Consider the following 226631-nt stretch of genomic DNA (forward strand, 5'->3'; position numbering starts at 1 on the left):
GCGGTAGTTCAGTCGGTTAGAATACCGGCCTGTCACGCCGGGGGTCGCGGGTTCGAGTCCCGTCCGCTGCGCCATATCTGCCTCAAGGCCCACTGAACGCCTTGGTGCTACGAAGGCCGCTGAATTTCAGCGTTTACTTCGGATCGATAGCAAAGACCCTGGTCGAAAGACCGGGGTTTTTTGTGTCTGAAATTTGGCTGTTTAATCCCCTCCTTGTTTGATCCATGCGGCCTTTCTGCACATTCGCTGTATAAAAGGCTTGGTTCAACGCATCATCATTAATTAGAATCACTCTCATTTACGAAAACTCTTCGGGCCAGGGCTTCTTGAAATGAGTGATGCAGCGATGCCGCAGGAGCAAACCCTTAACGACCTGTACCGCGATCACCGTGGCTGGTTGGAAGGCTGGTTGAGACGGCGCCTGGGTAACGGCTGTGATGCCGCGGACCTGAGTCAGGATACATTCCTGCGCGTACTCTCCAGCTCCCAGCGGATCGCCGATCTGCAGGAACCCCGGGCCTACCTGCTGACGGTAGGCAAACGCCTGCTGAGCAATTTCTACCAACGTCGCAGCCTTGAGCAGGCTTACCTGGCTGCACTGGCGTCGCTGCCTGAAGAATGCGCGCCATCCCCGGAACAGCGCTGGCTGCTGCTGGAAACCCTGCAGGCGCTGGATGAGCTGCTCGATGGTCTCCCGAGGGCCGTGCGCCGGGCGTTTCTCTGGAGCCAGCTGGAAGGTTTGACCTATCAGCAGATTGCCGAGCGCCTGCAGGTGTCCGAGCGGACGATCAAGCGCTACATGGCGCAGGCTTATGAGCATTGCCTGTTGGTGGACCTGTGAACAGTCAGGCGGTCGATCCACGTCAGGCCGTGCGTTCTGCGGCGCAATGGCTGGCGCTCCTGGAGTCGGGAAGCGCCAACGAACAGGACCGCGCTAATCTGCAGCGCTGGCGCGAAGCCAATATGACCCATGAGCAGGCCTGGCAGAAGGCGCAAGCCCTGCGCCAGCGCTTCTCCGATCTGCCGTCGGCGCTTGCGTTGAGCAGCCTGGATCGTCCCGACCCCGGGCGCCGGGTGGTGCTCAAGCGCGCACTGGGGGCCGTGGCACTCGTGCCCGCGGCGTGGTTGATCAGCCGACAACTGCCGCTGGACGTCTGGCGTGCCGATCTGCACACCGCTACCGGCGAGCGCAGGAAGGTGCAGTTGGCCGAGGGCAATCTACTGCAACTCAATACCGCCAGTGCCGTCGATGTGGACAGGCGCCGGGTAAGGCTGGTCGAGGGCGAATTGTCGCTGAAGGTGCCGGGTTCGGTACCCATGACCATCGAGACCCGATTCGGCAGCGTTGTCGTCAGTCAAGGCGAAGTCTGCGTGCGTCAGGACTCACGCGGTTGTCGCGTGGCGGTGTTCAATGGTTTCGTTCAGTTGCAGCCCTTGCAGGGGGCGCCACTGGCGTTGCGCGCCGGCCAACAGGTCAGCCTCGGCGAGGCCGGTGCCGGTGCGGTTGCACCTTTCGATACGGGCGCGCCGGGGTGGCGCGAAGGCGTGTTGATGGCGAGCAACCAGCCGCTGGGTGATTTCCTGCGCGAACTCGGTCTGTACAGGCCGGGAATCCTGCGCTGGGAGCCGGCGCTGGAAAACCTGCGGGTCACCGGCAGTTTCCTGCTCGACGACACCGACCGGGTGCTCGCGCTGTTGGCGGCCAGCCTGCCGCTGGAGGTGCAATCCCGGACCCGCTACTGGGTCACCTTGGTGCCACGCAAAAATAGTGCGTAAAGCCTGTCCCCTTTTTTCGACTCGCTTGTCATTCAAGGCATGTGAATGATCAAGAGAGCAATTCCAATGCGTGCAGTTCGTAACCGTCGTCCGGGTTTTTCGGCTCCGTTGTTGCATTTGGGGCTGATGTTGGGGCTGAGTGCCAGTCCATTGTGGGTAAGCCCGGCCTGGGCTGATGATGGTGCGCGGCGCCAGTTCCAGGTACCTGCCGGCAGTCTCGGTGATGCGCTGACCCGTTTCGCCGGTCTGGCGGGCGTCAACCTCTCGGTCGATCCGGCGCTGGTGAGCGGGCGCAGCAGTGCCGGGTTGTCTGGCCAGTACGGGGTCGAGGAGGGCTTCGCCCGACTGTTGCAGGGTTCCGGCCTGCAACTGCAATCGGTGGGCGAGCAGGCGTATATCCTCACCCCTGCGCCGGAAGGCAGCAGCCTGCAGCTGGCGCCGACCTCGATTCTCGGGGCCACCGGCGGGGCTGGTGCTGAGGTGTTTGCCGGCGGCCAGGTCGCGCGCCGCGGGTCTCAAGGGCTGCTGGGCTCGAAAGACTTCATGGAAACGCCTTTCAGCATGACGACCTACACCAGTGAGGTGGTCAAGAACCAGCAGGCGCGCACCCTCGGTGACCTGATTTCCAGCGATCCTTCGGTCCGTGCCACCAACCCGGCGGGTGGGCGCTACGAGCAGTTCACCATTCGCGGTTTCAGCCTGTTCAACAGCGATGTCGCCTACAACGGGCTCTACGGCGTACTGCCGACGTACGCCATCGACATGGAGATGGCCGAGCGCGTCGACATCATCAAGGGTCCGAGCCAGTTGATCAACGGCATATCCCCGCGGGGCGCCGTGGGCGGCGGGATCAACGTCGAACCCAAGCGCGCCACCGACCAGCCCATCACCTCGTTCACCGGTAACTATGCCTCCGACAGTCAGGTCGGCGGTGCGGTGGACGTCGGTCGGCGTTTCGGCGAAGACAACAAGTTCGGTCTGCGTTTCAATGGTGTGAAGCAGTCGGGGGACACCGAATGGGATCATCAGAATGTCGATCGCGAGATGGCCGTCCTGGGCCTGGATTTTCGCGGTGAGCGCTTGCGGCTGTCCACCGACCTGGGGCGTACCGAGCGTGACACCGATGCGCCGCAGGAGCGTGTGCAGGTCGGTGCCAATGCGCAAGTGCCGAGCGCCAACGCTGTGCACCGCAACTACGCGCAGCCGTGGAGCAAGGCCAGCACCAACGACACCTTTGGTACGGTGACCGGCGAGTTCGATGTCAGTGATTCGCTCATGCTGTACGCGGCGGCGGGCGCGCGTAAAAGCAATCATGACTTTCTCCGGCACGCCGTTTCAGTGACCAACAACCGGGGGGATTTCAGCGTTCAGCCGCGAGATTTCACCCGCGACGAAAATGTCCGCACGGCCACGGCCGGCGTGCGTAACTGGTTCCACACCGGTTCGGTGAGCCATGAGGTGAATCTGGCGGCCAGCTATTTCTACATGGATTTCGAAAACGGTGGTGCTCGCTATGCGGCGGCCAACAGCAACCTCTACAACCCCGTGGTCACGCCCACGCCTGTGCGCCCCACGCGGTTGGATTCGAAGGTCTACACCGAAAACCGCTTCAGCGGCGTGGCGCTGTCCGACACCCTGGGCTTCTTCGATGATCGTCTGTTGCTGACCCTGGGGGCACGGTGGCAGCGGGTGAAGGTTGACGACTGGACTGATAACGTCAAAGGCGACACCGCTTACGATGAGGAAAAGGTCTCACCCTCGGGCGGGATTCTGTTCAAGGCGACTGACAAGCTTTCGCTGTACGCCAACTACATGGAGGGCCTGAGCCAGGGCAAGATTGCGCCGTCGACTTCGATCAACGAGGACGAAATTTTCCCGCCCTTCATCAGTCGCCAGGTCGAGGTCGGCGCCAAGTATGATGCCGGCCCGTTCGCCGTCACCGCTGCGGTATTCCGCATCAAGCAGCCCGCCTATGAAACCAACGCCACGACGCGGGTGTTCGGGCCTAACGGCAAGCGTCAGAACGACGGTGTGGAGCTGAGTGTGTTTGGTGAACCGCTCAAAGGGTTTCGCCTGCTCGGCGGCGTGATGTACATCGACAGCGAGCTGACCAACACCACCAACGGCACCTTCGATGGCAACCGGGCCCCGGCCACGCCGAAGTTCAACGTCAACCTTGGCGCCGAGTGGGACGTGCCGACCGTCGAAGGGCTGACGTTGACCAGCCGGGGTATCTATTCCAGCTCGCAGTACCTGGATCAGTCCAACGTCAAGGAAATCGATTCCTGGGAGCGCTTCGACGTGGGCGCGCGTTACGCGTTCAAGGTCCAGGAAAAGAACATCACGCTGCGGGCCAACATCGAGAACGTCGCGGACAAACGTTACTGGAGCTCGGCCGGGGCTTCGGATGACAGTGAGCCCGGGCTGACGCTCGCGACGCCTCGGACTTATCTGCTGTCCGCGACCGTGGATTTCTGATCGATTTGTTTGACTGACTTGCCGTCTTCGTGGGCAAGCCCGCTCCTACAGGATGCCCACATTGGAGATCTCAAGGAGCGGGCTTGCCCGCGAAGGCGGCTTGAGCGTCGTTCAAAACCCCAACTTATCCCGCAGCCCGTAATACCACGCACCCAACGCCGCAAACGGTGTGCGCAGCAATTGTCCGCCGGGGAAGGGGTAATGGGGCAGGTCGGCAAACGCATCGAAACGTTCGGCCTGACCGCGTAACGCTTCGGCCAGCACCTTGCCTGCCAGGTGCGTGTAGGTCACGCCATGGCCGCTGCAGCCTTGGGAGTAGTAGATGTTGTCGCCCAGGCGCCCGACTTGCGGCAGGCGCGACAGGGTCAACAGGAAGTTGCCGGTCCAGGCGTAATCGATCTTCACGTCCTTGAGCTGCGGAAAGGCCTTGAGCATCTTTGGCCGGATGATCGCCTCGATGTTTGCGGGATCCCGCGCACCATAGACCACGCCGCCACCAAAAATCAGGCGCTTGTCGCCGCTGAGCCGATAGTAGTCGAGCAGGTAGTTGCAGTCTTCGACGCAATAGTCCTGGGGCAGCAGGTTGTGCGCCAGCTCATCACTCAAAGGTTCGGTAGTGATCACCTGGGTGCCGCAGGGCATCGATTTTGCGGCCAGTTCCGGGACCAGGTTACCGAGGTAGGCATTGCCCGCAACGATGATGAACTTGGCCCGCACCCGACCTTCAAGGGTGTGCACAACCGGGTTGGCGCCGCGTTCGATGCGCACCGCCGGCGATTGCTCGTGGATTGTGCCACCCAGCGATTCGACGGCTGCTGCTTCGCCCAGGGCCAGGTTCAGGGGATGGATGTGACCGCCGCTCATGTCGAGCATGCCGCCCACGTACTGCTCACAGTTCACCACTTCACGGATACGGCTTTGATCCATCAACTCGAGCTGTGTGTGCCCAAAGCGTTCCCACAGACGCTTCTGCGATTCCAGATGGCCCATCTGCTTGTCGGTCATCGCGGCAAACACGCCGCCATCCTTCAGGTCGCACTGAATATTATATTTGGCGACTCGTTCACGAATGATCCGCCCGCCCTCGAACGCCATCTGCCCCAGTAACTGCGCCTGCCTGGGACCGACCGTGCGTTCGATCACGTCGATATCGCGACTGTAGCTGTTGACGATCTGGCCGCCGTTGCGCCCTGATGCGCCGAAACCGACCTTCGCCGCCTCCAGCACCGTGACCTTGAAACCGTTCTCCAGCAGGAACAGGGCAGAGGACAGGCCTGTGTAACCCGCGCCGATCACGCAGACATCCGTTTCGACTTCGCCCTGCAGGGACGGGCGTGAAGGAGCTGCGTTGGCCGATGCCGCGTAATAGGACTCTGGGTAGGGAATGTTCGCCATCCTGCTGCCTCTGTTTAATATATTTTACGAGTGCAGCGATCCTACCCGAGTTGAAAATCGACCGCCAGCCATCGCAAATTCTTCCTGGCGGCAACGAAATTAAATATTTTGCATATTCATAGGGTTAGCGTGAAAAAAGGTGTTGACACCCCTCCGGAATTCCGTAGAATGCCGCCTCACAGCAGGCACGTAGCTCAGTTGGTTAGAGCACCACCTTGACATGGTGGGGGTCGTTGGTTCGAGTCCAATCGCGCCTACCAAACAAAATCCGCTCTGCTGGGCGGTCTGGAAGGGCTCACCGAAAGGTGGGCCCTTTTTTGTTGTCTGGCATTTCTGCCTCGCGATCTTTTGTGCCTGGCACAGCGTCACTCAATACTTCTCAAGCCCACTATGCTACGCGCCAGTTTCGCTCGTTCACTCCAGGCAATGGTGTGGCTGGCCTTGTTCCAGCGCACTTTCCTTATTCCGCGGTCTTCAGCCCTGTCGATGGCCTCGGAAATCAGCCGAATGTTGAATGTTGTGCCTGCGCATTCTCCGTGGTGCAGTAAAGCGGCTTTCCAGGCTTCAAGATCACTCATGCTGGATCGTTCGATGATGATGGCTTGCTTGTAGCCGCTCACCACAAAATGGATCTCGTAACGTTCCTTCATGACCCGCGTGTACCTGCCTGTCTCCATGTTGCGAAATATTATCATTTGCGAGGCGTGTCGTTGTGAGGATTTGCGTGAGAACGCTGTTATTCGCTCGGGAAGTGCTCAACCGGTCCATTGGTTTCGCCGGTCGAGGGGGGGTGTCGGGTCATGCAATGCAGCAATTGATGAGCTACTACTGACAGGTTGAATGACATGTGCCCTGGCAGGAGTTTCTCGATGCTTGTTCACTGGCTTTTAGCGGCGCTTCACCTATTGGCATTCGGCCTGGGACTTTGGGCAGTACTGGCGCGGGGTACGAACCTGCGGCGTTTGGCTGCCGGCACGGGCGAGGTTCGCAGTGTGCTGGTTGCGGATAACGTGTGGGGGCTTGCCGCCCTCGCGCTATTGGTGACGGGTGGGATGCGCGCGTTTGGCGGGTACGAAAAAGGTACGGATTATTACCTGCACCAGCCGCTGTTCCACCTCAAGATGACACTGTTTGTGCTCATCCTGCTGCTTGAAGTGGCGCCGATGGCGACCTTGATCAAATGGCGGGTGGCGCTGGCCCGTGGTGCATCAATCGACACTGCGCGCGCCACGCTGTTTGCGAGGGTCAGTCATGTCGAAGGGGTGCTGGTCTTGCTGATGGTCGTCGCGGCCACGGGTATGGCACGTGGCGTCACGTTTGGCTAGTCGGGGCGATACCGGGAGGTATGAAGCGGGGAGTGAGGCATTGGTACACGCAAATCTTTAGCCAGCCGTCGTTGTGCGGCTAACGGGCTGGCTACTGACTGCGGCAGAATTCAGGACTGCGATTTGTCCGGGGCGGTCAGGCCAGCCTGAATGCGCTGATAAATTTCTTCACGGTGAACGGCAACGTCCTTCGGGGCATTGATGCCGATTCTGACTTGCTGGCCGCTTACGCCCAAAATGGTGATTGTAATGTTATCGCCAATGTTAATGCTTTCACCGACTTTGCGGGTGAGTATCAGCATGGTCTTCTCCTTGATTGCTTCGTGGGGCACCTGATTCGGACAGTGCAGAGGTCGGTGGTATGTATAGATTAGTGTGAAGTCTCACGGTTTGGGTGCCTCTTTCTGACGTGCAGATGCTGCATTAATTCCCAAGGCGTAACTATACAGAGGCCGCATCCATCATTCTCGTTGTTTTCAGCCGATTTTGTGGGGCTCGGGATGTAGTCATGAATGTTAAAATCCCCGCTTTGAGTCTTCAGAGGAAAGCGTTGTGCGCAAAATGGCCTTGGTAATTGCGGTACTGGCATTGGCGGGATGTGGTGAAGGCAAGCGTGTTGACGCGCCAAAGCCGCAACCGACAGCGGCCACAGCGCCGGCAGACGCTTCTGCTCCTCAATGGGATCTGGAGGTCCGGGGTGAAATAACCCAGGCGGTCAGCGACCTGAGTGGCTGGCTGATCGAGCACAGCTTCATTGCCAATGTGATCAAGGAAAACGGCAAGACCCGTATCCTGATGGGGCCCTACAGCTCCAAAGCCGAGGCTGAGGCCAAGCAGGAAGAGGTGCGTGCTGCGCTGACTCGCGCGAAAAAACAGAACATCGAAGTGCTGGTCATCGAGCGCCCGGCGGCACAGTAAGGCAAATGACGCTGGCGGCCGGGCAGACAGTGAGCGCCTGGATCGTGTTTAAAACAACAAAAGGCCCCGGGCATGCAGCCCGGGGTCTTTTTTTCAGTCGCGTTTAACCGCAGGCTTTCATGTCGACCGGTCCGACGAATTCATTGCCACGTCCCATGACGCAGGCCACGCTCTGGTTGCGTTGGCGTTCCCAGGCTTGCACCGGGTAGGTTTTGTTCCAGGCTTCGTACAATTGCCGGTCTTGCTTCGATAGGCGCAGGCCGTACTGCTTGCTCATGTAGAAGTAGGTTCGGGCGATCATGCCGCGAATGGACGGACGAGGCATGACCTTCTTTGCCTTGAAATCGATTTGAGTCAGGCACGAACCGTATTGACCTGATTGCTCCGGCAACCAGCCAAAGCTGAAGTTGCTGCGGTCACCGTTCACCTCACCAATGCTCGGCACCAGGTTATGCAGGTCGGCTTCGGCCTTCTGGTAAGTCGGGTCGTAGCGAGTGCAGTTCTTGCGTCCACCTTCCTGCCAGCACTGGCGCTGGTGACCGATTTGCCAGGCGGGGACGATGTGCTCCCACTCGATGCGCGAGGCGCGCTTGGCATTCTTGCGTGGCACGTAACCGCAGGCGGAGAGATTCACCTTGTTGCCGGTGTATTTGCACCCGCAGTAGAACTCGGTGGACTGCGGGGCATACAGTTTCCAGGCGACTTTCTTGGCTTCATTGAAAGTGCGTGGGGCGTCTGCCTGGGCGCCCATCGCACAAAACAGCAGCAGTAACACAAACCAGCGGACACTCATCGACTCAGTCTTCCTTCGGCACAACCCAGAAAATCTGCACGCCGCCGTCGTCGCGGTAGGCGAGGGTGACGTTATCGTTCTCGTCGATTTCTTCGAGCAATTGCTCCCACTCACTCTCGGGTTCATCCGGAAGACGAAAGATCAAGGCCGCCCTGGCTTTCTGGGCGGTGGGGGAGTTGATGATTTTCTGAACGCGCAGACCCATGCGCTGATAGGTGTCAGGAGAAGCGGAGGTGGTGGCCACGGAATTATCCTTATCAAGCTGTACGTGCATACAGTATTTAACCGTAAGCATTTTCGCAACTGCTTAAAATTCAAGAAAATCCTCTGACAGCAGTTTTTGCCTTTTTGTGTAGGACGCCTGGATTTTTTTAGCGCTCGGCGCAGGCAGGCGCCTGGCTCATCGCTAAAGATTCCGGTTCTCGGGTCGATGACCTTCCAAGGATTTTCTTTTCAGGAGTTCACATGTCATTGTCAGTCGGCTTCCCCAATGCGAGCGCTGTCACCATCGGTGGTAAATCCTCGGAGACGATCAACACCTTGAGTCAATCGACCGCCGAGGCGTCGACGCTGGCGTTGGGGGGTGAGGACAAGGGCGACGGCGACCAGGTCAGAACGGGCGGCGGTCCAGCCGAGACGGGGAAGTCGGAAGCTGGCAGCAACCAGAGCATCGCGGTGAAAATGCTGCTCAAGCGCATGCAGGAATTGCAGCAGCAATTGCGTGAGCAGCAGCAACAACTGGCAGCGGCACAGGCGGCTGCCTACCCGACACCGGAAGCCAAGGAAGCGGCCGTCATGGCGATCCAGGGGCAGATCGCCGACACCAACGGCGCGTTGGCCCAGGTCACGGCAAACCTGTTCAAGGAACTGGCGAAGGTATCCGGTACGGGAAGTGTCGTCAGCACTACGGTGTAACTCCTGACCCGAGTTCAGGGCGTAGCGCAGGCGCTGACACACCCGGCAGCTTTCCAGCCGTTGACAAGTCACTACGACGGGGCAGCTGTCGCATTGTTCAGGGCACCGCACGGGTGCTGACACACCCGGCAGCTTTCCAGCCGTTGACAAATCACACCGAGATTCTCATAGTTCGGACTTCGCAAACGTTTGCGAGGCTCCGCCGATTGTCGTTCTTTCGATGGCAGCGGTGAAGTTTACAACAGCGCAAGCGTTGCTCAGAACAATCATAAGATCGGAGTGAACCCATGAAGCTGCCATTCGCTGGACGTCTTCTTGCTGTCGCTATTCTGGCTGCCGCATCCACCGCGCTGCCTGTCTCTTCGGCTTTCGCCGAAACCCCTGAAAAACCTAAAGTCGCGTTGGTCATGAAGTCTCTGGCCAATGAGTTCTTCCTGACCATGGAAGACGGCGCCAAGGCCTACCAGAAAGAACACTCCGGCGATTTCGAGCTGATCTCCAACGGCATAAAGGACGAAACGGATACGGCCAACCAGATCCGTATCGTCGAGCAGATGATCGTCTCCAAAGTCAATGCACTGGTCATCGCCCCGGCCGATTCGAAGGCCATGGTGCCCGTGATCAAAAAAGCGGTAGATGCCGGCATCACGGTGGTCAACATCGATAACCAGCTGGACGCCGCGGTCCTCAAAAGCAAGAACATCACGGTTCCGTTCGTAGGTCCGGACAACCGCAAGGGTGCGCGCCTGGTGGGCGAGTACCTGGCCAAGCAACTGAAGGCCGGTGATGAAGTCGGCATCATCGAAGGTGTTTCCACGACCACCAATGCCCAGGCCCGCACCGCAGGCTTCAAGGATGCAATGGAAGCGGCGCAGATCAAGGTCGTGTCCCTGCAGTCCGGCGATTGGGAAATCAACAAGGGCAACCAGGTCGCCTCCTCCATGCTCAGTGAGTACCCGAATCTCAAGGCCCTGCTGGCCGGCAACGACAGCATGGCGGTCGGCGCGGTGTCTGCGGTGCGAGCCGCAGGCAAGGCCGGCAAGGTGCAGGTGGTCGGTTACGACAATATCAACGCGATCAAGCCGATGCTCAAGGACGGTCGCGTCCTCGCCACGGCTGACCAGTTTGCCGCCAGGCAGGCCGTGTTCGGTATCGAGACGGCGCTGAAGATCATCAAGGGTGAGAAAGTCGACAGCGGCGCCAACGGCGTCATCGAAACGCCGGTCGAGCTGGTCACCCAGTAATCCTTCAGGTGACACAACGGTGCTCGCCCGCCCGGGCGAGCGCATGGAGATTCTTATGTCAGTTTCCGCCCCGAACGCTGTCCTCTCGGTCAGCGGTATCGGCAAGACGTATGCGCAACCTGTCCTCACTGGAATCGACCTGACGCTGATGCGCGGCGAGGTGCTGGCACTGACCGGCGAGAATGGCGCCGGCAAAAGCACGCTGTCGAAAATCATCGGCGGACTGGTCACGCCGACCACCGGCCAGATGCAATTCCAGGGGCAGGATTACCGTCCCGGCAGCCGCACCCAGGCCGAAGAGCTGGGCATCCGCATGGTCATGCAAGAACTCAATCTGCTGCCGACCCTGTCTGTGGCGGAAAACCTGTTTCTCGACAATCTGCCCAGCAACGCTGGCTGGATCAGTCGCAAGCAATTGCGCAAGGCAGCGATCGAAGCCATGGCCCAGGTCGGTCTCGATGCGATTGACCCGGACACGCTGGTCGGTGAACTGGGCATCGGTCACCAGCAAATGGTGGAGATCGCCCGCAACCTGATTGGCGATTGCCATGTGTTGATTCTCGATGAACCGACCGCGATGCTGACGGCCCGTGAAGTCGAAATGCTCTTCGAGCAGATCACACGCCTGCAGGCTCGGGGGGTGTCGATCATTTACATCTCCCACCGACTCGAAGAACTGGCGCGAGTGGCGCAGCGCATTGCGGTATTGCGCGACGGCAACCTGGTTTGCGTCGAGCCGATGGCCAACTACAACAGTGATCAATTGGTCACCCTGATGGTGGGTCGCGAACTCGGCGAGCACATCGACATGGGGCCGCGCACCCTCGGTGCCCCGGCGTTGACGGTCAAGGGGCTGACCCGTGCCGACAAGGTGCGCGACGTGTCCTTTGAAGTGCGCGCCGGTGAGATCTTCGGCATTTCCGGTTTGATCGGGGCAGGGCGCACCGAACTGCTTCGCCTGATCTTCGGCGCCGATACGCCAGACAGCGGCACGGTGGCGCTGGGCTCACCGGCGCAGGTCGCAACGATTCGCTCGCCGGCGGATGCCGTTGCACAGGGCATCGCGCTGATTACCGAAGACCGCAAGGGCGAAGGTTTGCTGTTGACTCAATCGATCGGCGCGAACATTGCCCTGGGCAATATGGCGGAAATCTCCAGCGCCGGTTTCGTCAACAACGGCGAGGAAATGTCGCTGGCCCGGCGTCAGATCGACGCCATGCGCATCCGCAGTTCCAGCCCGACGCAATTGGTGTCGGAACTGTCCGGCGGTAACCAGCAGAAGGTCGTGATTGGCCGTTGGCTGGAGCGCGATTGCTCGGTGATGCTGTTCGACGAGCCGACACGCGGCATCGATGTCGGCGCCAAGTTCGACATCTATGCACTGCTCGGTGAACTGACCCGCCAGGGCAAGGCCCTGGTGGTGGTGTCGAGTGACTTGCGCGAGCTGATGCTGATCTGCGACCGCATCGGCGTATTGTCGGCAGGACGCCTGATCGAGACGTTCGAGCGCGACAGCTGGACCCAGGATGACTTGCTTGCCGCCGCTTTTGCCGGCTACCAAAAACGTGATGCGTTGCTCAATGAGGCAGCGCCTAGGGATCTTCCATGAAAACTGCAACGCCTGCCGGCAAACGTAGCGGCAATTTCTATGGCCTCGGCACTTACCTGGGCCTGGCCGGTGCCTTGTTGGCGATGGTCGTGCTGTTCTCGATCCTGAGCAGCCACTTCCTGTCCTATGACACCTTCAGCACCCTGGCCAACCAGATCCCGGACCTGATGGTGCTGGCAGTCGGCATGACCTTCGTGCTGATTATCGGTGGCATCGACCTGTCGGTGGGGTCGGTGTTGGCGCTGGCGGCATCGACGGTCAGCGTAGCCATTCTCGGCTGGGGCTGGAGCGTGCTGCCGGCCGCGCTCCTCGGCATGGCGGCTGCCGCATTGGCCGGGACCATCACCGGTTCGATCACCGTAGCGTGGCGAATCCCGTCGTTCATTGTGTCCCTTGGTGTGCTGGAGATGGCCCGTGGCGTGGCGTACCAGATGACCGGCTCGCGCACGGCCTACATCGGCGATGCCTTCGCCTGGCTGTCCAATCCGATCGCCTTCGGTATCTCGCCCTCATTCATCATTGCCTTGCTGATCATCTTCATTGCCCAGGCCGTCTTGACCCGCACGGTATTCGGCCGTTACCTGATCGGCATCGGCACCAATGAAGAGGCGGTGCGTCTGGCGGGGATCAATCCAAAACCCTACAAGATTCTGGTGTTCAGTCTGATGGGGCTGCTGGCCGGTATCGCGGCGCTGTTCCAGATTTCCCGTCTGGAAGCGGCGGACCCGAATGCCGGTGCCGGCCTGGAGCTGCAAGTGATCGCGGCAGTGGTGATCGGCGGAACCAGCCTGATGGGCGGGCGCGGCTCGGTCATCAGCACGTTTTTCGGGGTCCTGATCATTTCCGTGCTGGCCGCCGGCTTGGCGCAGATCGGCGCGACGGAGCCGACCAAGCGCATCATCACCGGTGCGGTCATTGTCGTAGCCGTGGTGCTGGACACCTACCGCAGTCAGCGCGCAAGTCGGCGGACCTGAGTCATGGCAACCATTAAAGATGTGGCGGCGCTCGCGGGAATTTCCTACACCACGGTGTCCCATGTGGTGAACAAGACCCGTCCGGTCAGCGAAGAAGTGCGGATCAAGGTCGAGGCGGCGATCAAGAGCCTCGACTACGTGCCCAGTGCGGTGGCCCGTTCGTTGAAGGCCAAGACCACGGCCACCATCGGCCTGCTGGTCCCCAACAGCCTCAACCCGTACTTCGCCGAATTGGCCCGTGGCATCGAGGATTACTGCGAGCGCAATGGTTATTGCGTGATTCTCTGCAACTCCGATGACAATCCGGACAAGCAGCGCAGTTACTTGCGCGTGCTGCTGGAAAAGCGCATCGATGGATTGATCGTGGCGTCCGCCGGTGGTGACGCCGGACTGGCAGAGGGCCTGGCTGGGGTGCGCACGCCGATGGTCATCGTCGACCGTGGGCTGCAAGGCGTGGATACCGACCTGGTGCGCATCGACCATGAATATGGCGCTTACCTGGCGACCCGACACCTGCTGGAACTGGGTCACCGGGACATCGCCACGATCGGCGGGCCGGCAGGCACCAGTGTGGCCCAGATGCGCCTGGCAGGTTATCGCCGTGCCTTGCAGGAGGCGGGCGTCGAAGTGGCCGGCGAGCGGGTGCTGGAAAGCGATTTCACCAGCACCGGCGGTTATGCAGCCGCCGCGACCCTGCTGGAAAAGAACCCGCCCAGCGCGATTTTTGCCGGTAACGACATGATCGGCTTCGGGGTCCTGCGAGCCGCCGCCGAGCGCAACATTCGTGTGCCGGCCGAGCTGTCGGTGATCGGTTTCGACGATATCCAGATGAGCCGTTACGTCTACCCGGCGCTGACCACGGTGGGGCAATCGATCCTGCAGTTGGGGGAAATGGCCGCCGGCGTGCTGTTGCGCAGGATTGCCAAGCCCGACACGGCGATCGACCAGCGGATCGTGACACCCAGTATTGTCCTGCGGGAATCGACGGCGCCTCTGGCGGGTCTTTTCGCACAATTGCGTTGAAACAGCGAGTAGTGATGTATGCCAGCAAAAGTAGTGGTGATAGGTAGCCTGAACATGGACCTGGTGACCCGTGCTTCGCGTTTGCCCCGTGGCGGCGAGACGTTGATCGGTGAGTCCTTCACCACGGTCCACGGCGGCAAGGGTGCCAATCAGGCGGTGGCGGCGGCGCGGTTGGGCGCGCAGGTATCGATGGTCGGTTGCGTGGGCAGCGACGCGTATGGCGAAGCGATGCGCAATGCGCTTCACGACGACCACATCGATTGCCAGGCGGTCAGCACCGTCGAAGGCGCCAGCGGGGTCGCGTTGATCGTGGTCGACGACAACAGCCAGAACGCGATCGTGATCGTTGCCGGCGCCAATGGCGCGCTGACGCCTGCCTTGATCGACCGATTCGATGCGGTGCTACAGGCGGCGGATGTGATCATCTGTCAGTTGGAAGTGCCGGACGCCACGGTCGGTCATGCGCTCAAGCGCGGCCGCGAGTTGGGCAAGACGGTGATTCTCAATCCGGCACCTGCCAGTCGCCCGCTGCCGGCAGACTGGTATGCCGCCATCGACTACCTGATTCCCAACGAAAGCGAAGCCTCGGCCCTGACCGGGCTGCCGGTGGACTCGCTGGCGACTGCTGAAACCGCAGCAGCCCGGTTGATCGAGATGGGCGCGGGCAAGGTCATCATCACACTCGGCGCACAGGGTGTGTTGTTAGCCAATGGCCAAGGCTTCGAGCATTTTGCCGCGCCAAAGGTGAAGGCCGTCGATACCACGGCGGCGGGCGATACCTTTGTCGGCGGTTTCGCCGCCGCACTGGCCTCCGGTCAAAGTGAAAGCCAGGCCATAGCGTTCGGCCAGATTGCGGCTGCGCTGTCGGTGACCCGTGCTGGCGCGCAACCTTCGATTCCCGACTTATCCGAAGTACAGGCCTTTAAAGCACCATGAAGAAGACACCTTTGCTCAATGTCGCGTTGTCGCGACTGATTGCTTCCCTGGGACATGGCGACCTCGTCGTGATTGGCGATGCGGGCCTGCCGGTGCCGCCGGGTGTCGAACTGATCGACCTGGCCCTGACCCAGGGCGTTCCGGATTTCATCGGCACGTTGAGCGTCGTCCTCAGCGAAATGCAGGTCGAGCGCCACGTCCTGGCCACCGAGATCCTGGACAGGCAACCGCCAGCGCTGGCCGCATTGGAAAAACTGCATGCCGAAGGTGCACTGGGTCAGCGCGAGTTGCTCAGCCATGAACAATTCAAGGTCTTGAGCCGTCAGGCGAGGGCGATCGTGCGTACCGGCGAATGTCAGCCGTACTGCAACATCGTGCTGGCGGCCGGGGTCACCTTTTGAGTCGAATCACTGTTTCCCCCTGCACAAGGAGTGCGCCATGTACCGCTATGCTCAGAAATTACCTCGTCTACTGCGGAGTCTGCTGCTTTTGTCCCTGATCAGCGCAACAAGTGCCCAGGCGGCCGAAAGGATCGACCTGATCATCGACACCGACCCAGGGGCCGACGACGTGGTGGCCCTGCTGTTTGCCCTGGCATCACCGCAGGAACTGAATGTACGTGCGCTGACCACCGTGGCGGGCAACGTCCGGCTGGACAAGACCTCGCGTAACGCGCGGCTGGCGCGGGAGTGGGCAGGGCGCGAAGACGTGCCTGTGTATGCGGGAGCGCCGAGGCCGCTGATGCGCACACCCATCTATGCCGACAACATTCACGGCAAGGAAGGCATGGCGGGCGTCACGGTATATGAGCCGAAGAAGGGGCTGGCCGAGGGCAATGCGGTCGATTACCTGATCGATACCTTGAAAACCGCCAAGCCCCATAGCATCACCATCGCCATGCTCGGGCCGCAGACCAACCTGGCCCTGGCGCTGATTCAGGCGCCGGAGGTCGTTGAAGGCATCAAGGAAGTGGTGATCATGGGCGGGGCGCACTTCAACGGTGGCAATATCACCCCGGTGGCCGAATTCAACCTGTTCGCCGATCCACAGGCTGCAGAAGTGGTGCTCAAGAGCGGCGTCAAGCTGACTTACCTGCCGCTGGACGTCACGCACAAGGTCCTGACCAGTGAGGGGCGTCTGAAGCAGATCGCTGCCTTGAACAACAATGCCGGCAAGTTGGTGGGCGATATCCTCAATGAATACATCAAGGCCGATATGGAGCACTACGGCATACCCGGCGGTCCGGTGCATGACGCCACCGTCATCGCCTACCTGCTCAAGCCTGAGCTGTTCAGCGGTCGCTCGGTCAATGTGGTGATTGACAGCCGCGAAGGTCCGACCTTCGGTCAAACCATTGTCGACTGGTATGACGGCCTGAAAGCGCCGAAGAATGCCGTCTGGATTGAAAGCGGGGACGCGCAGGGCTTCTTCGACCTGCTGACTCAGCGCCTGGCTCGTCTGAAGTAAGCATCACCCCCGCAGGCGCCGGCCTGCGGGGTTCACTCCCTTTCGTTGGTCTCAGCGCCCTGGTAGTCGGTCGGGTATTTTTCGAATACCTGGGCAATGAAGGATTGCGCGGCCTCGGTGCCCAGTTCCTTGACCAGCAGATCGATGCCAATGATTGCCAATTCTTCCGGGCTGCCCGGGCTATAGGAACTATGGCCCTGGGGCCACTTGGCCTTGATGTCGGCGTCTATGCTTACGGTGGTCATGATGGCGCTCGTGAATAGGGTGGAGTCCGCGTATGAGTTAATCATTTTGCCGCCCGTTTGACACTCCGACTTAGGCATGAGGGCAGGGCTATGCGACACTGGGTCTTTGACGATTTTGCAAGGAGCGTGCTGTGCGGATCGATTTGAATGCTCCTGACGGTCTGACCCTGGAGGCAGTGCGCCAACTGCTGGCCAGTGCCAGCGACGATGAGCACACCCAATTGCGGGTGACCCAGGGCGGTATTGCCTATATCTCGTCGGGTGTCGTGGGTGGCACCGATATCGAAGGCCTGCTGTTTCGCCTGGAGACCTGGGCCAAGGGCTCGGGCTACGTGGGGCGGGTTGCAGCCAGTGATGAGGTCTGGGTCATGCAGATTTTCAATGCGCTGAAAGCCAATTGGCCCAAGCCGCCCTATGACTACATCGACGTCTATTGAGCGCTGTTCATATTCAGTCACGATTGTGCGATGGACGAGCGAGTAGGGTCAGGCAAACTCGCCTGCCACGGTCGTGGGCAAGATGCTATTACCGCTTTGTGAAACCAAACGTCATATTGGCGGTCGCACGATCTAGTCTTAACTACTGGAAAAAAGGAGGCTCCATGCCTTGGAAGCTCGCGTCATTGGGTACATTGCTGGCTGCCAGCCTGCTGGCGGGTTGCAGCAATACGTCCACCGACTCGGCCACAGATCCTGTTGCGTCGGCTGATTCCGGCCACAGTCGCTGCGAAGCAAAAGCTGCCGAGTTCACCCTTGGTAAAAAGGCTTCGCCCGAGCTGCTCGAACAGGCACGCGTTCGCGCCGGTGCGCAAAGCGCCCGAATCCTCAAGCCCAACGACATGGTGACCCTGGAGTATCGCTCCGACCGGCTGAACCTGAGTACCGATGACCAACTGGTGGTCAACCGGGTCAACTGCGGCTGACAGCGACAGGTTTTTGCATCACCCATAAAAAACCCCGTCACATGGACGGGGTTTTTTTAGTGCGCCGGGAAATTACTCTGGGCGAACCTGTGCAGCTTGCATACCCTTTTGGCCTTTCTCAGCCACGAAGGAAACGGTTTGGCCTTCTTTCAGGCTTTTGAAACCGTCGCTTTCGATAGCTTTGAAGTGTACGAACAGGTCGTCACCGCCACCTTGAGGAGTGATGAAGCCGAAGCCTTTTTCATCGTTGAACCATTTAACGGTGCCGGTTTGGCGATTAGACATGGTGTATCTCCAAGAAACATATATTTTCAGTAGTACTGTGCTGCTCAGGCCAACTGGGCACACCCGGGTATCATAGTCGAAATGTTCGATTTGGGAGCCCCCCGGACGTGCTGTTTGCCCCGTAGTCACGCTCGCTTTGTTGCTCAATGAGCCTGAAAGCCCCGATTTAAAAGGCTCTCAGGCGAAAGTAAAGACGATAAAAAAAGCTGTAAAACCTGCGTAATTTGTGTGAAAAGTCGCTTTTTACAGGCTTTCGACCCCTTGTCGAGGTCAGTGCCGCCCGGATTCGGCGTTACTTTTTAGGCTTGTTATCGGCTTTGCAGGCCGCGATTTTCGCCAATGCAGCCTCTTTCGCCTCTTTACTGGCGGTGCCATCCATCAGAGCTTGGATATCGCTCGCGGGATACGATTTGATGGCGTCGGCGCCGCAGGCGCAGTGGGCCTTGGCCGCAGCGGCACCGATCTGCTGAGTCGCTGCCTGGGTGCACTGAGCCATGTATTTGTCACGCTCGCCTTTCGGCCAGTCGGCGTGGGCAGTCAGCGGCAGCAGCAGGGCAATGGGGGCGGCTACGGCGAATAAACGATTCAGACGCATGCTGAGATGCTCCTTGTGGGTCAATGTCTTGTTATCTGAGGGGTAAAACGGGGTTCAAGTTCAGCACTCTGGCACAAAATGGCCGATTTGCCCTTATGTAAAACCCCGACGCCGCCGTGACCGTTCATCTGTGCTAGCATGCTCCGCTTCGGGTGTTTGCAAGCTCCGGTTGACCTGCGGTCCCGGACTCGGCAGAGGCCCGAATAAACCTGATTTGAATCCCAGTCACTCTGGTTCGGTTTTCCGGTTGGCCGCAAGGCTCCTGCCGCTGTAAGGCAGGCGTTCGTCATTGAATGGCCTGGACTGGATCTTGTACTGGCTCATCCCAACCCACGTGACCTTTGGTAGGGGTCACCACTAGGAGAGGAGGCGCCATGCCAACTATTACTCTTCCCGACGGCAGTCAACGTTCATTCGATCACCCGGTTTCCGTTGCCGAGGTCGCCGCATCCATCGGTGCAGGCCTGGCCAAGGCCACCCTGGCCGGCAAGGTCAATGGCAAGCTGGTCGACGCCAGCGATCTCATCGACAGCGATGCCACGCTGCAAATCATCACGCCAAAGGATGAAGAGGGGCTGGAGATCATTCGCCACTCTTGCGCGCACCTGGTTGGCCATGCGGTCAAGCAGCTGTACCCGACTGCCAAAATGGTGATCGGTCCGGTCATCGACGAAGGCTTCTATTACGACATCGCCTTCGAACGTCCTTTCACGCCGGACGACATGGCCGCCATCGAACAGCGCATGCAGCAGCTGATCGAGAAAGATTACGACGTGATCAAGAAAGTCACTCCGCGCGCCGAAGTGATCGAGGTGTTCAAGGCCCGCGGCGAAGACTACAAGCTGCGTCTGGTCGAGGACATGCCGAACGAGCAGGCCATGGGCCTGTATTATCACGAAGAATACGTCGACATGTGCCGCGGCCCTCACGTGCCGAACACGCGCTTCCTGAAATCCTTCAAGCTTACCAAGCTGTCCGGCGCCTACTGGCGTGGCGATGCCAAGAACGAGCAACTGCAGCGCGTTTATGGCACGGCCTGGGCTGACAAGAAGCAGCTGGCTGCGTACATCCAGCGCATCGAAGAAGCTGAAAAACGCGATCACCGCAAGATCGGCAAGCGCCTGGGCCTGTTCCACACCCAGGAAGAAGCGCCGGGCATGGTGTTCTGGCACCCGAACGGCTGGACCCTATACCAGGTACTCGAGCAGTACATGCGCAAGGTTCAGCGCGAAAACGGTTACCTGGAGATCAAGACCCCGCAGGTCGTTGATCGCAGCCTGTGGGAAAAGTCCGGGCACTGGGCCAACTACGCCGACAACATGTTCACCACCGAGTCGGAAAGCCGCGACTACGCCATCAAGCCGATGAACTGCCCTTGCCACGTGCAGGTGTTCAACCAGGGCCTGAAGAGCTACCGCGAATTGCCGATGCGCCTGGCCGAGTTCGGTGCCTGCCACCGCAACGAGCCATCGGGTGCCTTGCACGGCATCATGCGGGTGCGTGCGTTCACTCAGGACGACGCCCACATCTTCTGCACCGAAGAGCAGATGCAGGCCGAGTCCGCCGCGTTCATCAAGCTGACCATGGATGTCTACGCCGACTTCGGCTTCAAGGACATCGAGATGAAGCTGTCCACTCGTCCGGAAAAACGCGTCGGTTCCGACGAACTGTGGGATCGCGCTGAAGCCGCTTTGGCCGCAGCCCTCGACAGTGCGGGCCTGCCGTACGATCTGCAGCCGGGTGAGGGGGCGTTCTACGGACCGAAGATCGAATTCTCGCTGAAAGATTGCCTCGGTCGCGTCTGGCAGTGTGGTACCCTGCAGCTCGATTTCAACCTGCCAGTCCGATTGGGCGCCGAATTCGTCTCCGAAGACAACAGCCGCAAGCATCCTGTGATGCTGCACCGGGCGATCCTTGGGTCGTTCGAGCGTTTCGTCGGAATCCTGATCGAGCACTACGAGGGTGCATTCCCCGCGTGGCTTGCGCCGACCCAGGCTGTGGTGATGAACATCACTGATAAACAGGCAGATTTCGTCAGTCAGGTGGAAAAAACTCTCAACGAAAGCGGGTTTCGTGCCAAGTCTGACTTGAGAAATGAAAAGATCGGCTTTAAAATCCGCGAGCATACGTTGCTCAAGGTTCCTTACCTTCTGGTTATCGGGGATAAGGAAGTCGAAACGCAAACTGTCGCTGTGCGTACTCGTGAAGGTGCTGACCTGGGCTCTATGCCCGTCGCCCAGTTCGCCGAGTTTCTCGCTCAAGCGGTTTCCCGGCGTGGTCGCCCAGATTCGGAGTAATTATTATTAAGCGTGAAATGAGACAAGATAAACGAGCTGCACCGAAGGCCCCGATCAACGAGAATATCTCGGCACGCGAGGTTCGGTTAATTGGAGCTGAAGGTGAACAGCTTGGGATTGTGTCAATTGAAGACGCGCTTCTTAAGGCTGAAGAGGCCAAGCTGGATCTGGTGGAGATTTCCGCCGATGCAGTACCCCCTGTTTGCAAACTGATGGACTACGGCAAATCGATCTTCGAGAAGAAGAAGCAGGTTGCCGCGGCCAAGAAAAACCAGAAGCAGATTCAGGTTAAAGAAATCAAGTTTCGTCCAGGGACGGAGGAAGGGGATTACCAGGTAAAACTACGCAACCTGGTACGTTTCCTGAGTGACGGGGACAGGGCCAAGGTATCCTTGCGATTCCGCGGCCGTGAGATGGCCCACCAGGAGCTGGGGATGGAACTGCTCAAGCGGGTTGAAGCTGACCTGCTCGAATACGGTTCGGTCGAACAGCATCCTAAGATGGAAGGACGCCAGCTGATCATGGTCATCGCCCCGAAAAAGAAGAAGTAATCAACAGGGCACGGCAGGCCTTCTGATTATGTTTATCAACTGAATGCGGAGTATCCGAACATGCCAAAGATGAAAACCAAAAGTGGTGCTGCTAAGCGGTTTCTGAAAACTGCTAACGGTATCAAGCACAAGCACGCTTTCAAGAGCCACATCCTGACCAAAATGTCGACCAAGCGTAAGCGTCAACTGCGCGGTAGCAGCTTGCTGCATCCGTCTGACGTGGCAAAAGTCGAGCGCATGCTGCGCCTTCGTTAATTTTAGTCAAGATATAGAGGAATAACTCATGGCTCGTGTAAAGCGTGGCGTCATTGCCCGTAAGCGTCACAAAAAAATTCTGAAACTTGCTAAAGGTTACTACGGCGCTCGCTCCCGCGTATTCCGTGTTGCCAAGCAAGCGGTAATCAAGGCAGGCCAATACGCCTACCGTGACCGTCGTCAGAAAAAACGTCAGTTCCGCGCTCTGTGGATCGCTCGTATCAACGCTGGTGCTCGTATCAACGGTCTGTCCTACAGCCGTTTCATCGCCGGCCTGAAAAAAGCGTCCATCGAGATCGACCGTAAGGTTCTGGCTGATCTGGCAGTGAACGAAAAAGCGGCGTTTGCTGCGATTGTCGAGAAAGCTAAAGCCACCTTGGCTTAAGTACCCCCGACAGTCACCCGGCCCCACCTCTGTGGGGTCAGGTGTTAAACGTCATAAATAGGGGAAGAGCCTTCAAGCTCTTCCCCTATTTTGTATCTGGAGTCTGTACATGGAAAACCTGGATGCGCTCGTCTCTCAAGCACTAGAGGCTGTGCAAAGCGCTGAAGACATCAATGCCCTGGAGCAAATCCGGGTTCACTACCTTGGCAAGAAAGGTGAATTGACTCAGGTGATGAAGACCCTGGGGAATCTGCCGCCAGAGGAACGCCCGCAAGTCGGCGCCCTGATCAACGTTGCCAAGGAGCGTGTTACAGAGGTTCTCAATGCCCGCAAGGCGCTGTTTGAAGAGGCCGACCTGGCCGCCAAACTGGCCGCCGAGTCCATTGACGTGACCCTGCCTGGCCGCGGCCAGACCTCGGGTGGCCTGCATCCGGTGACCCGCACTCTGGAACGTATCGAGCAGTTCTTCACCCACATTGGCTACGGCATCGCCGAAGGCCCTGAGGTCGAAGACGATTATCACAACTTCGAAGCACTCAACATCCCAGGCCACCACCCGGCCCGGTCGATGCATGACACCTTCTATTTCAATGCCAACATGTTGCTGCGCACCCATACCTCCCCGGTACAGGTCCGCACCATGGAATCGAAACAACCACCGATCCGCATCGTCTGCCCAGGTCGTGTGTATCGCAGCGACTCCGATATCACCCACTCGCCGATGTTTCACCAGGTCGAAGGCCTGTTGGTCGATCGCGATATCAACTTCGCTGACCTGAAAGGCACGATTGAAGAATTCCTGCGCGTGTTCTTCGAAAAAGAACTGGCCGTGCGTTTCCGTCCTTCGTATTTCCCGTTCACCGAGCCTTCGGCCGAAGTCGACATGGAATGCGTGATGTGCAGCGGTAAAGGCTGCCGTGTCTGCAAGCAGACCGGCTGGCTGGAAGTGATGGGCTGCGGCATGGTCCACCCGAACGTGCTGCGCATGTCCGGCATCGACCCGGAAGAGTTCTCCGGCTTTGCCTTCGGCATGGGCGTGGAGCGTCTGGCGATGCTGCGTTACGGCGTGAACGACTTGCGTCTGTTCTTCGACAACGACTTGCGGTTCCTCGCGCAATTTCGCTAGTCGTAACGAATTCTTAGGAGAGCAGGATGAAATTCAGTGAACAATGGCTGCGCGGCTGGGTAAGCCCGCAGGTAAGTCGCGACGAGCTGGTTGCTCGTCTGTCGATGGCCGGTCTTGAGGTCGATAGCGTTACACCGGCCGCCGGCGAATTCAGTGGTGTGGTAGTGGGCGAAGTGCTGAGCACCGAGCAACACCCGGACGCCGACAAGTTGCGTGTGTGCCAGGTCAGCAATGGCTCGGAAACCTTCCAGGTTGTCTGCGGTGCGCCGAATGTGCGCCCGGGCCTGAAGATCCCGTTCGCCATGATCGGTGCCGAGCTGCCAGGCGACTTCAAGATCAAGAAAGCCAAGCTGCGGGGCGTCGAGTCCAACGGCATGCTGTGCTCCCAGGCCGAGCTGCAGGTCGGTGAAGGTAACGATGGCCTGATGGAGCTGCCGGTCGACGCACCGGTGGGCCAGGACATTCGTGAATACCTGAACCTGGACGACGCGAGCATCGAGGTCGACCTGACCCCGAACCGCGGCGACTGCCTGTCCCTGGCCGGTCTGGCCCGTGAAGTCGGCGCGCTGTACGGTGCCCAGGTCACCCGCCCTGAGGTCGCCAGCGTTCCTGCCGTGCACGACGAAGTGCGCTCGGTTGAGGTGCTCGCGCCTGCCGCCTGCCCGCGTTACCTGGGTCGCGTGATCCGCAATGTCGACCTGTCCAGGCCTACGCCGCTGTGGATGGTGGAGCGTCTGCGTCGTGCCGACGTGCGCAGCATCGACGCTGCCGTCGACATCACCAACTACGTGATGCTCGAGCTGGGCCAACCGCTGCACGCGTTCGATCTCGCCGAGATCAATGGCGGCATCCGCGTGCGCATGGCAGAAGAAGGCGAGAAACTGGTATTGCTCGACGGCCAGGAAGTCAGCCTGCGTAGCGATACCCTGGTGATTGCCGACCACACCCGCGCCCTGGCCATCGCTGGCGTCATGGGTGGCGAGCACAGCGGTGTCAACACCGCGACCACCCGCGACATTTTCCTCGAAAGCGCGTTTTTCGATCAGATTGCCGTTGCCGGCAAGGCGCGTTCCTACGGCCTGCACACCGATGCCTCGCACCGCTACGAGCGTGGCGTGGACTGGAAGCTGGCCCTTCAAGCCATGGAGCGTGCCACTGGCTTGCTGCTGGACATCACCGGTGGCGAAGCGGGTCCGATCATCGAAACCGTCAACGAGCAGCACCTGCCGTCGATCGCACCGGTGACCCTGCGCGCCCAACGCATCACCCAGATGCTGGGCATGGAAATGGATTCGGCCGAGGTAGAGAGCCTGCTCAGTGGTCTGGGTCTGACCATCAGCGCTGAAGGGGCAGGGCAGTGGCGCGTGGAAGTGCCAAGCCATCGCTTCGACATCAGCCTTGAGGTCGATCTGATCGAAGAGCTGGCGCGTCTGTACGGCTACAACCGTCTGCCGGTACGTTACCCGCAAGCCCGCCTGGCGCCACAAGCCAAGGCCGAAGCGCGCAGCGACCTGCCTGAGCTGCGTCGCCTGCTGGTGGCTCGTGGTTATCAGGAAGCGATCACCTATAGTTTCATCGATCCGAAGCAGTTCGAGCTGTTCAGTCCGGGCGTCGAGCCGCTGTTGCTGGCCAACCCGATTTCCAACGACATGGCAGCGATGCGTTCGTCCCTGTGGCCGGGTCTGGTCAAGGCACTCCAGCACAACCTGAATCGCCAGCAGGACCGTGTCCGTCTGTTCGAGAGCGGCCTGCGCTTTGTCGGTCAGCTGGACGGGCTGAAACAGGAGCCGATGCTCGCGGGCGTTGTGTGCGGCAGCCGCTTGCCGGAAGGCTGGGCACAAGGTCGCGATGTCGTGGATTTCTTCGACGTCAAGGCGGACGTGGAGGCGGTACTGGGCTTCGCCGGTGCGCTGGATTCATTCACGTTCGTGCCGGGCAAGCACCCTGCATTGCACCCGGGCCAGACCGCACGTATCGAGCGCGAAGGTCGCCTGGTCGGGTTTGTGGGTGCCATTCACCCTGAATTGTCCAAGTCCCTGGGCCTTGATCGTCCGGTCTTCGTTTTCGAGCTGGTCCTGGCGGAAGTGGCGCTGGGGAAAATGCCGAAATTCCAGGAGTTGTCGCGCTTTCCTGAAGTGCGTCGTGACCTGGCCCTGCTGGCTGACATCGGCGTTGCGGCCAGTGCCGTACTCGATGTAATCCGTGAAAATGCAGGCGAATGGCTGACAGACCTCAGGCTATTTGACGTGTATCAGGGTAAAGGTATTGATCCGCATAGAAAAAGCCTTGCAGTTGGCTTGACCTGGCAGCATCCATCGCGCACTCTTAATGACGATGAGGTGAATACCACGACGCAAAACATCCTCACCTCGCTCGAACAAAGGTTGAACGCCACGTTAAGGAAGTGACGTATGGGGGCTTTGACGAAAGCTGAGATGGCGGAACGTCTGTATGAAGAGCTGGGCCTGAACAAGCGGGAAGCCAAGGAATTGGTCGAACTGTTTTTCGAAGAAATCAGGCACGCTCTAGAAGACAACGAACAGGTCAAGTTGTCCGGTTTCGGCAACTTCGACCTTCGGGACAAACGCCAGCGGCCTGGCCGCAATCCGAAAACGGGTGAAGAAATCCCGATCACGGCTCGCCGTGTGGTCACCTTTCGTCCAGGGCAGAAGTTGAAGGCCCGAGTTGAGGCTTATGCTGGAACCAAGTCATAACGACGAGCTACCCGTCATCCCAGGCAAACGCTACTTCACCATCGGTGAAGTCAGCGAGCTGTGTGCGGTAAAACCACACGTGCTGCGCTATTGGGAGCAGGAGTTTCCTCAACTCAACCCCGTCAAACGACGCGGAAACCGCCGGTATTATCAGCGACAGGACGTCCTGATGATCCGGCAGATCCGCGCGCTTCTTTATGATCAGGGTTTCACCATTGGCGGCGCGCGCTTGCGTCTTTCCGGCGATGAGGCCAAAGATGACACCACCCAGTACAAGCAGATGATTCGGCAGATGATTGCCGAGCTGGAAGACGTGCTGGTTGTCCTCAAGAAATAAAATCGTTTGAATGAATACTTCCAGTTTTCAAACGGTTGCGATATATTCTTGAGCGTTCCTTGAGAAGAGGAACAAGTTTCACGCCTAGTCGGGGCGTAGCGCAGTCCGGTAGCGCACTAGCATGGGGTGCTAGGGGTCGAGTGTTCGAATCACTCCGTCCCGACCATATTATTCAATGACTTAGGCCAATGTTCGCAGCATTGGCCTTTTTCATGTGCGTGACTTTTGCGTGACTCCCCGATTTTTCACGCCTGTTTCCTTTTCAGAATTGTCAGTACCGGTCCACGCGAATCGGTAGCTGATACCATGTTCGCAGCTTCAATCAGATGCCCGAGCTCAGCGCCCGAGTAGTGACTGGTGATGCTGCCGTTCTTGTGCCCCAGAAGAGCCTTGCGGGTCTTCCTCGGTAACGCCTGCTGCACGCAGCCGACGGCCAAACGTGTGTTTAAGGTCATGGATCCTGATAGATGCATACCCAGGGTGAGCAGGGCGAAGGTTTTCCTCCTGCCAGAGTTTCGCAGCTCTCACCCGCGCCTTCTTCCAGGCCGAGTCGTTCAATCGATGCATTGCGGTGCCGCTGTAAGGGAAAACCCACTCCTTGCTCAGTCCGCGCTGCTGATCGATGATCGACTTTGCCACGCTGTTGAGCACGACCAATCGCTCATCACCGTTCTTAACCCCGGACCTTTCGTGCCTCCCGCCAAAATCAGCCGGGATCAGGAATACGCTCGTGCCCAACTCAGGCACCGGAATCTCCCAATCCCATCTCAGTTGCAGACCTCCTGCTCTCGCGTGCCGGTGTTCACCTTGAACAGGGCCATCGTTTGCAGGTGCGCCGGCAGTTCAGCAAAAAGAATCGACTGCTCCTGCCATGACATCGGGTAGGGCTTGCGGCTCGACTTCTTCTCTTCCAGCTTTGTGAGCATTGGCACGCTATCCAGCCACGGCCTACGCTCATCATCTCGCCACTTCCTGGCACACAACAACAAAACCCGAACCACACGCTCGATCGAGATATTCACCGTTCTGTTGCTCGCGCCTTTCTTTACTTTGCCGTTCCCCAGCTTCTTGGTCGCCAACCTGTCTTTGATAAACGGGGCCAGGGCCTGGTCATCAATGTGGGTCACCGGTATGTCGCCGATGAACGGGTCAAGCTGAAAGAAGATTCGGTTTGGGTTTTCCGCTAGTTGGGGGGGATCGGGAAGCATTGTGTTCCCAACGTGGTTAGGCGGCATTGTAATTCAATGGATATCCACGGGATCAACGGGACAGGTATCGCATGGCGTTGCGGAAACCATCACTAATCCATGGCCGATGGCATTCCCTAATGCGTGCTGGTTCGCAATGGCTGGCACTGGCCAATCCCCAAACGGCAATGGATACGGAAGCTGCAGGGTTGATTCTGTTACGACAACTAATGACATCCAGCACATTCGCCCATATTACTGGGTGGGTGTTACGAAAAATCTTCGCCGTCGGCTACTGAGGTTATAATGATTCGTTACTATAGTCAGGCTACGGGATGTACTTATCCATCAGGCATTCACAATTCAATTCCCTCGGATGCCGATGAAATGTCCGAGGAACTGTTTCTTTCGGTCATCTGCAATCCTACGCCGGGCCAGATCAGAGTTCATGATGAACATGGGCTGCCTTATCTGGTCGATGCTCCGCAGACCGAACCTGACTTGGCGGGGGATGAAAGACACTGGCGTGATGGAGAGCTTTCTAGTTTGATATGGATTCGTGATCGACACCGCGATCAATTAGAGATCGGAGCTCAAGCGACAATTTCGGCAGAGTATTTCACGGAGCTTCTTCTGTACATCCAAGCTCTTCGCGATTGGCCGCAGTCTTCAGAGTTCCCCGACAGAAATTTTCGTCCAGTTGCGCCGGAATGGATTGCCGAACTCTCCATGTAGCAAATGGAGAGTGTCTTAAGACGTTCGGTGATCTTACTGCGGATGCGGCGAAAATGTTACGAGGCTGTTAGCGTCTTTCTCATAAATGTGAAATTCTTTACGATGTTGTTTATCGGCTTTTCTACAAATATATGTGCTGCTATCCCAGCTGCGTGACACAGCAGCAGCATTCCAGCTAGATACACATAAGGTCCAATTGTAGTGGCAATGTTGAATTTTACTGTGTAGAAAATATAAAGAGGACCGACAAGAGCGTGCACTAAGTATGTGCTGTAAGACGCATCACCCAGAAGGCTCATCAGTTTTATTTCCTTTACTGTACCTTCAAGGCTAATAGCTGCCCATACCAGTAATAGCGCTGGCACACCCCACTGAATAGATCGATCGAGATTCGGTATGCTGATCTGGATAACGTCGTTCAGGGTCACCAAAAGAACTAACGGTATGAATAGGAAGATCGTCGAAATCGCCAGCGACTTCTTCATCAGTATTCCATTCGAGACTGCCCTGTACAGGAAAAGTCCAAAAAGGAATTCTACGATAAGAGGATTACTGAAGTCCTGTGCTATCAGGCTGTTTGTGGTGGTGACGGAGGCGAGCAGCATTAACAAGAAGAAGAATCCGAGCACCCCGAACTCCAATGACTCAAGCTTCTTTGCGCCAAAGAACAGTCCAAATGCGATCGCTGTATAGAAAAAAAACTCAACTTGCAGTGACCAGCCAACGCCGAGCAGCGGTGGACGCGCCCAATGAGTGAATGTCATGGATTCGAATAGCCATTTGAGGCTCAGTCGCGACGAGTTGAAAGCGTAGGACAGATCAATGTTTGGCTCGCCGAACAATCGGAAAGCGACCATCCCAGATAACACCATCGACGCTACGGTTGCGAGGAAATACATCGGCCAGATCCGAGCCAGTCGTCTCAGCATAAAGGCGGAAGCAGTATTTGTTGCCAGACTTCCAGGTTTGTACAGCCCGCCAAATAAAATGAAGGGCATGATGAAGCCGCTAATCACGAAAAAGAGGTCCACTCCAACGCCTGCAATATTCGTAATTCCAGCGGGAACGCCGAATATTTGAAGGTTTGCGTGGGCAATAACTACCAGCAACGCGGCCACAAACCTCAAGTATTGAATGTTTTTAATCATGCTTCCCTGCTCAACAGACGATGGAATTCGGCGCGATTTTAGACGCTTGTTTCCCGTCGCGCCATCTGCCCTGGTGGCAACAATTAACTATCAGATAAAGACCCGCTTCGAGCGGGATTTTTTTTGCCTGGAGAAAAGCATGCCGATCACTGCGTAGCAGTTGCTGCAAATCCTACCCGACGCCGGCACCCAAGCCGGCGTTTTTGTTCCTGTGCTCAACACGGCGATGCAGCGCTATCAGATCGTCGGGGCCATGCGGGTCGCCGCGTTCATCGCGCACATCGGCCATGAATCCGGTCAACTGCGCTATGTGCGTGAGATCTGGGGGCCGACGCTGGCCCAAGCCAGATACGAGGGCAGGGCGGATCTCGGCAACACCAAGCCGGGCGACGGGTTCAAGTACCGCGCGGGCGCGGCCTGATTCAAGTCACCGGCCGGGCGAACTACGCGGCATGTGGCGAGGCATTGAGCGTTGACCTGGTCAATCAACCCGAGCTTCTGGAGCAGCCGCAGTATGCGTGCATGTCTGCCGCCTGGTTCTGGGGAACGAAAGGCCTCAACACCATGGCCGATGCCGGCGACTTCGAACGGATCACCAGGCGAATCAATGGCGGCCTGAATGGCCTCCCTGATCGACTGGCGTTGTGGGAGAAGGCGCGGGCGGTGCTGGCGTGACGTCCTCTTGGCGATTGATCGGTATGGCGGCGCTGTTGCTGCTTGCCGTCAGCGGCACCTGGCAGGTACAGGACTGGCGCTACGGACGGCAGCTCGCCGAGCAGGCCCGCTCCCACACCGACACCCTGAATCAGCTGGCCATGGTCGGCGCCGCCACGCAGAAGACCGAACAGGACAAGCGGGTCGCGCTCGAGCAGCACCTAGCGGTCAGCGAACAAACCCACTTCGAGAAACTGACCAATGCTCAAAAAAACCAGGCTCGCCTGCGCGATCGCCTTGCCATTTCTGATCTGCGGCTGTCAGTCATCCTCGCCCAGGGTTCAGCCGGTGGCTGTTCAGTGCCTGCCAACACCGGCGCCGGCGGCGTGGTTCATACAGGAGTACGAGCCGAACTTGACCCAACGCATGCTCAACGAATTATCGCCATCACCGACGAAGGCGACCGGGCAGTGATTGCGCTGAAGGCGTGCCTGGCGTATGCCCGGACTATCGGATCTCTCGAGAGTGCCGACGACCTACTGAGAGCTTTGCGCGATTTCGTCAAGGAGACGGTCTCATCCAAGTGACAACCTCCATCAGCCAAGCAAAGCGTTCTCGGAGACGCTGATAGACTTCCGTCGCTATTAGAGGCGTCATCATTCCACCTATCTCCCATCAGAAACCGATTCGTAACGAGCGCGAGGGTGTTCGGTGACCAAAAACGGCTGATTTTGATGGCCATTTGATGTAGATTCGGCGCTCGAAGGGAGCTAAGCATGCAAAATTACAATACAGGGGCAGTGCCATCGCTCACCGGCCTGAGATTCATCGCGGCTATGATGGTGTTTTTTTCGCACTTCCCGTTGCCTCCGTTACATGACCGGCTGACTGTTATTCAGGAATCGGGTTACGCAGGGGTAACATTTTTCTTTCTGCTATCAGGGTTCATCCTCTCGTTGAACTACCTAGATTCCTTGAGTAAGTTCTCTTTTTTGAGTACTTACAACTATTTTGTATCCAGGTTTGCGAGAATATATCCGGTCTATATATTTTGTGTTTTTTTTGTTTATTTTAGCCGAGGAGCTAACGGAACGATCACCACCTATGTGCTTGCGACTCAGGCGTGGAATCCAGAGTATTGGATTGCTTTTGGTCTGGTGAGCCAGTCTTGGTCGATAAGCGTAGAAATATTCCTCTATGCGATGTTCCCACTTATACTACCATTGCTGCACTGGTTAAAAGTGTCGTCGTCTCGCTTTCGTTTGATTTTAATTTTTATCGCGTTGGTGATATGTCAGTTTTCACTTGCGTACTATTTTTCACAATCAGGGCAGGGGTTGTTGCACAGGACTAATCCCGACTCTGCACACCACTGGCTTTATCGTTTTCCAGTCACTCGGCTTCTCGATTTTTCCATGGGTATTACTGCGGCGATTTACTATCGGCGTTTTTTAACGATTGATGAAAAGACTAAGAGTGTAAGCAGTTTTCTGACCTATGCGTCCATAGTCGTCATTATTCTTCTAATGTCCTCTGGTCGTCTTCTGTATACTCCATATAGCTTTGACGCGATGTATGCACTGCCCTTCACGATTCTAATTTTCAGCTTGGCGGTGGCTCGGCATACGTTTGCGAGTAGTGTGTTGTCAATGCCGAAAATAGTAATGCTCGGTGAGGCTTCCTACGCGCTTTATTTGTTGCAGGTGATCGTTTCCAGCTCATATGTGCAGTCTCCCGGTGCATCCTCATTTATCTGGGTAGTTAATCAGGCTTTTTTCCTCGCCCTCTTGATAGCGGCATCAATTGGCATGCACAGGATGGTCGAGAAGCCTTGTCAGCGCGTGATCAGATCGGTCTTTTCTATAAAAGAGAGGGCGCGTGGAATTTACAAGGCGCAGCAAGCACCTACCTCGACGGACCCTGTTGTAGGGGGATAAGCCGTGGCTGAGGCAGGCAGGAGTAGTGGCTCGCAGCCGTTCAAGATAAGTTTGCCAGCGATGCCGCCATAAGGTTTTTACTGGGTTACTGGCCGAGCCACTGTTTTGTTGGTCAGACGATAGCCCGGGGTGAGCAAAATCATGCATTCACCCGGTTTAGTATCCTTGGCCCAAGATCGCGGACAGCACGGCTTCTGCTATAACACGGTGACCAAAGTCGTTAGGATGGTTCAGTCCATTTCCAGTCAGATCCAGATAGCGTTTATTTTCAAGCATCATATTCCACGTTTGCGTCACGTCAGAGACGGCGACCAGAGGGTATTGTTGTGTAATTTCCTTTAGCGCAGTTCGGTAGCCCATTAAAAGATCATGGTTCTGGATCGTGCTCTCAGGGTTGGCAACCGTACCGCTCACCAAAAGAATCGGTACTTTCGGCTGTTTTTCGCGGATGATGGAAATGACTTTCACTAAATTTTCTTTGTACTCATTTGTTGTGACAAAATTACTGTCATTCATGCCAAAGCCGAGTACAACTAGGTCGCTCGGCTTGTCTGCAACACGATAACTGGCGGCGGATGCGGCATTGAAAGTATTCCACCCGGCTACGGAGTTGTTACGATAGTTCCACGTTCCTGGAGATATTGCATTTAGGTAGGACATCACCAACCCTGCGTAGCCCGGTTGAAAAGGAGCCGAGACCCCCTCGGTAGCCGATTCCCCGTAAGTGATGGAGTCTCCAAAAAATGTTATGTTCATCGGCGCTCGCTTATCCGATGACTTCAGTTTTCCCAATGTACCAATGACCAATGGAGCAAATTTTTCAGATTTATCGTACGTGATTGCGTACTGATATTTCTGGAACTCGTTGGAAACCCTGACCTTGTAAAGCGTTTTCTCCTGTTCTGTCATTGTTGAAGAAAATCCGCTCGGTGCTCCCGTCATGCGCGTGTTTGGGGTTAGCTTGATGCCCTGCTCGGTGCCAATATAGTCAACTCCGGGCTCAAATACTTGACCGTTCACCGGGTTGAACACGTATTTGATTTTGCTCGGAGTGAAAATCGTTTTGTGGGAGGCTGGAGCTCCAACTTCGACATAAAAAGGCTCTCCATACACCGTACTACCTGAAAGAGTCTTTTCTCCTAAATGGAACTTATAGGTTGGGTAAAGGCTACAGTCCAAGTTTAGACATTGTTGAAAGTCGGAGTTGATCAGAGCGCCGTCTGGGCCGACGGCTCCAAATGCTGAGTTGGCAAGTAATGCCCATGCCACAATCAAGCTGCAGCGCATGTGTTTCTCCCTTGGCTTCTGTTGCGGATAAATGTGTTGATTGGTTTTTCGAGATACAGGTGTGCTGCAATTCCGGCTGTCTGGCAGCAGATCAAGTAAATCACAAGATAAAACCAAGCAGGCATGCTTAACAAATCATAATAAAGCCAAAGATAAGCGAACCAAGGTGAGAGGATGCCGTGGATGAGGTACAGACTGTAGGATGAGTCACCTAACAACAACATCAGTTTGTATTTCGGGAGGTTTTTTTCCAAGCTGAGCATCGACCAGACGAGCAGGAAAGCAGGTACACCCCAAGTTATTGGACGCAGGTATGTGCCTGGTGACGCTAAACCCAAGCCGTCGATCAAGAAAAACAACGGGACGCATGCGAGCGCAGTTGTGATCGCTGTCCGTGTTGGGAGCAAAATATTCATGGAAGTGATTTTGTAAAGGAAAATGCCCAGAAAAAACTCGAATATGATCGGGCTTGCTACGACGGATGCAGCTTTCGATACTCCGGATAGGCAGGTGGCGATTGCAAAAATAATGAACAGACCGACCACCATCCTCGTAAACGTCTTTGCGCCGAATAGCAATACAACCGCGATGGAAACATAGAATATGAATTCCAATTGCAGTGTCCACCCGATTGTGAGTAGTGGTGGGCGAGTCCAGTGCGTGAAAGATAATGTTTGCATGATCCAGGTTGGATCCGCTCGATAAATATTGAAAAAATAATTCAAATCTGTTGTCGGGTTGGAAATAAACCCGGAAGAAACTACCAACGAACATACGACGATGCTTGCGATGGTGATCGCATACATAGGCCATATTCTTGTTATGCGCCGCCATAGAAAAGACCTAGGCGACATTTTGCTTGCAGCATCATGCTGATGCAGCCCGCCGAAAATAATGAATGGCATGATGAAGCCACTGATTACAAAAAAGATATCGACGCCAAAACCGCCAAGGTCCGTTGTGTGCGGTGTTACACCATAAATTTGGAGATTGGAGTGGGCATACACGACCAAGATGGCCGCGATAAAACGCAGATATTGGATGCTCTTGATCATGCTTGCTACTCAATGACCGCTGACTTGCGGGGGTCGCGAGCTTAAACGGTAGATTCGCCGTGCGCCATCATTCTGTCCAGCCTGACGGTTAATCCGCGCTCGGCTCAAGGGTGCAATCGTGAAACAAGCTCAACTGGATGATGGCGCGATGATAGCGCTATGGTATCGTCTCGTTTTTGAATAGCTTAGGTCTGCAGTGAATATTCTAGGATAACCGGCAGACATGCGCTTGGTGAGCTCCCGTCATGTTGAAGAACCGTTCTGAAAAGAATCCAACCACCGCTGCCGACATCGAGAAATCCATCCAGGCCCTCAACAAATTGGCCGAGCGCCTATGGGCAGATGGCCGAGAAGCAGAAGCGCAATCACTGCTCAATGCCTTGGACAGTTTGAATCGGGCGCTGGATCGCATCAGAATCGGCCAAAGCCGCCGAGCTGAAACTCTTCATTGAGCCGGTGCGGTTAAACCAGAAAAGTGCACACGCACATTGCTGAGAATAAGGAAGTTCGATGAAAACCGTAAAACCCCTGCTTGTCGCTTCTTGTCTGATGGCCGTATGCCTGTTGAGCGGCTGCGCCGCCTCCGTAAAAAGCGGCGGTACCGAGACGCTGGCCATTCCGGAGTCGGCCAAGCACAACCTGGTCGTCAACTTCCAGGGCAACGCCAAGGTTCAGCAGAACGAGGACTGGCCACGTTTGCAGCAGGAGTGGAATGACGCTTTGCGCAACGAGGCGACCCGTGCTGGTTACAGCCTGTCTGCTGCGCCGGGCAAGAGTGCTGCCGACAAGGATGGCGTGGGCATCAAGATCAATGTGACCAACTTTCGTTACCTCACTCCGGGCGCTCGTTATGGTGCGGGTGTGATGGTCGGCAACGCGTGGGTCAATTCCAGTGCGGATTATTCGGATCTGAAGTCAGGACGTCTGTTTGGCACTCGGACTTACGACACGTCTTCCTCGGCGTGGGAAGGGGTGATGTCGGCGATGACCAAGGAGCAGGTGGAAGCGATCGCGCAGCAGATCATCAGCGATATCAAGAGCGCCAAGTCCAGGTAATCAGCGCCTGCCGGGACGATCCTCCTGTCAGTGCAAGCCCTGGCGCTTGCGCTGTTGTTTCACCCGGTACATCGCCTGGTCTGCCTGCTTGATGATGTCGTCTGCGGTCATGCCTTCGGGCATGACCGCCACGACGCCGACACTGGCGCCGGGGTAGTGAACCTCGCCGAGCACCTCACCCAGGTCATAGTGCCCGATGGTCGCTTTGCTCAGGCGCTCCTGCAGCAGTTCGGCGGCGTGTTGCATGTCTTCTGCCTGCGGCGTTTGTTCGGACGGGGTGCCGAGGGCCAGGGCGATGAATTCGTCACCGCCGGTACGTCCGATGATGTCGCTGGTTCGCAGGGCCTGTTGCAGGCGGACGGCGACACCGCGCAGCAGTTCGTCGCCGGCCAGGTGGCCGTGGGTGTCATTGATGAGCTTAAACTCGTCGAGGTCGATCACGCCCATGAGCACGTATTTGTGCTCCCGTTTCGCCAGGGCCAGCAGGCGGTCCGTATCGTTGAGAATCGCGCGGCGGTTGGCCAGGCCTGTGAGCGGGTCCGACAGGGCCAGTTTGGTCAGCTCGGCGTTGACCACTTGCAGCCGCTCCACCAGCCGTTCACGTTCAAGGGAATAGCCCAGCAGCCCCGACATGAGCCTCAGTAGCGGTTCCACATCAGGCGCGCGGGCAACCCGGTCCGAGCTGGCTGCGCAGACCGTCCCCAGCACTTCGCCATCCTGGGATTTGATGGGCGCACTGACGTAGGTCTTGATGCCCAGCGCGGCGGCGGCTTCGGAGTCGCCCCAGCAGTCGGCGACATCGTCCGAATACAGGCGGTTCTCGTCCAGGGCCCGCTTGCACAGCGTATCTGCCCAGGGCACGACGAGCCCTTCCGGGATCACCATGTCGCCGATGTTGCGTGCGAACTCGACACGCTGGATGCCTACGTCGGTATCGATGGTGGTGAGGTAAGTCGACTCCATCCCGGTGACCTGGCTGAGCAGGGTCAGCAATGGGCGCGTGAGCTGCTCCAGCGTTTGGGCCTTGGGGATGGTTTCGGAAAGAAGGGAAAGCAGATGGTCCATTTGAGCGTGCCGATAGCTGAAAAGGTCTACCGATTATCAACGCATCGGCGACCCATTTTACAGCCCGGATTCGACCCTTTTCCATGACAAGCCTCACAGGCCTGCCATGGCGGGCGTCCACTCAACGGGTTTTGTGCACCGCGTCGATGATGACCTTGGCCACATCTGCCGGGCGCGACTGCTGCGGTACGTGGCTCGATTCGACCTCGGTGACCTGCGCCTTGATCTTCTTGGCGAATGCACGTTGCAGGTCGGGTTGGATCATGCGGTCTTCACGGGCCACGACGTACCAGGACGGTTTGCCGTTCCAAGCGGCGGCGCTGGTCTTGTCTTCAAACGCAGCGGCGCGAATCGGTCCCTGGGTCGAGGCCATGACAGCGGTCTGTGCCGCCGGCAGGTCCTGGGCGAAGCCGGTGGCCATGCCCTTGGGCGTCATGTACAGGAAACCGTTTTTATCGGCGGCGATGTCCTTGGTGCCGGCCGGTGCCGGGTATTCCTTGCCCAAGTCCTTGACGGCCTGACCTGCGTCCGGTGCAAAGGCGGCGACGTACACCAGGCTGCGAACTTTCTGGTCAGTGCCGGCCTGACTGATTACTGTACCGCCCCAGGAGTGCCCGACCAGCACCACGTCACCTTCCTGGTTGTTCAGGACGCGTTGAGTGGCGGCCACGTCGTCGGCCAGCGAGGTCAGCGGGTTTTGCACCACGGTCACCTTGATGCCTTCGGCTTGCAGCAAGGGAACGACCTTGGCCCAGTCCGAGCCGTCGGCGAATGCACCGTGTACGATGACCACCGAAGGTTGCGGGGCGGCGTGGCTGGCAGCGGCGAACAGGGAGGTGGTCATGGCGAGTGCGAGGGCGATAGCCTTGGGTTTGAACATGGTGGAATCTCCTGTGGTTGATGGGATCAGTTTCAGGAATTCAGGCAGGGTCCGGTATCGGTCGTTTATCCGAGGCCGGGCAAAAACCGAGTGAATCATGGAGAGCGATATGCGCGAGAGTGATGGCATCGAGCTGGAAAGCGCGATCCTGTGTTTGTCCGTGGTAGGCGACCTGAGCATGGGGCAACCCACGGATCAGTCGCGCCGTGCCGCGCGTCTGGCGCAGATGCTGGCCCAGACCTGTGACGGCGGTGGTGAGCACACCGAAACGGCGCGCCAAGTGTCGCTGCTGCGCTGGTCGGGCTGCACCGCCAACGCCGAAGGCTTCATGCGCCTGCTGGGCGATGACGTCGGCGGCCGTAACGCGATGCTCACGCACACACTCGGCGCGGCAGGCGTGCGCGCCATGCGCAAATCGGCGCCTTTGGCCCAGGTGCATTGTGAGGTGGCGGGCGACATCGCCCAGACACTCGGCCTGAGCGCCCCGGTAGAGCTGGGACTGCGGCATGTGTTCGAGCAGTTCGACGGTGAAGGCAACCCCGGTGAATTGCGCCATCCCGATGTACCGGACGTGGTGTACCAGGTGCTGCTGGCCGGTGACCTGGAGATTCTCGCGCGGGTGCATGGGCTGGACGCCGCGCTGGAATGGATTACGAGTCAGAGCAATCGGCGCTATCCGGCGGCACTGGCCGCCGAGCTTTCGCGCAATGCCGGCGACTGGCTGGACGCGTTGCGTGATCCGCCGACCGTTGACTCACACTCACCTGCGCTCAGAGAGCAAGTCCCTCTCACCCTGGTCGGGGACGTCATCGACCTCAAGGTTCCCTGGTTGGCGGGTTACTCGCGCCGTTCAGCCGAGCTGGTGCGGGACGCCGCCAGGCTGTGGGGGCTTGCCGAACCTGCCGTCGAGCAGTTGGGCAAGGCGGCGCTGATTCATGGCGTCGGCCGGGCGGCGGTGCCCAATCGCATCTGGAACATGGCCGGTCCGTTGCTGGACGGCGATCTCGAACAGGTCCGGCTGGTGCCTTACTGGACCTCGCGTGCCTGCAACCAGATCCCGGAACTGGCGGCCCCTGGCCGGATCGCCGCCAATGCCTACGAGCGGCTCGATGGCAGCGGCTACTTCAAGGGCCTCGACGGCGATGCCCTGCAACCGGAACATCGCCTGTTGGCGGCGGCACTCGCCTGGCAGGCCTTGCGCTCCGTGCGCCCCTGGCGGCCAGCGTTGAGCGAGGAGGACGCCGAACGCCTGATCCTCGACGAGGCCGCGCAGGGGCGTTTTGACCTTCGGGCCTGCCAGGCGGTGATTGCCGCTGCACGCGGCGAGCGCGCAGTGGCGCCCTGCAAAACCAACGACAGCCCGCTGAGCGAGCGTGAAACGCAAATCCTGCAGCGCATCAGCATGGGGGGCAGCAACAAGGAGGTGGCCCGCCAGCTCGGCATCAGCCCGAGCACGGTGCGCACCCACGTCGAGAGCGTGTTCCGAAAGCTGAATTGCACCACCCGTGCCGCCGCGACGCTCAAGGCGCTGACGCTGGGGCTGATCTGAGTTTCACGCAGGGTGTGCGGCGTCGGGCCTCAAGACCTGATGAAAATTTCCGCCGCATTACTGCCCAGGCCTTCCGCCCCCACGAAGAACCGATTGACCCGCTTGTCATACACAATCGGGTTCACCAGGGTTGAAATGCCCAGGTCCGGCAAGTCCTCGACGATGGTTCGCTGAAATTCGGCGAACAAGTCGAAGCGTTTGCCCACGTCGGTTTCCACAGCCGCCGCTTCCAGCAACTGGTCGACTTTCGGATTGCTGTAATGCGCACCGTTGGAAAAGGGCACGCCCGGCTGGAAGTTCTTCGACCAGTACAGCCGCTGCACACCCACGGTCGGGTCGAACAGGTTGCTCATGCCATTGAGGGAGAAGTCGAAGTCGCGGTCGGTGTAGACCCGTTTGACATAGGTGGCGAAGTCCTGGGAGCGCAGGGTGACCTGGATGCCGATTTTCGCCAGGGCCTGCTTGATGTAGTCGGCGGTGCGGCGGTAGGTTTCCGGGCCAGGCAGCGGGTCCAGGGTCAGCTTGAAACGCACGCCCTTGGCATCCCTGGGCAGTCCGGCGTCGTCGAGCAACTGGTTGGCCCTGGCCACGTCAAAAGCGTAGCGGGGCAGGTCCGGCGCATAAAAATGCTTCATGTCCGGGCTGATCGGTCCGTACAACGGCTGACCGTAGCCGAGGAAGATGGTCTTGCGGATGAACTCGAGATTGATGGCATGGGCGATGGCGCTGCGCACGGCGTGCCGTTGCAGGTACGGGTTATCGAAGTTGAACTCGACGCGGGTAATGCCGTTGATGTAAGGCTCGCCGCGGTCCTCGATGCTCAGTCGCGGGTTGCCCTTGATGCGGTCGATGTCGCTCAGCGGCACACCGCCGGTGGAAATGTCGATTTCCCCGGCTTCCAGCGCTGCCACTGTGGCGGCCGAATCGGCGATGAAGCGCACGATGACCCGATCCAGATACGGTTTTCCTGCATCCCAGTAGTGTGGGTTGCGTTCAAGGATCACATGGCTGCCGCGCACCCACTCCTTGAACACGAACGGCCCGGTGCCGATCGGCGCTGTGGCGTTCGGATGAGTTTCCGGACGGGCGTCCTTGTACACGTGCCTGGCGACGATGGGCGATTCGCAGGCAGCCAGGGCGGTCAGCAGATATGGTGCAGGTTTGCTCAGTTTAAGCTGCACCAGGTGCGGGTTGATCGCGGTGACGCTGGCGACGTTGGCGAATGTCGCCCGGCCCCGTGGGTTGGAGGCCTTGAGGGTTTGCAGCGAGAACACCACGTCATCGGCGGTGAAGTCCTGGCCGTCGTGCCACTTCACGCCCTGGCGCAGGCTGAAGGTGTATTCCAGGCCATCGTCGCTGACGGTCCAGGCGGTGGCCAGTTGTGGCAGCGGCTTGAGATCGAGGTCGTAGGTCAGCAAACCCTCGGTGATCTTGCCGGTGATGTACACCGCCGCGCCGGCGGTGTGGGTCAGGTTGACCAGAATCGGCGGTTCGATGGCGATGTGCATTTTCAACGTGCCGCCACGCACCGGGGTGTCTTCGGCGAAGGAAAAGCGCGGTGTCAGTTGCAGCAGTGTGGTGGTGGCGCTGGCGTAGGCCAGCAACTGGCGTCGGGTCAGGCTCATGGCGGTATCCGGTGGGTCACGGGTTCGCGCGGCGAACCCGTGACAGGTGAAAGAAAATCAGCGCGGGGTACGACCTTCAACGGGATGACCCGGGTCGGTGTAGCCTGGTGTCGAGGTGTGACCAGGGCTGACCAGTTGATTGACGAACGCTTCGTCTTCGGCGCTGATCTTCACCTGCAAGGCTCGCTGGTATTGGTCCCACTGTGCTTCGGTGCGTGGCCCGGCGATGGCCGAGGTGACCTGGCGGTTGTTGAGCACCCAGGCCAGGGCAAAGTCCGCCGGGGTCACGTCGCGGCCGCTCAGGTGTTCCTGGATGCGTTGGGCCACGTTCAAAGACTCCGGACGCCATTCGGTTTCCAGCACGCGTTTATCATTGCGACCGACCCGGGAGTCAGCGTCCGGCTGTACGTCCGGACGATATTTGCCGGTCAGCACACCACGAGCCAGCGGGCTGTAGGTGACCACGCCGAGGCCGAAGTGGTGGGCCGCCGGAATCTGCTCGGCTTCGGCGCTGCGATTGACGATGTTGTACAGCGGCTGGCTGGCCACCGGGCGGTCGATGCCCAGTTCGTCCGCCAGTTGCGCCACCTCGGCAATCCGCCAGCCGCGGAAGTTGGAGACCCCGAAGTGGCGCAATTTGCCTTGCCTGATCAGGTCGGCGATGGCGCGCACGCCTTCACCCAAAGGGGCGTCGAAAGTGGCGTGGTGGAAGTACAGAATGTCGATGTAGTCGGTGCCCAGGCGCCGCAGGCTGTCTTCCACCGACTGAATGATCCACTTGCGCGATTGCCCGCCGACATTGGGCCGCCCGGCCCGGGAATAGCCGAACTTGGTGGCCAGCACCCAATGCTGCCGTGTGTCATGGATGGCCCGACCTACCACGCTTTCCGATTGGCCGTCATGGTAGACGTCGGCGGTGTCGATGAAGTTGATGCCTTGCTCATGCGCCTTGGCGATGATGCGATGGGACGTCGCTTCATCGGTGGGACCGCCGAACATCATGCTGCCCAATGTCAGCGGTGAAACCTTGATGGCGCTGCGGCCGAGGTAGCGATATTCCATGGAAGAACTCCGGGGTTAATGACGGCCGTTGGCCTGGTGGGGATTGAAAGCGTCGGTCAGGCCGTCGCCGATCAGGTTGAAGGCAAGTACCGTGAGGAAGATCGCCAGACCGGGAATGGCGGTCAGGTACCAGGCGCTGCGGATCTGTTCACGACCGCTGCCGATCATGCTGCCCCAGCTCACCTGGTTCGGATCGCCGAGGCCCATGAACGACAGCGCCGACTCCATCAACACCGCCGAAGCGACCATGATCGAGGTGGTGACAATCAGCGTCGGCAGGATGTTCGGCAGCACTTCGAGGGCGATGATCCGCAGTTGGCTGTAGCCGACGCTACGGGCGGCGAGGATGTATTCGCGCTCGCGGATCGAGCGCACTTCGGCGCGCACCAGGCGTGCGACCGTGGGCCAGGAAATGATGCCGATGGCGAAGATCAGCGTCGGCACCGAGGGCTGGGCAATCGCGACCAGCGCCACCAGCAGGACGAAGCTGGGCATGGTCTGGAAAATCTCGATCAGGCGTTGCAGGGCATAGTCGACACGCCCGCCGAAATAGCCGGCCAGCGCGCCGATGCTCAGGCCCAGCGACACGCCGAACAGGCTGGCGAGCATCCCCACTTGCAGCGATACGCGGCCGCCATGGACGATCCCTGCCAGCACATCGCGGCCCAGGGCATCGGTGCCCAGCGGGTAGTGCCAGTCCTGGCCCGGCCACAGCAGGGCGTCGGCCTCCATCGCCAGCGGATCGCCGGGGAACAGCAGCGGCGCAATCAGCGCCAGCACGCTGACCAGGAGTAAAAACAGCAGCCCGCCAATGGCCGTCGGGTTACCCGCGAAACGTCGCAGCGCCGCGCTGCGTGGCGCGCTCATCGACGGCTCCGGATACGCGGGTCGAGCCAGGTTTGCAGCAGGTCGACCAGGACATTGGTGGCGATCACCAGCAGCGACGACACCAGCAATATGCCGAGCAGGACGTTGTAGTCGCGAGCCATCACCGCGTCGTAGGCCAGTCGCCCGAGCCCCGGCAGGCTGAACACGGTTTCGATCACCACGGCGCCGCCGAGCATGCCGCCCAGGTGCAGCCCGGCCATGGTGGTGATCGGCAGCAGCGCATTGCGCAGCACATGCTTGAAGGTGATGAGCCAGGGCGACAAGCCCTTGGCGGTGGCGGTGCGCACATAGTCCTGGGCGCCGGCCTCGAGCATGGACGCACGGGTCAGGCGGGCGTATATGGCGATGTAGATCAGCGCCAGTGAGCTGGCCGGCAGTGCCATGTAGCGCAGCGTGTCGACGACGGCGGCCCAGCCGTGCAGGTCAGCGCCAATGGTGCCGGCGCCGCCGGTGGGCAGCCAGCCGAGCTTGACCGAGAACACCACGATCAGCATCAGGCCGATCCAGAAGCCCGGCACCGAGTAGAAAAACTGCGAGCACACCGACAGCAACCGATCCGGCCAGCGCCCGTGCCAGTGAGCCATGAGCATGCCGAGGGCGATGCCGATCAGCAGCGAGAACACCAGCGCCAACAGCATCAGGGTCAACGTGGTGCCCAGGCGTTGCGAAATCAGCGACTCGACGGTTGAGCCGTAGCGTGGTGAATAGCCGAGGTTGAGGTGCGCGAGGTTATTCAGGTAGTTCCACAGCTGCACGCCGATCGACTGGTCGAGGCCGAACTGGCTGCGCAAGGCCGCGAGGCTTTCCTGGGTGGCCGAACCGGATTCGCCGGCCATGACATCCGCGGCGTCGCCCGGTGCCAGTTGCAGTAATAGAAAGTTGATCAACAAAATACCGAGCATGGTCGGCAGGGTGTGCAACAACGCGCGCCAGAGTGCGTTGCTGAATATCAGCAAGTTCTTCATTGAATGATTCCATCAAGTGCGCCGCTATTAACGGGTTGCTTATAACCTTTGTCAATGATGGAAAAAGTTCTATCGTTATGCTTTTGCGTTTATCTAAGCATAGATAAAAACGATATACGTCGGTTAAGTTCCAGCGATTGACGGGTCGCCAGGGGATGATTACTGTCGGCCTCCAGCAACAAGTCGAGTTTTTGCTAATTGGGGTATATGTCCAAAAGTTATAGGGTCTGTCCATCGCGGGCAGAGCAACTTTATTCGTTCGTTAGATGAGGCAAGTGTGACGTTCAATCATTCCATTGATGTCAGCTCGAACCGGCCCGGAACTTCATCCCCCGATGTCTTGCGCACTTTGCTGGGGCGTATCCCGGCCCTGGCGGGAGAGATCGCCAAGGAAGCGTCGCAGCGCGATCTGGAGCGCGAGTTGCCGTTCGAAGCCTTCCGCCTGATCCGCGAGGCCGGGCTTGGCGCCCTGAGGATTCCCGTCGAGCTGGGCGGGCCCGGCGGTAGCGTGAGCGACTACATCGAGCTGATCGCGAGCCTGGCTGCTGCCGACCCTAACGTCGCCCATGCGCTGCGTTCGCATTTCAACTTCAGCGAAGCGGTGATTCATAGCCCGGACAGCGCCGAGAAGCGCGATTACATCAGCAAGATTCTCGATGGCAAGCTGTTTGCCGGGGCTCACACCGAGGTGGGGGCGCCGTTGGGCACCATTCTCACGCGCTTGACCCGGGTCGGGGACAGTTACCGTTTGAACGGCAGGAAATGGTACGCCACCGGCTCTGCCTACTCCGATTTCCTGTCTTTCTCCGCGACCAACGATGAAGGGCAGGTGGTTTCCGTGCTGCTGCCCGCCGACCGCCCGGGCATCAACGTGCTCGACGACTGGGACGGCATGGGCCAGCGCCTGACCGCCAGTGGCGGGGTGTTGCTGGACAATGTCGAAGTGCTGGCTAGCGAACTGAAGACCCGCAGCCACGACGCTGATGTCGGCCGCCATTGCTCGACGTTGCGCCAGTTGCACCTGGCTGCCTGCGCCGCCGGCGTGGTGCGCAACATCCGCAAGGACGCGGTGAGTTACGTACGCAAACAGGCGCGCGCGGCCATGCACAGCCCGGTGGAGATCGCCCGGGACGATCAGTTCGTGCAACAGGTGGTCGGCGAAATTGCCGCCAACGTCTACGCGGCGGACGCGTTGATCGCTCACACCGCTCGTATTCTGGATGAAAGTTCACGCGCCCTGTTAAGTGCTGATCCGGGGGTGGATCAACAATTGATTGAAGCGTCGATCAGTAATGCACAGATGCAAGTGGTGGTCGCCAAACTTGCCCTGCGTTCTGCCGAAGTCCTGTTTGAAGTCGGAGGCGGTTCGGCGACCTCACGAAAGTACAACTTTGATCGGCATTGGCGAAATATTCGCACGGTATTGAACCACAATCCCTTGTTGCACAAGGCACGGGTTGTCGGTGACTTTTATTTGAATGAAACCACCACACACCTGAGAGAGGGGCTGGTTTTCTAAGTTGTTGTGCATGGACGCTGCAAGTTTGATCTTTCCATCCGCTTCACCCTACTAACGCGCAAGACCCCGCCAGGTACCGCATCTCCTAATCCTTGTTAGATGGCCAGGAACGTCCACCACGCCAGCAATAAATTGATTTTTTGCAGGTAGTTCATGAATGTTCGTTTGAATACCCCACGCTCGCCCCTCGGATTGATGGTGTCGATTGGCGTGATGACCCTGTGTGGCAGCGCTGCCACCTTCGCCGACGATTCCAGCAGCGGACGCAGTGCCGGGCAATCGGCCAAAGGCGACAATGCCCTGGAAACCGTGGTGGTCACCGGCTCGCGCACTGAGTCACGCACCGTGGCCCAGAGCCTGGCCCCCATCGATGTGATCTCCGCCGATGACCTGGCCCGGTCCGGCAAGCAGAACCTGCGCGATGCCCTCGCAGCGCAAGTGCCTTCCTACACCAACGACGCTGGCTTTACCGGCGCCACCGGGATCGCGGTGAAGTCCGCCACCCTGCGGGGCCTGGGCGGTAACGCGGTGCTGGTGCTGGTCAACGGCAAGCGCCGCCACAACACCGCGCAGATTTTCCACCAATCGTCCTCGACTTCCAACGGACAGTCACCGGTGGACCTCGACCTGATCCCGGTCAGTGCGGTCGACCACATCGAAGTGCTGCGTGACGGCGCGGCCGCCCAATACGGTTCCGATGCGATCGCCGGGGTGATCAACATCATCCTCAAACGCAACAAAAGCGGCGGCCAGGCCACCGCGCTCTACGGCCAGTACGGCCAGCGCGAGGGGCACAAGGGCAACTTTGGCGCGACCGGTGAAAGCCTGATCAACCAGGGTTTCGAGTTGCCCAACGACGGGTTTTTCAACCTCAGCGGCGACATCAAGATCCAGGAAACCAGCAACGTCGCCGGCGCCGTGCCGGACCGGACCAAGATCTACTCGGGCAACGACCCCCGGGAGTTCGGCGAAAGTCGCAACCGACAGATCATGGGCCAGCCCCGGGCGCAGACCTACAACTTCGCCTACAACGCCGAGCTGCCGCTCAACGACGCGCTGGATTTCTACTCGTTCTCGACGTTCAGCCACCGCGACTCCACGGGCTTCGGCACCTACCGCACCGCCAACTCGGCGCAGAACATTCCCGAAATCTATCCCGACGGCTTCCTGCCCAAGTTCCGCTCGGTCGAGGACGACCTGCAAGGCGTGTTCGGCATCAAGGGCAAGGACGTGCTCGGTTGGGACTGGGACCTGTCGACCAGCTATGGCCGCAACGACGTGCAGTACCACAACGACGACTCGCTCAATGCCTCCTTCGGTCCCGCCAGCCCGACAGACATCGACAACGGCGAAGCGATTTTCAGCCAGTGGACCAACAACCTCGACATCAACCGCTCGTTCGACACCGGGCTGTTCGCCGACCCGTTGCATGTCGCGGCGGGCATCGAATACCGGGTCGACGGCTACCAGATCCGCAAGGGTGAATTCGCTTCCTACGCCGACGGTGGGTATATCTACCCGGTGGGTTCGCCCAACGCCGGCAAGCGCCCGAGTTCGGGTTCGGCGGGGTGGGGCGGTTTCAGCCCTGAGGCCGCCGGCAGTTGGGATCGCAGCAACACCGCCGGCTACATCGACTTCACCCAGAAGCTGACCAGCGACTGGGAGTTGAGCCTGGCCGGACGTTTCGAGCACTACAGCGACGTGGGTGACACCACCAGCGGCAAGATTTCGACCCGCTATCAACTGACCCCGACCTTCGCCGTGCGCGGTGCGATCAACAATGGTTTCCGCGCGCCGTCGCTGCAGCAACAGTATTTCTCCTCCAGCACATCGGCCTGGAGCGCCAACCCGGTCACCGGGGTGCTCAGCCAGAACATCACCACCTACGCACAGCCCGGCTCGCCGGAGGCGACGGCCCTGGGCTCCAAGGCGCTCAAGCCGGAGAAGTCGCGCAACTACAGCGTGGGTTTCGTCGCCACGCCAGCGAAGAACCTCGACGTGACCGTCGACTTCTACCAGATCGACATCAAGGACCGCATCCTGCAAACCAGCGCGCTGAGCGGGGTCAATGACGCCAACATCGCCCAGTTGCTGGCGAACGCGGGGCTGAGCACCAACCAGAGCGTCGCCTACTACGGCAACCTCGCCGACACGCGCACCCGGGGGATCGATCTGGTGGCGGATTACCGGGCCGATTACGGGCCGTATGGGCGCGGCAAATGGACGTTGACCAGCACCCAGAGCCTGCAGGAAATCCGCAGCATCAACGAGCCCGACTCGCTGGCGGGGACCGGTGTGCAGGTGCTGGGCCGGGACAAGCAAGGCAACCTGACCACGGCCTTCCCGAAGAACAAGACCGCCTTGTCGCACACCTGGTTCGTCAACGACTTCGAAGTGTCGGTCAAGGAAACCCGCTATTCCCCCGTGACCGGCAAGAGCTACTTCAACCCCAACCGGGATGAGAAGGTCAAGTCGGCGTTCATCACCGACCTGGACGTGGCCTACAACGTCAGCGACCAGCTCAAGGTGTCCGTGGGTGGCTTGAACATCTTCAACGAGCGGCCGGAACAGCTCAGCGAGCAAGCCAAGCTTTTCTACTTCATGCCCGTCGATAACCCGGCGTACAGCTGGTACTCGCCTTACGGCGTGGACGGCGGCTACTACTACGCACGTCTCGACTATTTCTGGTAATCGCGGTGGCACGCCGGCGCGTTTGCCGCCGGGGTGTCCCAGCCTTTCATTCGCCTAAAAAGGATATCGAAATGGCTCAGCCCCACGTCAATGAACCGATTGAACGCGCGGCGTTTCCGGCACCGCTGGACTTCGCCGACAGCCCCTTGAGCAAGGCCCTGGAGCAACCCTTGTTGCTGGGGGTGTTCCTCAACATGCAGGACATTCGCCTGACCAGCCACCCGACGTCCAACACCTGGACCTTCGACTACAACGCCAAAATCGTCCAGCAGGCCGAAGCCCTGGGTTTCGACCTGGCTTTCAGCCGCACCCAGTGGCTGCCCAAGGGCGGTTACGACGGCGAGGCATCGCTGGATTCGTTCATCGCCCTCGGCGCGATGGCGGCGATTACCCACCGCATCATTCTGGTGTCGACCATTCACGTGCTCTACGGCCCCTTGCACCCGCTGCACATCGCCAAATACGGCGCGACCCTGGACCATATCGCCAAGGGGCGCTGGGGCATCAACATCGTCACCGGACACCGGCCCATCGAGCATGAAATGTTCGGTCACCCACAGATCGAGCATGACCAGCGTTATGAACTGACCGGCGAGCTGTTCGACGTGCTCAATACCTTGTGGAGCAGCAACGAGAACTTCACCTACGAAGGCCGGCATGGCTGGCGGATCAAGGACGGCTACATCACACCCAAGCCGCTCTTCGGGCGTCCGGTGCTGGTCACGGCCACAGGGTCGGAGGCGGGGATCGATTTCGCCGCCAGCCATTCCGACCTGGTGTTCATCACCAACTCCTCGGGTGCGGGGATTCGCGAGACGCTGGAAGACATTCCTGCCCACGTGCAGAACATCAAGGCACGCGCCCGGGCGTTTGGCCGCGAGGTGCGAACCATCATCAACCCGATCATCGTCAGCCGCGATACCGAAGCCCAAACCCGTGAATACCTGGAAGCGATTATCGGCAACAAGATCCCCGGCGCCTTTGGCAATCACAAGGCTTATGCCAGCGACGCCCATGCCTGGCGGGGCCGGGCAGACGGCTCGCGCAACACCGGGTTGGGCCTGGGCGGCAACATCGAAATCGTCGGCACGCCAGAGCAGGTGGTCGAGCAACTGGTGGCGCTCAAGGCCGCCGGCATCGACGGTGTGCAATTGAATTTCCACGATTTTGCCGTGGACCTGGCGTATTTCGGCGAGCGCATCCTGCCGCTGCTCAAGCAGGCCGGCCTGCGCCTGTAACCCCTCGCATCGCTTTATCAGGAGCCCACCATGAGTCTCGAGTTCATCGGCCACACCAGCAGCCGTACCGGCGCGGAAACCATCGAGGCCAGTGGCCCGATCATCGACAAGGCGTACATCAGGCACATGGCGCACACCGCCGAGGCCAATGGCTTCGATCGCCTGTTGATCGGCAGCTTTGCCACCTGGCCGGACAACAACCAGATTGCCGCGTATGTGCTGCACAACACCGAGCGCCTGGGGGTGATGCTCGCCCATCGGCCCGGTTTCGTCGCGCCGACCGTTGCCGCCCGGCAGCTGGCGACGCTCGACCAGTTCAGTGAAGGCCGGCTGGCGGTGCACGTGATCAGTGGCGGCACCGACGAGGACCAGCAGCGCGACGGTGACTTTCTCGCCAAGGATGAGCGTTATGCACGCACCGCCGAGTACCTGACCGTGGTGAAAAAAGTCTGGCACAGCGACCAGCCGTTTGATCACCAGGGCGATTACTACCGGGTCAAAGGGGCGCTGTCCTCGGTCAAGCCGTGGCACAAAGCCGGGGTGCCGATTTTCTTTGGCGGCTCATCGGCGGCCGCGTTCGAAGTGGCGGGGCAGCACGCCGAAGTCTATGCGTTGTGGGGCGAGTCGCTGGCGCAGACCGCCGAGACCATCGCCAACGTCCGCCAGGCGGCGGCCCGGTATGGACGGGAGAACGAGATCAAGTTCCTCCTGGCGTTCCGGCCGTTGGTGGCGGACACCGAAGACGCCGCGTGGGCCCGCAGCCGGGAACTGCTGGCGGCGGCGAAAGCCAGATACCCGGCGGCCCCGGCCTTGCACCAGAACGTCGGTTCCCAGCGTCTGCGCGAGGCGGCGGCCCAGGGGGCGGTGCTCGACGAGCGTTTGTGGACGGAGTTTGCGGCGGTCACCGGCGCGCATGGCAATTCCACTGCGCTGGTCGGCACACCGCAGCAGGTGGCCGATGCGTTGCTGGAGTACCACCGGCTCGGCGTCGACAAGTTCCTGATTCGCGGCTTCGATCCGGTGCCCGACACCCTGGTTTTTGGCCGTGACGTGATCCCGCTGGTACGCGCTGCCGTGGCGCGTCGTGGCTGAGTTGAGCCTGCTCGGCCAGTTGTTCGGTACGCCAGGGCTCAGCGTTGAAGGCTCGGCATGGCCGTCGGCGATCCGTGTCCAGCACGGGCCGCTGGCAAGGTTGCCGGACGTGTTCCGGCAGCCGCTGTTAAGCAGCCCTGAAGCGTTGGGCGATCGTTACCGTGGGCCATTGTCGTTCGGTCGTGGCTTGCGCTCACCCAAGACATTCGACAGCCAGGCCAATGCCGCGAGCCTGTTGCAGTTGGGGCTCACAGTGTTTCTGCAGGACATTGCCCAGACGCTGCCCGGTGCGCCCGGTTTTCTGCGGGAACTGGAGCGTGAACTGGGTGTGGCGACGGGCAGCGCGCGGTTGAGCGCCTTTGCTTCGGCGGGGGATGACGGGGTCTCCTGTCATTACGATGCCGAGGAAGTGATCTCCATTCAGTTGCTGGGCCGCAAGACCTTTTACGTGGCGCCGATGACCGAGATCGAGTTGCCGTATGGCGCACAATTCGGCCCCGACATGGTTGCGGTGGAAAACCTCTACGAACAGGCTCGCGCGGGATTTCCCGATCCTTCGCAGGAGCTGTTCACCCCGCACGAGATGCAACCCGGTTCAGTGCTGTTTCTGCCGCGCGGCACCTGGCATCGGACTGAGGCACGGGAGCCGTCGTTGTCCCTGAGCATCGTCATCCGCCCGCCAGTGTTGGCCGATGCGCTGCTGCGGTGGTTGCAGCCGTGGTTGCTGGGTGACTCGCGCTGGCGCTTGCCCTTGTATGGCGGGGTGGAGGCGCAGCGCGACGGGTTGACGACCTTGCTCGGGGAACTGGCAACACGGCTGGTCAACGACGCGCAGCAATCGATTCTTGACTGGAGTTCGACGCCGCCAGTGGAGAGCACCGAGCTGCTGCGGGTGCCCGGCTCGCAGCTTGCCGTGACGCCTTCTGCGCCTGGACGCGTGCATTTGCAGGTGACCGCGCTCGATCAGGACTGGCGGCCGCGGGTGACCTTCGACAGTGAAGTCCCCGACGGATTGCTGCCCGCCATCGAGTGGATACAGCGACGCACGTCAGCCTTCGACCTGGCCCGCCTGGGGCAGCAGTCGCCACAGATCCCCCCGGGCGATCTGCGCCAGTTGCTTGAACTGTTGGTGAAAGGCAGCGCCCTGCGCCAACTGGTGCCGCGCGGGTAGGCGCGGGCTTGCTCGCGAGGGCGGAGTGCCAGGCGTCGTGGATGCTGAATGTGAAGCCCTTATCGCGAGCAGGCTCGCTGCCACAGGTTCCGAGGTGGATGCGGGTCTTGTGAGCAACCATTAACCCAGCGTCACATTGCTCAAGTTGCCAATGAAGCCGCCGGTCGAGTCGGTGAGGTTGTGTACGGTGCTTCTGGCCAGTAACGCATCTTCACTGGAAACGATCGGAATCCTTGGCACGTCCTCCAGCACTTTTTTCTGCACCTGGTGGTAAAGATCCCAGCGGCGTTGCGGGTCGTTGTCGACCTGGGCCTGCTCCAGCAATGCATCGACCTGGGCGTTCGAATAATGGGTGGCGTTGGAGTAGGCGACCCCCGAATGAATGTTCTTGCTCCAGTAAAACCGTTGCAAGCCAATGGCCGGGTCCGGCGCGGTAGAAGCGGGGGACAGGTTGGTGTCGAAGTCGTAGCGACCGTAGATGCGGTCGATGAATTGCGCGTAGTCCTGGTTGCGGATGTCCAGCTTCACGCCGATTTTCGCGAAGCTGCTGCGCAGGAAGTTCGCGGTCTGCTGGTACGCCGCCGAAGGGCTCGGGTCATTCCTGATCCGCAGACGAACGCCATCCTTGTCGCGCTTCAAGCCGGCTTCTTCGAGCAGGGCTTCGGCGCGCTTCAGGTCGAATGGATACTGCGGCACATCGGCGCTGTAGAACTGCGGGAAATTCTTCGGGATGGGCGAGTCGGCCGTGGTGCCCTGGCCGAGCAGGATGTTGTCCAGGATGAACTGCTTGTCGATGGCATGGGCGAACGCCTGGCGGACCCGCACATCCTGGAATTCCGGGCGTTGCAGATTGAACTCGAAAGCCATGATGCCGGTGCCGCCGTAGGTGTTGAGCCGATCATGCACGGTAAGCGCCGGGTGGTGTTTCAGGCGTTTGATTTCGCTGTTGGACAGGGTGTCGGCATAGGCCACATGCACCGCGCCGGTTTCCAGCGCCGCCGACACCGACGACGGGTCAGCGATAAACCGGTAGATCACCTGATCGAGTAACGGCTTGCCGCTTTGCCAGTAATCGGGGTTGCGCTCCAGCGTCAGGTAGTTGCCCCGTACCCACTCCTTGACCCGGAACGGCCCGGTGCCGATGGGCGCGGTATTGGCCGGGTTGTTGAGGATGTCGGTGCCGGCGTACAGGTGCTTGGGCAGTACCTGTGAGTCCCGGGCGTTCAACGCACTGAGCAGGTACGGCGTCGGGCGCGACAGGTTCCACACCGCCGTGAGCGGGTCGGGTGTCTCGACGCTTTGGACATTGGGGAACGCCGAACGCCCACGGGAGCTGTATTTTTTCCAGATCTCCATTACTGAAAAGGCGACGTCCGCCGAGGTGAAAGGCCGCCCGTCATGCCACAACACGCCCGGGCGTAGTTTGAACGTGACCTGCAAACCGTCGGGGCTGAAGCTCCAGCTTTCCGCCAGTTGCGGTTGTGGCCCGTTCTGCGGGCTGAGGTACAGCAGGCCATCGAAAATCTTCGGTGAAATCAATTGTGTGGCCGGGGCCGTGGTCAGCCCGGTGGTGAGCACCGTGGGTTCGGGGTTTTGCGCGATGATCAGGGTGCCGCCGCGGGTGTTTGCCAAACCAGGACGATGACCCAGCAGGCCGACGGCGGCGGTTGAAGCCAGGGAGTAGCCGAGAAATGTACGTCGCGTAACCATGGGAAAAGACCTTTCAGGCGAGGGCTCCCTGAGCCAGGGAGCCGGGTGGCGAGGGGCTTACCAGTCGTAGCTCAGGCGCGCGTAATAGAAACCGCCGCCAATGCCGTACGGCGTGTTGCGGTTGGCGTAGGGGTCTTCATGGTTGATGGTCGAGGCCAGGCTGTCGGGCTGGTTCGGCGGGCGTTTGTTGAACAGGTTGTTGGCGCCGAGAGTGGCCTTGATGTTGTCGGTGACCAGGTAGCTCAAGGCCGCATCGGTGATGAACGAGTCGCTGGTGGTGGAGTCCTGGGCGCGGTTGAGCACATTGTTTACCGCACGGGTCTTGGAGTAGTAGTGCTCGGTCAACTGCACCTGGAATTTGCCCAATTGCCAGTCGAGGGAGCCGCGCACGATGTTCTGCGGCAAGGCTTCTTCGAGCAGGGTGATGCGCTCGCGATCCAGCAGGCTCAGCCCGGCATTGCTCAGCACCGCCGGGTCATCGACGCTCTTGACCTTGGTGCGGTTGCGCGCATAGCTCAGGCCCCAGTGGGCCCGGCCGAAGCGGTCGTAGTCGGCGTCGTAGTCGAGCTTGAACTCGATGCCACGGGTCTGGGTATCGCCAAAGTTGGTGAAGTAGCGTACCTGCTGTTGGCTGGTCAACCCGGCGCTGGTCAGCGCCTGGGCCACGGCGGCGTTGTTGAAACCGTTGAAGGCGCCGGTGAGGAAGATCCGGTCGCGGATGTCGATCTGGTACACATCCACCGAGGCCGAGAGGCGATCGGTCGGGGTGAATACCAGGCCGAAGCTGACGTTGGTCGACTTCTCCGGCTTGAGCTTCTTCGCCCCGAGCGCCTGGGCGGCGGGAGCGTCCGGGCGCAGGGTGTCGTAATAGTAGGAAATGTACGAGGTGTTGGTGATCGGGTCGTTGACCGGTTGTACCGTCGCGCTCTGGTAGTTCTGTTCGGCCAGGGACGGCGCCCGGAAACCGTTGCTCACGGTGCCGCGCAAGGCCACCTGTTCGGTGAACTGGTAGCGGTTGGAAAACTTGCCCGCCACCGCCGAACCGAAGTCCGAGTAGTCCTCGTAGCGCACCGCCAGGCCGCTGTCCCACTTGTCGGTGATCTTCTGGGCAAAGTCCACGTAGAACGCCGTGTTGTGCCGCGATTCGTCGAATTCGAACTGCGGGCTGAACCCCGTGAGGAACGCCGAGCCGGCTCCCGCCAATCTGCCGCGCAGGTTCACCGCCGGATAATCGTTGGGGTAACGGTAGCCGCCACCGGCATAGGAGTAGTACTCGCCGGCGCCCAGTTCCAGGCTGTTGTAGCGGTATTCGGTGCCGACCGTGACGTTCAGCGGGTGCTCGAACAGCCCGGTGTCGAAGGCGCGCTGGGCGGACAGCGAGGCGATGCTCTCGGCGAAGGTCAGGTCGCCGGCGTGCATGTTCTGCAACGGCAACAGCGCGCCGAAGGACGGGTTGGTGGTGTTGAGGATGTTGATGTCGGCGCGGTTCTGCCCGTAACTGAGGCCCGCATCCCAGGCCCAGCCGAGCAGGTCTTCGGCCTTGAGGCCAACGTTGAGTTGCAGGTCCTCTTCCTTGGTCTGCAGGCGCGAACTGTAGCCGCCGGGGGTGGTCACGACGTTCGCCGTGGCGTTGGTTTCCGAGCGAAACGAACCCTTGGCCTCCGAGGTGCGCGGGCTGTAGGTGGCGAAGGAATACAGCGACAGGTTGTCGTTGAGCGGCAACCCGAGGTTGTAGGCGAAACTGGTGCTTTCCTGGATCGGCACCACCTCGTAGTTTTCCGGCACGTTGCGGTTGGCCGAGGCTTCACGCGGATCGTTGGGCGCGGCGTAGATCTGCCAGATCGCTTGCGACGGCTGTTTCCACGGCCCGACGGTGTGGCTGTCGCCGGTTTTCAGGTACGACAGGCTGAGGTTGGCGAAGCCGCCGTTTTCACCGAGCGCAAACCCCGAGTTCAGCCCGCCGGTGTAGGTGGCGCCCGCATCGCCCAGGTTGCCGACCTTGGACACGTCGTGGTTGTACTCGCCATAGGACACGTCCGCCGAACCACCGAACGCCGAGGACTTGAGGATGACGTTGATCACCCCGGCAATCGCATCGGAGCCGTACTGGGCCGCTGCGCCATCGGTCAACACTTCGACCCGTTCCACCGCCGAGATCGGGATCAGCCCGAGGTCTGCGGCGGAGGAGCCCAGGGTCGCGCCGCCGCTGTTGTTGATCATCGAGGTGCCGTGACGCCGTTTGCCGTTGACCAGCACCAGCACCTGGTTGCCCGACAGCCCTCGCAGCGAGGAGCCGCCAACGTTCTTCGACAGGGCGCCGCCGTTGCTGTTGATGTTGATGTAGGACGGCGCGACCAGCGACAGGGCGCGGCGCAAGTCGCTGGCCCCCGTGGAGCGCAGGGCCTCGCCCTTGATCAATTGCACCGGGGCCAGGGCCTTGAGGGCGGTGGTCTCGACCCGGGAACCGGTGACCACCACGGTTTCCAGTCGGTCTTTCTCGTAATCGGTTTCGGCGCTGGCGGTGTCAACGGGCGCGAGGCTGGCAGCGCCCATGGAGAAAACTACACCGAGGGTGTGACGTCGGGATGGAAGTTGAGACATGGGAATGAGCCTGGTATTGCCTCTGCATTATGTTCTGTGTGTGCAGTAGTGAGTCGACGCTGGCTGGTTCTAGCCTGGCAAGTGGGGGTGCATGTCCTGTGAAGCGCGCAAGGTCGTGTGGGTGGCGTTTGCCTCCTGGGGTCGAAGTGCGTAAGGGATCAGCGTTGAAGGGTCAGGTGATACTTGCCGATCAGGTTGAATTTCCATGCCACCGGATCGTGGACCGTGTGGGTGCGGGCGTTGCGCCAATGCCGGTCGAAACCGTACTCGAGCCGTGTCGAGCTGGCGCCGCCGAGCTGGAACAGTTTGTTGCTGGCCAGCAATGCCGCTTCGGTGGTGAGAATCTTCGCCGCCGCCAGTGCCGACGATACCTGGGCGGAGGGTCCCGGACCCTGTTCGGCAGTGACCTGGTCGAACAACTCGGCGGCTCGCTCCAGCACGACTTCACCGGCGTGAATGCGCGTGTGCACGTCGCCGATGATCGCCAGCACATAAGGGTCTTCCGCCACCGCCTCGACACCGGTCCGCGCATAGGGACGGGCGTGATGGCGTACGTAATCGAGGGTGTCGCTGAACGCAGCGCGGGCGATGCCCAGGTCCAGGGCGCTGTGGAACAGGTCGGGAATGCCATAGGTGTTGGCGCGGGTCTTGCCCTGTTCCGAATCCAGTACGTGGCTGTGTTCGACCCGCACGTTATCCAGCAACAAGGTGCCGCTGGCGGTGGTGCGTTGGCCGAAACCGTCCCAGTCATCGATGATGGTCAGGCCGGGGGCATGACGATCGATCACCGCGGTTTTCGACAGGCCGTCGTCGTCCACGCAACCGATGGAAATCAACTGTGAAAACAGTGCGCCGGTGGAGTATGCCTTGGCACCATTGACCCGGTAATGGTCGCCTTCGCGGGTGATCCGCGTGCGGGTCGTGCCGGCCGGCAGGCTTCCGCCCTCCGCGTGGCCGTTGCCCCAGCGATAGCCTTGGAGGATCTTGCCGAAGAACAGGCGTTTCTGTTCCTCGCGGCCGACGGCTTCGATCACGCTGCTGGCGAGGACAATGCTCAACAACAGTTGCCCGATCGACGCGTCGGCCTCGCCGATGGCGGCCACCACTCGGGTCAACGTCAGGTAGGACACGTGCGCGCCGCCGTACTCGCGGGGCACACGGATCGCCAGCAAGCCGCTACGGGCACAGTCCTCCAGTTCCTGCCAGGGCAGTTGCCGTTCGACGTCGCGCACTTGGGCGTTCTGCTTGAACTGCTCGGCCAGGCGCTCGGCGACCTGCACCGCTTCCTGGTCGCTGCGGATGATATGGGCCGGGCTGGCGGGCGGAGCGACCGTCAGGGGGTGGGCGGTGCGAAGAGCTTCGGTCATCGTGAGTCCTGTTCCTTTGCAGTGGTGGAGGGTTCAGCCAATCCCAGTCCCCTGTGGGCTTGCGGGATCTAGGCCTGGTAACTCGCATCGGCAAAATTGCCGTACAGCGCTTCCGAGGAGTTGAAGAAATCCTTGAGCTGTTTCTGTGTCACCACCACCACGGTCGGCGAGATGATGGGGATCTTCGGCAGGTCGGTCAGCACGATGTGCTGGAACTCGGCGTACCAGGCCTTGCGCTTGACCGGGTCGATTTCCGACTGCCCCAGCTCCAGCAGTTGATCGACCCGTGGGTTGGCGTAACGCGCGCCGTTGGAGAAGGCGATGCCGGGCTTGAAGTTGGCCGAGTGATAGAAACGCTGGGTGCCCATCACCGGGTCAGGCCCGGCGGTGGCGCTGATCAGCGTGGTGTCGAAGTCGCGACGGGTGTAGACGCGGTTGACGTACTCGGGGAAATCCTGGGAACGGATCACCAGTTTCACCCCGATCTTTGCCAGGTTGCTGCGCAGGTAGTGGGCAATCTGCAGGGTTTCGTTGGCCGGGTTGGGGTCGTTGTAGATCGTCAGCCGAGTGCCGTCAGCGCCTTTTTTCAGCCCGGCTTCCTCGAGCAGGGCCTCGGCCTTCGCCAGGTCGAAAGGGTAGCGGGGCACGCTGTCGTCGTAGAAATCGCTCATGCTCGCGGGGATCGTGCTGAACGCCGGCTGGGCGTAGCCGAAGTAGATGTTCTTGACCACGAAGTCGCGGTCGATGGCGTGGGCGAACGCCTGGCGCACCCGCACGTCCTGGAAGACCGGTTTTTCCAGGTTGAACTCGAACCCGACCAGGCCCGGGGAGTAGGGCGCACTGATTTCGCTGACCTGCAACTGGCTGATGCCGCGCAGGCGCTTGACGTTGCTCAGGGCCACCGAGGCCAGTTGCACGGCCTGGGTTTCCAGGGCGGCCGACGCGGCGGTGAGGTCGGGAATGATGCGAAAGATCAGGGCGTCCAGGTGCGGCTTGCCGGGGTCCCAATACTGTTCGTTGCGCACCAGGTTGATCGATACACCGCGGTCCCAACGTTCGAATTTGAAGGGGCCGGTGCCAATCGGCTGGATGTTGTGCGGGTTGGTCAGCGGGTTGCCGCTGTCGTACAGGTGCTTGGGCAGGACCTGGGCATCGGTCGACGACAAGGCGCTGAGCAAGTAGGGCGCTGGCGTCGACAGCGTCAGCACCACTTGCAATGGCGTGGGCGTTTCAACGTTGCTCACCGGGGCGAACGTGGTGATGCCTCGCGAGTTGAATTTGCGCCAGATGTTCTGCAGGGAAAAGGCGACGTCCTGGGAGCCGAACGGCTGGCCGTCATGCCAAGTGACGCCGGGGCGCAAGTTGAAGGTGTAGACCAGGCCGTCGGCGCTGACCTGCCAGTCGGTGGCCAGGCGGGGAACAGGCTGGCGTTGTGCGTCATAGGACAGCAGGCCGTCGAACAACTTGCTGGTGACGGTGTAAATGGTGCCGTCGGTGGTGAGTGCGTTGGTCAGCACCGTGGGTTCGGGAAACTGCGACACCACCAGGGTCTGTTTGCCGTCGAACGCGGCAAAAACCCCGGATGCCTGGCTCAACAGGCCGGTTCCCGCCGCCAGGATCATGGAATCCTTGATAAACATCCTTCTGGTTAACGACATGCTGCACCTTTCGCAAAGCAAGTAATAAGAGTGCGCGCTGATTCCGGTTCTATGGTTAGAACCAAAGCGGCGTTTTATTAAATGGAGGGTGTGTCGTTGTTCTGTTGGGAATCAGAACAGAGCGGCGAGCCTAGCGGATAGTTTCCGAAGTATTCAAGTGGCCGAGTTATAACGTTAAACGCAGTTTCAATAACCCCGGCAGATAATAAGTTTAGAACTTTTTATTCAGTGTTCGGCTTTAAAAATTGCTGTATTAGTGTTGGCCGTTGAACCCGTCCCGCCCCATTCGCTTGTGTGCAGAGAACTTGATGCCGGCCAGTAATCTTTATTTACGCGTGACTCAATGTGTTCGCTCCGGGGCGCGCATGCCGTTTTTCTTCCGTGCGATTGTCCGGGCCATTCCCACCGCCATCGGCGTGATCATTCTCAACTTCATCCTGCTGCAGAGCGTGCCGGGCGATGCGGTGGACGCCCTGGTGGCCGAGGCGGGCTCGGCGACGGCGGAAACCACCCAGTTGCTGCGCCAGCAGTACGGCCTGGATAAATCGTCGCTGGCGCAGTTCGGCGATTACATCGGCCACCTGTCACAACTGAGCCTCGGCGATTCACCGCGTTACGGCATTCCGGTGCTCGATGTGATCACCCAGCGGCTGCCCAATACCCTGTTGCTGATGGGCCTGGCCTTGCTGATTTCCCTGGTGGCGGGTGTCAGCCTGGGGGTGGTGATGGCGCTGTGGGCCGGCAAGTGGCCGGACCGGGTGCTGTCTTCGCTGGCGTTCGTTTTGTACTCGACACCGGGATTCTGGATCGGCCTGATGGCCATCGTGCTGTTCGCGGTCAAGCTCGAATGGCTGCCGGCCGGCGGCGACGGCACGATCGGCGCCGGGCTCAGTGGTTTGGACAAGTTCGTCGACAAACTGCAGTACGCCATTCTGCCGGCACTGACCCTGGCCAGTTTCTTCGTCGCCATTTATGCCCGGCTGACCCGCGCCTCGGTGCTGGAAGTGTTGACCCAGGATTACGTGCGCACGGCCCGGGCCAAAGGTCTGTCGCCGTGGCGCATCACCTGGCGCCATGTGCTGCGCAATGCCTTGTTGCCGTTGACCACCGTGGCCGGGGCGCACCTGGGTGGCCTGCTCGGCGGTGCGGCGGTGGCGGAAACCGTTTTCGGCTGGCCCGGCATTGGCCGCCTGACCCTGGAGGCGGTGCAGGCCCGTGAGTACAAGGTGTTGCTGGGGATCCTGCTGATGTCGTCGTTCATCGTGATCGTCGCCAACATCCTCGTGGACTGGCTGCACACTCGACTTGATCCGCGCATCGCTTCCCGGTTGAGAGGGCGCTGAACCATGAGCCTCGATCTACAGGACGTGAGCCTGCAACCTTCGCGTGCGGCGTCGACCGGCTGGCGCCAGCAACTGGGCACGACGATGCTGGGGCGCCTGCTGCCCCGCGCCACGCTGTCGGCAGTTCCCATTGCACCCGAGTCGGACGATCAGCGCAGCCGCTGGCCGGTGACCCGGGCGCTGCTGCGTTCGCCGGGGGCGGTGGCGGGGTCTGCGATCTTGCTGTTGATCCTGTTCGTCGCCCTGGCGGCGGGGCTGTTGTACCCCGGCGATCCACTGGACATGGCCGGGCAGCCCTTGCTGGCGCCGGGCGAGGACTGGCAGTTCCCCCTCGGCACCGACGCCTTGGGGCGTGATCTGGCTGCCGGTCTGGCCCACGGCGCGCGGGTGTCGTTGCTGGTCGGCGTGACCGCCGCCCTGGTCAGCGTGCTGATCGGCACGCTGATCGGTGCGCTGGCGGGTTACTTCGGCGGCAAGGTCGACCGGTTGCTGACCTGGCTGATCGAAATTTTCCAGACCACACCGTCGTTCCTGTTGGTGGTGGTCGTGGTCTCCATCACCCAATCCACCGTGACCATCATCGCCGTCGTCATCGGCCTGACCTCCTGGGACACCGTGGCGCGACTGGTGCGCGCCGAGTTCCGCGCCTTGCTCAGCGCCGACTTCGTGCTCGCCGCCCGCAGCGTCGGCTACAGCACGCGCTGGATCATTGTTCGCGAAGTCCTGCCCAACGCCTTGCCGCCGATCATCATCACCGCTTCGGTGATCGTCGCCTCGGCGATCCTCACCGAATCTTCGCTGGCGTTCCTCGGCGTCGGCGACCCGAACAAAGTCAGCTGGGGCAGCATGATCGGCACCGGTCGCGACATGTTGCGCAGCGCCCTGTACCTCACCGCGATCCCCGGGCTGACCCTGGTGATCACGGTGTTCAGCCTGAACCTGCTGGGCGACGCCTTGATCAGCGCCCTGAATCCACGACTGCGCGGGAGAACTGCATGAATGCTGTAGCCAACCTTGACGACCACCGCCAGGCTTTGCTCAAGGTCGCTGATCTGCGCGTCAGCTATGGCGATCACCAGGCCGTCAAAGGCGTGAGTTTCCAGGTGGCCAGGGGCGAAACCCTGGCGCTGGTGGGCGAGTCGGGCTGCGGCAAGTCGACCACGGCGATGGCGATCATGCGCCTGCTCGGCGGTCGCGCCGAACTGGAGGGACGCGTGGATTTCGATGGCCTGGACCTGTCCGGCATCAGTGACCCGCTGATGCGTGGCTTGCGCGGCAACGAGATATCCATGGTGTTCCAGGACCCGATGACCTCGCTCAACCCGGTGCTGAGCATCGGCGAGCAGATCGGTGAAGTGCTGCGCCGCCATCGTGGCCTGTCGCGCCAGGAGGCTCGCGCCGAGTCCCTGGCCCTGCTGAAGAAAGTGCGGATTCCCAACGCGGCGGCGCGCCTGGATGACTTTCCGCACAATTTGTCCGGCGGCCAGCGCCAACGGGTGATGATCGCGATCGCCGTGGCCTGCAAGCCGCGCCTGCTGATTGCCGATGAACCGACCACCGCACTGGACGTGACGGTGCAGGCGCACATTCTGCAACTGCTCAAGGAGCTCAGCGAAGAGTACGCCATGGGCTTGCTGTTGATTACCCATGACCTGGGGGTGGTGGGGCAGTGGGCTGATCGGGTGGCGGTGATGTACGACGGTCTGATCGTCGAGACCGGCAGCACCGAAGCGATCTTCACCGCGCCGCAGCACCCGTACACCAAAGGCCTGCTCGGTGCTTCGCTGCGCCTGGACAGTGAGTCGCATTACGCCAGCGCTTCGTTGCCGGAAATCAACGTGCGCCCCGGCGCCAACGGCCTGATCGAGTTCGATCTGCAGAGCCATCCCCGCGCGCCCACCGCCCGTGACGCGCTGGGTGACGCCGAGCAACGGCCCATCCTCGACGTACGCCACCTGCGCACCGAGTATAAGACGCGCCAGGGTCTGGTCACTGCCGTCGACGACGTGTCCTTTCAGATCCGGCCCGGCGAAACCCTCGGGCTGGTGGGTGAATCCGGTTGCGGAAAATCGACCCTGAGCAAAACCATTCTGGGCCTGATTCGCTCCAGTTCCGGCGCAATCCTGCTCAATGGCACCGACATCGCGTCGTTCAGCGAGAAACAGCTGCGCGCCCACCGGCCTTTCGTGCAGATGGTGTTCCAGGATCCGTACGGGTCGCTGAACCCCAGGCACAGCGTTTATCGCATCCTCGACGGCGTGTTGAAGAATCACGGTGTGAAACAGGCCCAGGCGCGCAGCCAGCGCATCCTCGACATCGTCCAGCGTGTGGGGCTGCCGGCCTCGGCGGTGTGGAAATACCCCCACGAGTTTTCCGGTGGCCAGCGGCAGCGCATCGGCGTGGCGCGGGCGCTGATCCTGCGGCCTTCGCTGGTGATCCTCGACGAGGCGGTGTCCTCGCTGGACGTCTCGGTCCGGGCGCAGATCCTCAATCTGCTGGCGGATCTGAAGGAAGAATTCGGCCTGTCCTACCTGTTCATTTCCCACGACCTGTCGGTGGTCAAGTACATGGCCGACCGTGTGCTGGTGATGCACGACGGCAAGATCGTCGAGGAGGGCGCCCATGACGGAATCTGGAAAAACGCCCGCCATGACTACACGAAGAAACTGATTGGCTCGGTGCCGGTCCCGCGTTATCCGGTGGCCGACGACGAGTCGGTGCCCTACAGCGATGCCGTCTGGCAGGACCTGCCGGTGGCCTTGCTGTTATCGCGCTTTGCAATTTAGTGATGTTGTTTGAATAACCAATGAAAAGACCATTAGGGGAGTGAACATGAGCGCTATCGAGTACCGCAACCTGGGCCGCAACGGGATCAAGGTGTCGCCCATCACCCTGGGGACGATGATGTTTGGCGGGCAGACCGACGATGCGGTGGCCAGGCGAATTGTCGACAAGGCGTACGAGCAGGGCATCAACTTCATCGACACCGCGAACGGCTACAACGGCGGTGCTTCGGAAGAAACCGTGGGCCGCCTGATCGCCGAGCGGCGTTCGCAATGGGTGCTGTCGACCAAGTTCGTCAACCCGAACCCGGGGGCGCTGGGCCCCAATGATCGCGGTGCTTCGCGGCACAACGTGATTCAGTCGGTGGAGGCCAGCCTGAAACGCCTGAACACCGATTACATCGACCTGTTCTATCTGCATCGCGAGGACCATACGACGCCGGTGGAAGAGACCCTGCGCGCGTTGTCGGACCTGATTCGGGCGGGCAAGATCCGTTCCTATGGCCTGTCCAATCATCGTGGCTGGAAACTCGCCGAATTCAGCCGCACCGCCGACCTGCTGGGCATCGAGCGCCCGGCAGCCAGCCAGCCGCTGTACAACCTGGCCAACCGCCAAATCGAAAACGAGCACCTGCCGGCGGCCGAGTACTACGGGATTGGCGTGGTCTCCTACAGCCCGCTGGCCCGTGGCGTGCTCACCGCCAAGTACGATCCGAGCCAGCCGCCCTCCGAAGGCACCCGCGCCGGGCGCAACGACAAGCGCCTGCACCAGACCGAATGGCGCCCCGAGTCGCTGAACCTGGCGCAGCGCGTCAAGGACCACGCCCAGGCGCGCGGAATCACCCCGGGCCAGTTCGCCCTGGCCTGGGTACTGAACAACAAGCTGATCACTTCCGCGATTGCCGGGCCTCGTACCGAAGAGCAATGGAATGATTATGTGCCGGCACTGAACTACGCCTTTACCGCCGAAGATGAAGCCTTTATCGACGACCTGGTGATCACCGGTCACTCTTCGACGCCGGGTTACAACGACCCGAGCCATCCGTTTGCCGGGCGTAAGTCGCGGGTCTGATGACGCGCGGGCTTGCTCGCGAAGGGGCTTACAGGCGATATCGCTGCTCGATGGCGGTTCGCTTTCGCGAGCAGGCTCGTTCCCGCACTGAATCTTGATGTCGATCCCTGCCCCACAGGTGGGTGTCGGATCAGTTTTTTGCCAGGTTCCAATGCCGCCATTGCGGTTGTACCAACAGCAGGCTGGCAATTGTGACCGCCACCAGACCCCACAAGGCAATGGTGGTGGCCACGCCCAGGCGATCGGCCATGTAACCGGCGACCAGGGTGGCCAAGGGCTGCAGGCCGAAGCCGATGATGCTGAACAACCCCATCAGGCGGCCGCGCATGGTCGCGGGCGAGAGGATCTGCACCAGGCTGGTACAGGTCACCATCGCCTGCGAGGTGGCCAGTCCGAACATGAACAGCGCGAACAGTTGCAGGAAAAGCAGGCTGGACAGCGCCGAGACCACCAGCCAGCCGCCCATCCAGACCAGGGTCAGCGACAGCGTCAGGCCCATGCGCCGGATGTGGCTGATCACCGGCGACAGAAAAAACGCATACACCAGCGACCCCGCCGCCGCAGCGCCCAGCAGCAGACCGGTGCGCTGCGGATCGCCCTGGGCCACCGCCGGGAGCAGGGCCAGGGTGCCCAGGCCGAACATGGTCAGCGCCGCGCTGCAGATGTAGATATTGCGCAGGGTCAAGGTCTGGCGAATATGCGCCACCGCCTCGCCAAGGGAGACTTTTTCACCGGCATCGGGCTGCCGTTGCTGGACCTGACGCAGGGACATCAGCGACACAATCACCACCCAGTACGACAAGCCGTTGGCCCAGAAGGCCGCCGACATGCCCACCTGCGCCACCAGATAACCCGCCAGTGTTGGCCCCAGGGTGCGGCAGACATTCAGGATCATCGAGTTGATGCTGATCAGCTTGCGAATGTTGTCCAGGCCCGCCAGGTCGAACAGAAACGCCTGCTGCGTCGGGAAATACACCGAGTTGACGCACCCCATCAGAAAGGCAAAAAAGAACAGGTGCGCCAGTTGCACCTGCCCGGTCTGGATCAGTGCGGCGATCACGAAGGTCAGGGCGATTTCCACCAGGTGACAGCCGATCAACAGCTTGCGCCTGTCATAACGGTCGGCCAGGGCGCCGGTGAACAGGCTGAACATCAGGATGGGAAGGCTTGAACACAGCGCACTGACCCCCAGCGCAAACGCCTGCCCGTCCGACAGTTGATACACCAGAAGTGCCATCGCCGTTTGTTGCAGCCAGAGGCCGATCATCGATACCGACTGGCCGCCAAGGTAAGTTCGAGTGTGCGCGGATTGCAGGGGAGTGAAATTATTCAGCCACAACGAAAGAGCAGACATAAATAGGTTATATCCAGACAAAGTGCAGAGCAGAAGGTAGGGCTGAAAACGCGATGTAATCTGCGCAATGCATCGGGTGCTGTCAATTGAAACGCAGTCATAAACTCAGAACTTAACGATCTATGTGGCGCCAATTAGTTTCCTTTACACTCGTTTCACCTCGCACGGGGCATGAGCTGTTTTTATTTGTATAAAGCGCTTTTTCAATGCCGTGCGACAACGTCCGTCATTATGTTTGTAGTTTCAGGTCGTCGCTCTTAGTTGCGACGTGCTGTCATATTTTTAATGGCGAATGTTATGACCGACCTTAATCTTTGGTACACCCGCTGCCCGACGCCGACGCCCTTGGGGCTGGCCGTGAAGTTGGGCTTTTTGCAGTCCACGCTCGCGGCAAAGTCGGTCGGCCTGCAGTCGCTGCAAAGTTCGACAGATGAAAAAGTCCGCGCCAGTCATTTCGATCACACCCAGCCCTGGTCCTTTCGCCAGGGCGGCAATATCCCGCCGATCCATGCCCGGGCCAATGGCCGCGATACGCGGCTGATCGGCATCAACTGGATCGACGAATTCCAGGCCGTCATCACTTTGCCGTCCTCCGGGGTGCGCACGGTCGCCGAACTGGTGGGCAAGCGCCTCGGCCTGCCACGCCAGCCGCCGGGCATCATTGATTTTCAGCGCGCCACGGCGCTCAAGGGCTTGCTGTCGACCTTGCAGGTTGCCGGCATTGCCCGCGAGGCCGTGCGTTTTGTCGACGTCGCCACCGGCACTGCGCAGTGGGGCGACACCACGCCGGGCTACCCGCCCCAGCTTGTGCGGCGTCTGCCCTATGCCAATGAAATCACCCAGTTGATCAAGGGCGAGATCGATGCGTTCTTCGTCAAGGGCGCCGAAGGCCTGAGCCTTGCCCATCAGTTCAACGCGGTGATTCTCAGTGAAACCGGCGGCCATGCCGACCCGGCGATCCGCATCAATAACGGCACGCCACGCTTGTTGACGGTGGACGGCACCTTGGCCCGGGAACGCCCGGACCTGGTGCAGTCGCTGTTGGAGGCGGTGGCTGAAGCCGCCCGATGGGCCGCGCAGCATCCCGATGAGACCCGGCGCTTTGTCGCTCAGGAAATCGGCGTATCGGAAGAGGCCGTGCAGGGTGCTTTCGGTCCGGAGCTGCATCTGAAGTTCAGCACCTCGATCGATGCGCCAGGGTTGCAGGCGATCGATTCGTTCAAGGGTTTCCTGCTGGCGGAAGGCTTCATCGACAACGAATTCTCCGTGGAGGCGTGGGTGTATGACTGAGGCGGTGACCTGGGATGTCATCGTTCTCGGTGGTGGCGCGGCCGGCCTGGTCGCGGCCTATCATGCGCGCCAGGCGGGGGCTTCTGTGCTGGTGGTGAACAAGGGCCTGGTGGGGCGCAGCGGCGCGACCATCACCTCGGGCGGTGGTGTTTCGATCGCGGGCGAAAGCCTGGTCGCCATTGGCCTGGAAGCCGATGCCAGCGATACCGAGGAACGCTTCCTGCAGGACACCGTGGTCGCCGGCTCCTGGCTCAATGATCAGTCGTTGGTGCAGAGCATGGTCACCGGCATCGGCGAGGAGATGCGCCGGCTGATCGACTGGGGCATCAAGTTCACCGTCAACCGTCGCGCCCCCGGTCACAGCAGCGGGCGCGGCGTGCACATCAGTGGCGTCGACATGCAGCGTGCCTTGACCCGTATTGCCCAGCAGGCGGGAGTGAGTTTTCGCGAGGACTTCCAGTCGACGCAACTGTTGCGGCGCGAGGGGGCGGTGGTCGGTGTACTCGGATTGGATAGGCGCAGCGGCACGGTTGAGAGCATTCATGGCCACAGCACCGTCCTCGCCACCGGCGGCGCGACGTCCAACTGGAGTTTGCGCACCGCGCCGGAAGAGTTGTCCGGGGAAGGGCAGCGCATGGCCGTGGAGGCCGGCGCGACCCTGATCGACATGGAAATGATGCAGTTTCTGCCCTGCTGCCTGACCGCTCCGGCGCTCTGGCGCGGTTTGCAGTTCCCATGGATTCTCGGACCGCAAAGCGGCGTGCATGCCTGGCTGATGAATCGCTTCGGTGAACGCTTCATGGCGCGCTGGGACCCGCAGCGCATGGAACTGGCGACCCGCGACATGGTGTCGGCCGCCAGCGCCACGGAAGTCTACGAGGGGCGTGGCAGCCCCAACGGCGGGGTGTACCTGTCGTGGAAGCATTTGCCCAACGACATCATCGACAACTTCCCCAGCACCTCGCGCTCGATCAGCGCGCACTGGCAGTGGGAAGGTTTTGACATGACCCCGCTGGTGGAGCGGATCAAGCAGGGCTATGCCATCGAAGTGGCGCCCGCCGCGCATTTTTCCCTGGGCGGCGTGCAGGTCGATACCGGCGCGGCCACGGGTGTGCCGGGGTTGTTTGCCTGCGGTGAAGTCACCGGGGCCATGCACGGCGCCAATCGCCTGTCCGGCAATGCCGGGGCGCAGGTGTTGGTGCAGGGCCGTGTGGCCGGCCAGGCAGCCGCAAACGATGCCCGGGAGCGCCGGGCCCGGGATCGTCGGGCACAGAATGATGACGAGGCCGTGGCAGTGACCCTCGCGCCGTTCCAACGCACAAGTGGCATCGCGCCATTTGAGCTCAAGGAAAGTCTCTCGCAGCTGGCTGAACGCGCCCTTGGCCCGGTACGCAGCGCCAAGGCGCTGGACGAAGGCTTGGCGCAATTGGCCGACCTCAGGAACAACGTGTTGCCGCAACTGGCGTGCCGCACCCCTGACCGGATGTGGAACCGTGACTGGAGCGATGCGCTGGAGTGTCAGGCGGCGTTCACGGTGATCGAGTCGGCGTTGCTGGGCGCCAGGGGGCGCGAGTATTCGATTGGCGCCCATCAGCGTCACGATCACAAACACGCCGACAGCGGCGTGCTCAGCCATTCACTGGTGAACGACGAAGGGGGCGTGCTGGTGCGCCGTACCCGGGCCGTCGCCTTTCCGTGGGTGGCACGACCATGACGCCTTCAAGGAGTGTTGCATGCTGATGCACCTGACGTTGTACCGCGACGGTGAACTGCGACAATTGGACATCCGCTTGCCGCCGCCGGCCGGGCTCGGCCTTGGCATCGACCGCTGGGAAGGGGCGTCGGTGAGTACCGCGTTGCAATACGCCCAGCGGGTGTTCGAACCCAACCTCGGTTACTCGCTGTCGTGCCGCCGGGGCCTGTGCAAGCTGTGTGCGATGCGCATCGACGGCGAAGTCAAACTGGCCTGCACGGTGGCGTTGCACGACGGCATACGCATCGAACCGGCCAAGCCCAAGCTTGCGCTGCACGACACGGTCGTCGAACTCAGCCTCGTTAGAGTCAAGCCCGAGCGTGTGGCTAAAGCGGCCACCGGGCACCGCATTCCAACAACCACCTGACTGCCTGTCGGGATTGCATTTCCAATCACCCCGTGAACCCTTTCAGGAGTTGAACCATGTCTGAAGCCTTGCGCAAAACCGCACCGGAAACCAACACACAGCCCACGGCAATCTGGTACACCCGTTGCCCGGTGCCGACCACCTCGGGCATCGCCCAGCACAAGCATTGGCTGCAAAACGAATTTGCCCGTCACGGCATCAAGCTCGACTCGATCCGTGCTTCCGAAGACCGGGCCGTACGTGAATCGCATTTCCGCCACAGCCTGGCCGGTAGCTTCCGCGAAGGCGGAAACGTGCCGCCGATCTGGGCGCGGTCGTTGGGCCAGGACACCGTCGTGGTGGGGATCACCTGGGTCGACGAACAACAGCAGGTGTTCGTGCGGGGCGACAGCGACATCCACACCGTCGCGGATTTGCGCGGGCGCAAGCTCGGCGTGGTGCGCAAGGCGGCCAGTGACCTGGTGGACGTCGGTCGCGCCGAAGGCCTGCGCGGTTTGCTGACGGCATTGCAGTTGGGCGGCGTGCCCCGCGACAGCGTGGAATTCGTCGATATCGCCGCGCCGGAATGGGACCTCAAGGAAGTCTCCAAGACCCGGGAGGACCATCACGCCATCCCGACCCTGGCGCTGCTCAACGGCACGGTCGACGCGATCTTCATCAAGGGCGCCGGCAGCGCCCGTGCGTTGGCCCAGGGGCTGCGCCCGATCATCAACATCAACGAACAGAAGGACCCGCTGCTGCGCCTGAGCGCCGGTTCGCCACGGCCGATCACCGTCGACCGTCAGACCCTGATCGACTCGCCGGACATCGTCGCGCGTTACCTGGCGGTGCTGTTGAAAACCCACGAATGGGCCAAGACACATCCGCAGGAGGTGGTCACCACCATCGCCGCCGAAACTGCCACCGACGAGGCGAGCGTGCGACTGGCGTTCGGCGAGCAGGTGCATCTGGCATTCGAGCCGACGCTGTCTGAGGTCTACGTCGAAGGCTTGCGCCGGCAGAAGGACTTCCTGCTCACCGAAGGCTTCATCGACAAGGACTTCGATTTCGACCGCTGGATAGACCCGGCGCCGTTGCAGCAGGCCCAGGCAATCAAAGACCAGATCGTGCTGGATTGACACCGGCGGCATGGACACGCCGGACTGGGGCCGGCGTTTCTCTTCGACATCACTGAACACTGACAGGATTAAAAATGGGCAATGTCCAAACCGTCCCGACGCTGAATTCGCCCTGGCGTCAAGCGCCGGGCAGTGAGTTGCTCGACTTCGGGCGGGTCTACCTCGGCCCACTGTCGCAATCACGCCTGCACAGCACGCCCAAACGCATACTGAGCCGTCGTGAAGCGGCGCTGCTCGGCGTGTTCGCCCTGGTGCTGCACGGTGCCGTGATCGTCTGGGTGAACAACACACCGACGCCGGCGCTGCCTATCGTGCCGCCGGAAATTCCGCCCATGACCATCGAGTTCTCGCAGCCGGCGCCGCCTGTGGTGGAGCCGCCACCGCCCGAGCCAATCGTGCAGCCCTTCGTCGAGCCACCGCCACCGGTGGAGGATGAATTGGCGGTCAAGCCACCACCGCCCAAACCGGTTCCCAAGCCCAAGCCGGTGGTGAAACCGGTGCCCAAGCCGGTGGCCAAACCGCTGGAGCAACCACCTGCGCCACCGGTTCCGACGCCTCCGGTCGCCGCGCCTGCACCCCCGGCACCGCCCGCACCGAAACCGGTGACCCCGGCCTCGGCGAGTGCCGCTTACCTGAAGAACCCGGCCCCGGAATACCCGTCGCTGGCGATGCGTCGCGGCTGGGAAGGCACGGTGCTGTTGCGCGTGCACGTGCTGGCCAGCGGCAAGCCCGGGGAGATCCAGATCCAGAAAAGCAGTGGCCGCGACCAGCTCGATGACGCCGCACTGGCTGCGGTCAAACGCTGGAGCTTCGTCCCGGCCAAGCAGGGCGATGTTGCCCAGGACGGCTGGGTCAGCGTGCCCATCGACTTCAAGATCAAATGACGCAATTGCTGACTGACATCGCGGGCCACCTGACAAAAGGCGCATCGCAACAAACGACTAATGCCTTGTTGGAGTGCCGACCATGAACCTCATCGCTTCCCCTTTCGAATCCATCGAACACGCGGTCATCTGGCTGCTGATTGTCTTTTCTGTCGCCACCTGGGGCCTGGCCCTGCTCAAGGGCGTGCAGTTCACCCGCCTGAAGAATCAGGACCGGCGTTTCCACAAACAATTCTGGGCTGCTTCCAGCCTCGATTCCGCCGCGCAACTGGCCCACGACCAACCCGGTGCCGCCGCCCGTGTCGCCCAGGCCGGGTATGCCGCGATCCAGGTGCCGGACGGGGCGCAGGCCACCGACCTGAGCCAGGCGATCAATCACCAGGACCGCCTCGAGCGCGCCCTGCGCCAGCAGATCGTGCGTGAGCGCCGCTCGCTGGAAACCGGCCTGGCGATTCTCGCCAGCATCGGCAGCACCTCGCCCTTTATCGGCCTGTTCGGTACGGTCTGGGGCATCATGTCCGCGCTCAAGGGCATCAGCGCGGCCGGTTCGGCCAGCCTGGAAACCGTGGCCGGCCCCATCGGCGCCGCGCTGGTCGCCACCGGCGTGGGAATCGCCGTCGCGGTCCCGGCGGTGCTGGTCTACAACTACTTCCTGCGGCGCCTGAAACTCACGGCCGCCGACCTCGACGACTTCGCCCACGACTTCTACAGCCTGGCGCAAAAGAACGCCTTCCGCGTACTGCTGCATCCGGCCCACAAAAAATCCGCCGCCACCGCGACCGGGCAAACAGTGAAGGAGGCGTCCTGAGATGGCTTTTTCCACCCAAGACAGCGATGAAGTGCTGAGTGAAATCAACGTCACGCCCCTGGTGGACGTGATGCTGGTGCTGCTGGTGGTGTTCATCGTCACCGCGCCGCTGCTGACCAACTCGATCCCGATCAACCTGCCGAAGACCGAAGCGGTGGCACCGGTGGAACAGAAAGACCCGCTGGTGGTGAGCATCGACGACAAGGGCAAGCTGTTCATCAACAAGGACGAGATTCAGCCGGACCTGCTGGAAACCAACCTCAAATCCGCCAGGGAAAAAAACGCCGACCTGCGTGTCCAGTTGCAGGCGGATAACGGGGTGAACTACGGCGAAGTGGCGCGGGCCATGGCGTCGATCGAACGGGCAGGAATCACCAAATTGTCAGTGATTACCGCGAAGTAGGGGCGTGAGCGGCGGTTCATGCAGGGTTCGCCACCGCAGGCGTGCCCCGCAACGCGGCACGTGCAGACAGGCACGCCAGAACCGCCGCCACCCCCAGCAACAGGGCACTCAATTCGAAGGTCGCGCGGTAGCCGCTGAAGTCGAACACCAGGCCGCCCACGGTCGCGCCAGACGCGATGGCCAGCTGGACGATGGCGACCATCAAGCCGCCTCCTGCTTCTGCATCGTCCGGCAGCGTTTTCGCCAGCCATGTCCACCAACCCACTGGCGCTGCCGTCGCCACCAGCCCCCAGATTCCCAGCAAGACAGTGGTGGTGATCGCCGAGCTACCGAAGGACACCAGAGCCAGTGCGATCATGGCCATCAGTACCGGGATGACGATCAGGGTGCGATGCAGGCCGACCTTGAGGAACGCTTCGATCAGGAAGGTGCCGGCCAGGCCCGCCAACCCCAGCACCAGCAGCATCAGCGAGAGCATGGACACACTGACGTGGGTGACGGTTTCAAGGAAGGGGCGCAAGTAAGTGAACAACATAAACTGGCCCATGAAAAATACGCTGACCGCGACCATGCCCAGCGCGACCGGCACTCTTTTCATCAACCGCAAGGCATTCGCGTTGCCGGCGCTGGCGGTGTTTTTCATCGTTGGCAAGCTGATCAAGAGCCACAGGCCGGCGAGGATCGCGACCGGCACGATACAGAAAAACGCCCCGCGCCAGCCGATCAGCGCGCCGAGGAAACTGCCCAGCGGTGCGGCAATCACCGTCGCCAGGGCATTGCCGCCATTGACGATGGCCATCGCCCGGGTGACCTGATCTTCGGCCACCAGGCGCATCGCGGTGGCTGCCGACAGCGACCAGAAACCACCGATGGCGATGCCGATCAGGGCGCGGCCGAGCATGAATGTCGTGTAGTTCGGTGCGAACGCCGCCACCGTTCCAGAAACGATCATCAGCAGCGTGAGCGACAGCAGCAATGGTTTGCGCTTGACTCGCGCTGCCACCGAGGCGATCAGGAGGCTGGTGATCAGGGCGAACAATCCGGACATGGCGATGCCCTGGCCGGTCTGTCCTTCGGTGACGTGCAGATCTGCCGCAATGGGCGTCAGCAGGCTGACGGGCATGAACTCCGAGGCCACCAGAACGAAGGCGGCGAGGGACATGGCGAATACCGCGCCCCATGATTGTCGGGGGTGATGGGTCATGGTTTGAATCCTGCGCAAAGCATCGCGCCCCCTGGAGCGGGGGCGCGGGGAAGGGGTGTTTTTATCGAGGGGCTTCAGCCGGCGAGTGTGGCGTTGTCGATCACGAAACGGTACTTCACCTCGCCCTTGAGCATGCGCTCATAGGACGCGTTGATCTGGTCGGCGCGCACCAGCTCGATGTCGGCGACGATGCCGTGTTCGGCACAGAAATCCAGCATCTGCTGGGTCTCGGGAATGCCGCCGATCATCGAGCCGGCAATCGTGCGGCGCTTGGTGATCAGGTTGAACACGTTCGGCGAGGTATGCGGCGAGGCGGGAGCGCCCACGAGCGTCAACGCACCATCGCGCTTGAGCAGTACCAGGAACGCATCGAGGTCGTGGGGCGCGGCGACGGTGTTGAGGATGAAGTCGAAGCTCTTGGCATGCGCGGCCATTTCTTCGGCGTTGCGCGACACCACCACTTCGTCGGCGCCCAGTTGCCGGGCCGCCTCACGTTTGGACTCGGACGTGGTGAAGGCCACGACCTGCGCACCCATGGCATGCGCCAGCTTGATGCCCATATGACCCAGGCCGCCGATGCCGACCACGCCGACTTTCTTGCCCGGCCCGGCGTTCCAGTGCCGCAGTGGCGAGTAGGTGGTAATGCCCGCACACAGCAGCGGCGCTACGGCGGCCAGTTGTGCTTCGGGATGGCGGATGCGCAGGACGTAACGCTCATGCACCACGATGTTTTGCGCGTAGCCGCCGAGTGTCCAGCCGGGCGCGTCCGGGGTCGGGAAGTTGTAGGTGCCGACCATGCCGTCGCAGTAGTTTTCCAGGCCGGACTCACAGTCGTCGCAGTGTTTGCAGCTGTCGACGATGCAGCCGACACCGACCAGGTCGCCCTTCTTGAAATCCGTCACATGGGCGCCGACTGCGGCGACGCGACCGACGATTTCATGCCCCGGTACGCAGGGAAATTGCGTGCCTGCCCACTCCGCACGCACCTGGTGCAGGTCCGAATGGCAAATGCCGCAAAACGCGATATCGATCTGGATGTCATGGGCGCCGGGCGTGCGGCGGTTGATCTGCATGGGCTCAAGGGGTTTGTCACCTGCATGGGCACCGTAGGCGTGTACAAGCATGGGAAATTCCTGATTGAGTAAGTCGGATGCCCATTCTCTGTCCATGCCGCGGATTCGCTGTAGACCATTCCTGTGGATTGCTTGCCTGATTCTATGAGTGTTGGCCGGTCCCCTGGCACGGGTTGTCATTTCTGCAGGTTATGATGGCGTCATCGCTTATGTTCAAAGACTCAAGGACACGGGAATGCGGATACTGATAGTGGGCGGCGGCATTGCCGGCTTCGCCATGGCCAGGGCCCTGGAACGCCGGGGCCTGGAACCGGACCTGATCGAACGACGCCAGGATGAAACGCCCGGCGGCATGGGGTTTTATCTGCCGGGGAACGCCGGCCGGGCCCTTGAGCAATTGGGGCTGCTGGAGTCGGTGCGCGCTGTCGCGGCGGTCATCCACACGCAACGCATCATGGATCAGCGTGGACGAATGCTGACCGTCACCGATACCCAGGATTTCTGGCGGGATTGCGGGCCTTGCCTGTCGCTGCCGCGCAATGCGCTGCACGCGATCCTGCGTGGCGCGCTGGAACGCACCCGGACCCGGTTCGGTGTTTCGATCACTGGTATGATGCCGTCCGCCGAGGCGTGCGAAGTGGCTTTCTCCGACGACACCACGGCCACCTATGACCTGGTCATCGGCGCCGACGGCATCGACTCCACGGTTCGCCGGATGATCTTCCCGTCGGTACAGCCGTCGTACGTCGGCAATGTCTGCTGGCGCTTCATCACGCACAACAGCCCGGGCATCGACGGCTGGACGGCGATGCTGGGCAAGGGGCGCACCTTGCTGGCCATCCCTGTCAGCCGCGAACAGGTCTACGTCTATGCCGACATGGCACTGGCCGAAGCGGACGCCGATCGCGTCCGGCACGCCTCGCTCGAAAGCCTGTTCGCCGACTTCGCCGAGCCGCTGTTGCCATTGCTCGCCCAGGCCGGGCAGGACACGCATTTCGGCAGTATCCAGCAGGTGGTGATGCAGGACTGGTATCGAGGCCGCGCCGTGCTCATCGGCGACGCGGCACACGCGTCATCGCCGAGCATGGCGGAGGGCGCCGGCATGGCCCTCGAGGATGCACTGGCGCTGGCCGAAGCCCTCGCGGCGCATCAGGACATCGCGTCGGCGTTGCAGGCCTACAGCGCGAGACGCAAGCCCAGGGTGGATTGGGTGCAGAAACAATGTGTCGCGCGCGACAAGATGCGCACGCTGCCGACGCCTGCGCGTAACTTCATTCTCAAAGTGCTGGGCGACCGGCTCTACAAGCGCAGCTACACGCCGCTGCTGACACCTATCTAAACGCTCAGGCCCCGTTCTCCAGGGGCCGCTCGATCAGGTACTGGCACACCAGGCGTTCGCCGCGAAGGCACTGGTCCGCCGCCGGTTGCCCGGTGGCCTCGGAAAAAAACGAGGCCATGGCGCGACACACGCAAGGTTCGTCGCGCACCGCGCCGCCCAACGGGCAGGTGTAGTTGCGCACCATGATCCCGTCTTCCTGGGAATGGGCTTCGGTGCTGGCGCCGAGCGAATTGGCAGCCGCCATGGCCGATTGCAGGCCGCTGTGGAAATCCTGCGGCATGGCGATGCCGGCTTCGCGAGCGAGGTGACGACCGGTTTCATCGAGCAACTCGCTGATCTGCCGTTCATCCATGCGCGTCTGCATGACCTTCAACAGCCCGCGCAGAAACAGGCGGTAGGCGCTCGATTCGATGTCCTCGCTGCCCGGCGCCGCCTCGTACACCACCGGCGGTTTACCCAGCATCCCGCGTTGTTTGACGGCAGCCCGGCGCACCGCGCCTTCGGCTTCGAGCTGACGCAACTGCACGTTGATGGCGTTGCGCGTCACGTCGAGGTGCGCGCACAGCTGCACGACGGTGAGCGGTTCGCGTTGCAACAGGCGCAGGATCTCGTTTTTCGTGGTCACGAAAAAGCCCTTGTGGTCCAAAAGTGCGAATCATAGCAATCCCTTCAGGAAAAGCGGGATAAAGCGATTAATGACAATTGGTATTGTCGTTAATCGCTTTGTGCCGTTAGACTTGCCTGGCAAATCCAAAACCAAACGCGGACGCGCGGGATTTCTGCTGTTGCAGCAAGTCGCGGTGTGCAGACGTCCGGAAGATGCCAAGCCTGATTTTTCCTGAGCCCATACAAATGAACGCACATGAAAATGCCCGTCCGGCCGAAATGGTCGATGCCCTGAACGCCGTGTTCGGTAAACACAAGGCTGCTCGAAGCTCACACGCCAAAGGTGTCTGCGCGACCGGGCAGTTCACGCCATCGGCGAAGGCGCCGCAGTGGGTGCGCTCCAGCCTGTTTGCCCAGGGCGACGTTCCGGCCGTGCTGCGCTTTTCGATAGGGGGTGGCAACCCTAACGTTTCCGATAAAAGCCGTACCGTGCGGGGCCTGTCGGTGCATTTGAGCAACGGCGCCCAGGCCTACGACCTGATGATGATCTCCGAGCCGGTGTTCTTCGCCGCGACGCCCGCATCCTTCGTCGCGTTCCTGCAGGCACGGGTCGCCGATCCGGAGACCAAAAAACCTGACCCCGACAACATCAAGGCGTATGAAGCCAGCTTCCCCGACGGCAAACTCCAGCCGCGACTGCTGGCCTCCCACCCGGCACCGGCGTCCTATGCCACCACGCCTTATTTCTCGACGCATGCCTTTCGCTTCGTCAACAGCAAGGGGGAGGGGACATGGGGCCGACTGGTCATGGAACCCGTGGCAGGCACGGTCTATCTCGATGAGACGCAGGAAGGCGATCTGCCCGACGCTTTCCTGGCGGCGGACCTCGAATCGCGTTTGCAGACCGGCGCTGTGCAGTTCGACCTGTACATCCAGCCGGCCGGTCCGCAGGACTCGCTGGTCGATCCCTCCCAACTCTGGAGCGAGAACCTGGACGGCCGCCTCGAACTGGGCTGCCTGAGCGTTAAGGCCACGGCGGCCGATGCTCTGTGCAACCCGGGCGTCTTCGATCCGATGCGCCTGCCCGACGGCATCGAACCCTCGGACGATCCGGTGCTGATGTCGCGCAGCGCGGCGTACAGCGTGTCGCTTGAGCGTCGCCAGGCCGCCGACCGGGACGCGAACTGATCAACCGTCACGGGATATTTTGAGCGTCGGATCAATGGCTCCTTTGGTTGGCCGCAACCAGCCATTTTTGACCCACACCGCGTTGGTGTGGGTTTTTTTCGTCCAGGAAAACCTGCTGATCAACGCTTGCTGAACGCCAACCGGGCGGCGAACAGCACGAAGATCATTCCGGTTGTGCGATCCATCCACTTGATCACGTTTTCCCGGCGCAGAAAATGCGCCAGCGGCTGCGTCGCGCCGATCAGGGTCATGGCCCAGATCAGCCCCAGCGCGACATGGATGCTCACCAGGCCAAAGGTCCAGGCAATGAGGTTGTGCCCCTGGGGGATGAACTGGGGCAGGAATGACACGTAGAAAATGCCGACCTTGGGGTTGAGGGCGTTGCCCATCATGCCTTTGAGGAACCAGTTGCCACTGGGCCTTGTGTCCGCTTCGACCGGCGCAATCGAACGGCGTGGACGCAGCAGCATGTTCAGCCCCAGCCAGGCCAGGTACGCGGCGCCGCAGTATTTCAGGACATTGAACGCCAGCTCCGAGACAGCGATCAGCGCGCCCAGGCCGAAGGCGACGGCGGCGCCCCATAACAAGCAACCGGCATTGATGCCCAGCGCCGCGCGCAATGCCTGCTGCCGACCTTCCACCGTGGCGGTCCTCAGGATCAATGCGGTATCGAGGCCGGGGGTCAATGTCAGCAGGGTAGCGGCGAGGGTGAAGGCCAGAAGGTTGTCGGCGATGGACATGGGCTGGGGCGTCGGCAGAGGGAACATCCACGAACGTTAACATGCCGCTGAATGCCTGAGCAGGCTGCCCCAGTGGTTATGTGCCAATGCATGTTCCTGGTGGGAGCGAGCCTGCTCGCGATGCGGGCTGTCAGTCTCCATTGATGCTGGATATGCAGACCTCATCGCTGGCAAGCCAGCTCTCACAGGGTTCTTCAGCGAATGCGATATCGCTTTACTTGGACAGGATCAACAGCGGCGTATTTTTCTTCACGATGTAGGTCGCCAGTTCCGACGCGGTGGTCGAGCCAACGTTCTTTGCCGTATGCGCGACACCTTCCGGAATGAACAGCGAGTCGCCCGCTTTCAGCGTCACGGATGGCTGGCCTTCGAGCTGGTACTCGAACGTGCCACTGTCGACGTGGGCGATTTCCACACCCGGGTGAGAGTGTTTGGGCGCGGCGACGCCTGGCTCGAAGTCCACACGCACCTGGATGACTTCGCGGTCGGCGGCCCCCAGGTCCCCGCGCAACAGGTCCGTACGGTGCAGGCCGGTCTGCCAGCTCTTGGCAGTCTTGACGTCTTCGGCCTGGGTGAGGCCAGCGAATGCGCCCAGTGCGAGGCTCGCAGCAAGGGCAGCACCCAATACGCCAGCGGTTTTACGAGTCTTGAATCGAGACATTTTTTGTTCTCCTGGAAGAGCACGGCGAAGGGTTGAGGGGCCGCGTCTGCGGTGACTTCATTAGGAGGGCGCGGTGTATCTGCCGCGTGTCGAGCCCGAGGGCTTTTGTATCGGGAGTTGGCCGCCGCCTCCGGGGATACGTTGCGGTACAAAAGCACGAGCAAAACGTCGCCTAAGCTAATTCCAAAATAGTATTTATATTAATTTTTTAAGATCGTTTAGCTTTATGCCAATCCAGAGCGCCGGGCTTTCCAGCCGGGCGTTTTTTTGGCGTTGGGCTGGCCGATTTCCGGTCACGATCTGACGCCCGACTTTTCAGAACCTGTGAGTGAGTGTTCTTGCAGGTGGTTTGCCGGGAGCGCCTGTGACAGTCATTCAAACCCCGTTGGCACCAGACAGCGAGTCTGCGCAATGGACCATTCAACCCGGCGTCGAGCTTGAGCAGGACGGCGATGTGGTGCTTGAACTGCGGGCCGTCACCAAGACCTACCTGCGCCAGAAAGGCGCGGCCACCTTGCCGGCGGTCAACGACGTCAGTCTCAAGGTGCGACGCGGTGAGGTCCTGTGCCTGATGGGCACTTCGGGCAGCGGCAAGTCGACCTTGCTGCGCCACATCAATCGTTTGATCGAACCGACCCAGGGTGAAGTGCTGATCGAAGGCCAGGCCATCAGCGAGTTGAGCAGCCGTGCGCTGCGCACGCTCAGGTCACGGCGCATCGGCATGGTGTTCCAGCATTTCGGCCTGTTGCCCCATCGCACGGTCCTGGAGAATGTCGCGCTACCCCTGGAGTTGTGTGGCGAGCCGGAAGCCATCCGCCTGGCGGCGGCCGCCGTGCAACTCAAGGCCGTCGGCCTGGAGGGCTGGGGCGAGCATTACCCCCGCGAGCTGTCCGGCGGCATGCAGCAACGCGTCGGGCTGGCCAGGGCGTTGGTGACGGAGCCGGACTTCCTGTTGATGGACGAACCTTTCAGCGCGCTGGACCCGACGATCCGGCGAGACCTGCAACGTCATTTCCTGGCGCTGGTCCGTGAGCGCGGGATCACGACACTGCTGGTCACCCATGATCCGGCCGAGGCGATCCGCCTGGCCGACCGCATCGCGGTGCTGCGCCGGGGGCGCCTGGTGCAGTTGGGGACGCCGCAACAGCTGCTTGAGCAACCGGCCGACGCCGAAGTGGCAGATTTCTTCCGCGATTGCCAGCCCGCCTCATCCGCGCCCGTCGCTGTGAACAGCCTGGCGGTACACGCCGCGCAACCGGAACTTCGCGAGCAGCCGGCCACTGCCGGGTTGCCATGGTGGCAAGCACTGCTGCTGGGGCCGGCGGCGTTGGCGGCGCGGGGCAAGGGCGGCTCCTTCTGGAGCACCTATGCGCTCGAACTCGCGGCCCTGGCCGCGTTGGGGCAGGGCGTTGCCAGCGCATCCTGGTGGCTGGTTCCGGTGGCGCTGCTCGTGCTGGCAGCCAGCCGTCTGACGGCGATTTCCCTGAGCCGTCATGCCTCGCGTTTCAGCCCCTCCGGTTGGCTGCTGCCATTGGCGGTGGTGCTGGTGTCCCAGGCGCTGGTGCTGTGGCGCGTGCTGACGCCGGAAACCACCCATGCGCTGTTGCAGTTTCCCATCAACCGCCAGGCCATGCTGTTGACCGCGCAAGGCATCGACGACTTCATCGGCTGGTCGCAAATCACCTTCGAAGGCGCATTCGTGGGCGTGATCGTCGCCGTGCGCACGGTGATCGAGGGCGTGGAAAACATCCTGGGCTGGTTGCCATGGCCGGTCTCGGCGCTGGCGCTGGTGTTCCTGGCCTGGCGCTCCGCCGGATGGGCCTTGGCGCTCACCAGCGCTGCCGCCTTGTTGTACATCGGTCTGTTCGGCTTCTGGGAGCACACCATTGCCACGCTGGCGCTGGTGGGTTCCTCGGTGCTGATCGCCCTGGTGCTGGGTGTGCCCACCGGCATCGTGCTGGCCAAGCGACCGCTGGTGCGCCGCCTGGTCACGCCGTTACTGGATGTCATGCAGACCCTGCCGACCTTCGTCTATCTGATTCCCGCTGTGGCGTTCTTCTCGGTGGGCAAGACGCCTGCGGTGATCGCCACCGTGATCTTCGCCCTGGCGCCGATGATCCGCCTGACGTCGCTGGGCATCCAGGAAGTGCCCAAAGACGCGGTCGAAGCCGCCGTGGCACACGGCGCCAGCCCCTGGCAGACCCTGATCAAAGTGCAGTTGCCGCTGGCCCGCCGCTCGCTGCTGCTGGGGATCAACCAGACCATCGTGATGAGCCTGTCGATGGTGGTGGTTGCGGCCCTGATCGGCGCCGGCGGCCTGGGTTACGACGTCATGACCGCGCTGCGCAACATCAAGGGCGGCGAGGGCGTGCTGGCCGGCATCGCGATTGTCGTGTGCGCGCTGATCCCCGACCGAATCATTCAATCGAGCTTGCGCAAGCAAGACCACCTCCACCACTGACAGTGAGATTTATCGTGAAGACACGCCTATCGCGCACCCTCGGCACAGCGGCATTGCTGGCTTCCCTGATCGGTTCCGCCACGGCCATGGCCAAGGACAAGATCGTCATCGGCGAACAGAACTGGACCGGGGCCATCGCCATCCAGCACATCCTCGGAGAAGTGCTGCAAACCCGTCTGGACGCCGACGTTTCCTACCTGGCCGGGGATGTCCCGGTGCTGTTCAGTGCGGCGTCCAAAGGCGACGGTTCGGTCGACGTGCTGACCGACATCTGGCTGCCCAACCAATCCGCGGCGTGGGCCAAGTACGTCACCGGCGGCACCCGCTCGCTGGTGCCGAACAAGCAGCCCTATGTGGGGGAGCAAGGCTTCTACATCCCCGGCTATCTGCAGGACAAATACGGGGTCAAATCCGTGTATGACCTGAAGAAGCCGGAAGTGGCCAAGCTCTTCGAACCCCTGGGCGGTGGCAAGGCCCAGTTGCTGGTGGGGCCGGCGGGTTGGGAGTCGACCTACATTGGTCAAATCAAGGCCAAGGATTACCAGTTCGCCGATAAATTCGAGTCGATTTCCACCGAGGCTGCGGTGACCTATTCGAAACTGGCGGCGGCCTACAAGGCCCAGCGCGGCGTGGTGTTCTATGCCTACACCCCGGACTGGATCTTCTCCGCCTTCGACCTGCGTCGCCTGGAAGAGCCGGCCTTCGACGGTTATGCCCAGGACAACAAGAAAGGCGATCCGCTGTACAAGGCCGATGGCTGCTGGAAATTCATCAGCCCGACTGTGGACCCGGACTGGCTGAACAAGAGCCAGATCACCTGCGCATTCCCGGATGCCAAGGTCTACGTGCTGTCCTCCGTCGCCCTGCAAAAGCGGGCACCGAAGATTGCCGAGTTTCTGCAGAACGTGGCCATCGAGCCGTCGCAGCTCAATGACCTGATCCTGAAGATCGAGAAGGAAAAACAGCCGGCCGATGTCGCGGCCAAGGCCTGGGTCAAGGCCAACCCTGCAATCGTCGACCAGTGGCTGGCCGGTCCGGCGCAAAAGCTGAGTGCCAACTGATGAGTGCATCGAACCTGCGTTTGCTCGACGGCGGCATGGGCCGGGAATTGCAGCGCATCGGCGCGCCTTTCCGCCAACCGGAATGGTCGGCGCTGGCGTTGATCGAATCCCCGGACTTCGTGCTGCAGGCCCACCGCGCGTTCATCGCGGCCGGTGCCCGGATCATCACCACCAACAGCTACGCGGTGGTGCCGTTTCACATTGGAGAAGAGCGCTTTGCCGAGCACGGCCGAACCCTGGCTGAACGGGCCGGACGCCTGGCGCGTCAGGCGGCGGATGAGATTGCCGAGCCGGTCACGGTGGCCGGTTCGTTGCCGCCGGCCCTTGGCTCGTACCGGCCGGACTTGTTCGATCACGCGCGCAGCGTCGACATTCATCGGCAACTGATTGCCGGGTTGCATGACCACGTGGATGTCTGGCTGGCGGAAACCCAAAGCTCGATTGCCGAGGTTCGCGCGGTGCATGAAGCGCTGGGGGCGGATTCGAAGCCGCTGTGGTTGTCTTTCACCTTGCTGGACGACCCCGATGGCGCGCCGCGTCTGCGCTCCGGTGAGGCGGTGGGCGAGGCGGTGCAGATTGCCGTCGAGCTGGGTGTCCAAACCGTGCTGTTCAACTGCAGTCAGCCGGAAGTCATGGGCGGTGCACTGGTTGAAGCGCAAGCGGTTATCCAGCGCCTGGGTCAAGCCCTTGAACTCGGGGTGTATGCCAACGCGTTCCCACCGGTCAACAGTGAGGCCAAGGCCAACAGCACCTTGCTGGAGATCCGCGCCGACCTGACCCCGGCCTCCTACCTGGACTGGTCCCGCACCTGGGTGACCGCCGGCGCCAGCATCGTCGGCGGTTGCTGCGGCATTGGGCCGGAACACATTGCGCAATTGCACCAGCACCTGGTCTCGCCAGCGCCTGCAATTGTCTGACCCTACGGTTGACGGCAGGGCAGACAACACCCCCTGTCGGTTCTGCTGAACTGCGCGTCGCCCGGGATGTTCCATAGCAGAACATCCCGGGAGCGATGCCGCCATGAGCCACTTCGAGAACTTGCTGACCCCCCTTGACCACCGACGGCTTCTCGCCCTCGATGCCTGGCATCGTGCACTCGATGACTGCACGCTGCGCATGAACTGCCCCAACACCTACCACGACGAGCTGCTGCGTCAGGCCGACGAGATGGATCGTAACGGCCTCATCGATTGGCAGGAATGGCGTGACCTGCGGCTGGAAGCGGATCAGGCGTATCTGCGGGCGGTGGCGGGTGAGGATTACCATCCGCCGTGTTCCGGTGGTCTGAACGTTTCATAACGCAGGAGGCGACATGAGCGAGCAACTGCGATTCGGTATCGAGGAAGAGTATTTCATCACGGATCTGGTCACGCGACAGATACCTGGGCGAAACCCGAGTGCCGTCAGCGACGTCTGCCGCGCAGCCTTGGGTCAACATTTTGCCTGCGAGATGTTCCAGTCCCAGATTGAAGTGGCTTCACCGGTGTTCACGGGGCTGTCCCAGGCGGCGGATTATCTGGGGAATGCCCGTGGCGCATTGCAGCAGGCGCTACAGCCCTTTGGTCTGGGTCTGCTGAGTGTCGGCAGTCATCCCCTCGCTGACTGGCGTGGGCAACGCCCCACCGCTGACCCTTATTTCCAGCAGCTGTTCGACGATTACCAGCATGTCGCCCGCCGCAGCCTGCTTTCGGGCCTGCACGTGCACGTGGAAATTCCGGCTGACCGAGATCGCATCCGCATCATGAACGAGGTACTGCCCTGGACCCCTTTGTTGCTGGCACTGAGCAGTTCGTCGCCGTTCTGGCAGGGCGATGACAGCGGTTTCGCCAGCTACCGCCAGACCGCCTGTGACGAGTGGCCGCGCATGGGGATTCCAGAGTTGCTGGAAGATCAGGCCGCCCTGGATGCCTATGTTGCGTTTCAAGTGGCCAGTGGCGTCATCAAGGACGCTGGGGGGTGTTGGTGGGCCATTCGGCCATCGGTACATTACCCGACGCTCGAACTGCGGATGACCGACGCTTGTCCTCGCCTGGAGGACGCCCTCAGCCTGGCTTCGCTGTTTCGTGTGATGGTCGCCCACGCCGTCGCCCAGCCCCGTGCGGGCGCGCATTACTCGGCGAAATCACGCTGGCTCGTGATGGAAAATCGCTGGCGGGCGAAACGGTCGGGACGTGACGCCGCGTTTCTCGTCGAAGGTTTCGACTGGGCGTTTACCCTTGAGCAATGGTTGTTCCTGGCCGAGCAAACCCTGGGTGAGACTGCCCGACTGATGGGTGTCGAGCATGTTTTCGGCGACCTGCGTCGCATCATTCTGGAGGGGACCAGTGCCGACCGACAACGCCGCGTTTACCAAGCCTGCATCAGCAGTGGCGATTCACCCGAACAGGCACTTTCGCGGGTGGTTGATGATCTGCTGATGGAAACCGCACAACCCGTTGTGCGGGTCGATCCCAAGGCATTGGCAGCGGCACTGTGAAGGCTGCGCCCTGATTGAGGGCCGATGGCTCGTCCATGAACATCCCCAGATCTGTGTGGATTATCGGGTGTTCAACCAGCGTTCGAAATCCGCTGGCGGCATCGGGCGTCCGTAGAGATAGCCCTGGGCCTGGTCGCAACCGATCGCCCTGAGGAATTGATCCTGTTCCAGGGTTTCGACTCCTTCGGCAATGATCCTGAAGCCCAGCGCATGACCCAGTTCGACGATGGTCTTGGTGATGGCGACATTGCTCGGGTCATGGGGCAAGTCGGTGATGAAACTGCGATCGATCTTGATGTGGTTGATGGGCAGGATCCTGAGATAAGCCAGGGACGAGTAACCGGTGCCAAAGTCATCGATGGCGGTCGTGATGCCCAGGGTCTGCAAGGTGCTCAGCACTTCCCTGGAATGTTCGGGACTGGCCATCATCAGGCTTTCGGTCACTTCCACTTCCAGGACGCTGGCGGGCAGGTCGAACAGGTCAAGCGCACACCTCAGGGTTTCGACATAATCGCTGCGGTCGATCTGCAGCGCGGCGACGTTGACTGCGATGACGCCGCAAGCCAGGTCAGCGTCCATCCAGCGCCTGATATCCCGGCAGACCGTGTCGACCACCTGTTCGCCGATCTGAATGATCAAGCCGGTGCTTTCCGCCAGCGGAATGAAGGCGGCAGGCGAGATCAATCCTTGCGCAGGGTCGCGCCAGCGGATCAGGGCTTCCGCCCCCGCGACGGCGTAGTTCTGCAGGTTTATCTTGGGCTGGTACCAGACCTCGAATTCGCGATTGAGCACGGCGCGGCGCAAGAAGCGTTCGCTGTTCATGCGTTCCTGGGCGCGCAACGTCATCTCGGGTTGGTAAAAGCGGTAGTCGTTGCGCCCGCCGTCCTTGGCGCCATACATCGCCGTGTCGGCCTGCCTGAGCAGCAGTTCGGCGGTTTGGGCATCCTGGGGGGAGATGGAGATGCCGATACTGGCGGTCAACAAAGCGGAGGCGCCTTTCAGGTCAAAGGGTTCCTGCAGCGAGGCGAGCAATTTCTTGGCGGTGATGATCGCGTCAACCGGGTGGGTCAGGTTGTTCAGGATCAGGGCAAACTCATCGCCACCCAGGCGGGACACCGTGTCTTCGGCGCGCACGCATGCGAGAAAGCGGGCCGCCGTCTGCTGCAGCAACAGATCGCCCATGGAGTGGCCCAGGCTGTCATTGACCGTCTTGAAACCGTCAAGGTCGACAACCACCACCGCCAAAACCTGGCTATCACTGAGGGACCGATCCAGCGAATGCTGCAAGCGTTCATGGAACAGCGACCGGTTGGGAAGGGCGGTCACTGGATCGTAATGCGATGCCCGCTCCAGATCGGATCGAGATTGATTGATCGCCGACATGTCCGAAAACACGGCAACGTAATTGATGATGTTGCCTGCGTCGTTGTACACCGTGTTGATGGTCAGCCACTGGGGATACAATTCGCCGTTCTTGCGCCGGTTCCACAGCTCTCCTCGCCACAGGCCCATGGTTTTCAGGCTCTGGATCATGTCGCGGTAGAAGGCATTGTCCTGTTGGTCCGAGACGAGAATGTCGGGCTTGAAGCCGATCGACGCTTCGGCAGCGAACCCGGTGATGCGGGTGTACGCGGCATTGACCGACAGGATATGGCCCCGGGCATTGGTGATGATCACGCCGTCGGCGGTATTGTCCAGCACGATGCCCGCCAGGCGCAGCTGCTCGCTGCTCTGCTTGCTGGCGGTGATGTCGGTGGAAATCCCCAGTACGCCGGAGGGCTGGCCGGTTGCGCCGCGCAGCACGCATTTGGTAGTCAGAAACGTGCGTGTCGTGCCCTCATGCTCCACACGGTCCTCGAAGCGCAGGATGGCGCCGGTGGACAGCACTTTCTGGTCATTTTCGCGCAGCATCCTGGCGTCGGCGCTTGGCAGGTAGAATTCTCGCGTGTGGCCTTCCATTTCTTCGAACGTCACGTTGGCCACCTGTTCGAACATGCGATTGCACAGTCGCAGCCTGCCGTCGGTGTCGTACACATAGATGAGCGAAGGCGCGTTTTCGACAATGTCCGACAGCAGGGCGGTCTGGGTCTGCAAGGCCTCCTCGGCCAGCCTGCGGTCGGAAATATCGCGCACCACCGCATAAAGCATGGGCTCTTCGGCGAGATTGACCGAGCACAGGGTCACCTCGGTTGGGAAGACCGTACCGTCGGTGCGTTTATGCAGCCACTCGAAACGGTGCACGCCATTGGTCAGTGCTGTGCTCAGCATCGCCTGCGCCTTCACCGCCGAGGATTGTCCATCGCTTTGGTAGTCGGGTGAAATATCGGTTGGCTGGATGCCCCGCAAACTGGAGGGGTCGTCAAAGCCGAAGGCGCGCGTCGCGGCGGCGTTGGCGTCTATGCAGACGCCGCCCTGGCGCAGAATCCAGATCGGGTCGGGCGAGCGCTCGAACAAGGCGCGGAACCTGGCCTCACTGTTGACCAGTGATAACTCGACCGTGCGACGTTCTTCGATTTCCCGGGCCAGTTCCGCATGGCGCTGGTGGATCAGGCGGTTGCTCTTGCCCAGTTGCGCCGTGAACCAGGTCATCAGCACGGTGCCGGTCAGGGCCGCGACGAAGAGCGGCGATAACACCAGCGTGCTGGACGGCCAGTCCAGAGTTTCACCCTGGGCATCCAGCGCGCCCAGAATGACGGAGACGACCAGGCCGCACAGGAAAATACCGGTGGGCACCACAAGCCCGCGCCACCGACTTTTGTGCACTTCAGCCAGGCCATGTCTGCCGTTTTCAGCCCCATCGGCTCTCGTTTTTCCCAATGCATCATTCCTTTGAATCCATGCAAGGCACTTGCCTATCACCTGACTGGCGACGGGGGGCGAAAGTTTCGATGAATATTGACTGAACCCCTGCCTGAAAGCGGACCTAACACCGTATGATCCGGCGCCTTACGCCACTCCAGCCCAGGCTCTTACCATGACCCACCCTCGCATCGGCTTTGCCTGCCAGTACAAACACCCCCAGCGTGACCAGTCGGTGTCCGGGCTGAAGTTGCTCGAAGGGCCGTTCAACCCGCGCACCACCACCTTGCGCTGGATGGACGGAGTGGCGCCGCAGGTGGCGCGCGACAAATTGCTGGAAGTGGTGCTGCACAACCTGGCGGCTCAATTGCGTTTGCTGGCCTACGTCGGCGAATTGCCCTCGACGTTGCGCATGCTTCGCCTCAGCAGTGACCTGCTGCCGTTCTACAGCCATCCCAAGGTCCGGGATTTTTACCGCGACCCAGGGGTCGAGCGGCAACTTGTGGAAGGGTTCGCGGCGATTGGCGATCTGGCGCGATCTCTGGATATCCGCCTGTCGTTTCACCCCGGCCAGTACTGCGTGCTCGGTTCGGACAACCCGGGGGTGGTGGAAAACAGCCTGGCGGAATTCGAGTACCACGCCGACATGATCCGGATGATGGGTTACGGCCAACGCTTTCAGGATCTGAAGTGCAACGTGCACATCGCCGGGCGCCTTGGGGTCGAGGGAACCCGAGCCACCTGGGCACGGTTGTCGGAAGTGGCCCGCAACTGCATCACCTTCGAGAACGACGAAAAGACCTATGGCCTGGACCATTGCCTGCAAGTCGCAGACCTGGCGCCGGTGGTGCTGGATATTCACCACTGCTGGATCAACGAGAACGACTACATCGACCCCGATTCCCCGAGGGTGGCGCGTGTGATCGAGAGCTGGCGCGGCGTACGCCCGACGATGCACTACTCGCAGCCGCCGGAACACTTGCAGGCGTCGGGTTTTGACGCCGAGCACAAGCTGGAGATGGAGGCGTTGTTGAAGGTGGTGTCGAAGCGCGACCTGTACGCCCACAGCGACCAGATGTGGAACCGCTGGACCAACGACTACGCGCTGCAGTTTTTCGACCGGTTCGACATCATGCTCGAAGCCAAGGACAAGAATCTGGCGGCGTTGGCGTTTTACGAATATGCCAGGTCCGTTGCCAAACTGTGACGCGGGCTCGGACCACCATCGCGAGCATGCTCGCTCCTACAGGGAATCCGGGCGGTACGCCTTCGGTGAAACCCCGGTCCTTTCCTTGAAACACCGATAAAACGTCGACAGCGAATTGAAGCCCGCCGCACTCGCAATTTCGTCGATGCGCGCCGTCGTCCCCTGGGCCTTTATCCGTTCCAGCGCCTCATCCAGGCGCAACTGGTTGAGCAGCGCGTAAAAGGTCTGGCCGCGAACCTGATTGAGGAAAAACGAAATCTGGTTGCGCGTGTACCCGGTCGACGCGGCCACATGGGACAGGTCCAGCCGGGGATCGAGAAAGGGCTTGGACTGCTCGAAATACTGCTGCAAGTCATTGGCCAGCGCCCCGATCTGCCGGGCGGACAAGCCCAGGCGACTGACCGCACCAGCGCTGGAGGCCGGGCGGGGCACCGACGGCGCCTGGCTGACCAGCACCGCATGTTCGTTGACTTTGACAATCAGCCCCTGCCTGATCGACAGCGCTTCCACCGTGCGAAATGAAACCAGGCCCTCGCTGCCGTTGAGCGTCACCTGGTATTGCAGAAATGCCGTGTCGCCATCGATGCGCAGGCGGTCGGTGTAGGTCTGCAACTCCTGCGCTCCCAGCGGCATGCTGGCGCCGAGGTAGTCGCGCAGTTGCTCGTAGTCCAGGGTGCGGTTCTGCAGGAAGTCGTTGTACTCCACCGCCGGGTCATACAGCGCCATTACCGCATCGAGGTCACGGCGCTTCCAGGCCTGGTGATAACGCACGGCGACCTCGTGGGTCTGCGTGCTGGCAGGGTCGGGCACGAAGGTCGCGGTGGTGGGTAAATCCAGTGCTTGCACAACGAACTCCATGGCGCGGATGAGGGCAATGTCCAGAGTATTCCAGAAGCGTCGGTTTTCCGCCCGTGTCCGCTGCGAGGTTCGCCACGTCGGCACCCCTGTGAAAGCGCCGGCCATTGCTTTAGCGTCAGCCCATGAAATTTTTGGAGCCTGCGCCCATGACATCCCACTCCGCGAACCAGTCCCTGGCCGATGCCCGGCCCCACCCGGTCTGGCAGGACACGCGAGTCGACCTGCCTGTGGCCCCTCGCCTGACCGGCGATGTCTCGTGCGATCTGGCCATTGTCGGCGGCGGTTTCCTGGGGTTGTGGACGGCGCTGATGGCGCGCCAGCGCTGGCCCGACGCGACGGTTGTGGTGCTGGAGGCCGGGCAGTGCGGCGGCGAAGCCAGCGGGCGCAACGGTGGATTTTGCGCGCCGAGCATTTCCCACGGGGTGGCCAATGCGCTGAAACGCTGGCCCGGTGAAGCCGAGCAACTGGTGCGCCTGGGCCGGGAAAACCTGGATGCCTTTGAGCAGGATCTGCAGCGCTACGCCATGGATGTCGCGTTCGAACGCAAGGGCAAGCTCAACGTCGCTCATCAGCCCTGGCAAGTCGAGGGGCTACGTTCGATGCAGCGCAACTACGAACGGTTCGGTATTGTCTGCCAGTACCTGGAGGGCGATGGGCTCAAGGCGTACCTCGACTCGCCCGACTATGTCGCGGGGGTCTTCGAGCCCAACTATGCCTTGCTCAACCCGGTGAAAATGGTGTCGGAGCTGCGGCGGGTGTGCCTGGCGCAGGGCGTGCAGCTGTTCGAACATTCTGCGGTCAGCGCCTTGCGCCAGGACGGTCCCGATCAGGTGCTGGAAGCCGGCCTGGGCACGGTCAAGGCGCCCAAGGTCGCCCTCGCCACCAACATTGCGCCACCCTTGCTGGGTTCGCTGAAGTCCAAAGTCATCCCGATCTATGACTACGCCCTGGCGACCCAGCCGCTCGACGACGCACAGTTGCGCGCCATCGGCTGGGTCGGGCGCTACGGCATTGCCGACAGCGGCAACCAGTTTCATTACCTGCGCAAGACCGAGGACCACCGGATTCTCTGGGGTGGTTACGACGCCATCTATCACTTCGGCAGTCGGCGCGATGAGGCCCTGACGCAACGTCCCGCCAGCTTCGCGACCCTGGCCCGGCAGTTCCAGTCGGCGTTCCCGGCGCTGGCCGACGTCAGGTTCAGCCATGCCTGGGGCGGCATCATCGACACCTCGGCGCGCACCACGATGTTCTGCGGCACCTCATCGAACGGGCGCGTGGCCTATGCGCAGGGGTTCACCGGGCAGGGGGTGTCCGCCAGCCGTTTCGCCGCGTTGACGATGCTCGATCTGCTCGAGGGCAAGCCGACCGAGCGCACGAAACTGGCGATGACCTCCACCGCACCATTTCCGTTTCCACCCGAGCCCCTGCGGTATGCGGGCGTGTCGTTGGCACAGCGTTCGCTGGCCCGCGAAGACCTCACCGGGCACCGCGACTGGCTGCTCAAGGGCTTCGATGCACTGGGCATCGGGTTCGATTCCTGACTGAAGTGAGTATGTCCATGAACAAGCCTGAACACATCATCGATTTCGCCAACCCCGAACTGCCGGCCGTCGAGCTGGAAACCCGCGATCCGGCGCTGGTCGACACGCCGTATCGCAGCCGCAGCTGGCGGCATTTCGTCGACCCGCAGAAGAAAGCCACCGCCGGGATCTGGGAAGCGCCCGAGCACCTCGAACGCTGCGAATGCGACTACGACGAACTCTGTCACCTGCTCGAAGGGCATGTGCGGCTGACCGATAGCCAGGGTGTCAGCCAGGAGTTCAAGGCCGGCGCCACGTTCGTGGTGGCGGCAGGGTTCAAGGGCACCTGGGAGAACCTCACGCCGGTGCGCAAGGTGTTCATGATTCTGCGGGGGTGAGATTTGCTTTGGATGTTCTGGCCCCATCGCGGGCAAGCCCGCTCCCACAGGTTTTGTGAACGCCACAGATCCCTGTGGGGGCGGGCTTGCCCGCGATGGGGGCCGCACTACCACCAACAATCTCGTCGACCAACACTCAACCCACCCGCGCAATCATCTCCAGCTCGCGCATCAGCCAGTCCGAAAAGGCCTTGGCCAGATCATTGTCGCCCCGTGGCGGCATGATGATGAAGTAAGGGTGCGGGGCCGGGAACTCGATGTCGAACAGCCGGATCAGGGTGCCCTGGGCCAGGTGCTCGCCCGCCAGGATGTGATCGCTGATGGTCACGCCGGTACCGGCGATGGCCGCGTCGATGGTCAGGGAGGCGTTGGGCAGGTAGATGTTCTGCCGGCCCTGGAGGCTGGGAATGCCCGCCGCCAGGAAGTAGCGGCTCCAGTCGTACCCTTCGTCCTCGTGCAGCAACACCTGCCGTTCCAGGTCGCGCGGTTTGCGCAGGGGTTCGCTGCCGTTCAAAAGGCGCGGGTTGCCCACCGGGAAATACATGATGTCGCCCAGTGCCGCGATCCGTTGGCCCTCGACCTGGCTGTCACCGAACGAGATCACCATATCCACGTTCGGCGTGGCCTGCTCGATCGGCAGCATGTAGAGCGACACGTCCGGGTAATCACGCAGGAAGCGGTCGAGGATTTTCGAAATGCGCGCCAGCAGCGCCGGGGCGCAGGCAATGCGCAGGCTGCCTGAGGGGGTCGAGGTGGGCAGGGCGGTCTGGATATCGCGCAATTGCTCGAACGCGCCGTTGACCAGTTGGCTAAGCTTTCTGCCGGCCGAGGTCAGATGTACGCCTTTACCCTGGCGCTCCACCAGGGCCACTTCCAGCTCTTCTTCGAGCTTCTTGATCTGATGGCTGATCGCGCTGTGGGTCACGTGCAGTTCCAGCGCGGCACCGCCGGTGCTGCCTTGTCGGACGAGGGCGTCGAAGGCGCGCAAGGCGATCAGGGAGGGGAGGCGACGCGTCGCTTTGAGAGCCATGTCTGCTCGTTTTTCGGTTAGTTGAATTCACATGAAACCTAGAAAACAAATCATTTGATGTCAATCTGGTTTGTCTTGAAGATGGCTCCAAGCGTCAGTCACTCAACCGGTTCCACGAGAGGGATGTTCGATGTCGGTTCAGCAAGAGCATTTTGTCGACCTGTTACGGCTGGGCAAGTCCTACGGTGAAACCCGTGCGTTGAGCGACCTGACCCTGCACATCAAGCGCGGCGAATTCCTGACCCTTCTCGGGCCATCCGGCTCCGGGAAAAGCACCACCCTGATGATGCTTGCCGGGTTCGAGCAACCCACCGAGGGCCGCATCGAACGCAATGGCCAGGACATCACACACCTGCCGGCCGACCAGCGCGATTTCGGCGTGGTGTTCCAGGGCTATGCGTTGTTTCCACACATGACCGTGGCACAGAACATTGCCTACCCGCTGAGGGTGCGAAAAATGCCCGCCGCGCAGATCACCGAGAAAGTCGGGCAGATGCTGGAAAGGGTCGGCCTGGAGGGTAAAGGCAATCGCGGTATCAAACAGCTTTCCGGCGGACAACAGCAGCGCGTGGCGCTCGCCAGGGCGTTGGTGTTCGAGCCTTCCTTGCTGCTGCTCGACGAACCATTGTCCGCCCTCGACCGGCGCCTGCGTCAGGAGATGCAGGTCGAGCTGGCGCGCATGCACAAGGAGTTCGGCACCACGTTCGTGTTCGTCACCCACGACCAGGAAGAAGCCCTGGCGCTGTCGGACCGCGTTGCCGTGTTCAATCACGGGCGACTGGAGCAACTGGGCACACCGCAGGAAGTCTACGAGCGTCCGGCCAGCCGGTTCGTGGCCAACTTCCTCGGTGATACCAACCTGCTCGGCGTGCAGGGTATCCGCCGCCATGAAGACACACTGGTCTGTGACTACCAGGGACGGGCGCTGGTGGTCACCCGTGGCGCCGACCCGGTGGCAGTCAGCAACGCCGGCCAGCACTTTCTGGCGATCCGTCCCGAACATGTCGATCTGCAACCGTTCACCCAGGCCGGCGGCGGCAACGGCGTGGTGGCCCGGATGGAAAAACTGACGTACCTGGGCACCCATGTCAGCGTCGACATGCGCCTTGAAGATGCGCAACCGATGGCACTGCGCATTCCGGTCAGCCACCCGATGTTGAGCACCCTGGAGCGCGGCCAACCCTATTGGTGCGCCTGGTCACGGCACCATGGCCACCTGATTTCGGCCTGACAACAATATCTGGCAATACACCCAATAAAAAACTGGTTCGATCACCTGCCCACCAACTATTGCATGGGGTTTCGAGGATGAAAGACAAACAGCGCTTTATCGACGACACGATGGACATCGCCCGGGAAAAGTTCGAAGCCGGCACGCTCAGTCGTCGCGGTTTCAACCAGGCCTTGATGGTCGCGGCCGCCATGGCCGGGCTCGGCCCGCTGCGCAGTGCATTCGCCGCAGGCGGATCGCTGGTGGTGTCCAATTGGGGCGGCGACGCAGTCCCCGCTTTCGAGAAGAGTTATCAGGGTTTCAACGCCGCCAGCGGTCTGCAGTTGAAGGTCGATGGCAGCGGGCCCACCGAGGGCGCGGTGAAAACCCAGGTCAACAGCGGCGCCGTGCGCTGGGACGTGTGCGACGGTGAAATGTATTCCTCGTACCGCCTGGGCAAGGAGGGCGTGCTGGCGCCGATCGATTACTCGATTGTCGACAAGTCGCTGATCGGCTACGGCGACATCCATGAATTCGGCCTGGCGAACTACACCTACAGCTACGTGATCGCCTTCGACGCCAAACGCTTTGGCAAGAACCCGCCAAAAAGCTGGGCGGATTTCTGGGACGTGAAGAAGTACCCCGGCAAACGCACGCTCTACAAATGGATGAGCGCCAACCTGGAGTGCGCCTTGCTGGCCGATGGTGTCGCGCCGGACAAGCTCTACCCGCTGGACGTCGACCGTGCCCTGCGCAAGATCGAAGAATTGATGCCGCACGTGGTCACGCACTGGTCCACCGGTGCCGAGTCGCAGCAACTGTTGCGCGACGGCGAGGCGAGCATGGGCCAGGTGTGGCACACCCGCGCCGAGCTGATCAAACACGACACCGGGGGTGCCATCGACTGGACGTTCGACAACGCCATCGTCGCGCCGTCGGTGTGGATGGTGCCCAAGAACAACCCCGCCGGCGCGGCCAACGCCATGAAGTTCATCGCCTATGCGCTGCGCCCGGAGGTTCAGGCCAGGCTGATGGAGGTCTACAACATGGGGCCGGTGGATGCCAAGGCGAACGCCTTGCTCTCGCCCGAGTTGCAGCGCATCAACCCGACCGCGCCGGAAAACCTGAGCAGGCAGGTGTCGATGAACAACCTGTGGTACGCCGATCACTACGGTGAGACGCTCGAACGTTACCTGGCGCTGATTGGTGGCTGACATGCGACTCGGTTCCCAAGGTACGTTGCGCATCTACGCACTGCTGATCCTGCCGCTGCCGGTGATCATCCTCGTCGGCTACCTGCTGCCGACCCTGGGTGTGCTGGGCTGGAGCTTCAGCCTGCCGCAGCCTGGCGTGCAGCACTACGCGACCATCCTCGACAGCGCGACGATCCACACGATCATCTGGCGAACCCTGCGCATCTGTTTGTTGACGACGCTGATCAGCGTCGCCATTGCGTACCTGATTGCCTACCGCTGGCGTTTCGCCTCGGGACGGGGACGGCAGTTCATCGAGTTGTTCGTGCTGTTGCCGTTCTGGTTGTCGATGTTGATTCGCGCGTTTGCCTGGCTGGTGTTGTTGCGCAACGACGGCCTGGTCAACCAGAGCCTGCTGACCCTTGGGATCGTCGATGAGCCGTTGGCCCTGGTGCGCAATGAGCTGGGGGCGCTGATCGGCATGGTGCATTTCATGGTGCCGTACGCCGTGCTGCCGTTGCTGTCGTCCATGCGCCAGATCGATGACGGCTTGCTGCGGGCGGCGAGCAGCCTGGGTGCCACCCGCTGGGCGATGCTCAAGGACGTGTTTTTCCCGCTGACACTCCCGGGCGTGGCGGCGGCATCGGCGACGGTGTTCGTGTTCAGCCTGGGCTGTTTTGTCACGCCGGCGCTGTTGGGTGGGGGCAAGGCGGCGATGCTGGCCGAGAGTATCTACATCCAGATGTTCCAGCTGTCGAACTGGGGCCTGGGCGCTGCCTTGAGCATTGTCCTGATGTTGATGGTCGCGGTTTGTGCGGTGGTGTTCGGCAAGCTGGTGGGTTTTGGACGATTGACCGGGAGGACCGCATGAGCACGTTGCCAACGGTAGATCGGGCGGCGACGCAGACGCCGGCCGCCACTCGATTCAAGTTGCGTTTCGATTTCGCCCGGCTGCTGTCGTTTGCCGGCTTGTGGCTGGCGGCGGGGTTCCTGCTGCTGCCGATCCTGGTCATCGTTCCGCTGTCGTTCGGCGACCAGCGCTACCTGGCGTTTCCGGACGGCGCCTGGTCATTGCGTCACTACCTGGAACTGCTGAGCGGCGCCTGGCTGGGCTCGATCCTGCACAGCCTGGGATTGGCGATTGTCGTGGGCGTGCTCAGCACCGCGCTGGCGCTGCTGTTCGCCACCGGCATCTGGCTGGAGCCGCGCTACCGTATCGCACTCACCACCGTGGTGCTGCTGCCGATGATCGTGCCGCAAGTGGTGTCGGCCATGTCGATCTATTACCTGGGGGCGCGGGTTCAGCAACTCGACACCCTGCTGAGCGTGGGCTTCGGTCATTTGATGATGGCGCTGCCGTACTCGGTGATCGCCATGCTGGTGGCGTACAGCCGACTCGACACCAGCCTGTACAAAGCCTCGCGCTCGATGGGGGCCGGTTTGTGGATGACCCTGCGCCAGGTGCTGATGCCCAACGTGCGCGTGGGCATGGCCGGGAGTTTTTTCATGGCCTTCATCATGTCCTGGGAGGAAGTGGTGGTCACGCTGTTCACCAGCGGCCTCAACGTGATCACCGTGCCCAAGCGGATCTGGGATGGCTTGCGCTACAACCTGGACCCGGCCGTCGCCGCCGTCTCCACCCTGATGATTTTCATCACCCTGGTCGTGCTGTTGGTGCGTCTGTACCGGCATGGCAGGAACGCTGACACACCGGGTCGCTAGCCGACCCGCCTTACTGCGGTAAATCACCCGTCACCCGTGCACCTTTTCCCTAAGGAGGGATACCTCATGATGACTGCATTTCCCCTGCGCACTTATCGTCAACGCATCGACGCGGTCAAACGTCGAATGAGCGAGCGTGGTCTTGACGCGCTGGTGGTCAACTACCCGGACAACATCAACTACCTGACGGGCTTCGACAGCCTGGGTTTCCTCTGGTATCAGGCGCTGATCATTTCGCCCAAGCTGGCCAATCCGATCTTCCTGACCCGAACCAGTGAAGAGCCTTGCACCTACGAGCTGTCGAGCCTGGAAGAGGGGATTTTCTACGACATCGCCAAGCAGGACCCGCTGCGCATTGTCGCCGATTCGCTCGAGGGGCTGGGCTTGAGCCAAGGACGAATCGGCCTGGAAATGCAGGCCTCGACCTTCAGTCCCCTGCAATACACCACGCTGCTGCAACACATGCCGAACGCGTATTTCGAGGATGCCTCGGTGGTGGTGGCGGAAGAGCGCCTGATCAAGACCGCCGAAGAAATCGAATACCAGCGCAGCGCCGCGCGCATGGCCGACTACGGCATGCGCGCCGCCTTTGAAGCCTTGCGTCCGGGCATGTCAGAAGTGGAAATCTCCGGTGTGGTGTCCAAGGCGCTGGGGGAGGCCGGCAGCGAGTACTCGGCCATCAGCCCGATGTGTGCGACCGGGCGCCGTAGCACCATGACCCACGCCATGCCGCATCGCATCACCATCAGCCCGGGCGACGTGGTGATTCTCGAACATGCCGGCGTGTGCAACCGCTACCACGCGATCCTGATGCGCACGGCGGTCATCGGCAAGCCGACGGCGCGGGTGCGTGAAGTCTCGACCCTGCTGACCGAAGCCTTCAACGCCGCCATCGAGGTGGCGAAGCCGGGCACGCCGGTGGGCGAGGCGAACCGGGTGTGCAACAAGATCCTCGACCGCATCGATCTGTCGCGCACCCGCGTGCACCGCATCGGCTACAGTCTTGGATTGGCGTATCCGCCCACCTGGCTGGAGGCAATGATGGTCGATGAAGCCGACGATCATGTGTTCCAGCCTAATATGTCGTTCTCCATCGAACCGAACCTGTCGCTGTATTCCGAAGGTTTCGGACTCAAGCTGGGCGACACGGTGCTGTGCGAAGCGGATGGTTCGCGCAGTCTGTCGGAGATTGCGCCCGAGCTCACGATCATCGACTGAGGAGCACGCCATGTCTGCATTGATGGACGTTTTCTGGCACGACGATGTGCTGCGTCACGACACCGGCTACGGAGTGTTCGAGGCGCCGCCCAGCGAACTGCTGGACACTCAGACCCAGCACCCCGAAAGCAGCCCGCGATTGCTCAACATGCGGGCGATCCTGTGCAACGGCCCCGTGGCGGGCAGCCTGGCCTGGCACTCGGGCCGGCATGCCACGTGGGAGGAGATCCTGCGTTTTCACACCGAGGCCTACCGTGACGACATCCGGGAAGCCGATCAGCAGGGCCGACGCTTCAGCAGCACGACCCTGATCAACGCCGGCGGGCTGGCTGGCCTGCTGGCCGCCGCCGGCACCAGTGTGGCGGCGCTGGAGCAAACCTTGCGCGAGCATCGGCCGGCCATGGCCCTGGTGCGTCCGCCGGGGCACCATGCCGCGCCGGCGATGGCGGACGGTTACTGTTTTTTCAACAACGTGGCGGTGGCGGCGCGGGCGGCCCAGGGGGCGGGCATCGAGCGGGTGGCCATCGTCGATTGGGACGTGCACCACGGCAATGGGACCCAGGAAGGGTTCTACCACGACCCCACAGTGCTCACCGTGTCGATGCACATGGATCACGGCGCCTGGGGGCCGAGCCATCCGCAGACCGGTGGCGTGGAAGAACGAGGACGAGGAGAGGGCGTCGGCAGCAATCTGAACCTTCCGTTGCCGATGGGCTCCGGGGACCTGACCTACGAACTGGCCTTCGAGCAGTTTGTGGAGCCCACGTTGACGGCGTTTGCCCCGCAGTTGCTGATCATCGCCAATGGCCTGGACGCCTCGCAGTTCGACCCGAACGGCCGGCAGCTGTTGACCATGTACGGCTTCAATCGCCTGGCACAACGGGCCCGCCAGTTCGCCGACGCGCACTGTGAAGGGCGGCTGCTGATCGTTCAGGAAGGCGGCTACAACCCGGCCTACAGCGCTTACTGCCTGCACGCGGCGGCCCAGGGTTTCCTTGGCCAGGCGTCGACCTTGCCCGACCCGCTGGCGTACATGCCCGCGTTCGAGGAACGCAGTCATGCCGATGTCGCGGCGTTAGGGGAAGCCTTGCGCGGGGTGGGTTGGGCATTCTGATCGCCAGCGCTGTTTGGGGGGCGCAGATTCTGTCGGCGCCGGCTTGCCTGCGATGGGGCCGGCAGCTGCACCATCCTTGTTGGCTGACCCACCCGCATCGCTGGCAAGCCAGCTCCCACAGTGATCTTCAGTGAATTCAAACCCTGTAGGAGCGAGCATGCTCCGGGCGGCGTTCCGACGATAGCAGTGGTTCAGTCGCCGGAGGACCTGCCAGGCAACGCCATGATCGCCCGTGCCGCGATATCCGTACCGCGCGTGGCCTGCATGGTCTGGCTGAATGAGGCCAGGCGTTGTTTCATCGGTTGATCGGCCAGCAGTTGTTCGAGGGCGGCTGGCAAGGCTGACAGCGGATCGGCAAAGCGCGGCAGGTAGCGCCCGACGCCGACTTCCTCGGCGCGGGCCGCGTTGTCGTGACCGTCCCAGCAGTAGGGAATGATCAACGACGGCAAGCCGAAGTACAACGCTTCGCAGAAGCTGTTGTTGCCGCCGTGGTGGATGAACAGCTGGCATTCCTTGAGCACCGCCGGCTGCGGGAACCAGCTGTCCAGGTAGACGTTGTCCGGAACCGTGGCGTACTCGTCGCGGTAGGCACCAACGTTGATCAGGAATCGGTAGGGCAGGTGTTCGATGGTGCCGATCAGGCGCTTGATCATGCCGGTGTCAGCGGCCCCCAGGCTGCCGAAACTGATGTAGATCAGCGGTGCGTCGTTCTGCCGGGGAAAGTCCGGCACGATGTAAGGCGCTTCACGCCGCACGCAACCGTCGAGGTAGACATAACGCTGCGGGTCCAGGGGCGTGTGCCGTGCATAACGCACCGGCGTCGGCGACAACAGCAGGTTGAGCCACGGCGAGTCGCCCAGGAACTGGCCGGGCGGGCAGGGCGGTGTGCCGTTGCTGGCGAGGAACTGTGCAAAACGTTCATGGGCCGGCGTCACCGCTCGGCGGTAATGCTCGGTGAAGGTTTCCCGGGCCTGGCTGTCGCTGGCCAGGCATCCCGACAGGTAGGGCGGAACGGCGGCGTCCGGCAGTTCGGTTTCGGCGCATGACACCATGCGCACCCACGGGCATCCCGCGTTGGCGATGGCGGGGAACATGACCACGTTGTCGAGGACGATGGCGTCCGGTTTGAGGCGCCCGAGCAACTGCTGCAGCGGCTTTTCCGCCTCGATGGCCGTGTCGATGATCGCTTCCCAGGCCGGTGCCACATAGCTGTCGATCTGCGCCAGCGGGGTCTGGTCGAAATAGGGAATGTTGCGTTCGATGAAGCGTTCCCAGTAGTGCTGGTGTTCCGCTGCCGACAGCGGGCTGACTTGCGGGATCGGGTACTCGTCGAAACCGTATTCGGCGAACAGGCCCTGGAAGTGTTCGTGGCAGATGAACACCGGTCGTGCTCCCAGCTCACGCAGGGACTGGGCGATACCGATGCAATTCAGGGCCGCGCCGAAACTGGCTTCCGGAAACAGGGCGATCAGTTTTTGTGTGTGCATGGCAAGGAAATCCGTGGCGGTGGCCCGCCGTGCCCGAGATGACTTGATGCTGTCTTATTTTTTGAAAAAAATCATCTTGTTTATTGAGCGATTCAGCGGCGTGCGAACAAGTGGCCTTGAGGAATGCCGCGATTGGCGGTTTGCGGTCGTTGGGCCGCGCTCAGCCGCAGGTGCAGGCGCAACAGGTCGGCAGCGATTTCCAGCTGGCCTCGTTCGATCTGCGCGATGATTTGCAGGTGTTCGCGCAGTGCCTCTTGCAGGCGGTGCACGCTGACTGTTGGCAACAGGTTCGGCAGGCGCCGCAAGCTCTGATGCTGGAGCAGGGCGTCGCCAATGAAGCGGTTGCCGCAGCTCTGGCCAATCAACTCGTGAAAGCTGATGTCCAGCTCGCGAAACTGCTGGGTGTCGAAGTGCTCGACCGGGCTGGCAAGCAGGGTTTGCATGGCGCTGCGCAGCAGGGCCAGGCGTTGCGGGTCGGCGTTGAAGTTGGCGTCCAGCAACGCTTGCGGCTCGAGAATCAGACGGAACCGCAGGCTCTCCTCAAGGGCCGCCGGGCTGTTCAATGATGGGCGAAACAGCCAGGACTGGCCGGGGCCGCGCTCTATCGCCTGGCTTTCGCTGAGTTGCTGCAGGGCTTTCTGGGCGGCGGGTCGGCCGATGCTGTAGCGGCGCATCAGTTCGCTGATGCTGATGCTGTCGCCGAGGCGCCCGGCCATGCGGTCACGCAGCACTGAGGTCGCCAGCTCTTCTTCCTCGGCCTGCGGCAGCGCGGCGTTGAAGGACTGGCCAGCCGGCGCGGCGAGCAGGCGATAGCCCTTGCCGGCTTCATGGCTGAGCAGGTTTTCCTCCAGCAACACCTTCAGGGCGCCGCGGATCAGCGTACGCGATACCTGGAACGTGCGCGCCAGGGCCTGTTCGGCCACTGGATCGCCCGCCACCAGCCCGCTTTCCTGGGTGTGCTCCAGAATCCGCCGGGCCAGTTCCAGGTGGTTGGTGCGCGGTTTTTTTTCGGCTGTCGTGCTCAAGCGTCTTATCTCTTTCGGTCGCTTTGGACTCAGGTGCCCATCTTATGTCATGCGCCGCTCGACCGTCAGGCCGGAAAAAAGCGTTGACATCTGCCTATGGTGGTCCTAATTTCTAAAAAAAAACACATGCAATCGTTTCTCTCTGTTTGCCGTACTGCCTTCGAAAAAAGAATAATCAATCGTCGGGTGAGTATTATGAGAAAGCTGAAAGGCCTAATGTGTCTGGGATTGAGTGTTTCCCTGGCGATCGCTGCACAGACCGCCAACGCCAAGGACATGGTGATTTCCATCTGGGACGGCTACATGGCCCCGGAAGCGCTGGACAAGTTCAAGGCCGCCAGTGGCGTCGACGTCGACAAGGCGTTGCATGCGACCAACGAAGAGATCATGGGCAAGCTCATGGCGTCTGGCGGTGAAGGTTACGATGTGGTTTTCGTCTCTTCCCCGTTCGCCGAAGTGCTGCACAAGCAGGGGCTGCTGGCAGACATCGATCCGGTCAAAGTCCCCAACCTGAAAAACCTCTACCCGCAAGCTTCCAGGCTGGAATACGACCCCGGCAACCATTTCTCGGTGCCGTACACCTGGGGCACCACCGGGATTTGCTACCGCTCCGACAAGGTTACCCCGGCACCGGTGAGCTGGAATGAACTGCTCAACCCCAGTGATGCGCTCAAAGGCAAGGTGACCATGCTCGCCACCGACCGCTGGATGCTCGGCGCCGGGTTCCTGGCCAAGGGCTGGTCGGTCAACGACAGCGACCCCAAGCAGATCGCCGCCGTGCGTGACCAGTTGATCGCCACCAAAAAACGCATCCTCGCCTTCGACGACACCACCTTCTACTCCAAACTCGCTTCCGGCGAATCGCTGATGGCGCACGCCTGGGATGGCTGGTGCAACTACGGCACCCAGGCCAATGCCGCGATCAAGTTCGTGGTGCCCAAGGAAGGTTCCGACCTGTGGGTCGACACCATGGTCGTGCTCAAAAGCTCCAAACATCAGGAGCAGGCGCTGCAGTTCATCAACTTCATGCTCGCCCCTGAAAACCATGTCTGGGTCGCGGAAAACATCCTCTACAAAATCCCCAACCAGACCGCCATGGCCGGCTTGTCCGCTGACCTGCTCAAGCAATACCCCAACCTCACCATCGCCCCCGACGAACTGTTGAAGATGGAGCAGTTGCGCGACCTGGGCGGCGCCACGCAAAAAGCCTACACCCGGGCGGTCACCGAAATCATGGCGGCGCAGAACTAGCGCTCACCTTAGGTAAGCCACGTCGATCACGGGGCATGCCCGGCATGCCTCGCCACGCTCGCTAGCCGCCCTCGTTCGGGGGCGGGAGGATAGGGTTCATGAGTGCTTTGCATGCTGACAGGCGTCTGTCGGCCTGGCTGCTTGCGCCCGGCTTCGGCTGGCTGCTGATCTTCCTGGTGGTGCCCTGCGTGCTGGTGCTGGTCTACAGCTTCGTCGAGCGCGGCGCTTACGGCGGGATCGACTGGTTGTTCACCTGGGAAAACTACCAGCGCGCGTTCGACCCGTTGTACCTCGGCATCCTGCTCAAGTCGGCGAAGATCGCCGGGCTGGCGACGCTGTTCGCGGTGCTGATCGGCTACCCGGCGGCCTACGCCATTGCCCGTGCGCCCCGGCGTCATCAGGCGGTGTTCCTGTTTCTGGTGATGCTGCCGTTCTGGAGCAACTACCTGATCCGCACTTATGCCTGGATCGTGCTGCTCAACCGCGAAGGTCTGATCAACCGCATGCTGCAACTGTTCGGCTACAGCGGCGATCCGATCAACCTGCTGTACACCGAGGCCTCGGTGGTGCTGGGGCTGGTCTACAACTACATCCCGTTTGTCATCCTGGCGATTTTCTCCTCGCTTTCGCGCATCAACAATGAGCTCTGGGATGCGTCGAAAGACCTCGGGGCCTCGGGCTGGATGACCTTTCGCCGGATCATCCTGCCGCTGAGCGTGCCCGGTGTCGCGGCCGGTGCCGTGTTCGTCTTCGTGCTGAGCATCGGCAACTTCATCACCGCCGACCTGTTGGGCGGCAAACAGGTGCAGATGGTCGGCAACCTGATCTATTCGCAGTTCCTCACCGCGCGGGACTGGCCGTTCGGTGCGGCGCTGAGTTTCTTCCTGATCGCGATCATGCTGATCCTCTTGTTCGTCCAGGCCCTGGTGGCTCGCCGTGCAGAAGGGGGGAGGGCATGAGTCAGCCTCGTTCCATCAGCGGCACCGCCCTCAACACGCATTTGTGGCTGGTGTACGCGTTCCTTTATGTGCCGATCCTGGTGCTGATCCTGCTGTCGTTCAACAAATCCGGATTGCCCACGGCCTGGGGCGGTGTCTCGCTGAAATGGTACGTGGCGCTGGCGCACAACTCGGCGATCCTGTCGGCCGCCCTCAACACCCTGATCGTGGCGCTGGCGGCGACCTTCATTGCCTGCGTGCTGGGCACGTTTCTGGCGCTGGGCATCGAACTGCGTCGCAAGGGCAGCGACAAAGGGCAAGTGGTGGACACCTTGCTGATGGCGCCGATGATCATCCCCGACATCGTCCTGGCGATCGCGCTCTTGAGCTTCTTCAACTTGCTCAAGGTCGGCCTGGGCCTGCACTCGATCATCATCAGCCACGCCGTGTTCAACATCGCTTTCGTCTGCGCGGTGGTGCGCACGCGGCTCAAGCACTTCGACTATTCGATCCTCGAAGCCTCGATCGACCTCGGCGCAAGCGCCTTCACCACGTTTCGCCGGGTCCTGCTGCCGGCGATTTTCCCCGGTGTGCTGGCCGGCGGGCTGCTGTCGTTCACCCTGTCGGTGGACGAATTCATCATCGCCTTTTTCAACTCCGGTTCCGGTCAGGCCTCGACCACGTTGCCCATGCAGATCTACGCCATGATCCGTTTCGGCGTCACTCCGGAAATCAATGCCCTGGCGACGCTGGTGATGCTGGTCAGCATCACCGCGCTGCTGGCTTCGCAGCGTCTCAACAAGGCTCCTCGCACCCATGAATAACTCATCGGCGGTACTGATCCTGGACAAGGTCAGCAAGTCTTATGGCAATGGCCTGGCGGTTGACGAGGTGTCACTCAACATCCGCGAGAACGAGTTTTTCGCGTTGCTGGGGCCGTCCGGCTGCGGCAAGACCACCTTGCTGCGCATGCTCGCCGGTTTCGAAACGCCGAGCGCCGGCTGCATCTATCTGGACGGCAAGGACATCTCGCCACTGCCGGCCAACAAGCGTCCGCTGAACCTGATGTTCCAGTCCTATGCGCTGTTTCCCAACATGACCGTGCGCAAGAACATTGCCTACGGGCTGGAAATGGAACGCCTGCCGGAAGCGGAAATCCGTCGCCGGGTCGATGAGGTGCTCTGCACCGCGCAGCTCGGTGAACTGGCCGAGCGCAAGCCCGATCAGCTCTCCGGCGGCCAACGTCAGCGTGTCGCCCTGGCGCGGGCACTGGTCAAGCGCCCGCGGGTGTTGCTGCTGGATGAGCCATTGGGCGCGCTCGACAAAAAACTGCGGGAAAAGATGCAGCTTGAACTCAAGCGCCTGCAACTGGAGAGCGGCATCACCTTCATCATCGTCACCCACGACCAGGAAGAGGCCCTGGTGATGTCGGACCGCATGGCGGTGCTCGATGGCGGCAAGCTCTGCCAGTGCGGCAGCCCTGCCGAACTGTACGAAAACCCCAACAGCCGATTCGTCGCCAACTTCATCGGCGTCAGCAACCTGCTCGAAGGTGTGCGTTCCGGGGTGCACAGCGTGCGCGTCAATGGCCAGGAACTGGATGTCGAGACCGAGGCCCCGCTGGTGCAGGGGCAAGCGGTCGCCGTGGTGGTACGCCCAGAGCGCCTGATGGTGCTGGGCAAGGAGCAGGTGTGCGCCAACCGGGTCAGCGGTCAGATAGTCGAGATTGCCTATCACGGTCTCGACACCAACCTGCACGTGCAGACCCCGCTCAGCGACAAGCCGTTGATCGTGCGGGTGCCGTCCTCGCAATTCGAATTTGCCCATTTTGCTATCGGAATGGACGTCCGGCTCGGCTGGCAGGCTCGCCACGCCCGCGTGCTGACGTGCTGACAAATATAAAAGACCAGGCAGGAGAACCGCTCGATGAAACAGAAAGTGATCGCCTTCTTTCCGGAAGCCGCTTATGGCCCGGCGCTGAACTCAGTCGGTATCGCCCAGGCGTGCGAAGCCCTCGGTCACAAGGCGGTGTTCCTCACCGACCCGGGCATGAGCGGCGTGTATGCCGGCTACGGTTTTGAAGAGCACATGGTCAACATGTCGGCGCCGATGCCCGCCGAGGAAATGGCCCGTTACTGGATCGACTTCATCAACGGCCACATTCCTAACTTTCGCAAATCGCCCCTGGACCAGATCGACAACTACGTGAAGGAGTGCTGGGCGGCCATCGTCGACACGGCGAAATGGGCGCAAAAGGATCTGCCAGCGGTGCTGGACAAGGTCAAACCGGACCTGATCTGCGTCGACAACGTCATCCTGTTCCCGGCGATCAAGCAGTACGGCAAGCCGTGGGTGCGGATCATCTCCTGCTCGGAAAACGAGATCGAAGACCCGGACATCCCGCCGCACCTGTCGGGCCTGAGCGTCGACGACAAGGCCGGGCACGCGCGCTTCCGTCAGCGTTTCGAAGAAGTGGTCGGGCCGATCCACGAAGACTTCAACCAGTTTCTGCAAGCCCATGGCGAACAGCCGTACCCGCTCGGGCAGTTCTTCGAAGCCTCGCCCTACATGAACCTGCTGCTATACCCGGACGCGGTCAAGTTCGAACGCCGGCACCCGTTGCCGCCCGAGCGTTTCCACTACCTGCAAGGCTGCGTGCGCAATGACACGGCTTATGAGATTCCGCCGTTCCGCGCCAACAACGACAAGCCGCTGCTGTACGTCAGTTTCGGCAGCCTCGGTTCCGGCGACGTCGAGCTGTTGCAGCGGCTGATCCGCGCCGTCGGCAAGCTGCCTTACCGCGCCTTGTTCAATGTTGGCGAGCACCTGGATGAATACCCGGACCTGCCGGACAACGTGCAGATTTCCAACTGGTTCCCGCAACCCTCGGTGATTGCCCAGGTCGATGCGGTGATCCACCACGGTGGCAACAACAGCTTCACCGAATGCCTATTTTTCGGGAAGCCGGCGATCGTCATGTCGTATGTCTGGGACGGTCACGACAACGCCATGCGCGCCGAGGAGAGCGGCCATGGTTTCAAACTCGATCGCTACGAGTGGAGCGAAGCGCAACTGGCGGAAAAACTCGCCGCCTGCCTCAACGATCAGGCGATGCAGCAACGCCTGCAGCGCACCAGCAAGCAGATGCAATCACGCAAGGGGCCGGCCGATGCGGCCGCCATTCTCGACAAGGTGCTCAACGATGCCTGATGCAAATACCACGGCGGGAATCACGCCCTACCTCGAAGCCGTCAGTACCCGCACCGACCTGGTGGACTGGGGCGTGCAGAGCGATGCCGTCGAAGGCGTCTCGCACTCCAGCGGTCGCCTGCTGTTCAAGGGGCCGAACAACAGCCCCGAAACCGGACTCTGGGTGTGTACGCCGGGGCGTTGGCGCCTGTCGATTCCCCGGGATGAGTTGTGTCATTTCCTCGAAGGCGATGCCACCTATCGCCACGACAACGGTGAAGTGATCGAGATTCGTGCCAACACGCTGGTGCTGTTTCCGGCGGGGTGGACGGGGGAGTGCCATGTGCGGGAGACCTTGCGTAACGTTTATATGCTTGCTTGAACCTGAACCTATGAACCTGTAGGAGCGAGCATGCTCGCGATGGACGCTCGGACACCGCTGGCATCCAGACCGCCCGCGTCATCGTTGACGACCATCGCGAGCATGCTCGCTCCTACAGAAAAGCCGATTTTTTGGAGAACACCTAATGACCACCCCGTTCCTGTACGACCCGCTGCAAATCACCGACGTCAAGGACTGGGGCGTGATCCCGACCATGCTGGAAGGCGAATCCCGTGTCTCCGGCGTCGTCCTGCACAAGGGGCCCGAAGGCCAGTCCGAGTGCGGCGTGTGGATCTGCACCCCGGGCAAATGGTTCTGTCACGTCACCAGCGACGAGTTCTGCCACTTCCTGGAAGGCCGCTGCACCTACGTCCATGAGTCCGGCGAAGTGATCGAGATCAAGCCCGACACCGCGGCCTTTTTTCGCAAGGACTGGAAAGGCGTGTGCACCGTTCACGAGACGGTGAAAAAGGTCTACATGATCCGGTGACTGCCATGACTCAGACACGTACCTCAGCGCCTGACCGCGAGGGCCAGCGCGCGGCCTTTCTCGCGCGTGCCGGTTTCGCCGGGACGCCATTGGAGGCGTTGCCGGCGGATGCTTCGACCCGGCGCTATTTTCGCCTCGGCGGCGCAGGCCTGCTGCTGATGGATTCGCCGCCGCTCAGCGAACCGATTGGCCCGTTCGTTGAGGTTGCCCGTCACTTGCACGGCCTGGGGCTTTCCGCGCCGGGCCTGATCGAGGTGGACGAGGAGGCCGGGCTGGCGCTGATCGAGGACTTCGGTCACGACACCTACACCCGCCTGCTGGCGGCGGGGCACCCGGAAGGCGCGCTGTACCGCCTGGCGGTCGATGCACTGGTGGCGTTGCACCGCGCACCGTCCACCGCGCCTCTGGCACCTTACGACGCCGGAAAACTGAGTGACGAGTGTGCGTTGTTCATCGACTGGTACGTGCCGTTGTTGATTGGTCCGCAAGCGGCACAGGGGCTGCGCGAAGCGTTTCTCGCGCTGTTCGCCGACGCCTGTCGCGAGGTTGCCGGGCGCCGCGAAGCGCTGGTATTGCGTGACTACCACGTCGACAACCTGATGCTGCTCGAAGGCCGCGCAGGCGTGGCAGCGTGCGGACTGCTGGATTTTCAGGATGCCCTGATCGGCTCGGCGGCCTATGACCTGATGTCACTGCTCGAAGACGCGCGCCGCGATGTGCCCGAGGCACTGCGCGTGGCGATGCTGACCCATTACCTGATGCAACGCCCGGAACTCGATGCGCTGCGGTTTCTTGAGGACTATCGGCGCCTGGCCGCCCAGCGTCACGCCAAGGTGCTGGGGATTTTCGTGCGCCTGGCGGGGCGCGACGGCAAACACGGTTACCTGGCGCACTTGCCGCGCACCCTGGGCTTGTTCGTTCGTGCACTGGAGGCCGAGGCCTTCACGCCGCTGCGCGCGTGGCTCAACGGCCATGTGCCCGGCTGGCGCGATGAACTGCCGCCGGCCACCCTCGATACGCTGCGCCAAACCCCTTATCGATTGGTTCAAGGATCTGCCCATGGCCACCTTTAATACGGATACCGCACTGCGCTTCCTCAATGGCGAGTACCTGCCGCTGACCGAGCCGCGTGTGCGCGAAGTGCTGGACCCCGCCACCCTGCACGGAGTGGGGCAGGTGGGTGTGTGCGGCGAAGCCGATGTGCAAGCCGCCGTCGACGCCGCCACTGCCGCGCAACGGCAATGGCGGCTGATCGATGCGAAAACTCGCGCCGCACGGCTGCATCAACTGGCCAATGCCATTGAACAGGACGCTGCCTGCAACCGCGAAGTGGCACGGCTGATGACTCTGGAAATGGGCAAGCCGTTTCCCGAAGCGATGGGCGAGCTGGCCAACTGTGCGCCGATCTTTCGTTACTACGCGGAAATGGCCCGGGACGATGCCGGCAAGGTCGCCGGCACCACGCAGATCGGCTCGTTCCAGCACGTGCGTTACGAGCCCTATGGCGTCAGCGTGCACATCATGCCGTTCAACTTTCCGATCCTGTTGATGTGCTGGACGGTCGCCGCTTCGCTGGCGGCGGGCAACGCCTGCATCGTCAAGCCGGCGGAAGCCACCACCCTGTGCACGCTCAAGTTCATGCAACATTTCACCTCGCTGGCGGCGGGCCTGGTGTCTTGCGTGCCGGGCGATGCAACGACGGCCCAGGCACTGGTGAAGTCCAGCGGCACCCACGCGGTGGCGTTCACCGGCAGCGTCGCGGCGGGCAGGGCGGTGGCGGTGGCCTGCGCCGAACAGATGAAACCCTGCGTGATCGAGGCCGGCGGCAGTGACCCGTTGATCATCTCCAGGCACGCGCCGCTGGATGTCGCGGCAGCCGGTGCCGTGACCGCCGCGTTCCATCTGAGTGGGCAGATCTGCACCTCGGCGGAGCGCTTCTACGTGGTCGATGAGGTGCACGACGAGTTCGTCAGCCGGTTCGCTGAACGCACCCGCGCCCTGCGCATCGGCCATGGCCTGGAGCACACGGAAATCGGGCCGATGGTCAGCGAGGCGGCACGCAACAAAGTCATGCGCCTGGTCGATGATGCCGTGGCGAAGGGCGCGAACGTGGTGTGCGGAGGCCGGGTGCCGCCGCAACACAGTGTCGGCTGGTTCTACGAGCCGACCATCCTCACTGGCGTCACGCCCGACATGGCCATTCTTCAGGAGGAGTGCTTTGGCCCGGTCGCGGCCATCTGCCGGGTCAGCGACTTCGACGAGGCGGTGCGACTGGCCAATGATTCGCCGTTCGGCCTGGGGGCGTCGCTGTTCTCCACCGACCTGGCCGAAGCCATGGAAGCGGCCGAGCGTCTCGAAGCCGGCATGGTCTGGGTCAACAACCCGCTGATCGACAACGACGCCTTGCCCTTTGGCGGCTGGAAGATGTCCGGCCTGGGGCGCGAACTGGGACGCCAGGGCCTGGAAGCCTTCCGCCGCTCGAAGATGGTCATCATCGATCACCAGCCAAAGATCCATGACTGGTGGTATCCGTATGCCGATGATGTGTTTTATCGCGATCAGGCCTAAAGGGAGGTTCGGCCGACACTGTGCCCACTGTAGGAGCGAGCATGTCGAATCGTCGCACCGTCGCGATGGTCGTCAACGATGACGCGGGGTCTCTGAATGCCAGCGTTGTCTGGGCTACCATCGTCGGAACGCCGCCCGGAGCATGCTCGCTCCTACAGGGGGGCGGGGAGTTTTATTTCAGGTACCACCCCCACGGCTGATCACTCACATACTCGGTCACCTGCTTCACCTCCAAATAATTGTGCAACCCCCACTGGCCCAGTTCGCGGCCAATGCCGCTGTGCTTCATGCCACCCCACGGCGCCTCGACGAAGGTCGGTTGCGAGCAGTTGACCCAGACGATCCCGGCGCGCAGCTGATTGGCGACGCGGGCGCTGCGTTGCAGGTCGGCGCTCATCACCGCCGCCGCGAGGCCGAAGCGGCTGGCGTTGGCCATTTGCAGCGCTTGCTCTTCGGTCTTGAAGCGTTTGATGCACAGCACCGGGCCGAACACTTCTTCGCGCCACAGGATGCTGTTGTGCCCCGGTTCGTCGAAGATTGCCGGTTCAATGAAATAGCCCTCCGGCAGATGCGCCGGCCGCCGGCCTCCGGTCAGCAGCCGGGCTCCGCTGGCCAGGCCCTGGTCGATGTAACCCAGAACCTTTTCATGCTGGCCCTGGCTGACCAGCGGTCCGAGCAACACGCCGGGCTGCATGCCCTGGCCGATGCTGATCTTGCGGGTTTCCTCGACCAATCGTTCGATCAGCTTGCCGGCGATGGTTTCCTGCACCAGCAGGCGTGACGTGGCGCTGCACACCTGGCCCTGGTTCCAGAAGATGCCGAACAGGATCCATTCCACGGCGGCCTCGACATCGGCGTCGTCGAACACGATGAAGGCTGACTTGCCGCCCAGTTCCAGGCTGATGTTCTTGATGTCCCGGGCTGCCGCCGACATGATTTTCGCCCCCGTGGGCACGCTGCCGGTGAAGGCCAGTTTGTCCACGCCGGGGTGCTCGGTCAGCGGCCCGCCGGCATCGGCGCCCAGGCCGCTGACCACGTTCAGGACCCCGGCCGGCAGGCCGATGCGGTCGGTGGCCGCCGCCAGCTCCAGCGCCGTGAGCGGAGTCAGCTCCGAGGGTTTGAGCACCAGCGTCGCACCGGCCGCCAGGGCGGGGGCAACTTTCCACGCCGCCATCAACAGCGGGTAGTTCCAGGGAATGATCTGCCCGGCCACGCCAATCGGTTCATGCCGGATGCGGCAGCGGAAGCGCGGGTCCGGCAACGCCAGGGGTTGATCCTGCTGCTGATCCAGCTCCCGGGCCAACCCGGCGTAGTAACGAAAGCAGCCGATCGCATCGCCGACATCCCACTGCGCTTCGGGCAAGGGTTTGCCGTTGTCGCGCACTTCCAGCTCGGCCAGGGCCTGCTGGCTGTTTTCCAGTTCATCCGCCAGCGCTTCCAGCCACTGCGCCCGTTCGGCACCGGTGGTCTGGCTCCAGCCATTGTCGAAGGCACGGCGGGCGGCGCGTACGGCGTGATCGACGTCCTCCTCGGTGCCCGCCGCCACCCGATGGAACGCCTGGCCGCTGGCCGGGTCGATCACGTCCAGGTAACCGCCCAGGTCCGGGCTGACCCACTCGCCGTTGATGTAAAGCTGATCATGCATGGTGAGACTCCTGGACGCCGGTGCGGCGGTTTTGCAGGTGGCGGGAAGTGAACAGCAGCGCCAGCGACGCGCAGATGATGACGGTCGAGACGGCATTGATCTCCGGGGTCACGCCCCGGCGGATCGAAGAAAAGATGTAGATCGGCAAGGTCGTTTCAGAGCCGGCGACGAAGAACGCAATGATGAAGTCGTCGAAGCTGAAGGTGAACGCCAGCAGGAAGCCGGCCATGATCGCCGGGCTGATCTGCGGCAGGGTCACGCGCCAGAAGGTGTGCATGGGCGGCGCGTAGAGGTCGGCCGAGGCTTCCAGCAGCGCCTTGTCCAATGAGTCGACACGGCTGCGCACGATCACCATCACCAGCGCCATGGTGAACAGCGAGTGCGCGGCGATCACGGTGAAGAAGCCCATGTTCAGGCGCGGCACGGCCGGTATCCAGCTTGCCAGCAACGGGTTGATCAGGTCGAACAGGCTGATGAAGGCGATCAGCGTCGAGATGCCGATGACAATGCCGGGCACGATGATCGCGCAGTAGGTCAGGGCGTCGAACAGCAGGCGCACTTTGGGATGGGCACGCTGCAGGCCGAACACCGCCAGGGTGCCGAACAGCGTGGCGATCAGCGCCGAGGTGAAGGCGATCAGCGCGCTGTTGCCCAGCGCCTCAATGATGAACGGGTTGCCAAAGGCGCGACCGAACCACTGCGTCGAGCAGCATTCGAACGCCAGGCCACTGCGCCCGGCGTTGAAACTGAATAGCACGATCAGCGCAATGGGCGCATAGAGAAACAGGTACAGCGAAGTCGAATAGCTGCGCAGCCACATGTCACAGGCCTCCGTCGGCGGGGCGGCCGCCGTAGCGCGCCACCAGTTTCAGGTATACGCCGATGATCACCAGCATCATGGCCACCAGCGTCATCGCCAATGCGCTGCCGAACGGCCAGTTACGCGATTGCAGGAACAGGTCGACCAGTGCGTTGCCGACGAAGAACACCTTGCCGCCGCCGAGGATCGCCGGGATCAGGAACTCGCCCATCAGCAGGATGAACACCAGCATGACCCCGGTGATGATCCCCGGCGCAGACAATGGCAGGGTGATCCGACGGAAACTTTCGAAGGCGCTGGCCCCCAGGTCGGCTGAAGCTTCGAGCAGGCGTTTGTCGAGTTTTTCCAGGCTCACGTAAATCGGGAACACCATCAGCGGCAGGTAGCCGTAGACGATGCCGATCAGCACCGCCCAGGGCGTGTTGATCAGCCGTACATCCTCCAGGCCCAGGCTGGCGAGCAGGGCGGGGATGCCCTTGCCGCTGAGGATGAAGATCCAGGCGTAGGTGCGGATCAGGAAGCTGGTCCAGAACGGCACGATCACCAGCGTCAGCAACAGCGAGCGATTGCGGGTGACCTTGACCGCCAGGAAGTACGCCAGCGGGTAGGCCGCCAGCAGGCACACCAGGGTGCCCAGTGGCGCCAGCATCAGCGTGTTGCTGAAGGCCGCGCCACGGGAGCCGAGGTTCAGGTAATTGGCCAGGGTGAAGCCGCCGGCATAGCCGCCCACCGCGCTGCGCTCGCCGAAACTGAAGACCAGGATGATCACCAGCGGCATCAGCAACAGCAGCAGGAACCACAGGGTCGACGGCAAGAGCATCAGCAGCGTGATCCGTCGCCCGAGGCTGCGCCGCTGGCGCGCCTCGACTGAAAGGGCACGGGCCGGCTGCACCGCTTGCGGGTGGGCGGCAGCATTCATGGGGGATTCCTCGTTGGCCATGTTCGGGGGCTCAGGCGGACTTGAAGCGCGCCATCAGTTCGGCGCGCGCCGGGCTGGTGAGCGTTGCCGCCGCACCGAACTCCAGCGGGCTCAAGGCCTCGGCGGCCGGGTACATGATCGGGTCGTCGAGCATGGCGGTGGGCAGCAGGGCATCGACGCGCTTGTCGCCGCTCGGGTAGCCGTGGCTCAGCACTTCAAGCTTGTTGTGCTGCGGGTCGAGCAGGTAGTTGATGAACGCGTAGGCGGCGTCCTTGTGTTCCGAGCTTTTGGGGATGGCGAAGAAGTCGCTCCACAGCTCGCCACCTTCCTTGCCCAGTTCAAACTGCATTTGCGCATTGTCGCGGTGCAGTTGCGAGGCGTCGCCGGTCCAGGACATCGCCAGCCAGGCATCGCCGCTGCGCATCGACGGTTGAATGTCGGAGTTGATCGCGAACAGGTGCGGCTTGACCTCGATCAGCAGTTTTTCGGCGTCGGCCAGTTCTTTCGGGTCCAGGGAGTTGAAGCTGTAGCCGAAGCTTTTAAGGGCGTTGCCGATGGCGGTCAACTGGTAGTCGTGGACCATGGTGCGGCCGCTGGCCGGGCCTTGCGCGGCCGCCCAGAATTCTTTCCAGCTGGTGGGGCCGTTCTTCAGTTTGCCAGTGTCATAGAGCATGCCGGTGGTGCCCCAGTTTTTCGGCACCGCGTACACCTTGCCATCCACCGTGCCCTGGGCCATGAATTTCTGCTGGAACGCCGAAGCGTCGAAATTGGGAATGCGCGACAGGTCCAGGGGTTCGATCAGGCCCAGGCCGACGTAGGTACTGATGGTGTAATTGGTCGGCACCAGCACATCCCAGCCGCTGCCGCCGGCCTGCAACTTGGCGAGCATTTCCTCGTTGGAACCGAACACGCTCATCGACACCCGCGCACCGGTGGTCTTGGCAAAGGCATCGAGGTTGTCCTGGCTGTGGTAGTTGGGCCAGGTCGCCAGCGACAGACGATCGCCGATTTTGCCCTGCTCGGCCGCCTGGGCGGTGGACGTCAGCAGGCCCGGCATGTTCGTGGCGACCACCGCGGCGGCGATCCCCAGGCCGGTGCGGCCAAGAAAGTCGCGGCGGCTGATCGAGCCGTTCTGCCAGCTGCGCAGGTTTTTGATAAACGTCTTCTGGTCCATAGCACGCTCCACATCCGGTTGATGAATCGTTGAATTACAACGCCATGGCCAGGCCGTTGGCGTGATCCCAGCCGACGCTCACTGCCGCGCCGTGTTCGAATGCATTGGCGCCCTGATCCTGCTGGCGCGGCACCCGCACGCAGACCACGCCGAAGGCCTGGGTGCGCACGCGGTATTCGGTGCTATTGCCGAGGTAGATCCGGTCTTCCACGCAGCCTTGCAGTTTCACTTCGCGGGCCAGCTCGGCGTGGGCGCCGGCGATGCTGATCAGTTCCGGGCGCACGGCGATGCAGCCGGCGGTGTCGGCGCTCAGGGCCTGGCCGGTGGGCGTCAGCGGGCTGGTCAGTTCCAGTCCCTGTTCGGTGCGCAGTACCACGGCGTTGCCGCTCAGGTGACGCACCGTGCCGTTGAACAGATTGGATTCACCGATGAAGTCGGCCACATAACGGCTGGCCGGTGCTTCGTAGAGTTGTTCCGGGGTGGCGGTCTGGATGATCGAGCCTGCGTGCATCACGCTGATGCTGTCGCTCATCGACAGGGCTTCTTCCTGGTCGTGGGTGACCAGTACGAAGGTGATGCCGACTTCCCGTTGCAGGCGCAGCAGTTCCGATTGCATCTCCTTGCGCAGCTTGCGGTCGAGCGCCGCCAGCGGTTCATCCAGCAACAGCACGGTTGGCTTGTTCACCAGTGCGCGGGCGAGGGCGACCCGCTGTTGTTGACCGCCAGAGAGCTCGCTCGGCTTGCGCTGACCGAAGCCGCTCAGGCGCACCATCTCCAGCGCTTCGTCGGCCATGCGCAGTTGTGCCTTCTTGTCCGGGCGCGGGGTGCGATAGCGCAGGCCGTAAGCGATGTTCTGCGCCACCGTCAGGTGCGGAAACAGCGCGTAATGCTGGAACACCATGTTCACCGGGCGCTCGTAGGCCGGCACCCCGGCGACGCACTGACCCGCCAGGCGCACTTCGCCGCTGCTGGGTTGTTCGAAGCCGGCGATCATGCGCAGGGTGGTGGTCTTGCCGCAGCCGGAGCCGCCGAGGAAGGAGTGAAATGCGCCGCGCCGCACGGAGAAGTTCAGGCCACTGACCGCAGTCACCTCGCCATAGCGTTTGACCACATTGCAGAATTCGATATCACTTGGCGAATTGTCGTTCACGAGGCCGGCTCCCTTGCAGTGATGAATCAGTGCGTCGGGGGCCAAACTAGCAATGGCGGTTTTGCGCTGTATATATCCCTTGGGGGATAGGGTCGTTTTCAGGTATCAGGCGTCGACCAGCAACTCCTGGCCGGTGAGATCGCGAATGAACAGCCCGAGCAATTCCGACTGACTGCCGATGCCCAGCTTGGCGTAGATGTTCTTGCGATGAATCTTCACCGTGCCCGGGCTGATGTTCAGTTGCTCGGCCACCGATGCGCTGGAGTGGCCGCGCAGCAACAGCTGGACGATCTCCTGCTCGCGGCCGGTGAGGATGTGCGCGCCGAACTGATCGAAGGCTTCGCGGATCTTGAAGTCCAGGTCCTGCGCCGGACGCGGTTGCTGAGCCTGACGCAAGCGCCAGGCTTCATTGACCACCTGTTCGACCACGCCTTGCGCGCACTCGATCAACTGCATTTCGTCGCGGCTGAACGCGCAACTGGCCGACGAGCGCATCAACGACAGCACCGCCATGGCGCCGCCACCCAGTTCGACGAAGAATGCCACTTCTTCCGCCAGGCCGGTTTGCTGGTAATAGGTCAGGTAGTACTCGCCGAGGTAGAAGTGGTCGGGCGCGAACTGACGCAGGCGCCACAGCCCCGGCGCCTGCCCGCGGGTACAGGCCAGGTAGAACGGGTCGAGCAGGTAAGGCCCGCACTGGTAGTCATCGACATACACCGCGCGCTTGTCGGCGGCAAAGGTATCGAACAGCGCCAGGGGCCGGTGGTTGCCCTCGTAGACGAACAGCACGAAATGATCGACCGGGCACACCTGGCGCAGCCAATGACTCAAACCTGCCAGCCGTGCATGCCCCGCTTGCAGGTCGAGCAAGTGGGCAACACCGGTGGTCCAGAGTTTCAGTTCCTTGGGGCGCATGGCAGCTTCAGGTAGCAGGGGAATGCATTGCGATGCACAAACCACGCCATGGCGGCGGGTGCCTTGCAGGGCGGGACGCGCGTCGATGCGCCGTGAAAAAGACGCACCGTTAGGGGGCTATTTGTTACCGAGAGCTACAGGCTCAGTATCATCCTCGAGGCATTGGGCAGTCGTGGTCAGAGCAGGTAGCCCGCCGAGAGTGCGATTGGGGCGTCCTGGGCGCCCACGATCAGATGGAAGGGCACCTGCACGGGCTCATCGACGGAATTGACCTCGAAGCCACCAACCACCATGGGTTGGCGCTCACACATTTCAGTCGACTCTCCGGCCATTTTTTTCGCCATTTTCGCGTGATTCGCTGCGATTTCACTGAGAGTAGACACAATGCATCTCCGAAAACTGATCCAGCCTGTCGCTGGTGTTGGTGAGTATAGATGATGGCTGCCGCGTCAGGATTTCGTCAGGGCGCGGCCGCTACGCCACCGTGTGCAAAGCCTGAGCCAGACGGTCAGGGGTTTGAAGCGGGGAAAGTGTCGGGCGACGAATGGTGAGCACTGTAGGAGCGAGCTTGCTCGCGATGGTCGTTAACGATGACGCGGGGTGTCAGGGCGCCAGCGTTATCGTTGGCCTCCATCGCGAGCAAGCTCGCTCCTACAGGGACTCGTGTTGATCCGTCCTACCGATACTTGATCACAATCCCTTTGAGCTTGCGCCCCTGCACGGTTTCAACGTCGCGGCTCCACAATCCCCCGCGGACAAAGGCGCCCGTGGTTTGAATATGGTCGTAGACCACCACCACGGCATCGCCGCCGAGCTTGGCGGATTCCTCACGCAGTTTCTGTTCGACTTCGGCGATCGGTGGCGCCGGTTCGGTGCTGGCGTCGATCAACACCTCGCCGAGCCGAACGTGCGGGCGCAACGGTTCGGTGCGCAGCACTTGCACCTCGCTGGCCAGGGTCGGCGCCGGGTGTTCGACGCCGACATAGGCGGTGGTGTGCGCATCGACCGTGGCGCAACCGTTGAGGACGAGGAAGGACGCGGCCAGCCCTGCTGCCAGCAAGGACAGTTTCAATCGGGGGGACCAAGGTGACATGGGGGATACTCCGAAAAATCCAGCATTAGTCGGGTAGCCCATTGACGATAGCAGCTCCTACTGGTCCTTCTCGCAATTGACCATCCACGACACACCGAACCGGTCCACCAGCATGCCGAAGCGCGCCGCCCAGAAGGTCGCTTCCAGGGGCATCTGCACGCTGCCGTCTTCGGCCAGTGCGTTGAACACGCGCTCGGCCTCGGCAATGCTGTCGACGTTCAGTGATACCGAGCATCCGGCCATGTCATCGGTGGGGCGGTCAGGCGTGGTGTCCGAACCCATGATCGCCTGGTCGCCCACCGACAGGCGGGTGTGAATGATCAGGTTGTGCAGGTCCGCCGGGAAATTTTCGCGGGCCGGGCTCTCGCCGAAGGTCATCATCATGTCGAGCTGGCCTTGCAGGGCCTGGGCATAGAAGGTGAATGCGGCTTTGCAGTCGCCGTTGAAGATGAGGTACGGATTGATTTTCATGGCAGGCTCCCGGAGCGGAAGGCGGCAAAGGGCTGCGCCGCTCTGCGGTGGATGGACTCCAATAGCAAAGCGTTAGAAAGGGCGGCTGGCAAAGATCTTTTAGATGGTTTGTCTATTGAAACCGCCGGGCTTATGGCGTTGCGCCCGGGCGGTCAGGCTGCCGCGCGCGGCAGTGCAGGCCGCAGCAGGCGTTCGATGGCACCGCCGATGAGGTTTTCCAGCAATTCGGCTCGCGCCTGTTCGTCCAGCGCGTGTTGGGCCAGCCAGCACGGCGCGCTGTTGAGCAGGTTGGCAATCGCGTGTCCGGTGGCGCGCCGTGCCGATTCGCTGAGGCGCAAGCGGCTGCCGAGGATCTGCAGCAAGGTCGCTTCGTATTGTTCACGCAATTGCCGGACCTGTGCCTGCTGCTCGTCGCTCAGGCAGCCGCTGTCGCGCTCCACCAGACGAAAATGCCAGGGCATTTCCCGGTGCAGGTTCAGATGTGCGCGGATCAGGTTGTGCAGCTTGTCGCGTTTCCCGCAGGCCTTGCGATCGATGCGCCCGAGCGCTGCCAGCAACTCTTCGTAGAACTCCTCGATCAGATCGAGCAGCAAGTGCTGTTTGCTCGGGTAATGGTGATACAGCGAGCCCGGGGAAAGCCCCAGGCACGTGGCCAGTTCGCGCATGCCGACCTGACCGAAACCCTTGCTGGCGAACAGCTCCAGCACCTTGTCGCGGTACTCGGCGAACCGTGAGCATCGCTCAGGCATAGGCATGGAAGCCACGCCCCGACTTGCGTCCCAGGTAGCCGGCGGCAACCATTTCCTTGAGCAGTGGCGCCGGGCGATATTTGCTGTCGTTGAAACCCTCGTAGAAGGCTTCGAGAATCGCCAGCACCGTGTCCAGGCCGATCAGGTCCGCGAGGGCCAGTGGACCGATGGGCTGGTTGCAACCCAGGCGCATGCCGGCGTCGATGTCGTCAGCGCTGGCGAGGCCTTCCTGGAACACCAGGATCGCTTCGTTGATCATCGGCACCAGGATCCGGTTGACCACGAACCCCGGACGGTTGCCGGCGGTGATTGCGGTCTTGCCCAGGGTGGTCGCCATGCTCAGGGCGAGGGCATGGGTGGCGTCGCTGGTTTGCAGACCACGGATCACCTCGATCAAGCCCATCACCGGCACCGGGTTGAAAAAATGCAGGCCGATGAACCGTTCAGGCTGGCTGACGCTGGCGGCAAGTTGGGTGATGGACAGCGATGAGGTGTTGGAGGCGATCACGCACTCGGCACTGACCTGCGCGGCGATCTGTTGCAACACGCGCAGTTTCAGGTCGAGGTTTTCCGTGGCCGCCTCGATCACCAGTTGCACGTCGCGCAAGCTGCTGTAATCGGTGCTGGTGCGGATCTTGTCGAGTGTGGCGAGTTTCTGCGCGGCCGTCAGGGTTTCCTTGGCCACTTGGCGATCGAGGTTTTTGCCAATGGTCGCCAGGGCCTTTTGCAGGGCACTGTCGGCAACATCGATCAGGGTCACGTGGAAGCCGGCCTGGGCGCAGACCTGGGCGATGCCATTGCCCATGGTGCCAGCGCCGATCACGCCAATGTTTTGCAGATTCATGTTGCCGTCCTTCCAGTCAGACCCTGCGATACCTTCGCCGCCGCTGCGGTGGAAGGCGTAATATTGCCGCGAGTCTAGAACCGGTGCGACGGTTGGCCTATGCCGAAACTGTTCAAGGGTGCTGGTGTTTTTGGCCATTCGGCTGATTGGGGAGCGAAGCGTTCAGATGCGGGAAAAGGACTCGGTGGCCGCCTATTTTGTGCAGGCGATGACCCATGGGCTGGGCAACGACTCGCAGCGCCTCGCGGCGGCGCTCGAACAGGCCGGCATCGACCCGCTGTTGCTCGAACAACCGGCGGCGCGGGTCCCGGCCAGTGCCTTTGCAGCGCTGTGGCTGGTTCTGATCCGCGAACTGGATGACGAATTTTTCCGGCTCGATTCCCACGGCATGCCGCCGGGCAGCTTCGCGTTGATCTGCCGCGCGCTGATCCACGAACCCGATTTGCACAAGGCCATGCGCCAGTACCTGGGCAACTTCGCCCTGTTTCTGCGCGACTACCGGGGTACGCTGACGGTGCGCGGCAAGCGTGCAGTCATCAGCCTGGAAAGCCGTGCACCGGCCGATGTCGCACGGTTTGGCGAAGAGACATTCCTGGTGCTGATGATCAGCATGCTCTGCTGGCTCGGCGGTCGGCGCATTCCCATCGACCGCGCGGATTTTCGTCATGAGCGCCTGTCCCTGAGCGATGACCGTCTGCTCTGGGGGCCCAACCTGACCTTCGGCGCCGCGTGCACCGAAATCGAATTCGCCAGCCATTACCTGCGTTTGCCGGTGGTCCAAGATCTGGCGTCGCTCAAGGTGTTCCTGCGCACGGCTCCGCAATGGCTGGTGATTCGTTTCCGCAACCAGCATGGCCTCGCGTCGCAGGTGCATCAGCGCTTGCGCAACAGCCATTACAGCCAGTGGCCGACCCTGCAGGCCTTTGCCCTGGAGCAACACCTGAGCCCCAGCACCTTTCGCCGCAAGCTGGAGCGCGAAGGGTGCTCCTACCAGGAAATCAAGGACGAGGTCCGTCGTGCCGTGGCGTTCGAGCAGTTACGCGAGAGCAGGGCAAGCATCGGCGAGATTGCCGAGCGATTGGGCTTCCAGGAACCGAGTGCGTTTCATCGGGCGTTCAAGAAGTGGACGGGAGAAAGTCCCGGACGTTACCGAGCGAGATTTCAGGTGCCAGCGTCGGATTGAGAGGGCGTTTTTGTCTAACGTTTCCGGGTTCAATGTGCGAATTTTCTTCATCTTGTAGGACCGAAATTTTTTGTCACGACCGTGCTTTTTTAGCGGGTGACAATGGTCCTCCAGGTGCTGTATTTATTGGCGCCAGGTCGAAATTTCAATGGATTGAGAACGGCATGGATGAGGTTTTCAAGGAAGTCATTCCGCTGCTTCAGTATTTGATACCGGGGTTCCTGGCAGCGTGGATTTTTTACTCGCTCACTGCTTTCAAACGACCGGATACATTTGGGCAGATCGTCCAGGCGTTGATTTTCACTTTTGTGATTCAGTCGCTGGTGGTCGGTGTGGAAGCAACGCTGGTGTTGGCGGGAGAGCAGTTCTTTTCAGTCGGCGCGTGGAACCGCAAGTCTGAAACGATGTGGGCGGCTGTCATTGCAGTGCTGTTGGGTCTGCTGTCCCGCCACATTGCCAATAGCGACAAACTTCACGGTTTGCTCCGGTCGCTGCAGGTCACGACAAGAAAATCATTTCCTTGCGAGTGGTACAGCGCTTTTTCGTCCAGACCAGGGTTCGTGATCTTGCATCTGGTGGGTGGCAAGCGACTTTTCGGCTGGCCACGGGAATGGCCTACGGAACCTGCAAACGGACAATTTGTTCTTGAGTTTCCTTGCTGGATTACCGGCAACGGTGAACCGCTCCTCGGAAGGTCCGAGGCCGTCGTCATCGACGCGTCAAAAGTGCATTGGGTTGAATTCACAAAAAAAGACAGGGTGCCGTATGACAACTAAAGTCCCGCAGGAAATGCCGCCAGAGCTGAGACGTTTGATGGAAGAATGGGAAAAGGGCGGCCCGTTCCCTTTTGTGATTCCCGCCGCGCCTCCACCTTCAAGAAGAGAGTACGGCAAGCCGGGCAGGCGCAAACGATAAAGGCTGTGCCGCCGCTTGATCGCCAAGGCTCAAGTGTCTGAAGCATTGCGCACCCGCGCCGGCCCGGCCATCTGCGCTGGTTTGGTTTTGATCAGGTTTTCGATGGCCTGCCGGTACTGGCTGCCACCCAGGCTCATGCTGTTGTTGTGGGTGCCGCCCGGCACCAACAGCAACTTCTTCGGCTCGTTGGCGGCGTTGAACAGTTGTTCGCTGAAGCGAGAGGGCATGAAGGCGTCGGCCAGGCCATGGACCACCAGGAGTGGCATGTCGATGTCGACGATCTTGTCGATGGAGTCGAATTTTTGCGACAGCAGCCAGCGCACCGGCAGCCATTTCACCGGCAGGTTGCTCTCGGCCACTTGCGCCACGGCATCGCCGAGTGAGGTGAAGGTCGATTCGATCACCAGCCCTCGCACCGGAACGGCGACCTGGTCGTTTTTCGCCTGAGCGGCGAGGTCGGCCGCCAGGTCGATGGCCACGGCGCCCCCCAGTGAGTGGCCATAGATCAGGCGCTTGTTCGCGTCCGGTTGCAGGGCCTTGAAGCGTTCCCAGGCGGCTCGCGCATCTTCATACACGCTGGCTTCCGACGGCAGGTCACCCTTGCTCTGGCCAAAACCACGGTAATCGATGGCCAGCACGGAATACCCCATGGCGCGCAATTGTTCGATGCGAAATGCCTGGCCGGTCAGGTTCCAGCGTACGCCATGCAGGTACAGGATCGACGGTGCATCCCGGCGTGCGGCGGGCCACCACCAGGCATGCAGGTTCTGTCCGCCCTTGAACCGGTCGGACTGGATATCGAACTCCTGAACGTCCTTGGGCAAACCGCGATACCAGCCAGCGGTGCCCGGTTCGATGCGAAACAGCAACTGGCGCTCGGTATGCTCCAGCACCCCGCAACTCACCGGCAGGCCGACCACCAGCAGGGTCATGCACAGCAGCGCCAGCCAGCGGCGGCGCAAGGTGGAGAGCAGGGGAGAGGACATGAATGGGGTCTACCGGTTGCACACTGAAAGTCGGTTTTTAACAGAAGCGCGGGGGTGGCGGGAATAATTTCGACGGTTGTTCACTCACCTTCCCCCAACAATGACCGCGCCATCGCCCGACAAGCGTCAGTCCACCTGCAACACGATCTTGCCGATATGATCACCGCCCTCCATCCGCGCATGCGCCTGCGCCGCCTCGACCAGCGGATAGACCTTGTCGATCATCGGCCGGCAGCGCCCGGCCGCGAGCACCGGCCAGACGTATTCGCGCAGTTGCTCGGCGATCGAGGCTTTCTCCGCGTCGGTACGCGGGCGCATCAGGGAGCCGGTGATGGTTGCGCGTTTGCTCATGATCCCCAGCAGGTCGACGTCGTTGGCGCGGCCACCGCCCAGGAAACCCAGCATCACCAGGCGACCTTCCATGGCCAGCGCCGCGATGTTCTGGTTCAGGTACGAAGCGCCCATGATGTCGAGGATCACATTGACCCCCTTGCCGGCGGTGTTGTCCTGGATCACCCGAACGAAATCCTGGTCACGGTAGTTGATCGCTTCGGCGCCGAGTTTGCGCACCGCTGCGCATTTTTCTTCGCTGCCTGCCGTGGCGAACGCCTTGATGCCGAACTCGCGACACAGCATCAGGGCGGTGGTGCCGATGCCGCTGGTGCCACCATGGATCAACGCCCGTTGGCCCTTGCTGGCGCCGCCCATGTCGAACAGATTGGCCCATACCGTGAAGAAGGTTTCCGGAACGGCTGCAGCCTGCAGCCAATCCATGCCGTCGGGGATCGGCAGCGTCTGGCCGGCGGGTGCGACACAGTATTGGGCGTAGCCACCGCCGTTGGTCAGGGCGCAGACCTTGTCACCGACGATGAACTGATTGACGCCTTTACCGATCGCCACCACTTCACCGGCCACTTCCAGCCCGGGGATCGGGTTCATGCCGGGCTTCATCGGGTATTTGCCGGCCCGTTGCAGCGCATCGGGGCGATTGACTCCGGCGGCGTGCACGCGGATCAGCACTTCGCCTTCCCCTGGGGCGGGAACCGGGACCTGACGCGGCTGCAACACGTCGGGGCCGCCGGGTTCGGTGATTTCGATCTGGGTCATGGTGGAGGGCACGTTCATCGGAGCATCCTGTCTGGAAGGTTTCATCGAATGGGACCACGTCAAGGCAACAGTGATTCAGTTCAACACCGGGTTCAGCCGATCACGACGTTTGAGCAGGTGCGTGACCGGCTCCAGCAACAATGCGACGACGATCGCCGCGGCGGCAATGACGAACAGCAGCTCGTGGCGACCGCCACTGGCATTGAACAGCGCCGAATAGGCAAACCCGGCAAGCGCCTGGAAGGTGGCGAAGGACACGGTGGCGCGGCTCCAGGCGATTTGTTGCCGGTGATGCTGCGGGATCAGTTCATGCACCCGGGCCAGCGCCAGCGGCACAATGCCGGGAGGAAACGAGCCAATGATCACCGCCAGCAGCGCCAGGGCGGCGAATGAGCTGGAGATGGACAGCGAGCCGACTGCGATGGCCTGCACCACCAGCACCAGGCGAATGCTCGGGCGTGCACCCAGCTTGTCGGCGAGAAAGCCGTAGATCACTGGCCCGACAATCGCGCCCAGGCCGTACATCACCCAGATCAACGCGCCAACATGCGGGCCGGCACCGAGGCCGCGAGCGACGTAATCGACCAGGAACACCATGGCTGGGACCAGGCCGGCCGCCATGAAGGCGTATTGGGCAAACAACAGATAGACCCGAGGATCGGTTGGCGTTTTGCCTGCGTCGGCCCTTGGCGTGAGTGTTGCTGCAGGGTGAGCGGAAGGCCAGCCGAACCAACTGGCGGCGGTCAGCAGCAGTGACAGCGCGCCGAGACCGAGCCAGGTGTTCTGCAAGCCAAGGCTCAGCAACGGCGGAACGATCGTCCCCGACCCGGCGATGCCCAGACCGATGCCCAGGAAAATCGCACCACTGGCCAGACCACGACGTGAGGCGGGCACCTGAGGCAGCACTGCGCCGGCGACCAGCACCATGATTGCGCCACCGGCGACACCCGACAGCAGGCGCCAGCCAAAGAACCAGCTCACCGACAAGGGGAAGCCACAGGCGAAGAACGCCAGCGTGACGGCCAGCATCATCAGGCGCAGGGCAGTTTTGTTGGAGGTGCGACGAGCCAGCGGGTGACCGATCAAGGCACCGATCAGGTAACCGACCAGATTGGCCGCCCCGAGGTAGACCACGTCGCTCGCGGAAAACCACTGCGCCTGAATCAGCGACGGGATCAACGGCGTGTAGGCGAACCGGGCCAGGCCAATGCTGACCAGGCTGGCACAGAGGCCGGCGAAGATCGGCAGCCAGACCGCGCTGCGGGGTGGAGCGGTGGAAGTGAGCATGGGAACCGTCCTGTGGATTTTCTCTGGTGCTCAGCTTATCGAGTTTCATTGATGCAATAGTGCAGCGATTTTGCGCTATGGTGATGCGTAAATGCATCGGTGGAGAACGCTGTGAATTGGGATGACGCGCGAGTCTTTCTTGCGGTTTGCCGGGAATCGACCCTGCGCGGCGCCGCGCGGGTGCTGGGGGTCGATCAGGCCACGGTCGGGCGCCGGGTTTCGGCGCTGGAAAAGACCTTGGAAGCGACGCTGTTTCTGCGCACCTCCGAGGGATACGCGCTGACTGCCGTCGGTGAGGCGGCCTTGGTGGCCGTGGAAAAAATGGAGCTTTCAGCGCTGGAACTGCAGCGGCGCATTCAAGGCCTGGACGATCGCCTGACCGGTACCGTGCGCGTCACCACCACCGACTCCATGGCCATCGATTTCCTGATCCCGGCCATTGCCCGTTTGCACGAGCGACATCCCGATGTGCGGGTGCAGCTGGATGCCTCGACGCAATTGCTCAGCCTGTTGAAACGAGAGGCTGACATCGCCGTGCGCAACACCCGCCCGGACAATCCCGACCTGATCGCCCGGCGCATTGCGCGGTGGCCGGTCGGCCTGTTCGCCTCGCAGGATTATGTGGACGCCCATGGCGTACCGGCGCCGGGTTCGGCGTTCGAAGGGCATGATCTGGTGGTGTATCAGCCGTACCTGCAGGGCAGCAAGGAGCTGACCCTGGTCTCGGAACCTGTGGGACGCGGGCGTATCGTGTCGAGCCTGAGCTCAGGCCTGCTGGTGCGTCGGGCGATTGCTGCGGGGATCGGACTGGGGGAGATTCCGGTGTACATGGGCGAGCGGGACGGGTTGGTCAGGTTGTGGCCAGAGCGCACGCGACCCTTGCCCTATGACGTGTGGCTGGTGACCCACGCCGACCTGCGACACACCGCCAGGGTGCGCGCAGTGATAGACGAGATTGTCGAAGGGTTTGCCTGATCCCCTGTAGGAGCGAGCATGTCGAGGCGTCGAACCGTCGCGATGATCGCCCGGACAACGCGGGCATCCAGACACCCCGCGTCATCCTTAACGACCATCGCGACGGTTCGACGCCTCGACATGCTCGCCCTACAGTGGATCGGTGGATCACGGCATTTCCGGCAGCTCTTGCGGGCGCAGGTCGAACACCAGCACTTCGGCATCCACACCGTTGCTCAGGTTCAGCACCTGCTCATTGCGAACCCGCACGCCATCGCCTTCCTGCAACACCACACCGTTGAGTTCGACGCTGCCGCGCGCCACGTGCACGTAGGCGTAACGGTCGGCGGCCAGTTCCAGGGTGGCGCTTTCCTTGCCATCGAACAGGCCGGCATAGACCCGTGCATCCTGGCGCACTTTCAGCGAGCCGCTTTTCCCTTCGGGGGAAATGATCAGTTGCAGGCGGCCACGCTTTTTGTCGGCGCTGAAGTGCTCTTGCTGGTAGCGCGGCTTGGCACCACTGACGTCCGGCACGATCCAGATTTGCAGGAAGTGCACGCCTTGGGTTGCCGAGTGGTTGAACTCGCTGTGGGCCACGCCGCTGCCGGCACTCATCAATTGCACATCGCCGGGGCGGATCACCGAACCGGTGCCCAGGGTGTCCTTGTGTTCCAGGGCGCCTTCGAGCACATAGGAGAAAATCTCCATGTCGCGGTGCGGGTGCTGGCCAAAGCCTTTGCCGGCTGCCACACGGTCATCGTTGATCACCAGCAGGTCGGAAAAACCCTGCTCCCTGGGGTTGCGGTAGTTGGCGAAGGAGAAGGTGTGGAACGACTTCAACCAGCCATGATTGGCCATGCCACGATCAGAAGCTTTACGAAGGGTCAGCATGATGAATTCTCCTCTGGGGGACGTTGATTCGTCCGAGTGAGGAGAAGGTTAATGTTTATCCGTTGGTGCAATAAGTAGATGAAAACTGAAATACTGTCTCCTTTGAGTTGACAGTGATGCACGGTCAGCACCTGCTTCGGTGCTGGGCCATAATGCTCAAGGCCAGACAGCCGGGCGTGCTGTCGCGATGGTTCATCCGGCAGATGGTTTTTCTTTTGATTTCAGTGATACGTACCTATGAAAACTGTGGCAATGGTGTTGTTTCCCGACTTTCTCCTGCTCGACATGGCCGGGCCCATGGAGGTGTTTTCCATCGCCAATCGTTACCTCGAACCCGAGCACCATTATCGGCTGTCGACCATCGGCACGGTGCCGGGCCCGTTGCGGGCATCCAATGGCGTGAGCGTGCAGGCCGACCTGCACATCGACCAGGCCTGTGATGGTTATGACCTGTTGCTGGTGCCCGGCGGGCCTGGTGCCTACAACGAGAAACATCCGCCGTTGCTTGATTGGCTCAATCACAACGTCAGTCGGTCCAGCGCCTATGGTTCGATTTGCACCGGTGCCTTTGTGCTGGGGCATGCCGGCCTGCTCGACGGTTATCGGGTCACCACCCACTGGCACTACACCGAACGGCTGATCAAGGGCTTCCCGAAGGCCACGGTGGAGACCGATCAGATTTTCGTGCAGGACCGCAACCTCATCACTTCCGGCGGCGTCACGGCCGGCATCGACCTTGCGCTCGCGGTGGTGGCCGAAGACCATGGCAAGAAAGTCGCCCAGGATGTGGCGAAAGTGTTGCTGGTGGTGATGAAGCGCCAGGGCGGGCAGGCGCAGTTCAGCCCATTGATGGCCACGGTCGCGCCCCATGAGACGCCGGTGACCCGGGTGCAGCACTACATGCTCGAACACCTCGACGAGGCGTTCAGCATCGAGCGCCTCGCCGGCTTGGCCAACATGAGTGCGCGTCATTTTGCCCGGGTGTTTGCCCGGGAGGTGAACATGACCCCGATGGAGTTTTTGCAAAGTGCACGCATCGATTGTGCGAGGAACCTGCTGGAAACCAGCGATCTGCCGCTCAAGACCGTGGCGTTCAAAAGCGGCTTCGGCAGCGTCCGGCACATGCGCTTTCTGTTTGGTGAAAAGCTCGGCCTGACGCCAGCGCAGTACCGTGAGCAGTTCAGTTGACACCCCGGTGTCCGTCCTGCGCACCGGGATGGCCGTGACGCTCCCCCTTTGGCAGTTGTTCCGTCACGGAGGGCTGCCAAGATACCGGTGAACGTTTTGCAAGGAGACTCCGTGAGCCCTGCCTGTCCTCAAGCGGCAGCGGGTTCGCCCACATCAACGCCTATGAACAGCGTCAGAGAATTGAACAACGAGACCGTGCTGCACTTCGGTCCCTACGCCTTCCATTTGCGCCAGCGTCTGATCCTGGACGGTGACCGGCCGCTGCGCATGGGCGGCCGGGCACTCGACATTCTGCAGATACTGGTGGAGCACGCGGGCAACGTTGTCACCAAGGGCGAACTGATTGCCCGGGTCTGGCCGACGTCCGTGGTCGAAGACATCAACCTGCGCGTGCACATCGCTGCCTTGCGTCGCGGGTTGGGCGACGGGCAGCATGGCCAGCACTACATCGAAAACATTCCGCAGCGCGGTTACCGCTTCATCGCGCCAGTGGTACAGGCCCCGTCGGGCTCGGAGATTGCGCTCGACCGTGCGCAAAAGCTCGCGCACAACCTGCCGGCACGGCTGACCCCGGTGACCGGTCGAGACTCGTTGGTCGGCAGCCTGGTGCGACAGTTGCCCGTGTGCCGGCTGCTGACCCTGGTCGGTCCCGGCGGCATCGGCAAGACCACGGTGGCGCTGCGGGTGGCCGAGTTGCTGCTGCAGCACTACCGGGACGGTGCCTGGCTGGTGGATCTGTCTGCCATCGACGACCCGGCGCAGGTGGAGGACCACTTGAGTCGAGTCCTCGGGCTGGAGGTCGGCAGGCCACTGGAGGCGTTGGCGGGCTGGCATGCGTTGCTGGTGCTGGACAATTGCGAGCACCTGCACGCGCGCTGCCGGTCACTGATCGAAACGTTGCTGAAGTCGGCGCCGCGCCTGTCGATTCTGGTGACCAGTCGTGAGCCGTTACGGGTCTCGTGGGAGACCGTGCAGGTGTTGCCGCCACTGACGGTGCCGCCCCGATCGGCGCTGTGCAATGTGGACGAGGTCATGGGTTACTCGGCGGTGCAACTGTTCGTCAGTCGCGCCCGCGCTCGTCAGCAGGGGTTCGCCCTGCGTGAACAGGACCTCGAGTCGGTGCGCGAAATCTGCCTGCGTCTCGACGGCCTGCCATTGGCCATAGAACTGGCCGCCGCGCAAATCGATGCGCTGGCACTGGTCGGGGTGCAGGCCCAGCTCGATAACTGCTTGCAGTTACTGTCCCTGGGGCGTCGCACCGCCGTTCCGCGCCACCAGACCCTGAAGGCGACACTGGACTGGAGCTACGACCAGCTCAGTCCCCTGGAGCAAACGGTGTTGCAGCGCCTGGCGGTGTTCAAGAAGGCCTTCAGCCTGGAGGCGGCGATGGGCGTACTTGCCTGCACGAGGTTGTCGCCGGATCGACTGATGGAAGGGCTGCAAAGCCTGGTGCGCAAATCCTTGCTGTCAGTGGAGCAGCGCAGGGGGCCTACCCAGTACCGCTTCCTCAATACCACCCGCAGCTATGCGCTGGAAAAACTCGAAGACAGTGGTGAGCTGCCCGTCGTCGAGATGAGCTATGCGCGCTATACCAGCCAGACCCGCTGGAACTCAGAAGGTCCGCCGGGTTTGCAACTGGTCGAGTAACCGGCGAACTTTCACCAGGTCAGGGGTGGCATGCCCTTCGCTGAAACGGTGATAGATAGGCGCCAACAGGGTGTAGGCCTGCCGTTGGCGACCCTGGCGCTGCCACAGTTGGGCCAGCGAGGTGGCACTGCGCAGTTCCCAGGCCAGGGCGCCCTGATGTTTGGCCACGTTCAACGCACGAATCAGCATGCTTTCGGCCGCTGCACTGTTGAGCAGGTAATCCTCGGCCAGCAGCACATCGGCCCTGGCCCGCAAAATTTCCGCCGTGTTCCAGCCGGCGACGCCGGTGTCCGCCCGCAGCACCAGTTCATCATCGACGAAACGGCCGTCCAGTGTGATCAGGATGTCCTTGATCAGTCCCAGGCTGGATTGAAACGGCAGGCGTGCTTCGTCGTGGTCGATCACTTGTGCGTAATGCCGGGCCCAGGTGTGGAACAGCTGCACCGAGTGTTTTTGCGCCTGTTCCAGCAACAGCCGCAACAGTTCCCGCGCCGTGCCCTGGTCGCCGTTGTAGTGCGCGATCAGGCAGCCCGCCAGGGCCAGGGTGTAGGAGATGGACGTCCCGTGGTTGATCTGCAGCGCGATATCCAGCGCCTGCCGGGCGGTTTGCCAGGCCTGTTCCGGGTGCCCCTGCAACCAGAGGATGCGTGCGAGAATGGTCAATGAGGCGACGCTCTGGTCGTACTGCACGCCGAAACCATGGGTGAAGCGGTTGAGGTGCCCGCTTTGGGTCATGCGCTGCAGCACCTGCTCGGCATTGAGCCGCGCCTGCGCCTGGTCGCCGGCAAAATGCAGCGCCAGGACCCGCAGGCGCTGGGTGCTCAGGGACAACACCGCGTCGCCGTGCAACCCCAGGCGGTCGAACTGCTGGCTCTGCTCCAGCGCCATGTGATAGTGGGCGCGACAGAGGTTGACCGCCATGTGCCCCGAGACCGCCCGCAACTGACCGGCGATGTCGTTGCACTGGCGGGCGAGGGTGCGGGCGCTGACGAAGGCCTCGATGGTTTCCGGCGTGCCACCCTGGGCGTGATAGCAGGAGCTGCCAAGCGCCAGCTTGAGGGCGATTTCCACCCGGGGGCAGGGCTCGGACGCGACTTTCAGCAGGGCCAAGGCCTTGCGCACATACAGGCCATGTTCCTTGAGCAGCGACAGTTCCTGCCACAGCGGCGTGGACGTCGCGGTCAGGCGAATCGCCAGGGCCTGCGGACCCGCGTCGGTCAATCCCCAGTCGAGGGCCGAGCGGATGTCTTCCAGGCTGCGGGCATAACGCTCGATCCACAGGCTGGTCGGCACCCGTTCCCAGTCGTCCCTGGCCTGTTCCATCAAGGCCAGGCAGCGTTCGGCGTGCCGTTCGCGGGTGCCTGGCAGGTCCAGGGCGAGGCCGAGTTTTTCCAGGGCGTAGCGGCGTGTGGTGTCGAGCAGTCGGTAGAACACTTCCTCGTCACCGACCTCCACGATCAGCAGCGACTTGGCCACCAGTTGCGTGATCGAACCGAATATCTCGCGCGAATCGATGCGTTCGCCGCCGATCACCGCAGCGGCCGACTCCAGGGTAAAGCTGCCCCTGAACATGCCCAGGCGGCGCAGGCACGTTTGCTCGCAGGCACTGAGCAGTTCGTAGCTCCAGTCCAGCGTGGCGCGCAGGGTCTGGTGGCGCCCCAGCGTGGCCGAATTGCCGTAGGTGTGCAGGCGGAAGCTGCCTTTGAGTCGCTTGAGCAAACCGCTCAAACCCAGGTTGCCGACTTGCGCTGCCGCCAGTTCGAGCGCCAGGGGAATACCGTCGAGCCGCTGGCATATTTCGATGGCCAGCGGCAGTTCCTGATCAGTCAGCTCAAAGCTGTCGTGACTGGCCATTGCCCGCTCGACGAACAGCTGCAGTGCCGAGAACGTCAACGCCTGAGCGCGGTCGAGCACGGCGATGGGAGGAGGGCAGTCCAGAGACTCCAGGCGCTGGACGAATTCCCCCTCGGCGCGCAGGCTCTCGCGGCTGGTCGCCAGGATATGCACATGGGGCGCGGCGCGCAGCAGGCTTTCGCTGAGCGAAGCGATGGCGTCGATCAGGTGTTCGCAGTTGTCGATCACCAGCAGCATGTGACGGTCGCGCAGGAAGGTCGCCAGCTCTTGAGTCGGCTCGTCAGCGTGCAAGGACATTTCGAGCAGGTTGGCCAAGTGCGCGCCGATCATCGAGGGCTTGTTGATCGGCGCCAGGTCCAGCAGAAGAATGCCGTCGCGATAATGCCCGATCAGTTGTTCGGCGACCCGCAGGGCCACAGTGGTCTTGCCGATCCCGCCGGGACCCAGCAGGGTGATGAAGCGCTGGCGGGGTAGCTGCATCACCAGGTTATCGACCAGGGATTGGCGGCCGATCAGGCGGGTGCGCCGCAACGGCAGGTTGTGGCCGCCAGGCGTCCTGGCGGGATCGGTGGCCGGTTGTTCGGCCTGCTCCAGCGAGTAGGGCGCGACGAAACTGTAGCCACGCTGGGCCACGGTGACGATGTAGCGCTGCCCCGCCTGGCCGTCGCCCAGCGCCTTGCGCAAGGCGGCCATGTGCACCCGCAGGTTGATGTCTTCGACGACGCTGTTGGGCCAGACGCCGGCAATCAGCGTTTGCTTGCTCACCACGTTTCCGGCGTGCTCGAGCAGGATCAACAGGATGTCCATGGCGCGCCGACCCAGGCGCACAGGTTGATCGCCTTCCATGACCAGACGCTGTCCAGGATAGATTCGATAGGGGCCGAAATGGATCGCCTGGGCGGAGGGTGGGGTCAACGGTGCACTCCTGCTTGCAGCCTTCTGGTCGGGGAATTCCGAGCATTTTCGTCGGGTTTGCGCCCTGGTGCAATGTGCATGTCGCCTGGCCTGGGACGTGGACGGGCGCCCGGGGTGTGGCGCTCGTGGGTCGGCGCTACGGTTCGCTGGCTGCGGCAAGGAATAAAGGCGTCGCCACGGCTTTTCGCGCGCCAGGGATAATTAACAACGTTTAACTCGTGCTGGGTCTGGTCTACGCCCAAAACTCTGTCTCTTCAACTTCCACCGGTCAGTCGGATCCGGAACCGCTCCCGAAAAGGAATATGGAATGAGCAACGTGGTGGTGGTCTATCACAGTGGCTACGGGCACACCCGCGTCATTGCCGAGGCCGTGGCTCAGGGGGTGGAGCGCCACCGTGGCAGCACCTGCCTGTTGATTTCGGTCGAGGATGTGGACCAGCAATGGGAACGATTGCACGCGGCCGACGCGATCATCTTCGGCGCGCCGACCTACATGGGCAGTGCGTCGGCGCGCTTCAAGGCGTTCATGGAGTCCACCGCGACCTTCTATCTGGCCCAGCCCTGGCACGACAAGATCGCCGCCGGCTTCACCAATTCAGGCTGCCTGTGCGGCGACAAGCTCAACACCTTGTTGCAGATGGCGGTCTTCGCCGCCCAGCATTCGATGATCTGGGTCGGGCTGGACGTATTGCCGGCGCGCTCCGGCAGCGGTCAGTTCGACGGGCAGTTGAATCGACTGGGCAGCTCGCTGGGTGCCATGGCGCAATCGAACGTCGAGCAATCCCCCGAAGACGCGCCGCCGGCCGAAGACCGCTGCACCGCCGCGCTTCTGGGGGAGCGGGTGGCGCGATTGGCGCAGCGCATGGGATCGGCGTCAGTCTGACCCGGCATTGCATGTCTGCCTTGGACAAACGACGTGACCCGGAATGCCGGTTGCCCTGCGCTTATTGCGCGTGCAATCGAGGAGTGGGGAGGGTTTGACGGGGCTGGGCACGCACCGAGCGGCAGCGCCAGGCGAACGGGTTGATGCCTTCGCTGCGGGTGAAGATGTGGCAGAAGTGCGCCTGGTCGCAGAAGCCGCATTCGAGGCTGATCTGCGTCAGGCTGCGGTCGGTGTCCCGGATCAATTGCTTGGCGCGGGCGATGCGTTGCTGACGGATCCAATCCTGCGGCGAGAGACCGGTGCTGCATTTGAACGCGCGGGAGAAATGGCTGCGTGACAATGCGCAGGCCTGGGCCAGGTCGCCGACTTCGATGGTTTCGCCCAGGCGCTCGAGGATCAGTTGCTTGGCCAGACGTTCACGCCAGGGTGTCAGCCCTCCCGTGGTTTTCGTCGGTGCTTCGGTGACGGCCATACAGGCGGTGTTCTGCTGGAAATGGGCCATAACAAATGTCCGTGTCGGTGAGCCTCATTCTTGGTCGAGGGTGGCTGGCAGGCGAGTTAAACGTTGTTAATTGTGTCGGTGCGCAGACAGATCGACTCAGCACATGGCTGCAATTTTTCAGCGCGGGGTTCTGTGCACAATCGGCCGGGGATCGCGTAAAGTCCGACGCATCAACAAGGAACCGTGCCTATGAACCGAAACGATCTGCGCCGCGTCGACATGAACCTGCTGGTGATTTTCGAGGCCTTGATGTTCGAGAAGAACCTGACCCGGGTCGCCGAAAAGCTGTTCATGGGGCAACCGGCGGTGAGCGCGGCCCTCGGTCGTTTGCGTGACCTGTTCGATGACCCGCTGCTGTTGCGCAACGGTCGCGGCATGGAGCCGACGGCACGGGCGCTGGCGATTCTCAAGGAGCTGCAGCCGGCGATGGACGTCATCTCCGGCGCGGTCAGCCGGGCCAAGGAGTTCGATCCGACGACCAGTTGCGACGTGTTTCGCATCGGTTTGTCGGACGATGCCGAGTTCGGCCTGTTCCCGCCCTTGCTGCGCCAGTTGCAGGAAGAGGCGCCGGGCATCATCGTGGTGGTGCGGCGTGCCAACTACCTGCTCATGCCGACGCTGCTGGCCTCCGGTGAAATTTCCGTGGGGGTGAGCTACACCACCGATCTGCCGGCGAATGCCAAGTGCAAGAAGCTGCGTGACATCCCCTGCAAGGTGCTGCGCGGCGACAAACGTCCCGGGCCGCTGACGCTCGATGAGTACTGCGAGCGACCCCATGCCATGGTGTCCTTTTCCGGCGACCTGAGCGGCAACATCGACCTGGACCTGGCGAAGATCGGCCGCAGTCGCCGGGTGGTGCTCGGGGTGCCGCAGTTCAGCGGGTTGCGTGCATTGCTGGCCGGCACCGAGATGATCGCCACGGTGCCCGATTATGCCGCGTGTGCGCTGGTCGAGGGCTGTGCGTTGCGGGCCGAGGATCCGCCGTTCCCGATTGCGGCGGCGCAGTTGTCGATGGCCTGGAGCGGCGTGCACGACAACGACCCGGCCGAGCGCTGGTTGCGTTCGCGGATCGGTGAGTTCATGTCGAGGCCGTTGCCCATAAACGGCTGATTCCCCGGGCGTGCGCGGGCTCTCACGAACGCCCGCGTCCCCCTGTAGGAGCGAGCATGCTCGCGAAAAATGCCCAGGCACCGCCGGCATTCAGGCATTCCGCGTAATCGTTAACGATCATCGTCGGAGCGCCGCCCGGAGCATGCTCGCTCCTACAGTGGAATTGCGCAGCTCCTGAAAGAGAGCACGTACATCCAATTTTCCCCGCCCCCATACCCGCATTATCCAATGACGTTACGGCGCATTGACGTCGCTGTTTTCTGAATCGGGCGGGTACCCATGAACGATACGCGACAGGATGAACGGGCCCAGGCCTTCGGGCTGCTGTTTTTACGTGTCAGCGCCAGTCTGTTTCTGCTGTGGGTACACGGCCTGCCCAAGCTTCTGAACTACAGTTCTCAATTGCAAGTGATCGAAGACCCTTTCCACCTGGGCGCCCACATCACCCTGATGCTGGCGATCCTTGCCGAGGTGCTGTGCCCGTTGCTGATCATTGCCGGTGTGTTGGTGCGTCTGGCGTGCCTGCCGATCCTGTGTGTCCTGTTGATCGCTTTGCGGGTGGTCCATCCGCAGTGGAGCATTGAAGAAGGGCAGTTCGGCTGGCTGTTGTTGCTGCTGTTCAGCAGCATTCTTATCGCCGGGCCGGGACGGCTCGCGCTCAATGTCCGATTCACCGGAGCTTTACGTTATGCCTGAATCCAACCGTTTCGAAGAAGTCGTGACCCTGGTCATCAAGCACCGGGTCAAGGCCGGTTTCGAGGGGCCTTACGAAGCCTGGTTACACAACATCGTCAGCATCGCCGGGCAGCAGGAAGGCCACCTCGGTGTGGATGTGATTCGTGGCAAAAACGCTGGCCTCGACCTGTACACCTGCGTGCTGCGTTTCAGCAGTACCGAAGCGATGCAACACTGGCTCGACTCCCCGCAGCGCCTGCAACTGGTGAACGAAGCCACGCCGATGCTCGCCGATGGCGATCAGACCGAAATCAACCCGGTCAATGAGTTCTGGTTCGCCCCGACCGCCGACGCCGCTGCCGCACCCCCACCGCGCTGGAAGCAGGCCGTGGTCACGCTGCTGGTGATTCTGCCGCACACCTTGCTGGTGCCGCTGATCTGGGGCCCGCTGCTGCAACTCAATGCCTGGTTGTCCAATTACGTGGTCGCCACGTTCCTCATCACCCTCACCATCGTGGTGTCGGTCTGCTACCTGTTCATGCCTCTGGCGACGCGTCTGTTCGCCCCCTGGTTGTCCCCTTCCAATCCCTCCAAGGAAACGCGATGAACGCCGATCTGATTCTGTTCAACGGTCAATTCAATACGGTTGACCGTGAAAACCCACACGCCAGCGCCGTGGCCATCAGCGACGGTCGCTTCGTCGTGGTGGGCACCGATGCCCAGGCCATGGCCCTGCGCGGTTCCGGCACCCAGGTCATCGACCTCAAGGGTCGCTGCGTGATTCCAGGTCTCAACGATTCGCACCTGCACCTGATCCGTGGTGGCCTGAACTACAACCTCGAACTGCGCTGGGAAGGTGTGCCTTCGCTGGCCGACGCGCTGCGCATGCTCAAGGAGCAGGCCGACCGTACGCCAACGCCGCAATGGGTGCGCGTGGTGGGCGGCTGGAACGAGTTCCAGTTCGCCGAAAAACGCATGCCGACCCTGGCGGAACTCAACCAGGCGGCGCCGGATACGCCGGTGTTCGTGCTGCACCTCTACGACCGTGCCTTGCTCAACCGCGCTGCACTGCGGGTGGCGGGTTACACCCGCGACACGCCGAACCCGCCGGGTGGCGAGATCGTGCGTGACTCCAACGGCGAGCCGACCGGCATGCTGGTGGCCCGTCCCAACGCCATGATCCTGTACTCGACCCTGGCCAAGGGGCCGAAGTTGCCGCTGGAGTATCAGGTCAACTCGACCCGCCAGTTCATGCGCGAACTCAACCGCCTGGGCCTGACCAGCGCCATCGACGCCGGCGGCGGTTTCCAGAATTACCCCGACGATTATCAAGTCATCGAGCAGTTGGCCAAGGATCAGCAACTGACCGTGCGCATCGCCTACAACCTGTTCACCCAGAAGCCCAAGGAAGAGCTGACCGATTTCAAGAACTGGACCAGCAGCGTGACCCTGCATCAGGGCGACGACTTCCTGCGCCACAACGGCGCCGGGGAAATGCTGGTGTTCTCGGCGGCGGATTTCGAGGACTTCCTCGAACCGCGTCCGGACCTGCCGCAAACCATGGAAGACGAGCTGGAACCGGTGGTTCGCCACCTGGTGGAACAGCGCTGGCCGTTCCGCCTGCACGCCACCTACAACGAATCGATCAGCCGCATGCTCGACGTGTTCGAGAAGGTCAACCGCGACATTCCCTTCAACGGCCTGCCGTGGTTCTTCGACCACGCCGAAACCATTACCCCGCAGAACATCGAGCGGGTGAGGGCGCTGGGCGGTGGCATCGCGATCCAGGACCGCATGGCGTTCCAGGGCGAGTATTTCGTTGAGCGTTATGGCGCCAAGGCCGCCGAAGCCACGCCGCCGATCAAGCGCATGCTGGCCGAGGGCGTTCCGGTCGGGGCCGGCACCGATGCCACCCGTGTTTCGAGCTACAACCCCTGGACCTCGCTGTACTGGATGGTCAGCGGCCGCACTGTCGGTGGCCTGGAACTGCACGCCGAAGGCTTGTCGCGCCAGACCGCGCTGGAACTGTTCACCCACGGCAGCGCCTGGTTCTCTTCGGAGCAGGGCAAGAAAGGCATGATCAAGGTCGGCCAGTTGGCTGACGTCGCGGCCCTGAGTGCGGACTTCTTCAGCGTCGACGAGGAAGCGATCAAGTGGATCGAGTCGGTGCTGACCGTGGTCGGCGGCAAGGTGGTGTACGCCGCCGGAGACTTCGAAAAACTCGGCCCGGCCAGCGTGCCGGTGCTGCCGGACTGGTCGCCGGTGGCCAAGGTCCCGGGTCACTGGCGCCAGAACTCGCCGATGCAGGCTCAGGTTCACCATTGCAGCGGCCCCTGTGGCGTGCATGCCCACAGTCATGATCGCGCGCGGATGTCGAATGTGCCGGTCAGCGACTTCGCCGGTTTCTGGGGCGCCTTCGGCTGCTCGTGCTTCGCATTCTAAGTGAAAGAAATAGCGTCAGCCTTGCGTGCCGGCGCTCCTGTAACACCCATCCATCGAGGAGCTTCACATGAGCAACGTACCGTACAAACGCCTGAACAAAGACGACGCCGTTGTCCTGCTGGTCGACCACCAGACCGGCCTGATCTCGCTGGTGCAGGATTTTTCGCCGAACGAGTTCAAGAACAACGTCCTGGCCCTGGCCGACTGCGCCAAGTTCTTCAACCTGCCGACCATCCTGACCACCAGCTTCGAATCCGGCCCGAACGGCCCGCTGGTGCCAGAGCTGAAAGAAATGTTCCCGGATGCGCCGTACATCGCTCGTCCAGGCCAGATCAATGCCTGGGACAACGAAGACTTCGTCAAGGCGATCAAGGCTACCGGTCGCAAGCAACTGATCATCGCTGGCGTCGTGACTGATGTCTGCGTGGCTTTCCCGACCCTTTGCGCTCTGGAAGAAGGCTTCGACGTTTTCGTCGTGACCGACGCTTCCGGTACGTTCAACGACGTCGTCCAGCAAGCTGCATGGGCCCGTATGACCGCCGCCGGCGCACAACTGGTGAACTGGTTCGCCGTAGCCTGCGAACTGCAGCGTGACTGGCGCAACGACATGGAAGGCTTGGCCAACCTGTTGTCCCAGCGCATCCCGAACTACCGCAACCTGATGAACAGCTACTCGGCATTCACGACCAAGTAAGCTGGACTTGCAGGAGCGAGCTTGCTCGCGATGACGGTAGGGCATCCAACGACAACGTTGGCTGAACCATCGCAATCGCGAGCATGCTCGCTCCTCCAGTTTTTGTGCTCAGCGTTTCTGCATCCAGCTCAAAAAGCCTCCTTTCTTGATCGGTGCCGGTTTGGTCATCAGTGCCAGTCGGCTGTTCTGCGTGCGTACCGCCTGCAATTTGTTCAATGCCCGACCCACTTCCCCCCGTTGTTCCATATAGCTGCGCACCAGCGCCTTGTCGATGCGGTAGATGATGCACGACGTCAGCGTGGTGAACGTCGCTTCCGAAGGGGTGTCACCCAGAATGCTCTGTTCGCCCATCACTTCACTGGGGCCCATGCGCCCGGCTTCGGTGTGTCCGGCGCCGTCCGGCACGGTGGCACTGACCACGCCGGTGGCGATGACCATCAGGCTGTCCGGCACTTCCTCCAGCCCCAACACCACCTGGCCCGCCGCGTACTGCTGCGCACTCATCGACTGCGCCAACTGATCGCGTTCGTCGTCACTCAGCGAGCGGAAGATCTTGACCTCATCGAGCAGCGTCCGGGCGCGGCTGGCGGGCTCGATCACACCATCGAGTCGACGGGAGATGCCCGCCGCTTCGAGGTGCCGATGCGCCAGGTCGAACAGTTGATTGCGCACTTCGCTCTTCTTGCCCTGCTCGGCGATAAAGCCGCTGACCACGTACTCGGACATGCTTTCGCCGGCTTCCTTGAGCACCGCCTTGGGCGCCGGGCTGGCCAGCAGGCGGCTGCTGCCGCGCAAGGTGCGCTCCAGGGCATCCAGCACCCGGCGCGGACGAATGTTGTTGGGCACGTGGATGCTGATCGACACCCCGAACATGTTGTTCGGGCGGCTCAGGTTGACGATCTTCGCCTTGGCCGCCACCGAGTTGGGCACCACGGCGGTGGTGCCGGCGCCGGTCAGCAGGTGCGTGGCGCGCCAGTCGATGTCGACCACCTTGCCTTCCACGCCGTCGATCACAATCCAGTCATCCACCTGATACGGCTTGGTGGTGTTGAGCACGATGCCGGAAAACACGTCGCTCAAGGTGCTCTGCAAGGCCAGACCGACCACGATCGCCACCACCCCGGAGGTCGCCAGCAAACCCTTGACCGGCAACTCCAGCACATAACCGGCGGCAGCGACGCTGGCGGCGAGAAACACCAGCGCGCCGATCACGTCCTGCAGCAGGCGGCCGCTATGGCCAATGCGCCGCATCAGCACCAGGCCGATCACCTCGGTCAGTGCCCGCGCGGCGTACAGCCACCAGAGAATCCCCAGGGCTGTGGCCCCCAGTTGCGCCACGCGATCATCGGCGAACGACGGCGCCTGCAACGGGCTGACCCCGGCGTTGATGCCGATGGCGTTGAACAACACGAACATCACCAGGCGCACACCGACCCGCGTGACGCGATGCTTGAACGGTGCGAGGTGCCAGAGCACGGTGTCGATGAGCAGCAGCAGGGCACTCAGGGACAGCAGGTGGTTGTAGATGAGTGACATGGGGCATCTCCGCAAAGGGGGGCTGGAATACTCCTGTGGGAGCGAGCATGTCGAGGCGTCGAACCGTCGCGATGGACGTTAACGATGACGCGCAATGACTGGTTAACCGCGTCGTCTTCACATCCATCGCGAGCAGGCTCGCTCCCACAGGTTTTCTACAGGGGGGGAAACTCAGTTCAAGTGAGTCTTGAGTTCCAGCGCCGCCTGGCGCACCGCCGCCTTGACTTCCGGAATCTGGCTCAGCGGATTGAGCAGGCCGAAGTCGTGGATCATGCCGTTGTAGCGCACGGCCGTGACCGCTACGCCGGCCGCATCCAGGTGGCGGGCATAGGCTTCGCCTTCGTCACGCAACACGTCGAACTCGGCGGTCTGCACCAGGGCGGCAGGCAAACCCTTGAGCTGTTCGGCGCTGGCTCGCAATGGCGAGGCGTGGATCTGCGCACGTTCAGCCTGATCGGTGGTGTAGTTGTCCCAGAACCATTTCATCATGCCCTGGGTGAGGAAGTGGCCCTCGGCAAACTGCTGGTACGAGCCTGTCTCGAACTGCGCATCGGTCACCGGCCACATCAGCAGCTGAAAGCGCAGCGCCGGGGTTTTCTGTTCCTTGGCCATCAAGGCCACGACCGCGGCCATGTTGCCGCCGACGCTGTTGCCGGCCACGGCCAGGCGTTTGCCGTCGACACCGATTTCCTTGCCGTGCTCGGCCACCCAACGGGTCGCGGCGTAGGCCTGGTTGATCGCGGTCGGGTACTGCGCTTCCGGCGATGGCGTGTAATTGACGTACACCGCGACGGCACCGGAGCCGGCCACCAGGTCGTGGATCAGGCGCTGGTGAGTCGGGTAGTCGCCCAGCACCCAGCCGCCGCCGTGGAAGAACATGAACACGGGCAACTCGCCTTTGACCTTGGCCGGACGGACGATTTTCAGGTCGATGGTCTGGCCGTCGACCTTGATCGCACGATCGCTGACTTCGACGCCCGACAGGTCCACTTTCACCGAGTTCTGCGCACCGGTCAGCACTGCACGGGCGTCTTTCGGGCTCAACTGCTCAAGTGGCTTGCCACCGCCGGCCGCGAGCGCTTCGAGGAACGCCTGGGTATTGTGCTCGACGCCCGGGCTGCCTGCCGCGAAGGCATTGCCGACAGCAAGGGCGAGAAGGGAAGCGGTGAGGGTTTTCTTGACGAGGTTCATGGGGCAATTCCTTTTTGATTTGATTGGATGTTCGTTACCTGATGGTCAGGGCTGCTGGCTGTGAAGTTCAGGCCTCAGCAACACCGTGGACACAGATTAATAAGGTGCCGTAAAAGGAAAAAGCGGCTATAAAGCGTTTAACTGTCAACCAGAGAGTGACAATGAATCCGTTCGAAGACATGCGTATTTTTTGCCAGGTCATGGACTCCGGCAGCTTCACCGCCGCCGCCGATCAATTGGGCCTGTCCAAGCAGTTTGTCAGCCGTCGTTTGATGCAGCTCGAGGAGCGTCTGGGCGTGCGCCTGCTCAATCGATCGACACGGCGGCTCGACGTGACACCCCTGGGCCAGAGCTATTATGAGTCGGCCCTGCGCCTGCTCGGCGAAGTCGAACAGGTGGAGCAGGGCATCGCCGGTCAGACCAGCGAGCCGCGCGGCAGCATTCGGTTGAGTGCACCTTTGTCCTTTGCGCTGGCGCACCTGGGCTGCCTGCTGCCGGTGTTCCTGCAACGCTACCGAGACGTCACGGTGGAAGTGGACTTGAGCGATCGGCCGGTGGACCTGCTGGGGGAGGGCTACGACCTAGCGTTGCGCATCGGCGTGCTCGAGGATTCGACGCTGATTGCCCGCCGCATCGCCACCATCCAGCGGGTGTATTGCGCCAGCCCGGCCTACCTGGCCGAGCGGGGCACGCCGCTTAAACCCGAAGACCTGCACGGCCATGATTGTCTGCCGTATGGTCACGGTCGCCAGGTGCAGTGGCGCTTCGCGGGGCAGGGCAAGCCGGTGACGGTCAACGTCACCGGGCGCATGCGCGTCAACAACGGTGAGGTGCTCAAGGATGCCGCCATTGCCGGGATGGGGATCACTTACCTGCCGACCTTCATCGTCGGGGCGGCGCTCAAGGATGGGCGGCTGGTGCCGGTGCTGGAGGATTATCAGCCCGAGCCGCTGACGTTGTCGGCGGTGTATCCGCAACATCGCCAGAGTTCGCGGCCGGTGCAGGCGTTGATCGAGTTCCTGCGTGAGCGGCTGGATGGGGTTGAAGGGGGGCTGTAGGTTTCACGCGGCGCTCCCACTGTTGATGTGCGTGTCGTTCTCTGTTTTTTACCGGTGGCCGAGGTGATCAGGCTCGGTGCCAGGTTCATCGCCGGTATCGCCCGGTCGGTGCCGGCTTACAAGATTGCAACAAACACCCGATGGGCTTATCAAAAGCGCTGATCTAGACTCGGGCCGGTCAACCCACCGTCCCATTCTGGAGCGTGCAAATGGAAATGCCCTCAAACGCCAACGCTGTCGCCAGCAACCGCGATGCCTGGAACGATTTACCGCATGACCAGGTTGTGCGTAGAGATCAAGTCCAAGTGCATGAACAACTTTCAAAACGGTATCGAAGCGAGGTCTTGCACCGGGCGAGAAGGCTTTGGACAGGTTTTCGCGACCCATTCCCGAATCCTTGGCAATTTGTGCCATGCCTCGAGCTTTTAAAACATAGCCGATCGCTCGAAGAAACTCTTCGTTATCGCCATCTGCCAGGACCTGGGAAAGGTACTCGCTGATCGCTTCGTCACTGTCCAGCAGCGTTGTCATATCGAAAGTTGTCAACGTCTGGCTCATGGTCAAACCTCCCGTGCCAATTTTTTCGCCCGCTTGATGTCAGCTGTTTGCGAGGATTTGTCGCCCCCGACAAGCAGTAAAATCACGACGTTGTTGCGCAGAGTGAAGTAAACCCGCTAGCCGGCACCGACGTCCACGCGCATTTCGGATACACCATCACCCACCGATTTTATATCCCCAAGATTCCCGCAGAAGCCCTGTCAATGCGACGAGCAATAGCAACCTTCGCCCGCAAGTCGCGCATCGAAGCGTGCCATTCAACGAAGCGTGTGGTTTGTCGAACAAGATAATTCATGGCTTGAGGTACCTGTTCGGATACCTGAGATCAGTCAGGCAGTTCGCTCAGCTTGTGTCTTTCTTCCTGGCTGTATGTGGGACGTTTACGCCTCGCATTGATTGACTGCGCAACCCGTGGCGCAATCACCACGGACAAACAGCACATGAGCCCGCTATCCTTTGCCCCACGCTTCCCAATCAGGTGTCCCATGCTTCAGGTCCAAGGCGTCTTCAAAAGCTATGCCACCGCGCAAGGTCCGTTGCCGGTGTTGCAAGGGGTCGACCTGACGCTCGAGCCCGGCAGCAGCCTGGCGTTGATGGGCGAGTCGGGCAGTGGCAAGAGCACGTTGCTGCACTTGATCGCCGGGCTGGACAAGGTGGATCGCGGCAGCATCCACAGTGGCGAGCACCGGCTCGAGAAGATGAGCGAGGCGCAACTGGCCAACTGGCGGCGCACTGAAATCGGCCTGGTGTTCCAGCAGTTCAACCTGATCGGCAGTTTGCGTGTGGAGGACAATCTGGCGTTTCAGGCGCGCCTGGCCGGGCGTCACGATGCGCGCTGGCAGGCCCATCTGATCCAGCGTCTGGGCCTGGTTGATTTGCTGCGGCGTTATCCGGAGCAACTGTCGGGCGGTCAGCAGCAGCGGGTGGCGCTGGGTCGGGCATTGGCGGCGCAACCCAGGTTGCTGCTGGCGGACGAGCCCACCGGCAGCCTCGATGAAGGCACCAGTGATGAAGTGCTGAAATTGTTGCTGGAGCTGCTCGACGACAGCCCGACGACCTTGTTGATGGTCACCCACAGCCCCAGCGTGGCGGCGCGACTGGCGCAAAAGGTTGTGTTGCACCGTGGTCGCCTGGCTGGCGCGGATGCGCGCTGAGGTGCGGGTATTTTTCCAGGCATTGCGCGCATTGCTCAGCCATTGGCGGCGACATCCGGTGCAGTTGTTCAGCGTGCTGACCGGTCTCTGGCTCGCCACGGGCCTGCTGACTGGCGTGCAGGCGCTGAACAGCCAGGCGCGGGACAGTTACGCTCGCGCCAGCCAGTTGATCGGCGGTGAGCCCCAGGCCAGCCTCAGTGCGCCGGCTGGCGGCACGTTTCCCCAGGCCTTGTTTGTCGAACTGCGGCGCATGGGCTGGCCGGTGTCCCCGGTGTTGCAGGGGCGGGTGACACTCAAGGGGCACGAAGACCAGCGTCTTCAACTGATGGGCATCGAGCCGGTGTCGTTGCCGGCCGGTTCGGCGGTCGCCGGGCAGGCCATGGCGATCGAGCGGATCGTCGATTTCTTCAGCCCTCCGGGCACCACCTGGATTTCACCTCAGACCTTGCAGGCGCTGGGCCTGCGCGAGGGCGAGCGGCCTGTCAGCGTGAACGCTGAGCCATTGCCGCCGCTGCAGGTACAGGCCGACATGGCTCCGGGCGTGTTGCTGGTGGACATCGGTTTTGCCCAGCGGATTCTCGGTTTGCCGGATCAGCTGTCGCGGCTGCTGTTGCCCAGGGATTTCAGTGCGCCCTTGCCGGATTCGCTCAAGGGCCAGTTGCAATTCAAGAGCAGTGGCGAGGAGAACAACCTGTCGCGCCTGACCGAGAGTTTCCACTTGAACCTGGATGCCCTGGGCTTTCTTTCATTTGTCGTCGGCCTTTTCATTGTTCACGCAGCCATCGGCCTGGCACTCGAACAACGCCGTGGCCTGCTCCGGACCCTGCGTGCCTGCGGTGTCAGCGCACGCAGGCTGATCGCTTGTCTGGCCGTCGAGCTGGGGCTTCTCGCGTTGATCGGGGCCTTGGCCGGCGTGGTGAGTGGCTATCTGTTGGCCAGCGTGTTGTTGCCCGATGTCGCCGCCAGTCTGCGTGGCTTGTACGGTGCCGAGGTGCCGGGAGAGCTGAGCCTGAGCGTCGGCTGGTGGCTCAGCGGCGTTGGCCTGAGCCTGTTCGGCGCCTTGCTGGCCGGTGCCAGCAGCCTGTTGCGGGCGGCGCGTTTGCCGCTGCTGGCCCTGGCCAACCCGCAGGCCTGGCATCAAGCCCATGCCCGCTGGTTGCGGCGACAGGGCTGGGTCGCGTTGCTGGCCGGAGTGATTGCAGCGCTGGCGTGGGCGCTTGGCGATAGCCTCGCCAGTGGTTTCGTGCTGATGGCTGCGCTGCTGATCGGGGCCGCGCTGGCGTTGCCGGTGCTGCTCGATACGCTGCTGAACCTGTTGTTGCAGCGCCGTCGTTCCGTGCTCGGCCAGTGGTTCCTTGCCGATTGCCGCCAGCAGTTGCCGGCCCTGAGCCTTGCGTTGATGGCGCTGCTGCTGGCCCTGGCGGCCAATATCGGCGCGGGCAGCATGACCGCCGGTTTCCGCCAGACCTTCAGCGACTGGCTCGAACAGCGGTTGACCGCCGAGCTGTATGTAAACCCGCAAGACCCGGCGCAGGCCACGGCGTTGCACCCCTGGCTGAAACAGCAGCCGTCGCTCACGGCCGTGTTGCCCAACTGGCAGCTGTCGACTCAGTTGCAGGGCTGGCCGGTAGACGTGTTTGGCGTGATCGATCACCCGACTTATCGTCAGCACTGGCCATTGCTCGAAGCTCAGGGCGATAACCCCTGGGAGCAACTGGCCAGGGAAGACACGTTGATGCTCAGCGAACAACTGGCCCGGCGTCTCAACGTCCGATTGGGCGAACACCTGACACTGCCCGCGTCGACCGGCACATGGTCACCACGCATCGTCGGTATCTATGCCGATTACGGCAATCCGAAGGGGCACATTCTGGTCAACGCCGATCACCTGCTGGTGCGCTGGCCACAACTGACGCCCAATCGTTTCAACCTGCGCATCGAACCTGCCTTGATCCCGACATTCCTGAATAGCCTGCAGGCCGCTTTCGCCCTCGATGACAGCCGCATTGTCGATCAGGCCCGGCTCAAGGGCTGGTCCACCCAGGTATTCGAACGCACTTTCGCCGCGACGGCGGCGCTCAACAGCCTGACCCTTGGCGTTGCTGGCGTGGCGCTGTTCATCAGCCTGCTGACCCAGAGCCAGAGCCGACTCGGACAACTCGCGCCGCTGTGGGCGTTGGGGGTGACGCGCCGGCAACTGATGCTGCTCAACCTTGGCCAGACCTGGCTGCTGGCGGTGCTGACGCTGGTGCTCGCCTTGCCATTGGGCATCGCGCTGGCGTGGTGCCTGGACACGGTGATCAACGTGCAAGCGTTCGGCTGGCGCCTGCCCTTGCGCTTGTTCCCGTTGCAATTGGCGCAGTTGATGGGGCTGGCATTGCTCGCGACCTTGCTGGCTTCGGCCTGGCCGCTGTATTCGCTGTACCGCACGCAACCGGCGGACCTGCTGAGGACGTTTGCCCATGAGGATTAAGTGCGTTGCCTTGTGCTGGCTGATGCTGCTGGTCAGTGGCTGCGATGACTCGCCGCCGGCCGAGAAGGGTTTTGCCGGACTGGGTGGTGAAGCCACCACGTTCACTCCGGTGGTGCCTGGTCGAGTGTTCAGCTTTCCGGCTGATCACGGTGCCCACGAGGGCTTTCGCATCGAGTGGTGGTACGTCACCGCCAACCTCAGGGACGATCAGGGACGCGAGTTCGGCGTGCAGTGGACATTGTTCCGCAGTGCCCTCAAAGCCACGCCGCAAGTGGCGGGGTGGGGCAACCAGACGATCTGGCTCGGCCACGCGGCGGTGACCTCGGCGACCGTGCACCATGCGGCCGAACGTTATGCCCGGGGTGGCGTGGGCCAGGCCGGGGTAAGTGTGCAGCCGTTCAGCGCCTGGATCGACGACTGGCGCTTCAGCAGCCGGGTTACCGATGGGCTGGAGGATCTGCAGCTCAGTGCCCGGGACAAGGGTTTCAGCTACACGCTGCAACTGACGACCCGCCATGCCCCTGTGTTGCAGGGCGACCAGGGTTTCAGCCAGAAATCCGAACAGGGCCAGGCGTCGTACTATTACAGCCAGCCATTTTTCCAGGCGCGCGGTACCCTGGAAATCGATGGCAAGGCCTATCAGGTCAGCGGCCCGGCGTGGCTGGATCGCGAGTGGAGCAGCCAGCCCCTCACTGCCAACCAGAGCGGTTGGGATTGGTTTTCCCTGCACCTGGACAGCGGCGAACGGGTGATGCTCTACCGCATGCGCCAAAACGAGGGTGAGCCCTACCTGACCGGCACCTGGATTGACGCGCAGGGGCGCACCCAGTTACTGCACGCTGCTGACATCAGTCTCACGCCGCAAGGTTTCGAACAGGTCGCCGGGCGTTCCATGCCGGTTCGCTGGTCGATCAGGATTCCCGGCAAACAGCTTGAACTCACCACCACCGCGCTCAACCCCGATGCCTGGATGAACCTTCGAATTCCCTACTGGGAAGGTCCGGTGCGCCTGAGCGGTAGCCATGCGGGCAAGGGTTATCTGGAAATGACCGGCTACTGAGGCGGAACTCTCGGCGGCGCGACGTTCTCCTAATTGAACCAGCCCATTCACCGGAGCCGTCATGAGCGATGACCTCAAAGTCCCCGACCTGGCCGCGTGGCAGCGTCTGTTCGACGATCAGGCCTACTGGCAGCAATCCCCCGACGCCCATTACGCCGAACTGCTGCGCGTGGCTGATGATCTGCTGGGGCAGGGCGCCATCGATCTGCAGCAGTGGCAGGCCCTCAAGGACAAGGCCAGGCAATCCCACAAGGACTCGCCGGCGGTGAATGTCAGTCGTGAAGTCGCCGACCCTGAATCCTGAGGAGAGATCCATGAGCAGCCAATCCCCCGACACCACGAAACATCCCGACGAACCGCGTCCACCCGGAGAGGTCGAGCGCGACAATGATGCCCTGCGTCCTACCGATCCGACCCGGCGCAAGGACAGCGGCAAAGGCACCGCGAGCGGAGAATCCACGGCGCAGGAAACGGCCCGCAATGCTGATCCGACGCAAAAGTGATGTTGCTTAGAGGGGGTGAATCACCACCCAGTACAGGAGTTGAGTATTGGCTCTATAACTTTAGAATGTTCTTGTACATCTTTCGTACAAGAATTAGCCAAGGTTATGGCCGAACCGGTGAGTTTAAGTCGTGTATGTAAGTCATGTTTTTGATGATATTTAATTAATGCTCAGTAAATTTCATGTTACAGGCACGGACATCACGGGGAAGTTGCATTAAAATGCTCGCCGTTCGCCCAGTGGCGGGGCTCTTTACCGGTGCAGGGATTGCCAAGGCCATTACACTGGGCGAACACCTCTTCTGCAGTTATTTGTCCAGGAGCAATCGGCTCCCGCGGTTGTTTCCAATATCCCGAACCCTTTTAAAGATTGCGCAATATTGTGCGCAATTTGGCGGCAGATTTTCCAGTTTGCAGTAACGACAAAGTTATGTGCAGCCTCTGATTGATCATGCAAGTGTGCTCCCGACAGCCAGACACATTTGCGCCATTAGCGACCATTGGAATAGAAACTGACGACATCGGCCAGCAGCGCTGACCGATGTCGAAGCTGCCCAATCAGGTAACAGGGTTACGCCAGTCGTCGGAACCGGTAGTGCCGCTTATTTCGTGGGTCCAGTAGATCTTGCGGTAGGTGAATTGCAGTTCTTCCAGGTGCGTGAAGTGCGCGCCCGAGGGGTCCTGGCAGTCGTGCATCTTGTTGTTGATGGCGACGAGAATCGCGTCCTCCAGCTTGGTGGTGTAGTAATGCTCCCGGGTGCCCGTTGCCGAAATCCGAAACCAGTTGAGCACCACTTCGGTCAACACTTCGCCGGTGGTCAGGGAGGTTTGCAGCAAAGGTGAAGCCTTGTCGAATACCTTGGTTATCACCAGTGGCTGGTGTACGCGCTGACCGGTCGGCTGGCCGGACTGGGGATCGCGCGGGATGAGGATGTCATGGGAGACGGATTGAACCATGACTTCATCCTTGTGAGCTTCCTGGAAGCCGTTGCCTACCGAGTCGGCGGTCGACGCATTTTCGGTGATCAGGCCCTGTTTCTTGCCTGTAATGGACATGTACGCGGGTATTGCCATGGATTCTCTCCCTGAATCTTGAAGGTTCCCGCAAGGCATCATCGCCTGCGGGGCGCCTCACCGTTATCAAGGTCCATGCCAGAACGACCGCGAGGCCTTCAGATCAGGGGATTGGAGTGATCGGTCGAAGTCGGGAAGCTGTCAAGGCGACGAGCAGTCATGTAATCAGTGCAATTGCCTGCGCAACCGCGCGCTTTTTCCAACACACTGTTTTGTGGGTCAGCGACGCCCGGCGCCCTGTGTCGAAACCGCACCAGTGAGCGATTGGGGCGTGCGAGTCTTTGCACATCAGGCGGAATGCCCTCAATGAGTTGACCCGTTGCAACGAACGGCGCTGCGGGGTGGTCGAATCCTGCGCCGAACACATTCCCTGAATTCAAGGAGCGCGACATGAAAATCCTGATGGTTTTGACGTCCCACGATCAATTGGGTAACACGGGTAGGAAAACCGGCTTCTGGCTGGAAGAGTTCGCCGCACCGTATTTTGCTTTCAAGGACGCCGGCGCGCAGCTGACGCTGGTGTCGCCCAAGGGCGGCCAGCCACCGCTGGACCCCAAAAGCGACGAACCGGATGCACAGACCGCTGCCACCGATCGCTTTCGCAAGGACTCTGCCGCCCAGTCCGCATTGGCCAGCACTGCATTGCTGAGCAGCGTGCGCGCTGAAGATTATGATGCGGTGTTCTATCCCGGTGGCCATGGTCCGCTGTGGGATCTGGCCGAGGACCAGACTTCGATTGCCTTGATCGAGGCGCTGTATCAGGCAGGCAAACCGGTGGCGCTGGTCTGCCATGCGCCGGGGGTATTGCGCCATGTGAAAGGGGCGGACGGTCAGCCACTGGTCAAGGGAAAACGCGTCACGGGCTTTACCAACTCCGAAGAGGAGGCGGTGCAGTTGACCGACGTGGTCCCGTTCCTCGTGGAAGACATGCTCAAGGAAAAGGGCGGGGAGTATTCCAAGGGCGATGACTGGGCGAGTTATGTGGTGACTGATGGCTTGCTGCTGACCGGGCAGAACCCGGCATCGTCCGAAGCTGCGGCGCAGGCGTTGTTGGCGAAGCTCAAGTAAAGCGGTCAACCCCCCTCACTGAGCGAGCATGCTCGCGATGGTCGTTAACGATGACGTGGACTGTCTGGATGCCAGCGCTGTCCGAGCTACCATCGCGAGCATGCTCGCTCCTACAGAACGCCCTGCGTCAGTGGTTCAGGCCCAACGCCTCAAAACACGCCTCGATCGAGCGTCGCTGGGTCTCGGCATACAACGCCAGCTCATCCAGGGTCGCTCGTCCCAGCGCCTGTTCGAACGCGTGCTGGTTCGAATGCTGGCCGTAATGGGCTTGCGCCGCATCCCCCAGGTTCGACTGAAAAATCCCCGCTGCGCTCACGGGCAGAAAATCTTCGTACACCAACGGTTGCGCGCTGACGTAGCCCAGGCTGAGCAGCTCGTCCAGCGTCATGGCACGTCGCTCCCCTGACGCCAGGCGTTTTTCCGTGACCCCATAGCGGAAGTACGCCAGTTCCTGCTGGCGCATGCCATCGAGGGTGTCAGGGAATTCGCCGAAGTGTTGGGTCATCAATGCGTTGTAGCGTGCGGCATTGGCTTCGTTGGGGAAGTCCTTGAGTTCGTCGCGGGCGGCGTTGAGCAAACGGTCGTAGAGCGCCCGTCCCTTGGGGGTGAGGGCGGCGCCGCGTTGTTCGATCTCGCCGAAGCGGGCACTGTGGCTGCCGTGGCTGTCGGCTTGATCGGTGAACGCGACAGGCTCGTCCAGTGCCTTGAAGCTGGTCTGGCGCAGCAGGATCGGGCATTGACGGCGCGGCGGTCCTTCGATCACCGCTTTGGGCGTGATGCCATGGGCCGGCATTTGCGCCTGAACGATGTCGATGTCCAGTGTCCGAGGCGTCAGGTGGTTGATGTGCGGACCCTTGAAGGCCACCACATCGGCAATCAGGCGATGCTGGGCGCTGAGCTGGCGGTACTGTTCGGCCGTCACGGTGGCGCTGTGGTGCCAGCGGAAGGTTTCCAGTGCCTGCAGGACAAACGCCTCGGCATCCTCTTCGTTCAGTCCGCCCTCGGCTTCGGCACGGTCGATCAGCGTCAGCGCCATCGGCGTGAAGATCGAGCGCTTGTCCAGGATCGATTGGGCAAAGGCGCGCAGTTCCCGGTCTTCGATCAGTTCCAGGCGCAGCAGCGAGGTGAACACCCGGAAAGGGCTGACCTGCAGCGCCTCTTCGTGCACCGCGCGAAAGGCGGTGGAATGCACCGGAACGCCGGCCGGGGTGAGGTCGTAATAACCGACCGGCTGCATGCCCATGACGGCGAACAACCGGGCGAGGGTGGCCAGTTCTGTGGCCGTGCCAACGCGAATGGCGCCGTGGCGCTCCATGTCCAGGCGCTGGATTTCACCGGTGTTGTTCAATTGCCGGGCGACTTGCGGGTCGCTGTCCAGCACGTGGCGGTTGGTCTGCTCCACCAGCTCCATCAGCGCGCCGTACAGCGGTACTTCCTTGCGATACATGTCGGACATCGCTTTGGAGAAGCGTTGGCGGATCAGGTCGGGGCTGACAAAGTTCGAGTGGCTCATGCAGAAGTTCCAGGCGCAGTGACGGGAAGGATGTGCAGAAAGATCGCAGCCTTGGGCGACGCCGACAAACGAAGAATCTGATGAACTTCATTCTGCCAAGGACTGATCGATCAATGCATGCGCTGGTCCTGCGGGCTCTCCAGGCGTTGGGATGCCAAAAACTCCCGATACAACCGTGCCGAACCCGCTGGTGCCTCTACCATGGGCATATGCCCCACGCCCTCCCAGATTTCCACCCGCAGGTCCTCGATGCCTTTACTCCAGATGGCCACGCTGCTGACGTCGATCAGGCGGTCCTTGCGCCCCCAGAGCAACAGCGCCGGGCATTTGATCTCGGCCAGCTTCGGTTCCATGGGCGGGCTGGCGCGAAAGTCCCTGAAGATTTCTTCCAGTTCATCACGGGACTGTTCGTAGCGCTGGGCAATGGCGTCCAGCACCACGCCGGGGACCCATGGCGGCTCGGCCATGGTCATGGCATAGAAACGCCGGAATTCTTCCCGGGAGTTGATCAGGAACGGGTTATGTCCCTTGGCCAAATGGTGCTCCAGATCGCTTGGGACCGGGGCGGTGACCCCGGCCGGGTCGATCAGGGCGACCGATGCAATGCGCTCCGGATAGGTCGCCGCCAGCCACGCCGCCATGTAGCCGCCCATCGAGTTGCCGATCACGTGCACCTTCTCGACACCGCAGACGTCGAGCAACTGGATCATGCGCTTGGCCTGCAAGGGAATGTCATAACCGCCACCGGCCTTGAACCCGGTTTCCCCGTGCCCGGCGATGTCGGGAATGATCACCCGGTAAGTGCCGACAAAATGCCGGGCGAAACGCAGCCAGATGTTCTTGTCGGCGCTGTAGCCATGCAGCATCAGCACACTGCTCGAGGCTTCATAGGGGCCGCCTTGCCAGGTCGACACCGTCATTTCGGCGATCGGCACGACAATCTTGTGCAGCCGATACAATTTGGCCTCGATTGCCATGTTCAGGTCATAGAGCCAGTAACCGATGGCCGGGTAGCTCAACCAGCTCCAGGCGATGAAAACTGCAATCACGACAACCAGCAAAAGCATCAGGTGTCTCCCTTCTCTCTGATCAGGACAGAATGTGATCGGCAGGTTTCAGTGCCCGTGTCAGTTGGTGGTAGCTGAAACTGAACCCGGGAAACATGGCGATCACATGCCCACTCCTGCTTTGATACCAACTGTGGCAGCCACCGGACTTCCACACCGTGCGTTCCATCTCCCGGTGGATCATTTCAGTGTAGGTACGTTCTGCCTCGGGGCGAACTTCGATGCTGCGCAAACCCTGTTTTTTCACCGTGCGAATGCAATCGAGGATGTAGTTCATCTGCGATTCGATGATGAACAGTGCCGATGTGTGGCCAATGCCGGTGTTGGGGCCGGTGACGATGAACAGGTTGGGGAAGTCCGGCAGGCTGGTGCCCAGGTACGCCCGAGGATAGGTGGCCCAGAAGTCTCGCAGTTGCTTGCCGTTTTTTCCGCTGACCGGGTAGGAGATCACTCCGTCAGTGGCATCGTAACCGGTGGACCAGACGATCAGGTCTACATCGATGTGCTGTCCATCCTGGGTATTGATGCCGGTTTCGTCGATGGATGCGATGCCCTGTTCGCGGCTGTGCAGCGTGACGTTGGCGCGGCCCAGGGCCGGGTAGAGGGTGCTGGAAACGATGACCCGCTTGCAGCCGATGGCGTAATCCGGTGTCAGTTTTTGTCGCAACTGTGGATCGGGCACTTGTCGCTTGAGGAAGCGCAAGGCGTGTTGCTGGACCAGGCGGATCGCCGGTTTCGAATACTTGAAGGCGATGACCCGGGTTTCGAACTGCCAGTAGATCATCCAGCGCAACAGCTTGTACGCCGGTTTCACGCCCAGCAGCCAGCGCTGCACCGGTCCGAAGACACGGTCGGCCCGTGGCAGCACCCAATGCGGCGAGCGTTGGAACACGTGCAGATGCTCGACGTCCGGGGCAATGGCCGGGATCACCTGGGCGGCGCTGGCGCCACTGCCGACGATGGCGACACGTTTTTGCCGGTAATCGTAGGTGTGATCCCAGTTGTTTGTGTGAAACGTCTTGCCCTGAAAGCGTTCCCGGCCCTCGAAGTGCGGGATGACGGGTTGGCTCAACGGACCGGTGGCGTTGATCAGGAACCGGGCGTGGAAGGTGCCCTTGCCGGCGGTGTGCACGACCCAGTGTCTGGCCTCGTCATCCCACTCCACACGCTCGACATCCGCCTGCAATTGCACCTTGTCGCGCAAGCCGAAGCTGTCCACGACATGCTGCGTGTAGCGGTGCAGCTCGGCCTGGCCGGCGAACATTTGCGTCCAGCGATAGGGGGCGAAGGACAACGAATAAAGGGGCGAGGGCACATCGACCGCGGCGCCCGGGTAGGTGTTCTGGCACCAGGTGCCACCGAAAAAGTCCCGCCGCTCCAGCAGCCGGAAATCATCGATCCCGGCCTTGAGCAAATTGACGGCCGCGCACTGACCGCCAAAACCGCTGCCGATGATCAACACCAGGAATGTCTGCATGGCCGTCCTTTTTATTGTTGTCCAATGATTGGCCTCTTCATGTATAGCCAATCATTGCGGCGCTGCGTACCTCCTTTTGTGGGGGCGGGCGTTATTCCTTCACGCTCATGTACTCTTCGGCGTAGCGGATGTATTCCTCGGGCTGCGTGTAGGTGTGCGTCAGCTCCGTGGCGTTCAGGTCGGACGCCTGGGTGAAGATCTGCCGTTGCTCGCGCAAGCTGTCGTAAGTCGCCTTGATGGCCGCGAAGTAGGCGCCATGACCGTCGATGACCACGCGCACCCCCAGTTCCGCCAGGCGATTGTCGTCGCGCAGCAGCGGGTTGCCGTAGGTGACCAGCATCAGTGGCACGCTGAGGTGCTCGGCGATCTGCTCCAGGTGATCGAAGTCCCGTACGCCGACCATGCAGATACCGTCTGCACCGGCGTTCTGGTATTGCCGTGTGCGGCTGATGACTTCCTGCACCGGCAGGATCCCGGCGTTGGTGCGCGCAACGATGGCCATTTCGGTATCGACCCGGGCTTCCAGGGCGGCGCGGATCTTGCCGACGCCTTCGGCGACGCCGATCAAGTCGGTGGACTTGCGGCCGAATTGCGCCGGCAGCAGGGTATCTTCGATGGTCAGGGCCGCCACGCCGGCGCGTTCCAGCTCGACGATGGTGCGCATCACGTTCAGGGCGTTGCCGTAGCCGTGGTCGGCGTCGGCGATGAACGGCAACTGGGCGACACGACCGATACGGGTGGCCTGCTCGGCGAATTCGCTGAGGGTGATCAGGGCGAAGTCGGGGGCACCCAGGACCTGCAGCGAGGCCACGGATCCGCCGAGAATCCCCACTTCAAAACCCAGGTCCGCGGCGATGCGTGCCGACATCGGGTCGAAGACCGATGCGGTGTGGTAGCACTTGTTGGAAGCGAACAGTTCACGGAAGTTACGGCGCAAATCCTGATGGGAAAGCCTGGACATATAAGTTCCACCAATACAAAGGAATGGAAAGGCTTGAGCAAGAGTGTCAACGCCGAAGACCTAAAAGGCTATCACGCAACGGGGGCAATCATGATGACGAATTTGCAGGACGATTGATTTGATAGCCTTCTCGTGCAAGAGGGCGGGCGCCTCACGCGGCGACCGCCTGCGCCTGCGGCCGAAGCAAGGGCACCGCGCGAACCGAATCGCCGGGCTGCAATTGCAGGCGTTTGGCGGCGAGCCGGTCGACCACCAGGCTGCTGCCCACACACCGCGCCGGGGCGGCGGTGATACGGCAGTTTTCCTGGCGGCGGTTGTGGATCAGCCAGATTGGCGCCTGATCGTCCAGGGTGCCAATGGCCAGTACCAGCGCCTGGCTGTCGCGTACGCTGCGAATTTTCGCCAAGGGAGCCTCGATCACGGGGCCTGCGTCGAAGATGTCGATGTAGCCTTCGTGAGTAAAGCCTTCGGCGGTGAGGATTCTCAGCGCCGGCTCGGTGTTGGGGTGGGCCTTGCCGATTACCGCCTGGGCCTGTTCGGTGAGCAGGCAGGTGTAGAGCGGCTGGCGGGGCATCAGTTCGGCGATGAAGGGCTTGCTGCCCTGACCCGACAAATGATGGGCGTGAGTGAAATCCATCTTGAAGAAGTGCCGACCCAGGCTGTCCCAGAAGGGCGAACAACCTTGTTCATCGGCTCTGCCACGCAACTCGGCAATGAGTTTTTCGCCGAACAGGTGCGGGAACTCGGCGACGAACAACAGGCGCCCCAGGGACAGCAACCGGCCGTGACTGCCCTGGCGCTGGTCGGGGCGCAGGAACAACGAGCAGATTTCCGATTGGCCAGTCATCTCGTTGTTGAGAAACAGCGTCGGGATCTGCCGCTGGATGCCCAGGTCGGGCGATGAACTCACTGTCAGCCCCACACGGTAGTTATACCAGGGCTCGCGCAGCCCGATGGCCCCCGTGAGGGCACTGATGCCCAACACTTGCTGGTCGTCGTCCTCGAGCACGAACAGGTAGTCGGCGTCGGCCCGCTCGATCTGGCCGGCGAACGCCCGTTGTGTCCAGCGCAGGCGATGGGTCAGGCGCTCTTCGCTGGACGACAGGGCGGTCAACCCCGGACCGGCCTGGCGCGCCAATGCCAACAAGGCGGGCAGGTCAGTGATTTGCGCCGGACGGACAATCATGGTGCGCTCCCTTCCACGGGCGATCGAGCGCTCACAGGGCGATCACCCGCACCGGGCTGCCATCGCTCACGTTCAGGGCGGCGCACATCGCGGCGCTCAGCGTCACGGGGTGTCCGGCGCGGTAGTCCAGATCGGCGACGATGGCACGATAGCCTTTCAACGCATCGTTACTGACCAGGTAGCTGCCCCGCGCGTCGATGGCATCGCTCAGGGTGACGGTGCCGGTCTGGCTCTGCGCAATGGAGCGGATGTCGGTCAGACGCGCGTGCAAGGTCGGACCGCCGTCGAACAGGTCGATGTAACTGTTGGTCTCGAACCCTTCGCGTTCGAGAATATCGAAGGCATCCTGGCCATCGGGGTGGATGCGGCCAATGCAGTCTTGTGCCGGCTGGGGCAGCATCGGTACGTAGATCGGGTATTGCGGCATGAGTTCGGCGAGAAACGCCCGGCTCTCGAGCCCGCAGAGGCGTTCGGCTTCGGCGTAGGGCAGGTCGAAGAAGTGCTTGCCCAACGCGTCCCAGAAGGGCGAGTGACCTTGGTCGTCGCTGTAGCCGACGATTTCGGTAATGACTGCTTCGGCAAAGCGCCGGGCATGGGCGGCGATGAACAGCAGTCGCGCCCGGGACAGTAGTTCGGAAGCCGGGGATCGCGCCAGCGCCGCATCGATGTGGAAGCCGCGCAGCAGGGTGTGGCCGTTGAGGTCATGGCACAGCGACAGTGCCGGCACGCCATGCTCGATGTTCAGCTCCCGCGAGGCACTGGTGAAATGGCGGTTGCGCAGGCTGTAGAAGGGTTCGTCGAAACCGGCCGTGGCGAGGATTTCCGCGCAGCCGGCCAGGTGCCGGGTTGCCGGGTCTTCCAGGACGAAGAAGTAGTTCTCCGGGCCATGGGTCTGGACGTCCTGATCGAACGAGCTGCAGGAGTCGAGGATTCGCTCGCGCAAGCGTTCGGCATTGTCCGGCAGGGACGTGACGCCGACCAGGCTGTCGCGAGCCAGTCGTTGCAACTGCGGCAGGTCCGTTAACTCCACTGGGCGTATGACCAGCATGGATGCACTCCTGTATCAAAGGGTCCGGCGCTCGGCACGAACCTGACTATCACTGTCGGTTTCCACGCGTTGAATCGGCGGCTGCTGGTCCAGCTCCGCTCTTTATCAATCAGTTATTCAATGAAGCAGCACGATGTCCACACACCGCTGTGTTGAACGCTCGAACGGCGTTGGCATCGTGTTGGAGGCGGTGGTGCGGGTCGCTGGAAGAGGGCATCCGGGCTCCTGCTGGATGAGAGTTTTGTTTATCTTTCATAATCCGTTACAGCAGTATTTATTTAACCTGCGGCCCCTGTCTAGTGAATTTTTGCCAGGTCTTTTACTGCATTAACAGGGGGCGAAACGCCCGTCAGCATTGGGTTACACGGATGTCGGTCAGTGTTGTAGGCCTCGGCTGACAAGGTTGTCGGAGATCGCTCTTTTGTAGCCGGCAAGCGTATCTTTTCAATGTGCAGCGAAGCCCCCGCCGTGACCCTTCTTGCGGCACAATGGCCCATGATTGATGGCCTCGTGCTGTGGCTTTTCCTTGAATCGAGAGACGTTTCGTGCAGTCGACCTGTTTGACTCTGTTGTGCCACGCTAGAACCGTCGCACAAAAATTGGCGCGTTTTCCTACGGATGAACCGGTGGAAATGGATTGGCAATCGGCGAGCGGTTCCCTGTCACTTCAGTTCAAGGAAACGCCGCGTCTGTTCACCGCCCCGGAACTGCGCGCCCGCCAGACCGCCGTGTTGTTCGGCAGCGACGGGATGGTCGTCGAGGCGTTGAGGGACTGTGATTTCGGACGCTGGAAGGGTGCCCGGATGGGTGATCTGCAAAGGTCCGAGCCCGAAGCTCTGCAGGCCTGGCTCGATGATCCGCAGGCGGCGCCCCACGGTGGCGAGTCGGTGGCACAGCTCGTCGAGCGGGTGGGGGCATGGCTCGAGACCCTGGAAGCGACACCGGGACGGATCGTCGCCATTACTCATCCCTTTGTCATACGCGCGGCGTTGACTCGCGTATTGCACAGCCCGGCATTCAACCTGATCGATGTTGAACCCCTGTCCGCCATCGAACTGCGGTTCAACGGACGCTGGCGCCTGCGATTGCCAGGTACGAACCTTGAGGACCCCTGTTCATGAAAAAACTGATGGTCATCGGCATCGGTGCCGGCAACCCCGACTACATCACCGTGCAGGCCGTGAAGGCGTTGAACCGGGTCGACGTTTTTTTCCTCATGGACAAGGGCCAGAGCAAGGACCAACTGATCGACCTGCGGCGCGAGATCTGCGACCGCTACATCACGGATCACGCTCACCGGTTTGTCGAAGCGCACAGTCCGGAGCGTGAGCGCGGAGAGGTGGACTACACGAGCAGCGTAGAGGCGCTGAACCTGGCCAAGCAATCCACCTTTGAGCGCCTGATCAATGACGAATTGTCCGACGACCAGTGCGGCGGGTTCCTGGTGTGGGGCGATCCGGCGTTGTACGACAGCACGATCCGGATCCTGCAGGCGATTCTCGCATCGGGGCGATGCGTGTTCGAATTTGAAGTGATACCCGGCATCACCAGCGTTCAAGCGTTGGCGGCGCAGCACAAGGTGCCGCTGAACAACATTGGCCGCTCGATCGAAATCACCACAGGCCGCCGGCTGGCGGCGGGGCAGGTGAGCGATGCCGATAACCTGGTGGTGATGCTCGATGCGCAAGATGCCTACCAGCAGGTGGCGGATCGCGAGACGCAGATTTACTGGGGCGCTTACCTGGGCACGCCGGATGAACTGCTGATCAGTGGCCGGCTCGAGGATGTGGCGGACGAGATCGAGCGGGTGCGCAAGGCGGCGCGGGAGGCCCATGGGTGGATCATGGATACCTACCTGTTGCGCAAGCCCTGACCCCGCGCCCGAAGCGCTCCCGATACACCGACGGCGGCACGCCGACCACCGTGCGAAACGCCACTCGAAAGCTCTCCACCGACCGATAACCACACTGACCGGCCACCTGCTCGGTGGTTTTGCCCGTGCTTTCCAGCAACTCACGGGCCCGTGCCAGGCGTTCATGTTGCAGCCAGGTTTTGGGGGGCAGGCCGGTGGCTTCGGTGAATCGGCGCAGGAAGGTTCTTTCGCTCATGGCCGCCTCGCCGGCCAGGTCGCGTACTTCCAGCGGCGCGTGCAGGCGCTCCCGCGCCCACTGCATGACGCGCGACAAATCGCTGCGCGGCGTCGGGCTGACCGGTGTCGGAATGAACTGCGCCTGGCCACCGGTGCGTTGCGGCGACATCACCAGCCGCCGCGCCACGCTGTTGGCCACTTGCGTGCCGAAATCCCGTGCCACCAGGTGCAGGCAGGCATCGATGCCCGCCGCGCTGCCCGCCGAGGTGATCAACTGGCCCGAGTCGACGTAGAGCACGTCCGGATCGACCCGTACGTTGGGAAAGCGTTCGGCCAGTTCCGTGGTGTAGCGCCAATGGGTCGTGGCGCCGTGGCCATCGAGCAAGCCGGTGGCGGCCAGCACAAACACCCCCGAGCAGATCGACAGCAACCGCGCGCCACGGGCATGGGCCTGGCGCAGGGCGCTGATCAACAGGTCGGGCACCGGGGCGCTGCGGTCGCGCCAGCCGGGAATGATGATGGTCCGGGCCTCGGCCAGCAGTTCCAGGCCACCATCGGCCAGCACCTGGATGCCGCCCATGGCGCGCATCGGGCCCTGATCGACGGCAGCAATACAATGTTCATACCAGGGGAAATCGAATTCCGGCCGCGCCAGGCCGAAGATCTCCACGGCAATCCCGAATTCGAATGTGCAGAGGCCGTCGTAGACCAGAATGGCGACGGTTCCAGGGCTGTGCTGCATTTGGCGGAAAGTTCCCGGTGAGTGTCTTGTGCGCCACTTTAGCCGCAAGTCAGCGCCGGATACAGTCTTCTCGCCTTCACAAATCCTGGAGTACCGCCCATGACCAGCCTGGTCCGCAAGATTCCCGCCGCGCCCTCGGCCATTGCCCTGATGCATTTCAGCAACCGCCTGACCTTTGAAACCGACTGTTCCGACGTCTACGGCAGCCAGCAGGCGGGGGAGGTGGATTTTGTCCTGGTGGATGTGCGCAGTCCGCTGGCGTTCGAACGTGGCCATGTACCGGGGGCGATCAATCTGCCGGGACACCTGCTGACGGCTGAAGGGCTGGCAGGCTACGGGACTTCCACCCTGTTCGTGGTCTACTGCGCCGGCCCCCACTGCAACGGTGCCAACAAGGCGGCTGTGAAACTGGCGGCGCTCGGTTACCCGGTCAAGGAGATGATCGGTGGTATGACCGGTTGGCTGGACGAAGGGTTTGCATTGAGCGCCCAGGTCCAGCGGTCAGTTGCGACGACGATTGGCTGCGATTGCTGAACCGGACGCGGGCGAATCCGCTGGAAGATTCGCTCGCCTTTTTTATAAGTATTTGTCGCCTATGCACAATTTGCCCGTGTAAAGCCGCTCTAGACTGCCCGCCACTTCGGTCGTAACCCATAAAAAAGCGCTGACCGAAAGCGACCAATCGAATGCTGCCAATAAAAGCCTCCGTACACGGGAGTTATAAATGAAGAAGCTAGTGATGTTCGGTGCCCTGGCACTGTCGATGTTGTCCCTGACCGCTGTGGCCGATGACGCCAAGCCGATCCGCATCGGTATCGAAGCCGGTTACCCACCATTCTCGATGAAAACCCCTGACGGCAAACTCACCGGTTTCGACGTCGACATCGGCGACGCGCTGTGCGAGCAGATGAAAGTCAAATGCACCTGGGTCGAGCAAGAGTTCGATGGCCTGATTCCGGCGCTGAAGGTCAAGAAGATCGACGCGATCCTGTCGTCCATGACCATTACGGACGACCGCAAGAAAAACGTCGACTTCACCATCAAGTACTACCACACCCCGGCGCGCTTCGTGATGAAGGCCGGCACCGACATCAAGGACCCGCTGACCGAGCTCAAGGGCAAGAAAGTCGGTGTGCTGCGCGCCAGTACCCATGACCGTTTCGCCACCGAAGTGCTGGTCCCGGCCGGTATCGAGCTGGTGCGCTACGGCTCGCAGCAGGAAGCCAACCTGGACATGGTCTCTGGCCGTGTGGATGCCTTGCTGGCGGACTCGGTCAACCTCGACGACGGTTTCCTGAAAACCGACGCAGGCAAGGGCTTTGCCTTTGTCGGCCCGACCTACGAAGACGCCAAGTACTTCGGCGGCGGTGCCGGGATCGCGGTGCGCAAGGGTGACAAGGAGCTGGCGGATAAATTCAACACCGCCATCACTGAAATCCGCGCCAACGGCAAGTACAAGCAAGTGCAGGACAAGTATTTCGATTTCGACGTTTACGGCCATTAATCTGCCGTAGGAAAAAGTGGCCTCCGTTGACGCGGTGGCCACTTTTTTTGTTTTGGTTCCAGAATGAGAACTCTGGGGAGCGAGCCTGCTCGCGAAGACATTCGTGCATTCAACATCGCGATTGACTGACACGACGGCTTCGCGAGCAGGCTCGCTCCCACAGGTCATCTCGAAGTTTTCAAGTATCAGGAGTTCGCCCATGCAACGCATCGACCACCCGCTACCCTGGAGCCACCTGGGCACCGAACGGACCCTCAGCGTGTTTCGTTACGGTACGGGTGCACGCAAGGTCTATATCCAGGCCAGCCTGCACGCGGACGAGCTGCCGGGCATGCGCACCGCCTGGGAACTGAAAAAACGCCTGGCCGAACTCGAAGCTTCAGGGCACCTGCAAGGCGTGGTCGAACTGGTGCCGGTGGCCAACCCCATCGGCCTCGATCAGCACCTGCAAGGCAGTCACATGGGCCGTTTCGAACTCGGCAGCGGCAAGAATTTCAATCGTTCGTTCGTGGAATTGAGCGCGCCGGTCGCGCAGTTGATCGGTGACCGCCTGGGCGCCGACGCCCAGGCCAATGTTGCACTGATCCGGCAGACCATGACCCAGGTGCTCGACGACCTGCCTGCACCTGCCTCGCAGCTGGAAGCCCTGCACCGCCTGTTGTTGCGCCACGCCTGCGATGCCGACATCACGCTCGATCTGCACTGTGACTTCGATGCGGCCATCCATATTTATGCCTTGCCGCAGCATTGGCCACAGTGGCAGTCACTGGCGGCGCGGTTGAAGGCCGGTGTCGCGCTGTTGTGTGAAGATTCCGGCGGCAGCTCTTTTGACGAGTCCTGCTCCGCACCTTGGTTGCGCCTGGCCCGGGCGTTCCCCGAGGCAGCGATTCCCCCGGCCAACCTCGCGACCACTCTGGAGCTGGGCAGTATGGGTGACACCCGCGTTGATCAGGCCAAGGCCAACTGCGAAGCGATTCTCGGGTTCCTCGCCGAGCAGGGGTTCATCCGGGGTGAGTGGCCGGCGGCACCGGATGAGTGTTGTGAAGGAATGCCGTTTGAAGGCACGCAATACCTGTTTGCACCGCACCATGGCGTGGTCAGTTTTCTGCGCGAGGCCGGTGAATGGGTCGAGCAGGGCGATGCGCTGTTTGAAGTGGTCGATCCGCTGAATGACAAGGTCAGCACCGTGTGTGCGGGAACCAGCGGGGTGTTGTTCGCCATCGATCGTGGGCGCTACACCCAGCCGGGCACCTGGCAGGCGAAGGTCGCAGGCCGCGAGCCCATTCGGGTCGGGAAGTTGATCAACGACTGACTGAATCGCGAGCAGGCTATCGCGCCACACTGTGGGAGCGAGCCTGCTGGCGATGACGGCTTCAGCCACAGCGAAAACCCCCTGCCAGCTTCACGGTGTTAGGCTTTGACCCGAATCCTGCGCTTTGTGAAGGAAGGCTCATGTTGAAATTGCTTGCTCTGCTGACGCTCCTGGCGTCCGCCGCCGTCCACGCCCAAACCCCGCTGCACTCCGACCTGCCGCTCAAGTACCTGGAACAGGCCAATGCCGATTCCGTCAACCAGCCCCTGGTGATTTTCCTCCACGGCTACGGCAGTAACGAGCAGGACCTGTTCGGCATCAAGGATGAGCTGCCGGCGCGATACACCTACCTGTCGGTGCGCGCGCCGATCGTGATGGAAGAAGGCAGTTATCAATGGTTTCGCCAAAAAGGCCAGGGGGCTTATAACGGTGAGACCGATGACCTGAAGGCCAGCGGCCAGGTGCTGCTGGATTTCGTCGCACAGGCTGCAAAGAAATATCACACGCAACCGGCCAAGGTTTACCTGGTGGGCTTCAGTCAGGGCGCGATCATGTCCTACGAAGTGGCGCTGCGTCGCCCCGAGGCTGTTGGCGGGATCGCCGCGTTGAGTGGCAGGATTCTGCCGGTGCTCAGGTCCGAGCTCAAACCCGATGCAAAACGTCAGTCACTGGCAATCTTCATCGGCCATGGCACGGCGGACAAGCGCCTGCCATTCAACGATGGCACCGAGGCGGACAGCCTCTTGAAAGGGTTGTCACTCAAGCCCGAGTTTCACGCCTACCCGGGTGTCGGCCACACCATCAGTGCCACCGAAATGCAGGATTTGAGCGCCTGGTTGCAGCGCCTCAACCCTTGAGCCTTACTTGCCCGAGACGATTTGTTTGACCAGCGCTTCGTGGCCGGCATTGTCGCTGAGACGGGAAATCACCTGAATCAGCGCCATGCGCGTACCCGAGGCGGCCATCAGCGTAGTGTCGAGGGTTTTGCCGCCGCCCTGGGTGGCGGTGCTGTCGATCTGCCGCAATCCCAAGCCGGTGCCTTTCTGCGTGATGCTTTTCTCGCTGAGCGGGGTGAAATCCGGCAGGGCCTTGGCTTGCTGGGTCGTGAAGTCGGCCGCCGTGGCGTCGAGGAACTCGCCGTCGTTGTCCTTGGCGTTGACCCCACCGGGGATGGTGTTCTCAGCCGCAATCACGACGGTCTTGGTGGTTTCGTTGGTGTACATCGTGCCGGTTGCGCCCGTCGCATCGGGTGGCAGGGGATTGGCGACGAACCCCTTGGGCAGGGTGAATTTGAATTTGTTGCCCAGCATCGACACGCTCTGCGGCGCGTCCTTGGCCGCGGCCTTGGCAGCCTGCGCGTCCATAGCCCCCAGGCTGGCCATCGCCAGCAGCAGGACAACGGCTTTTTTACTCAACAGTGACATTCGCAATCTCCAGGGTTGTCGCGGTGGGGGGCGATCATCCCATGGAGGTTGTGAAGCATCCAGCGCGGGCTAACGGACGGTTGGGTGGCGTTCCCGGGCAGCGCTGGTTTGGCGCGACGCGATGAGGGGTCATTCGTTCGACGCCGTCGAAGGCCTGGTCCCGGGATTGGCTGATTTGGCCAGCAACCGTCGGGTGACGCCGAGCATCGCCACGGACACTGCGACGCCGAGGGCAAACCCGCTCAGGCCCATGCCGGGCAGTGCCAGCGCCACCACCAGGCAAAACGCTGCAAACGAGTACATCCCGGTCGCGGTGGCCTGCAACAACGCGGCGGTGAACGCCGGCCCACGGCTTTGCTGGGAAAACACGGCCATCACGCTGCCCAGCACCGGGAACACCGCGAGCAGACCGCTCCAGCGGTCGCCGACCGTGCTCGCCAGCAACGTGACCGCCAGGGTCAGCAGTGCACCGGCGATCATGCGCAACAGCAATCTATCGGACTTCGGTGCCGGGCCTGAAACCTGCGGCTGCACGCTGGGGAACAGGAACGGCGCCGCGAGCAGTGCGGTGGCAGCGGCGATCACCGAGAACATCAGCGACGGTGCAATCAGCGACAGCGCCATGGCGATGACCGCCCAGACCAGCAACGAAACCCCCAGCGCCCACGGCCACCCGGCCCGTTGCGCGACCTGAGCGTAAGTGACGCAGAAGGCGATCATCGCAACCATCGCCGACAACGCAGCCGTTGCCGAATGGGCGGCAAACAGTTCGCCTTGCTCGATAGCGAGGAAGAACAGAATCGGTCCCACCACCACCGGCAACCCCGACAACCAACCGGCAACGCTTGGGCCCCAGCGCTTGCCGGCCAGAGAAATGAGCAGGAGAAATCCGGGAATCACCAGCAATTTGAGCAACAGCACATGCACCTCCGGGTTGGATGAAGGACCACGTTAGCATTGAGCTCGAGGAATTACGCCAATTATCAATATTTTTGTATACAAAAATATCTGTCTGAATAATTGTACAAAAACATGTTTCGCGTATAAGTTTTCAGAAGATAATCGAAAATGGGTGAACCCCATGAACCCATCAGGATGGTGCCGACAGCTCAGTGTTTCATTGCTCCTGATGGCGTGGGGCACACACGCGCTGGCCGCGTGGCAGGAGGTCGTGCCCGGTGCGCGGATCATCGGCACCGGTGAGTTTCGGGTGTTTGGTTTCGACGTGTACAACGCTCGGCTCTGGAGCGCGGCGCGGCCATTGACGCTGGATCAACCCTTCGCTCTGGAACTGATTTATCAGCGCAGCATTAGCCGTGAAGACCTGGTGCAGGCCAGCGTCGATGAAATCCAGCGGTTGTCCGGCACATCGGTGAGCGCCTGGCAACTTGAAGAGTGGAAGGTGCAGATGCAGCGGTCGTTCGTCGATGTTCAGGCCGGTACGCGCATCACCGGCGTGTATTTGCCGGGGCAGGGCGCACAGTTTTATGTCGGCCAGCAGCGGCAGCACGAAGTGAAGGACCCGCAATTCGCCCGGGTTTTTTTTGCGATCTGGCTCGACCCGCGCACGCGCAATCCCGATTTGCGCCAGCAGTTGCTGGGCAATGCCAAAGACTGAGGATTCGATCATGCTCAAGAGACTGCTGATGGTGTTGTTTGTCTGCCTGGCCGGTTGTGGTGGCGTCGATGTGCAGCATTACGAAGGGCAGAATCCCCGGCTCGACATGCCCGGCTTCTTCGTCGGTCGAGTGGACGGCTGGGGCATGTTCCAGAAGCGTTCGGGGGAAGTGGTCAAGCGTTTTCACGTGCTGATCAACAGCCGGATGGAGGGGCCGAATCTGATCATGCATGAGGACTTTACCTACAGCGATGGCACGAAACAGACCCGTGTCTGGACTGTACGCCCGGATGGCCCTGGCCGTTGGCGCGGCACAGCGGGCGACGTGGTGGGAGAGGCCGGCGGTGAATCTGCGGGCAACGCGCTGCATTGGCGCTACGTGCTGAGCCTGCCGGTGGACGGCAAGGTGTATGACGTGCACATGGATGACTGGATGTACCTGATGGATGAAAACACCTTGGCCAATCGCACGGCGATGACCAAGTTCGGCTTTGAAGTGGGCCAGGTGACGATATTTTTCCGCCGCCACGGTGCCTGACACGCTTCGATTTCCCCTTGGGCGATGGGACTGAAACGTCTAAGCTGCGCCACTCCACTTGTTTCTGGATGTGTGTGTGAAATTCAGTCTGCCCAAAATCGCCACCGCGCCGTTTTGTCCACCCGAGGTGGCGGGCAGTGTCGCCGTCGATCCTCGTGCGTCATTCTTCAAGCGGGCCCTGCGTTTCGCAGGCCCGGGTCTGCTGGTCTCCATCGGCTACATGGACCCGGGCAACTGGGCGACCGCCATCGAAGCCGGTTCGCGGTTCGGTTACAGCCTGTTGTTCGTGGTGCTGCTGGCGAGCCTGGCGGGGATGGTGGTGCAGTGCCTCTGTTCACGCCTGGGCATCGCCACGGGACGGGATCTGGCGCAGTTGTCCCGCGAACGCTACAGCACCCGGACCGCACGAACCCAATGGGTGCTGGCGGAAATCTCGATCATCGCCACCGACCTCGCCGAAGTGCTCGGCTGCGCGCTGGCGTTTCATCTGCTGCTGGGCTGCTCGCTGACCGTCGGCATTGCCCTCACCGCATTCGACACCTTGTTGGTGCTGGCCTTGCAGAACCGTGGTTTTCGCCGACTGGAGGCGATCATGCTGGTGCTGGTAGGCACCATCGGCGCGTGCTTCTTCGTTGAACTGCTGTTGATCAAACCCTACTGGCCGGAGGTTGCCCGAGGCTTCACACCGTCACTGTCCGCCATCGGCGACGCTGCGCCGCTGTACCTGGCCATCGGCATTCTCGGTGCCACGGTGATGCCGCATAACCTGTACCTCCACACCTCGATCATCCAGACGCGGATGATCGGCAAAGACCTCGCCAGCAAGCAGGACGCGGTGAAGCTGGCGCGCATCGACACCATCGGTTCCCTGGCGCTGGCGCTGCTGGTCAACGCGGCCATCCTGATTCTCGCGGCGGCGGCTTTCCACAAGACCGGGCACACCGACGTGGTGGACATTCAGGATGCCTACCACCTGCTCGACCCTTTGGTGGGCGGGGCGCTGGCCAGTGTGTTGTTCGGCGTCGCCTTGCTGGCGTCCGGTCAGAGCTCGACGTTCACCGGCACCATCGCCGGCCAGGTGATCATGGAGGGTTACCTGAACCTCAGGATTCCCTGCTGGCAGCGGCGCTTGATCACACGGGGGCTGGCGCTGATTCCGGCGTTCATCGGTGTCTGGCTGATGGGCGACAATGCCATCGGAAAATTGCTGGTGCTGAGTCAGGTGGTGTTGAGCCTGCAACTGCCATTTGCCCTGTACCCGCTGATTCGCATGACCAACGATCGCCAGTTGATGGGGCCATTCGTGAATCGCCTGCCGACGCGGGTGTTGACCTGGGGGTTGTTCGTGGTGATCAGTGGGGCGAACAGTTGGCTGATCCTGCAGTTTTTTGTTGATTGAGCCCCGCTTTTACGCAAAGCAAAAAGAACCCGGTGACACCAAAAGGTGCACCGGGTGTTTTGCCAGACGGCGACGGATCTTCGTGGGTCCCCGCGCCGCCTGTCGAACGCGGTGGGCTTACGCCCGTTCCAGCGCCAGGGCCACGCCCTGACCACCACCGATGCACAGGGTGGCGAGACCTTTTTTGGCGTCGCGCTTGATCATTTCATGCAGCAGGGTCACCAGCACGCGGCAGCCCGACGCACCAATCGGGTGACCGAGGGCGATGGCACCGCCATTGACGTTGACCTTGGCCAGATCCCACTCCAGGTCCTTGGCCACGGCCAGTGACTGGGCGGCGAAGGCTTCGTTGGCTTCGATCAGGTCGAGTTGATCGATGGACCAGCCGGCCTTTTCGAGGCATCGGCGGGTGGCCGACACCGGGCCGATGCCCATGATCGCCGGGTCCACGCCGGCATTGGCGTAAGCGGCGACTTTCGCCAGCACCGGCAGGCCCAGGGCCTTGGCTTTTTCCGCGCTCATCAGGATCACCGCGGCGGCGCCATCGTTGAGCGAGGACGCGTTACCCGCCGTCACCGAACCGTCTTTCTTGAAGGCTGGCTTGAGTTTGCCCAGGGATTCGGCGGTGGTGCCGGCCCGTGGCTGCTCGTCGGTGGCGAAGGACAGCGGATCGCCCTTGCGCTGAGGGATCAGGATCGGGGTGATCTCATCGACGAAACGCCCGGCTTCGATCGCGGCCGTGGCTTTCTGCTGCGAGGCGGCGGCAAAGGCGTCCTGCTGCTCGCGGCTGATGTCATATTTTTCCACCAGGTTTTCGGCGGTGATGCCCATGTGGTAATCGTTGAACGCATCCCACAGGCCATCGCTGATCATGGTGTCGACGATTTGCGCGTGGCCCATGCGCAGGCCGGTGCGGGCGCCGGGCATCACATAGTTGGCCAGGCTCATGTTTTCCTGGCCGCCGGCGATGATCACGTCGGCATCGCCGCAACGAATCGCCTGGGTGGCCAGGTGCAAGGCCTTGAGGCCCGAGCCGCACACCTTGTTCAGGGTCATGGCGGGAACGGCGAAGGGCAGGCCGGCCTTGATCGAGGCCTGGCGCGCGGGGTTCTGCCCGGCGCCGGCGGTCAATACCTGGCCCATGATCACTTCATCGACTTCGGCGGGGTTCAGGCCGGTTTGCGCCAGCAACTGACGGATCACGGCGGCCCCCAGGTCCACGGCGGACACATTGGCCAGCGAACCCTGGAAACTGCCGATCGCGGTGCGCGTGGCGGCAACAATGACGACTTCTTGCATGGAATGATTCCTCACTGGGCAGCGAACTGCATTTCCGGAACGTGCTCTGGCACGATCAGTTTACCGGCGGTCTTGGCGACGATCTCTTCGACGCTGACGCCCGGTGCACGCTCCTTGAGAATGAACGCGCCGTTTTCGATTTCCAGATAGGCGAGGTCGGTCAGCACCCGCTTGATGCAGCCGGCTCCGGTCAGCGGCAGACTGCACTGGGACAGCAGCTTGGACTCACCGTCCTTGGAGGCGTGGGTCATGATGACGATGATGTTCTCGGCGCCGGCCACCAGGTCCATGGCGCCGCCCATGCCTTTCACCAGTTTGCCGGGAATCATCCACGAGGCGATGTTGCCTTGCACGTCGACTTCGAAGGCACCCAGTACGGTCAGGTCGACATGGCCACCACGGATCATGGCGAAGGACTCGGCCGAGGAGAAGATCGACGCGCCGATGCGCGCGGTCACGGTCTGCTTGCCGGCGTTGATCATGTCGGCATCGATGGTTTCTTCCGTAGGAAAAGGACCCATGCCCAACAGGCCGTTTTCCGATTGCAGCATGACTTCCATGCCTTCGGGGATGTAGTTGGCCACCAGGGTCGGAATGCCGATGCCCAGGTTCACGTAGTAGCCGTCCTGCATTTCGCGGGCGACGCGTTGAGCCATTTGTTCGCGGGAAAGTGCCATTGTTGTTATTCCTTCATTCGGTCCGGGGGCAGGGGATCACTTACGCACGGTGCGCTGTTCGATACGCTTTTCGAACGTGCCGCAGATGATCCGGTCGACGTAGATGCCGGGGGTGTGGATCTGCGCCGGGTCCAGCTCGCCGGGTTCGACGATTTCTTCGACTTCGACCACGGTGATCTTGCCGGCGGTGGCGGCCAGCGGGTTGAAGTTCTGGGCGGTGTGGCGGTAGATGACGTTACCGAAATGGTCGGCTTTCCAGCCCTTGACGATGGCGAAGTCGCCGGTGATGGATTCTTCCATCAGGTACTTGCGGCCTTTGAATTCGCGCACTTCCTTGCCTTCGGCCACCGGGGTGCCGACGCCGGTGGCGGTGAAGAACGCCGGGATGCCGGCGCCGCCCGCGCGCATTTTTTCGGCGAGGGTGCCTTGCGGGGTCAGGGTGACTTCGATTTCGCCTTTGAGCAGTTGCTCTTCGAACAGCTTGTTTTCGCCGACGTAGGAGGCCACTACCTTGCTGATCTGGCGGTCGGTCAGCAGCACGCCGAGGCCGAAACCGTCGACGCCGCAGTTGTTGGAAACCACTGTGAGGTCGCGTGTGCCCTTGCGCTTGATCTCGGCGATCAGGTTTTCCGGGATCCCGCACAGGCCGAAGCCGCCGGCGATCACGGTCATGCCGTCCTCAAGACCTGCCAGTGCTTCCTCGTAGGAACTCACGCGCTTGTCGAAACCTGCCATATGCACCTCTTTTATTCTTGATGGGCGGCTGGCTAGCCGTATGGGTTTGAGTGTCTCGCCGTCTTATTCATTTGTTAAGTTGATTTTTGCGTTCAATTGATTAATAAATCTCAATAAACCGCTGCTTCAATCTTGCAGCTTGGCGCTTGCAGCTTACAACGGGAGCATCGCGACCATGACCCTCAAGCAGATCCGCGCCTTCCTGGCGGTGGCCCAGAGCCTGAGCTTTGCAGCCGCCTGCGAGCGCTTGCACCTCTCGCAATCGGCGCTGAGCCTGACCATCAAGGCGCTGGAAGAAGGGCTGGGCGGGCGCCTGTTCACCCGCAACACGCGCAACGTGGCGCTGACCGCCGAGGGTGAAGCACTGGTGCCGTTGGCCCGACGCCTGATAGCCGACTGGGACAATGCCGAAGATGAGCTGCGCCAGCGTTTTACCCTGCAACGTGGGCGGGTGACCCTGGCGGCGATGCCGTCCTTTGCCGGCAACCTGTTACCGCCGATCCTCAAGACCTTCCGTGCGCGCTACCCCAAGGTCAACGTCACGGTGAACGACGTGATCAACGAGCAGGTGCTGGAGCTGGTGCGTGATCGGCAGGTCGAACTGGGGGTGGCGTTCGAGCCCACCATGAGTTCGTCGCTGGAGTTCACGCCGTTGTACCGCGACCGGTTTGTCGCGGTGGTGCCGCTGGATTCAGCCTTTTCATCCCGGCAGGACATCGACTGGCAGACGCTGCTCGAACAGCCGTTCATCACCCTGCAACGACCCTCCACCGTGCGGGTGATGCTCGAGGAGCACTTGCAGGCGCGGGGGATGAAGTTGCCGGTGGAGTTCGAGAGCCATCAGTTGGCGACGGTGGGGCGGATGGTCGCCAGCGGCCTGGGGGTGAGCGCGGTGCCGGCGTTGTGCGCCGGGCAGATGCGCGAACTGGGCGCGCAGTGCATCACCCTGCGAGACCCGGTGGTGGAACGGGCGATCGGCGTGTTGACCAAGCCGGGCATCGAGCTGTCGGCGGCGGCGCAGGCGTTGTTCGATATTCTCAAGGAGGAAAACTGTGGGGCGCGGATGCCGGGCTGAAGAAACCCGATCAAAATGTGGGAGCGGGCTTGCTCGCGAATGCGGTGGGTCAAGCCACATATTTGTCGACAGCCACATCGCCTTCGCGAGCAAGCCCGCTCCCACATTTTAGATCCGGTTGTATCAGGGGCTAAGTAGACAGTCTCTGGACCAGCAACGGCAACAGCTGCTCGCAAGACCCTTCTATCTTCAGGTCCAGCAGGTCATCGGCCCGGGTCTTGCCCAGGTTGATCGCGATCAGCGGCTTGCCTTGATCCGCCACCGCCCGGCACAGGCGGAAGGCCGAGTAAGCCATCAACGACGACCCCACCACCAGCAGCCCTGAGGCTTTCTCGACCGCCGCCATGGCTTGGACCGCTGTCGTTTGCGCCACATTCTCGCCGAAGAACACCACGTCCGGTTTCATCCGTTCACCGGCGCAGTGCGGGCATTGCGGGACCTGGAAGCGCGCCTCGAACGCGGGATCGAGCAAGGTGTCGCCATCCGGGGCCTGCACGGCATCGACACCGGCCAGATACGGATTTTGCGCCTCCATGACTTTCTGGATCGAATCCCGCTCGCTGCGCTGCCCACAGTCCAGGCACAGCACCCGGTGCAGGCTGCCGTGCAGTTCGATCACATCGCGGCTGCCGGCCTGGTCGTGCAGGGTGTCGACGTTCTGGGTGATCAGCCCGCTGATCTGTTGCGTGCCTTGCAGCAGGGTGAGGGCTTGATGAGCGGCGTTCGGCTGGGCCAGGCGCACCCTTGGCCAGCCGAGCATGGCCCGCGCCCAGTAACGGCGCCGGGATTCAGGGGCGGAAAGAAACTCCTGGTACATCATCGGTTGCCGGCCCCGACGCACGCCCTGGTTGTCACGGTAGTCCGGAATCCCCGACGGGGTGCTGATCCCGGCCCCGGTCAGGACCGCGAACGGCTGGTCGGCCATGAGGCGTACAAGGCGGTCAGGCAAATTCGGCATGGCAGAACACCCACCTGTAGGAGCGAGCTTGCTCGCGAAGATCGTGAACGATAACACGGTCATCCTGACACACCGCGCTGTGTTCAGGTCCATCGCGAGCAAGCTCGCTCCTACTGTCCAGGATCATTCCCTATTTGAGGTGATTGCACAGGTGGGTCACTTGCGCGCCTCCAGAATCAAATTGAACGGCGTTTCAGTGGCCCGGCGAAAATGCGAGAACCCGGCCTCGCTGAACACCTTGCGCAACCGCGCCTCGCCCGCCTGGGCCCCGAGCCCGAGACCGACCTCCTGGGACAGCGAGTTAGGGGTGCAGATGAAGGTCGAGGCCGCGTAGAACAAGCGGCCAACCGGAGTGACATTGTCGTCGAGCCGGTCGTTGGCGAAGGGTTCCACCAGCAGCACGGTGCCGTCCGGTTTCAACGATTCGTAGGCGTGGCGTGCCGCGCCCACCGGGTCGCCCATGTCGTGCAGGCAGTCGAAATAGCAGATCAGGTCATAGTCGTTGCCGGGGTAGTTCTTCGCCGTGCCCTGGAAGAATTGCGTCCGCTCGGACACGCCAGCTTCTTCCGCCCGCTGAGTGGCGACGGTGATCGAAGGCGCGTGGTAATCAAAGCCGACGAACCGTGAATTGGCAAAGGCCTGGGCCATGATCACCGTCGAAGCGCCATGCCCGCAACCGATGTCCGCGACCTTGGCCCCGGCCTGCAGTTTCGCCACCACGCCGTCCAGCGCCGGCAGCCATTCGGCCACCAGGTGCGCGCGGTAGCCGGGGCGGAAAAACCGCTCGGTGCCACTGAACATGCACGGATGGTGATCGCCCCAGGGTAGGGCGCCATCACCGCGCATGGCCTTGAGCAGTTTGTCCTTGTCGTGGAAAAACGACGCAACTACCCCCACGCCGCCGGCCACATAGACCGGCGAGTCTTCGATGCCCAGTGCCAGGGCCTGCTCTTCGGGCAGGCGGAACTGGCCATCGCGGTGTTCCATGTAACCCGAGGCGGCGTGGGCGCTGAGCCATTCGCGCAGCAGGCGGGCGTTGCAGCCGGTTTTTTCGGCAAGGGCTTCGGGGCTGGTCGGTTGACTGTCCGCCATCGCCCGGTACAACCCGAGTTCATCGCCGAGTATGACGTTGGCGAGCATGGCCGCGCCGCCCATGTCGTTCACCAGTTTGCCCATGAAATCGTTGAGTCTGGCCTCGTCCATCACGTGTGCTCCTTTGTCAGGATCACGGTCCAGGGTCTGTGTTCGAGGGCATCTGGCTCTGGGCGGTGGTCGTGGGTGAGAACAGGACGTTGCGTGCGTCCTGGGTGCAATAAGTTTAGTTCGCGGACTGGGGGATGCTGTCCTGGGCGACGAACATCCGCTTGTGTATCGCAGTGTATCCAGGCACCTCTTCGATACAGTCCTACCGATTGTTGCTCACCCCCGAACACAGCCCAGATACAAACCTGCGATGAACTGGGCGGGCCGTTTGGCGCCCTACAACCGTCCAGGGGATAACAATGAGCACGCTCCAGCCTGAAACAGACTTCGAACCCGTCAACTACCTGCGCGTCGAGCAATACACCAACGGCCTGATCGGCCCCAGCCAGCCGATGCTGGGGCCTTTGGCCGATGGCGGCACCCTGATCACCGGCACGCCGCCCGGGTGCTGGGGGCCGATGATCACGCCGGCCTTCGAAGGCGGGCATGAGGTGACGCAACCGGTGGCCATCGCCGGCGCCGAGGTCGGCGATGCGGTGGCGATCAAGATCAAACGCATGCGCGTCACCTCCCAGGCCACGTCGTCCGGCGTGATGAGCTTTGTCGAGGGCCGCTATAACGGCGACCCTTTCGTTGCCAAATTCTGTTCCCAATGCGGCACCGAACATCCGGCCAGCCACGTTGAAGGCATCGGTGAGGATTCGATCCGCTGCAACACCTGCGGCGCCGAAGTCAGCGCGTTCCGGTTCAGTCATGGCTATGTGATCGTGTTCGATGCACAGAACCAGGTCAGCCTCACCGTCAATCAGGACATCGCCAATCGCCTGGCCGGCAACGCGTCGCAGATGTCGGCGCTGCCGGAGCTCGCCGCCCAGCATTCGATCCTGTCGCTGGCCCGCGCCGACATCCCCGGCGTCGCTGCGCACATGCGGCCGTTCCTCGGCAACATCGGGACCACGCCGTCGCGGGATTTGCCGGACTCGCACAACTGCGCCGATTTCGGTCAGTACCTCATCGACGCGCCACACCGTTTCGGCATGAGCCGCGAGGAGCTGCACGCGGCCAAGACCGACGGGCACATGGACACCAATTCGATTCGCGAAGGCTGCGTGCTGATCTGTCCGGTGAAAGTACCGGGCGCCGGGGTCTACATGGGTGACATGCATGCCCAGCAGGGCAACGGCGAAATTGCCGGGCACGCCACCGATTGCTCCGGGGAAACCGAAGTGCAGGTGCAGGTCATCAAGGATCTCACCCTGGAAGGGCCGATCCTCCTGCAAAACCTCGACGACCTGCCACCCATGGCGCGGCCGATGACGGCGGCGCAACGGCAGAAAGTCCGGGAGCTGGGCGAGCGCTGGGGCCAGACCGAGATCGAGCAGAGCGGCCCGATCACCTTCATTGGCAGTGGCGAAAACCTCAACGTGGCGGTCGAGAACGGCCTGCAACGTGCGGCCACGGTCACCGGCCTGCCCTATGACGAGGTACTCAACCGCGCCACCATCACCGGCTCGATCGACATCAGCCGCTTGCCGGGCACCGTGCGCGTCACGTTCCTGTGCCCGATGGACGTACTCGACCGCCTCGGTATCGGCCAACTGGTGCGCGAGCAGTACGACCTGGCGTGATCATCGCCGGCAGGTCTGTACCCCAATGTGTACAGACCCGCCGGCGATACAACTTTGGTGATTTTCCGCCGGTACGCCACACAGGCCCGATACACCCCTTCGGTTAACTGTGATCACGTACTGACCTCTGAGATCGACATCATGCAAACCACCCTCACTTCAACCCGTCCCAGTGTCGGCCTGGGCTTGCGTCGCGGCCTGATGAAAGACCTGCAGGCCGCTCCGACCGGCGACTTCGACTTTCTGGAAGTGGCGCCGGAGAACTGGATCGGCATCGGCGGCGCCCACGGTGCCGCCTTGCGTGCTCTCGCCGAGCGCTATCCGCTGTCCTGTCACGGCCTGTCCCTGTCGCTGGGCGGGCCGGCGCCGCTGGACGTCGGGTTCCTCGAGGAAGTGCGGGTGTTCCTCGATCACTACAACGTGCCGCTGTACAGCGAGCACCTGAGCTACTGCAGCGATGACGGCCACCTCTATGACCTGTTGCCGCTGCCCTTTACCGAAGAGGCGGTGCACCACGTCGCCGCGCGCATCCGCCAGGCCCAGGACATCCTCGGGCGGCGTTTGGCGGTGGAGAACGTCTCTTACTACGCCGCGCCCCGACAGGACATGGATGAGGTGACCTTCACCAACGCGGTGTTGCGCGAAGCCGATTGCGACCTGTTGCTGGACGTCAACAATGTGTACGTCAACTCGATCAACCACGGCTTCGATCCGCAGACCTTCCTGGCCCGCATCGAGCCGGGCCGGGTGGTGGCGATGCATGTGGCCGGGCATTTCGATGAGTCGGACAGCTTGAAGATCGACACCCATGGCGCCTCGGTGAAACCGGTGGTCTGGGCACTGCTGGCCGAGGCCTATGCGCGTTTCGGTGCGCAGCCCACGTTACTCGAGCGGGATTTCAATTTTCCGGCGTTCGCGGAACTGGTCGCCGAGTTGCAGACCATCCGCCGCCTGCAAGCACAGGGCCTGAACCGTGGATAAATCAGCGCTGTTTCAAGAGCAGAACACCCTGGGCCGCTACCTGCGCGACCCTGACCATTGTGCGCCGCCGGCCGAAATGGACGTGGCAAGGGTGCAGGTTTACCGCGACCTGATCTTCAACAACCTGTCGCTGTTGCTCAGCGGCACCTTTCCGGTGCTGATCAAGGTGCTCGGTGAGGCGCGCTGGCGTTCACTGATGCGCCTCTTTTTGCGCGATCACCGTGCGAGCACGCCCAAGTTCGGCGAGATCGCCCAGGAGTTCGTCGAGTTCCTGGCGGCACAGCCGCCGGGGCTGAGTGACGGGACCTGGCCGCCGTTCATGGTGGAGCTGGCGCACTATGAATGGGTCGAGATGGCGTTGCAGCAGTCCGAGGCCGAGCCGTTGCCCGCCAGTGATGCCCAGCAGTTGCTGACGAATGCCCTGCAGGTTTCACCGCTGGCGTGGCCCCTGGCGTATGCCTGGCCCGTGCACCTCGTCGGGCCGGATCATCAGCCTGACGCACCGCCGGCCCAGCCGACGCTGTTGCTGGTGCGCCGGGCAGAAGACTGGAGCGTCAAGTTCTCCGAGTTGAGCCCTTTGGCGTGGCGGCTGTTGCAGCGGATCAGCGAGTTTCCCCGGATGACCGGCCATGAGCAGTTGCAGGCGTTGGCGGTGGAGGCGGGCGCGGTGGGCTCGCCGATGTTCCTCGAGAGCGGAGCGGCGTTGTTGCGGCAGATGCATGGGGAGGGTGTTCTCGGCTCGTTGTAGGAGCATGCTTGACACCCCTGCGGTGGCTGGGCCTCCATCGCGAGCATGCTCGCTTCTACAGTTTGGACTGCATTCCCCTGTAGGAGCGGACTTGTCCCGGGCGGCGTTCCGAAGATGGTCGTGAACGAAAACGTGGGCTGCCTGATACCCCGCGGTGACTGGGCCTCCATCGTCGGAACGCCGCCCGGAGCATGCTCGCTCCTACAGGGGATTGGCGGGCAGCTTCAGCTGCGCACACAAACCGCCGCCTTCGCGATTGCTCAAGGTCAGTGCGCCCCCGAGCGCAATCGCCAGTTGTTGCGCAATCGCCAGGCCCAGGCCGGTGCCGCCGGTGCTGCGGTTACGTGAATTCTCCACGCGGTAGAAGGGCTCCATCACGTGGGCGAGGTCCTCTTCGGAGATGCCAGGACCGCGGTCCATCACTTTCACCGACAGGCTGCCGTCGACGCCGGGCTCCACCTTCAGCTCGGCGGCGCCGGCGAATTTCAGCGCGTTGTCGGTCAGGTTCACCAGCACCCGGCGTAACGCATGGGGCCGGGTGTCGATGACCGCCTCGCTCTTGCCACACAACTGCACGTCCTTGCCCATGTCCTGGTAGTCGAACACCAGGCTGTCGAGGAACGAATCCAGATTGGTGCGGCGGGCTTCCTCGGTGGCGCCATGGACGCTGCGCGCATAGGTCACGCCTTCGCGGACCAGATGCTCCATCTCGCCGAGGTCATTCCACAGTTTTTCCTTCTCGCTGCAGTCATCCATCAACTCGGCGCGCAGTTTCATTCGGGTGATGGGCGTCTGCAGGTCGTGGGAAATCGCCGCCAGCAGTTGCATGCGCTCCTTGAGATACGCGGCGATGCGCGCCTGCATGGCGTTGAACGCCATGGCGGCGTGGGCGACTTCGGTCGGGCCCTTTTCATCCAGGTGCACCGGGTGCGTGTTGGGGTCCAGGGTTTCCACGGCCTGCGCGAGGCGGGTGAGGGGGCGGATGGCAATTCGCACCGCCAACCAGGTGCACAGGATCAGCAGCGCCAACTGGCCGAACAGGACAATCGGCAACCACGGCGACAGCGGTACCATCGACGGGCGCACATCAATGGTCACCGGGCTGCCATCCGTCAGGTTCAAGTGAACCTGAAAGCGCTTGATCGGGCCGGGAATGTCCGTCACGGTCATCGGGTAGTCCATGCCGATGGCGTCCTTGATCGACGTCACCGCAATCGGTGTGTCACTCATGGCCGTACCCGGCGAACCTTTGTCCAGCAGGTAGCGATAATTGCGCCGGTCCAGTTGCGGCAACCAGCTCGCGCGCTCCTCGGGTGGCAGGCGGTCGAGAATGGCAATGGAGGTCGAGACGTCGGTTTCCAGGTTGCCCAGCATGGTATTTTTCGCGCTTTCGTAGCGCTCGTAGTATTGCGCGCCGAAGGACAGCGCCTGCGCCAGGATCAGGCCGATCAGGAAAATCAGCGACAGGCGTGAGGCGAGGGTGCGAGGCCAGCGCAGCGAGTATTTCATGAGTGTTCACCCTGGACTTCCACCGGCAGGGAAAACACATAGCCTTCGCTGCGCACGGTCTTGATGTAGGCCGGTTCCCGCGCGTCGTCGAGCAAGCGTTGACGCAGGCGGCTGACCAGCAAGTCAATGGAGCGGTCAAACAGATCGGCGTCGCGGCCCTGGGTCAGGTTCAGCAACTGGTCACGGTTGAGCACCCGTTGCGGATGGTCGAGGAACACCCGCAGCAGCCGGTATTCCGCACCACTGAGCGCCACCATGGTGCCGTCTTCATCGAGCAGGTGGCGGGCCGAGGTATCCAGGCGCCAGCGACCGAAGGCCAGCATGCGCCCGCTTTCGCTGACCACCAGGTTGGGCGGCAACATGCGTGTACGGCGCAACACCGCGTTGATTCGCGCCAACAGTTCACGGGCGGCGAAGGGCTTGACCAGGTAATCGTCGGCGCCCATTTCCAGGCCGATGATGCGGTCGGTCTCATCATTGCGTGCGGTGAGCATCAGCACCGGGGTGGCCTTGTGTTTGCCGGCGCGGATTTCGCGACACAGCGCCAGGCCGTCATCGCCCGGCATCATGATGTCGAGCACGATCAGGTCCACCGGTGTCGACTCCAGAAAGGTGCGCATCTGCCGACCGTCCGCGACCACGGTGGTACGCAGGCCGTTCTTCTTCAGGTAGTTGCCTACCAGTTCTCGAATCTCGCGGTCATCGTCGACGATGAGAATGTGATCGACGTGTTCCATGGGGCAAGCCTCTAGAAGGGGGGGATGACGCGCAGTCTATCGAGCCTTTGCCTGCTCGCTCGATACGATTTGTATTGCAGTGTATCTGGTGTGTCGACGGATACACACGGACTTGAAATCGGCAAATTCGCCCGGGTTTGTATCGCTGTGTATCCGCAGGCCGTTTGGATACGTACCGATTTACACGCCCCGGTTTTCGACACAGACGAGATACCTCGCAGGTTTTAAATGGCTTCCATCGAGGCAAACCCAGACGCCTCCCACGAAAACCCATTGCACCTTGAGGAACTCACCATGAACACCAAAGCCATCTACGCCGCCTGCCTGTTTGCCGCACTGAACATCTGCACCCTGTCGGCCCGTGCCGAAGCCGATGTCGAGGCGAAACCCTACACCTACGGCACGCACCTGGACATCAAGAAAGTGGTGTCGCTGAAACAGGATGCCTCGGACTCCTGCGGGATTGTCGATGCCCAGCTGACCTACCTGGACTCCCACGACAAGACCCAGGTCCTGGACTACCGCAAATTTGCCGAGTGCAGCTCGGACAACTGAGTCCGGCTCCGACCACACGCCAATCCCCACTGAACAGGATGAACGCCATGACCCATCTTTCGCGCTTTCTCACCGCTGCAGCCTTCGCCCTGGCCGGCACCGCCGCTCACGCCAACGCCGCCGTTGAACGCAGCACCTGCGGCAACAGCACCTGCTTCCAGCTGACGCCGGTGAAGGAGCAGGGCGCCAGCGACTTCCTGGCCCAGGACGGCGCCAGCCGTACGCCGCAGGGACAGATGCTGGCCGAGAACGGCAGCAGTCGGACACCGCAGGGCCAGTTGCTGGATAGCCAGACGGCGTGATGCCGGGCACCGCTCCCATGAACACCACATCCCTTTGTGGGAGCGAGCCGGCTCCGGGCGGCGCTCCGACGATAGCGGACTGGCAGAGATGTTGAAGTTGACTGACTCAACGCCATCGCGAGCAGGCTCGCTCCCACAGTAGACGTGTCCTTACAAGGTGATCCCCATGTTCCTCATCGCTTTCCTGGGCGGCATATTGACCGTCCTCAGCCCCTGCATCCTGCCGGTGGTGCCGTTTCTGTTCGCCGGTGTCGACCGCACGCGCTCATCGATCCTGCTGACCCTGGGCGGCATGGTCCTGACCTTCGCCCTGATCTCCAGCCTGGCCGTGGTCAGCAGTGAGTGGGTGATCCAGGCCAACAACACCGGGCGTCACATAGCCCTGCTGGTCATGGCGCTGTTCGCCCTGTCGCTGATTTCCGCACGGATCGGTGGCTGGCTGGCGCGTCCATTCGTGCTGCTGGGTAACCGCCTGGACCCCAACACCCGGAAAATGTCCGGTCCGCTGGGCTCGCTGATGATCGGCGTGGCGACCGGTCTGCTGTGGGCGCCCTGTGCCGGGCCGATCCTCGGGGTGATTCTCACCGGGGCCATGCTGCAAGGCGCCAATGCGCAAACCAGCCTGTTGCTGTTGGCCTACGGCCTGGGCAGCGCGCTGTCCCTGGGCACGCTGATCTTCGCCGGTCGTGGCCTGGTCAACCGCTTGAAAGCCTCGATTCCGGTCACCGGCTGGCTGCGTCGCGGCACCGGGTTCGCCGTGCTGGCCGCCGCGCTGGTGATTTCCACCGGGGCCGACAAGACCCTCCTGGCCGGCACCTCCTCGGAGGGCGTCAGTACCCTGGAGAAGGGCGTGCTGCAAAGCGTGCCGAAAGTGGTCGACTACCTGGTCAGCAAGGTGCAGGCCAACACGATGGAAGACAACGCCCAGGGCGCCATGCCGTCGCTGTCCGGCGCCGTTGAATGGCTCAACTCGCCGGCCCTGACCAATGACTCGCTCAAGGGCAAAGTGGTGCTGGTGGACTTCTGGACCTACGACTGCATCAACTGCCAGCACACCCTGCCGTACGTGAAGGACTGGGCGCAGAAGTACGAGAAGGATGGCCTGGTGGTGATCGGCGTGCATACCCCGGAGTACGGTTTTGAACGCATCATCGATAACGTCAAGGACCAGGTGAAGAAGCTCGGCATCACCTACCCGGTGGCCATCGACAACAACTATGCGATCTGGCGCAACTTCGACAACCAGTACTGGCCGGCGCACTACCTGATCGACGCCAAGGGCCAGGTACGCTTCACCCACTTCGGCGAAGGTCGCTACGACGCCCAGGAGAAAATGATCCAGCAACTGTTGCAAGAGGCCAAGGCTGACGCCAAGGCCAACGTGCCAGCGGTGTAACCCTGAAGATCAATGGCTCACAGCGTCGCGCTGTGGGCCATTGTCTTTTTCTCCTGTCCGCGCCGCCACGCCGCCGGCGGCGCGCCGAACTCGCGGCGAAACGCCCGGCTGAAGGCCGTATCCGTCTGGTAGCCGACTTCTTCGGCGATGCGCATCAGCGAACTGTTGCTGCTGCGTAACAGGTTGGCCGCCAGCAGCATTCGCCATTGCGTGAGGTACTGCATCGGCGAAATCCCCACCAGTTGTTGAAAGCGTTCGGCCAGGACCGATCTCGAGGTGCCGGCGGTGCGCGCCAGTTCCTCCAGGGTCCAGGTGTGACAGGGTTTCTTGTGCAGGGCGTTGAGCGCGGCGCCGACGATCCGGTCGCCCACACCCGCCAGCCAACCGGTACCCCCTGCGCGCTGTTGATGCATGTACAGGCGCAGCACCTCGATGAACAGCACCTCGGCCAGTTTGGCCAGCACGCCTTCGCCGCCGGGACGGGGCGAGCGCGCTTCGGCCAGCGCATAACGCACCGAGGACTCGAGCCATTTGCCGGCATTGGAGCCGCGCACGTTGACCCGCACGATGGACGGCAGCCCGGTCAGCAGCATGCCTGCCAGGCGGGTGTCGCACGCCAGGTAGCCGCACACCACGCGGCACACCGCACCACCCCCGCCGTAATTCAGCTGTCGCGGCCTGCGCGCCAGGATCTCGTCCAGTCGCGCACTGGTGGCCGGTTTCAACCCGGGGCAGGAGCTCATGCGATGGGCATCGCCCTGGGGAAACAGCACCACGTCTCCCGCGCCGAGGAGCAGGGGCGGGTCATCGCCCAGTTCGACGTAGCACTGGCCTTCGGTGATCAGGTGGAAGATCACCACCCGTTCGGCGTCGGGCTCCAGGAACGGGGCCGCCGTGTCGGCGTGAGGCGATTGATAGCACCAGGGGGCGCTGAATCGCGCATTGATGAAAATCGCACCGACCAGGCGGACGACGCGCAGGGTCTGGGAAAGGGCGTCCATAAGCGGTTTCCCCTGTTTGGCGACAGGCCATTGATGGAGAGTCTGATTGTGAGCCAGTCGCGCCGCTTGGGAAAACCTCCGGACGATCGGACAGTCTTCACCGACGATCGGGCAGGATTCCCCCCGGCCAGTAGCGCGATAGTGCACGCACAGGGTCTGCCGGCCCTGTCCCCAATAACAAGAATGAGAGGTTTGTATGCCGAAGTTCGTCATAGAACGCGAGATCCCGGGTGCAGGCACCCTGTCGGAAAGGGATTTGAAAGCGGCGTCGCAAAAGTCCTGCAAGGCCTTGCGTGATCTGCCGCAAGTCCAGTGGCAGCAGAGTTATGTCACCGGCGACAAGCTCTACTGCGTGTACATCGCCCCCAACGAAGAGCTGATACGGGAACACGCCCGGCTGAGCGGTTTTCCCGCCAGTCGCATTTCCCAGGTCACGAACGTTATCGACCCCACCACGGCAGAATAAGCCGGGGGTGTTACACCCTGTATCGGAGCGCATTCAATGAGTACGACAATCGATCTAGCTGCCTTGAAAAACCGTCAGATGGCCTCCTGGGCCAGCGGCGACTACGCCGTGATCGGCACCACCCTGCAACTGGTCGGCGAGCAACTGGCCGAAGCCTGCGATGTGCTGTGCGACGAACGTGTGCTGGATGTCGCCGCCGGCAACGGCAACGCGACGCTGGCGGCGGCCCGCCGGGGTGGACACGTCACGTCCACCGACTATGTGGCGGCACTGCTCGAACGCGGCGAGGAACGAGCCCGGGCCGAACGCCTGGAGGTGACCTTCGAGGTGGCCGACGCCGAGGCCCTGCCGTTCAAGGACGGCAGTTTCGACCTGGTGTTATCGACCTTCGGCGTGATGTTCGCGCCCGACCAGCCCAAGGCCGCCGCCGAACTGGCCAGGGTGTGTCGCCCAGGCGGGCGGATCGGCCTGGCCAACTGGACGCCTGAGGGATTTGTCGGGCAGATGTTCAAGACCCTCGGTCGCCACCTGCCGCCACCAGCGGGGGCGCAACCGCCGTCGAACTGGGGCAGTGAGGCCTGGCTGCACACGCACTTCGATGAGCGTGATTTCCTGATTCAGGTAACACGGCGCTCCTTCAACTTCCGCTACCGATCGGCAGCGCACTTCATCGACACTTTCCGCAGCTGGTACGGGCCGGTGCACAAGGCTTTCGCGGCATTGCCCCCGGAAGGCGCCCAGGCCCTGGAAGCCGACCTGACCGAACTGATCAACCGCTCGAACCGGGCCGGTGAACGGTCGCTGGTGGTGCCGAGTGAATACTTGGAGGTGGTGATCACTCGTCGATGACTCGACAACTCAATGCCCCTGTGGGAGCGGGCTTGCTCGCGAAAGCAGTGTGTCAGTCGGCGTTTTTCTCACTGACCAACCGCCTTCGCGAGCAAGCCCGCTCCCACACTGGCCTGAATGCTCCCGACCTACCGGTGCCGCGCTTCGTCAAACCACTCCATGGCCGTGCGCCAGATGCAGATGCCCAGGAAGTAGGCTGACATCAGCAACCAGAGCCCCATGACCATCGGATTGATCACCGGATGGTTGATCACCAGCGACAGACTGCACAGCAGCCAGATGGCGGTCACGGCAATGTTGATCGGCATGAACCGGCGTACGCGAAACGGATGCAGGAATTTCATTCGGGTGACGGTCAGCAGCGCCAGGCCGATGACTGTGAGCAGGGTGATCCAGGGCGACGGGGCGATGATGTACAGGCACAGCGCGACCACGTTCCACGCGGCCGGGAAGCCCTGGAAGTAGTTGTCCTTGCTCTTCATGTTGACGTTGCAGAAACAGAACAGCGACGAGACCAGGATCAGCGACACCGTCAGCAGCAGCGTGTAGTCCGGCAGCGGGATGTAGCGATAGATGAACAGGGCCGGGATGAACACATAGGTGAGGTAATCGATCACCAGGTCGAGGATCGAACCGTCGAAACTCGGCAGCACCGATTGCACATTGACCTTGCGCGCCAATGCGCCGTCCAGCCCGTCGACAATCAGCGCCACACCCAGCCACAACAGGCAGTTGGTGGGCTGGTTTTCCAGCAGGGCGAGGGTGGCGAGGAAGGCGGTGACCACGCCCGTGGCGGTAAAACCATGGGCGCCCCATGCTTTGAGCCTGGCGATGTGTAAGGTCGAAATCACGGAGCGTTCTCCAGAAAGTGAAGCAAGCCAGTCATCACCCTCGGCATTGGAGGGCGGCGGCAAACCGGGTCGGGTTGCAGGTATCGACCGAAAATTGCCGAATAAGGTTCACCGTCTGTAAATCTTAGCTGGGCCTTGTAAAAACACCCCCGATAAATCAAACGCTGCCCCCTGTAGGAACGAGCATGCTCGCGAGGGTCGTCAACGATGACGCTGGCATCCTGACACCCCGCGGCGATCCAGAGACCATCGCGAGCATGCTCGCTCCTACAGGGGGGCGCGGAATTCCCGGCCCAACGGTGCTGGCACATCGCTGTACACGGACTATCGTTCCAAAACGGAAAACTCCCTCGATGAGGACGTCGCCATGAACACTTCCGATTTGCTCGAACAACTGCTGCGAGGCGGTATGAGTGGCATGAACCGGCCAAACGGCGGCGTGCCCCAGGGCGGCGGAGGCGATCTGGGTGGCTTGTTGGGCGGCTTGCTGGGCGGTGGGGCCGGTGGTGGCGCAGGGTTGGGTGGCTTGCTGGGCGGCTTGCTCGGTGGCGGTTCCGCGCTGGGTGGCTCGACCCGTGGCCGTTCCGGGGGCGGCACCAATTATGCGGCCCTGGCGTCCCTGGGCATGATGGCTTTCCAGGCGTACCAGGCCTGGCAACGCAGCCAGGCCGCAGCGCCGCAACAGGCACAACAGGCGCTGCGTACGGCGGACCTGCTGGCCGGTCCGGATGTCGAGAGCCATAGCCACGCCGTCCTGCGGGCGCTGATCGCGGCGGCCAAGGCTGATGGCCGGATCGATGCCGCTGAAAAGCAGATGATCGGCACGGAAATCGGCCGTCACACCGACGACCCGCAATTGCAGCAGTGGCTGGACGATGAAGTGGCCAGGCCGCTGGATGCTGCCGACGTCGCCCGCTCGGCGACAGACCCGGCCATCGCCGCCGAAATGTACCTCGCCAGTGTGATGCTGATCGATGACCAGCAGGACGCCGAGCGCAATTACCTCGACGAGCTGGCCGCCGCACTGCAGATCGATCCGCAGTTGCAGCTGCACCTGGAGCAGCAGGCCCGGGGCGGCGCCGCCTGAATCTCACACCAGCCCATGCAGGAGCGAGCCGGCTCGCTCCCGCACGACCGTCCATCCGTCCGCCGCTTTTCAAACTCGATTGAATTTTTCTCCCGGCGCATCGCTCTGCTGAGGTAGAGACGTTGGTTCAGCGTCCAGCCCACGGCCACTGACCGAGAGAAACGCCCCATGACTGCCCTGACCCCTATTCAATCCCAGCCAGCACATGCGCAGGCTGTCCAGCATTCCGCAAGCCTCAGGCACTGCTATGAACAGCTGTTGCTGGGTGAAGATGCACAGCGACGCCGCGAGCTGGCCCGGACTTTCCTGCAAGACCAGTTGCACCTGGCGGCCAGCCTGCCCGACGAGCTGCCCCAGGCGCTGTCGGACCTGTACGGCTTCGTCGAACGGCATTGCGCCGACGTGGGACGGCAATACGCCGACTACCTGAGCCAGCGCAAGCAGGGCGGGGCGCGCCAGTTTTTCAGCAACAAGGCGCATGCGCTGTTTTTCCTGCAAGCGGTCAGCCCGACCAAACTGGTGGATGGCGCCTGGTTGTACGGTCTCCTGCAGCATTGGCGTGATCCGCGTTTCGACGGGCTGATCACCACTTACCTGGAAGAGCTGGGCGACGGCAATCCGGCGCAGAACCATGTGGTGATCTACCGCAAACTGCTGGCCGAGCACGGCCTGGACGCCATCGCCATCCCCGACGAGTATCATTTGCAGGGCGCCATTCAGCTGGCACTGGGCGAATGCGCCGACACCTGCTTGCCGGAGGTGATCGGCTACAACCTCGGCTATGAACAGCTGCCGCTGCATCTGCTGATCAGTGCTTACGAGCTGAGCGAGTTGGGCATCGATCCCTATTACTTCACGCTGCACGTGACCATCGACAACGCCAGCACCGGGCATGCGCAAAAAGCCGTGCAGTCGGTGCTCGACCTGTTGCCCCTGGAAGGCGATCGCGAGGAGTTCCTGCGCAGGGTGGCGCTGGGTTATCGACTCAACGATCTGGGGCAGGGCAGTCGCGCGATCATCGAGTCCTTCGATCTGGAAGCAGAAGTGCTGGCCATGCTCGAACGCAAACGGCCGTTCGGCCAGCACATGCACTCCGATTACTGTCGGTTTGAGGGCAAGACGGTCAATCAGTGGCTGGGCTCGCCTGAGCAGTTGCCGGGTTTCCTCGCCGCGATGGAAAAAAAGGGCTGGATCAAACGCCACCAGGACCCGCAGCAGAGCCGTTTCTGGCAATTGATCGACGGCAATGGCGCGGCCATGTTCGGGGTGTTCAGCCCTTACGAAAAACAGCTGCTGCATGACTGGATTGCCGGTGACTGGACGCCTGCGCGCAAGATGTCGCCGGTTCGCCGTGGCAGCAGCGCGGTAACCGCCGCCACGCCGCCGGGTCAGGACCCCGATGTCCAGGCGCTCGAGGCGGCATCGAGCGACTTGCCGGCCGCCGAGCAGATGCCGGCCTTGCTGCCGTGGCTGTCGGCGAATCGGCATGCCCATCCTGCGGGGTTGATGGCCACGCGACGCTTCATCGAACTCAAAGCCAGCCTGCGCTAAGGAATGCCGGATGAACCACGAATCGAACCTGAATGCTGCCGATCTGGCACTGCTGCAGCTCGGGCGCCGTTTGCAGGCCGACGGTTACCGCTTCATCACGCCGACACCGCTGACCCATCAGCGGGTCAACGATCGGGCATTCGGGCAAATGGCGCGGACCTTGCGCGACGTTTTCGGCTGGTCGCGCGCGTTTGAGCCTGGATTGATTTCCTCGGGTGAGCTACAGCAGCTGGACGAGGCGGGCGTGCTTGAGCAGAGCAATGGCCGGCTGAAAAGCCGCGTACGCTGGTCCAGCCTCGACGACCTGCTCTTCGTGCATTCCGGTTTCCCCACGGATGCCCCGGATTCCGTATTTTTTGGCCCGGACACCTACCGTTTCGCGCAGTTGATCCACAACCATCTGCAACAGCGCTTCTCGCCCGTGCACCGTGCGGTGGATATCGGTTGCGGGGCCGGTGTCGGTGCCATCGTCATCGCCCGGGCGCGGCATGACGCGCAGGTCCTGGCGGTGGACATCAACCCGGCGGCATTGCGCCTGGCCAGGGTCAACGCCGCACTCGCCGAAGTCGGTAACGTGAGCGTCCAGGCCAGCGACGTGCTGCAAGACGTCGAGGGGACGTTCGATCTGATCGTCGCCAACCCGCCGTACATGGCGGACCCGGCAGGACGGGCCTACCGCGATGGCGGCGGCGCGCTCGGCGCGCAACTGTCGCTGCGCATCGTTGACCAGGCGCTGCAGCGGCTGGCGCCCGGTGGTTCGCTGGTGCTCTACACCGGAGTGGCCATGGTCGAGGGTTGCGACCCCTTCCTGTCAGCCGTGTCGCCGTACCTCGATTCGGCGCAATTTGGCTGGACCTACCACGAGATCGACCCCGACGTGTTCGGCGAGGAACTGCTCACCGCGCAGTATCAGCTGGCCGAACGTATTGCGGTGGTCGCGCTGATTGTCACCAGGCTTGAAATGGACACAGGCGTTCTGCTCGAGCCCGCTACAGGGGGGTGATTCATGAACAGGAATCTGGACGACTACAACCGCATGCGCGACTTCTCGGCGACCTCGGAGCCGGCGGCCAGGCCGTCGGGGAAAAAGTCCCCGAAAACCCATGCGCTGCAGTTCTGCATCCAGAAACATGACGCCTCGCGCCTGCATTATGACTTTCGCCTGGAGCTCGATGGCGCGCTCAAGAGCTGGGCGGTGCCCAAGGGCCCGTCCCTGGACCCCAAGGTCAAACGCCTGGCGGTGCATGTCGAGGATCATCCCATCGACTACGCCACGTTCGAAGGCAGTATTCCCGAAGGCCATTACGGTGCCGGTGATGTGATTGTCTGGGACCGCGGCGTCTGGATTCCCCAGGAAGACCCCGCCAAGGCGTATGCCAAGGGCAAGCTCAAGTTCGAGCTGCAGGGTGAGAAACTCGCCGGCTTGTGGAATCTGGTGCGCACGCACATGCCCGGCAAACAGGAACAATGGTTCCTGATCAAGCATCAGGACACTGCCGCCAGGCCGCAAAGCGATTATGACGTGGTGGTCGCCGAACCGGACAGTGTGCTCAGTGACCGGGCGATACTGCCGAAAAAAGCCAAATCCGCTGCCAAGCCCAAACCGGTCAAGAAACCCGCGCGCAAGGCGGCAGAAAAGCCGTCGGCGCCGTTGACCGGGGCGCGCAAGGCCAAAATGCCCGAAACCCTGAAACCGGAACTGGCGACGCTGGTGGAAAAGGCCCCGGACGGGGAGTGGAGTTACGAAATCAAGTTCGACGGCTATCGGATCATGGCGCGCATCGACAAGGGCGAGGTCAAGCTGTTCACCCGCAACGGCCATGACTGGACGCACAAATTGCCGCTCCAGGCGCAGGCTCTGGCGGCGCTCGAGCTTGAATCCGCCTGGCTCGACGGCGAGATGGCGGTCGCCAACGAGCAAGGCGTGCCGGATTTTCAGGCGCTGCAAAACGCGTTCGACAGCGCGCGCAGCGAGCACATCCTTTATTACCTGTTCGACATGCCCTATCTGAATGGGGTCGACCTGCGCGAGGTCCCGGTGGAAGAGCGCCGGGCGGCGCTGGCCACGGTGCTCAAGACCGTCGAAGCGCCTCTTTTGCGCTTTTCCGATGCGTTCGCCGAGGCCCCGGACGCCTTGCTCAACAGCGCCTGTCAGATGCAGATGGAAGGTTTGATCGGCAAGCGCCTGGGTTCGCCCTATGTTTCGCGGCGCAGCAGTGACTGGATCAAGCTCAAATGCAAGCACCGCCAGGAATTCGTGGTGGTCGGCTTTACCGATCCCAAGGGCGCACGCAATGGCTTCGGTGCTTTGTTGCTGGGCCTGCACGACAAGGACAGCGGCGAGCTGCGATACGCCGGCAAGGTGGGCACCGGCTTCAACGAAGCCACCCTCATGCGTATTTACGAACAGCTCAAACCCTTGCAGGTGAAGAAACCGGCGGTGGTCAATCCGCCGAGCGGCTTCGATGCCAAGGGCGTGCATTGGCTCAAACCGACCTTGCTGGCCGAAGTGGCCTTTGCCGAAATGACCAAGGAGGGCTCGGTGCGTCATGCCGTGTTCCATGGCTTGCGCGACGACAAACCCGCCAAGGACATTACCGAGGAGCGTGCCACCGTGGTGAGCGACGACGCGAAGAAAAAAAACGCCGCGAGCAAGAAAACCGCATCGGCGGCTAAAGCGGCGACCGCCAGTAAAACGGCAGACAGCAAAGCGGCGCCCGGCAAGGCGGCAAAAAAAGCCGCCGAAGCACCTTCGCAACTCGGCGTGGGCGCCGGCAAGGTGCGCATCACCCATCCCGATCGGGTGATCGACGCCACCAGCGGCACCACCAAGATGCAGTTGGCGCAGTACTACGCCGAGGTGGCCGAATGGATTTTGCCGGAGCTCAAGGATCGACCCGTTGCACTGGTGCGCGCACCGGATGGTATTGCCGGCGAGCTGTTCTTCCAGAAGAACGCCGAACGCCTGGCGATTCCGGGGATCACCGTGCTGGACAAGCAACTGACCGGCCAGCCGATCATGATCATCAACAGCGCTGAAGCGCTGATTGGCGCGGTGCAGATGAGCACCGTGGAGCTGCACACCTGGAACGGTACCTCCAGGGACCTCGATAAACCCGATCGCTTTGTGCTGGACCTTGATCCGGACCCGGCCCTGCCATGGAAAAGCATGGTCGAGGCGACCCAGCTGACCTTGACGGTGCTGGATGAGCTCGGGCTCAAGGCGTTTCTCAAGACCAGCGGCGGCAAGGGCATGCACATCGTGGTGCCGCTTACGCGCAAGCTGGACTGGGATGAGGTGAAGGATTTCAGTCACGCCATCGTCAGCCACATCGCCAAATTGCTGCCGGAGCGTTTTTCCGCCGTGTCAGGGCCGAAAAACAGGGTCGGCAAGATCTTCATCGATTACCTGCGCAACGGCCTCGGCGCCACGACCATCTGCGCCTACGCCGCGCGCACCCGCGAAGGGCTGCCGGTTTCGGTGCCGGTGTTCCGCGAGGAGGTCGCTGAACTCAAGGGCGGCAATCAGTGGAACATCCACACCGTGCAGGAGCGCCTGGCCGAAGTGGGCAACGAACCCTGGGCCGAGATGAAGAAAACCCGTCAGTCGATCACCGCCGAAATGCGGCGCCGGGTGGGAATGAAGAAGTAGGTCTCCCGGGCAGGCAGGCAAACCCTGTATTTGCGTTCAACACAGTCCCTGTGGGAGCGAGCCTGCTCGCGATTAGAGCCGCAGCACCTCGGTGCCTCAGCCTGCTCACCACTCAGGCATCGCGCAGCAAGTCATTGGCGTTCAGCAGTGCATAAGCGATTTCCGGACGTTTCTCCAACCCCCGACGAATGGCTGTCGGTATCGCCAGGCGAGTCTTGCGGCACAGGCCCGGCAATTCGTCGATGGTGATGGCGATACCGCGCATGGTGCGTACTTCGTTCAAACCCGGCGCGATCTCCACCCGGACTCCCAGTTGCTGGTACATCTTTTGCTGCATCCGCTCCAGATCGCCAAGACTTTGCAGGTTTTCCAATCGCTCGATCAGGCGCTTTTCCTCGGCGCGGGTCAAAGACAGGATGCGCAGATCGGCTCCCGGCGTGGCCAGCAGCGGCTCACGCTCGCAGATACAGGCGCCTGGGGGGCAGGGTTGGCGGATGGGTAGGGAAGTCGTCATAAGGCTCAATCATAGAGCGCCTGTGGACTGTTTGCCCATAGCCGGGCAGGGGGTGTTTCCACGGGGGCCGAAGGCGGCTGGAATGGGGTCGAAAAGCGCACTTTTGAATCAATTCATAGGCATAGCGCAGGTATCCCGAAACGGCCTTTAAAGTCGTTATTTTGACGTCATTCTCTACGGATTTTTATTTTTTACCGTTGGGGTGACGGGCCATTGACGTAATGGCGATGTGCTTATAGTCTGCTGAAAAACCGGGGCATAAAACCTTTGTCCGACAACAGAAACACCCGCTATGCAGGGAGGCGGTTCATGCGCAAGTCATTCGTCTTTAAAAGCGTTTTGTTGTCGGTGCTCGTTAACGGTGCAGTGGTTGCCAGTGCTCACGCGAGCAATTTGGCCTACGAAATTAGCCGCATAAGTGACGCCTGCGAAAAAGGCGGCCCAAAATCGGGCAACGCAGCCGAAGCGCAGCGTGGGTCACCTTTGAGCGTCGGTGTCGTTATTGGCGTGCCTGCTTCCGCCAGCGAGAACTCCGCCGGCGCCAATACCAGACAGCAGTTGAATAACCTTGTTGAATCGGCGGCAAACATGACTGCGTCCGTCAATAGTTCTGCCTGTGACGGATTAATGGCGCAACTTGCTCAAGGTAAATTCCTGGCGGATTCCGATACTCAGACTAAGGTGATGGGTACAGCGAGTGAAGCCTTTACCAATCAACCGATTGCGGTCTCCTTGCCAGCCGCAGCCTGGCTGTTTTCATCGGCGCTGTTCGGTTTTGTGATGGTCGCCAATCGTCGGAAGGTATAACGCTAGTTCCGGCCTGATCATGATATGGATTTGAAGAGTAGCGGTTGATATCAATTTGATGTGCAGATGATAGCACCCTGGTTGATGTGGTTTATTGCGTGTGAGTTGCGATGTAGTTGCTGAATGACAGGCGCTTTCTGATTGAAGTGCTATTAATTTGGCGGGTATGCATCGGGGGTAATATGTTTGACTGCGCGTCGTTGTTAAATAAGAAACTTCCTTCGCACAAGCCTGCCAGTCAGGTGGTTTTTTCGCCGCTTCTGCAAAAAAGCGCGGCTGCCAGGCGCAAAAAATCACGCTCTGGGCATTTTCTCGATGTAAGCATGGGCGAGCGTGATTTGCTCCCCGTTTTATGCAAAGCTCCTTGCATGGCTATTTAGGCGGAGGGACCCCGATGTCACGTTTTTTGCTACCTGTGTGTTTTGCGCTGGCTGTTCTGCCCAGCGTTTCCAATGCCGCCGACGATATCCCGGCCTACCGTTTGAATCCGGGCGACACGCTGAACATTTCCGTCTGGGGTGAAGACAAGCTCAAGCAGGATGTGCACGTGCTTCCCGATGGCAGCATCACCTTTCCTCTGGCCGGTAAGGTCGAGGTCGAAGGGCTGGACTCCACAGCGGTCGAGTCCAAACTGGCCGCCAAACTGGAAAAATTCATCCCCGATCCACAGGTGAGCGTCGTCATCACTGGCACCGCAGGCAATCTGGTCTACGTGCAGGGCAAAGTGCTCAAGCCCGGTACCGTGCCAATGTCGGGCGTCACCACCGTACTGCAGGCGCTGAGCTTGTCGGGCGGGCTGGACAAGTTCGCCGACAAGGATGAAATCAAGGTGGTGCGCAGCAAGGGCGGCACTCAACAGATCCTGCCCGTGCACTACGGCGATCTCATGTCCGGGCGTGACATGTCCACCAACATCCAGCTTCAGGCCGGCGATACGCTGGTTGTGCCCTAGCCTTGCGCGACGCATGGGGAGTGACCTCGATGGCGCTGCGTAGAACCGGGATTGCAACGGCAATGTTCGTCCTGCCGTGCTCCGGTCTGGTCCACGCGGCCGCCTGGCAATCGGCGATCACGGTGCCGTCGACGGTCGAATACGACAGCAACCCGACGTTGGCCACCCGCGGCGAGAAGGGCGTGACGCGCTACATCGTTGCGCCGGACGCTACGCTCCTGGCGACGTCCGATCAGGATGAGTTCCTGTTTGGCCTGGGCCTGTATGTCGTGCGTTCGTCCGACACCGCGATTGTCACCGACCGTGAAGACCCGCGACTGCGACTGGGCTGGCAGCGCGAGACGGAAACCGGCGCCTTTGGCCTCACGGCGCGGTATGAAGAGAGCTCTACGCTGTCTTCAACGGTTCAGGAAACCGGCGTCGTGGTCCCCGATGGAACCCAGAAGAAGACATCGCTCGAAGGCAACTGGCGCTCCGCCCTCAGTGAGCGCGGCACCCTGACCAACGACATCGAATACAGCCATGTCACCTACGACATCGACTCGCTGACCAACTACGATGAACTCTCCAACCGCCTGGGCTATACCTATGCCTGGAGCGAGCGCATGGAGTTGTTCACCCGTCTGGGCGTCAAACGCTACAAACCCGACTCCGGCTCCACCCTGGCCGAGTCTTCCAACAGCTACACACCCGACATCGGCATGAACTATCAGTTCTCCGAGCAACTGCGCGGGACGGTGTACGTGGGGGTCAATGAAGAGTCCAATGCCAACAGCGGCCCGAGCGCCCAGGGCGGCCTCAACCTGAACTACAGTGGCGAGCGGGTGGATGCCGGCATCGATGCCAGCCGCAATACCATCGCCAGCGGCGATGGCGGTTTCGTCGAGGTCGATGGCGTGAGCGGCGTCTGGAGTTATGCCCTCGACGAAACCCGGCGCGCAGGTGTCACCGCGTCCTGGCAGGACTCCAAGGGCCAGACGCCCAATACCCTGATCAGTTACGGCGCCTGGTTCAGTCAGGAACTCTCGCCTTTTTGGATGGCGCGCCTATCCTACACATACAAACAACGCCAGCAAGATGGTTTGCCGGATGCGACTGCCAACGTGGTCGGGTTGACGCTGACTTATAGCTATCCCGGTTTCTGAAATTGCGTAGTGTGAGAAATATGGCCTCTGAATACGAAATGTCGGTCAACGACTACCTTGCCATCGTCAAGCACCATGCCTGGCTCATCATCCTCAGTGGCGCGGCCATTCTCGGGGTGTGCCTGGCTGTCGCGCTGTCCCTGCCGCCCACCTATGAGTCGTCCGGTACGATACTGGTGGAGTCGCAGCAGATTTCGCCTGACCTGGTGGGGGCGAACAATACTACGTTTGCCGATGAACGGATCGAGATCATTCGCCAGCGCGTCATGACCCGCGAGCACCTGGAAGGGATCATCAACAAATACAATCTTTTCTCGGCGCAAGGCCGGCAACTGAGCCTGACCGAGAAGATCGAGGAAATGCGCAACGCGATCACCGTCGCCCTGGTCAGCGCGGACGTCAAGGGCCGTGGGGAGGTGACCATCGCGTTCCGTCTTGGCTTCGAGCACAGCCAGCCCGAGATCGCCAATAAGGTGGCCAACGAACTGGTCACGCTGTTCCTGGACGAAAACATCAAGCAGCGCACCGAGCGCGCCAGTGAAACCACCGAATTCCTGACCCAGGAAGCAGACAAGCTCAGGCTCGAACTCGAGACCCTGGAAAACCGCTTGGCGGACTTCAAGCAGCTCCACTCCAATGCGCTGCCCGAGCATCAAGAGTTGCGCATGAACATGCTCACGCGCGCCGAAACCGAGCTCAAGGAAATCGATCGCGACTACAAGGCCGCGCGCGAAGAGGTCCGTTTCAACGAGCTGGAGTTGTCGGCGGCCAATGCCGGGCTGGCCACCAAACCGGGTGCAACGGGTGCAGCTGCGGACAAACCGCAGGACCTGGGCAGCCTCAAGGCTGAATACGCGCGCCTCATGTCGCTGTACACCGAAGCCCACCCCGATGTGCGGGCGGTCAAACGCAAGATCGCGGCCCTGGAGGCCCAGGGCACTTCCGGCGCAGCGCTTCCGGCCAGCCTGGATGTCGCGAAGGCTCAGGCGCGCATTGCAGCGTCCGACATGCGGATCAAGTCGCTGGCCGATCAAAAGCAGGAACTGCTTCGCAAGATCGCCACCTATGAAGCGCAGATTCTCGAAACGCCACAGGTCGAGCGTGGCATGGTCACCTTGATGCGTGACCATGAAAACGCCCAGAAGAAGTATGAGGAAATTCGCACCAAGCAAATGAGTGCGAAAATTTCCGAAAGCCTGGAGCAGGAGAACAAGGCCGAGCGCTTCGTGCTCCTGGAATCGCCACTGATGCCGGAAAAACCGATCAAGCCCAACCGCAAGAAAGTGGTTGCCATGGGCCTGGTGCTGGCGCCGGTGGGCGCGGGTGCGCTGGTGATGCTGCTCGAGCTGATCAACCCTCGCGTGCGCGGTGCCGAAGCCCTGGCCAGTGTGCTGGGCAAACGTGTATTGGTCTCCATCCCTTACATTCACACCCGAGCGGAACTGGCACGCCGCAAGCAATGGCGAGTGCGGTTGATCATCATCGGAGTCGTGCTCTTCGCGCTCTTCCTGGTGCTCGTGCACTTCCTCTACATGCCCCTGGATGTTTTGATGATCAAAGCTCTGGGCCGGTTTGCATAAGGAAAGACAGCAATGGACATTCTCAAGCCCGATGCCGACAAGGCCGAGCAACCGGCCTCTTCGAAGGCCATGACACCGACGGGTTCGGGGCTCAACGCACTCAGTTACGTTCAGACCCGGGTCGTGCCTCTGCGCTATGACCACCTGGAGCGTAACCGCATTGTCGCGTACAACAAGAACTCGAACATGGGCGCCGCCTTCGACCTGCTGCGCACCCAGGTACTGAAGGCCATGGAGGAAAATGGCTGGCGCACCCTGGCGATCACCTCGCCGACGCCGGAGGCCGGCAAGACCGTGCTGGCGATCAATCTGGCCATGAGTATTGCCCATCACACCACCAAGACCGCGTTGCTGGTGGACTTCGACCTGCGCCGCCCCAAGGTCGGTTCCAGCCTTGGATTGTCGATGGAAAATTCGCTCAATGAACTCTTGAGCCACAAGGCCGAGTTGCAGGATGTGCTGGTCAATCCGACCTTGCCGCGTTTTGTGGTTTTGCCCACCCGTGAGCCGATTCCACACTCGACCGAGGTGCTATCGTCGCCCGAGGTCAGCAACCTGATCGTGGAACTGCGTGAGCGCTACGACTCGCGCATCTCGATTTTCGACTTGCCACCGATCCTCAGTTCGGACGACGTGATCACCGTCCTGCCGAAATTCGACTGCGTGCTGCTGGTCGTCGCCAATGGCATGAACAGCAACAAGGAAATCGAGGAAAGCCTGTATCACCTCGGCGGCGCCAACTTGATAGGCACGGTGCTGAACAAGGCCGAGCCGAACAACCGCACTTACTACTGAAGCCATCCCCCTGGCGCTGGCCCCATGGACCAGCGCCGTCGCCTACAGCCAGGGGTGCTTCTGCTCCCAGGCCCAGGCGTGCGTCACGATCTGTTCAAGTGCAGCGAACTGTGGTTTCCAGCCCAGCACGCGGATGGCCCGCTCGGGATTGGCGACCAGGCGCGGCGGGTCACCGGCGCGGCGCGGCGCATCATCGACGCGGATCTCCTTCCCCGTGACCCGGCGCGCCGTATCGATCACCTGCTGCACCGAAAACCCCTGACCATTGCCCAGGTTGAACGCCGTGCTGGCGCCGCCGGCCAGCAGGTAGTCCACGGCCAGCGCGTGCGCGGCCACCAGATCGCTGACGTGCACGTAGTCGCGGATGCAGGTGCCATCGGGCGTGTCATAGTCACGCCCGTAGACAGTGATGGCGGCGCGCCGGCCTGAGGCCGCTTGCAGGATCAATGGCAGCAGATGGGTCTCCGGCTCATGGCGCTCACCCAGTTGGCCTTCGGGGTCAGCGCCGGCGGCGTTGAAATAGCGCAGGCACACTGACTTGAGCCCGTAGGCGCGATCGAAGTCCTCGAGCATCTGTTCGACCATCCACTTGCTGCGGCCATAGGGGTTGATCGCGGCCTTGGGGTGGTCCTCGTCAATGGGCACATGCACCGGGTCGCCATAGACCGCCGCCGTGGATGAGAAGATGAAACGCCTGACGTTGGCGCGAACCATGGCCTGCAGCAGCGTCAGGGTGGCGGCCAGGTTGTTTTGATAGTACTTGGCCGGCTCGCTGACGGATTCGCCGACCTGGATGAAGGAGGCGAAGTGGAACACCGCATCGAACCGCTGCGAGGCAAACAGCGCATCGAGGGCCTGGGCGTCGGCGATGTCCAGTTCGACCAGGTGGGCGCCCATCAAGGCGCTGCGGTAGCCGGTGGAAAAGTTATCGGCCACCACCAGGTCGTGACCGGCGCGGCGCAGCTGTTTGACCATGTGCGAGCCGATGTAGCCTGCGCCGCCAACCACCAAAAAATTCATCCTGTCCTCCTGGACGAGTCTTGCTGTGTAAACGCGGATTGTGACATCAACGCGCCGCACTTTTCCTTAAAAACAACCAGTTGCCCGTCTGCAGTCCATCGAGCTTGAGGGTGTAGCGGCCCTCCGCGTAGGGGGCGGGCAGCTTCTTCATCTGCGCCAGGGTGCCGGATGTGAACAAGGTCAGGCCCGGTGGCGCCTGAATGGTCAGCGTGCCGGAAAGTGGCTCGACGAAGTAGGGCGGGCGCTCCTCATCATTGGCGATGGCGCGGGCACCCAGCGAAATCATCAGGTCCTGGGACTGGCCCAGCGGTGTGTCGTTCAGGCTTTGCACCACCACGCTGGCGTTCGCGGTCCTGGCGTTGACCTGGATGTTGCCCAGGCTGATCGACTGGCCACCGATCCAGCCGGTCGCGGCCTGGGTGCGCGGCGTGTCGATGGTGTAGAGGCCGCGTTTCCAGTTGCGCTTCAACTCACCGGTGTCGGACGTGGACTCGCTGGCGTTGGCATCCAGCAGCGACTGGTCGGGGTCGTGGAACACCTGGGCATTGTCGGCGCTGGCTCCGGTCTGCAACCAGGGCAGCTCCGGCGTCTGTGGCATGGCGATTTGCAGCCTGCCTTTCTCCATGGCCGTGCGCAGCAGGGCCGAGGTGCTCGGCGTGATGGCCTGGTTGAACAGGGTGGCCGGCGTCGGTGCGAAGACGTAGGTGGTCTTCGCCTCGCTGACGTCACCGCGTCGATAAAGCAGCGCGGCAGCGGGCAGGGTGGCGAGCAGCGAGGGGTCGTTGTAGGCGTTCCAGTTGCCGACGGTCATCCAGCCGCCGGACAGTCCTTCCTGGCTGTAGGCGTATTGCATCAACGCGTCCCAGCCCTGGTAGCTGGCGGTACCGGCCATGTACAGCGGCACGCCGTGACGATCAGGGGTCGGGAACGGCTCGGTGTTCCACTCGGTGACGGTCAGCGGTTTGCCGGTGACCTGCCCGGCGCCGATCCAGTTGACGATGCCGGCGCTGGTCAGCGGGTTTTTCTCCAGTTGGCCCAGGCCACCGTAGCTGTGGACGTCGATGATGTCACCGGACGTCAGGGCTGGCAGCGACAGCAGTCCGTCACCGCCCCAGCTGTTGGTGGTGGCGATGGGCACCTTCACGCCCAGGTCGCGCAAGTGCTTGATCATGTCGACGTTGAAGCGTTGTTCCAGGTCGTTGAGGAACATCTTCGACGGGCCAAACTCCCAGGCGCGCCAGGTCTGGCTCGAGGACAGGTTGTGCTGTTTGGCGAACGCTTCGGCCTCAGCCATGTAGACCTTGCTGTGCTTGGGCACGTCCTTGTCACCGAGCAAGGCATTGCCGAAGTGATTGGTGATGTCGTTCTCGTTGGTGATCAGGACCGCAGCGATCGCTGGCTCGTCCTTGTAGGCAAGGCCGGTGTAGGCGTTGACGTGGTTCATGTAGGCAGCGGCAAAGCGCTTCATCGCCTGTTGAATGGTGATGTTGACGTAGTTGTAGCCCTTGAGGCCGGCGTTGCCGTGTTCATCCTTGGGCAGCTCTTCGAAGCCGTAGATGTTGTCCCTGGCGGTGAAGGCCCGCTCGACGTGCATGTCGAGCCAGACATAAATGCCCTCGTCCTTGAGGCTCTTGATCCACAGGTCGATTTTTTTCAGCGATGCGGGGCTGGGTTGCTGGGTGTCGGGATTGGGCGCGTCGCCAAAAATGTTCGGGCTGACCCAGGGCGAATCATGGTGGTGCAGGCGCACGAGGTTGATGCCCAGGGCCGACAGGCGTCTGGCTTGCAGCTTGATCTCTTCGTCGGGGGTGCTGAACAGCGTGTAGGCCGACACGTTGGTGCCCCAGAAACGCGCCGGGGTGTTGTCGGCGAACATCAGTTGCTCGCCGGAGGCCTTGATGAAGCCGCGTTTGCCGGCGGGTTTTTCGCTGGCATTGAGGAAGGAAAGGTCGACGGGCGAGGTTCTCCAGTCGATCTTGTCCGTCGGCCAGGTCTTCGGGTCGACCAGGCCAAAGCGCTCGCTGGTGGTGGGCCCCAGCGCCACATCACCGGAAACGCTCAGGGTCGCCTTGAAATTCTGCTGGCCGGGCTTGATCGCGTTCTTGTAGAAAAAAGCCCTCAATTCGGAGCCGTCCCCCGGCTCGAGAAATACGTTTGCCAGCGCCGGTTCGAAACGCATTTCGATGCGTCGGCCCTGTGCATCGCCCCAGGCCCAGCCCTTGTTGCCAGGTAGCAGCTGCGGCTTGCCCATCTCGCCACTGAACAGCGGCGGGTCGAAATTGAACACGAACCCGCCGCCGATCACGTTCGGCTTCGGGCTGCGGGCATCCAGGGCCACCTCCCAGGTCAACTGCTGCTCACCCTGTTTGCGCACCTTTGCCGCGAGGTCGAAATCCAGCGTCTGGTTCTGGCCCACCAAGGTGTAATCGTAGGGCGCATTGATCGTGAATCGGGTGGGGAAGGAGGTCCAGCCGTAGTTGCTCTCGAAGAACACGAACGAGGAGGCCAGGGCGGGGCTGCCGCCATAGGTCACTGCCGGCAGGCCGCTTTTTTCATCGACGCTGGCCACCCAGTCCGACGCCCAGGTGCTCAGCGGCAGGACCACAACAGACAACACAAGCGGAAGCAGCAAGCGGGTGCGGCGAAAAAGGTGGGCCATGGGGTTACCGGAGTTGGAGGTGGGTACTGGCCGTGACGGCTGGCGAAGGGTGTCTGAGGTTGCGCGCCATGCGGACGTAGGCCACGCCCAGGCCGGCGACCGACCAGTACACCACGGGGATGATGGTGATGCTGCTGACGGTGAAGATGGTCACCAGGATCCCGGCGAGTGTCGCAAACAGCGCCCGGCCCAGTCGGCGGGCTTCATCGTCCTTGTCGGGGAAGGAGCGCAGGGTCTTGCGGATGCCGAGCAGCACGGCGGCGAAAAAAGCCACGAACACCGTCAGACCGATCAAGCCATAGGACAGTGCGACGCCGATGTAGGTGTTGACGATATCGATGATGCCCTCGCCCTGGATCATGGCCTGCATTTCCGGAGCTTTACGGTAATCGAAGGTGCCCAGCAGCGGGTTGCGCTGGATCACCAGAAGCGAGTTGTCGATCAGGCGCTGGCGGTAGGTGATATTTTCGACTTCTACGTTGCCGACGAACGGCAGCAGGTCCAGCACTTTCTGCCCGCCCGGCACCATGGTCAGCACGGGCAGGGCGAGCACCCCGGCGACCGCCAGCAGCATGATCCGCTTGACCACCTTGCGGCCCGTGACGATGTACACCAGCAGCATGGCGGCCGCACCGATCCACGGTCCGCGCGACAGGGGCGCAAACAGCCCGGCGGCGAGCAGCAGCGCGCCCAGGCGGCGCTGCAGCTTGCTGCGCACGCTCTCCTGCAGATACAGATAGAAACCGATGGCGGTGCTGATCACCAGTCCGAGCGCGATGGCCTGGCCGGTGGTGACGCTGGCGCGCAGCAGGCCGCCGCGACTGAGGTAACTGGACATTTCCCATTGCATGCCCATGGCGCCGATCAGCGCGCTGTAGAGCAGCCAGCCACGGGCAAACTCGAAGAAGCCGATCAGCGCCATGACCATCGCCGCGAGGACAAAACCGAGCAGGGCATCCTTGAAGTCGCTGAGGTTTTTCAGGGCTCGGCTGGCGACATAATAGGGCAGGAACACATCGGTGAACTGATAGGCCGTCTGGCGCAGGGTATCGGTGACCGTGGTCTCCCGCAGCAGGAGCAGGCTGGTCAAGGCCAGGTAGACCGCCAGGAATCTGTCCGGCCAGGTGCGCCCGAAGCCCTGGGTGTCGGCTTGCCGGCGCAGGGAGAGAAACGCCGGCAACAGGATGCACAGGGACAGCAGGCGCACATAGTTGAGGTCGGCGAAGTAGTTCATCAGGCCGAAGCCGGGAATCCGCGCCTGTGCCGGCGGCACCAGGAAGGCCAGGATGAAGAACAGCGCGACCGGATTGTGCTCGCGTTTTCGCGCGATGTTCAAGATGACCGCCGTCACCACCACGTACAGCCAGAAACTGTGGGAGACGAACGCGAGGACCGTCAGCACGAACCACAGATTGCGCCGCCGGACGAAGTCGTTGGCGGGGATCAGGTCGCTGGCGGGCCGACGGGTCATGTAAAAAACGACGCCGGCAAGAACCAGAATGACGACTAACGCGCGAAAGTGCTCAGGCATGGAAGGTCAGGCTTTACCGATGGGTGAATGAGAGAGACTAGTAGAATGGCAAAGTGCGACTATAGTACGTTTTCATGGAGTTGAGTCCGGGGTTGTTGCGATGCCACCAGCTGATATCTCGCCATCGTTGAGCCTTCGCAGGCGAGCCATCTTTGCCGGGGCATGGAATCTGGGGGCCCTGATCACGTCCCAGGCCATTCGCCTGGGCGGCAACCTGATCATGGCCCGCCTGCTGATGCCGGAAATGTTTGGCATCATGGTGATCGCCACGACCGTTTCAGTGGTCCTGCACCTGCTGTCCGATGTCGGCTTTCGCCAGAACATCATCCAGAGCCCGCGCGGCAATGACCCGGCTTTCCTCAACACCGTGTGGACGGTGCAGATCATTCGCGGGTTCATTCTTTTCGCGTTCACCTTGCTGATCGCCGGTTTCGCCTGGTTTGCCCAGGTGATCCACCTGTGGCCGGAGCACTCCACCTACGCCGCGCCGGAGTTGCCGCTGGTGCTGGCGGTCACCGGTGTTTCCGCGATCATCTATGGCTTTCAGTCGACCAAGGTCGACGTCGCCGTGCGCGAGTTCCAGCAGAAAAAGGTCGTGCTGGCCGAGTTCGCGTCGCAACTGGCCGGGCTGCTGACGATGTTGATCATCGGTTATTTCACCCGCTCGGTCTGGGCGCTGGTGGGTTCCGGCCTGGTTGCCGCGCTGGCGATGACGCTGTTGGGTCACTTCTGGTTTCCCGGGCCGCACAACCGCCTGCACTGGGAGCGTTCCGCGCTTCGGGAAGTGGTGGTGTTCGGGCGCTGGATGCTGTTGTCGTCGGCGGTGGGCGTGCTGGCGATGAATGGCGACCGCATCTGGTTCGGCGGCAGCATGTCGGCCAATGAACTGGGAGTGTTCTCGATTGCCGTGCTGATCCTCGGTGCGTTGCAACTGGGCATGGCGCGGCTGCTCGGGGCCGTGGCGTTGCCGGCCTTCAGTGAGGCCGCCCGCAGCCAGGACACGCCACGCCTGCACGTTCTGTACGGCCGCTTCAAGTTGCTGTTCGACCTGGTCTCGCTGTTCATCTGCGGACTGTTCTGGGTCATCAGCCCATTGCTCATCAGCATTTTGTACGACGAACGTTACGCCGAAGCGGGGCAAATGCTGGCGATACTGTCGCTGTCCTTCTTCACCTGGCGCTTTGCCGTGGCGCATCAGGTCTGGCTGGCCCTGGGGCTGACCAAGTACCAGGCGATGGACAACATCATTCGTGCCATTTCGTTGTGGGTGCTGTTGCCACTTCTGTTGGCCATCGGCGGCGTGCATTATGCGATCTGGGGTGTTGCGCTGCATGCGTTGCCGACACTGGTTCTGGTGGTGTACGTCAATCGCAAGGTCGGCCTGTTCGATCTCAAGCGTGAGCTCGTCGTCTTGCCAATGGCTTTGGCAGGGGTGATCTGCGGGGAAGTGGTGTTGAAGGTCGCTGAGTGGTTTTGAATTGATGTCGGGGAGCTTGAATCGTGAATGAACCTGATTTGAACCTCTCTGCAATGGATCGCAGGGACTTCCTCCGTGTGTGCGCGCTGGCGGGGCTCGCAGGGCTCATCCCTGGAGGGTCGCCAGCCGTTGCTATGCCTTCAGCCGTCAAATCCGGATACGTCGTCATCAACGGATGGGTACTGCCAGCCCAACACTTTCAGCCAGCGCAAACATGATCAAAGACTACCAGGCGCAAAAAGAACTGCGCGATTTCTATGACGTTTGCATCGTCGGCGCAGGGCCTGCGGGTATTACCCTGGCCTTGCGTCTGGCGGTCAACGGCCGACGTGTGCTGCTGCTCGAAGGTGGCGGTCGGGAGTACTCGCAAAACTCGCAGAGTCTGTACCAATGCCCCTCGACCGGCCTTGAAGTCTACGCCGAGGAAACACGCCTGCGTTACCTGGGCGGAACCTCCAACCATTGGTCCGGGCGCTGCCGCCCCTTCGAAGCGTCCGATTTCAACACCGGCCCGCCTGTGCGCTTGCCCGGCTGGCCGATTGCGTTTGCCGAGATGGAGGCGCATCTGGCGCAGGCAATGGCGATTGTCGACCTGGTGCCGAACGCCGGATTCAAGGCGATCAACCCGTCCCTGAACGGCTCCGAATTTGCAGCGGATCGCTTCCTGCTCAGTCCGCCGACGCGCTTTGCGCAAAAATACGCCAGGGAGCTCGAGGAGACCGAGGGCCTGGATGTCTTTATCAACTGCAACTGCGTCGACCTGGAATTCGACAGCAAGACCGGGCGAATCGCGTCGATCATGGTGGCGGACTACGAGCAGCATCGGGAGCGGGTCAAGGCCCGGCAGTTCATCCTGGCCACAGGCGCCATCGAAAATGCCCGGCAACTGCTCAACAGCGAATCCCTGGCAGCCGGCGGCATCGTGACCGAGGGTAGCCTGGTCGGCAAATGCTTCATGGAACACCTGAACGTCGAGCTTGGCACCTTCATCCTCACGGACGGCCAGGGCAAGGACTCCCGTGAATACTTCACCACCGATGCCTTTGTGGCGCAGCACAAGGCCGGCAAGGGCAACGTGGCGATTTCACTGGTCGCTGAAGTCAAGACCTATGGACGCATGGCCGCCATCAAGAGCTTTTTCGAGAACCTCATCTGCGACGTGGGCGTGGAACAGAAGATCGAGTTCATCACCAAGTTCGACTGCCCCGGTGATGGCGTGATCGGCACGCTGATCGAGCAGTTTCCCAACCTCGACAGCCGGGTTTCGTTGCTGCCAGAGCGAGATGCGCTGGGGATGCGCAAGGCCGTGGTTCACTGGGAACTGAGCCCGGCGGACCGCGACACCGTCAAGTCGATCGGGCTGGAAATGGCCAAGTGCTTCGCCGACACCGGGCTGGGCCTGGTCAAGCTGGAGCAGTGCGTGTATGACCCGACCGTGCCGCTGAAGGTCAACCCCCATGCCCACCATATGGGGACAACGCGTATGGCCTCGACAGCCGAATTCGGGGTGGTGGACGAGAATTGCAAGGTATTCGGTGTCGAGAACCTGCACATCGCGGGCAGCAGCGTTTTTGCGACCGGCGGTGCGAGCAATCCGACCATGCCGCTGTTACAACTGACACTGAGGTTGGCTGAGCACATCAATCGTATAAGTTAGTGCGTTAATGGATTTTCTGGCTGATGCTCGTACGGGTGGGCTTGATAAGCGCTTGCCTGGCTGGATGTGCATCGGAATTGGGTAGCCAGCCCCTGGTTTTTCAGGGGGGGAATGGAGATAGGCTGTTGAAAGTGACTTTTGTTTTGAGCGTGGCGAGCATGTCCGGCGGGATTCGTGTGGTAACGATTTATGCCCAGGCATTGGCGGATGCCGGTCATGAAGTGACGCTGGTTTCCCTGCCTTATCCCGCCATTCCGTTGCGCAGAAAGATCAAGAGTTTCGTCACGGGCAAGGGCTGGCTGGTCACGCCGGTCATTCCCTCCTACCTGGATGACATGGACCTCGATCACCGGGTGATCGAAAAATACCGGCCGATCGTGGAGTCGGATGTTCCGGACGCCGATGTGGTGGTGGCCACCTGGTGGGAAACGGCCGAGTGGGTCAATGCCCTGAGTCCGGCCAAGGGCGAGAAGGTGTATTTCGTGCAGGGGCATGAAATCTTCCCGTTCTGTCCGATCGACCGGGTCATGGCGACGTACCGGATGCCGCTGCACAAGATCACCATTTCCCAGTGGCTGGCGGATCTGATGCGGGTCGAGTACGGCGATGCGGATGTCGACCTGGTACTGAACAGCGTCGATCACCAGCAATTCTTCGCCGAGCCAAGGGGCAGGCAACAACGCCCGACCGTTGGCTTTCTGTACCATGAAACGCCTTTGAAGGGCCTGGACGTGACGCTCGACGTCATTGTCGCGCTCGAACGGAAATTCCCCGACCTGCGCGTGGTTTCCTTCGGCAGCTTCGCGCCCACGGGGGCCTTTGCGTTGCCGGCGAGTGTCGAGTTCCATCTGGCACCCGATCAGGAACGGATCCGTGATCTCTATACGCAATGTGATGTCTGGCTCGCCTCGAGCCGCAGCGAAGGTTTCAACCTGACCGCAATGGAAGCCATGGCCTGCCGTACCCCCGTGGTTTCGACCCGCACGGGTTGGCCGATGCAGGCAATATCCTGTTTCAAAAACGGCATGCTGGCGGATATCGACGACACCGATGCGCTGACGGCCGGGGTCGAGCATCTGTTGAATCTGGACGACGCGCAGTGGCGCGCGGTGTCCGATGCGGCCCATCAAACCGTGGCCGCAAGCTCCTGGGAGAACTCTGCCCGGATGTTCGAAGCGGCTTTGGACAAGGCGCTGGGCAAGCGTATGTCCGCAGAGCGGCTTGCCCGACCGGAGCACTCCGTGCTCGAAGGACGCGGCTGATATCGACATCCAGAGCGTCATCGCAAGGCCGGCCGCTGGTTCAACGACAGATACCAGTGGAATGGCAAACGGTGGCTATAGTACCTTTTCGTGTCATTGATTCCCGGGGTTGTAGTGATGCCACCAGCTGATGTATCGCCATCGTTGAGCCTTCGCAGGCGTGCGATATTTGCCGGGGCATGGAATTTGGGGGCACTGGTCACATCGCAGGCCATTCGCCTGGGTGGCAACCTGATCATGGCCCGTCTGCTGATGCCGGAGATGTTCGGCATCATGGTCATCGCCACCACCGTGTCGGTGGTGCTGCACCTGCTGTCCGATGTCGGTTTCCGCCAGAACATCATCCAGAGCCCGCGAGGCAACGATCCGGCCTTCCTCAACACCGTGTGGACGGTGCAGATCATTCGCGGCTTCATCCTCTTCGGCTTCACCCTGTTGATCGCCGGCTTCGCCTGGTTCTCCCAGGTCATCCACATGTGGTCCGAGACGTCCACCTATGCCGCGCCGGAGCTGCCGCTGGTGCTGGCGGTGACGGGGCTGTCGGCGATCATCTACGGTTTCCAGTCGACCAAGGTCGACGTGGCCGTGCGCGACTTCCAGCAGAAAAAGGTCGTACTCGCCGAGTTCATCTCCCAGTTGGCCGGCCTGTTGACGATGCTGGTCATCGGCTATTTCACCCGTTCGATCTGGTCGTTGGTGGGTTCGGGCCTGGTGGCCGCCCTGGCCATGACGCTGCTGGGGCATTACTGGTTCTCGGGGCCTTCCAACCGCCTGCACTGGGAGCGCCCGGCGCTCCAGGAAGTGGTGGTGTTCGGGCGCTGGATGCTGTTGTCATCGGCGGTGGGCGTGCTGGCCATGAACGGCGACCGGATCTGGTTCGGCGGCAGCATGTCGGCCAGCGAACTGGGGGTCTATTCCATCGCCGTGCTGTTTCTGGGCGCGCTGCAGCTGGGCATGCAACGATTGCTCGGGGCGGTGGCGCTGCCGGCGTTCAGCGAGGCGGCGCGGGTCAACGACACGGCGCGGCTGCACTCGTTGTATGACCGCTTCAAGTTGCTGTTCGACCTGATCTCGCTGTTTCTCTGCGGGCTGGCCTGGGTCCTCAGCCCGTTGCTGATCCATTTCTTGTACGATGAGCGTTATGCCGGCGCAGGCGACATGCTGGCGATCCTTTCCCTGTCTTTCTTTACCTGGCGTTTTGCCGTGGCCCATCAACTCTGGCTGGCGCTGGGGCTGACCAAGTACCAGGCCATGGACAACATCATCCGCGCCATTTCGTTGTGGGTGCTGCTGCCGGTGTTGCTGGCCCTGGGCGGCGCGAAATATGCAATCTGGGGCGTGGCGCTGCATGCGTTGCCGACGTTGATTCTCGTGGTGTACGTCAATCGCATGGTGGGCGTGTTCGATTGGCGGCGCGAACTTCTGGTCCTGCCGATGGTGCTGGTCGGGGCGGTGTGCGGCCATCTGGTGCTGGGCGTCGTCAACTGGTTCTGATCGCAATGGGCGATACGCGACAACAGGCGAACCGGATTCGGCGCGCAGGCTATGCTTAGGGGCAGAATCGATAATCAGGGCGAATCGAACCCTGGCACAGGCAGTTATTTGGACTTTTTGGGGCTGACAGGATGATTGGTCTACTGAAGCGCGCAATCGCTCATTTCGCCAGGACAACGGGACGTGCAACCTTCCTTTACAAGCGGTTTTGCCGACCGGATGGTTTCGAGTGGGCGCGCTACCTGGTGCGCTGGAAGTCCCTGCACTCCATTGGTGAGAACGTGTGGATCAATGTCGGGTGCAACATAACCGACCCCACGCTGGTGCGCCTGGGCAACAATGTCGGCTTGTCCGATTGCACGCTGATCGGCCACGATGCGTCGGTCGCGCTGCTCAACGTACGCTTCGGGACAAAGCTGGACTCGGTCGGTCCGATCGACATCCTTGACAATGTGTTCATCGGCCATGGCGCGATCATCCTGCCGCGGGTCAAGATCGGCCCCAACGCGCTGGTCGCGGCCGGCGCGGTGGTCCTGCGCGATGTACCGCCCGATGTCGTGGTCGGAGGCAATCCGGCCAGGGTCATCTGTACCCTGGAAACCTTGTTGAAAAACTCCGAAGAACGATGCGCCGAATACCCGTGGATGGACCTCATCCGCGAGCGCAGCGGTGAGTTTGACCCGGACATCGAATCGAAGCTGCGCACCATGCGGGCCGATTACTTCTTTGGTGAAAAGTCCAATGGCTAGTGCGCCTCTCGATGTGCTGGTGGTCAACTACAACACGGCAGGCCTGTTGCAGCCGATGTTCAACGCCCTGCGCCAGCCTGACGGCCCGGATCGCGCGCGTTATCTGGTGGTGGACAACGCCTCCGTCGATGATTCGCTGGAGCGCCTGGCGAGCATTTGTCCCGAGGCGCTGCTGCTGAGCAATGCCGACAACGTCGGCTTCGGCCGTGCCAACAATCAACTGGTCGAACACCTGCAGGGCAAATACGCACTGCTGCTCAATACCGATGCCTTCGTGGCGCCGGACACCCTGAGCAAGACCCTCGACTACATGGAAGCGCACCCCGATTGCGGCATCCTCGGCGTACGGCTGGAGGGCAGGGACGGGGATCTGCAGCCTTCGTGCCGCTATTTCCCGACACCGCTGAACGTGTTTCTGTCGCGCACAGGGCTTGAACGTTTTTTCCCCTGGGTGAAGCGGGTCGATGACATGCAGTGGGATCACGCCTCCGTCCGCGAGTGTGACTGGGTGCCCGGTTGTTATTACCTGATCCGCCGTGAGGTCATCGACACGGTCGGTCTGTTCGACCCGCGTTACTTCCTTTATTACGAGGAAGTCGATCACTGCAAGCGCGTCAAGCAGGCGGGCTGGAAGGTGATGTTCTATCCGCACACCACCGTGGTGCACATTGGTGGAGAAAGTGCCAAGTCGGTCGATGAGCTCAACGTCGCCAGTCGGCAGATACCCCGGCTGCAAATCGAAAGCGAGCTGTTGTATTTCCGCAAGCACCACGGTGTCCCGGGGCTGGTCTGGCACATGGCGCTGGTGTGCCTGGGCGACCTGATCCTCGCGCTCAAGGCACTGCTCAAGCGCCGTGGTCGCGCCGCCATTGGCGCCTGCTGGGAACATGCCCGGGTCACCTGGGCGCTGCTGCGTGATACCCAATTCGCCACCCAACCCACACGGTAGAGTCATCATGTTCGACAACATACGCGCGGATCTGCGTGCCTACGGCGGTGACTGGGGCGCCCAGGGCTTCTGGGTGATGCTGGTTTACCGCTTTGGTCGCTGGCGCTACGGCGTGCGCCCGGCGCCGTTACGCAAAGTGTTTTCCCTGCTCTACAAAGTGCTGTTCAAGCTGGTGCAGATCGTGACCGGTATCGAGCTGCCGTGCGAAGTGGAGGTCGGACGCAACTTCGTCATCGATCATTTTGGCGGCATCGTCATCAGCGGCTACGCCCGGTTTGGCGATGATTGCCGCCTGCGTAACGGCGTCGTGGTGGGCTTGAAGAATGTCGACGAACCCATCGCGCCGATCATGGGCAACAACGTCGATATCGGTGCCGGGGCCAAGGTCCTGGGCAATATCCGCATTGGCAACAACGTGGTGATCGGTGCCAACGCGGTCGTGCTGACCGACGTGCCGGATGACTGCATGGCCGTGGGCGTACCCGCGATCATCAAGCGACGACAGCCTGTACAGGCAAAGGAACCCTCATGAACGTTTGTGCCTGGATTCGGTGAGCGCCTTGATCGATGGAATGGGTGTGGTGGTGATCGGACGCAACGAAGGCCAGCGGCTGGAGCGTTGCCTGGCGTCACTGATGGGGGCGGCGCAGCAGATTGTCTACGTCGACTCGGGGTCCACCGATGGTTCGGTAGCATTGGCGCGTGCGCGCGGCGTCGCAGTGGTCGAGCTCGACATGACGATCCCGTTCACGGCGGCCCGCGCGCGCAACGAAGGCTTTGCCTGCGTGCAAGGCCTGCTGCCGTCGATGCGGCATGTGCAGTTTGTCGACGGTGACTGTGAAGTGGTCGCCAGCTGGCTGCCCCGGGCCCAGGCGTTCCTCGATGCGCGACCCGAGGTGGCGGTGGTGTGCGGGCGGCGCCGTGAACGCTTTCCAGAGCGTTCGGTGTACAACCTGATGTGTGACATCGAATGGGACACGCCCATCGGCGAAGCCCGGGCCTGTGGCGGCGATGCGCTGATGCGCGCGGACGCCTTTGCCGCCGTGTCCGGTTTCCGCGCCGTGCTGATTGCCGGCGAAGAGCCGGAACTGTGCGTGCGCTTGCGGGCGCAAGGCTGGAAGGTCTGGCGCCTGGATGAGGAAATGACCTTGCACGATGCGGCCATGACCCGTTTCGGCCAATGGTGGAAGCGCACCTTGCGCGGTGGCCACGCGTTTGCCGAGGGCGCATCGCTGCATGGCGCAACGGCCGAGCAGCACTGGCGACGTGAATCGCGCCGTGCCTGGTTCTGGGGCCTGGGGGTGCCGCTGGCAACGCTGGTCGCCTGCGCGATCCTGGGCGCGGCAGGGTTGTTGCTGCTGCTGGTTTATCCGTTGCAGGTGGCGCGTCTGGCACGTCGCGGTGGCCGGTCGACGCGAGAGAACTGGCTGCTGGCTTTCTTTCTGGTGCTGGGGAAGTTTCCCGAGATGCTGGGACAGATCAAATTTCTGTTGAACAGATTCGGCGCCGGCAAGTCGGCCTTGATTGAATACAAGTGAGGCGTTCATGGATTATTGGCTCACCCTCAAAAGCTTGTTGTGGCTCAATGCCGGGGTGACCCCGAGGGCCTTGAAAAACCAGCTCAAGGTCCCCGGCCTGGTGGCCAGGAACCGGCCAGCCCTCGAATCGTTTTCTGCGCGCATGTCAGCGGCGTTGGGCGCCAACGGCCTGCAAACCCTGGGCACCGATTGCCTGGGCGTGGTCCAGTGGCCCTACGTCAGCAAAGCCTGGGAGGCTGAGCAGCGCCTGGGAGCCATCGCCTCGCACTACGAAACGATCACTCGGGTCTGCCCGCAACTGTTGTTGTCGGGGCGTGAGCAAACCCTGAAACTGGCCGACCTGTCCGAGTGGGCGGCGGATTGCTCCCTGGTGCTGGATCGGCCGAAATGGTTCATGCGCGAAGGGGAGTTGGTGCTGAACCTGTTTCAGAACGACCTGCGCATTGCGTCACTGGCCTTCACGCTGTGCCGCACCGACAGTGGGGTCGGCCTGTTCATCGGCGCTGTCCAGGGCATTCACAAAGGCGTGGACAGTGACAGGTCCCTGGCGATTTACCGCGACCTGACCAAGGCCTTCGAGGGCCTGCGTCCCAGAAGCCTGCTGATTGAAGTCATCAAACATATCGCGGTCAGGCTCGGCGTGGACAAGCTCTACGCGGTCGGGGATGAGTTCCGCCATCATCGCCACCCCTATTTCGGCGCGCACAAGGCACAGGAACTGGCGGCCAATTACGACGTGATCTGGTTGGAGCACGGGGCGACCCCTTCCGAACGGGAAGATTTTTTCGACATCCCCCTGGCGCCGTCGATCAAGCCGCTCGAGACCATCGCCGCGAAAAAGCGCGCCATGTACCGCCGGCGTTATGAATTGCTGCAGAGCACGTTCGACAAGGTCGATGCCGTGCTGATCGGTACCAGCGTCGCGAACGCGCCGGTTGAAGCTTTCGACAGCGCTGCCGGCGTGGCCATGCCCGCCGCCGCCACCCCCAACGACAACTAAGCCCGGTCCCTATGCGCATCGCTTACTTCATCAATCAATACCCCAAGGTCAGCCACAGTTTCATTCGTCGCGAGATCCTGGCGCTGGAGCGCCAGGGCTTCGAAGTGCAGCGCATTGCCTTGCGCGGCTGGGACGCCGAATTGGTGGATGCCGAAGACGTGTCCGAGCGCGACAAGACCCGCTATGTGTTGCAGGGCGGCGTCAAGGAGCTGCTCAAGCCGGTGCTGCACATGTTGCGCGAACGGCCGCGGGCGTTTTTTTCAGCCTTGCGGCTGGCACTGCGCATGGGCCGGCGCGCCGACCGTGCCTGGCCCTATCATTTGATCTACCTGGCGGAAGCCTGCCGGCTGCTGCCCTGGTTGCAGGCGTTTGGTGCGCAGCATGTGCACGCGCACTTTGGCACCAACTCCACCGAGGTGGTGATGCTGGCCAACGCCCTCGGCGGGCCGGCGTACAGCTTTACCGTGCACGGTCCGGAAGAGTTCGACAAACCGCAGTTCATTCATCTGGGCGAAAAAGTCCGGCGCTCGGCGTTTGTCGCGGCCATCAGTTCCTATGGCCGCAGCCAGTTGTATCGCTGGGTCGATCATGGGCACTGGGCCAAGGTCAAGGTTGTGCACTGCGGGCTGGAGCGAGCGTTTCACGAGGTGCCGGCGGTGCCGGTACCTTCCGTGCCACGCCTGGTCTGCGTGGGGCGCTTGTGTGAACAGAAAGGCCAGCTGTTCCTGATGGAAGCGGCGCGCTTGCTGGCGGCGAAAGGCGTGGACTTCGAAATCGTCCTGGCTGGCGATGGCGAGATGCGCGGGCAGATCGAAGCCCTGATCGCCCGGCATGGCCTGCAAGCACGAGTGAAAATCACCGGGTGGATCAGCAGCGAGCAGGTGCGCGCAGAAATGCTCGCTGCGCGCGCCATGGTCCTGCCGAGCTTTGCCGAGGGCTTGCCGGTGGTCATCATGGAAGCCATGGCGTTGCGGCGTCCCGTCCTGACGACCTTCGTCGCCGGCATCCCCGAATTGGTGCGCCAGGGTGAGAACGGCTGGCTGTTCCCGGCGGGTGCGGTCGAGGAGTTGGCGGACGCCCTGCAGGATTGCCTGGCGCAACCTGTCGAGGTGTTGCAACGGATGGGCGAGGCTGCGTACCAGCGCGTGCTGGAACGGCACGATATCGATACCGAAGCGGCCAAACTGGCGGCTCTGTTCAAGGCGCAGGCATGATCACATTAATCGGTTGGCTGTTCAGTGCAGTGCTGCTCCTCATCCTGCTGCCCGTGCTGGTGCTGTACGTGCAGGTGCTGCTGGCCTGCCTGCCCGCGCGTTCGCCCGCGCCTGCCAGCAGCCCCCGGCCGCGGTTGGCGGTGCTGGTACCGGCCCATAACGAATCCTCGGTCATCGTCGCCACCCTCCACAGCATCAAGGCGCAGTTGCAGGAGGGCGATCGCCTGTTGGTGGTCGCCGATAACTGCACCGACGACACCGCCGCCGTGGCCCGTGCGGCGGGGGCCGAGGTGGTCGAACGCAGCAACGACCAGCAGCGGGGCAAGGGCTATGCGCTGGAGTTCGGTACGCGTCACCTGGCCGGCGATGCGCCGCAGGTGATGATTGTCATCGACGCCGATTGCCAGTTGGGGGAGGGCACCCTCGAGCGCCTGGCGATCCGTTGCATCGAATCCGGACGCCCGACCCAGGCCCTGGACCTGATGCACGCTCCCGCCGGCTCCGGGCTGAAAGTCCAGTTGGCCGAGTTCGCCTGGTGCGTGAAAAACCGCGTGCGGCCGCGTGGCTGGGCCTGGCTCGGCCTGCCTTGCCCGCTGATGGGCACCGGGATGGCATTTGTCTGGAAGGACCTGGCCCTGATCGAGCTGGGCAGCAACCACATTGTCGAAGACCTGAAGATGGGGCTGGATTTCTGTCGCAGCGGCAAACCGCCGCTGTTTTGCCCCGAGGCGCTGGTGACCAGCTATTTCCCGCGCACCGACGAGGGCCTGGCCACTCAGCGTACCCGTTGGGAACATGGGCATCTGGGCGTCATCCTCGGCGACGCACCGAAGCTGTTCGTGGAGTCGATTCGCGACAGAAACTGGAAGCTGCTGGCAATGACCCTGGACCTGTGGGTCCCGCCACTGGCGTTGTTGACCCTGGTGCTGGGTGCCGGCTTTGTGGTCTCCTGGCTGCTGTTTCTGCTGGGTGCAGGCGCGACACCGGCGGTCATCGCCACCCTCGGCATGGCCTTGCTGGGAGTGACCATTTTGCTGGCGTGGAGCCAGTTCGGGCGCGCGATCATCTCGTTCAGGGCCTTGATGTACGCGCCGCTCTACGCGCTGAAGAAAATTCCCCTGTACATCGGCTTTCTGCTCAAGCGCCAGGTCGAATGGGTGCGTTCGAAACGGGATGATCACTGATGAGCGTCCTGGATTGGCAGCGCAACTGGCAGACGATTGTGCAGAAGATCAGGGTGGTCAGCGAGGGTGCTGACGAGCAAGCCCTGATCGAGGCGCTGTGCCGCACCGAGACGCCGACCGTGCTGGGGTTCGTCAATGCCCACGCCATGAACCTGATCACCGCTGACGGCGATTATTTCCAGGCCCTGTCGTCCGCCGACGTGCTGTTGCGCGATGGTTCGGGCATGAGCATTCTGTTTCGTCGCCTCGGCCTGGCACCGGGGCTGAACATGAATGGCACCGACCTGATTCCCGAATTGCTGGCGGCCTTTAACGGCCGGCGCGTGGCGTTCTGGGGGACGCAAGAGCCGTACCTGAGCAACGCCGTGCGACATGGCCAGGCCAGCTTCTCGGTCAATGTGGTCTCGGCCCACCACGGTTTTGCGCCGATGCAGACCTATGTCGAGCTGGCTCGTCAATCGCAGCCCGAGTTGGTGGTGCTGGGCATGGGCATGCCCAAGCAGGAAGCCGTCGCGGCCATGCTGGCGGCCAGCGGTACACCCTGTCTGATCGTGTGTGGCGGAGCGATCCTGGATTTTCTCGGCGGCAAGGTTTCGCGCGCTCCGCAGTGGATGCGTCGTCTCGGATGTGAGTGGATATTCAGGCTGATCAGCGAACCCGGGCGCCTGTTCAAGCGCTATGTGGTGGGTAACCCGATGTTTTTGTTACGCACGTGGTTGAGCAGGAATTCTTGACAGGGCAGGCCTTTCGTAACAACTGTGAAATATCTTGCAAAACTCTTGGCTTGCATCTTTACTCTGCTTAGTATTTCGACTTGGCAGGTGTGCTGGAGACTTTTTTCTTCATAACGATGTTTGACGACTTGATGGCGTCAAAAACCGGATTCCACGGAGGGATTTGCGAGTATTTCGCAAGAAGGAAAGTGTGGCATGTATCGGAAAACCGCAGCGCACGACGCGTCAGGTTTTATGAGAACGTGCTGCGTCGCAGAGTGCTCGTGTCGAATAGTTGGTTTATGGGTTGTTAAACCGGAATAAACTTTATTTGGCGTGTGTTGATAAACAAAATGAAAGAACAAGCAGCAGCACAATTGCGCAAGTTGTTATCACCGTCGCTGCGATTCGAACTGCGCAACGCGCTCGCCTGGCTGCAGGACATGGCGGCGCGCGCCTGTTTCTGGCGCTGGGAAATAGTCAGGTTCAAACTGCGCGAAGACAGCGCCCACGACATCCTGTATCTGGGCACGAAGGAGCGCCGTGAGTTCGTGCAGGTGCTGCTGGGTGCCAAGTCCAGAGAGGTAGGGACCCGGCTGCGGTTGCACAAGTCCGAGCGCACGGTCCTGGTCAGTGAAATTCCGACCCCGGGCGCGTTGCACGTGCCCCAGTTGCTCAGTGCAGTGGTGCCGCTGAATCGATCGATCGAGGACATCACCGCACAATACAACACCGAGTTACGGCGTAACCTGCGCAAGAACCGGGCACGCTACCGGATGCAACAGGCGTTGAACGATGACGATATCGCCAGTGCCGACCGGGACATGCTTCAGCCCTATGCCAGTGCCCGGCATGGTTCGGCCGCCTCGCAAATTGAAACCCATGAAGTGCATCGGGTGGCGAAAACCGCCGGACGGCTCGATCTGGTGTTGCTCGAGGACGAGGTCGTGGCGTGCCACCTGGGCTGCGTGGTCACCCGCGCCGGCAAGCGCTATTGGAGCACCGTGCGGTTTGGCTACCCGGATACGGTGTTTTCCGATCAGAAGAAGTTGCGTGAAGTGAATTCGATCACCACGTTCATGGCGCTCGAATGGGCGATCGAGAACGGCTTCGACTACTACGATATCGGCACTTGCCTGGCCCGCCCGGACGATGGCCTTCTCGAATGGAAGAGAAGGCGTGGAGGGGATGTCGATACACTGGGTAATCACGGTTATTTGTTCGTTACATTGCCGAAAGTTGGCGTGCCTGAGTTCTTGTGGGAAACGCCGTTGTTTGCTGTTGAAAGTAAAAAGTTAGTGCTTCATCTTGGCGTGCCGGACGGCAAGCCTGTTGAAGAAGTTGCCACTCGCTATCGAGAAATGGGGTTTGGCGGATTGTCCAGAATCTATCTTCATTGTTCGAATGCGCCGCGAGAAGAACTGCTCGATGTTGTTCGAAGTCGATACAGTCATTTGAACTTGCCGCCTGTCCTGGAAAGTGTTGTCACCTGAAGAAGTTGCCGACTGACAAAGTTCATGGGTATAGCCTCGGCTGGAGGGTGGACACATGTTGGGATTCAATGCACCGAGTAGCAGTTATCCGCTCAGGTGGAGTCTTGCTGCGTATAAATACATGTTCAACACCCGTGTCACTCGCCAGCCAGCGGCGACCCTGGAAAGCCTGGCGGTCAAGACCTGGGAAATTGCCCCAGGCTCCAGCGCGATTGCGCCTGCGGCCTTTTACCTGCCCAACCAGTTGGAACGTGTCACCGGATGGGAGGAGGCGCTGTTTTATCCCAACGAGCATCCCCGTCGCACCATGGAGGGCGTCGGGCTTGTCGAGCACGGGGCGACCCGGGGCTTTCTGCTCAAGGACGTGTGGATGATCGACGGCGCCTTGTACAAGGGCAATGCCAAGTCCTGGCTGACCCCGGGGGCCGGTCGGTTTCCCGGCATTCGCGTGGAAAACGAAATCGATCGTGGCGCGTTGTATTGCACCATGGGCGGCAACAAATGGTTTGGCACCTGGCTGATGGACGACTGCCTGACCTATCGCCTGGCCTGCAATGAAGGCGTTCCGGTTACCACCGCGCCCTTTGCCGACAATATGTCCATCGCCCGCAACGGCATCCTGCACGCCCCGGGTTACGAGCGTTGGCTGGGCATGAATCCGCTGCGCCTGCGCAACGCGCATTTTCGGGAATTGGTGATTTTCAACGACCTCAGCCAGAACCAGAACAAACACCTGCGGTTCCGGGCGATGGGCGAGCAGTTGCTGTCGCACGTCAACGTCAGCCCCCACCCGGGGGTGTTCATATTGCGCGGCGGCCACGGTTCTGTACGGCGCCTGCGCAACGAGATGGAAGTGGCCGAGCGCCTGCGCGACCGCCGCGGGTTCCGTATTGTCGATCCCGCCACCTGCGATGTGCCGACCATTGTCGCGGCATGCGCCGGCGCCCGGACCGTGGTCGGCATCGAGGGCAGTCAGCTGATTCATGGGGTCAACGTGTTGCCGCCGGGTGGGTCGCTGCTGGTGTTGCAACCGCCCAATCGCTTCCTGTGTTTCTTCAAATACCTGACGGACCGTGACCGGCAGAACTTCGGTTTTGTGGTCGGGATACCGGAGGGGGACGGCTTCAGGGTCGACCCTGATGAGGTCGAGCGTACGCTGGATCTGTTTCCATCAGCAACGCCGTAACCCCCTGTAGGAGCGAGCATGCTCGCGATGGTCGTCAACGATGAAGAGGGGTATCAGACAGCCCGCGTCATCGTTAAACACCATCGTCGGAACGCCGCCCGGGACAAGTCCGCTCCTACAGGGTGCGGGCCCGCTCAATAGGCGTGCTTGCCAGAAAACGCAAACACCGTGCGCGCAAGAATCACGAAGTCGAGCCACAGCGACCAGTTGTTGATGTACTCGATGTCCGAGTCGACCCGGCGGATCATCTGGTCGATTTCCCGGGTTTCGCCCCGAAGCCCGCGCACCTGGGCCAGGCCGGTGATGCCGGGCTTGATGTTGTGGCGGGCAAAGTAGCCCGAAACATCCGGCGAGTACTGCACGTCGTGCTGGATGGCATGCGGGCGAGGGCCGACCAGTGACATCTCGCCCATCAACACGTTGAACAACTGCGGCAACTCATCGAGGCTGGTACGGCGGATGAAGGCTCCCACGCGAGTGACCCGGGGATCATTCTTCTGCGCCTGCTTGATGGCGCCATCGGCCGGTTGATGAACCACCATGCTCCTGAATTTCCAGATACGGAACGACTCGCCACTCCAGCCCATGCGCTCCTGGCGAAAGAACACCGGCCCCGGGCTGTCGAGTTTGATCGCCAGGGCCACCAGCGCCAGCACGGGCGCAGCGATCAACAGGATGAGGGAGGTGAGGACCTTGTCTTCGAGGTTTTTCAGGAACAGGCGCATGCCGATCAGCGGGGTTTCCGACAGGGTCAGCACCGGAATGCCGGCAATTTCCCGCACGCTGTGGTTGATCAGGCGCAGGGAAAAGATGTCCGGGACCCAGTTGACCGAAATGTGTTTGTCGAACAGCCGCAGGTAAACATCCTGGATGACCTCCGACCCGCCCAGCGGCGTGACGAAATACACGGTGCGGATGGAATGTTTGACCACCAGTTCATCCAGGTGCGAGATGTCGCCCAGAATCGCCAGCCGATGCTTGATGTTCGCCGGCTCCTTGCCTCGGTCATCGTCCGCGCCAATCAGCACGCAGCCGACGATACGCTCGCCCAGCCAGGGGTTGGTGCTGATTTTCTTGTGCAGGTAGTTGGCCAGTTCGCCCGACCCGATGATCAACGCGTTTTCCAGTTGCGTCGGGTGAGCGAGGAATTTCTTCTGCATTTCCCGCGTGCCCAGGTGCAACAGCAACTGAGCGACATAACCGAGGACGAACAGCTCGCCCATCAACAGGCGTGAATAGACTTCGCTCTGTTTGGTCAAAAACGCCATGGCCACCAGGAACCCGAAGGTCGCGGTCCAGGCTTTGAGGAGTTTGAAAGCCTTGACGGTAAACACCACGTTGCTGCGGTAAATGGCGTAGTGGTCGTAGACCACGGCCAGGGCCCCGAGCAGCAACAGCAACATGATGACGTAGTCTTGGGTGATGTAGCCGATGTGGTAATTGATCAAGAACCAGGCAACGCCGGTGACTGCAACGCAATCGAGACCGGCCTGAATCACTGTACTGGTACTGCTTCTACGCTGGAGCACGGAGCGGGTGTTGTTAGGCTCAAAAATCATGCTTGGACCTCATTTGCTTTCCTTCGCGCTCGATAATGACGAGATTCAGGTCAATCAGGCCCCCCACAGAGCCCTGGCGTCATCGGCAAGCTACTCGAACCCATCATGCTGCTTTTCGCAGGTGCTGTCACTTTAGCAGCAGTACGCGTACTTGTAGGAGCGAGCATGTCGAGGCGTCGAACCGTCGCGATGGTGTCATACGCACCGCTGGGCATCAGGCACCCAGCGTTATCGTTAACGACCATCGCGCGCATGCTCGTTCCTGCAGGGTTGTTGCGTACGCTGCAGTTTGAGACAAATTGGAGCCTGTTACATACCACTCAAGCCAGCATCGACTGCAAATCACCCTGACGATCCAGTTTCGCCAGATCATCGAAGCCGCCGACATGGATATCGCCGATGAATATCTGCGGCACGCTTCGGCGGCCACCGCTGCGGCTGAGCATCTCCTGGAATTTCCCGGGTTCGGCCTGAACGTTGATTTCCTCGGCGGCAATCCCTCGGCTGGCCAGCAACGCCTTGGCGTTACGGCAGTACGGGCAGGTGTCGGTGGTGTAGAGCGTCACGGTGTTCATCAGCGGTACTCCTGGGTGAGGACGTCAGTTCAAGCGTCGATGGCCGGGAAGTCGATATCGGTCAAAGCAGCGTTGTTGAGGTAGTTGGTCAGGGTCATCAGGGCGACCTGGGCGATCACTTCGATGATTTTGCCGTCGTCGATGCCGGCTGCCCGTGCCGCTTCCAGCTGTTCGTCGCTCAACTGGCCACGGCGTTCGGTGATCTGCCGCGCAAGGGTGGCAATGGCGTTCAGCTCTCCCTGGCGTGCGTCGTGGATCTGCTGCGCGGACATCCCGGCCTTGCCGGCAAAAAAGGTGTGGGCGCTCAGGCAGTAATCACAGCCGTTGACCTGTGACGTGGCCAGGGCGATGACCTCTTTTTCGACGGCGCTCAGCGACGTCTTGCCGAGGGTGGCCGACTGCTGCATGTAGGATGTCAGCACGGCGGGGGCGTGGATCAGGGTCTTGAACATGTTCGGCAGGAAACCGATTTTTTTCTGCACGCCTTCCAGCAGTGGGCGGGTGGCGTCGGTGGCGAGTTCAAGGTTCAGGGCGTTGATGCGGCTCATGGTGATTCTCCGTATAGGGCGCGGTATGCGCTGGGTACGGAATCCATGTTAATGATCGGCTATGGCTTATTGGCTGCAAATCGTCGAGGATATGCGACAGATCGTCCAGACTTGCCGGCGGGAGTGCCACCATGGATCGCTTGTCCACCTTGCTCAGCCATTTCGGCGTCAGTGCCGGAACCTTCCACAGCGGTACGTTCTGCGGCGTCACCGCCTTCGACGGTGAGCAGGCCTGCGGCCACCTGCACCTGCTGCGCGGCGGCGAACTGAGCCTGAAGCTGGCTGACGAACGCGAACTGCAACTCGACAGCCCCACGCTGATCTTTTTTCCCAGGCCTTACCGTCACCGCTTGTTCGCTGCCGATGCGTCCGACACGCAACTGGTGTGCGCCTCGCTGGATTTCGACGGCGGGGCGGGCAATGCGCTGGCAGCGGCCTTGCCCGATTACCTGGTGCTGGACCTGAACGAGGTGCCGAGCCTGGCAGGCACCCTCGAGTGGTTGTTCAACGAAGCCTTCGACGGCCAGTGCGGTCGGGAGGCGATGATGGACCGCCTGTTCGAGGTGCTGGTGATTCAGTTGCTGCGACACCTGCTGAGCAGCCGTGAGCAAAGCCCCGGCTTGATGGCCGGCCTGGCCGACCCACGGTTGGCGCGGGCCCTGAGCCTGATGCACGACACCCCGGCCAGGGCCTGGACCGTGGCCGAGCTCTCGGCGGCCGCCAACATGTCCAGGGCCAGTTTTGCCGAGCACTTTCGTCAGGTGGTCGGGCAGACGCCGGTGGATTATCTGGTGAGCTGGCGCGTCAGTCTGGCGCAGAAGCGCCTGCGCGAGGGCAAGTCGATTGCCTTGATTGCCGATGAAGTCGGCTACGAGAGTCCATCGGCGCTGGCCCGGGCGTTTCGTCGCAAGACCGGGGTCAGCCCGCGTGAGTGGGGGCAGGCGGGCAAGCGCCGCTAGGCGCTGCGTTCAGGGCGTTATGCCGTCTTCGATGGCAACGCCTTACGCGCGCTTTTGCCGGCCATGCCGTCGGGCCGCATCAGCCAGTTAAGCAGATCGGCCAGTTGCGCGTTGTTCAACGCCGACTTTGACCTGCCGGGGACGGGCACAAGAAACTCGCGGCCTCCCGGGACCTTCAATAAGTTGCCGACGAATCCGGCCATTCTTGGGGTGTCATGGCGGGGGAGACCATGCCATTGCCCAGGTGGCAGCCGGCGCATTGCACCTGGTAGTTGACGCCGACGCTGCAGCCGGCCTGGTCGATCGGTGTCTGCAACGCTTCATGGCCCGGCGCGTGACGCTGGGCCGCATCAGGGATGGCGCGTGTAAACTTGCTGTTTGGAGTCCGGAAATAATCCACCGTTACATGGATATCTGGACGAAAAAGTCCTCTATTTGCAGCTACGGGGAAAAACGCTGGTTCTTTGCTCTTTCGTTGTTGGCGGTGGAAGCGGATCTCGTGATACTCGATGAGCCTACTGCTGGTGTGGATCCTGAGTTCAGACATTACATTTGGAAATGCCTGCGTGGAGCTGCCAGTGAGGGAACGGCCATTCTAATGTCTTCGCATAATATCGAAGAAGTCGCGAGCAACTGCGACTGTTTCTACATGATCAGCCAGAAACAATTCAAACCATTCGATTCGGGAAAGGAATTCGCAAGTCACTACGGCGTTGATTCCTTGGATGAGGCCTTTATACGCGGGGCCGCTGGGCACTTGTGAAGCATCAGGCCGGTATTGAAAGATTCGACAACGTCCCGAAGGTCACTGGCGGGTCTTGAATTATTTAGGATCCAGATCGACAGATGGTAACCATCGGCGGCGCCTGCTTTTTGCCGGCAATGAAGTCTGGCACCCTGTGGGTCAACGCCCACGTGCTGCTCGACCCGGCGATGCCGTTCGGTGGGGGCAAGCAGTCAGGGATGGGCCGCGAATTCGGTCGCGCGTTGATCGAGGCCTACACCGAGCTCAGATCAGTTTGCATCGCCCCCTGATTCACACCGTCGGCGCGGGCTTCGCCAGTTCGATGCCCGCCGCACCCAGGCGCTTGAGGATCTCGAACAGCAGGTCACTTTTGGTGACCCCGATGATCCTCGGGCTGGTCACGTAGCCGGTGACGGTCAGGGTGATGCCATCGGGCGTCAGCTTGCTGAAACGAACCACCGGCGCCGGTTTCTCGAGGATGCTTTCGTTCTCGGCATAGGCGTTGTAGAGCAGGTCCTTGACCTGTTCGGGGTCGATGTCCAGGGGCAAGGTCAATTCGAGTGACGCCACCCCCTGGGCACTGCCACCCAGGGTCACGTTGCGCAGGTTCTGCGAAATCAGCTGCGAGTTGGGCACGATGACGATCGAGCGATCACTGAGCTGGATCTCGGTGGCCCGCACGTTGATTCGGCGGATGTCGCCTTCGACGCCGCTGATGCTGATCAGGTCGCCGACCTTCACCGGGCGCTCGGTCAGCAGGATCAGGCCGGACACGAAATTCTTGACGATTTCCTGCAGGCCGAAGCCAATCCCCACCGACAGCGCACTGACGATCCACGCCAGGTTGGTCCATTGCACGCCCAGCGACGACAGGGTCAGCAGCACAACCGCCGCGTAGGCGATGTTGGCGAACAGCGTGCTGAGCGAGGCGCACATGCCGGGGTCCATGCGGGTCTTGGGCAGAAACTCGTTGTCCAGCCAGCGCCGCAAGGTACGCACCAGGTAGATGCCGATCAGCAGCGCCAGCACGGCGTTGAGCAAATGTCCCGGGATGATGTTCAGTTTGCGCAACCCGGCGCCGCCGAGGATGGCCACGGTCTGGTCGATCAATTGGCCGAGAGTGGTGCCCACGCTGCCGACGAACAGGGTGATGATCGCCAGCAGGATCAGCGCGGCGCGGCCTGCGCCCGACAGCACCACCGACGCCTGTTCGAGGCGTGTGTCGCCGATGCCCAGCACTTGCTTGAGCGACTTGCCGCTGGCGCTCCTGGGGGAGAACAGGTGTTCGCAGGCATCGTTGAACAACTGCACCAGCAGGTAGAAACCGGACAGGATGATGAACATCCACACCAGTTGATAGGTGATGAAACGTGCGGCGGAGATGTAGCCGATCACCAGCGCGCACAGCGAGGCAATCACGCACAGGCAGGCGAAGGCATACAACAGGCTGGTGACGGCGGAGTGTGCCGGCGGATGCTCGCCCGAAGCTGCCACCAGCCGGCGGGCCTTGCTGACGCGCAGGAACAGGGCGCCGATCAGCAAGGTCACCACCAGTGAAACGAAACCCCGGGCAAACAGTACGGCCTGACTGCTCATGTCGGAGACATTGACCACCTGCACCACTGTCAGCAGGCCCAGCAGGACGCCGGCCATCAGTCTGGGGAAGGGCCTGATCGCCTGCGCGACCGGTTCGGCGATCGTCGGCAGGCGCCAGGAAGGGTGTTGTGTCGACAGCAGGGCGCGGCTCAGGCCGGTGATCAGCACGCACACATACACCACTTTTTCGAACTCGTCGGAGTAGCTCTGCATCAGTGGCGACAAGGGTATATGCCGGGTCAGTGCATAGAACAGCAGGGCCAGTGCGCAGGCGGTCGTCAGCAGGGTGGCGGCGACAGAGGCAAAGGCCAGGGAGCTTCGGCGCAGTCGACCTTCGGGCATTCGGTGAATGCACACCCACGTCAAGCCACGGTCCGCGACCCGGCGTCCTACCGTCCACAGGACGAACGCCAGTATCACCAGCGTCACCGTGAGCAGGCGCTCGCCGGGCAGCCAGGCCACCGCCACCGCCGCTGCCACGTGCTGGGTGAAAGTGCGCACGCGCTGCACGTCGTCCTCCTGGGGCTTGAACAACGGCGCCCAGAAGGTTGCGCTCAGCACACTGGCGGCACGCAGGGACATTTCCGACTCCAGCAGGCTGCGGCGAATCGAAGCAATCTGGATCAGCAGGCCGGCAGCGCTGTCCCTGAGGCCGGTCAGGGTTTTCAGGTTGGCGTCGACTTTGCTTTTCTGCTCGGAAATGGCCGCCCGTTGCGTGGCGATTTCCGATTTCGCCAGGACGACCTCGTCCTGGGAGACGGGCTCCAGCACATCGAGCTGGGCCTGCAATTGTTTCTGCTCGGGCAGCAGCGCCGACTGCATGGCGGTGACATCGGCGATGAACGACTGGATCAGGTCCTGCAAGGTGACCATCTGGGTCACGTTGTTGGCCTGGGACACTTGCTGCTTGATCCGGTCCAGGCGCAGTTGCAGCCCTTGCAGGTCACTCTGGGAGACGGCCAGGGTCGAGAGGCCGGACAGGGAAGGGGCGTTGCCCGTCAGGTCGGCGGCCGACAGCGTTGCGCCACCCGGCACGAGCAGGGTGAGCAGGAGAAAAACCATGGAGCGCAATGCATTGCACATAGCCTGGCCGACTCGGTTGTGGGTCATTCAGCCTATGAGGTTAGGTCATTCCCTCTGCCGGCGAGGGATAGTTTGCCCGGCGGCGCGTGTTCACGCGCTGGATGTACCTCGTCCACAGATCTGGCTTCACAAGTCTCAAATCCAGGGGCTTGAAAAAAAACCAATGCAAATCGCTCGCATTCCTTGTCCCTTTTTTCGACCTGCGCGTCATGGTTAGTAACGCTTACCATTTAGCAGGGTTTCTCATGTCTCGCTTTGTTCGTCCTTTGCACCCACTGGCACTTTCAGTGGCGATGGCTTTTGTTGCGGCGCCGCTGATGGCGGCTGAAACGTCGGTCTCCGATGCACCCGCCAGCGCGGTGCGCAGTTTTTCCATTGCGGGCGGTGACCTGAGCCAGGCATTGAACAGCCTGGCCGAGCAGGCGGGCCTAGTGCTGGCCTTCGACCCGGCATTGACGCGCGGCAAAAGCAGCAAGGGTTTGAACGGCTCCTTCAGCACCGGCGAAGCCCTCGCCCGACTGCTGCAGGGCA

General features: G+C 61.7%; 210 protein-coding genes, 2 tRNA genes and 7 pseudogenes (1 of these 219 running past the window's edge). 137 read left to right on the forward strand and 82 right to left on the reverse strand.

Features of this window, described 5'->3' with window-relative positions; genetic code table 11:
• The first annotated feature begins 331 nt into the window (after positions 1-331).
• The 3 genes from QIW53_RS00005 (at position 332) to QIW53_RS00015 (ending at position 4254) form a co-directional block, all read left to right on the forward strand.
• Complete coding sequence (locus QIW53_RS00005) at positions 332-841, forward strand: sigma-70 family RNA polymerase sigma factor (protein ID WP_371047666.1); 510 nt, start codon at positions 332-334, stop codon at positions 839-841.
• Positions 838-1776 (forward strand): FecR domain-containing protein, encoded by a 939-nt coding sequence (locus tag QIW53_RS00010; RefSeq protein ID WP_371047668.1) that lies wholly within the window; start codon positions 838-840, stop codon positions 1774-1776. The genes QIW53_RS00005 and QIW53_RS00010 overlap by 4 nt, the downstream gene beginning before the upstream one ends.
• A gap of 66 nt (positions 1777-1842) precedes the next feature.
• Positions 1843-4254, forward strand: a complete 2412-nt coding sequence (locus QIW53_RS00015) for a TonB-dependent siderophore receptor (protein WP_371047669.1) — start codon at positions 1843-1845, stop codon at positions 4252-4254.
• A gap of 111 nt (positions 4255-4365) precedes the next feature.
• Here the strand turns inward: QIW53_RS00015 and QIW53_RS00020 are convergent, their stop codons facing one another.
• Positions 4366-5649, reverse strand: a complete 1284-nt coding sequence (locus QIW53_RS00020) for an NAD(P)/FAD-dependent oxidoreductase (protein ID WP_371047670.1) — start codon at positions 5647-5649, stop codon at positions 4366-4368.
• 183 nt (positions 5650-5832) lie between these two features.
• Here QIW53_RS00020 and QIW53_RS00025 point away from each other — a divergent pair.
• Positions 5833-5909, forward strand: a tRNA-Val gene (locus QIW53_RS00025).
• 105 nt (positions 5910-6014) lie between these two features.
• Here the strand turns inward: QIW53_RS00025 and QIW53_RS00030 are convergent.
• Positions 6015-6299 (reverse strand): hypothetical protein, encoded by a 285-nt coding sequence (locus QIW53_RS00030; RefSeq protein WP_371047672.1) that lies wholly within the window; start codon positions 6297-6299, stop codon positions 6015-6017.
• Positions 6300-6518: 219 nt separating this feature from the next.
• Here QIW53_RS00030 and QIW53_RS00035 point away from each other — a divergent pair, with 219 nt between their 5' ends.
• A complete protein-coding gene (locus QIW53_RS00035) occupies positions 6519-6974 on the forward strand; it encodes a DUF2214 family protein (protein ID WP_371047674.1) in 456 nt (151 codons plus the stop codon).
• Positions 6975-7084: 110 nt separating this feature from the next.
• Here QIW53_RS00035 and csrA read toward each other — a convergent pair whose 3' ends face one another.
• Entirely contained in the window at positions 7085-7276 is a 192-nt protein-coding gene (csrA, locus tag QIW53_RS00040; RefSeq protein WP_371047676.1) for a carbon storage regulator CsrA, read from the reverse strand.
• Between the two features lie 250 nt (positions 7277-7526).
• On the opposite strand from csrA, the gene QIW53_RS00045 reads away from it, so the two are divergent.
• Complete coding sequence (locus tag QIW53_RS00045; protein WP_371047678.1) at positions 7527-7892, forward strand: SPOR domain-containing protein; 366 nt, start codon at positions 7527-7529, stop codon at positions 7890-7892.
• A gap of 103 nt (positions 7893-7995) precedes the next feature.
• Here QIW53_RS00045 and QIW53_RS00050 read toward each other — a convergent pair whose 3' ends face one another.
• Positions 7996-8685 (reverse strand): endonuclease, encoded by a 690-nt coding sequence (locus tag QIW53_RS00050; RefSeq protein ID WP_371047680.1) that lies wholly within the window; start codon positions 8683-8685, stop codon positions 7996-7998.
• Positions 8686-8689: 4 nt separating this feature from the next.
• Positions 8690-8980, reverse strand: coding sequence for a DUF1654 domain-containing protein (locus tag QIW53_RS00055; protein ID WP_371047681.1), 291 nt, complete (start codon positions 8978-8980; stop codon positions 8690-8692).
• 170 nt (positions 8981-9150) lie between these two features.
• On the opposite strand from QIW53_RS00055, the gene QIW53_RS00060 reads away from it, so the two are divergent.
• The 8 genes from QIW53_RS00060 to QIW53_RS00095 all read left to right on the forward strand — a co-directional run bounded on the left by QIW53_RS00060 (position 9151) and on the right by QIW53_RS00095 (position 16853).
• Entirely contained in the window at positions 9151-9600 is a 450-nt protein-coding gene (locus tag QIW53_RS00060; protein ID WP_371047682.1) for a hypothetical protein, read from the forward strand.
• A gap of 287 nt (positions 9601-9887) precedes the next feature.
• Positions 9888-10844: a sugar ABC transporter substrate-binding protein gene (locus QIW53_RS00065; protein ID WP_371047683.1), complete on the forward strand. Its 957-nt coding sequence runs from the start codon at positions 9888-9890 to the stop codon at positions 10842-10844.
• Between the two features lie 55 nt (positions 10845-10899).
• Positions 10900-12453 carry a sugar ABC transporter ATP-binding protein gene (locus tag QIW53_RS00070; protein WP_371047684.1) on the forward strand — a complete coding sequence of 518 codons (1554 nt, stop codon included), beginning with the start codon at positions 10900-10902 and terminating at the stop codon, positions 12451-12453.
• A complete protein-coding gene (locus QIW53_RS00075) occupies positions 12450-13427 on the forward strand; it encodes an ABC transporter permease (protein WP_371047685.1) in 978 nt (325 codons plus the stop codon). The genes QIW53_RS00070 and QIW53_RS00075 overlap by 4 nt, the downstream gene beginning before the upstream one ends.
• Positions 13428-13430: 3 nt before the next feature.
• Positions 13431-14450: a LacI family DNA-binding transcriptional regulator gene (locus QIW53_RS00080; protein ID WP_371047686.1), complete on the forward strand. Its 1020-nt coding sequence runs from the start codon at positions 13431-13433 to the stop codon at positions 14448-14450.
• Positions 14451-14468: 18 nt separating this feature from the next.
• A complete protein-coding gene (rbsK, locus tag QIW53_RS00085) occupies positions 14469-15386 on the forward strand; it encodes a ribokinase (RefSeq protein WP_371047687.1) in 918 nt (305 codons plus the stop codon).
• Positions 15383-15787 carry a D-ribose pyranase gene (rbsD, locus tag QIW53_RS00090; protein ID WP_371047688.1) on the forward strand — a complete coding sequence of 135 codons (405 nt, stop codon included), beginning with the start codon at positions 15383-15385 and terminating at the stop codon, positions 15785-15787. Before rbsK ends, rbsD begins: the two co-directional genes overlap by 4 nt.
• A gap of 37 nt (positions 15788-15824) precedes the next feature.
• Positions 15825-16853 carry a nucleoside hydrolase gene (locus QIW53_RS00095; protein WP_371047689.1) on the forward strand — a complete coding sequence of 343 codons (1029 nt, stop codon included), beginning with the start codon at positions 15825-15827 and terminating at the stop codon, positions 16851-16853.
• 32 nt (positions 16854-16885) lie between these two features.
• On the opposite strand, the gene QIW53_RS00100 is transcribed toward QIW53_RS00095, so the two are convergent.
• A complete protein-coding gene (locus QIW53_RS00100; protein WP_371047690.1) occupies positions 16886-17098 on the reverse strand; it encodes a hypothetical protein in 213 nt (70 codons plus the stop codon).
• Between the two features lie 131 nt (positions 17099-17229).
• On the opposite strand from QIW53_RS00100, the gene QIW53_RS00105 reads away from it, so the two are divergent.
• The gene (locus tag QIW53_RS00105) at positions 17230-17535 is read left to right on the forward strand and encodes a hypothetical protein (protein ID WP_371047691.1); all 306 of its coding nucleotides are present in this window, start codon (positions 17230-17232) and stop codon (positions 17533-17535) included.
• 164 nt (positions 17536-17699) lie between these two features.
• Positions 17700-18020 carry an I78 family peptidase inhibitor gene (locus QIW53_RS00110; RefSeq protein ID WP_371047692.1) on the forward strand — a complete coding sequence of 107 codons (321 nt, stop codon included), beginning with the start codon at positions 17700-17702 and terminating at the stop codon, positions 18018-18020.
• A 72-nt stretch (positions 18021-18092) separates the two neighbouring features.
• Here QIW53_RS00110 and QIW53_RS00115 read toward each other — a convergent pair whose 3' ends face one another.
• Both QIW53_RS00115 and QIW53_RS00120 read right to left on the reverse strand, forming a co-directional pair.
• A complete protein-coding gene (locus tag QIW53_RS00115) occupies positions 18093-18305 on the reverse strand; it encodes a cold-shock protein (RefSeq protein WP_003179963.1) in 213 nt (70 codons plus the stop codon).
• Between the two features lie 292 nt (positions 18306-18597).
• Positions 18598-18900 carry a hypothetical protein gene (locus QIW53_RS00120; RefSeq protein WP_371047693.1) on the reverse strand — a complete coding sequence of 101 codons (303 nt, stop codon included), beginning with the start codon at positions 18898-18900 and terminating at the stop codon, positions 18598-18600.
• Between the two features lie 374 nt (positions 18901-19274).
• Here QIW53_RS00120 and thrS point away from each other — a divergent pair, with 374 nt between their 5' ends.
• The 9 genes from thrS (at position 19275) to QIW53_RS00165 (ending at position 26731) form a co-directional block, all read left to right on the forward strand.
• The gene (gene thrS / locus QIW53_RS00125) at positions 19275-21197 is read left to right on the forward strand and encodes a threonine--tRNA ligase (RefSeq protein ID WP_371047694.1); all 1923 of its coding nucleotides are present in this window, start codon (positions 19275-19277) and stop codon (positions 21195-21197) included.
• Entirely contained in the window at positions 21197-21748 is a 552-nt protein-coding gene (infC, locus tag QIW53_RS00130; RefSeq protein ID WP_170947229.1) for a translation initiation factor IF-3, read from the forward strand. Before thrS ends, infC begins: the two co-directional genes overlap by 1 nt.
• A gap of 60 nt (positions 21749-21808) precedes the next feature.
• Positions 21809-22003 carry a 50S ribosomal protein L35 gene (rpmI, locus tag QIW53_RS00135; protein WP_002553160.1) on the forward strand — a complete coding sequence of 65 codons (195 nt, stop codon included), beginning with the start codon at positions 21809-21811 and terminating at the stop codon, positions 22001-22003.
• Between the two features lie 28 nt (positions 22004-22031).
• Positions 22032-22388: a 50S ribosomal protein L20 gene (rplT, locus tag QIW53_RS00140; protein ID WP_007905879.1), complete on the forward strand. Its 357-nt coding sequence runs from the start codon at positions 22032-22034 to the stop codon at positions 22386-22388.
• Between the two features lie 109 nt (positions 22389-22497).
• The gene (gene pheS, locus QIW53_RS00145; RefSeq protein WP_192301721.1) at positions 22498-23514 is read left to right on the forward strand and encodes a phenylalanine--tRNA ligase subunit alpha; all 1017 of its coding nucleotides are present in this window, start codon (positions 22498-22500) and stop codon (positions 23512-23514) included.
• Positions 23515-23540: 26 nt separating this feature from the next.
• Positions 23541-25922, forward strand: coding sequence for a phenylalanine--tRNA ligase subunit beta (pheT, locus tag QIW53_RS00150; RefSeq protein ID WP_371047695.1), 2382 nt, complete (start codon positions 23541-23543; stop codon positions 25920-25922).
• A gap of 3 nt (positions 25923-25925) precedes the next feature.
• Entirely contained in the window at positions 25926-26228 is a 303-nt protein-coding gene (gene ihfA / locus QIW53_RS00155) for an integration host factor subunit alpha (protein ID WP_002553164.1), read from the forward strand.
• Positions 26209-26565 carry a MerR family transcriptional regulator gene (locus QIW53_RS00160; RefSeq protein ID WP_003179985.1) on the forward strand — a complete coding sequence of 119 codons (357 nt, stop codon included), beginning with the start codon at positions 26209-26211 and terminating at the stop codon, positions 26563-26565. Before ihfA ends, QIW53_RS00160 begins: the two co-directional genes overlap by 20 nt.
• An 89-nt stretch (positions 26566-26654) precedes the next feature.
• A tRNA-Pro gene (locus QIW53_RS00165) sits at positions 26655-26731 on the forward strand.
• A 79-nt stretch (positions 26732-26810) separates the two neighbouring features.
• Here the strand turns inward: QIW53_RS00165 and QIW53_RS00170 are convergent.
• A pseudogene (locus QIW53_RS00170) lies at positions 26811-27722 on the reverse strand (tyrosine-type recombinase/integrase); the annotation flags it as partial.
• A gap of 336 nt (positions 27723-28058) precedes the next feature.
• On the opposite strand from QIW53_RS00170, the gene QIW53_RS00175 reads away from it, so the two are divergent.
• Positions 28059-28487: a phage tail assembly chaperone gene (locus QIW53_RS00175; RefSeq protein WP_371047696.1), complete on the forward strand. Its 429-nt coding sequence runs from the start codon at positions 28059-28061 to the stop codon at positions 28485-28487.
• Positions 28488-28543: 56 nt separating this feature from the next.
• Here QIW53_RS00175 and QIW53_RS00180 read toward each other — a convergent pair whose 3' ends face one another.
• Entirely contained in the window at positions 28544-29635 is a 1092-nt protein-coding gene (locus tag QIW53_RS00180; protein ID WP_371047697.1) for an acyltransferase family protein, read from the reverse strand.
• A gap of 160 nt (positions 29636-29795) precedes the next feature.
• Between QIW53_RS00180 and QIW53_RS00185 the strand changes: the two are divergent.
• The 3 genes and pseudogenes from QIW53_RS00185 to QIW53_RS00195 all read left to right on the forward strand — a co-directional run bounded on the left by QIW53_RS00185 (position 29796) and on the right by QIW53_RS00195 (position 32226).
• A pseudogene (locus QIW53_RS00185) lies at positions 29796-30310 on the forward strand (glycoside hydrolase family 19 protein).
• Positions 30311-30333: 23 nt separating this feature from the next.
• A complete protein-coding gene (locus QIW53_RS00190; protein ID WP_371047698.1) occupies positions 30334-30876 on the forward strand; it encodes a lysis protein in 543 nt (180 codons plus the stop codon).
• A gap of 189 nt (positions 30877-31065) precedes the next feature.
• On the forward strand, positions 31066-32226 hold the full coding sequence (locus QIW53_RS00195) for an acyltransferase family protein (protein ID WP_371047699.1): 1161 nt from the start codon (positions 31066-31068) through the stop codon (positions 32224-32226).
• A gap of 156 nt (positions 32227-32382) precedes the next feature.
• Here QIW53_RS00195 and QIW53_RS00200 read toward each other — a convergent pair whose 3' ends face one another.
• Both QIW53_RS00200 and QIW53_RS00205 read right to left on the reverse strand, forming a co-directional pair.
• Entirely contained in the window at positions 32383-33513 is a 1131-nt protein-coding gene (locus QIW53_RS00200) for an SGNH/GDSL hydrolase family protein (RefSeq protein ID WP_371047700.1), read from the reverse strand.
• Positions 33498-34568 carry an acyltransferase family protein gene (locus QIW53_RS00205; protein ID WP_371047701.1) on the reverse strand — a complete coding sequence of 357 codons (1071 nt, stop codon included), beginning with the start codon at positions 34566-34568 and terminating at the stop codon, positions 33498-33500. The genes QIW53_RS00200 and QIW53_RS00205 overlap by 16 nt, the downstream gene beginning before the upstream one ends.
• A gap of 245 nt (positions 34569-34813) precedes the next feature.
• Between QIW53_RS00205 and QIW53_RS00210 the strand changes: the two genes are divergently transcribed.
• Together QIW53_RS00210 and QIW53_RS00215 are read left to right on the forward strand one after the other, a co-directional pair.
• On the forward strand, positions 34814-35020 hold the full coding sequence (locus tag QIW53_RS00210; RefSeq protein ID WP_371047702.1) for a hypothetical protein: 207 nt from the start codon (positions 34814-34816) through the stop codon (positions 35018-35020).
• A gap of 58 nt (positions 35021-35078) precedes the next feature.
• A complete protein-coding gene (locus QIW53_RS00215) occupies positions 35079-35624 on the forward strand; it encodes a hypothetical protein (protein WP_371047703.1) in 546 nt (181 codons plus the stop codon).
• Between the two features lie 27 nt (positions 35625-35651).
• On the opposite strand, the gene QIW53_RS00220 is transcribed toward QIW53_RS00215, so the two are convergent.
• Positions 35652-36689, reverse strand: a complete 1038-nt coding sequence (locus QIW53_RS00220) for a sensor domain-containing diguanylate cyclase (RefSeq protein WP_371047704.1) — start codon at positions 36687-36689, stop codon at positions 35652-35654.
• A 121-nt stretch (positions 36690-36810) separates the two neighbouring features.
• A complete protein-coding gene (locus tag QIW53_RS00225; RefSeq protein WP_371047705.1) occupies positions 36811-37569 on the reverse strand; it encodes an alpha/beta fold hydrolase in 759 nt (252 codons plus the stop codon).
• 109 nt (positions 37570-37678) lie between these two features.
• Here QIW53_RS00225 and QIW53_RS00230 point away from each other — a divergent pair, with 109 nt between their 5' ends.
• Positions 37679-39118 carry an HD domain-containing phosphohydrolase gene (locus tag QIW53_RS00230; protein WP_371047706.1) on the forward strand — a complete coding sequence of 480 codons (1440 nt, stop codon included), beginning with the start codon at positions 37679-37681 and terminating at the stop codon, positions 39116-39118.
• A gap of 29 nt (positions 39119-39147) precedes the next feature.
• On the opposite strand, the gene QIW53_RS00235 is transcribed toward QIW53_RS00230, so the two are convergent.
• The 4 genes from QIW53_RS00235 to QIW53_RS00250 are packed head-to-tail and all read right to left on the reverse strand — an operon-like array spanning position 39148 to position 43658.
• Positions 39148-40743 (reverse strand): ABC transporter substrate-binding protein, encoded by a 1596-nt coding sequence (locus QIW53_RS00235; protein WP_371047707.1) that lies wholly within the window; start codon positions 40741-40743, stop codon positions 39148-39150.
• A 57-nt stretch (positions 40744-40800) separates the two neighbouring features.
• Positions 40801-41805: an aldo/keto reductase gene (locus QIW53_RS00240; RefSeq protein WP_371047708.1), complete on the reverse strand. Its 1005-nt coding sequence runs from the start codon at positions 41803-41805 to the stop codon at positions 40801-40803.
• Between the two features lie 15 nt (positions 41806-41820).
• Complete coding sequence (locus QIW53_RS00245; RefSeq protein ID WP_371047709.1) at positions 41821-42672, reverse strand: ABC transporter permease; 852 nt, start codon at positions 42670-42672, stop codon at positions 41821-41823.
• Complete coding sequence (locus QIW53_RS00250) at positions 42669-43658, reverse strand: ABC transporter permease (RefSeq protein WP_371047710.1); 990 nt, start codon at positions 43656-43658, stop codon at positions 42669-42671. The genes QIW53_RS00245 and QIW53_RS00250 overlap by 4 nt, the downstream gene beginning before the upstream one ends.
• A gap of 277 nt (positions 43659-43935) precedes the next feature.
• On the opposite strand from QIW53_RS00250, the gene QIW53_RS00255 reads away from it, so the two are divergent.
• From QIW53_RS00255 to QIW53_RS00275, 5 genes are all read left to right on the forward strand, one after another.
• Positions 43936-45177: an acyl-CoA dehydrogenase family protein gene (locus QIW53_RS00255; RefSeq protein WP_371047711.1), complete on the forward strand. Its 1242-nt coding sequence runs from the start codon at positions 43936-43938 to the stop codon at positions 45175-45177.
• A gap of 153 nt (positions 45178-45330) precedes the next feature.
• Positions 45331-47868 carry a TonB-dependent receptor plug domain-containing protein gene (locus QIW53_RS00260; protein ID WP_371047712.1) on the forward strand — a complete coding sequence of 846 codons (2538 nt, stop codon included), beginning with the start codon at positions 45331-45333 and terminating at the stop codon, positions 47866-47868.
• 71 nt (positions 47869-47939) lie between these two features.
• Positions 47940-49106 carry an LLM class flavin-dependent oxidoreductase gene (locus QIW53_RS00265; RefSeq protein ID WP_371047713.1) on the forward strand — a complete coding sequence of 389 codons (1167 nt, stop codon included), beginning with the start codon at positions 47940-47942 and terminating at the stop codon, positions 49104-49106.
• A gap of 30 nt (positions 49107-49136) precedes the next feature.
• Entirely contained in the window at positions 49137-50198 is a 1062-nt protein-coding gene (locus tag QIW53_RS00270; protein WP_371047714.1) for an LLM class flavin-dependent oxidoreductase, read from the forward strand.
• Positions 50191-51369, forward strand: coding sequence for a JmjC domain-containing protein (locus tag QIW53_RS00275; protein ID WP_371047715.1), 1179 nt, complete (start codon positions 50191-50193; stop codon positions 51367-51369). Before QIW53_RS00270 ends, QIW53_RS00275 begins: the two co-directional genes overlap by 8 nt.
• Positions 51370-51489: 120 nt before the next feature.
• Here QIW53_RS00275 and QIW53_RS00280 read toward each other — a convergent pair whose 3' ends face one another.
• From QIW53_RS00280 to QIW53_RS00295, 4 genes are all read right to left on the reverse strand, one after another.
• A complete protein-coding gene (locus tag QIW53_RS00280) occupies positions 51490-53079 on the reverse strand; it encodes an ABC transporter substrate-binding protein (protein ID WP_371047716.1) in 1590 nt (529 codons plus the stop codon).
• Between the two features lie 57 nt (positions 53080-53136).
• Complete coding sequence (locus QIW53_RS00285; RefSeq protein WP_371047717.1) at positions 53137-55680, reverse strand: TonB-dependent receptor plug domain-containing protein; 2544 nt, start codon at positions 55678-55680, stop codon at positions 53137-53139.
• A gap of 158 nt (positions 55681-55838) precedes the next feature.
• Positions 55839-57047 (reverse strand): SfnB family sulfur acquisition oxidoreductase, encoded by a 1209-nt coding sequence (locus QIW53_RS00290; protein ID WP_371047718.1) that lies wholly within the window; start codon positions 57045-57047, stop codon positions 55839-55841.
• A gap of 68 nt (positions 57048-57115) precedes the next feature.
• Complete coding sequence (locus tag QIW53_RS00295; protein ID WP_371047719.1) at positions 57116-58705, reverse strand: ABC transporter substrate-binding protein; 1590 nt, start codon at positions 58703-58705, stop codon at positions 57116-57118.
• A gap of 365 nt (positions 58706-59070) precedes the next feature.
• Here QIW53_RS00295 and QIW53_RS00300 point away from each other — a divergent pair, with 365 nt between their 5' ends.
• Genes QIW53_RS00300 through QIW53_RS00315 form a run of 4 tightly spaced genes read left to right on the forward strand, consistent with a single transcriptional unit; the run spans position 59071 to position 63903 of the window.
• Entirely contained in the window at positions 59071-60048 is a 978-nt protein-coding gene (locus tag QIW53_RS00300; RefSeq protein ID WP_371047720.1) for an ABC transporter permease, read from the forward strand.
• Positions 60049-60051: 3 nt separating this feature from the next.
• A complete protein-coding gene (locus QIW53_RS00305) occupies positions 60052-61047 on the forward strand; it encodes an ABC transporter permease (RefSeq protein ID WP_371047721.1) in 996 nt (331 codons plus the stop codon).
• Positions 61044-62834 carry an ABC transporter ATP-binding protein gene (locus QIW53_RS00310; RefSeq protein WP_371047722.1) on the forward strand — a complete coding sequence of 597 codons (1791 nt, stop codon included), beginning with the start codon at positions 61044-61046 and terminating at the stop codon, positions 62832-62834. The genes QIW53_RS00305 and QIW53_RS00310 overlap by 4 nt, the downstream gene beginning before the upstream one ends.
• Positions 62835-62880: 46 nt before the next feature.
• Positions 62881-63903 (forward strand): aldo/keto reductase, encoded by a 1023-nt coding sequence (locus QIW53_RS00315; RefSeq protein ID WP_371047723.1) that lies wholly within the window; start codon positions 62881-62883, stop codon positions 63901-63903.
• 130 nt (positions 63904-64033) lie between these two features.
• On the opposite strand, the gene QIW53_RS00320 is transcribed toward QIW53_RS00315, so the two are convergent.
• The gene (locus QIW53_RS00320; protein ID WP_371047724.1) at positions 64034-65257 is read right to left on the reverse strand and encodes an MFS transporter; all 1224 of its coding nucleotides are present in this window, start codon (positions 65255-65257) and stop codon (positions 64034-64036) included.
• 297 nt (positions 65258-65554) lie between these two features.
• On the opposite strand from QIW53_RS00320, the gene QIW53_RS00325 reads away from it, so the two are divergent.
• The 7 genes from QIW53_RS00325 (at position 65555) to QIW53_RS00355 (ending at position 71880) form a co-directional block, all read left to right on the forward strand.
• A complete protein-coding gene (locus QIW53_RS00325; protein WP_371047725.1) occupies positions 65555-66547 on the forward strand; it encodes an ABC transporter substrate-binding protein in 993 nt (330 codons plus the stop codon).
• A complete protein-coding gene (locus QIW53_RS00330) occupies positions 66540-68261 on the forward strand; it encodes an FAD-dependent oxidoreductase (RefSeq protein WP_371047726.1) in 1722 nt (573 codons plus the stop codon). The genes QIW53_RS00325 and QIW53_RS00330 overlap by 8 nt, the downstream gene beginning before the upstream one ends.
• A 19-nt stretch (positions 68262-68280) precedes the next feature.
• Positions 68281-68667, forward strand: a complete 387-nt coding sequence (locus QIW53_RS00335; protein ID WP_371047727.1) for a 2Fe-2S iron-sulfur cluster-binding protein — start codon at positions 68281-68283, stop codon at positions 68665-68667.
• Between the two features lie 56 nt (positions 68668-68723).
• On the forward strand, positions 68724-69785 hold the full coding sequence (locus tag QIW53_RS00340; RefSeq protein ID WP_371047728.1) for an ABC transporter substrate-binding protein: 1062 nt from the start codon (positions 68724-68726) through the stop codon (positions 69783-69785).
• A 74-nt stretch (positions 69786-69859) separates the two neighbouring features.
• Positions 69860-70669 (forward strand): energy transducer TonB, encoded by an 810-nt coding sequence (locus tag QIW53_RS00345; RefSeq protein ID WP_371047729.1) that lies wholly within the window; start codon positions 69860-69862, stop codon positions 70667-70669.
• Between the two features lie 82 nt (positions 70670-70751).
• Entirely contained in the window at positions 70752-71477 is a 726-nt protein-coding gene (locus QIW53_RS00350) for a MotA/TolQ/ExbB proton channel family protein (RefSeq protein WP_371047730.1), read from the forward strand.
• A 1-nt stretch (position 71478) separates the two neighbouring features.
• A complete protein-coding gene (locus QIW53_RS00355) occupies positions 71479-71880 on the forward strand; it encodes an ExbD/TolR family protein (RefSeq protein ID WP_192301687.1) in 402 nt (133 codons plus the stop codon).
• Between the two features lie 16 nt (positions 71881-71896).
• Here the strand turns inward: QIW53_RS00355 and QIW53_RS00360 are convergent, their stop codons facing one another.
• Together QIW53_RS00360 and QIW53_RS00365 are read right to left on the reverse strand one after the other, a co-directional pair.
• Complete coding sequence (locus tag QIW53_RS00360; protein ID WP_371047731.1) at positions 71897-73084, reverse strand: MFS transporter; 1188 nt, start codon at positions 73082-73084, stop codon at positions 71897-71899.
• 74 nt (positions 73085-73158) lie between these two features.
• Positions 73159-74208, reverse strand: a complete 1050-nt coding sequence (locus tag QIW53_RS00365; RefSeq protein WP_192301686.1) for an NAD(P)-dependent alcohol dehydrogenase — start codon at positions 74206-74208, stop codon at positions 73159-73161.
• A 184-nt stretch (positions 74209-74392) separates the two neighbouring features.
• Here QIW53_RS00365 and QIW53_RS00370 point away from each other — a divergent pair, with 184 nt between their 5' ends.
• A complete protein-coding gene (locus QIW53_RS00370; protein WP_371047732.1) occupies positions 74393-75496 on the forward strand; it encodes an FAD-dependent monooxygenase in 1104 nt (367 codons plus the stop codon).
• A 4-nt stretch (positions 75497-75500) separates the two neighbouring features.
• Here QIW53_RS00370 and QIW53_RS00375 read toward each other — a convergent pair whose 3' ends face one another.
• Positions 75501-76121 carry a helix-turn-helix transcriptional regulator gene (locus QIW53_RS00375; RefSeq protein WP_371047733.1) on the reverse strand — a complete coding sequence of 207 codons (621 nt, stop codon included), beginning with the start codon at positions 76119-76121 and terminating at the stop codon, positions 75501-75503.
• Between the two features lie 227 nt (positions 76122-76348).
• Between QIW53_RS00375 and QIW53_RS00380 the strand changes: the two genes are divergently transcribed.
• Complete coding sequence (locus QIW53_RS00380; RefSeq protein WP_371047734.1) at positions 76349-77290, forward strand: catalase family peroxidase; 942 nt, start codon at positions 76349-76351, stop codon at positions 77288-77290.
• A 119-nt stretch (positions 77291-77409) separates the two neighbouring features.
• Here QIW53_RS00380 and QIW53_RS00385 read toward each other — a convergent pair whose 3' ends face one another.
• Both QIW53_RS00385 and QIW53_RS00390 read right to left on the reverse strand, forming a co-directional pair.
• Complete coding sequence (locus tag QIW53_RS00385; protein ID WP_371048066.1) at positions 77410-78030, reverse strand: LysE family translocator; 621 nt, start codon at positions 78028-78030, stop codon at positions 77410-77412.
• A 214-nt stretch (positions 78031-78244) separates the two neighbouring features.
• Entirely contained in the window at positions 78245-78691 is a 447-nt protein-coding gene (locus tag QIW53_RS00390) for a cupin domain-containing protein (protein ID WP_371047735.1), read from the reverse strand.
• 418 nt (positions 78692-79109) lie between these two features.
• Here QIW53_RS00390 and QIW53_RS00395 point away from each other — a divergent pair, with 418 nt between their 5' ends.
• The 5 genes from QIW53_RS00395 (at position 79110) to QIW53_RS00415 (ending at position 84689) form a co-directional block, all read left to right on the forward strand.
• The gene (locus QIW53_RS00395; RefSeq protein ID WP_371048067.1) at positions 79110-81152 is read left to right on the forward strand and encodes an ATP-binding cassette domain-containing protein; all 2043 of its coding nucleotides are present in this window, start codon (positions 79110-79112) and stop codon (positions 81150-81152) included.
• Positions 81153-81238: 86 nt separating this feature from the next.
• Positions 81239-82213, forward strand: a complete 975-nt coding sequence (locus QIW53_RS00400) for an ABC transporter substrate-binding protein (protein WP_371048068.1) — start codon at positions 81239-81241, stop codon at positions 82211-82213.
• Positions 82213-83130, forward strand: a complete 918-nt coding sequence (locus QIW53_RS00405) for a homocysteine S-methyltransferase family protein (protein WP_371047736.1) — start codon at positions 82213-82215, stop codon at positions 83128-83130. The genes QIW53_RS00400 and QIW53_RS00405 overlap by 1 nt, the downstream gene beginning before the upstream one ends.
• 103 nt (positions 83131-83233) lie before the next feature.
• Positions 83234-83512 carry a hypothetical protein gene (locus tag QIW53_RS00410; RefSeq protein WP_371047737.1) on the forward strand — a complete coding sequence of 93 codons (279 nt, stop codon included), beginning with the start codon at positions 83234-83236 and terminating at the stop codon, positions 83510-83512.
• 13 nt (positions 83513-83525) lie between these two features.
• Positions 83526-84689 carry a carboxylate-amine ligase gene (locus tag QIW53_RS00415; protein ID WP_371047738.1) on the forward strand — a complete coding sequence of 388 codons (1164 nt, stop codon included), beginning with the start codon at positions 83526-83528 and terminating at the stop codon, positions 84687-84689.
• A gap of 60 nt (positions 84690-84749) precedes the next feature.
• Here QIW53_RS00415 and QIW53_RS00420 read toward each other — a convergent pair whose 3' ends face one another.
• The gene (locus tag QIW53_RS00420) at positions 84750-87422 is read right to left on the reverse strand and encodes a sensor domain-containing protein (RefSeq protein ID WP_371047739.1); all 2673 of its coding nucleotides are present in this window, start codon (positions 87420-87422) and stop codon (positions 84750-84752) included.
• 241 nt (positions 87423-87663) lie between these two features.
• Between QIW53_RS00420 and QIW53_RS00425 the strand changes: the two genes are divergently transcribed.
• Positions 87664-88695, forward strand: a complete 1032-nt coding sequence (locus QIW53_RS00425) for a UV damage endonuclease UvsE (RefSeq protein WP_371047740.1) — start codon at positions 87664-87666, stop codon at positions 88693-88695.
• A gap of 36 nt (positions 88696-88731) precedes the next feature.
• On the opposite strand, the gene QIW53_RS00430 is transcribed toward QIW53_RS00425, so the two are convergent.
• Complete coding sequence (locus tag QIW53_RS00430; RefSeq protein WP_371047741.1) at positions 88732-89541, reverse strand: helix-turn-helix domain-containing protein; 810 nt, start codon at positions 89539-89541, stop codon at positions 88732-88734.
• Between the two features lie 158 nt (positions 89542-89699).
• Here QIW53_RS00430 and QIW53_RS00435 point away from each other — a divergent pair, with 158 nt between their 5' ends.
• Together QIW53_RS00435 and QIW53_RS00440 are read left to right on the forward strand one after the other, a co-directional pair.
• Positions 89700-91097 carry an NAD(P)/FAD-dependent oxidoreductase gene (locus tag QIW53_RS00435; RefSeq protein ID WP_371047742.1) on the forward strand — a complete coding sequence of 466 codons (1398 nt, stop codon included), beginning with the start codon at positions 89700-89702 and terminating at the stop codon, positions 91095-91097.
• A gap of 17 nt (positions 91098-91114) precedes the next feature.
• Positions 91115-91474: a cupin domain-containing protein gene (locus QIW53_RS00440; protein ID WP_371047743.1), complete on the forward strand. Its 360-nt coding sequence runs from the start codon at positions 91115-91117 to the stop codon at positions 91472-91474.
• A 136-nt stretch (positions 91475-91610) separates the two neighbouring features.
• Here the strand turns inward: QIW53_RS00440 and QIW53_RS00445 are convergent, their stop codons facing one another.
• Entirely contained in the window at positions 91611-92504 is an 894-nt protein-coding gene (locus tag QIW53_RS00445; protein ID WP_371047744.1) for a LysR family transcriptional regulator, read from the reverse strand.
• A gap of 130 nt (positions 92505-92634) precedes the next feature.
• Between QIW53_RS00445 and QIW53_RS00450 the strand changes: the two genes are divergently transcribed.
• From QIW53_RS00450 to QIW53_RS00475, 6 genes are all read left to right on the forward strand, one after another.
• Positions 92635-93735 carry an ABC transporter ATP-binding protein gene (locus tag QIW53_RS00450; protein WP_371047745.1) on the forward strand — a complete coding sequence of 367 codons (1101 nt, stop codon included), beginning with the start codon at positions 92635-92637 and terminating at the stop codon, positions 93733-93735.
• A gap of 77 nt (positions 93736-93812) precedes the next feature.
• On the forward strand, positions 93813-94928 hold the full coding sequence (locus tag QIW53_RS00455) for an ABC transporter substrate-binding protein (protein WP_371047746.1): 1116 nt from the start codon (positions 93813-93815) through the stop codon (positions 94926-94928).
• Between the two features lies 1 nt (position 94929).
• The gene (locus QIW53_RS00460; RefSeq protein ID WP_371047747.1) at positions 94930-95778 is read left to right on the forward strand and encodes an ABC transporter permease; all 849 of its coding nucleotides are present in this window, start codon (positions 94930-94932) and stop codon (positions 95776-95778) included.
• Positions 95775-96629: an ABC transporter permease gene (locus tag QIW53_RS00465; RefSeq protein ID WP_371047748.1), complete on the forward strand. Its 855-nt coding sequence runs from the start codon at positions 95775-95777 to the stop codon at positions 96627-96629. Before QIW53_RS00460 ends, QIW53_RS00465 begins: the two co-directional genes overlap by 4 nt.
• Positions 96630-96695: 66 nt before the next feature.
• The gene (locus QIW53_RS00470) at positions 96696-97847 is read left to right on the forward strand and encodes a M24 family metallopeptidase (RefSeq protein WP_371047749.1); all 1152 of its coding nucleotides are present in this window, start codon (positions 96696-96698) and stop codon (positions 97845-97847) included.
• Positions 97848-97857: 10 nt separating this feature from the next.
• Positions 97858-98961 carry a hypothetical protein gene (locus tag QIW53_RS00475; RefSeq protein ID WP_371047750.1) on the forward strand — a complete coding sequence of 368 codons (1104 nt, stop codon included), beginning with the start codon at positions 97858-97860 and terminating at the stop codon, positions 98959-98961.
• A gap of 191 nt (positions 98962-99152) precedes the next feature.
• Here QIW53_RS00475 and QIW53_RS00480 read toward each other — a convergent pair whose 3' ends face one another.
• Both QIW53_RS00480 and QIW53_RS00485 read right to left on the reverse strand, forming a co-directional pair.
• Positions 99153-100448: a nucleotide disphospho-sugar-binding domain-containing protein gene (locus QIW53_RS00480; protein WP_371047751.1), complete on the reverse strand. Its 1296-nt coding sequence runs from the start codon at positions 100446-100448 to the stop codon at positions 99153-99155.
• 92 nt (positions 100449-100540) lie between these two features.
• Positions 100541-101473 carry a GntR family transcriptional regulator gene (locus tag QIW53_RS00485; RefSeq protein WP_371047752.1) on the reverse strand — a complete coding sequence of 311 codons (933 nt, stop codon included), beginning with the start codon at positions 101471-101473 and terminating at the stop codon, positions 100541-100543.
• A gap of 228 nt (positions 101474-101701) precedes the next feature.
• Between QIW53_RS00485 and QIW53_RS00490 the strand changes: the two genes are divergently transcribed.
• From QIW53_RS00490 to QIW53_RS00530, 9 genes are all read left to right on the forward strand, one after another.
• Positions 101702-102724, forward strand: coding sequence for a polyamine ABC transporter substrate-binding protein (locus tag QIW53_RS00490; RefSeq protein WP_371047753.1), 1023 nt, complete (start codon positions 101702-101704; stop codon positions 102722-102724).
• A 98-nt stretch (positions 102725-102822) separates the two neighbouring features.
• The gene (locus tag QIW53_RS00495) at positions 102823-103683 is read left to right on the forward strand and encodes an ABC transporter permease (protein WP_220556740.1); all 861 of its coding nucleotides are present in this window, start codon (positions 102823-102825) and stop codon (positions 103681-103683) included.
• Positions 103680-104486: an ABC transporter permease gene (locus tag QIW53_RS00500; RefSeq protein WP_371047754.1), complete on the forward strand. Its 807-nt coding sequence runs from the start codon at positions 103680-103682 to the stop codon at positions 104484-104486. The genes QIW53_RS00495 and QIW53_RS00500 overlap by 4 nt, the downstream gene beginning before the upstream one ends.
• Positions 104479-105555 carry an ABC transporter ATP-binding protein gene (locus QIW53_RS00505; RefSeq protein WP_371047755.1) on the forward strand — a complete coding sequence of 359 codons (1077 nt, stop codon included), beginning with the start codon at positions 104479-104481 and terminating at the stop codon, positions 105553-105555. Before QIW53_RS00500 ends, QIW53_RS00505 begins: the two co-directional genes overlap by 8 nt.
• A 33-nt stretch (positions 105556-105588) precedes the next feature.
• Positions 105589-106872: a nucleotide disphospho-sugar-binding domain-containing protein gene (locus QIW53_RS00510; RefSeq protein ID WP_371047756.1), complete on the forward strand. Its 1284-nt coding sequence runs from the start codon at positions 105589-105591 to the stop codon at positions 106870-106872.
• Positions 106865-107233, forward strand: coding sequence for a cupin domain-containing protein (locus QIW53_RS00515; RefSeq protein WP_371047757.1), 369 nt, complete (start codon positions 106865-106867; stop codon positions 107231-107233). Before QIW53_RS00510 ends, QIW53_RS00515 begins: the two co-directional genes overlap by 8 nt.
• A 145-nt stretch (positions 107234-107378) precedes the next feature.
• A complete protein-coding gene (locus QIW53_RS00520) occupies positions 107379-107723 on the forward strand; it encodes a cupin domain-containing protein (RefSeq protein WP_371047758.1) in 345 nt (114 codons plus the stop codon).
• 5 nt (positions 107724-107728) lie between these two features.
• Positions 107729-108796: an aminoglycoside phosphotransferase family protein gene (locus QIW53_RS00525; protein ID WP_371047759.1), complete on the forward strand. Its 1068-nt coding sequence runs from the start codon at positions 107729-107731 to the stop codon at positions 108794-108796.
• Positions 108783-110291 carry an aldehyde dehydrogenase family protein gene (locus tag QIW53_RS00530; protein WP_371047760.1) on the forward strand — a complete coding sequence of 503 codons (1509 nt, stop codon included), beginning with the start codon at positions 108783-108785 and terminating at the stop codon, positions 110289-110291. The genes QIW53_RS00525 and QIW53_RS00530 overlap by 14 nt, the downstream gene beginning before the upstream one ends.
• 172 nt (positions 110292-110463) lie before the next feature.
• Here the strand turns inward: QIW53_RS00530 and QIW53_RS00535 are convergent, their stop codons facing one another.
• From QIW53_RS00535 to QIW53_RS00585, 11 genes are all read right to left on the reverse strand, one after another.
• The gene (locus QIW53_RS00535; RefSeq protein ID WP_371047761.1) at positions 110464-111936 is read right to left on the reverse strand and encodes an aldehyde dehydrogenase family protein; all 1473 of its coding nucleotides are present in this window, start codon (positions 111934-111936) and stop codon (positions 110464-110466) included.
• Positions 111929-112756, reverse strand: a complete 828-nt coding sequence (locus tag QIW53_RS00540; protein ID WP_371047762.1) for an ABC transporter permease — start codon at positions 112754-112756, stop codon at positions 111929-111931. Before QIW53_RS00540 ends, QIW53_RS00535 begins: the two co-directional genes overlap by 8 nt.
• Before the next feature lies 1 nt (position 112757).
• Complete coding sequence (locus QIW53_RS00545) at positions 112758-113675, reverse strand: ABC transporter permease (protein ID WP_371047763.1); 918 nt, start codon at positions 113673-113675, stop codon at positions 112758-112760.
• 31 nt (positions 113676-113706) lie between these two features.
• A complete protein-coding gene (locus QIW53_RS00550; protein ID WP_371047764.1) occupies positions 113707-114849 on the reverse strand; it encodes an ABC transporter substrate-binding protein in 1143 nt (380 codons plus the stop codon).
• A gap of 34 nt (positions 114850-114883) precedes the next feature.
• Positions 114884-115999 carry an ABC transporter ATP-binding protein gene (locus QIW53_RS00555; RefSeq protein WP_371047765.1) on the reverse strand — a complete coding sequence of 372 codons (1116 nt, stop codon included), beginning with the start codon at positions 115997-115999 and terminating at the stop codon, positions 114884-114886.
• Positions 116000-116104: 105 nt separating this feature from the next.
• Positions 116105-116914 (reverse strand): response regulator transcription factor, encoded by an 810-nt coding sequence (locus QIW53_RS00560; protein ID WP_371047766.1) that lies wholly within the window; start codon positions 116912-116914, stop codon positions 116105-116107.
• A 176-nt stretch (positions 116915-117090) separates the two neighbouring features.
• Positions 117091-117297, reverse strand: coding sequence for a hypothetical protein (locus QIW53_RS00565; RefSeq protein WP_371047767.1), 207 nt, complete (start codon positions 117295-117297; stop codon positions 117091-117093).
• Between the two features lie 293 nt (positions 117298-117590).
• On the reverse strand, positions 117591-118007 hold the full coding sequence (locus tag QIW53_RS00570) for a hypothetical protein (protein WP_371047768.1): 417 nt from the start codon (positions 118005-118007) through the stop codon (positions 117591-117593).
• A gap of 57 nt (positions 118008-118064) precedes the next feature.
• Entirely contained in the window at positions 118065-118478 is a 414-nt protein-coding gene (locus tag QIW53_RS00575) for a VOC family protein (protein ID WP_371047769.1), read from the reverse strand.
• 152 nt (positions 118479-118630) lie between these two features.
• Positions 118631-119233 (reverse strand): TetR/AcrR family transcriptional regulator, encoded by a 603-nt coding sequence (locus tag QIW53_RS00580; RefSeq protein WP_371047770.1) that lies wholly within the window; start codon positions 119231-119233, stop codon positions 118631-118633.
• Positions 119220-120071 carry a 3-hydroxybutyryl-CoA dehydrogenase gene (locus QIW53_RS00585; protein WP_371047771.1) on the reverse strand — a complete coding sequence of 284 codons (852 nt, stop codon included), beginning with the start codon at positions 120069-120071 and terminating at the stop codon, positions 119220-119222. The genes QIW53_RS00580 and QIW53_RS00585 overlap by 14 nt, the downstream gene beginning before the upstream one ends.
• Positions 120072-120237: 166 nt before the next feature.
• Here QIW53_RS00585 and QIW53_RS00590 point away from each other — a divergent pair, with 166 nt between their 5' ends.
• The gene (locus QIW53_RS00590; RefSeq protein WP_371047772.1) at positions 120238-121254 is read left to right on the forward strand and encodes an AraC family transcriptional regulator; all 1017 of its coding nucleotides are present in this window, start codon (positions 120238-120240) and stop codon (positions 121252-121254) included.
• A gap of 164 nt (positions 121255-121418) precedes the next feature.
• Positions 121419-122030 (forward strand): DUF6338 family protein, encoded by a 612-nt coding sequence (locus QIW53_RS00595; protein ID WP_371047773.1) that lies wholly within the window; start codon positions 121419-121421, stop codon positions 122028-122030.
• A gap of 168 nt (positions 122031-122198) precedes the next feature.
• Here the strand turns inward: QIW53_RS00595 and QIW53_RS00600 are convergent, their stop codons facing one another.
• The 3 genes from QIW53_RS00600 to QIW53_RS00610 form a co-directional block, all read right to left on the reverse strand.
• Positions 122199-123155, reverse strand: a complete 957-nt coding sequence (locus QIW53_RS00600; RefSeq protein WP_371047774.1) for an alpha/beta hydrolase — start codon at positions 123153-123155, stop codon at positions 122199-122201.
• A gap of 126 nt (positions 123156-123281) precedes the next feature.
• Complete coding sequence (locus QIW53_RS00605) at positions 123282-124280, reverse strand: NAD(P)H-quinone oxidoreductase (protein WP_371047775.1); 999 nt, start codon at positions 124278-124280, stop codon at positions 123282-123284.
• Between the two features lie 57 nt (positions 124281-124337).
• Entirely contained in the window at positions 124338-125549 is a 1212-nt protein-coding gene (locus QIW53_RS00610; RefSeq protein ID WP_371047776.1) for a YbfB/YjiJ family MFS transporter, read from the reverse strand.
• Between the two features lie 111 nt (positions 125550-125660).
• Here QIW53_RS00610 and QIW53_RS00615 point away from each other — a divergent pair, with 111 nt between their 5' ends.
• A complete protein-coding gene (locus tag QIW53_RS00615; RefSeq protein WP_371047777.1) occupies positions 125661-126524 on the forward strand; it encodes a LysR family transcriptional regulator in 864 nt (287 codons plus the stop codon).
• A gap of 147 nt (positions 126525-126671) precedes the next feature.
• Here QIW53_RS00615 and QIW53_RS00620 read toward each other — a convergent pair whose 3' ends face one another.
• Entirely contained in the window at positions 126672-127394 is a 723-nt protein-coding gene (locus QIW53_RS00620) for a pirin family protein (protein WP_371047778.1), read from the reverse strand.
• A 237-nt stretch (positions 127395-127631) separates the two neighbouring features.
• Here QIW53_RS00620 and QIW53_RS00625 point away from each other — a divergent pair, with 237 nt between their 5' ends.
• The gene (locus QIW53_RS00625) at positions 127632-128582 is read left to right on the forward strand and encodes a GlxA family transcriptional regulator (protein ID WP_371047779.1); all 951 of its coding nucleotides are present in this window, start codon (positions 127632-127634) and stop codon (positions 128580-128582) included.
• Between the two features lie 162 nt (positions 128583-128744).
• Positions 128745-130229 carry an ATP-binding protein gene (locus tag QIW53_RS00630; RefSeq protein WP_371047780.1) on the forward strand — a complete coding sequence of 495 codons (1485 nt, stop codon included), beginning with the start codon at positions 128745-128747 and terminating at the stop codon, positions 130227-130229.
• Here the strand turns inward: QIW53_RS00630 and QIW53_RS00635 are convergent.
• Positions 130194-132998 carry an ATP-binding protein gene (locus QIW53_RS00635; RefSeq protein WP_371047781.1) on the reverse strand — a complete coding sequence of 935 codons (2805 nt, stop codon included), beginning with the start codon at positions 132996-132998 and terminating at the stop codon, positions 130194-130196. The two genes, QIW53_RS00630 and QIW53_RS00635, sit on opposite strands and share 36 nt — an antisense overlap.
• Positions 132999-133305: 307 nt before the next feature.
• On the opposite strand from QIW53_RS00635, the gene QIW53_RS00640 reads away from it, so the two are divergent.
• A complete protein-coding gene (locus QIW53_RS00640) occupies positions 133306-133881 on the forward strand; it encodes a flavodoxin family protein (protein WP_371047782.1) in 576 nt (191 codons plus the stop codon).
• A gap of 61 nt (positions 133882-133942) precedes the next feature.
• Here QIW53_RS00640 and QIW53_RS00645 read toward each other — a convergent pair whose 3' ends face one another.
• Positions 133943-134383: a helix-turn-helix domain-containing protein gene (locus tag QIW53_RS00645; protein ID WP_371047783.1), complete on the reverse strand. Its 441-nt coding sequence runs from the start codon at positions 134381-134383 to the stop codon at positions 133943-133945.
• A gap of 189 nt (positions 134384-134572) precedes the next feature.
• On the opposite strand from QIW53_RS00645, the gene QIW53_RS00650 reads away from it, so the two are divergent.
• From QIW53_RS00650 to ycaC, 5 genes are all read left to right on the forward strand, one after another.
• Positions 134573-135493 carry a LysR family transcriptional regulator gene (locus tag QIW53_RS00650; RefSeq protein ID WP_371047784.1) on the forward strand — a complete coding sequence of 307 codons (921 nt, stop codon included), beginning with the start codon at positions 134573-134575 and terminating at the stop codon, positions 135491-135493.
• A 279-nt stretch (positions 135494-135772) separates the two neighbouring features.
• The gene (locus tag QIW53_RS00655; protein ID WP_371047785.1) at positions 135773-136189 is read left to right on the forward strand and encodes a DoxX family protein; all 417 of its coding nucleotides are present in this window, start codon (positions 135773-135775) and stop codon (positions 136187-136189) included.
• Positions 136182-136775 carry an antibiotic biosynthesis monooxygenase gene (locus QIW53_RS00660; RefSeq protein WP_371047786.1) on the forward strand — a complete coding sequence of 198 codons (594 nt, stop codon included), beginning with the start codon at positions 136182-136184 and terminating at the stop codon, positions 136773-136775. The genes QIW53_RS00655 and QIW53_RS00660 overlap by 8 nt, the downstream gene beginning before the upstream one ends.
• A complete protein-coding gene (locus QIW53_RS00665) occupies positions 136772-138610 on the forward strand; it encodes an amidohydrolase (RefSeq protein ID WP_371047787.1) in 1839 nt (612 codons plus the stop codon). Before QIW53_RS00660 ends, QIW53_RS00665 begins: the two co-directional genes overlap by 4 nt.
• 67 nt (positions 138611-138677) lie before the next feature.
• Positions 138678-139304 (forward strand): isochorismate family cysteine hydrolase YcaC, encoded by a 627-nt coding sequence (gene ycaC, locus QIW53_RS00670; protein ID WP_371047788.1) that lies wholly within the window; start codon positions 138678-138680, stop codon positions 139302-139304.
• A gap of 108 nt (positions 139305-139412) precedes the next feature.
• On the opposite strand, the gene QIW53_RS00675 is transcribed toward ycaC, so the two are convergent.
• Entirely contained in the window at positions 139413-140840 is a 1428-nt protein-coding gene (locus QIW53_RS00675; RefSeq protein WP_371047789.1) for a mechanosensitive ion channel domain-containing protein, read from the reverse strand.
• A gap of 171 nt (positions 140841-141011) precedes the next feature.
• Positions 141012-142031: an alpha/beta hydrolase gene (locus QIW53_RS00680; RefSeq protein ID WP_371047790.1), complete on the reverse strand. Its 1020-nt coding sequence runs from the start codon at positions 142029-142031 to the stop codon at positions 141012-141014.
• Between the two features lie 161 nt (positions 142032-142192).
• Here QIW53_RS00680 and QIW53_RS00685 point away from each other — a divergent pair, with 161 nt between their 5' ends.
• Positions 142193-143089, forward strand: a complete 897-nt coding sequence (locus QIW53_RS00685) for a LysR family transcriptional regulator (protein ID WP_371047791.1) — start codon at positions 142193-142195, stop codon at positions 143087-143089.
• A gap of 258 nt (positions 143090-143347) precedes the next feature.
• Here the strand turns inward: QIW53_RS00685 and QIW53_RS00690 are convergent.
• Both QIW53_RS00690 and QIW53_RS00695 read right to left on the reverse strand, forming a co-directional pair.
• Positions 143348-143647 (reverse strand): annotated as a pseudogene (locus QIW53_RS00690) (addiction module antidote protein); the annotation flags it as partial.
• Between the two features lie 2 nt (positions 143648-143649).
• A pseudogene (locus tag QIW53_RS00695) lies at positions 143650-143942 on the reverse strand (type II toxin-antitoxin system RelE/ParE family toxin).
• A 190-nt stretch (positions 143943-144132) separates the two neighbouring features.
• On the opposite strand from QIW53_RS00695, the gene QIW53_RS00700 reads away from it, so the two are divergent.
• The 5 genes from QIW53_RS00700 to QIW53_RS00720 all read left to right on the forward strand — a co-directional run bounded on the left by QIW53_RS00700 (position 144133) and on the right by QIW53_RS00720 (position 148837).
• Entirely contained in the window at positions 144133-144801 is a 669-nt protein-coding gene (locus tag QIW53_RS00700; protein WP_371047792.1) for an ABC transporter ATP-binding protein, read from the forward strand.
• On the forward strand, positions 144791-147274 hold the full coding sequence (locus tag QIW53_RS00705; protein WP_371048069.1) for an FtsX-like permease family protein: 2484 nt from the start codon (positions 144791-144793) through the stop codon (positions 147272-147274). Before QIW53_RS00700 ends, QIW53_RS00705 begins: the two co-directional genes overlap by 11 nt.
• Positions 147264-148334: a lipocalin-like domain-containing protein gene (locus QIW53_RS00710; protein WP_371047793.1), complete on the forward strand. Its 1071-nt coding sequence runs from the start codon at positions 147264-147266 to the stop codon at positions 148332-148334. The genes QIW53_RS00705 and QIW53_RS00710 overlap by 11 nt, the downstream gene beginning before the upstream one ends.
• A 61-nt stretch (positions 148335-148395) precedes the next feature.
• Positions 148396-148638, forward strand: coding sequence for a hypothetical protein (locus tag QIW53_RS00715; protein WP_371047794.1), 243 nt, complete (start codon positions 148396-148398; stop codon positions 148636-148638).
• A gap of 10 nt (positions 148639-148648) precedes the next feature.
• Positions 148649-148837, forward strand: coding sequence for a hypothetical protein (locus tag QIW53_RS00720; protein WP_371047795.1), 189 nt, complete (start codon positions 148649-148651; stop codon positions 148835-148837).
• A 557-nt stretch (positions 148838-149394) separates the two neighbouring features.
• Here QIW53_RS00720 and QIW53_RS00725 read toward each other — a convergent pair.
• Positions 149395-149910, reverse strand: a complete 516-nt coding sequence (locus QIW53_RS00725) for an Hcp family type VI secretion system effector (protein ID WP_371047796.1) — start codon at positions 149908-149910, stop codon at positions 149395-149397.
• Between the two features lie 390 nt (positions 149911-150300).
• Here QIW53_RS00725 and QIW53_RS00730 point away from each other — a divergent pair, with 390 nt between their 5' ends.
• The gene (locus QIW53_RS00730) at positions 150301-150978 is read left to right on the forward strand and encodes a type 1 glutamine amidotransferase domain-containing protein (protein ID WP_371047797.1); all 678 of its coding nucleotides are present in this window, start codon (positions 150301-150303) and stop codon (positions 150976-150978) included.
• A gap of 127 nt (positions 150979-151105) precedes the next feature.
• Here the strand turns inward: QIW53_RS00730 and hglS are convergent, their stop codons facing one another.
• The 6 genes from hglS to QIW53_RS00760 form a co-directional block, all read right to left on the reverse strand.
• Positions 151106-152491, reverse strand: coding sequence for a 2-oxoadipate dioxygenase/decarboxylase HglS (hglS, locus tag QIW53_RS00735; protein WP_371047798.1), 1386 nt, complete (start codon positions 152489-152491; stop codon positions 151106-151108).
• A gap of 110 nt (positions 152492-152601) precedes the next feature.
• The gene (locus QIW53_RS00740; RefSeq protein ID WP_371047799.1) at positions 152602-153558 is read right to left on the reverse strand and encodes an alpha/beta fold hydrolase; all 957 of its coding nucleotides are present in this window, start codon (positions 153556-153558) and stop codon (positions 152602-152604) included.
• 22 nt (positions 153559-153580) lie between these two features.
• A complete protein-coding gene (locus QIW53_RS00745) occupies positions 153581-155035 on the reverse strand; it encodes a flavin-containing monooxygenase (RefSeq protein ID WP_371047800.1) in 1455 nt (484 codons plus the stop codon).
• 91 nt (positions 155036-155126) lie between these two features.
• A complete protein-coding gene (locus QIW53_RS00750) occupies positions 155127-155996 on the reverse strand; it encodes an isocitrate lyase/PEP mutase family protein (protein WP_371047801.1) in 870 nt (289 codons plus the stop codon).
• A 151-nt stretch (positions 155997-156147) separates the two neighbouring features.
• Entirely contained in the window at positions 156148-157182 is a 1035-nt protein-coding gene (gene astA / locus QIW53_RS00755; RefSeq protein ID WP_371047802.1) for an arginine N-succinyltransferase, read from the reverse strand.
• 31 nt (positions 157183-157213) lie between these two features.
• Positions 157214-158230, reverse strand: coding sequence for an arginine N-succinyltransferase (locus QIW53_RS00760; protein WP_371047803.1), 1017 nt, complete (start codon positions 158228-158230; stop codon positions 157214-157216).
• A 545-nt stretch (positions 158231-158775) separates the two neighbouring features.
• Here QIW53_RS00760 and QIW53_RS00765 point away from each other — a divergent pair.
• Both QIW53_RS00765 and cobF read left to right on the forward strand, forming a co-directional pair.
• The gene (locus QIW53_RS00765) at positions 158776-159351 is read left to right on the forward strand and encodes a histidine phosphatase family protein (protein WP_371047804.1); all 576 of its coding nucleotides are present in this window, start codon (positions 158776-158778) and stop codon (positions 159349-159351) included.
• Entirely contained in the window at positions 159348-160103 is a 756-nt protein-coding gene (cobF, locus tag QIW53_RS00770) for a precorrin-6A synthase (deacetylating) (protein ID WP_371047805.1), read from the forward strand. The genes QIW53_RS00765 and cobF overlap by 4 nt, the downstream gene beginning before the upstream one ends.
• Here cobF and ftrA read toward each other — a convergent pair.
• Positions 160072-161061, reverse strand: a complete 990-nt coding sequence (gene ftrA, locus QIW53_RS00775) for a transcriptional regulator FtrA (RefSeq protein ID WP_371047806.1) — start codon at positions 161059-161061, stop codon at positions 160072-160074. The two genes, cobF and ftrA, sit on opposite strands and share 32 nt — an antisense overlap.
• A gap of 99 nt (positions 161062-161160) precedes the next feature.
• Here ftrA and QIW53_RS00780 point away from each other — a divergent pair, with 99 nt between their 5' ends.
• The 4 genes from QIW53_RS00780 to QIW53_RS00795 all read left to right on the forward strand — a co-directional run bounded on the left by QIW53_RS00780 (position 161161) and on the right by QIW53_RS00795 (position 164734).
• Positions 161161-161595 carry a rhodanese-like domain-containing protein gene (locus QIW53_RS00780; RefSeq protein ID WP_371047807.1) on the forward strand — a complete coding sequence of 145 codons (435 nt, stop codon included), beginning with the start codon at positions 161161-161163 and terminating at the stop codon, positions 161593-161595.
• 190 nt (positions 161596-161785) lie between these two features.
• On the forward strand, positions 161786-162565 hold the full coding sequence (locus QIW53_RS00785) for an ABC transporter substrate-binding protein (protein WP_201189027.1): 780 nt from the start codon (positions 161786-161788) through the stop codon (positions 162563-162565).
• Between the two features lie 199 nt (positions 162566-162764).
• Positions 162765-163877, forward strand: coding sequence for a succinylglutamate desuccinylase/aspartoacylase family protein (locus QIW53_RS00790; protein WP_371047808.1), 1113 nt, complete (start codon positions 162765-162767; stop codon positions 163875-163877).
• 140 nt (positions 163878-164017) lie between these two features.
• Positions 164018-164734: an alpha/beta hydrolase gene (locus QIW53_RS00795; RefSeq protein WP_371047809.1), complete on the forward strand. Its 717-nt coding sequence runs from the start codon at positions 164018-164020 to the stop codon at positions 164732-164734.
• Between the two features lie 3 nt (positions 164735-164737).
• Here QIW53_RS00795 and QIW53_RS00800 read toward each other — a convergent pair whose 3' ends face one another.
• Both QIW53_RS00800 and QIW53_RS00805 read right to left on the reverse strand, forming a co-directional pair.
• Positions 164738-165301 carry a hypothetical protein gene (locus QIW53_RS00800; RefSeq protein WP_371047810.1) on the reverse strand — a complete coding sequence of 188 codons (564 nt, stop codon included), beginning with the start codon at positions 165299-165301 and terminating at the stop codon, positions 164738-164740.
• A 129-nt stretch (positions 165302-165430) separates the two neighbouring features.
• Positions 165431-166222, reverse strand: coding sequence for a hypothetical protein (locus QIW53_RS00805; RefSeq protein WP_371047811.1), 792 nt, complete (start codon positions 166220-166222; stop codon positions 165431-165433).
• Positions 166223-166430: 208 nt separating this feature from the next.
• Between QIW53_RS00805 and QIW53_RS00810 the strand changes: the two genes are divergently transcribed.
• The 3 genes from QIW53_RS00810 to QIW53_RS00820 all read left to right on the forward strand — a co-directional run bounded on the left by QIW53_RS00810 (position 166431) and on the right by QIW53_RS00820 (position 168856).
• Entirely contained in the window at positions 166431-166919 is a 489-nt protein-coding gene (locus QIW53_RS00810) for a chalcone isomerase family protein (RefSeq protein ID WP_371048070.1), read from the forward strand.
• Positions 166920-166929: 10 nt separating this feature from the next.
• The gene (locus QIW53_RS00815; protein ID WP_371047812.1) at positions 166930-167457 is read left to right on the forward strand and encodes a DUF3833 domain-containing protein; all 528 of its coding nucleotides are present in this window, start codon (positions 166930-166932) and stop codon (positions 167455-167457) included.
• 76 nt (positions 167458-167533) lie between these two features.
• Positions 167534-168856 carry an Nramp family divalent metal transporter gene (locus QIW53_RS00820; protein WP_371047813.1) on the forward strand — a complete coding sequence of 441 codons (1323 nt, stop codon included), beginning with the start codon at positions 167534-167536 and terminating at the stop codon, positions 168854-168856.
• 117 nt (positions 168857-168973) lie between these two features.
• Here the strand turns inward: QIW53_RS00820 and QIW53_RS00825 are convergent, their stop codons facing one another.
• Genes QIW53_RS00825 through QIW53_RS00835 form a run of 3 tightly spaced genes read right to left on the reverse strand, consistent with a single transcriptional unit; the run spans position 168974 to position 171567 of the window.
• Complete coding sequence (locus QIW53_RS00825; RefSeq protein WP_371047814.1) at positions 168974-170155, reverse strand: acetyl-CoA C-acetyltransferase; 1182 nt, start codon at positions 170153-170155, stop codon at positions 168974-168976.
• 11 nt (positions 170156-170166) lie between these two features.
• Positions 170167-170832, reverse strand: coding sequence for a CoA transferase subunit B (locus tag QIW53_RS00830; RefSeq protein WP_371047815.1), 666 nt, complete (start codon positions 170830-170832; stop codon positions 170167-170169).
• Positions 170833-170868: 36 nt separating this feature from the next.
• Entirely contained in the window at positions 170869-171567 is a 699-nt protein-coding gene (locus QIW53_RS00835; RefSeq protein ID WP_371047816.1) for a CoA transferase subunit A, read from the reverse strand.
• Between the two features lie 175 nt (positions 171568-171742).
• On the opposite strand from QIW53_RS00835, the gene QIW53_RS00840 reads away from it, so the two are divergent.
• Positions 171743-172642 carry a LysR family transcriptional regulator gene (locus QIW53_RS00840; RefSeq protein WP_371047817.1) on the forward strand — a complete coding sequence of 300 codons (900 nt, stop codon included), beginning with the start codon at positions 171743-171745 and terminating at the stop codon, positions 172640-172642.
• A gap of 130 nt (positions 172643-172772) precedes the next feature.
• On the opposite strand, the gene QIW53_RS00845 is transcribed toward QIW53_RS00840, so the two are convergent.
• Positions 172773-173600 carry an NAD-dependent protein deacetylase gene (locus QIW53_RS00845; protein WP_371047818.1) on the reverse strand — a complete coding sequence of 276 codons (828 nt, stop codon included), beginning with the start codon at positions 173598-173600 and terminating at the stop codon, positions 172773-172775.
• Between the two features lie 156 nt (positions 173601-173756).
• Positions 173757-174803, reverse strand: coding sequence for a class I SAM-dependent methyltransferase (locus tag QIW53_RS00850; RefSeq protein WP_371047819.1), 1047 nt, complete (start codon positions 174801-174803; stop codon positions 173757-173759).
• Positions 174804-175102: 299 nt separating this feature from the next.
• On the opposite strand from QIW53_RS00850, the gene QIW53_RS00855 reads away from it, so the two are divergent.
• The 3 genes from QIW53_RS00855 (at position 175103) to QIW53_RS00865 (ending at position 178160) form a co-directional block, all read left to right on the forward strand.
• On the forward strand, positions 175103-176431 hold the full coding sequence (locus QIW53_RS00855) for an acetamidase/formamidase family protein (RefSeq protein WP_371047820.1): 1329 nt from the start codon (positions 175103-175105) through the stop codon (positions 176429-176431).
• A 141-nt stretch (positions 176432-176572) separates the two neighbouring features.
• Complete coding sequence (locus QIW53_RS00860) at positions 176573-177412, forward strand: HvfB family MNIO-type RiPP peptide maturase (protein WP_371047821.1); 840 nt, start codon at positions 176573-176575, stop codon at positions 177410-177412.
• A complete protein-coding gene (locus tag QIW53_RS00865) occupies positions 177405-178160 on the forward strand; it encodes an HvfC family RiPP maturation protein (protein WP_371047822.1) in 756 nt (251 codons plus the stop codon). The genes QIW53_RS00860 and QIW53_RS00865 overlap by 8 nt, the downstream gene beginning before the upstream one ends.
• A gap of 201 nt (positions 178161-178361) precedes the next feature.
• Here the strand turns inward: QIW53_RS00865 and QIW53_RS00870 are convergent, their stop codons facing one another.
• Together QIW53_RS00870 and QIW53_RS00875 are read right to left on the reverse strand one after the other, a co-directional pair.
• Positions 178362-179669: an ATP-binding protein gene (locus QIW53_RS00870; RefSeq protein WP_371047823.1), complete on the reverse strand. Its 1308-nt coding sequence runs from the start codon at positions 179667-179669 to the stop codon at positions 178362-178364.
• Positions 179666-180406 (reverse strand): response regulator, encoded by a 741-nt coding sequence (locus QIW53_RS00875; RefSeq protein WP_371047824.1) that lies wholly within the window; start codon positions 180404-180406, stop codon positions 179666-179668. Before QIW53_RS00875 ends, QIW53_RS00870 begins: the two co-directional genes overlap by 4 nt.
• A 294-nt stretch (positions 180407-180700) precedes the next feature.
• Between QIW53_RS00875 and QIW53_RS00880 the strand changes: the two genes are divergently transcribed.
• The 3 genes from QIW53_RS00880 (at position 180701) to QIW53_RS00890 (ending at position 182659) form a co-directional block, all read left to right on the forward strand.
• Positions 180701-180961: a DUF2790 domain-containing protein gene (locus tag QIW53_RS00880; RefSeq protein WP_371047825.1), complete on the forward strand. Its 261-nt coding sequence runs from the start codon at positions 180701-180703 to the stop codon at positions 180959-180961.
• Positions 180962-181008: 47 nt separating this feature from the next.
• A complete protein-coding gene (locus QIW53_RS00885) occupies positions 181009-181263 on the forward strand; it encodes a hypothetical protein (RefSeq protein WP_371047826.1) in 255 nt (84 codons plus the stop codon).
• Positions 181264-181429: 166 nt separating this feature from the next.
• Positions 181430-182659: a cytochrome c biogenesis protein DipZ gene (locus QIW53_RS00890; RefSeq protein ID WP_371047827.1), complete on the forward strand. Its 1230-nt coding sequence runs from the start codon at positions 181430-181432 to the stop codon at positions 182657-182659.
• A gap of 17 nt (positions 182660-182676) precedes the next feature.
• Here QIW53_RS00890 and QIW53_RS00895 read toward each other — a convergent pair whose 3' ends face one another.
• Complete coding sequence (locus QIW53_RS00895) at positions 182677-183660, reverse strand: AraC family transcriptional regulator (protein WP_371047828.1); 984 nt, start codon at positions 183658-183660, stop codon at positions 182677-182679.
• Positions 183661-183856: 196 nt separating this feature from the next.
• On the opposite strand from QIW53_RS00895, the gene QIW53_RS00900 reads away from it, so the two are divergent.
• Entirely contained in the window at positions 183857-184126 is a 270-nt protein-coding gene (locus QIW53_RS00900; protein ID WP_371047829.1) for a DUF4242 domain-containing protein, read from the forward strand.
• A 36-nt stretch (positions 184127-184162) separates the two neighbouring features.
• Positions 184163-184975: a class I SAM-dependent methyltransferase gene (locus QIW53_RS00905; RefSeq protein WP_371047830.1), complete on the forward strand. Its 813-nt coding sequence runs from the start codon at positions 184163-184165 to the stop codon at positions 184973-184975.
• Between the two features lie 128 nt (positions 184976-185103).
• Here QIW53_RS00905 and pcsA read toward each other — a convergent pair whose 3' ends face one another.
• Positions 185104-185826, reverse strand: a complete 723-nt coding sequence (gene pcsA / locus QIW53_RS00910) for a phosphatidylcholine synthase (RefSeq protein ID WP_201188992.1) — start codon at positions 185824-185826, stop codon at positions 185104-185106.
• Between the two features lie 367 nt (positions 185827-186193).
• Here pcsA and QIW53_RS00915 point away from each other — a divergent pair, with 367 nt between their 5' ends.
• The 4 genes from QIW53_RS00915 (at position 186194) to ligD (ending at position 192116) form a co-directional block, all read left to right on the forward strand.
• Positions 186194-186913, forward strand: coding sequence for a tellurite resistance TerB family protein (locus tag QIW53_RS00915; RefSeq protein WP_371047831.1), 720 nt, complete (start codon positions 186194-186196; stop codon positions 186911-186913).
• A gap of 168 nt (positions 186914-187081) precedes the next feature.
• A complete protein-coding gene (locus QIW53_RS00920) occupies positions 187082-188464 on the forward strand; it encodes an iron-containing redox enzyme family protein (protein ID WP_371047832.1) in 1383 nt (460 codons plus the stop codon).
• Between the two features lie 10 nt (positions 188465-188474).
• Positions 188475-189467: a methyltransferase gene (locus tag QIW53_RS00925; protein ID WP_371047833.1), complete on the forward strand. Its 993-nt coding sequence runs from the start codon at positions 188475-188477 to the stop codon at positions 189465-189467.
• 3 nt (positions 189468-189470) lie between these two features.
• Positions 189471-192116 carry a DNA ligase D gene (ligD, locus tag QIW53_RS00930; protein WP_371047834.1) on the forward strand — a complete coding sequence of 882 codons (2646 nt, stop codon included), beginning with the start codon at positions 189471-189473 and terminating at the stop codon, positions 192114-192116.
• A gap of 112 nt (positions 192117-192228) precedes the next feature.
• Here ligD and QIW53_RS00935 read toward each other — a convergent pair whose 3' ends face one another.
• The gene (locus tag QIW53_RS00935; protein ID WP_371047835.1) at positions 192229-192630 is read right to left on the reverse strand and encodes a hypothetical protein; all 402 of its coding nucleotides are present in this window, start codon (positions 192628-192630) and stop codon (positions 192229-192231) included.
• A 309-nt stretch (positions 192631-192939) separates the two neighbouring features.
• Here QIW53_RS00935 and QIW53_RS00940 point away from each other — a divergent pair, with 309 nt between their 5' ends.
• The 5 genes from QIW53_RS00940 (at position 192940) to QIW53_RS00960 (ending at position 197909) form a co-directional block, all read left to right on the forward strand.
• Positions 192940-193437 (forward strand): hypothetical protein, encoded by a 498-nt coding sequence (locus QIW53_RS00940; protein WP_371047836.1) that lies wholly within the window; start codon positions 192940-192942, stop codon positions 193435-193437.
• A 394-nt stretch (positions 193438-193831) separates the two neighbouring features.
• Positions 193832-194389 carry a polysaccharide biosynthesis/export family protein gene (locus tag QIW53_RS00945; protein ID WP_371047837.1) on the forward strand — a complete coding sequence of 186 codons (558 nt, stop codon included), beginning with the start codon at positions 193832-193834 and terminating at the stop codon, positions 194387-194389.
• A gap of 29 nt (positions 194390-194418) precedes the next feature.
• Positions 194419-195534, forward strand: a complete 1116-nt coding sequence (locus QIW53_RS00950) for a hypothetical protein (RefSeq protein WP_371047838.1) — start codon at positions 194419-194421, stop codon at positions 195532-195534.
• Between the two features lie 20 nt (positions 195535-195554).
• The gene (locus QIW53_RS00955) at positions 195555-197114 is read left to right on the forward strand and encodes a GumC family protein (protein ID WP_371047839.1); all 1560 of its coding nucleotides are present in this window, start codon (positions 195555-195557) and stop codon (positions 197112-197114) included.
• 69 nt (positions 197115-197183) lie between these two features.
• On the forward strand, positions 197184-197909 hold the full coding sequence (locus QIW53_RS00960; RefSeq protein ID WP_371048071.1) for a CpsD/CapB family tyrosine-protein kinase: 726 nt from the start codon (positions 197184-197186) through the stop codon (positions 197907-197909).
• Between the two features lie 42 nt (positions 197910-197951).
• On the opposite strand, the gene galE is transcribed toward QIW53_RS00960, so the two are convergent.
• From galE to QIW53_RS00975, 3 genes are read right to left on the reverse strand one after another with little or no spacing between them, the layout of a single operon-like run.
• Positions 197952-198929 (reverse strand): UDP-glucose 4-epimerase GalE, encoded by a 978-nt coding sequence (gene galE / locus QIW53_RS00965; RefSeq protein ID WP_371047840.1) that lies wholly within the window; start codon positions 198927-198929, stop codon positions 197952-197954.
• Between the two features lie 46 nt (positions 198930-198975).
• Positions 198976-201588, reverse strand: coding sequence for a glycosyl hydrolase family 5 (locus QIW53_RS00970; RefSeq protein WP_371047841.1), 2613 nt, complete (start codon positions 201586-201588; stop codon positions 198976-198978).
• Between the two features lie 4 nt (positions 201589-201592).
• Entirely contained in the window at positions 201593-203119 is a 1527-nt protein-coding gene (locus QIW53_RS00975; protein WP_371047842.1) for an O-antigen ligase family protein, read from the reverse strand.
• Between the two features lie 100 nt (positions 203120-203219).
• Between QIW53_RS00975 and QIW53_RS00980 the strand changes: the two genes are divergently transcribed.
• The 15 genes from QIW53_RS00980 (at position 203220) to QIW53_RS01050 (ending at position 219035) form a co-directional block, all read left to right on the forward strand.
• The gene (locus tag QIW53_RS00980) at positions 203220-204596 is read left to right on the forward strand and encodes an oligosaccharide flippase family protein (protein WP_371047843.1); all 1377 of its coding nucleotides are present in this window, start codon (positions 203220-203222) and stop codon (positions 204594-204596) included.
• Between the two features lie 53 nt (positions 204597-204649).
• The gene (locus QIW53_RS00985; protein ID WP_371048072.1) at positions 204650-204814 is read left to right on the forward strand and encodes a twin-arginine translocation signal domain-containing protein; all 165 of its coding nucleotides are present in this window, start codon (positions 204650-204652) and stop codon (positions 204812-204814) included.
• Positions 204811-206253, forward strand: coding sequence for an FAD-dependent oxidoreductase (locus QIW53_RS00990; protein ID WP_371047844.1), 1443 nt, complete (start codon positions 204811-204813; stop codon positions 206251-206253). The genes QIW53_RS00985 and QIW53_RS00990 overlap by 4 nt, the downstream gene beginning before the upstream one ends.
• 131 nt (positions 206254-206384) lie before the next feature.
• A complete protein-coding gene (locus tag QIW53_RS00995; RefSeq protein WP_371048073.1) occupies positions 206385-207515 on the forward strand; it encodes a glycosyltransferase family 4 protein in 1131 nt (376 codons plus the stop codon).
• Between the two features lie 117 nt (positions 207516-207632).
• Positions 207633-209009, forward strand: coding sequence for an oligosaccharide flippase family protein (locus QIW53_RS01000; protein ID WP_371047845.1), 1377 nt, complete (start codon positions 207633-207635; stop codon positions 209007-209009).
• Between the two features lie 131 nt (positions 209010-209140).
• Complete coding sequence (locus QIW53_RS01005) at positions 209141-209758, forward strand: acyltransferase (protein ID WP_371047846.1); 618 nt, start codon at positions 209141-209143, stop codon at positions 209756-209758.
• Positions 209751-210707, forward strand: a complete 957-nt coding sequence (locus QIW53_RS01010; RefSeq protein ID WP_371047847.1) for a glycosyltransferase family 2 protein — start codon at positions 209751-209753, stop codon at positions 210705-210707. Before QIW53_RS01005 ends, QIW53_RS01010 begins: the two co-directional genes overlap by 8 nt.
• A 7-nt stretch (positions 210708-210714) precedes the next feature.
• The gene (locus QIW53_RS01015) at positions 210715-211239 is read left to right on the forward strand and encodes a serine O-acetyltransferase (protein ID WP_371047848.1); all 525 of its coding nucleotides are present in this window, start codon (positions 210715-210717) and stop codon (positions 211237-211239) included.
• 40 nt (positions 211240-211279) lie between these two features.
• Positions 211280-212245, forward strand: a complete 966-nt coding sequence (locus QIW53_RS01020; RefSeq protein WP_371048074.1) for a glycosyltransferase family 2 protein — start codon at positions 211280-211282, stop codon at positions 212243-212245.
• Positions 212246-212252: 7 nt separating this feature from the next.
• Positions 212253-213245: a DUF535 family protein gene (locus QIW53_RS01025; protein ID WP_371047849.1), complete on the forward strand. Its 993-nt coding sequence runs from the start codon at positions 212253-212255 to the stop codon at positions 213243-213245.
• Positions 213246-213256: 11 nt separating this feature from the next.
• Positions 213257-214459, forward strand: coding sequence for a glycosyltransferase (locus QIW53_RS01030; protein WP_371047850.1), 1203 nt, complete (start codon positions 213257-213259; stop codon positions 214457-214459).
• Entirely contained in the window at positions 214456-215643 is a 1188-nt protein-coding gene (locus QIW53_RS01035; protein ID WP_371047851.1) for a glycosyltransferase family 2 protein, read from the forward strand. The genes QIW53_RS01030 and QIW53_RS01035 overlap by 4 nt, the downstream gene beginning before the upstream one ends.
• Positions 215643-216377, forward strand: a complete 735-nt coding sequence (locus QIW53_RS01040) for a WecB/TagA/CpsF family glycosyltransferase (RefSeq protein WP_371047852.1) — start codon at positions 215643-215645, stop codon at positions 216375-216377. Before QIW53_RS01035 ends, QIW53_RS01040 begins: the two co-directional genes overlap by 1 nt.
• A 332-nt stretch (positions 216378-216709) precedes the next feature.
• Positions 216710-217849, forward strand: coding sequence for a hypothetical protein (locus QIW53_RS01045; protein WP_371047853.1), 1140 nt, complete (start codon positions 216710-216712; stop codon positions 217847-217849).
• 55 nt (positions 217850-217904) lie between these two features.
• Positions 217905-219035 carry a glycosyltransferase 61 family protein gene (locus QIW53_RS01050; protein ID WP_371047854.1) on the forward strand — a complete coding sequence of 377 codons (1131 nt, stop codon included), beginning with the start codon at positions 217905-217907 and terminating at the stop codon, positions 219033-219035.
• Between the two features lie 134 nt (positions 219036-219169).
• On the opposite strand, the gene QIW53_RS01055 is transcribed toward QIW53_RS01050, so the two are convergent.
• The 3 genes from QIW53_RS01055 to QIW53_RS01065 form a co-directional block, all read right to left on the reverse strand.
• Positions 219170-220594, reverse strand: a complete 1425-nt coding sequence (locus QIW53_RS01055) for an undecaprenyl-phosphate glucose phosphotransferase (protein ID WP_371047855.1) — start codon at positions 220592-220594, stop codon at positions 219170-219172.
• Between the two features lie 320 nt (positions 220595-220914).
• A complete protein-coding gene (gene grxC / locus QIW53_RS01060) occupies positions 220915-221169 on the reverse strand; it encodes a glutaredoxin 3 (RefSeq protein ID WP_371047856.1) in 255 nt (84 codons plus the stop codon).
• 29 nt (positions 221170-221198) lie between these two features.
• Positions 221199-221717: a carboxymuconolactone decarboxylase family protein gene (locus QIW53_RS01065; protein ID WP_371047857.1), complete on the reverse strand. Its 519-nt coding sequence runs from the start codon at positions 221715-221717 to the stop codon at positions 221199-221201.
• A gap of 131 nt (positions 221718-221848) precedes the next feature.
• Between QIW53_RS01065 and QIW53_RS01070 the strand changes: the two genes are divergently transcribed.
• Positions 221849-222676, forward strand: a complete 828-nt coding sequence (locus QIW53_RS01070) for an AraC family transcriptional regulator (protein ID WP_371047858.1) — start codon at positions 221849-221851, stop codon at positions 222674-222676.
• A 50-nt stretch (positions 222677-222726) separates the two neighbouring features.
• Here the strand turns inward: QIW53_RS01070 and QIW53_RS01075 are convergent.
• Positions 222727-223088: pseudogene (locus QIW53_RS01075) on the reverse strand (cytochrome C); the annotation flags it as partial.
• On the opposite strand from QIW53_RS01075, the pseudogene QIW53_RS01080 reads away from it, so the two are divergent.
• Together QIW53_RS01080 and QIW53_RS01085 are read left to right on the forward strand one after the other, a co-directional pair.
• Positions 223044-223439, forward strand: a pseudogene (locus QIW53_RS01080) (AAA family ATPase); the annotation flags it as partial. The pseudogenes QIW53_RS01075 and QIW53_RS01080 overlap by 45 nt on opposite strands.
• A 110-nt stretch (positions 223440-223549) precedes the next feature.
• Positions 223550-223711, forward strand: a pseudogene (locus QIW53_RS01085) (aldehyde dehydrogenase family protein); the annotation flags it as partial.
• Between the two features lies 1 nt (position 223712).
• Here the strand turns inward: QIW53_RS01085 and QIW53_RS01090 are convergent.
• Positions 223713-226100, reverse strand: a complete 2388-nt coding sequence (locus QIW53_RS01090) for a DUF3772 domain-containing protein (RefSeq protein WP_371047859.1) — start codon at positions 226098-226100, stop codon at positions 223713-223715.
• Positions 226101-226345: 245 nt separating this feature from the next.
• Here QIW53_RS01090 and QIW53_RS01095 point away from each other — a divergent pair, with 245 nt between their 5' ends.
• Positions 226346-226631 carry the 5' end (the start) of a TonB-dependent siderophore receptor gene (locus tag QIW53_RS01095; protein ID WP_371047860.1) on the forward strand. It continues 2210 nt past the right edge of the window, so 286 of the gene's 2496 nt are visible here — the first part of the coding sequence; it begins with the start codon at positions 226346-226348; its stop codon lies off the right edge, out of view.

The organism is Pseudomonas fluorescens (assembly GCF_041354075.1).
Taxonomy (GTDB): domain Bacteria; phylum Pseudomonadota; class Gammaproteobacteria; order Pseudomonadales; family Pseudomonadaceae; genus Aquipseudomonas; species Aquipseudomonas fluorescens_CE.

Coding starts and splice junctions, on each gene's coding strand:
- QIW53_RS00535 (WP_371047761.1), bottom strand. CDS start 111,936: ATGCATGATCAGCTTTACATCAACGGCGAGTGGGTCAGCCCGGACCTG.
- QIW53_RS00675 (WP_371047789.1), bottom strand. CDS start 140,840: ATGTCACTCATCTACAACCACCTGCTGTCCCTGAGTGCCCTGCTGCTG.
- QIW53_RS00440 (WP_371047743.1), top strand. CDS start 91,115: ATGAACAAGCCTGAACACATCATCGATTTCGCCAACCCCGAACTGCCG.
- QIW53_RS00815 (WP_371047812.1), top strand. CDS start 166,930: ATGCTCAAGAGACTGCTGATGGTGTTGTTTGTCTGCCTGGCCGGTTGT.
- QIW53_RS00990 (WP_371047844.1), top strand. CDS start 204,811: ATGATCAAAGACTACCAGGCGCAAAAAGAACTGCGCGATTTCTATGAC.
- QIW53_RS00955 (WP_371047839.1), top strand. CDS start 195,555: ATGGCCTCTGAATACGAAATGTCGGTCAACGACTACCTTGCCATCGTC.
- QIW53_RS00355 (WP_192301687.1), top strand. CDS start 71,479: ATGGCTTTTTCCACCCAAGACAGCGATGAAGTGCTGAGTGAAATCAAC.
- QIW53_RS00450 (WP_371047745.1), top strand. CDS start 92,635: ATGTCGGTTCAGCAAGAGCATTTTGTCGACCTGTTACGGCTGGGCAAG.
- QIW53_RS00835 (WP_371047816.1), bottom strand. CDS start 171,567: ATGGCAGGTTTCGACAAGCGCGTGAGTTCCTACGAGGAAGCACTGGCA.
- QIW53_RS00020 (WP_371047670.1), bottom strand. CDS start 5,649: ATGGCGAACATTCCCTACCCAGAGTCCTATTACGCGGCATCGGCCAAC.
- QIW53_RS00305 (WP_371047721.1), top strand. CDS start 60,052: ATGAGCCTCGATCTACAGGACGTGAGCCTGCAACCTTCGCGTGCGGCG.
- QIW53_RS00540 (WP_371047762.1), bottom strand. CDS start 112,756: ATGTGGCTGCGCAGCTATTCGACTTCGCTGTACCTGTTTCTCTATGCG.
- QIW53_RS00230 (WP_371047706.1), top strand. CDS start 37,679: ATGCGCGAGAGTGATGGCATCGAGCTGGAAAGCGCGATCCTGTGTTTG.
- QIW53_RS00580 (WP_371047770.1), bottom strand. CDS start 119,233: ATGCCTATGCCTGAGCGATGCTCACGGTTCGCCGAGTACCGCGACAAG.
- QIW53_RS00585 (WP_371047771.1), bottom strand. CDS start 120,071: ATGAATCTGCAAAACATTGGCGTGATCGGCGCTGGCACCATGGGCAAT.
- QIW53_RS00920 (WP_371047832.1), top strand. CDS start 187,082: ATGACTGCCCTGACCCCTATTCAATCCCAGCCAGCACATGCGCAGGCT.
- QIW53_RS00530 (WP_371047760.1), top strand. CDS start 108,783: ATGGCCACCTTTAATACGGATACCGCACTGCGCTTCCTCAATGGCGAG.
- QIW53_RS00005 (WP_371047666.1), top strand. CDS start 332: ATGAGTGATGCAGCGATGCCGCAGGAGCAAACCCTTAACGACCTGTAC.
- QIW53_RS00780 (WP_371047807.1), top strand. CDS start 161,161: ATGACCAGCCTGGTCCGCAAGATTCCCGCCGCGCCCTCGGCCATTGCC.
- QIW53_RS00270 (WP_371047714.1), top strand. CDS start 49,137: ATGAGTCTCGAGTTCATCGGCCACACCAGCAGCCGTACCGGCGCGGAA.
- QIW53_RS00700 (WP_371047792.1), top strand. CDS start 144,133: ATGCTTCAGGTCCAAGGCGTCTTCAAAAGCTATGCCACCGCGCAAGGT.
- QIW53_RS00100 (WP_371047690.1), bottom strand. CDS start 17,098: ATGACCACCGTAAGCATAGACGCCGACATCAAGGCCAAGTGGCCCCAG.
- ycaC (WP_371047788.1), top strand. CDS start 138,678: ATGAGCAACGTACCGTACAAACGCCTGAACAAAGACGACGCCGTTGTC.
- rbsK (WP_371047687.1), top strand. CDS start 14,469: ATGCCAGCAAAAGTAGTGGTGATAGGTAGCCTGAACATGGACCTGGTG.
- QIW53_RS00050 (WP_371047680.1), bottom strand. CDS start 8,685: ATGAGTGTCCGCTGGTTTGTGTTACTGCTGCTGTTTTGTGCGATGGGC.
- QIW53_RS00365 (WP_192301686.1), bottom strand. CDS start 74,208: ATGCTTGTACACGCCTACGGTGCCCATGCAGGTGACAAACCCCTTGAG.
- QIW53_RS00645 (WP_371047783.1), bottom strand. CDS start 134,383: ATGGCCCATTTCCAGCAGAACACCGCCTGTATGGCCGTCACCGAAGCA.
- QIW53_RS00665 (WP_371047787.1), top strand. CDS start 136,772: ATGAACGCCGATCTGATTCTGTTCAACGGTCAATTCAATACGGTTGAC.
- QIW53_RS00945 (WP_371047837.1), top strand. CDS start 193,832: ATGTCACGTTTTTTGCTACCTGTGTGTTTTGCGCTGGCTGTTCTGCCC.
- QIW53_RS01090 (WP_371047859.1), bottom strand. CDS start 226,100: ATGTGCAATGCATTGCGCTCCATGGTTTTTCTCCTGCTCACCCTGCTC.
- QIW53_RS00265 (WP_371047713.1), top strand. CDS start 47,940: ATGGCTCAGCCCCACGTCAATGAACCGATTGAACGCGCGGCGTTTCCG.
- QIW53_RS00245 (WP_371047709.1), bottom strand. CDS start 42,672: ATGAGCGCGCCACGCAGCGCGGCGCTGCGACGTTTCGCGGGTAACCCG.
- QIW53_RS00205 (WP_371047701.1), bottom strand. CDS start 34,568: ATGATCAAGAGCATCCAATATCTGCGTTTTATCGCGGCCATCTTGGTC.
- QIW53_RS00240 (WP_371047708.1), bottom strand. CDS start 41,805: ATGGAATATCGCTACCTCGGCCGCAGCGCCATCAAGGTTTCACCGCTG.
- csrA (WP_371047676.1), bottom strand. CDS start 7,276: ATGCTGATACTCACCCGCAAAGTCGGTGAAAGCATTAACATTGGCGAT.
- QIW53_RS00260 (WP_371047712.1), top strand. CDS start 45,331: ATGAATGTTCGTTTGAATACCCCACGCTCGCCCCTCGGATTGATGGTG.
- QIW53_RS00810 (WP_371048070.1), top strand. CDS start 166,431: ATGGCGTGGGGCACACACGCGCTGGCCGCGTGGCAGGAGGTCGTGCCC.
- QIW53_RS00175 (WP_371047696.1), top strand. CDS start 28,059: ATGATTCGTTACTATAGTCAGGCTACGGGATGTACTTATCCATCAGGC.
- QIW53_RS00575 (WP_371047769.1), bottom strand. CDS start 118,478: ATGAAAATCAATCCGTACCTCATCTTCAACGGCGACTGCAAAGCCGCA.
- rpmI (WP_002553160.1), top strand. CDS start 21,809: ATGCCAAAGATGAAAACCAAAAGTGGTGCTGCTAAGCGGTTTCTGAAA.
- QIW53_RS00415 (WP_371047738.1), top strand. CDS start 83,526: ATGAGCGAGCAACTGCGATTCGGTATCGAGGAAGAGTATTTCATCACG.
- QIW53_RS01055 (WP_371047855.1), bottom strand. CDS start 220,594: ATGATTTTTGAGCCTAACAACACCCGCTCCGTGCTCCAGCGTAGAAGC.
- QIW53_RS00985 (WP_371048072.1), top strand. CDS start 204,650: ATGGATCGCAGGGACTTCCTCCGTGTGTGCGCGCTGGCGGGGCTCGCA.
- QIW53_RS00785 (WP_201189027.1), top strand. CDS start 161,786: ATGAAGAAGCTAGTGATGTTCGGTGCCCTGGCACTGTCGATGTTGTCC.
- QIW53_RS01010 (WP_371047847.1), top strand. CDS start 209,751: ATGGCTAGTGCGCCTCTCGATGTGCTGGTGGTCAACTACAACACGGCA.
- QIW53_RS00640 (WP_371047782.1), top strand. CDS start 133,306: ATGAGCAACGTGGTGGTGGTCTATCACAGTGGCTACGGGCACACCCGC.
- QIW53_RS00560 (WP_371047766.1), bottom strand. CDS start 116,914: ATGCGCCCCAAGGAACTGAAACTCTGGACCACCGGTGTTGCCCACTTG.
- QIW53_RS00515 (WP_371047757.1), top strand. CDS start 106,865: ATGCCTGATGCAAATACCACGGCGGGAATCACGCCCTACCTCGAAGCC.
- QIW53_RS00855 (WP_371047820.1), top strand. CDS start 175,103: ATGAGCACGCTCCAGCCTGAAACAGACTTCGAACCCGTCAACTACCTG.
- ftrA (WP_371047806.1), bottom strand. CDS start 161,061: ATGCAGCACAGCCCTGGAACCGTCGCCATTCTGGTCTACGACGGCCTC.
- QIW53_RS00215 (WP_371047703.1), top strand. CDS start 35,079: ATGAAAACCGTAAAACCCCTGCTTGTCGCTTCTTGTCTGATGGCCGTA.
- QIW53_RS00360 (WP_371047731.1), bottom strand. CDS start 73,084: ATGACCCATCACCCCCGACAATCATGGGGCGCGGTATTCGCCATGTCC.
- QIW53_RS00180 (WP_371047697.1), bottom strand. CDS start 29,635: ATGATTAAAAACATTCAATACTTGAGGTTTGTGGCCGCGTTGCTGGTA.
- QIW53_RS00795 (WP_371047809.1), top strand. CDS start 164,018: ATGTTGAAATTGCTTGCTCTGCTGACGCTCCTGGCGTCCGCCGCCGTC.
- astA (WP_371047802.1), bottom strand. CDS start 157,182: ATGATTGTCCGTCCGGCGCAAATCACTGACCTGCCCGCCTTGTTGGCA.
- QIW53_RS00885 (WP_371047826.1), top strand. CDS start 181,009: ATGACCCATCTTTCGCGCTTTCTCACCGCTGCAGCCTTCGCCCTGGCC.
- QIW53_RS00390 (WP_371047735.1), bottom strand. CDS start 78,691: ATGTCTCGATTCAAGACTCGTAAAACCGCTGGCGTATTGGGTGCTGCC.
- QIW53_RS00405 (WP_371047736.1), top strand. CDS start 82,213: ATGAGTGCATCGAACCTGCGTTTGCTCGACGGCGGCATGGGCCGGGAA.
- QIW53_RS00790 (WP_371047808.1), top strand. CDS start 162,765: ATGCAACGCATCGACCACCCGCTACCCTGGAGCCACCTGGGCACCGAA.
- QIW53_RS00500 (WP_371047754.1), top strand. CDS start 103,680: ATGAGTCAGCCTCGTTCCATCAGCGGCACCGCCCTCAACACGCATTTG.
- QIW53_RS00280 (WP_371047716.1), bottom strand. CDS start 53,079: ATGGTTACGCGACGTACATTTCTCGGCTACTCCCTGGCTTCAACCGCC.
- QIW53_RS00385 (WP_371048066.1), bottom strand. CDS start 78,030: ATGTCCATCGCCGACAACCTTCTGGCCTTCACCCTCGCCGCTACCCTG.
- grxC (WP_371047856.1), bottom strand. CDS start 221,169: ATGAACACCGTGACGCTCTACACCACCGACACCTGCCCGTACTGCCGT.
- QIW53_RS00325 (WP_371047725.1), top strand. CDS start 65,555: ATGACCGACCTTAATCTTTGGTACACCCGCTGCCCGACGCCGACGCCC.
- QIW53_RS00900 (WP_371047829.1), top strand. CDS start 183,857: ATGCCGAAGTTCGTCATAGAACGCGAGATCCCGGGTGCAGGCACCCTG.
- QIW53_RS00445 (WP_371047744.1), bottom strand. CDS start 92,504: ATGGCTCTCAAAGCGACGCGTCGCCTCCCCTCCCTGATCGCCTTGCGC.
- QIW53_RS00160 (WP_003179985.1), top strand. CDS start 26,209: ATGCTGGAACCAAGTCATAACGACGAGCTACCCGTCATCCCAGGCAAA.
- thrS (WP_371047694.1), top strand. CDS start 19,275: ATGCCAACTATTACTCTTCCCGACGGCAGTCAACGTTCATTCGATCAC.
- QIW53_RS00630 (WP_371047780.1), top strand. CDS start 128,745: ATGAACAGCGTCAGAGAATTGAACAACGAGACCGTGCTGCACTTCGGT.
- QIW53_RS00740 (WP_371047799.1), bottom strand. CDS start 153,558: ATGCTTTTGCTGGTTGTCGTGATTGCAGTTTTCATCGCCTGGAGCTGG.
- QIW53_RS00065 (WP_371047683.1), top strand. CDS start 9,888: ATGAAGCTGCCATTCGCTGGACGTCTTCTTGCTGTCGCTATTCTGGCT.
- QIW53_RS00285 (WP_371047717.1), bottom strand. CDS start 55,680: ATGTCTCAACTTCCATCCCGACGTCACACCCTCGGTGTAGTTTTCTCC.
- galE (WP_371047840.1), bottom strand. CDS start 198,929: ATGAATTTTTTGGTGGTTGGCGGCGCAGGCTACATCGGCTCGCACATG.
- QIW53_RS00055 (WP_371047681.1), bottom strand. CDS start 8,980: ATGCTTACGGTTAAATACTGTATGCACGTACAGCTTGATAAGGATAAT.
- QIW53_RS00625 (WP_371047779.1), top strand. CDS start 127,632: ATGAAAACTGTGGCAATGGTGTTGTTTCCCGACTTTCTCCTGCTCGAC.
- QIW53_RS00950 (WP_371047838.1), top strand. CDS start 194,419: ATGGCGCTGCGTAGAACCGGGATTGCAACGGCAATGTTCGTCCTGCCG.
- QIW53_RS01045 (WP_371047853.1), top strand. CDS start 216,710: ATGAAAGAACAAGCAGCAGCACAATTGCGCAAGTTGTTATCACCGTCG.
- QIW53_RS00030 (WP_371047672.1), bottom strand. CDS start 6,299: ATGAAGGAACGTTACGAGATCCATTTTGTGGTGAGCGGCTACAAGCAA.
- QIW53_RS00860 (WP_371047821.1), top strand. CDS start 176,573: ATGCAAACCACCCTCACTTCAACCCGTCCCAGTGTCGGCCTGGGCTTG.
- QIW53_RS00655 (WP_371047785.1), top strand. CDS start 135,773: ATGAACGATACGCGACAGGATGAACGGGCCCAGGCCTTCGGGCTGCTG.
- QIW53_RS00680 (WP_371047790.1), bottom strand. CDS start 142,031: ATGAACCTCGTCAAGAAAACCCTCACCGCTTCCCTTCTCGCCCTTGCT.
- QIW53_RS00660 (WP_371047786.1), top strand. CDS start 136,182: ATGCCTGAATCCAACCGTTTCGAAGAAGTCGTGACCCTGGTCATCAAG.
- QIW53_RS00505 (WP_371047755.1), top strand. CDS start 104,479: ATGAATAACTCATCGGCGGTACTGATCCTGGACAAGGTCAGCAAGTCT.
- QIW53_RS00925 (WP_371047833.1), top strand. CDS start 188,475: ATGAACCACGAATCGAACCTGAATGCTGCCGATCTGGCACTGCTGCAG.
- QIW53_RS00460 (WP_371047747.1), top strand. CDS start 94,930: ATGCGACTCGGTTCCCAAGGTACGTTGCGCATCTACGCACTGCTGATC.
- rbsD (WP_371047688.1), top strand. CDS start 15,383: ATGAAGAAGACACCTTTGCTCAATGTCGCGTTGTCGCGACTGATTGCT.
- QIW53_RS00850 (WP_371047819.1), bottom strand. CDS start 174,803: ATGGACGAGGCCAGACTCAACGATTTCATGGGCAAACTGGTGAACGAC.
- QIW53_RS01015 (WP_371047848.1), top strand. CDS start 210,715: ATGTTCGACAACATACGCGCGGATCTGCGTGCCTACGGCGGTGACTGG.
- QIW53_RS00875 (WP_371047824.1), bottom strand. CDS start 180,406: ATGGAACACGTCGATCACATTCTCATCGTCGACGATGACCGCGAGATT.
- QIW53_RS00510 (WP_371047756.1), top strand. CDS start 105,589: ATGAAACAGAAAGTGATCGCCTTCTTTCCGGAAGCCGCTTATGGCCCG.
- QIW53_RS01030 (WP_371047850.1), top strand. CDS start 213,257: ATGCGCATCGCTTACTTCATCAATCAATACCCCAAGGTCAGCCACAGT.
- QIW53_RS00960 (WP_371048071.1), top strand. CDS start 197,184: ATGACACCGACGGGTTCGGGGCTCAACGCACTCAGTTACGTTCAGACC.
- QIW53_RS00410 (WP_371047737.1), top strand. CDS start 83,234: ATGAGCCACTTCGAGAACTTGCTGACCCCCCTTGACCACCGACGGCTT.
- QIW53_RS00335 (WP_371047727.1), top strand. CDS start 68,281: ATGCTGATGCACCTGACGTTGTACCGCGACGGTGAACTGCGACAATTG.
- QIW53_RS00480 (WP_371047751.1), bottom strand. CDS start 100,448: ATGCACACACAAAAACTGATCGCCCTGTTTCCGGAAGCCAGTTTCGGC.
- QIW53_RS00605 (WP_371047775.1), bottom strand. CDS start 124,280: ATGAACGTGCCCTCCACCATGACCCAGATCGAAATCACCGAACCCGGC.
- QIW53_RS00915 (WP_371047831.1), top strand. CDS start 186,194: ATGAACACTTCCGATTTGCTCGAACAACTGCTGCGAGGCGGTATGAGT.
- QIW53_RS00370 (WP_371047732.1), top strand. CDS start 74,393: ATGCGGATACTGATAGTGGGCGGCGGCATTGCCGGCTTCGCCATGGCC.
- QIW53_RS00840 (WP_371047817.1), top strand. CDS start 171,743: ATGACCCTCAAGCAGATCCGCGCCTTCCTGGCGGTGGCCCAGAGCCTG.
- QIW53_RS00220 (WP_371047704.1), bottom strand. CDS start 36,689: ATGGACCATCTGCTTTCCCTTCTTTCCGAAACCATCCCCAAGGCCCAA.
- QIW53_RS00590 (WP_371047772.1), top strand. CDS start 120,238: ATGCGGGAAAAGGACTCGGTGGCCGCCTATTTTGTGCAGGCGATGACC.
- QIW53_RS00470 (WP_371047749.1), top strand. CDS start 96,696: ATGATGACTGCATTTCCCCTGCGCACTTATCGTCAACGCATCGACGCG.
- QIW53_RS00330 (WP_371047726.1), top strand. CDS start 66,540: ATGACTGAGGCGGTGACCTGGGATGTCATCGTTCTCGGTGGTGGCGCG.
- QIW53_RS00095 (WP_371047689.1), top strand. CDS start 15,825: ATGTACCGCTATGCTCAGAAATTACCTCGTCTACTGCGGAGTCTGCTG.
- QIW53_RS00830 (WP_371047815.1), bottom strand. CDS start 170,832: ATGGCACTTTCCCGCGAACAAATGGCTCAACGCGTCGCCCGCGAAATG.
- QIW53_RS00750 (WP_371047801.1), bottom strand. CDS start 155,996: ATGTCCAGGCTTTCCCATCAGGATTTGCGCCGTAACTTCCGTGAACTG.
- QIW53_RS00520 (WP_371047758.1), top strand. CDS start 107,379: ATGACCACCCCGTTCCTGTACGACCCGCTGCAAATCACCGACGTCAAG.
- pheS (WP_192301721.1), top strand. CDS start 22,498: ATGGAAAACCTGGATGCGCTCGTCTCTCAAGCACTAGAGGCTGTGCAA.
- QIW53_RS01005 (WP_371047846.1), top strand. CDS start 209,141: ATGATTGGTCTACTGAAGCGCGCAATCGCTCATTTCGCCAGGACAACG.
- QIW53_RS00870 (WP_371047823.1), bottom strand. CDS start 179,669: ATGAAATACTCGCTGCGCTGGCCTCGCACCCTCGCCTCACGCCTGTCG.
- QIW53_RS00320 (WP_371047724.1), bottom strand. CDS start 65,257: ATGTCTGCTCTTTCGTTGTGGCTGAATAATTTCACTCCCCTGCAATCC.
- QIW53_RS00935 (WP_371047835.1), bottom strand. CDS start 192,630: ATGACGACTTCCCTACCCATCCGCCAACCCTGCCCCCCAGGCGCCTGT.
- QIW53_RS00890 (WP_371047827.1), top strand. CDS start 181,430: ATGTTCCTCATCGCTTTCCTGGGCGGCATATTGACCGTCCTCAGCCCC.
- QIW53_RS00310 (WP_371047722.1), top strand. CDS start 61,044: ATGAATGCTGTAGCCAACCTTGACGACCACCGCCAGGCTTTGCTCAAG.
- rplT (WP_007905879.1), top strand. CDS start 22,032: ATGGCTCGTGTAAAGCGTGGCGTCATTGCCCGTAAGCGTCACAAAAAA.
- QIW53_RS00685 (WP_371047791.1), top strand. CDS start 142,193: ATGAATCCGTTCGAAGACATGCGTATTTTTTGCCAGGTCATGGACTCC.
- ihfA (WP_002553164.1), top strand. CDS start 25,926: ATGGGGGCTTTGACGAAAGCTGAGATGGCGGAACGTCTGTATGAAGAG.
- QIW53_RS00495 (WP_220556740.1), top strand. CDS start 102,823: ATGAGTGCTTTGCATGCTGACAGGCGTCTGTCGGCCTGGCTGCTTGCG.
- QIW53_RS01040 (WP_371047852.1), top strand. CDS start 215,643: ATGAGCGTCCTGGATTGGCAGCGCAACTGGCAGACGATTGTGCAGAAG.
- QIW53_RS00545 (WP_371047763.1), bottom strand. CDS start 113,675: ATGAATGCTGCCGCCCACCCGCAAGCGGTGCAGCCGGCCCGTGCCCTT.
- QIW53_RS00235 (WP_371047707.1), bottom strand. CDS start 40,743: ATGAGCCTGACCCGACGCCAGTTGCTGGCCTACGCCAGCGCCACCACC.
- QIW53_RS00905 (WP_371047830.1), top strand. CDS start 184,163: ATGAGTACGACAATCGATCTAGCTGCCTTGAAAAACCGTCAGATGGCC.
- ligD (WP_371047834.1), top strand. CDS start 189,471: ATGAACAGGAATCTGGACGACTACAACCGCATGCGCGACTTCTCGGCG.
- QIW53_RS00650 (WP_371047784.1), top strand. CDS start 134,573: ATGAACCGAAACGATCTGCGCCGCGTCGACATGAACCTGCTGGTGATT.
- QIW53_RS00195 (WP_371047699.1), top strand. CDS start 31,066: ATGCAAAATTACAATACAGGGGCAGTGCCATCGCTCACCGGCCTGAGA.
- QIW53_RS00610 (WP_371047776.1), bottom strand. CDS start 125,549: ATGCTCACTTCCACCGCTCCACCCCGCAGCGCGGTCTGGCTGCCGATC.
- QIW53_RS00435 (WP_371047742.1), top strand. CDS start 89,700: ATGACATCCCACTCCGCGAACCAGTCCCTGGCCGATGCCCGGCCCCAC.
- QIW53_RS00550 (WP_371047764.1), bottom strand. CDS start 114,849: ATGGACCAGAAGACGTTTATCAAAAACCTGCGCAGCTGGCAGAACGGC.
- QIW53_RS00060 (WP_371047682.1), top strand. CDS start 9,151: ATGTCATTGTCAGTCGGCTTCCCCAATGCGAGCGCTGTCACCATCGGT.
- QIW53_RS00225 (WP_371047705.1), bottom strand. CDS start 37,569: ATGTTCAAACCCAAGGCTATCGCCCTCGCACTCGCCATGACCACCTCC.
- QIW53_RS00730 (WP_371047797.1), top strand. CDS start 150,301: ATGAAAATCCTGATGGTTTTGACGTCCCACGATCAATTGGGTAACACG.
- QIW53_RS00290 (WP_371047718.1), bottom strand. CDS start 57,047: ATGACCGAAGCTCTTCGCACCGCCCACCCCCTGACGGTCGCTCCGCCC.
- QIW53_RS00720 (WP_371047795.1), top strand. CDS start 148,649: ATGAGCAGCCAATCCCCCGACACCACGAAACATCCCGACGAACCGCGT.
- QIW53_RS00465 (WP_371047748.1), top strand. CDS start 95,775: ATGAGCACGTTGCCAACGGTAGATCGGGCGGCGACGCAGACGCCGGCC.
- QIW53_RS01025 (WP_371047849.1), top strand. CDS start 212,253: ATGGATTATTGGCTCACCCTCAAAAGCTTGTTGTGGCTCAATGCCGGG.
- QIW53_RS00075 (WP_371047685.1), top strand. CDS start 12,450: ATGAAAACTGCAACGCCTGCCGGCAAACGTAGCGGCAATTTCTATGGC.
- QIW53_RS00705 (WP_371048069.1), top strand. CDS start 144,791: ATGCGCGCTGAGGTGCGGGTATTTTTCCAGGCATTGCGCGCATTGCTC.
- QIW53_RS00895 (WP_371047828.1), bottom strand. CDS start 183,660: ATGGACGCCCTTTCCCAGACCCTGCGCGTCGTCCGCCTGGTCGGTGCG.
- pheT (WP_371047695.1), top strand. CDS start 23,541: ATGAAATTCAGTGAACAATGGCTGCGCGGCTGGGTAAGCCCGCAGGTA.
- QIW53_RS00800 (WP_371047810.1), bottom strand. CDS start 165,301: ATGTCACTGTTGAGTAAAAAAGCCGTTGTCCTGCTGCTGGCGATGGCC.
- QIW53_RS01065 (WP_371047857.1), bottom strand. CDS start 221,717: ATGAGCCGCATCAACGCCCTGAACCTTGAACTCGCCACCGACGCCACC.
- cobF (WP_371047805.1), top strand. CDS start 159,348: ATGAAAAAACTGATGGTCATCGGCATCGGTGCCGGCAACCCCGACTAC.
- QIW53_RS00015 (WP_371047669.1), top strand. CDS start 1,843: ATGCGTGCAGTTCGTAACCGTCGTCCGGGTTTTTCGGCTCCGTTGTTG.
- QIW53_RS00110 (WP_371047692.1), top strand. CDS start 17,700: ATGCCTTGGAAGCTCGCGTCATTGGGTACATTGCTGGCTGCCAGCCTG.
- QIW53_RS00350 (WP_371047730.1), top strand. CDS start 70,752: ATGAACCTCATCGCTTCCCCTTTCGAATCCATCGAACACGCGGTCATC.
- QIW53_RS00745 (WP_371047800.1), bottom strand. CDS start 155,035: ATGCAGACATTCCTGGTGTTGATCATCGGCAGCGGTTTTGGCGGTCAG.
- QIW53_RS00070 (WP_371047684.1), top strand. CDS start 10,900: ATGTCAGTTTCCGCCCCGAACGCTGTCCTCTCGGTCAGCGGTATCGGC.
- QIW53_RS00380 (WP_371047734.1), top strand. CDS start 76,349: ATGAACGCACATGAAAATGCCCGTCCGGCCGAAATGGTCGATGCCCTG.
- QIW53_RS00210 (WP_371047702.1), top strand. CDS start 34,814: ATGTTGAAGAACCGTTCTGAAAAGAATCCAACCACCGCTGCCGACATC.
- QIW53_RS00715 (WP_371047794.1), top strand. CDS start 148,396: ATGAGCGATGACCTCAAAGTCCCCGACCTGGCCGCGTGGCAGCGTCTG.
- QIW53_RS00595 (WP_371047773.1), top strand. CDS start 121,419: ATGGATGAGGTTTTCAAGGAAGTCATTCCGCTGCTTCAGTATTTGATA.
- QIW53_RS00880 (WP_371047825.1), top strand. CDS start 180,701: ATGAACACCAAAGCCATCTACGCCGCCTGCCTGTTTGCCGCACTGAAC.
- QIW53_RS00710 (WP_371047793.1), top strand. CDS start 147,264: ATGAGGATTAAGTGCGTTGCCTTGTGCTGGCTGATGCTGCTGGTCAGT.
- QIW53_RS00600 (WP_371047774.1), bottom strand. CDS start 123,155: ATGTCCTCTCCCCTGCTCTCCACCTTGCGCCGCCGCTGGCTGGCGCTG.
- QIW53_RS00475 (WP_371047750.1), top strand. CDS start 97,858: ATGTCTGCATTGATGGACGTTTTCTGGCACGACGATGTGCTGCGTCAC.
- QIW53_RS00845 (WP_371047818.1), bottom strand. CDS start 173,600: ATGCCGAATTTGCCTGACCGCCTTGTACGCCTCATGGCCGACCAGCCG.
- QIW53_RS00425 (WP_371047740.1), top strand. CDS start 87,664: ATGACCCACCCTCGCATCGGCTTTGCCTGCCAGTACAAACACCCCCAG.
- QIW53_RS00455 (WP_371047746.1), top strand. CDS start 93,813: ATGAAAGACAAACAGCGCTTTATCGACGACACGATGGACATCGCCCGG.
- QIW53_RS00315 (WP_371047723.1), top strand. CDS start 62,881: ATGAGCGCTATCGAGTACCGCAACCTGGGCCGCAACGGGATCAAGGTG.
- QIW53_RS00725 (WP_371047796.1), bottom strand. CDS start 149,910: ATGGCAATACCCGCGTACATGTCCATTACAGGCAAGAAACAGGGCCTG.
- QIW53_RS01070 (WP_371047858.1), top strand. CDS start 221,849: ATGGATCGCTTGTCCACCTTGCTCAGCCATTTCGGCGTCAGTGCCGGA.
- QIW53_RS00400 (WP_371048068.1), top strand. CDS start 81,239: ATGGCCAAGGACAAGATCGTCATCGGCGAACAGAACTGGACCGGGGCC.
- QIW53_RS00300 (WP_371047720.1), top strand. CDS start 59,071: ATGCCGTTTTTCTTCCGTGCGATTGTCCGGGCCATTCCCACCGCCATC.
- QIW53_RS00760 (WP_371047803.1), bottom strand. CDS start 158,230: ATGCTGGTCATACGCCCAGTGGAGTTAACGGACCTGCCGCAGTTGCAA.
- QIW53_RS00525 (WP_371047759.1), top strand. CDS start 107,729: ATGACTCAGACACGTACCTCAGCGCCTGACCGCGAGGGCCAGCGCGCG.
- QIW53_RS00250 (WP_371047710.1), bottom strand. CDS start 43,658: ATGAAGAACTTGCTGATATTCAGCAACGCACTCTGGCGCGCGTTGTTG.
- QIW53_RS00975 (WP_371047842.1), bottom strand. CDS start 203,119: ATGCCTGAGCACTTTCGCGCGTTAGTCGTCATTCTGGTTCTTGCCGGC.
- QIW53_RS00340 (WP_371047728.1), top strand. CDS start 68,724: ATGTCTGAAGCCTTGCGCAAAACCGCACCGGAAACCAACACACAGCCC.
- QIW53_RS00190 (WP_371047698.1), top strand. CDS start 30,334: ATGGCGGCGCTGTTGCTGCTTGCCGTCAGCGGCACCTGGCAGGTACAG.
- QIW53_RS00080 (WP_371047686.1), top strand. CDS start 13,431: ATGGCAACCATTAAAGATGTGGCGGCGCTCGCGGGAATTTCCTACACC.
- QIW53_RS00825 (WP_371047814.1), bottom strand. CDS start 170,155: ATGCAAGAAGTCGTCATTGTTGCCGCCACGCGCACCGCGATCGGCAGT.
- QIW53_RS00940 (WP_371047836.1), top strand. CDS start 192,940: ATGCGCAAGTCATTCGTCTTTAAAAGCGTTTTGTTGTCGGTGCTCGTT.
- QIW53_RS00295 (WP_371047719.1), bottom strand. CDS start 58,705: ATGTCGTTAACCAGAAGGATGTTTATCAAGGATTCCATGATCCTGGCG.
- QIW53_RS01050 (WP_371047854.1), top strand. CDS start 217,905: ATGTTGGGATTCAATGCACCGAGTAGCAGTTATCCGCTCAGGTGGAGT.
- QIW53_RS00345 (WP_371047729.1), top strand. CDS start 69,860: ATGGGCAATGTCCAAACCGTCCCGACGCTGAATTCGCCCTGGCGTCAA.
- QIW53_RS01000 (WP_371047845.1), top strand. CDS start 207,633: ATGCCACCAGCTGATGTATCGCCATCGTTGAGCCTTCGCAGGCGTGCG.
- QIW53_RS00620 (WP_371047778.1), bottom strand. CDS start 127,394: ATGCTGACCCTTCGTAAAGCTTCTGATCGTGGCATGGCCAATCATGGC.
- QIW53_RS00970 (WP_371047841.1), bottom strand. CDS start 201,588: ATGGCCCACCTTTTTCGCCGCACCCGCTTGCTGCTTCCGCTTGTGTTG.
- QIW53_RS00200 (WP_371047700.1), bottom strand. CDS start 33,513: ATGCGCTGCAGCTTGATTGTGGCATGGGCATTACTTGCCAACTCAGCA.
- QIW53_RS01035 (WP_371047851.1), top strand. CDS start 214,456: ATGATCACATTAATCGGTTGGCTGTTCAGTGCAGTGCTGCTCCTCATC.
- QIW53_RS00035 (WP_371047674.1), top strand. CDS start 6,519: ATGCTTGTTCACTGGCTTTTAGCGGCGCTTCACCTATTGGCATTCGGC.
- QIW53_RS00115 (WP_003179963.1), bottom strand. CDS start 18,305: ATGTCTAATCGCCAAACCGGCACCGTTAAATGGTTCAACGATGAAAAA.
- QIW53_RS00980 (WP_371047843.1), top strand. CDS start 203,220: ATGCCACCAGCTGATATCTCGCCATCGTTGAGCCTTCGCAGGCGAGCC.
- QIW53_RS00120 (WP_371047693.1), bottom strand. CDS start 18,900: ATGCGTCTGAATCGTTTATTCGCCGTAGCCGCCCCCATTGCCCTGCTG.
- QIW53_RS01020 (WP_371048074.1), top strand. CDS start 211,280: ATGGGTGTGGTGGTGATCGGACGCAACGAAGGCCAGCGGCTGGAGCGT.
- hglS (WP_371047798.1), bottom strand. CDS start 152,491: ATGAGCCACTCGAACTTTGTCAGCCCCGACCTGATCCGCCAACGCTTC.
- QIW53_RS00570 (WP_371047768.1), bottom strand. CDS start 118,007: ATGTCACCTTGGTCCCCCCGATTGAAACTGTCCTTGCTGGCAGCAGGG.